This is a genomic window from Pseudoalteromonas lipolytica (assembly GCF_900116435.1).
In the GTDB taxonomy this organism is placed as follows: Bacteria; Pseudomonadota; Gammaproteobacteria; order Enterobacterales; family Alteromonadaceae; genus Pseudoalteromonas; species Pseudoalteromonas lipolytica.
On sequence record NZ_FPAZ01000004.1, the window covers coordinates 57,672 to 288,357 of the forward strand.

Here is a 230,686-nt window from a genome sequence, read left to right on the forward strand (position 1 = left end):
GTATCGCCCGATTCAACCAATATTTTGGTGGGTATGATCGATGAGCCTTTTTCGTACCAAGTTCCATACCAACGCTTTGCTGCTACATGGCAAATTTGGGGAATGCGCGGTTACACCTTGGCTGAGCTGGCAAAACAGCCGCTAGCCGACAATATTCCCCAAGGTTACGACAGCGTTCGTACTGGCCGTCGAGATTTTCAGTGGCGTTCAGACCAAGGTGCCGAAGTCATGTGGGCAGAAGCACAAGACGGTGGCGATATGAAAACAGATGTAGCGCACCATGACTACCTTTATAGTCTGCGCGCTCCGTTTAAACGTGAACCTAAGCTATTTGCTAAAGTAGAGCGTCGCTTCGACTCAATAGAGTGGGGCAGTAACAATGTTGCCTTATTATCTGAATGGCGTTTTAGCGACAGACAAATACGCACATTTGTTATACAACCTCGAAATGCCGATAAAAATCGCGTGCTCTTTTCTGAGCGCAGTTACAATGATGCTTATAAAGATCCGGGTTACCCAATCTACGAGAAAAACGACTTAGGTGAAAGTGTCATCAAAGTGGTTGGCGGTCGTTATATTTATTTCCGTGGTAATGGGGCGTCTGAGCAAGGAAATATCCCATTCTTAGACCGTTACGATGTAAAAACAAACTCAACAACCCGTGTTTGGCAATCAGCTGCACCTTATTACGAGCGTGTGCGTGCGATGTTAGACGATGAAGGCGAGCGTTTGATCACCATACGTGAATCAAAAACGGAGCAACCAAATTTCTTTATTCGTGATTTAGATAACGACAAACTCACTCAATTAACTACGTTTGAGCATCCTTACCCTGAATTTAAAGGCGTAACTAAAGAGCTTATTCGTTATAAAAGAGAGGATGGTGTTGAACTGAGTGGCACACTTTACTTGCCGCCGGGCTATGACAAAACCCAAGGAACGTTACCTGTACTGATGTGGGCTTACCCGCTTGAATACAAAGATAAAGCGGTGGCATCGCAAGTGCGCGAATCACCGTATGAGTTTACTTACATTGGGTATTGGGGGCCTATGCCGTACCTTGCAAAAGGGATTGCGGTATTTGATGACCCTAAAATGCCAATCGTAGGTGTCGATGGTAAAGAGCCGAATGACCTTTTCCGTACTCAGCTCGTATCGAGTGCGCAAGCCGCTGTTGATGTATTGGTTGAAAAAGGCATTGCCGATAAAGACAAAATAGCGATTGCTGGTCACTCGTATGGTGCTTTTATGGTGGCTAATTTACTAGCACACAGCGACTTATTTAAAACGGGTATTGCCCGCAGTGGTGCTTACAATCGCACATTAACGCCATTTGGTTTTCAAGGTGAAGAACGTGATTTTTGGCAAGCTCAAGATGTGTATGCCGCAATGTCGCCATTTTTCCATGCTGAGAAAATCAATGAACCTATGTTGATGATACACGGCCAAGAAGATCCAAATTCAGGCACGTTTCCAATGCAAAGCGAGCGCATGTACGCCGCATTAAAAGGCCTTGGCAAAGAGGCTCGTTTAGTTATGTTGCCTTATGAGGCGCACGGCTACCGTGCCCGTAAGAGCTTATTGCATGTGCTTTGGGAGCAAGAGCAATGGTTAGATAAATACTTATTAAGTGATGAAAAGCAAGTAGAGCCTGTTGCTGCTGAAGGTGTCACTCAGTAATTAGCAAAATACGTATATTAAGAATCCCCGCCTTTTAGCGGGGATTTTTTTGAGCGGCTAAAGCTGAAGTTAATGGTGGTCAGTATTACCAATTACGATTTAACGAGTTTGAGCTGCATAGAATTAATTGTTGAAAAAATTAATCACTAATTTTTTAATTTTTATCAACGAGATATTTTTAAAGTCGCTAACTTAATTAATACAATTTATATAACGGTCGTTTTATATTTTTGGCGAACTTATCTGAGCTAAAAAATAAATTGGTTAATAGCGTGTTGAAAAAATAATGCCGCTTAGAAAGCGGCATTGACTCTTTAATTGTTATTTACATAAAGTTGTAATCTAAACGTATGCCAATGCTACGCTCGGGTAAAAAATCTATGTATTTTTGAGCGGTTGTTCTATTACTACGACTTCGATCTCTTTTATACTTAATCGCATCATTATCGAAGACATTATTTAAGTGAACGCTTAATTTCACGTTTTCGTTGACCTCATAACGAGCTGATAAGTTAAATACTTCATAACCAGGCACTTCATCTCCAGGTTTGGTATCAAAGTGCGTGTTGTATTTACCATATGCTGAGACGTCACCACGAATAAAGAATGGCTTGTTATTAATGTCAAATTCCTTATCAATTGCGATATAAGCATTATATTTAGGCACCATCGTCATTTCTTGACCTTTAACGCCACCGATTGTTTCATTATCTTCAGTAAGTTCAGAGTTGGTATAAGAGGCATTTACAATTAATGCTATAGTATCTGTTAAGCTTGCTTTTGACTCAAACTCAAGCCCTCTTGAACGTGCTTTTCCTGCATTTGCGGTATAAGAGAACCCACAAGAATCCATGTAAATACTCGTCTTAATATCACTCCAGTTTATTTGATAAATAGCAGAGCTAAAGTTGAACTTACCATCGAATAATGAGCCCTTTAAGCCAACTTCATAGTTATCGATTGAATCAGATGTGAAGCGAGCTTTACGATTCTTAGCATTAACATCATTTACACACGCTGCGGCTAGTGGGCTATTGTTACCACCTGGGCGGTATCCTTCAGAGTAAAGAGCATAAATTGAATAGTCATCAGTAGGTTGCCAAGAAGCGCTAAATTTAAAGCGATTTCCTTGTTCTTCACCGCCTATCAGTGTTTTATCGTTTGACCACACACCAATTTCTTCAGTGCGTTCAAAATCTTCTAAATTGAAATGGCGAATACCCGCATTTAACTCAATATTGCCAAAATCGTCTGTTTCAATTTGGTACGCTACATCTGCAAACAGCGCAAACTCTTTTGCCCACTCGCTGAACACATGATAATTCCAAATTTTATTAGGATCGTCAAAGTTATCTAAACCGATTTGCTGGGCATCGTCCCCCCACCAGTAAAGTGCAGCAGCTGCTGTCCTGTCACCGCTTTCAATATATTGCCATTGATGACCTGGAGAGTCAGGTCGCCATGATTTATCCCAATAAGCACCGACAGTCCAACTTAAATTGCTATTTAAATCGAAGTTCTGAAGCCTAATTTCATGGGTAACGCGGGACAGCTCTTGATCGTTTATTATCCATGTTTTAAACATATCAGAAGCATCTAAACGAGACCAATCATCCAGCGAATCAGATTTTACTTTTCGGTATGAACCAGCATAAGTTAATGAAGCAACGTCGGCTATATTATCAACATCAACAGTTATGCTATATAAATTTGTAGACTCTTTATCCCAACCATCGAGTAAATTATAGAGAGCATATTTATCATCAGCACCATGAATAAATCCACCACCTTGAATACAATCTGGGCGATTAAATGTCGGATCACATGTTATTTTAGTGTCTGAGATATCATAACCGTACTTAGCTGAAGCATCTTCATCATAAGATAATTCATAGTAATATCCTGGCTTTGAGGTATCTCCCAATGTTGCGCCATTAGCAGAATACTCATCATGCACATAGGTGAAGTTAAGTGCTAAATTATCAATTGGTTGCCATAATAATTGACTTCGAATAAAACTACTTTGACTTTTACTCTGTTGGCCTGTTGCTTGATTGACATAAGGACGGACATCGTTGGTTATATTACCTGTCACTCTTAATGCAAGGGTATCGTCTAATAGAGGTACATTAACACCTAAAGATAAGCTGCTGTCAAAACCATCTACATTATTTTCACTTGAGCCTTCAATCGTACCAAATAACTCAAATTCATCTAATTGTGGTTTTTTAGTGATAACGCGAACCGTACCACCGATTGCATTCGAACCGTATAATGTACCTTGTGGGCCGCGTAATACTTCAACTCGCTCAACATCTGTGAGGTTTGTAAATTCATACGGGATATCATCAGTGAATATGGCTGTTGTATCTGGCGATGCGCTATTCCCTCCGCTTAACCCTCTTAAAATTAACTGACCACGAGGTGCTGCAGCACCAGCTAAAGTACGGTAAATATCAGATGCATCAAGGTAGTTTCGATTGGCAATCTCAACTGCAGATACCGCTGAAATACTCATAGGTATTTCTAGGATTGTTTCAAGTTTTTTACGCGAAGTAACCGTTATTACTTCTAGATTTTCCTCTTTTTCAATTTTATCTTCTGTATCCATGGCTATTGCTGGAACTGCATATAAATGACCTAAAATCACAGTGGTTAAAATAGTTTGTTTTGTTAATAGAGTGTTTTTCATTGATGTTCCCAGTGTTTTTTTTGTTGATATTCTATTAACGACGTTAATTTAAATATTGGTATTGTTCAATCTATTTAACCCTTTTTTGGGGAATTGTTTTTCTAATTGGTTTTTATTCTGGAATTAATTATGTCTTTTTGTTTATTTTTACATGCTAAATAATGAGATTGACCAACGTGTATATTGTTTTTGTGAGTCGTTAGTCGTGCTTACGGAATTGCTCATCAGGCAATGGTCTTTTTTAGGTGATGAGTTTTTTTAATTGTTCTCTCAAACTGCACATTCGAGTCTTTCTTCAATTAAATTATCCCGTCAGATAAAGCTACAGAGCACTCATAGGTATTTTACAGAGAAGGTAAAAGCTCAGCGCAACAAGTTTGCAGTGATCACAGGGGTCATTGCTGTTTAGGTAAAATACTAAATTCAGTTTCACGTGGAAAATTAGTTATAGTGTATGTACTTATCGAAGCTATAAAGTAGAGCTGAGTTTAGTTGACTGAAGATGAAGCGCTTGTGCAATAGCCATCGCTATCACAAGAAATGGAGTCCGATACAATGACTACTCGTGGTCGCGCTGTACGTAATAATGATCTGGCTTGATTATTTGCTGCAATAGAATGTGTTGCCCAAGCTAATGGTATAGGCTTTTTGGTAGCTTATATTTTAGTAACGAAGATCGTGGGCTAACTAGCTCCCTATATTAATATTGCATTACCAGTTTTCATGAGCTTTAGCGCATTGAAATGTGAGTAATCGCGTGTTTGTTTGCTTATTTAATTGAATGTGTTTAAATCGCTTTTCTATTTTTTCAGTATTCATGATGTGATTGGTTTATGCTCGATTTAGCAGTACTTGCGGTTTTTATTCCTACCTTCTTTTTTGTGTCTATTACACCAGGTATGTGCATGACTTTAGCGATGACTCTGGGTATGAGTGTGGGGGTAAGGCGCACATTGTGGATGATGGTGGGTGAAGTGCTTGGAGTGGCAACGGTGGCAATTGCCGCTGTTGTGGGGGTTGCCAGTATTATGCTTAATTATCCTGCGTTGTTTGCGGTACTAAAATATGTTGGCGGTGCGTACCTTATTTATCTTGGAGTCAATATGTGGCGCGCAAAAACCAGTTTTAAGCCCGAAAATGAAACCGAGCAGCAAATAGGGCGCGGACAACTGTTTTCACAAGGTTATATCACTGCCATCGCAAACCCAAAAGGGTGGGCGTTTATGATTTCACTCTTGCCCCCTTTTATAAATGTAGAATTAGCCGTTGCCCCGCAGCTTGCTGTATTAGTAAGCATTATTATGCTGAGCGAGTTTATCTGTATGTTAATTTATGCCACGGGTGGTAAAAGCTTGAGGTTATTTTTAGATAAAGGCGACAATTTAAAATGGCTAAATCGTATTGCCGGTGCGCTTATGATGTGTGTAGGTGTTTGGCTCGCACTTGGATAATACCCACGCGCTTATTTTAGCGAATTGGTATTATCCATACTGGCCTTAATCAACAAATTCAACCTGTTTCGATACATCATTAAAACAGTGTTTTATGGTTTCTATCGCTGTTTTGGTTTTTGCAGCTAAGCTGTCTCTTGCTGGGGTAACTGCATACACGGTGTAGTTTGGCATGGCCCATTCGGGGGCGATTTCGATGAGTTCTTTTTTTCTTAATAAGTGCCTCACTTCAGGCTCTGGCAACACGCCATAACCGACCCCATCACAGACCAGCGCAATTAAACTTTGCATGTTATTGACGTTTATTTTTGCCTTGGGCAGCGGTTTACTTTCAAGCGTTAGTGGATTAAATGCATTGCTGTCGGCGTATGTATGTGAAATACGGGCGAACTGATGTAAATCATCCCAACTGACTTTTTTAAACTTAGCGATAGGATGATCTCTGTGGGCGCAGAGCTTTAACGGCCAGGTTGCGAGCTTTCGTGCAATCAGATTTGAGTTTGTTAATGGGCCTATTGCAATGGCTAAATCTGCGCCACTTTTTATCATATCGATTGGCTCATCAGTTAAAATTAACTGAATACGTAAATCATCAAACTCGTTTATTAGGCGCTCGAGCGGTTCACTTAAAAGCCCTCCACCAAAACCGACGGGGGCCACTAACTTTAATTCGCCACTGGGTTTACTTTGTAAGTGTTGTAATTGCGTGCTGGCTTGATCTGCAAGTGCCAGCATCTTTAAACAGCTTTGATAATACAAATGACCGGCTTCGGTCAGCGTCAACTCTCGCGGGCTGCGATTAAATAAACTTAACCCGATTTCCTGTTCTAATTGTTTTATATGTTGGCTTACAGCCGATGTCGTCATTGATAACTCAGCAGCAGCACTGCTCATATTGCCTGTTTCAACAGTACGAGAAAATACGCGTAGTGTTTTGATTAGCTTGGAATTCATTGTTCAGGCCTTCTTAATTCAGTTTTAAGAAATCGTAAATTGTTAAAACGGGGACTTCTCATTAATATTGCAAACGCTAATTATTATCATTTATAAACAAAAAGTCACGGAGTATTATTATGACGAGGGTTGTTCCTTCTGTTTTACCTCTCACCGCTGCTGTCTTAGCAGGCCTATCTCATTTTGCATACGCTGATGATAAAAAACAAGACATGGAAGTGATTGTTGTTTCTGCATCTGGGTATGAGCAAATGCTAAAAGAGGCACCTGCAAGTATTAGCGTGATTGATCGTGAGCAGCTAGAAAAGCGTTTTTACCGTGACTTAACAGATGCCATGACCGACGTACCCGGTGTGGTTGTGACCGGTGGTGGTGATAGAAAAGATATCAGTTTGCGTGGTATGGCAAGCCAGTACACTTTGATTTTAATTGATGGCCAACGTCAAACCTCTCGCGAAACTCGTCCAAACAGTGATGGCCCAGGTGTTGAAGGGGCATGGACACCCCCTATTTCAGCCATTGACCGAATCGAAGTTATTCGTGGCCCTATGTCATCACTGTATGGCTCTGATGCCATTGGTGGGGTTATCAATATTATAACCCGTAAAACACCCGAAAAGTGGTATGGCGAACTGCGTTTAGACAGCACCATTCAAGAATCAAGCGAATCTGGCAACATTAATCAAGGTAGTTTTTTTACCGCGGGTGGCTTAATTCCAGAGTTGCTAGGAGTTCAGCTTTCTGGGCAGTTCTCTGAGCGTGATGAAGATGACTTTGTTGCTGGCTTTCGAGGTAAAGAGCAAAGCAATATCAAAGCGAAGTTTATTTTAACGCCATCAGATAACCACGAAATTATGTTTGAGGTGGGCTCGGCAAAACAAAAACTGGATGAAACTTTAGGTAAAACTGTCGCGCCTTTAGCGCAAGGCGAAAGCTGTGGCCGACGGGGGTGTCCTGAGTCGTCAACCACAGAGTACGACCAAGAAACTTATTCGCTTAGCCATAATGGCTTCTACGATTTTGGCTCATCGCGCAGCTATCTAAAATACGATAAGTTTGATAACACCTCGCGTGAAATGTATGTCGAAAATACCGACGCGCAAACAAGCTGGACACTGCCATTTACCAATCATAATGCAAGCGTTGGTGCGGCGTATTTAAAAGAAGAACTGGATGATTATACGAGTAATAGCATCAGTGATTTAACGCATGTGGAAAACGAGCAATGGTCGGTGTTTGCAGAAGATGAATGGTCTGCATCAAAGCAATTTAAACTGACCACTGGGCTTCGTTATGATCATGATGGTAACTTTGCGGGTCACTTTAGTCCGCGTTTATATGGTGTATACAATGCCACTAAGTCGCTGACTGTGAAAGGGGGGATTTCAACAGGCTTTAGAGCACCGAATATTCGCCAATCTACTCCAGCGTGGGGACAGGTAAGCCGTGGTGGTAATATTTATGGTAACCCAGACTTAATCCCTGAAAAGTCCGTAAACTACGAAATGGGGATTTATTATGATATCAGTCGCGATTTATCGCTCTCAAGTACGGTGTTCTACAACGAGTTTAAAGATAAAATTACGCGTATTTCTTGCCCATTAACGCAATGTACAGATGGTCCGAATCAGTTTGGTTCTCTGCCTACAACTTATATCAATGTTGATGAAGCAGTAACACAAGGGTTTGAGCTGTCGGTTTCTTACGAAATTACCAGCGAGCTTGATGTGAGTGCTAATTACACCTACACCGATTCTGAGCAAAAAACCGGTGAATACAAAGGCAGTCCACTTAATCAATTACCTAAACACATTTTACAAACCTCACTTAATTGGCGCCCGGTAGATAAACTAGGAACGTGGCTGCGTGTGCATTATCGCGGTGAAGAAAGCCAACCTACGACAGGTCCATCGCAAAGTAGCTTAATTGCGCCAGACTACACTTTGGCAGACATGGGGGGTAACTATGATTTAAGCCGACGAATTACACTTGGCTTTGGTGTGTATAACCTATTCGATAAAGAAATATCAGAGGCAGAGTATGGTTATGTAGAAGATGGTCGTCGCTACTGGTTGTCAGTGGGTGTTAACTTCTAAATGTGATGAGTAATATGAGTGTGGCGTAATTATGCCACACTCATATTTATCGAACGAGGTTGAGTGCATACCTGTGAGAGGTGAGTAACGATATAACTTACAGTGACATTGAAACCCAAAGCATGCACTCTAAAGTTAACGCAACTTATTTCAACTGAAATGCATCAGTTTTAAAATTTTGAGTAGCCAGCTGTTGTTTCAGCATCTGCAATTGTTGTTTGGGCTGCCATTCGCCTTTGAAAACCCAGTCAACAAGGTTGTTTTCTTCTATATTGAGCTGTTTCGGTTGGAAGTTATCATCTAACCAAGCATACGGGGCTTTGTTATTGGCGAAGAAATAACGGGATCCCCAACGATTTGGTTGGTCTCTTTGCTTATCCGCATAGGTTTTTTTAAAGATAGGTTTATCTGCCAAGTTATCAGAAAACTGATTTCCTAATAAATAAAACTGGGCATCATAATGATGTCTGCCAAGCCAAAAGCCTTCTACGCCATTAAATTCACTATTAGCAACAACAAACTTTTGTTCGCTACTCAATTCGCCATCATGCCAAAGAGTCGCGGTTTGTTTTAAGTTGTAAAATTGAGAATGCTCAATGAGGGCGGTACCTCTTGGGCAAACCATATCTGTAGCCCCAGTGAAAGAGCAGTAAGAGTGGTAATAAAGACCCTCTTTTTTGTTCCAAAGACTCACTGTATCAGCACCATAGGCCTGTACGTCACATTGATGAAAGATGATTCGTGATGCGTTTTCAAAGCCGCGGATCGCAAACTGATGTTCAAGTGTGTTATGAATTTTTCCGTAATCATTGATAACGGAGATATTGGCGAGTGTTATGTCACTGCCAGTGATATTAACCACGGCAGCTCCCCAGTCACTGTCATTGTGTTCTCGCCAACTATTCCTCAACTGTGCGTAACGAATGATAGTATTAGCGGCGGATTCACCGACAATACTGAGGTTACTGCGGGTGATATACAGTTTTTCGTTGTACTCACCAGCTGCAACAGTGATCACCACCTCTTTATAGGGGCTACTCGCATTAATTGCAGCTTGAATGCTGTTATAGGCATGCTTATTATTTTTTTCTACATGCATAAATGTGACAGGCTCGGTGCCAATTGCAGGCGTCGCAGCAAAAACACTCTGCGCAATAGATAACACCACGAGCAATGATAAAAATAAACGCATACTTGTCTCCTAAAGTGTGCTGTTTAGTATTGAGTTATCTATTGGGACGATGGCCCCTCGTTGTTGAATAACCTGTCCTGCAACGAGATTTCCAGCCTCTGCACAGCTTGCAATGTCATGGTCTAGCAACCAATAACTTAAAAACCCCGCATTAAATGAATCACCTGCTGCAGTGGTATCAACAACATTATCTACCAGTCTGGCATCATACTGATTGACAATACTGTGACTATTTTCACTGTATTGACATCCCTTTTCACCGGTTTTAATGACCAGCTGCTTTACACCTTGTTGATGCAAGTGCTCACGACATTCTGTGAGGTTGTTAAAGCCCCAAATTTGGGCTTCATCTTCAAATGTCACCAAGGCTAAATCAGCAAGCTGATACATACGGTTGTTGCTCTGTTGGCAATGAGATTGAGATGCCCAAAGCGTTGGCCGGTGGTTACTATCGTAGATAATTTTAACACCATGAACTTTTAGATCAGCCAATACATTAAGTAAAATATTACAATCATCGATGGGCAAAATTGCGAGTGAAATACCCGACAAATAAACTGCATCGACTGCTTTTAACTGGCTAACAATATCAGCAAATTTAGCGTGGCGAACGAGGTATTTTGCCGCAGAATCATTGCGCCAATATTGAAAAGTGCGTTCGCCATGGGCGTCAGTTTGGATCATGTATAAACCAGCATGCTTGTTACTGTCGGTTAATACGGTGTCACAGTTAACCTGGTAGTCTTGCCAGCGAGCAATCATTGCTTGGCTTAACGCATCCTCTCCCATCACAGTGACGTAATTGACATCAATGCGTTCGCTTGCCAATTTTTTCATGTAAATGGCTGTATTCATGGTATCGCCACCAAAGTTTTGTTGCATTTCGCCAAAAATAGCCCCTGACAACTCCACCATACATTCCCCAATAATGGCAATTTTCTTTTTTGACATTAGAGGGTTACTCCTTTTTTCCAGATGGCTACTTCGCGAATATCATTTACTTCATTACAGGTCGGTTTACCATTCACTACATCCACCAACAAATCGACAAATTCTTGATGAACTTCAGGCATGGATTTGCCATTCACCAGCACACCAGCATCGAAGTCGATCCAGCGGGTTTTCTTTTTCGCAAGCTCTGAATTAGTGGCTATTTTTAAAGTAGGCACAAAACCACCGTAAGGCGTACCTCGCCCGGTGGTAAAGAGCACAATATGACAGCCCGCAGCTGCAAGTGCGCTGGTGGCAATGGGGTCATTGCCGGGGGCGTTGAGTAAATTGAGTCCTGGAGTACTTAATCGTTCACCATAATCAAGCACGGCCTGTACTTTGCTGGTACCTGCTTTTTGAGTACAGCCCAACGATTTGTCTTCTAATGTAGTTATGCCGCCTTTTTTGTTACCCGGAGACGGGTTTTCATAAATGGGTTGGTTATGCGCTTTATAGTAACCTTTAAAATTATTTACCATGCTGACAAGCTGGTTAAAGGTGTCTTCATCTTTACAGCGAGACATTAGTAAGGTTTCTGCACCAAACATTTCGGGTACTTCGGTCAGTACGGTCGTTCCACCTTGAGCAATTAAGTAATCAGAAAAATAACCTAGCATTGGGTTTGCTGTGATACCGGATAAACCATCACTGCCACCACACTCAAGACCAAACTTTACTTCACTCAGCAGACCGGGTTCACGTTTATCATGTTTAATTACATCGTAAATTTGTTCTAGCAGCGCGACACCATCTTCTACTTCGTCATCGGAATGCTGAGATACTAAAAATTTTATTCGATTCTCATCAATATCACCTAACCCCGCTTTAAAGGCGGCAAGCTGATTATTCTCGCATCCTAAACCGACAACTAATGCACCACCGGCATTAGGGTGTAATGCCATATCTTGCAGTAAAATTCTCGTGGTTTCTAAATCGTCACCTAACTGTGAACACCCAAATTGATGAGGAAATATATGAACCCCGTCAATGCCAAGATCGGGGTGATTTCGTAGAAACTCATCTTTCATTTGTTTGATCATACCGTTGACGCAGCCAACCGTTGGAATCAACCAAATTTCGTTACGTATACCAATTTCGCCATTCGCTCTGCGATATATATTCACGGGTGGAGAGGGCTCAGCAGGAGCTTGACTGACAAATTCAGGCTGATATTGATACTCTAACTCATCATGCAGGGTCGTTTTAATGCTGTGGGTATGAACCCAAGCACCTTGCTTTATATCTTCAAGAGCAAAACCAATTGGAGCGCCATATTTTATAACACGGTCATCTTTTGAAATTGGCTTTAACGCAATTTTATGTCCTTTTTCGATGTCGTCTAATGCGGTGAACGAGAAGTCTTCAAACTCAATGTGTTCACCCGCACTAATTGGGCTCAGGGCAATAGCAACATCATCAGTATTATGAAGTCTTAATAACTGTGCCATGATTATAATTCCACTTGTTTTGATAGTGTCTCTTCAACAGAGGTCGTAAGCATGCTGTTAAGCTGTTCTGTTACTAGGTCAGTCAATCCTGTCAGTTCATTGAGATCCTTATCCCAATGCCACTTAGCGCCAAGCACACTGCTGACAAGCTCTTTCAATGTTATCGCACCACCTTGGTGCTGTTGCCACAGGGATTTGAATAAAGTGATCCACTCAGGACTATCTGAAAGCTCAATGGGTTGACCATTCCGCTCGCCGCGGTAAAACAAAATTTGCCCCGCAATTGCTGTCGCAATGAGTGCTGGAACGGTTTTATTATCTACAATATATTGCTCTAACTGCGGCAGTAATCGCGTTTTAAATTTGGTCATACTATTCAGTGATATCGACATAAGTAAATGACAAATATACGGATTTCTAAAGCGATTAAGCACATCATTGGCAAATACCTGCAATTCATCTTTAGGTAAAGATAGTGTGGGAATAATCTCGTCAAAAATCAGTTTACTTACATATTTCTCGATTAATGGTGAGGCGAGCGCTTCGCCCACAGAGTCGATATTTGCCATATAGGCCAAAGGCACCATCGCAGTATGTGCACCGTTTAAAATGGCGACTTTACGTTGTTTGTAAGGGGCTATATCGTCAACAATTTTAATATTGACATCACTGCCTTCTAAACATAATACGTCAGCTAAATGTTGCGGCCCTTGAATAACAAATAAATGAAAATATTCAGCTGTGACCATGAAGTTGTCGTAGTAGCCAAATTGTTCTTGCAAGTGTTGATGTTCATCACGTGGGAAGCCCGTCACGATGCGGTCAACCAACGACGAGCAAAAATAATTATGCTCGTTAAGCCAGCTAACAAACTCGCTGGGTAAATCCCATAGTTGGCAGTACTTGAGGACAATTTCTTTTAATTTTTCACCATTATAATCAATTAGTTCACAAGGAATGATGATCATGCCGCGATCACTTGCACCGTTAAAGTGATTAAAGCGGTGAAATAACCATTGAGTTAATTTCGCAGGGAAGGCTTTTGCTGGCTTATCAGTGAGTGAGTCTTCGCTAATGTACTCGATGCCTGCTTCGGTTGTATTAGAAAAAATTAACTTTAGATCTTCACTTTCTGCGAGCTGTAAATATTTATCGAATTCTTTATAAATAGGAATTTCTTCGTTTACACAGCTAATAATGCGTTCATTAGATACCGATTCACCTTGCTCATTAATGCCTCGAATAATACTGGTATAGAGACCATCTTGAGTATTAAGTAGCGGTAATGTGTCGTAATCAATTGGTCTAATAATGGCGACACCCGCGTTTAAACCTGTTTGTTCATTTAATTTGTCGATTTGCCAATCCACAAAAGCGCGTAAGAAATTCCCCTCACCGAATTGCATTATAGTCGTCGGGTATTTGTTTTTATTGACGTTTTTTCTATTTAGTGTGTACATACATTTGACCCATTTTTAACCTTAATTGGCGTGTTGATTTTTACATCTTAGACATATTTGCCACCGGTGGCAAATAAAATTTGACAAATTGCCACCGGTAGCGAAGAATGGCTATTAACAACTTTGTGAATGTTTTTACAACTTGTTTATTAAAGTGGTGTTAAAACAGGCATTCAAACTTTTGTATCATCTTATTTGAAGAGGCTGATACAGAGAGTTAGCAGATAAAAAGGTTAATTTTATGACAACACAGCTATTCGATTTAAAGGGGAAAACGGCTTTAGTAACAGGCGCGAGCCGTGGCTTAGGAAAGCAAATTGCAATGGGATTAGCCGCTGCTGGGGCTGATGTGATCTGTAGCAGTAGTCGTGAGCATGGTTGCGAAGAAACATGTAGCGAAATAGCTAAAAGCGCATCGAAAACATGGGATATTGCCGCTGATTTGAGCGATGCCAAAAGCGTGTCAGCATTAGCAGAAAAGGCGTTGTCGGTTAATGATGGCATCGATATTCTGGTCAATGTGGGTGGCACCATTTTTAGAAGTCCCGCTATCGATTACCCCTACGATGAATGGCAAAAGGTGATAAAGGTTAACCTTGATGCCAGCTTTTTACTTGCTCAGGCATTTGCACCGAAAATGATCGAAAAGGGTCAAGGTAAAATTATCAATATTGCATCCATGCTGTCATACAGTGGCGGAATGACTGTGCCCGCTTACACAGCAAGTAAACATGCTATTGCAGGCGTTACCAAAGCCTTAGCAAATGAATGGGCACAATATAACATTCAGGTTAACGCGATAGCACCTGGGTATTTTAGAACAGATAACACGCAAGCGCTTCAGGATGATCCTGGGCGCAATAGCGAAATAGAAAAACGTATCCCAGCAGGGCGCTGGGGAGAAGCTGAAGATTTAATTGGTACCGCAATCTTTTTATCATCACGAGCCAGTGATTATGTCAATGGACATATTTTGGCAGTTGATGGCGGATGGTTAGCACGTTAGTAGGAAAATAAAACAATGAACACAGAAATTGAATCACGTTACGCAGTAGGCCCAAATGAAGTAAAAGGGTTTGACACTGAGCAATTGAGAAACGAGTTTTTAGTCGACAAATTAATGCAAGCCGACAAAGTGTATTGGCTTTATACCCACTATGAACGTTTTATGGTTGGCAGTGCAGTACCTTTAAATAACGCATTAACGCTTGAAACATTAGATAACTTAAAAGCGGCCCATTTTCTTGATGGTCGCGAATTGGGCATTATCAATGTTGGGGGCAAAGGCAGTATTACAGCGGATGGTGAAACTTACTCATTAGACTATAAAGATGCACTTTACTTAGGTCGGGGTAACAAATCAGTGTCTTTTCGCAGTGATGATGCTAAAAACCCAGCTAAATTTTACTTAAATTCAGCACCTGCGCATCACAGTTACCCAAATAAACACGTTACTAAACAAGATGCTAATGTACTTCATTTAGGAAGTTTAGAGACATCGAATGAGCGTAATATCAACCAAATGCTTATCAATACAGTGGTACAAACGTGTCAATTGCAAATGGGCTTAACTGAACTTAAGCCCGGTAGTGTGTGGAATACCATGCCAGCTCATCAACATGATCGTCGTAACGAAGTGTATTTTTATTTCGAAATACCTCAAGAGCAAGCGGTCTGCCACTTTATGGGTGAGCCAACAGAAACGCGGCATTTATGGATTCATAATGAGCAAGCTGTGGTCTCGCCACCGTGGTCAATCCATTCTGGTGCAGGGACACAGAATTACAGCTTTATCTGGGGGATGGCTGGTGAAAACTTAGATTATGACGACATGGACAAGTATCAACCGCAACAATTGAGATAGTCCACATTTAACAGAACACACAATGAAGAAATAATAATGAATAGAAATCTTCTTTACAGCGTTTTCGTGGTTTTTACGCTTGGTTTTATAACCAGCTGCAGCAATGACAACAAAACCACACGCTTGACGCTTGCCCACACGCTGGATACCCGGCATGTGGTGCATCAAGCGATGGAGTATATGGCAAAACGTTTAGATTACTATTCCAACGGAAGTATGGAAATAGTGATCTATCCCGGTGGTCAATTAGGGTCAGAACGAGAGCTTATCGAGTTGCTACAAATAGGTAGTCTTGCTATTACCAAAGTGTCTGCGAGTCCACTTGAGGGCTTTGTGCCAGAAATGAAGGTGTTTGGTATTCCTTATCTGTTTAATGACAGTGCGCATTTTTGGCGCGTATTAAACAGTCAGTTAGGCCAAGACATGCTTGATAAAGTATCTTCTGCAAGACTCAAAGGGTTAGGTTATTACGATGCAGGCAGCCGAAGCTTTTATACGACCCAAAAACCCATTCACACGCCTGACGATTTAATTGGTCAGAAAATTCGTGTATTAAATAGCCCCACGGCCGTTGCGACGGTACAAGCTCTTGGCGGTGCTGCAGCACCTATTGCGTGGGCTGAGCTGTATTCGGCTCTGCAGCAAGGGGTTGTTGACGGCGCTGAAAATAACCCACCCAGTTATTACTTATCTCGCCACTATGAAATTGCGAAGTACTACTCGTTAGATGAACATACCTTTGTGCCTGATGTTATTTTGGCCAGCCAAGAAGTGTGGGAGTCCTTGAGTGAACAACAGCAAACATGGCTAACTAAAGCCATGGCTGATTCTGTTGAATACCAACGTTCACTCTGGCAATCAGCATCGGATGAAGCGCTTAAAGCGGTTATTGAGGCCGGCGTTGAAGTTACCTACCCCGACAAAAAAGCGTTTCAGGATAAAGTCGCCGATTTTCATGCATCATTTGCAGGTACGCCTGTTGAGCAACATATCAAGGCTATCAAAGCGATGGGGGAGGCAAAATGACAAAGCTAAATTCACATCTTAACTCATTGATAGAACGGATTTTGATAGTAGCGATGATCGCCATCGTGGCTGTCGTGACTTGGCAGGTGTTTTCGCGTTTTATTTTGCGTTCGCCAAGTTCATACACAGAAGAGTTAGCACGTTTTTTATTAATGTGGATTGGGGTTTTAGGCGCATCGTACGCATACAGAACTCGCGCCCATTTAGGACTTGATCTGTTCTATCAAAAAATGGTTCCGACACTACGCAGAAAATGCACCTTTATTATTGAATTATCGGTATTGATAACCGCATCTTGCATTTTAGTGTATGGCGGCAGTTTGTTAATGATGCTGAGTTTTGAGCTTGAACAAAGCTCGGCAGCTCTGGGTATTAATATGGGCTTTGTTTATGCTGTATTGCCGTTAAGTGGCCTATTAATTGTATTTAACTGCGTTGAAAATATTGTTAATTGCTTAATGAATGTGATGGAGGAATCATAATGGAAATGACAGCCATAATTCTAATTGTGTGTTTTTTCATCTTACTGTTTATTAATGTCCCTATTTCTATTTGTATCGCATTATCGACACTGATTGCGCTTACGTTACATATGGATTTTACGCCAGCAAGTATTACGATTTCCCAACAGATGATGGGTGGTCTGGATAGCTTTGCCTTGTTAGCCATCCCATTCTTTATTTTGTCTGGTTTAATTATGGGCCAAGGAGGCATAGCCAAGCGTTTAATTGAGTGTGCTATGGCAATGATTGGCTTCTTACCCGGTGGTTTAGCGCTTGTGAATGTAATGTCGTGCATGATGTTTGGTGCTATTTCGGGTTCTGCTGTTGCTGCTACGTCGGCTATCGGTAGTTTTATGGTGCCAGAAATGAAAAAGCACGGTTACAGCGAAAACTTTGCAGCAGCAGTCACAGCAAGTGCGGCAACAACAGGTATGCTAATACCCCCGAGTAATATTCTTATTATTTACGCTATTGCGAGTGGGGGAGTATCGATTGCAGCCTTATTTATTGCGGGTTATTTGCCGGGTATTTTACTCGGTTTAGCACTGATGATGGTGTGTGCAATTTATTCTATTAAGAACAATTACCCTGTGACAGCGCGACTGCCTTTTTCGGTCATGTTCGAAAAGATAATCGCAGCATTGCCCAGTTTATTACTTGTTTTTATTGTGATTGGGGGCATTATTGGTGGTGTTTTTACGGCGACAGAAGCCGGGGCCGTTGCCGTGATTTATGCTCTCGTCCTTGCTGTGTTTGTGTATAAAGAAATTCGTTTAAATGAAATGCCTCAGTTATTACTTAAGGCCTGCGAAACAACCGCCATTGTGATGCTTATTATTGCGGCATCTTCTGCAATGTCGTGGCTTTTGTCCTATACGCATATTCCACAAATGGTCAGTGAATTCTTTTTAACATTAAGTGATAACCCAATAATTATTTTGTTATTAATTAATTTAATTTTGATACTTGTGGGCGCATTCATTGATATGACGCCAGCTGTACTGATATTCACACCGATATTTTTACCGGTGGCAATGCAATTTGGTATGTCTCCTGTTCAGTTTGGTATCATGATTGTTCTCAATTTATCGATAGGATTAGTGTCTCCGCCAGTGGGGAGTGTATTATTTGTAAGTTGTGCAGTTGCAAAAACAGCGATACATAAAATAATAAAACCCATGATGCCACTTTATTTAGTGATGTTTCTGGTACTAATGTTGGTTACGTATGTACCTGCAATTAGTGAATTTTTACCACGCTTATTCGGTTTATTAGATTAAAATCACCAAAGAGGTGCATGTCGCCTCTTTTGTCATTTATAATGTAACGAATTTGTGTACTTTTAATAATTAAAAGCTGAACACTACTGTCGCTAAGTAGTTGACTCTGGAATTTTATATGTCTGTAACAATCAACGATATTGCTCGTTTATCAGGGGTCTCTAAACGCACTGTTTCGAGAGTGATAAACTGCTCACCGGCGGTCGGTAAAGCAACCCGTGAGCGGGTGTTAGAAATTATTAAAGAAACAGGGTTCTCGCCAGATAAGCAAGCGCGCGGTTTGGCGTCGAGTCGTTCTTACTTACTGGGCTTAATCTATGATAACCCCGATGCACTGTATATTGATGAAGTGCAACGTGGCGCATTGAGTGTTTGTGCTGAGCTTGGCTATGAGCTTGTTGTGCACCCTGGATCATCAAAACGCGATGACTTCATTAGTGATTGCCTTAGTTTTATTTCGCGCTCAAAACTAGATGGCGTGATTATTTTACCTCCTGTCTCTGAAAATAAAGCATTGGCAGCAGCGCTTCGAGAAATTAATTGTCCTTATGTTCGTCTTGCGTCAGTTGATTTAGATGATGCAGACAATATTGTTGTGTCTGATGAGCGTGCTGCCATGCGTGATATGGCGACACATTTAGTCGAGTTAGGTCATACAGATATTGGGTTTATTTCGGGCCCTCAACATTACCGCTCGTCGATTGAACGTTTAGCAGGCTTTTTGGCTGAGTTGCAGGTATATAACGTTAAGCTACCAACAGACCGCATAGTTGAAGGTAAAAACAATTATGACAGTGGTTTGGCGTGTGCTGAGCAATTACTTAATACTTTGCCAAGACCCACTGCAATCGTTGCAAATAACGATGAAATGGCTGCAGCGGTTCTTCGGGTTGCAAACAACTTAAATATTAGAGTGCCCGATGAGCTCTCTGTGGCTGGATTCGACGATAATATTTTGGCATCACGTATTATTCCCTCATTAACAACTATCCGACGCCCAGTGTTTAATATGGCGTGTTTGGCAGTCCAAAAGCTGATCAATAAATCCCGTAATAATCAGGAAAAGTTAGCCTTACAAAAAACAGTGACACCTAACCTCGTTACACGCGAGTCAACGGGAAGAGTCAACGGCTAACTGTTTATTAATAAACTCACTGATTAATTCAACCGTGTTATTTTGCCAAGGGTGAAATAGCCAAAAGCAATGGGGAGCCTCTTTAAACACATGCTCCTTGTTTGTAATGCCACGCTCAGTTAATTGTTCTTGAACTGTTTTTTTTCCTGCATAAAATCGCGCAAAGCCACCGTTGATGAATAAAGTCGCAGGGCTTGTGTTTGAGATGTAATTAATTGGGGATGCATGTTGCCAAATTGCAGGGACTTCTTCATAACGACCTCCTAACCACTTACTGGCAGATGTAACCGCCTTACTTTTATCATTCTCGTAGCGCAGCGCCAAAGGGGTAGTGAAATCAGACAGGCCATCAATGTTGATTAACACGCGCGCATTCACTGCCAATGAGGCACTTTGATTCGATAACTTGCCATGACTATAAGCCAGTAGGGCAGCTATTTGCCCGCCTGCTGAACTGCCTGCAAGGGTCAGTTTTTCAGCATTTAAGTGAAAGCGTGAAGCGTTACTTTTTAACCACTGTGTTGCTAGTGCAATATCATGAATCGATGCAGGGTATTGCGCCTCATCCGAAAGTGTATAAGCAGGGGTTGCCACAACAAAGCCCTTAGCGGCAAGTTTTGCTGCGAGGGTTTGTAAAATGGCCGGCGAACCCGAACCCCATCCTCCACCATGCACCAATACAATCAGTGGTAATACAGTGTTGTTATTAGGTCGAATAATAGTGATTGACTGGGAGCGCAATTTACCTGGGTACGTATGTTGTTCGACGTTTAAATTACTGATTGGGCTGTCATCTGGTAGATGCAACTCGCTGTAGCGTGGTTTTAACTTTTTATATGTGTTTTCAAGAGTATAAGACGCACTATGAACGTGGTTTGATATTCCACTTAATAGAAAAGCGATAAGGGGGAGTGTGTGTTTCATTTATCAGCTACCTTAGAAAAGCGAATATAATCGTAATGTACAGAGTGAGAATTGCGACTGACCAACTTATTGACATTGAATAAGCCCACTTTGGCACCAACCCAACGGCCTTTTTTGGCACTAAAATGCTCTCCGATGGCCCGATATTGTGAGGCTTCTGACGTTTTATAACTAAATACCGCATGAGCGCCAGGTTGCACCAGTAATCTTAAATACATTGTCTCAGTGGTGACCTCTGTAATGATTGTTTTATGTTCTGTACATCCTTTTCGTGCTCCTTTGCATTGGCTATAAACAAGGTGGAGTGCGCCTTCATCTGAACGCGATATACCGATCCACGCATAGTCTTCGCCAAACAATAAAAGACCGCTGTCGCCCTGGTAAGTTTCTGGATTAAAGACTAATTTTGTTTCAACGAAAAAGCGCTCTGCCGGTAGTTTTTGCAATAACAGCGAAGGAGTAAGCCACAAACTGTCTGCTACTTCTTGCTGTTGGGATAGTGTTAAATAGCCAGCACTGTCAGTTAAAGAAAACCAGTGTGGCTGTGGATTTGCGTTCCATTGCCATTGTAAACCAAGTTGCTCAGCATTAAATTCATCGCTGTTGGGTATTTGAGTGCTTAAGAACCGTTTAGCTTTGGGTTTTCGATACTTTAAAACCGGCTCGCCGATGCCATCTTTATCGGGATCTCGGCCAATCACGGGCCAATCATTAAGCCATTGAAGCGGTTGTAAATGCACGATACGGCCGTAGGCATTTTTAGATTGAAAATGAACAAACCAATCTTGGCCATATGGCGTGTTGATCCAACTTCCTTGGTGTGGGCCGTTGGTTAGCGAGTTTCCTTGTGCCATTACAATTTTGTCTTCATACGGGCCTAGTATGTGTTTACTTCTAAAAACTGACTGCCAACCTAAATCGACTCCGCCAGCAGGAGCAAAAATGTAATAAAAGCCATTACGCTTGTAAAACTTAGGACCTTCTAAGGTACGATATGAGGGCAGGGTATTGCCATCGACGATATGCTGGTATTCGTCACTTACCCAACTGGCGTCAGCACTCATTTCACGAATTGAGAGAACATTGTTAAATCCGGCCCTGCTTTTTGCCCACGCATGGAGCAAGTAAGCTTTGCCATCATCGTCCCATAAGGGTGTAGGGTCGATAATTCCTTTCCCTTTTAGAATTAATGTGGGTGTTGACCATGCTTTAGCGGGGTCTTTGGCTGTAATAACATAGATCCCAAAATCTGGGTCAGGATAAAAAATCCAAAATAAGCCATTATGATAACGAATATTGGGTGCCCAAACGCCATTACCATGTTGTGGCGTGTTGTAGTGCTCACGCGGTTGTTGAATAGGGAGTGCGTAATTTATGAGTTGCCAGTTAACTAAGTCGTTTGAATGTAAAATAGGCAACCCCGGCGCAGAGTTAAAACTTGATGCCGTCATGTAATAATCATCACCCAGGGCAACGATATCAGGATCTGAAAAGTCAGCATGAATGATAGGGTTTTGGTAATACCCATTTTCTAAATCTGCCTGCCAAATGAGCGGCATGTTATTTTTTTCAGTGGGGAACTCTATCAGTTCAATAGCCGGTAAAGTAACACTGACAAAAAAAAGGGTATTTATTAAGACATAAATCGCTTTCACTTGATTTCCTTATCTGCCTAATAAAAGACTCGCTAAAATAAAAGGCCCAACTGCTTTAGGGTCATTATCTCGGATATTTTCGCTTAAGTAATAATCATAGCTACCATCACGATATGGCTTGCCGCCAAGCCCTGCGACTTCACAGGCTGATGTGATTGAAATACGTTTTGTTTTTTTGTCGACAGCGATGAATTCATCGATTAATCCAGCATAACTTTGCTCTGCGTACACTAAGTAGTAGGCAGGTAAGGCGTTATCTAATACTCCTTTGATGATTGCGTAGGTAAACATGCTGCTTCCAGAGGATTCAGGATAATTACCGGCTTCATCGCCTTTATCTGTGACTTGATACCAAGTTCCAGTGTCATTTTGATAATGTAATAAGCGATCGATTAAGTGTTTAAAGCGGCGAGATAACCATGCTTTTTCAGGATAATCATCTGGCAATTGCGCTAACACATCAACCATCGCCATGGCATACCAACCTATTGAACGTGACCAGTGATTTGCTGATTGTCCTGTGATTGGGTCAGCCCATTTTTGACTCTTTGACTCATCCCAGCCGTGAACAGGGAGTTGGGTATCAGGTCGGTATAAATGCTTTTCAATAAGTTGGAATTGCTTGATAACATCGCTAAATTGCTCTTTTTGACCATAACGACGAATGTACTCAGCGTAGAATGGTGCGCCCATGTATAAACCGTCGAGCCACATTTGTGAGGTGTAGCGTTTTTTATGCCAAAATCCCCCCTCTGTAGTGCGGGGATGCTTTTCTAATTGCTTTACTAGTGTGTCGATGGCGAGTCGATATTTTTTGTTGCCTGTTTCGTCATACATGAAAAACAATAACTTACCAGCATTGAGCATATCAATGTTGTATTTACTCTGTTGATAAGTCTTAATCGTGCCATCGTCCATAACGAGGCTATCAACATACTCTTTTATGTAATTGAAATAGCGTGTATCGCCTGTTTTTTGATAAAGCTTAGCAAATGCCATAAGTTCTAAGCCATGGGTATAGTCCCAGCGAGCAGCAGTGCGCCAGTCAATCAAATAGGCATGCGGATGACGTTGCATTTCTGATTCAGCCATCCATATCGACCACCTAATAGGGGGTTTTTTAACATTGCTTGCAATGCTGTTTACTGACCAAAAAACGCTTAAAATACAGGTTAATAAAATCGATAAATAGCGAAATGTTTGCATGATTATTTACTTTTCTGACGAAGCAATTTTACCATTTCTGTGCCAGCTAAAATATACGCCGCGTTGCCTTTAGGGTCGTTTGCAACAACAGGTTCACTCATGTAGTAGTCATAGCTCCCATCACGGCCAAAGCCAAGCCCCGCTACATAACATTGGTTAGTCATAGACACAGTGCCATCTTGGTGCAATAAGGTAAATTCGTTTAATAATCCCTGGTAGGCCTTATATGCAGTAGCAAGGTAATCGGTGCTTAAGTAGCCCTTATTTATTGCTTTTGCATAGAAGTAGGTAAACATCGCCGTTGCTGATGACTCTCTATAATTACCTATCGCATTGGGTTTATCCATTACCTGCCACCAAGTGCCGGTTGCTGGGTCTTGCGTTTTTTCTAGACTGTCGGCAATTTCTTGCACCATGGTAAGTAAGTGTTTTCGTTGCTGACTATTTTGTTCAGGAATATAATCAAGTACATCGACAACGGCCATCGCAAGCCAGCCCATTCCGCGAGCCCATACCTCGTGTGAAAGCCCCGTTGATTTATTAGCCCATGCCTGTTGTTTAAGCTCATCCCAGCCGTGATAGTAAAGCCCTGTTTGTGTATCTTTTAAAAACTCGCGGGTTAAGTTAAATTCGTTCACCACTTCGGCAAAGGTTTCTTGTTGTTGGTGACCCGATTCAAATAAGGCTGCGTACTCAGCTAAAAAAGGCATACCCATATACACACCATCAAGCCATACTTGGCCTTGGTATTTTTTCTTATGCCAAAATGCCCCTGTCGACGTGCGAGGGTGTTTATGTAATTGCTCTCTTAGCGCATGAATTGCTTTTAGATACTTTTGTTCATTTGTTTGCTGGTATAGCGTAATTAAATTGCGACCAGGCGGAATATTATCAATATTAAAATTGCTTTGTTTATAGGCTGAAATAAGGCCATCTTCAGAAATAAAGCTTCCGGGCACTTTTTCAATGACTTGTTTATATTCCGCATTATCTGTGAGTTCACCAAGTGTGTAATAAGCATACGGTTGAATACCAATAATGTCATATTCAAACTTTGGAGAGCGCTTACGGTTAACATCCCATCCATTATAGTGGTAGCCTAGCGTTTTACGCGCCAGTTCAGAATCTGCGAATGCTTGTGTCCACTTAAGTGCAGACTCTGCGGAGATAGACGCTTGCATTGCATTCTGTGTCAACGATGTTTTGAGCTGAATTCGAGGCTTAATGGTCAGCTTTTGCGCTTGTTGTTTAATATAATGCTCAAATTGTTCTACGGTATTAATACCACTTTGTGCTTGCCATAAAGATGCAAAATAATAGTGAACTTGCTGACTGCCTTGCTGGCCTTTTGGCGTTAATTCTACTAAGTAGTTTTTATCATCTTGGCGTACTGTTTTTACATCCCCTTTTTTGAAAAAAACCACCATGCCTAGCGCCTTACCGTCGAGACTTTGTTTGCCCCAACTTGCAATATACCCATAGCCATAATTGCTCATGCTTTGTAAATCGGCTTTTAAAAAGGTCGTATCGGGATGTTTTACAAGGCCTGCGGTGATGTTATCAAGTGGTTTGTCGAGTTTTAAGGTGACTTCTGCCAGTGGAGAACCCGCTTGCATACTGATAAATGCACTGAGGTCTTGTTGCTGTACGCTGTTTTGCCAGCCATGGTAATCAAGTTGAATTTGGGCGAATAGATCGCCATTCGCAGTGATGCTTGCAGTACGAGTATCTACTTTGCTGACATGTTCAAGCTTACCTTTCTCATTGGTATAGGCAAAACCACCTGCACCTAGCGATCCTCCTACTTTTAATAAGTCCATTCCCCAATCTTGCAGCGAATGATACGACTTATAACCATCTAAACCAACGTTGTGCAATACGGGTTCTGGAGTCAGTTTTCCGAAGATATCAAAACCATTACGCCAATCGAGGTAAATGCGATAACCGACCTTATCTGATTCGATCCCCGGTCCTTCATAGCGGATCCAGTTTGAATGGTCTGTGTAATATTCAGGAGGGGTTATGGATTGAACATTTTTAAACAGGCCACCGACATATTCTTTCATTCCAGCATTTTGTTGGTGTTTTGGTGGGCGAGTATGAGGTACCCATTCACCACCCACTTTATGAGCTAAATCTGCTTGTACACGCTTTTTGGAAGGTGCGAGACGTGTTGTTGAGATTATCTCTGCGTGTATATTTTCACCTTTAGAAAGATCAGTAACGAACAAAATACCATCGTTCTTTCCATCCAAATCTTTATCAATCGCTTGATTGGCAACTTGATTATCGCCGATATTTACCGCAAGCGTTGTATTAGGTGCTACACCTAAGTCGTAGTAGCTTAAATAAATAGCTTCATCTTCGCGATTAAACGGGCTGGGATTAGCAATATCAACAGTGGCAACAGAACCTGTCTGTGCTTCTTTTATGCTGTGATGCTGGGGTTGTTCTGCTTGTTGGCAAGCGGTAACAGACAAAGCAGCGAAAGTAATCAGTGATGTGTGTATCAGGTGACGTGAGGGTAAATGTTTCATTGTTGTTCTCCCCTGAAAAGGCCAAAGCAAAGCTTTGGCCTAAGTGTTTTTATTATAAGTTGTATGCTTTTTTCACTAAACCATAGGTTAACTGATAAGCGAGTTCATGCGCTGACTCAATACTAATTTGGTGATTAGCAACAAGTTCAGCTAAATAGCGACAATCCACACGACGCGCGACATCGTGGCGGGCTGGAATAGATAAAAATGCACGCGTATCATCATTAAAACCAACAGTATTATAGAAGCCCGCTGTTTCAGTGGTTTGTTGACGAAAACGCAGCATACCAGCCGGACTATCATGGAACCACCATGCAGGCCCTAGTTTTAGGCTAGGGTAGTGGCCTGCAAGTGGCGCAAGCTCGCGGCTATAGGTGGTTTCATCGAGGGTGAATAAGATGATTTTTAACTTTGGATGATTACCGTATTTACTCAATAGTGGTTTAAGCGCGTTTACATATTCTGTTTGGCTTGGGATATCTGCCCCTTTATCACGACCGAATTGATTGAAAATCGGTTGGTTATGGTTGCGGTGTGCACCTGGGTGGATTTGCATTACTAAACCATCCTCGATACTCATGCCTGCAAGCTCGGTCAGCATTTGTCCACGAAACAGTTCTTGTTCTTGCTCATTTGCGTGACCAGTTCGGCATTTTTCGAACAATGCTTCACATTCACTCAGTGACAAGTCGGCAGTTATTGCACTGGGGTGCCCATGGTCAGTGGCTGTTGCGCGACCTTCTTTTTTAAAGTACTCACGGCGAATACGTATAGCGTCTAAATACCCTTGCCATGTTGTGGTATCTTGCTCGGTTAGCTCCCCTAGTTTTGCGACATTATCAATAAAGTCTTCGCGACTTGCATCAACCACATCATCTGGTCTAAACGTTGTAATAACTCGCTTTGCCATGTTTGTGCCAGCCATGCCACGATGATGTTCGAGCGAGTCTAGCGCACCTTCTGTGGTTGCAATTAGCTCAATATTGAAACGGTCCATTAGCGCATGCGGTTTATAGGCATCAGTCGCCAGCTCTGCGGTGATTTTGTCATAATAGTCTTGCGCATTGTCTGAATTTAATTTTTCAGTAAAACCAAAAACATCGCTAAATACAGCGTCTAGCCAATAGCCACTGGGTGTACCTGCGAACAAGTAATAATTGTCCGCAAAAATTTGCCATGCTTTTTTTGGATCAACGCTTTTAGAACGCGCCATATCACCTTCTAAGCCATGCTCAGGAATTCCTAACGTTGTTAAGTCGATGCCTTGGCTGTAGAGCATTCTAAACACATAGTGATCTGGTTTTATGAAAAGCTCAGTAGCGTTACCAAAATGAGGGTTTTCATTAAACCATTTAGGGTCTGTGTGGCCGTGTGGGCTTACAATAGGGAGATCTTTAATTTCATTGTAAAGTTCACGGGCAATGCTTACGACAGCGGGATCGCTTGAAAATAGGCGATCAGGATGTAGTTTAAGAGACTGTGATTGACGAGTCATAGTGTTTCCTTTATTCCTTTATTCATTTACTTATTAGCCACCGGTGGCAAAATAGGCCAATTTATTTTGTTAGTACGTTAGCGCAGGCTTGAGTGATACTTTGCCAGTCTTTTGTATTCACCCAATCAGGTTTTGCGACCCACGTTCCACCCACAGCAAATACATTATCTAATGCTAAAAAATCTTTGAAATTTTGAGCATTTACACCGCCTGTAGGACAAAAGCGTACCTCTTGAAAAACACTCGAGACAGCGTGTAAAAAATCGATTCCGCCACACAATGAAGCTGGGAATAACTTGTGTTCTGTAAAGCCATATTCACTGGCGAGAAGAATATCGGCATTATTCGATACGCCTGGTAAGCATGGTTTGCCACAACTTGCTAAAGCATCTAGCAGGCGAGGCGATACTGCTGGCGTTACAATGTAATCAGCGCCTGCATTAATGGCGTTATTTAATGTGTCACTACGGGTAATTGTCCCCGCACCCACGATGAGATTTGGTAATGCCGATTTTATCGCTGTTATTGCAGCTAATGATTGCTCAGTGCGAAGTACAACTTCGACTAAATTAATACCAGCATCTTGCATAGCCCGAGCAACGGCGACTCCTTGCTGTGGATCATGTGCTTGGATGATTGGCAAAATCGGTTGTCCTGCCATTAATTTAGAAAATGCGCTCTGTGCCATTAGATTGACTCCGCTAATAATTGTTTTGCGCTAATTGATTGATTGTTCAAGGTGACGTTTTCAACATTGAAATCGGTGATATTTTTAACGATTGACTGTTTTGCGACGTTATCAAAGTGGCTATTTATAATTGTAAAATCTTTGATAGGTGCCCGCTCAAATCCATTTAAATAGAACGCTTTATCAAGCACGTTATTACAGTGCAGATTGTCTATAACGATATCGCGTACGGTGGGGTCAAATTGGCCTGCATCACCTTCTTCGTAAAAGAAATTAATAACAATTGCATTTTTTACTGTGCCAACTTCAACATTACGAATGCGAATATGCGCAATTAATCCACCGCGGACAGAATTGGTTTTAATACGGATGGCACGTTCTAAATGTGGACTGTCCATCGTGCAATCTTGTACGTAAACATTGTTCACACCGCCTGATATTTCACTGCCAATGACGACACCACCGTGACCTTCTTTCATGTGACAGTTTTCGATCACTATATTGGCAGATGGCGTGTTGACGCGACGACCGTCAGCATTTCGCCCCGATTTAATTGCAATACAGTCATCACCTGTATCGAACGTACAGTCTTTTATATGCACATGATTGCAGCTTTCTGGATCGCAACCATCGGAATTTGGCCCATGGCTTGAAAACGTGACACCACTGACTGTCACACTGTTACATAACACGGGGTTTACTAACCAAAAAGGAGAGTTTTTGATAGTCACTCCCTCAATTAACACATTATTACAGCGGTAGGGTTGAATGAAAGGGGGGCGCAGATATGCACCATCAGCGTAGATTCGCTCAGTAACAGGTAAGGCGTTTTCAGCATCAACCATTAATTGTTTACGTGCTGGTTTTTGATCCATCAATTGACCATTTTCTTGGTATTGTAATTCCCAGTGTTTTTCTTTGTGCGGACCTTTCCATGGCCACCAAGTGGTATTATTCGCATTACCCTCTAGTACACCTTCGCCAGTGATAGCTATATTTTGTTGGCCATACGCATAAATTAAAGGGGAATACCCCATCATCTCGAGGCCTTCCCAACGAGTGAATACTGCAGGTAGGTAGTCATCTGGATTAGTACTAAAACTTAGCACTGCGTTTTTTTCAAGGTGTAAATTAACGTTCGATAATAAGTGAATCGGGCCGGTATAAAATACACCCTCAGGAATAATAACTTTTCCACCACCTTGTTGGTGGCAGGTTAAAATAGCCTTTTTTATAGCATGGCTATTATTAAACGTACCGCCACTTTGAGCGCCAAAGTCAACGATATTAAAAGCACTCTCGGGGAACTGTGGTACTTTAATGTTCTTTTTAATCGCTTCGGCTGCTGACCAATCATTATTATCTGTTGGCGTCAGTAAGGTATTTACACTCGCACTTTTGCAGCCCATTAATGCAGCAGTACCTACTAAACTACTCGAGGCGAAGGCTTTAAGAAAAAATCGGCGATTATTGTTCATACTCAAGGTTCCTGTAGTCACAACGTGTGTGCTAATTGTTTTTATAGTTGAAGTACTCTAGCAACAATTGCCACCGGTGGCAATTGTTGCTAGAGATTTTATAAAAAATAACCAACCACACAGTATTGGTTATTTGGAGGGGAGTCATTTGTTAAAATGATCCGCGCAAGCCGACTAAGAATTGGCGTCCTGATGATAAGCTTTCGTATGGGCGAGGTGTGTAAATATCATTCCACATCTCTTGCTTTTCATCAGTTAAGTTAACGGCTTCAAACGACAAGCTCATATTTTCTGTCAGTTCATAGCGAGCAGAGAAGTTGAGTTTTGCTTTGTCATCATAGCCACGTACAAACGTTGATTCATCTTTGTATTCATCGAGGTATTGTTTGTTATAACCACCACGATAGTTGTATGAGAAACGTGCTGACCAATTATCTACTTCATAATATACGGTTAAATTATATGTATTTTTTGATGTTTCTTCTTCAACTAGGCTTAGTGAATTACCATAAAAAGGGTCTTCGATATCGCGGGTATAGTCGATATATGTGTAGTTTGCTTGGATCCCTAAGTTATTAAAGGGCTCAGGCAAGAACGTAAATGGCTGCTGATAAATAAACTCAGCGCCCCACATATCTTCAGCGTCGGTATTAGTAAGTTGGGTTACGGTCCAGGTAATATCTTCTGCGTTCATATCACCAATGTCGATACCCAAGCGATCTAACTCAGCCTGACTTAACACTTCATCACTACTTTCAGATGAAATACCGGTGATATTTTTAAAGAAAACAGAACCCGCAACCAGAGATTCATCTGCAAAGTACCACTCTAGACCTATATCGTATTGTTTTGCTTTGTACGGCTCAAGTGACGGACCCGCACCACGTTTAATTGTTGCGGTAGGGTCTTGCTCATCAGGGGTATTAACACTTATTGATGAACGTAAGTCAGATAGTTTTGGTCGGGTAATAGCGTGTGAGTAACTAAAACGACCGACTAAATCTTCAGTGATATCATAAGCTAGGTTAAGCGAAGGTAACCATTCATCACCTGTGCTAATCGATTCTCGCCAACCATAACCATTTTCAAAGTTAGCGCCATCACCTTTGCCTGCTGTGTAGCCATCTTTGTAAATATGATCCAGATTTACAATTCGGCTCGTGTTTTTGTTATCAACATAGCGAAGACCTAAATTACCCCTTAGTTCTGAATTGAATATATCTTTTCTAAAGTTAAGTTGAAGGTAGGCTGTGTTTACCTCTTCTTTTATATAATAGGCACGTTTGTACTCTTCCTTCGCTTCAAAAAAGGCGGCATTAGAAAATGCATCCATCATGGCATTGTAGTCAGGTGTTAGCCATGTAGAGCCAAATAGTGTTGAAGTGCTCGGTACTGAGGCATTATTACCAAAGTGAATACCGGTCTCATTAAGTGTGGTAGAAAATAAGTCTCCCGCTATTTGATCGGCATCTAAGTCAATAACTTGTGTTTCAGCTGATTTACCGCTGGTTTTGTTCGTTTCTATATCTAGGTTTTTCCACGCGTTGCGGAAGTCGTGTTGTTCAGTTTCAAAGCTACGCTGCCCTACACCAAATTTCACTGTGTATTCATCATTAAGTTCGTAGGCAAAATCAAGTTTAATGGTTGAGTTTTCGCTCTCAATAGTTTGTGCGCGGTTACGAACGAGCCCAGCACTGTAATTGCTAGCGTCTAGCATGGTGTTTTGTAATTGCTCTTTGGTAAACGCGTTTCCAGGAGCTTGTCCTGCTGCAAAAGCAAATGATGGCATTGTTGTGTTTAACTGCGCACTGCCTATCGCTTCACCACCGGGATTATTAATTAGAGAAAGTGGGTCAATATTACTGTCGTAACTGTAAGCAACGGTTGAGCCCTCTGCATCAAGTGCAAAAGTGCGAAGATAAGGTACATCCAAATCAGATTTTCCTTTACCTACTAAAAAGCTCATTTTTAAACGATCATTAATGTACCAATCACCCGTAAAGCTTACTTGATCAAAGTTTGATTCAGAGGAATCTTGTCGTGCTTCTGAACGTATAATTGCATTTGAAAACGCACCAGCAACAATTGTATTGTTAGGATCTGTATAGATGTTTTCAGGTACGATATTTTTTTGATCACGTAACAATACTGAGTATTGATATTCATCCATTGTCGTGTCTAGCTCTGCATGGAGAATATCTAAGTTCATTGAAAGATTATCAGTAGGAGCGTACTGGAAGGCGACGGTTGCACCTAGGCGTTTTTGCTCTTTTGAAAAGATAGAATAACGAGGTATACGGGGTAAATATAAACCATCCAGATTATCGTTTGTGTAATTGCCATTTTCTAACAAAATGGTCTTAGGTGCAGCTGATAGGTAGTTTGTACCTCCTTGACCAACAGGTGAACCGCCATCAACATAGTTTGGATTATTGACGGTCCAGCGAACCGTTGATGAACCTTCACTTTGGACGGTCCCATCACTGTATGCAACAGAGGCAAGTACACCGAATTTATTATCCCAGTTATTACTGAGCATAAATGACACGCGCGGCGATACATCCTCAGAAATATCGTTATAGCGGGCATTGACATTGTATGAGCCTTTAAAGCCTTCATATTGGAAAGGGCGCGCAGTCTGTAAATTGACATTACCTGAAATCCCGCCATCTTCTCTTTCTGCAGACACGGTCTTATCGATGTCTATTTGTGTAAAGAGTTCTGAAGCAAACACGTTATAATCAAAGGCGCGTGAAGTATTAGAGCCACCAGCCGCATCGGTTGCTGCTCCTGCTGAAGCTGATTCCATGCCATTAATCGTTGTTTTTACAAACCGAGAACCAAGACCCCTAATTGTTATTTGACGTCCTTCGCCAGCATCTTCTTCAATAGAGATACCGGGTACTCGAGCCAGGGAGTCGGCAACGTTTAGATCTGGAAACTTACCAATATCTTCAGCAATGATTGTTTCGCGTGTGCCTACCGCCTCACGCTTAGACATTAGCGCTGCATTAATACTGCCACGGTAGCCTTTAACCTGAATAATTTCGATGCCATCATCTTCTACTGCATTATTTTGTTGTTCTTGTGCATTAGCAGCATAACTTCCCATTACGCCACTGAGTAATAGTGAGGTCATAAGAGAGCTTAGTTTGAATGTTTGCTTACTTGTTGTCATTGCTGTTCCAGTTGTAGTTTATTGTTATAAATTACATGACTTTCAAACGGCATAAGTCATATCCTGTTATTTTTTTATGCGATTGTGTGTTCAATTACGCAAAGAGTAAAATGTCACTTTAATCCTTGTTTTGCTACCGGTGGCATTTAGGTAGAAATTATACGTAAAAATTCGTGCTGTCAAACCAAATAAACCAAAAATATTAATATTTCCTTTACAAATTAACGTTTTTAAAACCGCCGCAAGTTACATGATGGTGCAATAGTGGGTTGATTTTATTTATTTATTTGCCACCGGTGGCAGTGTGTGCTAGGGTCATTTTTATTGAGTTAATTTTCTACAGTGAGAGTTCAATGTTTAAACATTTTTTAAGGTTTCTATACGTCGGTGTTGCGCTTTCGTCTACTGCTCAGGCTGATGAACAGATCAACGTTTTTATGGCGGGAGACTCTACAATGTCAATAAAAGAAGTGAAAGATTACCCAGAAACAGGGTGGGGAATGCCTTTTCAATACTTCTTTAATGATCAAGTACAGGTAATTAACCTGGCTAAAAATGGTCGCAGCACACGGACTTTTAAATCAGAAGGTCGTTGGCAAATGATTATGGACGAGATTAAGCCAGGGGACTATGTCATCATACAGTTTGGTCATAATGATCAATCAAAACAAAAAGTTGACCGCTACACATCCGTACCCGACTTTAAAGCAAATTTACTTGGCTTCATCAAAGATGTGCGCGAAAAGCAAGCTCACCCCCTGTTAATGACACCGATAACGCGCCGCTATTTTAATGAAGACGGAACGATTAAAGAGACGCACCCGCTGTATGCAGATGCGGTAAGAGATGTTGCTAAACAAACAAAGGTTGATTTTATTGACATGGAAGCAATTACTAAACGCTACTTTCAAGCGCTAGGTGATGACGGCTCTGCATTACGTTTCATGCATATTGCCCCTGATTTGCACCCTAATTACCCGTTAGGTGTAACAGATGACACCCATTTGAACCAACTAGGTGCAACGGAGGTTGCTCAACTTGTGTTAACAGAATTAAAGAAGATGAATCACCCCTTGGTTGCAAAAGTTAGGAAGCCAGACCCTAAACACCTAAAGCGTTAAATTTGAGCGTTAAGTTGTATTTTTTACTGAAAGCCTAACAATAAGATTGTGAGGCTTTTTTATTGGGTTTTGTTAATCGGTTTTGGTGTAATTTCACATATTGATATTATAAACGCGTTGCTTCTTTTGGCTTTATTGTCCTTAATTTTATAGCACTATAGTTATGGTTCGCTTTTTTAATTGCTCTACCACATTGGATTAGTCATCAACTGACAGCATTAGTTTTGTCATCGATGCTGGGGTTACTGGCGATTATATGTGTACAGAGACGACTTCAAGTAACTATGCACATGTACAGGCTAATCGTGCGACGACGAATGGATCATACGCTTATGCGTTGGGCTCAGGTGATAACTTAGGTCTTTACAACACTTTTTATACCAGCACCTTAGCGCAAACTAGTGCGGGGTATTACGAGTTAGGCAGTTGCCCTAATTAATAAAATTGTGTCGCCCCGATGGGCGACACATCCACCCAGTTAAAACTTATAAGTTAAGGTTAGGCTGCCGTTTGTAGGCGCACCATAATAACCCACGGTTTGTAAACTATTAATGTACTGCTCGTCAGTGATGTTGTTGACGTTTGCTTGTATGTCAATGTTGTCGTTGATATTCCATCGAGCAAAGGCATTAAGTAAGCCATAACTCCCTTGTTTTACATTGTAGTCAGTGCTTTCGATTTTAGATTGCCAACGGCCATTTAAGCCCACAACCACCGCATCGGTCACCGCATAATCTACTGTTACACCTACAACATCACGAGGCGCCCATTTATTGGTATCATCACCATTTTCATCAGTTACATCAATATGTGTATAAGAAGCGACGATATTGATGTTGTCGGTAATCTTTCCAGTGACTTCAAATTCATAGCCTTCTGACTCAATAGACACGCCTTTATAGTAATAAATACCATCTTCTGTCAGGCCCGCGTATTGAGCAAAGTTATCTTGCTCAGCAGTAAAATAGGCAAACGTTGTCATTAGTGCATCGTCAAACCAAGAAGCCTTAACACCTGTTTCAAAGTTAGTGCCTTTGGTGGGGGCTAAGTATTGGCCGTTGTAATCTGCTTGCTCTTGCGGCTGATAAATATCAGAGTAACTTGCATATAAGTTTAAATCGTCGTTTAACTTATAAGTAAAACCAACATAGGGGCTCGTCTCGCTCTCGTCATTATCAATTGATGCACCGGCATTCATGCCTGAGCGCTCAAATTCAATAGTGTTAAAACCAACTACGGTAAATAATTTATCAGTAATGTTTAACTGAGCAGAGCCAAAGTAACGCGTTAGCTTTTGTTCGATATCAGAATATAAAACAGGCGCTAACCAATCTGGCTCAGGTATAGCATCTAAGTCATATGGAAATGCTAGGATTGGACCATAGGCCGGTGTGTTTGCAAAATCAAATGGGTGTTGATACATCACGTCATCACTTTTTGCATGGCTTACACCAACGCTTGCCTGATGTTCTTTACCAAATAATTCAAAGGCACCAAATGCTTTGATTTCAAATAAGTCTGCATCTATATCACTGTCATAACGACCCGGCCAACCACTTAAGCCTAAGTGCGTGTCTTTATCAATCTTGCCGCTGGCATAAAATAGCTTGTCTTGCTCTTCAAAACCGCGGAAGTTATAGCTTGCTTGCAGTTGCCAAGCGTTAGCAAAAATATAGTTGTATTCAATAAATGCAGAAGTGTTGATGGTGTCCCACATTGTCCATTCTTGGGTGGTTGTGTCGCTCACATCCCATTTTGCTTGGCTGCCATCAGTGTAGTTATACACCAGCCCACCCCATGTATTACCATCGGTATCAGCATCTTGATAAGAATAACCAGCGGTAACAGTGGAGTTATCTGTTAATTGACCATCAACAATAACAGAGAAAAACTCACGGTTATTTCCAAGCCCGTCAAGGTAAGATTCTTTATCTTCAGCAGCCGCAACAAAGCGGGCTGCCCAGCTCCCCGAATCAGTTAAAAGCAAAGAGTAATCTGCTTGAAGACGTTTAAAGTCCCATGAGCCAAATGAAACACCTACTTCACCACCATTTTCATTTTTTGGGCGCTTACGAACATAGTTAATCGTGCCCGATGCATTACCAACACCCGTTAAAAGGCCATTTGCTCCACGGATAACTTCAATGTTTTCGTAGCCATAGGCTTCCATAGCCCCGGTTACAATGCCCCAATCATTTGGCAAACCAACCCCATCAATTTGGGTGTTTTTAATTTCAAAGCCACGCGACGTGTAGTTAGTACGATTTGTTTCCCATTCTTCAACATTGATGCCTGGGGCTAAACGTAGCGCATCGTTGATATTAAAGGCTGAATAGTTTTTTAGTTGCTCTGCGGAGATGATACTGATTGATTGTGGTGTTTCATCAATCTCTAGTGCAAGGCCAGTTGCGCCTTCACTTATACGATTTTGGCGAACACCCACAATCTCAAGTGTTTCAATATTCGCTTCAGCCTCAGCAGTTTGCTGTGCGAAACTGAGTTGTGGATTCAATGCATAAATAATAGCGGTTGCAAGTGGCAACTGAGTTAATTTCATTCTTATCTCCGCGTGTTGTGAGCAGTAAATGGCAATGGTTGATTATTGTTTTGATTAAAATAATTCGCGGTAAACTTATCACAACTGATAATAATTATCATCAAGATTTAAATCTAAAGTGTTATGTTAATACAAATAAATGTAACAAAATATGTCAGTTTATTTTGTAAGAGGGCAGCTTATAAGGCGTATTTCATTTTGTGCTTACCGTCTATTTTAATAGTGGCTTATCGCTGCTTAGCAACATGTAAAATTATGAGTAATTTTAAGGAGATATCACCATTTTATTCTTGGTCCAAATGGTTAGCGGAACAACGTGTGGAAGAGGGGGTATTGCGTGTGCTAAATGATGACATTATAAAATAAGCCACTGGCATAAAATCGAAGCCGTTGTGTAGGCTAGGTAAATAAAGTGCGGCGTCCAGAGTCGCTATTTTAAAGTTAATTCAGTATGCGTTATAAGGTTAATAAAGTGGGGTCATACAAAAATTGGGTATTTGAGGAGTAAAATCGTCTTTATGTACTAGTATGAAATAACAATCTTCATTATAAAAGGAATAGGCATGCTCAGCGCTTATCAAAAACAGTTAGTTCAAAATAGCTTTAAAAAGGTAGCCCCCATAGCCGACGACGCAGCAGCCATTTTTTATGCCAAATTATTTGAGTATGATCCTAAACTTAAAACACTCTTTAAAAGCGACTTAAGGTCACAAGGAAAAAAATTAATGATGACCTTAGGTATTGCAGTTAAAGGGCTCGATAATTTAGATGAGCTCGTGCCAGTACTTGAACAACTTGCACGAAAACATATTGACTACGGTGTAAGCGTGGATGATTACACACCGGTAGGAAATGCATTGTTATATACGCTAAAAACAGGCTTGGGGGATGATTTTACCCCTGAATGCAGAAAAGCATGGGTCATTACTTTTAAGGCCATTGCTGATGTAATGCGAACTGCGGCATACCCCAGTTTTGACCCCGCAACTTACAAAAATGTTAAGTATTATCACAAATAATTTTATTGAATCGGGTGTATTGATATAAAGCCCATTGCTCATGGGCTTTATAGTGAAAGTTTTAAGCGTTACTTTCAACTTTTGTTTGTTTTGAGGTCGACATTGAGCTTCCGACCGATGCGGTGATAACGAGCAAAATGGCTAACCATTGCCATACACTTAAAAACTCAGCCAAGATAATAAAGCCAGCGAGGGCTGCTACCGCAGGCTCCAAACTCATCATGATACTGAAACCCTGTGCGGGCATATTTCTAAGTGCAACCATTTCAAGTGTATAAGGCAGGGCACTTGACATAATGGCAACTAGAATACCTAAAGGTAAAACGTCCCAACTTAATAGCGCCATGCCTTGTGAAGCTGCACCATAGGGAACAAGTACAATAGCTGCAATGCTCATACCTAAAGCGACGGTCATGCCACCTGAGCCCTGATTGCCCGTTTTTTTACCGAATAAAATATAAAATGCCCAACAGGCTCCTGCCGCTAGCGCTAAAATGACCCCTACAGGGTCGAGACTTTCCTCACCTTTCATATCAGGTAATAACAGCACAATACCTGCTATGGCGCAGGCAACCCAAAATAAGTCGCGCTTTTTACGAGATGATAAAAGTGCGACCGCTAATGGACCAGTAAATTCCAGTGCGACACCAATACCCAGCGGAATACGCTCGATAGCGTAGTAAAAAAGTATATTCATACCCCCTAAGCTTAAGCCGTAAATAATAATCGGCATGCGCTGGCCAATAGGAGGAAAGGCTCTCCAAGGCTTAAAAACTAAACACAGAATCGCCGCCGAAAAACCGAGGCGCAATGCAGTGGTCCCTTCAGGGCCAATCAATGGGAATAATTGCTTAGCGACAGATGCACCTGACTGAATGGTGACCATGGCTAATAACACGCAAATAACAGCAATCAAAAACGGGGGGATGGTACGCTGCATCACTGTCCTTATGAATAAATAAGAGCTGAAGTTTGGGGGCGATTTTACTGATGTTTTGATGATTAAGAAATGTTTTTCGTTAAACGGTAGCCGATTTTCGATGAAACCTAAGTTGTGAGGCATTCATAACTGTAATGTATTGATTATCAGAGATAAAGTGCATTTTAAGGTGCTCAGTCGCAACGGACTGAAAAACGCACGTCAGGTGCGCAAAAATTTACCTCAAAACACTCGGCAGTATTTATTGTGATTATTTACTCGTGAACAAGCGATGTCTGAACAATGCGTCATTTCTAATTATAATATGCTAGTAAATTGGTATGAGGTTTTGCTTTGTTTGAGGGTGTTGATGCCAGTGCGGGTTCTTTAACAATTGATGGTATTACCATAAGCAGCGAAAATTTAGCGCAAAATGCAATAACGAGAATAGACACCGCATTGTCACGTATTGGCGGCTTTAGGGCTGAAATAGGCGCAAAAATAAATGCGATTGAATCGACCATCCGTAATGAATCAAACCAGTCGTTGATGCTAAGTTCAGCGAATCAGCGTATTGAAGACACCGATTTTGCAAAAGTCATGGCTGAGAAAATATCACTCGATATCGTTCAGCAAGCGGGAGTAAGTGTTGCCATGCAAGCTCGCAATATTACAAAAGAGGGTATTTTGAGTTTGCTAGGGCAACTAGAGTAGTTGCCCTCAGACTTATTAGTCATTATCAGCAGGATACACGACACCTAATTGAGCTCTCGCTGTATCCAGCACGTCCATAACCTGTTTTGATAAGGTGTGTGTGTTTACAGCAGACTCAATGTGTCCGGCTTTGGCTGCTGCTATAAAGTGACTTACTTCATAGCGCATAAAATGCTCGTCAAATGGCTGAGCAAGTTCTTCAACCGTGCCATCATTACCAATAAACTGCATACGTTTTAACAAAGAAACCGCTTCGATTCTAATGCGGCCTTTTTCACCTTGAATTTCGGTAAAGTTGTCGCCTTGAGAGATTTTAGAATAACTAATAACTGCTTGTTTATCTGCATAATTTAATAGTACATCACCCGCACCATCAACCCCAGTTTCCAGCAAAACTCCACTAGCTTGCACACTCTGTGGGGCGCCCCAAAGAGCTAACAAAACATACAAAGGATAGATCCCTAAATCAACCAAAGCGCCGTTAGCAAATTCAGGCAAAAAGGTATTGGGTCTGTCCCCATTTTTGTATTTGTCGTAACGCGAAGAGTACTGACTATATTGACCTATATATTTGCGCGGCGTGCCTATTTTGGTAAGTGCGTGTTTAAGAATGGCGAAATTAGGCAGGTGAGTGGTCATCATCGCTTCCATATACAGGTGCTGATGCTTTTTTGCCGCGAGAATAATTTCATTTAACTCAGTACTATTTGCCGCTGATGGTTTTTCACCCAGTACATGTTTGCCTGCGGCTAAACACATAACCGCGTAGTGTTTATGCAGACTATTTGGCGCAGCAATGTAAACAGCTTCAACCTGATTATCGTGGCACACTTCGTCGATACTCGTGAAAACTTTGGCATTATTGCTGGTATGTTTAGCTAAAAACGAACGAGCAGTGCTCTCTTCACGAGAACATACACCGTATAAATCGAATTCTTCAACATGGGTTGCTGCGTCTAAAAAAGTGTCGCTGATAAAATTAGTACCCACAATGACAAATTTCATGTTTACTCCTCGCTATTAAGTGCAAGCCAAGCCTGCCAGTCTTGTTCAAACTTTTCCATTTGCAGGTGTTTTTTGCTGCGCAAATGTTTGTCTTCGTCTTCTTTTGCCATGTAGGGACCCACACGACACAATGCACAGTGTTTTTCACCCAAGTATGGCGGAATCGTTAGCATTGAGCAGATGTCGTTGTCTTTTTTACTGCTAAACACATACGTGATGCCGCTGGTGTCTTTTACATGCTTATCACGGTCGACGTTGCGAATTTTGTAACCTGGGAAACGGCTAATATCAAACGGCATTTGGCCAATATAATGACACGGTAAACCTTGGTTTAAACTCCCTTCAATGTTCCATTCTCGGTAAGGTTTAACGTCTTTTGAAGTAATAAAACACAGCATAGGGCCGTTTTTATCAAGTGCAAAGCGATGCGCATATTTTAAGTATTGATAAAGCAATGCGCGATTCAGCACATTCATGCTTCCAGAGCCTGTTTGTGCTTTAAAGGCGGCTTCACCTTTGAATGCAGGAATGAGTGGAAATTGAAAAATAACCACATCAAAACGTTGTTGGTCAAGGCGTTGCCAAGCACTGGGTTTCGTTACATCAAACTCTGTGAGCACACGAATACCTAACTTACGCAGTTGTGAAAGGGCGTTGTCGGCGTATTTATCTTCTATTGTCTGTGCTGCATCATAGGTTGAAGCAGTAAGCTGTGCTGGTTTTACATGCTTGGCAATGGCATGCGAAAACGATAAATCGCCATCACCGACCGTTAAAATACGCCACGTTGGATCCAAAAACATTGACTCAGTGACCTTGCTCAGCGAGGTCGCTATTTTCTAGTTTAGGGCACAAGGCTAAACGTGTTTTTAAACCCTCAATAGCGATTTGCTTTAAGATGAGGTTAAAACTTAACAGCACCGCAATCACGATATGAATAGGCCCGTGCGTAAATCCTGCATCAGTATCGAAGAGCATTAAGCCAAACAATAAAAACATAACGGCTAAGAATATTTCGATAAGTTGATTCGAGTAAAAGGTGATGAGCCCCTGATTTTTATGATCTTTCTTTATATGGATTGCACAAAAAAAAGGGATCACCTTTATTTTAAAGTGTGCACCTTTTTCAACGTAGTTCTCACCAAGATGGTCTAGTTTAGCGCGTAGTTGATCTATCATACCAAGTCCTTAAACAACTGAGCCGCGGATGTTACCGCAAACACACTGAAAGGGCTACTCAGGATAGACGCTAATACCAATTACAAATATATGGCAGACAAACACCACGCCGGTAAGTACAAAGCGCATTTTTTGATAGTCAACGTGGTAGTTTTGCCATTGAGGTGTGCTCTTTTCAAATAATAACACCAGCCAAAAGCTGGCTGCGAGCCAAGCCAGAATCCATGCTGGCGGTAGAAAGCTCAAAAAGGCAATAGGTATAATAGGCAAAACGGCTTTGATGGCATCGGCATAAGTTTGCTGGCCCGCATGCCATAAATTACCGGCCATAAATGCCAAAATTGCTATGCTGTAGAAAGTGAAAAATTCTAAATTAATGGCACTACTGCCCGTGATCAGCGGCCAGCCTACGCAGCCTAAAAACGGAAGTAGACCTAAGTAACCAAGTTGAATGTGATTGATGAACTTTTCCATAATTGCCTTTTAAACCGACATAAAATAAGTAAAAGCATACCTGCGGGTATGCTTTTTCTTTTAATCAAACTCGTTGTATTTTATACCAGTTAAGCGCCTAAAACGATCGCTTTATTATTTACGTAATTCACGACGCAATATTTTGCCAACCGTTGACTTGGGCAATTCTTCCATAAAAATAATCGACTTGGGTACTTTATAAGCACTTAAGTTTTCACGGCAATAGTCTGTTACTTGTTGCTCATCAATTGGCTCTTTTAAAGTGATGTAGGCACACACTCGCTCACCTGTTTTTTCGTCTTGAGCGCCAATCACAGCCGCTTCACAAATGGCTGGATGCTGACAAAGTACGTTTTCAACCTCGTTAGGGTAGACATTAAATCCAGAGACAATAATCATGTCTTTCAAACGGTCGACTATTTTGTAATTACCACTTGGCAGTTGTAATCCCACGTCACCGGTTTTGAAAAAACCACCTTTCATACACTTATCTGTTTCATCTTGGCGTTGCCAATAGCCCATCATGACTTGTGGGCCTTTCACAACAATTTCACCTGATTGACCTTCAGCCACAGGCTGATCGTTTTCATCCCAAATCTCTACAACGGTATTAGACAATGTACGGCCGATACTGCCGATTTCTTCTTTCTTGAAATCATTTAAGGTCGCAACGGGTGATGTTTCTGACAGTCCATACCCTTCGGTAATTGTGCAGCCAGTGACCTTCATCCATGCATCTGCAGCAGCATGGGTCAGCGCAGCTCCTCCGGAAACGGTCATTTTTAATTGTGAAAAATCAAGCGCTTTAAAGCCTGGATGCATGCATAAACCAATAAATAGCGTATTAATTCCTGAAAAGTAATTAATGGTGTGAGGCTCTACTTGTTTAACTAAAGCATCTAAATCACGAGGATTCGGGATCAGTACGTTAAACTGACCCATCGCGAATAAGCCAATCATATTCACGGTGAATGCGTAGATGTGATAGAGCGGCAACGGACAAATTCCCGTTTCTTGGCCTGGCTGCATGATCTCAGCAAAACGCTCATTCATTTGTTCAGCGTTGGCTAAAATATTGCCGTGACTAAGCATGGCTGCTTTGGCAACCCCAGTGGTTCCACCTGTGTATTGAAGTACCGCTATATCATCGCGGTTTGCGTTGTGTACTTTAAGGGGGGCTAGTTGTTCACCTTGCTCAATAAGCTCAGGGAGAGAGAGTTGTGTGCCTTTGACTGCTGGTAAGCCAACCGCTGCGGTCACTATGACGGTATTAATGGATGTTTGGTCAATGATAGTCGTGAGTTTATCTGCTAAGCCGTCGAGGAGCACAATCGCTTTAACGCCCGCATCATTAAATTGGTGCAGCATTTCTCTTGCTGTGTAAAGTGGGTTGGTGTTTACAACAATTAAACCAGCGCGAAGAGCTGCATAGGTGACGATAGGGTAGTCGACAATATTGGGTAACTGAATCGCAATACGGTCACCTACTTGCAGGCCGCTGTGTTGTTGAAACCATTGTGCCAAATAGCGAGATTGCTGCTCTACATCACTAAAAGTTAATGTTTTACCTGCACTATTGTAGGCCGGTAAGTCAGCATAAGTTTGACAGGTATGGTCAATTAGCTGTGTGAGATTATCGTGTGTGTTCATTCGGACTCCTTAGCATATTGTTCTTATTAGAGTGTTTGATGATGCGCTTCATTACAGGGGTCATCATCCAAGAAGGTAAATAACGGCTTAAGCTATAAGATAGTCTAGATTGAAAGCCGAGTATCACCATAAATTTTTGCTTATCTAATCCACGCATCAGTCTGGTGACGCGACGGTCTTGTGTTAAGTAACGACTTACTTTATTGATGATTTTAGTGTTTGTGTGTGCGCAGTTGTGTTGGTCACACTCACTTAAATAAGGGGTCTCTGGTGCATAAATTACACTGACTTTAATGCCATCCGGTTTTAATTCTTGGCGTTGTGTTTTGGCAAAGTTCAAGATTACATCGTCAGCAATACGTTGATCTTGCACGTATTCAAAAGGGGTCATGGGGGCATGTGAAGTGATAAGTGCAAGGTGGCTATTCATGGTGAGGTACTGACGAATTACGGCGCTAAAGTTAAGAGTGCGAATGATATTAGCTTGTAGGCTACAATGATTGTTAGTGTCAGAGTGCTTTGCTAAAGACTCGATATTCTTAGTTCTGGGGCAGTATATCGCAACCTCAGGCTCACCAATGGCCACGACCGCATTGTTAACTTGAACAGCCAACGTTTGCGTATCGGCCATATCAACAGCAAAAAATTCAATGTATTGAGAATCATCGCTCAGTGTTCTAAGCGCATGTTTACTTTGCTGGCTAAAGCGTATATCAAATAATGCGACATCATCACCACGCTTTATGTATTGTTTAGCAAGTTCAAAGCCTAAACCACTATTTGCACCCGTAATAAACACCCTTCTTATCATTGCACGACCGCTTATCAGTGAAGTTAGCGAATCAATATATATAAATTGTTAACGCAATAATTAGCTTTTAGCGACCTATTTTTAACTTTTTACGCCATTATGCAGTAATGACTTACGGTAGTCTTTCGGAGGTACGCCATACCAACGCTTAAATGCGCGGGTAAATTCACTGTAGTTCGAAAAGCTTAAAATATCTGAAATATTCGACAAGCTTAAACTTGATTCTGTTAAGTACTGGTGCGCAAGATTACAGCGTATGTCATCAACAAGCTCACGAAAGGTTGTCCCTTGCTGAGTTAAGTGCCTTTGCAGGCTGCGGGAACTCATAGACAGTTTTTCAGCAATTAAGTTAACGCCAAATTGTTCGTGTAATAAATACTGTTTTATTAACACTTCAACGTGATCAGAAATATTTTCTCTTTTTGAGTCATTAAGGTGACCAAGTTGTTGGCTCAAAATTGAAAATAGTTGTTTATCAGAGTTCTTGATGGGTAGCTTTAGGTATTTTCTGTCAAAGATTAGCGCGGTGTGCGGACAATTGAACACTGGCACTTGCCCGAGTGCTTGACGATAAACACTGGTATTTGTATTGGCGCTGTGAGGGAGCTCGAGGCGGTGTAACTTTATCTGATCATCCGTAAGCTGTTTAAGTAAGTTAACGCCAACACTTAATGCTAAATCGGCTCCATGATACACACTGACCTTCAGTTTGCTGCGTACTAAAAACGACAGTTTCACGTAATCTTGGCCGATTTCGAGCAAAAGATCGGCGCTATTTTGATGGACATGATAATACTTAGTTAAGTTTTTTAGTGCCATTTCTAAGCTGTCACAGTTACCCATTAAATACCCAACCGAGCCGAGTATGTTTAAACTCTGCCAGCGACCAAGTTCTAACCCAAAATAAGGAAGGTCGAGCTCTTTTGCTGTGATTTCTAGCAGTTCGATTAATTGCTGATACTGAATGAAGTTGTTGGGCTCTTGTAATTGTTTTCTGTCTAACCCAACGCGCGATAATAGTGCATCAGGGTTAATGAGCTTGCTTTCAATTATTTCGATGTATCCATGTAGAGCCGATACTCTAATTAGGTCAGGTGTGTGGGGTGAACGGGGCATAATGTGCTCTTTTTTAGTGCGCTGGCGTAAAAAGTAAAAAAAATTGCGTGAAAAGTAAAGTAAATACAGCGATTAAAGTTTAACAATGTATTAACGATGATGGTCTACTATTTAAAATTAGGTCATTAACAGTACTTATAGGAATACGCAATGAATTACACAAAAGTCTTTATAAGTGGCGGTAATGGTTTTATTGGTCGCAAACTTGCGCAGTATTTTAAAGATAGAGGCGTACAAGTATGCGGTGTTGACTTGATGCCGTGTGATGAATTTAACATTGTGTCGGGTAATTTAAGTGAGCCAGCGAGCTTTAGTCACTTGATCAAAGACTGCGATTTAGTCATTCACACTGCGGCTATTGTGTCTAATGCATTGAGTTACAAGCAAACATGGCAAGCAAACGTCGGCTGGACAAAAAATTTACTTGATGCCGCAGTACATGCTGGCACGGTGATGCGCTTTATTCATATTTCTTCAACGGCCGTTTACGGCAGCGATTGGCAAACAGCGATCAGCGAAGATGCGCCATTACTCCCTGATGGGCGTGCTTATAACGATTCTAAAATGATGAGTGAACACTTATCTTTAAGTTATCACGCCAGTAAAAAGTTGAATGTAACAATTATTCGACCTGGCGATGTCTATGGTCCAGGGTCAAAACCATGGATAGCTTACCCCTTGCAAGAAATTGCAAAAGGAACCTTTATGGTGCCACAGGGTATGTTTGGGCCGGTTTATATTGATGACCTCGTTAAAGGAATTTATTTAAGTGCGATGAGTGAGCAGGCTAGCGGCGAAATTTTTAATTTGTCAGGGCCTGAACAAGTAACAAATCAAACATATTTTAACTATTTAGCGCAGGCACAGGGTCAAAAGCACGTGAAGGTTGTTAATTTAAAGCTGGCATTGAAACTGACCGGCTTCATTGAGTGGTGTTATCACTTAGTTGGTAAAACGACAGATATTAACCCGTCGACAATGCGCATGCTTAGCCGTAAAAGTGCCGCTTATAGTAATGAAAAAGCAGAACGTTTATTAGGGTATAAACCTGAATTTAGTTTGCAGCATGGTATGCAGAGCGCACTGCAATGGGCATTTGAGCAAGGACTTTGTAAAGCGGCTCCAGAACAGCCTGCTGTCAAAGTTAACTAAACAATTAACAACATTTAAAGCAAGTGAAAAGAGGACACACACATGGCATTACCAGATATTATTAATCATCAAGACTTTCTATTAACGATTCATACCAATGATGAAAAACTTATAAAAAATGCATTACCGGGTGTTCATATTTACCCATTGATGCTTGATTCTGAAAACGGGGTATGGGTATTACGCGTTTTATTTGAACCCGGTACAGTATTACCAAAGCATTTTCACACTGGTGTTGTACATTTATATACTTTGTCTGGTAGCTGGCATTACACAGAGTACCCAGATGATGTGCAAAAAGCGGGTAGCTATTTATTTGAACCAGGTGGTTCTATTCACCAATTCCAAGTGCCTGAAGAAAACACCGAAGTTACTGATACGTTCATGGTGGTTATGGGCTCAAACATTAATTTTGATCCCGATGGTAACTACATGAACATTATGGATGCAGGCTGGATTGAACAAGTCATGTTAGCGGCTGCAAAAGAACAAGGTTTTGAACCTAAATATATTAAACCAAAGAGTTTGTACGGTTTTAATAAGTAATTTCGTTCCCACGAAAAGAAGCCCTCATTCATGTAAGTGATTGAGGGCTTTATTCTTTTTAAAGAATTTAGGTTTGCAATCTAAAAAATCAATTAATTTAATCTAAACAATCAATTTTATTTTAATCGCTCAGACCTCTATTGTATTAATCAAGCAGACGCAAGGCTGCGTTAATTAAACTTTTAAATACATCAATGAGGAAAACTATGAGCACTTCATTAATCAACACAAAATTACAACCATTCAATGCAACAGCTTACCACAACGGTGAGTTTGTAGAGCTAACAGAAAAAGATGTGCTAGGTAAATGGTCTATCTTCTTCTTCTACCCAGCAGATTTTACGTTTGTATGCCCAACAGAGTTAGGTGACGTTGCAGACTACTACGCACAACTTCAAGAAATGGGCGTAGAGGTTTACTCAGTATCAACAGACACTCACTTTACTCACAAAGCATGGCACGATACATCTGACACGATTAGTAAAATCAAATTCCCAATGATCGGTGACCCAACAGGTCGCATTACACGCAATTTCGGTGTGATGATCGAAGATGAAGGTCTTGCTCTTCGCGGTACATTTGTAATGAACCCTGAAGGTGAAATCAAAGTGATCGAAACTCATGACCTAGGTATCGGCCGCAGTGCAAAAGAGTTAGTACGTAAAGTACAAGCTGCACAATACATCGCGAACCACGACGGTGAAGTATGCCCTGCATCATGGCAGCCAGGTGAAGAAACATTGGCTCCTTCACTAGACCTAGTTGGCAAAATCTAAATTGCGACTGCACGTAAGTGCTTAAGCGAAGCCACGCTTCGCTTAAGCGAGCAATACGAATTTAATTGCCCATCACAACTCACACACATTAAGCACATTAGCGGGTGGTGGGCAGTTAATCCTGTCATTTTTCGAGATTATTTATTCTGAACTCAAGGGCTAAGCCATGTTAGATACAAATATCAAAAACCAATTAGCAAGCCACTTTGCTTCTATTACCAGCCCTGTTGAGCTGCTTATCGCCTTGGATGACAGCAATAAATCAACAGAACTAAAAAGCTTAGCGACTGATTTAGCATCGTTAAGCGACAAATTTTCGGTGCGAGACAACCCAGACCAAGGTGTACGTCGTCCTTCAATGGTGGTGTCTTCACCTGTAAACAATACGCAAATCATTTTTGCCGGTGTGCCAATGGGCCACGAATTTACTAGCTTGGTTCTTGCATTACTGCACACAGGTGGCCACCCAAGCAAAGCGTCAGACGCTGAAATTGAACAAATTAAATCATTAACTGGCCCGCTTAATTTCGAAGTATATATTTCATTAAGCTGTCAGACGTGTCCGCAAGTAGTACAAGCACTTAACTTAATGGCGGCGCACAATCAGAACATAACAGCCACAATGATTGATGGTGCTTTGTTCCAAGATGAAGTGAACGAGCGCAATATTCTGGCGGTACCGGCTGTTTATTTAAATGGTGAATTGTTCAGCCAAGGTGCTGTGAACTTAACCGACATTTTAAATAAAGTAGACACCAAAGCTGCAGCACGACAGGCTGATGCGCTGAACGACAAAGCGTTATTCGATGTATTAGTTGTAGGGGGCGGCCCAGCGGGGGCTTCTGCGGCTATTTACTCAGCGCGTAAAGGTTTAAACACCGGAGTGGTCGCAGAGCGATTTGGTGGTCAGGTTGCAGACACATTAGCCATTGAGAACTTTATCTCTGTAAAAGCAACTGAAGGCCCTAAGTTAGTTGCGCAACTTGAAGAGCACGTTAAAGAATACGGTGTTGATGTGATGCAAAACCAACGTGCTGCGTCATTAACTAAACAGGATAACTATCAAATTACCTTAGAAAATGGTGCGGTATTAAATGCCAAATCGGTTGTATTGGCAACGGGTGCCCGCTGGCGTGAAATGAATGTGCCGGGCGAGAAAGAGTATCGCGGCCATGGCGTTGCATACTGCCCGCATTGCGACGGCCCGTTATTTAAAGGCAAAGCAGTCGCAGTGATCGGGGGGGGTAACTCAGGCATTGAAGCAGCTATTGACCTTGCTAACATCGTTGAGCATGTCACCGTGCTTGAATTTGCTGACACATTACGCGCCGATGAGGTACTTATTCGTAAAGCGAAAAGCTTAAGTAACATCACAATCATTAAAAACGCGCAAACAACCGAGGTTGTTGGCGATGGCAAGCGTGTAACAGGTTTAAGCTACATTGATCGTGTCTCTGGCGATGAAAAGTCGCTTGCACTGGCTGGCATTTTCGTTCAAATCGGTTTAGTACCAAACACTGAGTGGTTAAAAGACTCAGATGTGTCATTGACTCGCTTTGGTGAAATTGAAATCGACAGTAAAGGGGCGACTTCTTTACCCGGTGTGTATGCTGCGGGTGATGCCACGACAACACCGTTTAAACAAATCATTATTGCCATGGGCAGTGGTGCAACGGCAAGTTTAGGTGCATTTGATTATTTAATTCGCCACAGTGATGAGGCTCAACACACTGAAAATGCAGCCTAAATGGATAAATAAAGACTCTTGATTAGGCAGCTCAACACCCATAGCTGCCGCTTTAAAGCCGCCCTCTCCAAAGGCGGCTTTGTTTTGCATACTATTTATTGATAGCGCGCTGCGGTAATGAACTCATTAAAGCTTTCGCACCAAATAATGACGGTGTTGTATTCGCTAATATTTACGCCTTGCGGAACACGTATTTTAAAGCCATTAAATGAGCGTACTTCGGCTATTCGTTGCATTGTGCCTTTATAGGAAAGGAAGTCTTTTTCGTTATCAATAAATTGGTGAGATAAATACAGTTGATAATCAGGCCCAGGGGCAAGTTTACCTTGCATAGAGATTGCGTCATTACTTAAATACACCATCCCATCACCATAATGCAGGCTGTCAGAGCCTTTTAGATTAGTTTTAAACTCACCCTTAAACAAAGCACGGTTAGCATGCTGTTGTAATGTGGTGATAGCGGGGGCTGGTGTCGCCGTAAGAATAGGTAAGGTATAAATACCCACCATAAAGCCTGCAATAAACACCGCAATAAAGCTAAGCAAGAGAATGAGCTTTTTAATCATTGTAGTGCCGTTTTTTCAAGTGTAATGGTAAGGCGTTGTTTGAGTTTAAGCCTTTTTTCGACGTCGCCAAAATAGTGCAAATAAATACGCTCTAATTCACCTGAACGCTGAAGTTTTTGCATTCCTTGCTCGAGTAATTCCGCGATATGTTGGTTTTCTTTACTCAAATAAAAGTAGTAATTGCTGGGATATTGCAGCATGAGAGAGGGTTCAATGATCAAATGAAATTGCTTTAGTTTGACAAGCTCAGATTCTATAGCCAACACCGAACGCGGGAAGTAATCGCCTAAACCTGTTTCTAGCGCCTTGATCATGCCTAAATAGTCCAGATCCCCATTAACAGTTAAGCCGTTGTTTTTCATAACCGTGTAATCGTACCAACTCTGTTGTTGTAATCCGATTAACTGTTTTAGAGTGTCAAGGTTATTCACTTTGTGAAAAGTCGCTTCATCGCCTTCACGAATAATTAGCAGACGCTTTCCATGCAAGCCTTTGTACAAGGGAGTAGTTGTTCTAACCAAAGAGTCAGGTATTTCGCCAGGGAGCGATAGCCACGCTAATGTAACGGCTTTATTATGAGTCAACTGCTCTACTATTCGTTTATCATTCATAGGCTTAACGTTGTAAAGTAGGGTGGCATCTACTTTCATTACTGCAAAGCTCTTTTCTAGAACATCATGAATATACTCATTTTTTTGAACTAAAGGGTAATCGGGCCGAGCAAGTTTTATAACAAGCTGCTCATCTGCATAATTTGCAAAACTAACCATGACACATAGTATAAAAGACACACGTCTTAGGGTATTCATCTGTGTATTTCTCTATTAAGTGCACTGTGTTTACGTTTACACTTTAAAAACATGTACCTGCTGTTGTAATCGAGAAGCAAGCGATGCAAGCTCTTGGCTCGCTTGAGCATTTTGTTGTGAGCTTTCGCTGACCAGTGAAATACTGCTACTAAATTCATTAATATTACAACTGAGTTCATTAGCAACGGTCGTTTGTTCATCCGTTGCAGTAGATACTTGATTGTTCATATCGGCGATTTGTGCCATTTCTTGTGTTATTTCAATTAGCAACTGCGATGACCGTTCAGCAAATTCAACACTTTGCTTGGCGCTTTCATCGGCATTGCCCATTGCTGTAACTGCTTGCTGTGCCATTGATTGCAGTTTACTAATCATTTCATTGATACTGGCTGTCGCTTTTTGTGTATTGTGCGCAAGTTGCCTCACTTCATCGGCAACGACCGCAAAGCCGCGCCCTGATTCGCCAGCACGTGCCGCCTCAATTGCTGCATTTAATGCCAGTAAGTTTGTTTGTTCAGCAACACCTTGGATCATCATCACCACTTGGTTTATGTCGGTCGATTGGGTGTTAAGTTCATTGATTAGCTGCGTATTTGCATTAACGATATGTGACAAACGATTGATTGAATCAATGTTTTCTTGAACTGATTGCTGCCCCATTTTTGCTGTTTTGTCGGTGTGTGAGGCTTTTTCTGAAGTAGCAAGTGCGTTAGCTGCTACTTGCTCAATCGCACTACTCATTTGCGTAATTGCTGTTGCTATCATTGCAGATTGGTGCTCTTGTTCCGTGGCTGTACTGGCGACTTGATCACTAATTGAATTCATCTCTTCGGCCGCCGAAGACAGAGTGAGTGTTGCACTTGTTACGTCATTCACTAGCGTATGAATACGTTCCATCATGGCATTAAAATGGCTGGCTGCTTGGGCTATTTCATCGTTACCATGGGTTTTTGCTCTGAGCGTTAAATCTGCATTTTTAGAAATTGAGCCAATGGTTCCACTCAATGAAAGTAATGGATTATGAATCGAGCGATAAATCATAAAAGCGACAATTAGCAAAATAATGATGAGAATGATGACGGAGGCCGTCATGGCAATGCTGACTTTTTCAAAGCTTTTGTCTGCCGTGTTTTTAAACTTATAAGCCTCTGATAGTTGTAATTCAATTAACCCTTGATAACTCTCGCTAAGGGGATCGAATACAGCGTAGAGTCTTTTCACAAACTGATCGTCTGGAATTGACTTCAATTGATTATTTTTAACCGCAGTGAGAAGCGTATCGAGTTCTGATTTAACATTGTCTAAGTTCTTTTCAACATTGTTGACTAAGCGTTGCTCTTCGCTGGTGAGTTTAGTGCTTAAGTAGCTCTGCCATTTACTGTCTGCTAAGGATTCGGCTTCGTTTACAGACTGAAGAAATGCTGTTTTAGAAATTTGTTCTGCTCGGTATTTATGAAATAAATCGACAATACTTACGGCGTAATTGTCCGATACTGTTTTTATTTGTTCTAGCGGCACAACGCGATCGTCATACAAGCTGTCGATACCTTTTACCATGCTATGCATCATGGATATGGTAAAAATAGACGTGATCACAAAAATCGACACGGGTAACAGCGCTAACACAGCGAGTCGAGAACGAACAGAGTAGTTATTTAACATGATAAAATGAACTTTTATAGTGGCTTAATATTAAAGCTAATAAGAGAAACGTATTTAAGCAAGTTTTTGCAATAGTTTATAGTTATCTTTTGCTTGAATTTGTGCAAATAGTTGATTTACATCATTGTGTGTAACGTTACACATAAACGCTTGAGTCTATAACAGCTTATTTTTCTGTGAGTGTAATTATTAAGTTTTAAATAATAATGAAGCCCGAATATTAAATCGGGCTTCATTTTAAAGGGGGTATTATTAGTGACCTCGGTTGGGCATTTGTCGTGGCATTTGTTTAGGTAAATTACGACGCATTTGTTGCCTTTGCATGCCAAGTTGGCGAGCACGGTTAGCTTGATTTAGTTGTTGCATGCGATTTGTTTGCTGAGTATGTGATTGCTGGCGCTGCTGTAAAGTGTGTTTAGCTTTACTCTTATCAATGGTTTGCAATTTATTCTGCACATGTTGTCGGTCAGTATTTTGTATGCGGTCTTTAATCTGCTGTTGTTTATCGCTAGGTACATCTTGCCACTTATCTGAAACACGTTGTTGCCACTTTCCGTCGTCATGTTTCAGTACATTCCCATTACGATCGGCAAATATATTGTTCGCTTTATCGCGCTGACTGATGGCTGTTTTTAAATCGCGCTTTACCTGCGTTTTTGAGGCTAAGCGTGTTTTTATTTGACTGCGTTTATAAATATTATGAAGCGGACGTTTGTTGTTAAGGTTATTTAATTTATTGCCAATATTAACGCTATTGCCAATGTTTATATCACCAGTATTAATGACTACGGGGCCTCGGTAGCCGCCGCCATACCAACCATTACAGCAATGGTAAGGACGGTAATGTGTGGGCCAACCTAAATCCCAATTCATTCCTAAGCTTAAAAAACCATTGCTCCAACTTACGCCGAACGACCAGCCAGTCCAGTTGTTATAGCCAATATTAAAGCCCCATGTTGACGGCCTAGGGTAATAGTAACCACCTCCCCAATATGCTGGGTAATACCACCCAGTGCCATAAACAGGCGCGCCGTAATAAGGATAAGACCATACATAACCCGGGTAGTAACCTGTGTACACAACGTCTGGGGTTGATTCATAAATCTCGACATAGGTAAGGTTATAAACGGGTGAACTGGGTGGGATTTTGGCGATTTCATTTTTTGGAATGCTGTCAGCCACTAACCACGGCCCTTGCGCTGAATCAGCTTTAAACCATACTGCGTTATCGACAGCATAATATTTTCCTTTTATTTGTAGCACTTGTGCATCGGTATTGATGGCGTACGACACGTTAGTTCCTGGAATGCGCTCAAATTTAGGCTTACCATCATAGTACACGGTCAAACGCGCGTCTTTACGACTGATCGCTGCTGTTTGTGGCACTTTTGCATCAAGCACCGCTTCATTTGCCTCTTCGGTGCCCGCGACAGAGTCACGTAAGCCACCAAGGTCTGATTCTGGTGGGATACTTGCGAAGCTTTGAGGCAGCTCGTCTGCTCGTACAAATGTCCAAGGGCCAGTGTGTTGTTTCGCCCTAAACCAACGTCCAGAAAGCAATACATACATGTTATTGGTTTGCATTTCTCTTAGCCACGGAGTTTCTGTATTAAACACGTACATTAATTCTCCACCGCTTAGGCTCTTCCATTTGGCTTCGCCATCGGTTACTACAAGCTCAGTGGGCTTGGTAGCAACAACAATCTCAGGGGGGGATGAAAGTGGTGATGTACTTGTGTTTTTGGGGAGCATGTTTGCTAAATCGGCAGGCACAGATTGGGTATATTTATAAGGGCCTTTTGCTTGTTTTGCCTGATACCAAAAGTGTCCATCGGTTAGGTAAAGCGATTTGTTCTTTGTATCTTTAATAACGGTCATCGCTGTATTTAATGCACGTTCATAGTGTGTGTCTTTAATAGCACTAAATTTAGGTTCACCGTCAAAGCTTAATAACACCGCAATTTTGTCTTTAAAAATAATGATCGGAGGGTCTGTTTTTAATTGCGCTAAGCTTTGCTCTGCAACTTCTGCGTTTTCTAAACTGGCGGTCAGTTGCGACAGCGAGGTATTAAATTGACTGGTTTTAATCGCTTGATTTACGACGGTGGTAAAGGTTTGTTCTCCCGCATCTTTAGATTCTGGCCAACGCACATCAATGACGCTCATATCGCGTACGGTGACGCTATCGTTTTCTCTGTCGGTATCAATTTTTGCGGTAAACCAAAAAACACCAAATATGGGCTCTTTGTTTTGTGTAAATGACATGGCTGCTCTGGCAGTAAGCGCATTGCCAATTAACTTTTCTGGTTGCGGCTGATAAACAATCAAAGTGCCCTCAGTCGTATGCACTTTTTGAGGCCACTCAATTGCATTGCTAGGAAAGCAGTATATTACACTGCTAAATAAGATGAATAATTTGAAAAAACGATAAAAAGGCGCGTCATGTTTCATGTTCAATCCTTGTCGAATACACGTCAAATAAGTGTAGCTCAACAAGAAAAAACAGCGTTAAATTTGTTCCGTTTATCGTAAAATTTTATCAACAATGCTCAGCAACAAATTGCGCCCCCGCATCGACCCCCATGTCATAGCCCGCTGATAATTTTGCAAATGACTTTGTTGTTCGCCCAACAGCAAACTGTGGCGGTGGGGCAATGATATTTATGTTGCAGTCATTAGGTGGGTTCATAATAAAATCAATGCTTTGATTATAGTTATTTGCTCGGCGCAACGTTGCTTCAGCAAGGGCGGGCGTGTCTTTGTATAACCGCTTAACGAGCCAAGGGGCTTTTGCAGGTTTCTTTTTATAACCCAGCGGTTGCGATAAAACGACCGTGATATCTTTATTACCCATTTCATATGCTTTTTGCACGGGGATTGAGTCTGCAACACCGCCGTCGGTCAGTTGAATATCATTAATAACGGGGTAGTGCCGATAGGCAATGGGTAAAGCGCATGATGCTTTAAGTTGCTCTTCCATTAATTGAGCATTTGCTTTTAAATACTCTGCGTGACCGGTTTTGATATTGGTTGCGACAATGTAAAACTCACTCGCTTGATTATTGAATGTATCTAAATCGAGGCGTATATCCCGAATAGTTTCTTGCCATAACCAATCTAAATCAAACAGGTGGCCGCCTTTAGCAAATCGGATAAAATTTATAAATTCGGGGCGACATGAATAATCGGTGATTACGGCATGGTTTCGTTTATATTGTGAGCATAAATACGCGGCGATATTGGTAGCGCCAGCAGACACACCATAACACTGTTGAAACGGCTGATAACAGGCTTTTAAAAAAGCATCTAGTACGCCTGTGGCAAAAATACCACGCATTGCGCCGCCTTCTACAACCAGCGCTTTGTTCTGTGTCATTGTATTCCATTTCCCTTGTAATCGTGTTTACTAAACCATAGCAAACACGATTACAAAACAAAATAGAGTTTTGGCTCTAAGTGTTAAATTGCTTCAACCCAGAGCACGCCTACTTGCTTTTCTGTTACTTTAACAGTACTACCTGCTGCAATAGGGGTATGGCTTTTGAGTTGCCATTGGATACCAGAGTATGGATGTGTCGTTAAACCTCTGTCATCAACATCTGAATTAATAACAAAGGTGATGTCGGCAAAGTCATTGTGCAATGGTTTGGTGTCTGTTTTATCTTGCAAACGTTTGAGTGGTTGCCAAAGCACCACGGCAAAACCAAGGGTAAACACAATATTGCTCCACAGTGCAGTAGTGTAGTTGCTATCAAGCAAGCCAATATTCATCAGTAGACCACTGGCAAATAAAGACAAACCTAAAAAAAGTAACACATAGGTGCTCATTCCAAGCACTGCAACTTCAATAATTAGCGCAAGCACGCCTAAAATCATCAGTGTTTCGGCTAAATAAGTATCTAAAAATGCCATAGGGAAACCTAACTTTTTTGTTTTTGGTTCAAAGAGTTAATAATAGACATGCCTTGTGCTACTAATGAACTGGCATCGGTGCCGCTATCAGGGAGTAATACCACTGATGATTCACGTGCAATAGCTTCTTTTGCCGCAATGGCTTTGGTTGCAAGATCAAGCTGAATTGCTTTTTGACCTTGCTCGGTATCGGCTGCTTCACCAACCTTGCGCAATGCATCTGCTTGGGCTTCTGCTACTGCAATAATGGCTTTTGCTTCACCTTCGGCTCGTAATATTTGCTCTGCTTTATCGGCTTCTGCGGCGAGAACTTGCGCTTGTTTTTTACCTTCTGCAACGTTGATATTTGCTTGTCTATCACCTTCAGACTCTAATATTTGTGCACGTTTTACACGTTCAGCTTTCATTTGAGCTTCCATTGCTTCCATAACGGATTGAGGAGGAACAATATCTTTAATTTCGTAGCGTAAAACCTGAATACCCCAAGGTTCAGCAGCTTGGTTAATGGCTGATACGATATTGGTGTTTAATAGGTCGCGCTCTTCAAATGTTTTATCAAGCTCCATTTTACCAAGCTCAGAACGCATTGTTGTTTGTGAAAGCTGAGTTACTGCGAACACATAATCATCTACGCCATAGGTTGCTTTGTAGGGGTCTAACACTCGGAAATACAATACGCCATCAACAATCAATGAAATATTATCCTTCGTGATAGCTGACTGTGAAGGCACATCTTGTGCTTGTTCTTTTAAACTACGATCAGCGGCTATGCGGTCAATAAATGGCACAATAAAGTTAAGGCCGGCTTCTTTTGTTGATTGGTATTTACCAAACCGTTCTATTAACCAAGCACGGTTTTGAGGCACGAATTTAACGCTACTTTTCAATAGCACTAAAATGAAAATTAGAATAAAAACTTCGACATTCAATAGTAAATCGAAAATTTGCGATAGGGGATCCATGTACTTTCCTTAGAGACTGTTAATGTTATTTTTTTCCAATAACTACATTATCACTGGGAAGCATGTCGCGCCATAAATTTGTTAAATGAACAGCCAGCACCACACTCAGTTGTGAGTGGCTGGCTGTTGAGGGAGTATTAAACGTTTTTTATGAGCCGTGCTTGTCTATTGCTATGGGCGCTAAATAGGTAACAAAAAATATACCCTGTTAGAAACATAAATAAGCTGTATGTCGCACCGGGTATGGCCATCGTGGGATTATTTATGAGGGTGCTAGCAATTAAAATAGCAAGCGTACCATTTTGCAATCCAACTTCGATTGCAATACTCATTTGCTGTGGCTGCGATAATCCGGATATTTTGGCAAAGAACAGCCCTAGCATCAGTGTGGTTAGGTTTAAGGTAAGTGTAGCAAGGCCGCTGGTGGCAAAAAAACTAAACATTAGATCAGCATTTTTATGAATAATTGCCACGACAATAATGACTAAAAATACGCTCGAAAGTCGGCGAATTAATGGTTCAATTTTACTGCTAAGGTGGGGTTTAAGGTTGTTGAATAGCATACCAATAGTGACAGGCAATAAGGTAATAGCCAGCATTTGTATAATCGTTTTTACTATTGGTAACGTGAATTCATTCCCCGGCACACTAAATGATGACATAGCAAAGTGTACAATAAACGGCAAAGTAAAGGGGGATATAAAGGTTGCTAAAGTGGTTAAACTAATCGATAGGGCCAGGTCACCTTTAAATAGATAAGTATATAAATTAGATGTTACGCCGCCTGGACAACATGCGACTAAAATTAAGCCAATCGCAAGTTCAGAAGGAAGCTTTAAACCCATGGCAAGTAAAAAAGCCACCATAGGGAGTAATAACATTTGGCATGTTAGGCCTAAAATCAGTGCTTTGGGGCTTAAGAATAAAGCCCCAAAATCCTTCTTTTTGAGTCCTAAGCCCATACCAAACATAATGATAAACAGTGCTAATGGCAGCACTACTTTAGTCAAAATATCTATTTGCATGGTATGCCCTTATTGGTCGTAGCCTGGACTTTTAGAATCTAATAAGCGCAGCAGAGCAGGCCAAGCAATTGCACCGCCAAGTCCTTTAGTTGCGATTTCTGTTTGTCCTTTTATGCCATCAACAATGGCTTTAGGAACCCGTACTAAGTGTTCTGTATTTTGGGTCGTACGGGTTTGAACAGCGCAGGCCGCTTCAAATATATACATAAACAAAAAGGCGTCGGCAACGGTGCTGCCCACGGTTAACAAGCCGTGATTACGCAACATTAAAAAGTGATTGTTACCTAAATCATTGACCAAGCGACTTTGCTCCGCGGGATTAAGTGCTATTCCTTCATAATCGTGATAACTGAGACCTGAGTGAACAACCACAGCTTGCTGTGATATGGGCAGTAAGCCGTCTTTATTTGCAGACACTGCTGTGCCATTTAATGAGTGAGTGTGAATAACGCAATGAGCATCTTCACGTGCCATATGTATACAACTGTGAATATTAAAGCCCGCAGGGTTGACGGGGTATTCACTGTCGTGCAGCTTATTACATTGTTGATCAACTTTTATTAAGCTTGATGCTGTGATTTCGTGAAACATCATGCCATAGGGGTTTATTAAAAACTCGTTTTCAGTACCTGGTACGCGCATTGATATATGCGTAAAAATTAGGTCATCCCAACCATATAAAGCAACGAGGCGGTAGGCAGCTGCAAGTTCCACACGTGCATGCCATTCTTGTTCTGAGACTGAATGTTTCATGGTCATGATGATTTCCTAAAATGGCACTTTACGAACGATAATGTCTTTAAACATAACCCAGTCACCAATAAAGCTATAAAAAGGATGGGTAAAAGTGGCTGGGCGGTTTTTTTCAAAAAAGAAATGACCAATCCAAGCAAACCCATATCCAACAACAGGGCATAACAGCAACCAACTATAGTGCTGTTGGTATAAAGCAGCGAACAAAATAGCTAACACTAACCAGCTACCAACGAAGTGTAAGCGTCGGCAGACTTTATTTTTATGCTCTTGAAGATAATAGGGGTAAAACTCTTTGAAGCTTGTGAATTCACGTTTACTGGCTACAGTGCCCATAATACTTTCTCCGTTGTTAATTACAGGTTAACAATAGGCTTTTATTTTTTAAATTACTTGATAATATGGGTCATTGAATTGTTTTTTGAGGACAGTGTGTGCGTACTCTTTCAAGCTGGTGGTTACGGGCTATGGCTGAGTCTTTTAAATGGCAAGGCTTACCGATTAACGAGTTATTTGAAAACGCGAATATTCGACTCACTGATCTGAGCAGTCAAAGTGCTCGGTATCCGCAAGCTCATGTCAGTTTGCTTTGGAAGCAAGCGCAAGCCATGTTGCCAAACACACACTTAGGCGTATATGTTGGTAGCAATATGAACGTACGCGCTATCCCTGTTGTGGGAATGGCTATTATTCAATCAACACAGTTACTTAGTGTGTTTAGACTTATATTGCGTTATCAAAAGCTGATGGGAGATACTCATAATGTGTCGTTAATTGATCATGGTGATGAGTATGAGCTGCGCTTTAACTTTAGTGACGGCGAGCGTGATATGTCATTATTAAGTTACGAAGCCCCCATGGCTTTTTGTTTAAAAATAGCCCGTACAGTGAAGGGTAAAGACTGGTGTCCAACACGTATTTGTTTACAGCGTAAAGAGCCTAACGCTGAAATTGACGAACACTTTAATTGCCCGATTGAATACGCTGCGAAAACACATAGTTTGTTTTTTAGCGAGCAAGTACAAAGCCAGGTACTTTTATCGAGTAATATAAAGTTAGCATCACAAAGTACAGTAACTCAGATTTTGCGTATTCTGTTGGAAGAGCATTTAATTCAAGGTCAGTTTAGTTGTGCTGTGCTCGCTAAAGCATTGAATATGAGTGAAAAAACATTACAACGTCGGCTAGCTAAGGAAGGCACTAATTTTAGCAAAGAATTGGCGTTACTCAGAAAGCAAAAAAGTGTGTCTTTACTGACAGAAACGGATTTATCACTGACTGAAATAGCTTTTTTATGTGGTTATTCTGAGCTAAGTGCATTTCATCATGCTTTTAACCGCTGGTATGGTGTGTCGCCTAAAGTGTACCGAGAGCAAATGATAGCCCTTGCTTAATAAGAAAATAGGTTATTAGTTTACTGAAGATAATTTACGTAATAACAATTGTAAAAATATAAATAGTAATTGCTTAACAAAGGGTTATTGCCTAAAATCACCCCTAAGACGCAAGGATGATCTTAACTATTTAATTTACATATAAAGTCTGAGGTCTACTCACATGCGTAACTTGTCACTTCGCACCATTTTTATAAGCTTTGTTTTCTGTACTTTGCTTATTGTTACAACGATAAGTGCATTGATAAATACAAGCCAATTTTCAAAACTGTATTATCAGCAAACAGAAACCCAATTGTTACCTGATGCGGTGGGTAAAGTTGCAGCGCAAATTGATGCACAAATGCGCTACCCTATTTCAGTATCTCAGTCATTTGCCGAAAACTTGATGTTACATCAGTGGATGAGTGAGGGAGAAAAAAACTCAAATATCCATCATCGTGTTATGGATTATTTTGCTGATTTAAAAGTTAAAAGTGGCGCCTCTTCTGTCTTTTGGGTTAGTCGCAATACCTTAAGTTATTACACTCAGGCAGGTTTTTTTAAAGCTGTTTCGGCAAACGAACCACGCGATAACTGGTTTTTCGATTTCCTAAGCTCTAATGAACGTCAGGCACTTGCATTAGATGTTAGTGAAGAAGGAGGGCAACTTACACTTTATGTAAATACTTTAGTGCAAATTAATGGTGAAAAAGTGGGGGTTGCAGGCCTTGGGTATGACATTTCAGACATATCGAGCATTGTGACGTCACGCAAAATAGGTGAACATGGTTATTTATTTTTGATAGATGATAGTAACCGTGTTATTGCGCATGAGAATAATTCTTACATTGGTAAACAAGTATCAAATATTAATGAATTGAGTTCATTTAAAAATATTACGAATGCTAACAAAAATAGCTTTACACTTTCGCAAATTAAACTTGATGGCAATGATGTTTACGCCGGATTGATGCCCATTTCAGGCATGGGTCTAACGTTGGTTGCGATACAGCCAAAAGACGAAATTTCATCGGCTATAAATGCAGTGGTTATCATGTCAATCATTGTTAGTATTGTCCTTGCCGCAATTTTCCTCGTACTAACTCTGTACTTTGCTAATTGGTTGAGCGCAAAAATTCGTGGTGTGGGTGACGAACTGCTCGAAATGTCTGGTCAAGGTGGTGACTTACATAAGCGCCTAGACGACAGCGTTGATAATGAATTGGGACACCTTGCTAAAGGTTTTAATGCAATCATAGGAAAAGTGGCTGAGCTAGTTGATGAAATTAGCATAACGGAAGAAGCGATGCGTAAAGGGATTGATGAACTAGCCGTTTCAGCTGATAAAACGTTTGCAGCTACCGATGATCAAAAAGCGCAAACCGATCAAGTCGCAACGGCTATCACTGAAATGGGGCAAACTATCAATGAGGTCTCTGATATTGCTCATCGGACTGCAAGCGATACAGAAGAAGCGGTTAAAGAAACGGCTGAGACCACTCAAAGTATGGCAACCACAGCTAAGACCATGACAGAACTGAATAATATTTTAATGGATGTCGATAAAAGTATCGGTGAGTTCGCAGCTCAAGCAGCTGAAATTAACTCGGTAGTAGAAGTAATTAATGCAATTTCTGAGCAAACTAACTTGCTGGCATTGAATGCTGCTATTGAAGCTGCAAGAGCGGGAGAGCAGGGTAGAGGGTTTGCTGTCGTTGCAGATGAAGTTCGTTCACTTGCACAGCGCACACAAAACTCAACATCTGAAATTCGTGAGCAAGTGTCTCGATTGCAAAGCTCTTCGCTACAATCGCAAGAGGCGATAGCCCAAGGTACGTTGAGTAGTCAAAAAGTAACAGAGTTGACTCAGGTTGCGTTGTCATCTTTGCAAGCTATTCAACATAAATTTGAAATGATTAGTCAAGGCAACCATCAAGTTGCCGCAGCAACAGAAGAACAAGGCACAGTTGTTGAGCATATAAACCAATCTGCTCATGAAATTTCAGGGAGTGCAACTGAGATTCATAATAACGCTCAACAGCAACAACTAGGCACACAAAGTTTGTTATCGCGAGCTCAGCATCTAAAAGGTTTGGTTAGTCAGTTTAGAGTGTAATTTGTAAGGTAGTTGAGAATTTCAGCACAGTTTAAAGTGCGCTTATCTAATCAACTGAATTATACGATATAGAATATTAATCGAAGCGGGTTACTCTTAGCCCATTTCGATTCTATTTCGGCCATTTTGCTTGGCTTTGTACAATGCTTTATCGGTTATATCGAGCACGGAATCTGCTGTTGTCTGTTTATTGGGTGTGCATGTATAAATGCCAAAACTCATGGTTAACAAAGGATCTATGTTCGAGCTTGGGTGTGCAATAGCGGCCTTCTTTATTGCTTTTTGCAGTTTTTGGCAAAATGTCAGGGCATGCTGGCTATTGGTTGCAGATAAAACGATGGCAAATTCTTCACCCCCGTACCGTGCGGCTAAATCACCTTCACGTTGGCACTGTTTTGCTAAAATACTTGCAACGTCTTTTAATGCTAAATCACCTTGTTGATGACCAAGTGAGTCGTTATAAAGCTTAAACGCATCAATATCACAAAGGATCAAACTCAGTGGTAAATCGCTTCGAGCACAACGATTGAGCTCTTGCTGGAGTACAAGGTCGAGCTGTCGGCGGTTTGCGATGTTTGTTAAGCTATCAATGTGAGCTTGTTGATGCAGCTCTTTATTCGCGGCAATCAGCAATTGCTGAGTGTGCTCAAGTTTATGTTTGTATTGCCAGCTTTTTAACGCGTTGGCGATCATGTCGCCCACTAATTTGATCCGCAATAAGTCTGTTTGCGACCACTGGCGTGCTTGTTTTACGCAATCACAGCCTATAAAGCCAAACAGTGTTTGCTCACTTACTAAGCCAATACATAATACTGATTGAATGCCTTCATTGGTAAACTCGGCTTTTTCGGCCGCAGCTTCATCGGGCAGCTCAGCGGTATTAGATGCATTAAATACATGACGAGTTTGCATTTGCTGAAAAAAGTAAGGCAGGGAGTCGCGTGGAATATTTTGTAAGTGCTCCTTAAAAGGAACAATGTCCGTATTTACCCACTCGTAAGTGTTACTCATTGATAAGCCATCATCACTAAACTCAAATATATAGGTGCGATCAGCTTGGCAATTTAAGCCAATGGTTTTTAGCGCTTTTCCTATTTGCTTATCCATACTTTCGTTTTGAATATCGATAAGTTCTGTGGAAATTTGTGAAATTAGCTCATCAAAGTCTTGCCTTTGATCGTGGCTTTTAAATGTCCGAGGTTCACAAATAGTAATAAATAAAGACTGACTGAGTGAGGCAAATTTGAAATCAAGTAACTTAAGCGTATTGTTTTTACTGTTTGCCAGCGTAATACTCAGTGGTTTGCTTTTTTGTGCGCAAGGTAAAAAATCATCGTAGGATAACAGACGGCTCGAGTGTGTATCGCTTAGGCTTAAGTGATCGACATTTAAATCGTGTAAATTAGCGTATTCTTCAACTGAGAATAACGATTGTGCAAGTGAATTAAAATAAAAGCGATTCTGCTCTTCATTAAACATGATTATTGCAAGCGGCAGAGCCGATAACGTTTGCCATGTTTGCTCACTTGAACCCATCGTACACTTTACCCTATATAAACGAACAGCATAAGTTTACATATTTTAACAAATAATTGATATAAAATTTTCCTTTGAGGTCCTCTGAAAGCCATAAATTAGTTTAATAGGTAGGATGAATTAAGTTTTTAGTGCGTTTAAAGGCGTCACGTATTACAATTGAGACTGTATATCATTACTTTTTATCCAGCGAATAGGTTACTCTCTTCTTCATGACAGATATTACAACACACCAAGCATCAAGACGCCGTTTATTGATCGCGCTAGCCATAACCTGCTCGTTTATGGTTATTCAGATCATTGGCGCCTATTATTCAAATTCGCTTGCTGTTCTTGCTGATGCTGGGCATCTGTTTGTTCATAACAGTTCATTATTTATAGCTTTGATAGCTTCAAGCATGGCAATTTATTTTGCAAAAAACTTTAATGATGGCTATCAACGAGCTGAACTAACAGGTGGGTTGATCAATGGTATTTTATATTTAAGTATCAGTTTGGTGATTCTATACGAAGGTGGAGAGCGATACTTTCATCACAGTGATGGCCATGAGTTACACATCAATAGTTACCTAATGTCTGTAATATCGGCGATAGGCTTTCTGTTTCATGGTGCAGCAGCATGGGTACTGTATAAAGGCCGAAAAGCCAGTATTAATGTGTATGCAGTATTTTTGCATTCATTTTTTGATTTGATTTCAACCGTTTCTACGTTCTTTGCGGGTATTCTGATTTATTTAACAGGGTGGGCAGAGGTCGACATTATTTCGAGCATGTTGATTGCCATGTTTGTATTATTCACGGGTGTCAAAGTTATTAGTCGGTGTTTAAAAGGTCTATTTGAAAACAGCGGAAAGCTCCCAGACGTAAATGAAATAGAGCAAAGTATTGCGTCAGTTGAACATGTTGAAAATGTTCATAATGTGACCGTGGTTCGCCAAGACAAAGAGTTAGTTGTAGGGGCTCACGTGGTTTTAAAGCAACATTGCACTGTTGAAAAGCATGATGAAGCTTGCCGCTTAAAGGTCGAAAAGCTATTACTGTCTCGTTTTAAAGTCGCAAAAAGCGTGCTACAAATTGAAAGCCATGAATGCCACCATGATATACCATTCCGCAAAAATACTTAATCATTTTGAGTGATTAAACCAGTCGCTACCTGCGTTAAAAATTTCTGATTCAGAACAACTAAATAACTAAATTTTTGCCTTGTTATCAACGCGGTTTTTTCAGCTCTAAAGAGCTCATTTAATCAAGCAAATTGGGTATTACAGTTTGTTTAGGCGTTCGACAATACTTTGAATAGTCTGCTGTGCAATCAGTTCATCGGCTAACATGGGTTTAGCAAAATAATAACCTTGCAGATCATTACAGCCCATATTTCTTAAAAAGTTTATTTGGTCGAGAGTTTCCACCCCTTCAGCAATACAATATAAGCCAAGGTTTGATGAGAGTGCATGAATAGTACGAATGATTGATTCGTTGCTTTTATCTAAGCCAATGTTGCGTACGAAGCTCTGATCTATCTTAATCACATCAATAGGGAACTGGCTTAAGTAAGTCAGTGATGAGTAACCCGTACCAAAATCATCTAAAAGAAGTTTAAACCCGGCATTTTTTAGCATTTTTAATTGTTTTGATGCTTTTTCTTTATCTTCGAGTAGTGTGCTTTCTGTTATTTCAAGTCGTAACTGAACAGGTTTAATTAAATGATTGCTCAGAATCATGAGTAATCGCTCAGTTAAGTTAGACTTTAAAATGTGCATTGGCGATAAGTTCAACGACAAGTAAAAGTGCGGATTTGCGCGAAGTAGTGGCAATAGCTCAGTCAGAGCGCGATCGAGTGCTTGTTCAGTTAATAATTCTATTAAACCAATTTCTTCTGCAATGGGAATAAATTCAGCAGGCGAAACAAACCCTTGCTCGTTTCTCCATCGCATTAATAATTCAGCCCCATGTATTTCTTTCGTTTTCGCATTAACGATAGGCTGATAATTATTAAATAGCTCATCATCTTTAAAGGCATCTTTTAACGCGTTTTCGAGCAACAGTTTTTTTGTCAGCTGATTATTCATTTGCTCGGTAAAGTACTTAAAGTTATTTCTGCCAGATTGTTTCGCATGCATCATTGCTATATCAGAATTACGAATTAAGTCGTCTGCCGTTTTGGCATCAAATGGGTAGAGTGCAACCCCGATACTGGCTGAAATATTAATAGAAAAGTCATCGATAATTACTTTGCTCGCGAGCTCTTCGGTTAGCTTTTTAACCAGTTCACTCAGACTTTGAGGAGAATGCAGATCTTTGACCAACACTAAGAATTCGTCACCACTTTGGCGGCCAATAACAGCGTTTTCAGGCAAAATTAAGCTTACGCGTTGAGTAATATTACACAGTAATTGGTCACCCACAGCGTGACCAAATGAATCATTAACCGGTTTAAACTTATCAAGGTCAATAAACAACAGTGCTGCTAACTTGTTACGTTTTTTAGAGCTGTTTATACAACTATTAATTTTAGAGTGCATTAATGTGCGATTAGGAAGCCCTGTTAAAGGATCGTAATTTGCTAAGTAGCGAAGTTCATCTTCAGCTCGTTTTTGCTCTGTTAAATCTGAAATAACAATAACATAATAGTTAATGCTTTGGCTGTCTTTGGCCACCGCAGTGACACTGATGTGGACTGGATGAGCAGGGCTTTTTAGTGTGCGAATATAGGCTTCTGTTTTCCAGTTTTGTTTAGGTTTAAGTGTTTTTAGTACATTTAAGTATTCGAGATAATGAGATTTGCCAATCGCACCGATAAAGTCTTTAACTGTTAAGTCAGTAATATTTTTAGGTGTTGAAAAGGCTTCGCTAAAGCTCGTATTTGCTGAAAACGGTTTAAGTTGGCTATCTAAAATAAGTAACCAATCGTTAATTTGACTAAAGGCCTCACCTAGCACAGCTGCTTGTTGAGCATTGGCTCTTTGCTCTGTGATATTGGTGTAAATACCTGAAATTTTTAACGGTTTATTATCATCATCTGTTTCAACAACACGGCCAACATCTTGGTACCAAAGCCACTCTCCATTTTTGTGCTTTAATCGGTATGTTACATTCCATTGTTCATTATTTAATTGTTTAGAAAATGATTCCCATTGGCTGATAACTAATCGGCGGTCAAGAGGGTGAATAAGTTGCATGAAATCTGCAATGGGCAGACTGTCTTTAAATTCACTGTAGCCAAGCTCCACTGCACAGCGGCTATTAAAAAAGGTTTGCTCGGCCAAGTTAGCCTCCCATACGCCACTTTTATTACTGCTTAAAGCTAATTCAGTTTGTTGTTGAGACTTTAATACTTCATCGTGCGCTTTACGAATCGCTTTTTGACGGGCTTGATATTGCCAGAAAATAAAAAACAAAATGGCCAGTGTTATCATCGTATAACAGGTATAAGCAAGGGGGGATGACCACGTTGCATAGGCAACTTTAAAGCGTAATTGCCTACTTTCAGAAATAATATTATTAAGGTCAGACGCTGAAGAAACAGATAACGTATAATCGCCAGGAGGTAATTTTGTGAAAAACACTTTGTTTGTTGTTAGTCTGTCGTAATGAAGTGATGTAGGGCCTTCAAGCGTAACTTTGTACACCGTTTTGTCTTTATTTATAGTGTCAAAGTTAGAAAAATTGACCTCTAATCCCATATCATCAGCGGTCAGTTGTAGCGGATCATCGACGTATTTATAGGGATGATAATTTAATTCTCGAGAAAGCAAAGACACATTAGTAATTTCTGTTTTTACATTACCAGGCTCTACAGGTGACGATAAGAAATCTTCAGGAGACACAAGCAGTACACCGCGCGTAGATCCAAAAGCCAACTGGCCATTATGTAATGTTGCATCAGCATCGTAATTAAATTCATTAACGGCAAGGCCATCACGAATAAAGTAGCGGTCGAGTTCTAACGAACTTAAGTCTAAACGGTATAAGCCATTTTGAGAGCTCATCCATAAAAAGCCAAAGCGATCAATTTGCAAGCCAAAAATTGATTTAGCTTTTAAACCTGATTGCGTATTTATGCGGTATTTTACTTCATAGTTTTCGGCATCAAGACCTATCAGCCCTTCATCTGAAGAAGCTAGCCACAGTGTGTTGTTGTAATCAATAATCCAATCAGTGGTAACAAAGAAGGCCGATGGGTTATAGTTTTCGACTTGGTATAGTAATGTCAGCTTTTGTGTTTCTTCGTTATAGCGATAAAGCTTGCCCGACATACTCAATAAGTACTCATTAGGGTGGGTTGGCAATGGCTTTAGAAAACCATTTGCATTAATAATTTCAACTTGTTCTTTTAGGCCTTCTATAACGCGTAGTTCACCCGTTTTACCATCGTATCTATAAAAATCATTATCGTTAATAAATGCGAACTGATCGGGTCCAATCACGTGAAACCCCCAACTTGTATAAGTTGTTAAAATACGTACTGTTTCTTCATCACCTTTTAATGGAACCAGCTTGCCTGTGAGCTTATCGAAAAGGACTAACCCCATGTATCTCATAACCCACAAATAACGTTTTGTATCTTCGATTTCTGCTTCTGCAACGCCAAAAATACCATATTCACCGTGGAATGCTTTTTCGTCGGCACTTGTTAAATATGCTTGAGCTCGTTTGGTTAGTTGGTTGTATTTCATTAGACCATTATCGGTCCCGATCCAAATGGTGTGGTCTTTATCTTGTACAACAGACCATACATTATTGTTAAAGTTATTGGTGTCGTTTTTTAACTCTATATGCTTAAACCGTCTCGCTAGGGTGGACCATGTGAATACCCCTTGTGAGCGAGATGCTAGCCAGAGTAACCCTGTTTTATCAACCATCATGTCAGGGATGGTGTTGTCGGTCATGTTGAATTTACTTTGATCGAAGCGAAGAATATATTCAACTGACAAAGTTTGACGGTTGAATTCATATAACCCTTTTTCTGTAACTATATACTCACCAAAAGAGCTTGCCGAGTAGTCCCAAATATTTAACTCAGGAATTAATAACTTAACGCTACCAAATGCGAACAAACGTTTGTTATCAAAGGGGATTGCATACATGCCCTCAACGGTGCCAACAAGTAACCCTAGTTGCGGATCTACACGCAATAATTTTACGTTTTTGTTGTCATTCGTGACTTTTTGTTTTTCTGTTAATGGAATATTTGAAATATGATCATCGGCTAAGTTTTTAGAAAACAAGCCATTAGATGTACCCATATACAAAAAGTTATCATGTATGATGAGGGCTCGTACAATATGCTCTTCTTTGTTTATAGAAAACTCATGTAAGAACTTTTTTGATTGCTTGTGGTAAGAGTAAACATGCTGAGCAATAGCAAAATAAAAATAACTATCGTCTTCTGTTAAAGCGAGTATAGGTGAGAAAAACGCGTCTTCTGGGTCGAGCTTTCCAGCGTAAATTTTTTCTACCTTGAGTGTTTTAGGATCGATAAAAAAAGCGCCCGAAAACTCGGTACTTACAAATATTCTTCCGTCGCGAGTTTTGGCTAACGTATTTATCTGGCGCTGATCGAGAATGTGTTCTCCTGCAAATGCCGCCATTTGGTAGCCATCATAGCGGTTTAAGCCTTGGTAAGTACCAATCCAAATAAAGCCTAAATCATCTTGAATTACTTTCGTTACACTGCCTTGTGTGAGTCCTTCATCTGTTGAAATACGTTGCATTTGCAGTGCATAGTTTTGTGCATACGCGTTAGGAATAAGCGCTAAAAAAAGATAAATGAAAACAAAATGGAAATGTTTAGGCACTGACTGATTAACCCTAAATTATTATTTGCGCAAAACTTTTAACAAAATATAGCACAATTATGGATGTAATTGAGGCCCCTGAAAAGATAATTTAGTAAATAGTCACACGCGAAACATAAAATGAGTGTATGTGCTATAAATACCTTAGTTAAAGTACGTTAAGGAATGAAATGCGCCATTCGTTTATTTGCCAAAAAAAGCAGGCCATTCTATTAGTTATTGATGAACAAGCAGGGCTTGCTCCTGTCATTACTGACTTTGCCGTTGTTGTTGAAAATACATCAAAGTTATTAAAGACAGCGTCATTATTGGATATACCATTTATATTTACTGAACAAAATCCAATCAAACTAGGGAGAACGAGTCCTGAGTTAAAGTCCTTTATCCGTAGCACGAATATGTATGAAAAAATGCATTTTAGTGCCTGTGTAGAGCCTGGGTTTATTCATATGCTAGCTGAGTATCAAAGACCGCAAATTGTTGTGACTGGGACTGAATCACATGTCTGTGTGTTACAAACAAGTCTTGATTTAATCGCGGCCGGTTATCAGGTGTTTGTTGTTGAAGATGCAATAGCATCGCGTAATAAACAGCATAAAGCATTAGCCATTAAACAATTGAGTGCAGCGGGTGCAATTGTTACCTGTGCTGAAAGCGTGTTATTTCAGTGGTTAGAAAAAGCGGGAACAACGCAGTTTAGAACTGTTTTACAGTTAATTAAGTGAACTATGTTGCAGGTTTCTTCGTAAGACGAAGTCTGCGTTTTATTTAGTGAATTAGTTTAATTTTTAAGGCTTTAGTTATGACCAGTGTTAGTCGCCTTTTTACCTATTTGTTCATCCTATTATTTTTAGAGTCATTAATTTTAGGGGTTGTGTTTTCTACTTTGCTATCTGGTGTGCTCACTGGCCTTATCTTGCTTTCACTGCCTTTATGGATGTTACACAAACACCCCGACAGCGCATTAACAGCGCACATAGTGGCTGCGGGTTGTATGATGTTTTCATTTTTACATATTCAACAAAGCTTTGGTCTCATAGAAGTTCATTTTGAAATTTTTATATTGATGGCTGTTCTTATCATGTTTGTTGAGTGGCGCGTGTTTATAACCGCTTTAGCGTTTGTAGCTGTTCATCATTTGAGCTTTTATTATTTGCAAATAAATGATGCGGGCGTTTATGTATTCGACCCAGACAGGCTGTTTTTTAGCACCGTACTTATCCACGCAGCCTACGCTATTGTTGAAGCAATTGTAGCGGGTTACATAGCCAAAACGTTACAACGAGAACGCAGCGCTGGCTTATCGTTAAGTAACACAACCGAACAAATCATGGCGAACGAAAATAGCATTAACATCGGCTTAAGAGCGGATGAAAGGCACAGTGAAGCTGTGGCAGGTTTTAATAGACTCTTAGGGTTTTTTTCGCGTGTTGTTGGCGATGTTAAAAGCCAAAGTAGTGTATTAAAAGATCAATCTAATCAACTTGTAAAAGTACATGATGAGTTGCATGAGCTTGCAACAAAGCGTGAGCGACTCTCTTTAGATATTGCTGAGTCTGGCGAGCGAGTAGCAGAGGGGTTTTCACAGGTTGAACATGAAAGTACAGAACTGCAAACACAGTTTAAACACTTACATTTAAGTGCAAAAGAAGCGTTAAATGAAGTTGCTAATACCGACAGTAAAACTGCTGAGCTCGCAAATAATTTGCACCAAGCCGATAAAAATATTTCTCAATTAGTCAGTGCTTGTAGCCATATATCTGACTTATTAAATGAGATTTCATCAATAGCAGAGCAGACAAATTTACTGGCACTTAATGCCGCAATTGAAGCTGCGCGGGCAGGTGAACAGGGAAGAGGCTTTGCCGTTGTTGCAGATGAAGTCAGAAATCTTGCCACACGGAGTAAAAATACCACAGATAAAATAACTCAAACTCTAGAAAGCCTGTTGCAAAACAGTGCCTCTTCTACGGATTCAATGCAAGGCAGTGTTGCACTTATAGAACAATTGACCGCAATTAGTTCGCAAATGAAACAACAGATTAGTGTTATGACAGAGCAAGTAAGCTTAGCTGCTACGAGCTCAGAATCAGTTGCTCATGTAGTACAAAGCCAAGCGGCAAACACGCGTGCAATTGCACAAAACTCTCAAACATTGATTGAAAACCAAGCCAATGACAATGAAATGATTGAAAAATTAACTGAGCGCGTACAGTTAATTGACGTGAGTATCGATGTATTGGAGCAAGGTATTGCCAAATTTAAATAATGCCAAGTTAGGGGTTGTAATTGCAGCGATAGGGTGGGTATTCGCGGTGGTATTCGCTTTGTACCTTGCTTATCAGCAACAAACACAGGTTTTTGATCCTGATAACAAAATGGCTCAAACTGATTGGTTGCAATCTTTTCACGCAACGATGGGTATAAAATCAAAGGGTATCGAGTTAACCCATGCCGATACACTCTATATTGTTGATGAGGACAGCTGTGTATGTTCAACCCGTTCACAGCCTCATATTCAGAGCTTGTCAGAATATGCTCTAAATAATGACATTCATGTTGTTAAATTAACGCCTACCCCAGCCCTTGCCAGACTCTTACCAGCACAACCTGCAGCTATCCTAGTATCAAAAGAGCAACAGCTTGTTTACGCCGGCCCATTATCAAAAGGTTTAGCATGCTCAAGCCAAAACGGCTTTGTGGAGCTAGTAATTGCAAACTTACGCGCAGGATTTAATAGTCGTTTTATTAACTCTGATGCCAAAGGCTGTTATTGCCAGATTAGTTGAGATAATGTCCTAGAGTGAGTAATACTAAGACAGTATTGAGCTAATTTATATGCAGGCACGATACTATGCTCAGTTATGGGCGTTTTTATTCGAATGATCCTGTGGGTTGGACTCCATCTAACCCTGTGATGTCATTTAACCGCTATCTATATGTAAATAACAACCCATATAAGTACACTGATCCAAATGGTGAATTCTTAGATGCCATTGTTGATTTAGGCTTCATAGCATATGACCTTTACGACACGGCTACTAATGGTGTTAATGCAACGAACTCAGCATCATTGGGCGCTAATGTTGCCGGATTATTTATTCCGGGAGCTACTGGTCTTGGACTTGCAGCGAGAGCTGGTGATAAAGGTGTAGATGCGGCAAATGCATTACGCAGGACCTGCTGTTTTGTTGCTGGTACTCAGGTTTTAACTGAAGGCGGCTACAAAAATATTGAAGACGTAAAGTTAGGTGAAAAACTATGGGCGAAAAATACTGAAACAGGTGAACAGGACTGGAAGCCTGTAACCAAAATTTTTGTTGAACCAGACCGTGGAATTTTTGAAATCAAATTAGTTGCTGGCGATGGATTTGAACAGAAAATCCAAGCAACAGATGACCACCCTTTCTATGTACTTGGTAAGGGGTGGAAACAAACCATTGAATTAAAAGCCGGTGATAAGATTGAAACTGACGGTAATGGTTCTATGGAAGTTATTAGTGTTATTGATGAGCAGCGCGTTGACCTTACGTACAACTTTACCGTGGCAGATTTTCATACGTACTATGTTACGAAACAGAATGTACTAGTACATAACTGTAATAGTGGATGGACTTCTAAAACAGAAATGGTTGACCCTAAAAATTTAGTGCCAACTCAGTCTAAATCTGAAATGTCCGGTTCCCAAGTTAAAAAACTTACTAAAAACATGGAAAAGAATGGCTTTGTACAGAAAGCTGGAGACGACCCTGTGTCTGCTGTTAAAAATCCAGCCACTGGCAAGCTAGAACTGCAAGATGGTCATCACCGGACGGCAGCAGCAAAAAATGCTAAAGTTGACAAAATACCTGTCGAAGTGTGGGAGAAATCACAATGATAAAAGGAAAATACAAAGCCGCTTTTATCATCTTAAAAGGCGTTGGGCGAGAACTAACAGATGATGGGTGGGAGTTTACAGATAATTCAGGATTTCATCAGGATACATTGACTGATATTAAAGACTTCCTAGGGGATTATGTTAGCGAGCTACCAAATTCTGTTGATAAAAATCAGCTCAAAGTTGAGGTCTTTCAGCTTGATGATGGGTTAATAGAATCGATTTATATAAGAGACTATACCCCCAACATGTCTTACATTGAGAAAATTAAAGGATTGCTAGAAAATAACTCTCAATTAGAGCTTTTTGTACCCTAGTCTTTTTTGAATCCAAAGCCTCGCCCTCAGGTGAGCGGGGCTTTTTTATCCGGCTCTTGTGGCTTGGTGTTTGTTTTCAAAAACAGCAGCTCAATGAAAAAATCCGTTTGGTGCCAAATTGGGGTAGCTGGCTGGAAAAAAATTACTCAGTCTGGATCAATTTTATTCAAAAAATCGTCACCATCAACAAGGTCATTTTCATCTAGATCTTGAAATCGCATCTTGACCAGCGCGAGCTTTTCAATTTCATCAACATCACAGTCAAGGTGATCTTCGCATCGAAAGATAATTTTCTTTCTAATTGCATTGGGACGTTCTGGCGAAGGAGCAACTATCTCAGTTCTGATATCGACATGCTTTTTGTGACAAGCAGAGCATTCTGCATTGTGAAAATCAATTGTTCGGGTTGTCATGATGATATCCTGCTTGATTTTTAATGAAATACACCGCTTGCTGCCAAACTCAATTGGGTGATCTGCTCAGGTGAAAAGCCGTGGCGAAGGAGTTGGAAGTCAATTATTTGCATTTGAGCCTTTTGGCCTTCGCCAATAACTTGATAAAGACTGCCACTAGCGGTTTTTATTAGCTGGTTCTGAGGCGAGATTTCTACTATTTTGGATGTGCTAATATAATCGCCTGTTGCAAATCGGTTGGTCATGTCATCAACATAGGTCCTCCATTGAATTTTCCCGACCAATTCTTCATTAGAACTTTGATGATCCAACGGCAACCGTTGATATAGGGCCTTCAATTGGTGCAGATGAAACTGTTAGCAAATCATTTACACTAACAGACCAATATATTTAAAATGCCACAAGTATAGCGGTAGACAAAGTTAAGAGATTTTTGAGGATTAATAATGGCGCGACATGTTAAATTTAGAGCAATACTGTTAGCTTTAGTTGTTTGTATAATCGGTTTTAACTTCATTCTAATTGGTGGACTTTTTTATCAAAATCTATTTTATTCAATGAGCTTTTTATTTGCATTATTATTAATTGTTCGCACTTCCAACTATGTATGCCCTAATTGTAAGAGAAGTCAGGTAATGAGGTCATTCTTTAGCTATAGGCTGCCAAGCAAAAATTGTTACTCATGCGGACATGACTTAGAAAGCAAAAAACACTAGGTAAATCAAGTGAGATTACTGTTGTAATTTAATCCAAAGCCCCGCGAGTGAAGTGACCCTCAATAATTATACAAGCCAATTACTGGGGGTCTTTTTATGTTTAGATCTAGTACAGAATTAAAATTTTAGTCTTTAACAAAATTTGGGCTCGATTGAACCCACCTTAACCATCTTGCACCTCTGGCCTATGCTGAGTGGCAAAGCATTAAATCTGGAGGAGTTCCACAAGATTCTGCACTTAGCGGTAGTGACTCTTCTCTGATTAGAATCCTTTCTCTAAATTCCTTAGCACTTTCTAAAAGAAAGGCCAAGCTATGCTTGGCCTTAATAGTAAGCAATGTAAAGGTAAAGTCTTATTGAATTTGACCTCTTAACTCACCGCTTGGGTTTGCGGGAGTATGCACATTTACATAGTGACCACCCATGGCGAGTACTGAGAAAATATCAGCATTTATCATCGTGCCAGTGCTGGTCATCCAACGGTTCATATCGCTTTCATCTTGCTCTAGGGCAACAAGAACAGGGCCATTTTCACCTGCAACCCCTGTATGGATATGCGCGGCTGAGGCATCGCTCACACCGGAGGTTAAAACTTGCAGTTCAACGCTGTAATCAGTGGTGTTGACTAATGCATAGCCATCACCAAATGCGTCAGTCGTGACCGCTGGGACTTCTTGGGCTCCACTCAATGGGAAGGTAACAAATACATAGTTATCCGTTAAAATTTGACCACGCAGTTCACCGCTTGGGTGTGCTGGGGTATGAATATTAACGTAATGACCGCCCGACGCGAGAATTGAGAATATATCTGCATTAATCATGGTGTTTTCAGGTGTTTCCCACAGGTTAACGTTATCTGCAGATTGCGCCAGTGCTGCAAGCACCTCACCATTCATGCCAATACGGCCTGTATGAATATGGGCTGCTGTGGCATCGCTCACGCCTTGGGTGAATGCTCGTAGCTCAAGGTGATAGTTATCCATATTGACAAGAGCATAACCGCTGCCCGATGCTGTAGTATCAACAGCTGGCACTTCTTGCATACCGCTTAAAGGAAAGGTCACAAGTTGGTAATTATCGGTTAGGATTTGTCCTCTAATTTCGCCACTTGCATTTGCTGGTGTATGAACATTGACATAGTGACCACCAGACGCAAGCACTGCGAATATATCAGCGTTAATCTGGGTGTTTTCAGGTGTCATCCATTTACTTGAATCGGTTGGTGATTGTTCAAGTGCAACAAGTACTTCGCCGTTTGTACCAATTCGGCCTGTATGAATGTGAGCACCAGTCGCGTCATCAACACCGGTCGTGTTAACACGCAGCTCTAGATTATAATCATTCATGTTGACGAGTGCATACGCTTCGCCGCTGGCATCGCTGTCAACCGCTGGTACTTCTTGAGCACCATTTAATTTAAAGCTGGTAAATGCATAGTTACTAGTAAGAATTTGACCACGCAATTCGCCACCTGTGTTTGTTGGTGTGTGAACATTCACATAATGGCCGCCTGATGCTAGTACGGTAAAAATATCAGCGTTGATCATGGTGTTGCTGGGTGTCATCCATACATTTGGATCATCCATTGATTGTTCTAACGCGACTAACACATCGCCATTTTCACCAATTCGACCAGTGTGAATATGCGCTGCGCTTGCGTCATCTAAACCAGAAGTTACCACCGTGAGTTCCACACTGTAGTCAGTGGTGTCGACGAGGGCATAGCCATCACCTTCTGCTGTGGTGGTCACCATTGGGACTTCTTGAGAGCCGCTTAAATCAAAGGTAGCAACAGCGTAGTTATCTGTTAGTATTTGCCCACGAATTTCACCGCCTGCAAATTCAGGTGTGTGTACATTGACATAATGCCCACCATCAAGCAGGACTGCTAACGTGTCACTGTCGATAGTGGTACCTTCTGGTACAACCCAATCAGTCATCACTTCATCGTCTTGTTCTAATGTGACAAACACATCACCATTAGAGCCTAACTTACCAGTGTGAATATGAGCTGCTGTGGCGTCGTCTACACCCATGGTGACTGCTCGCAAGCGTAACTCTGTGCTTGCACTGTCGTACGAGGCGTATCCGTACCCCATGGCATCAGTGTCATTCATAGGTACTTGTTGGCTGCCGTTTAAGGCGAAAGTAATGATACTTGTTGTATCAGGAACGATTTGGGCGCGTAACTCGCCATTTGCAAATTCTTCGGTGTGAACATTGATATACCAATCACCATCCATTAAATCGGCTATTAAAGCTTCGTCGAGGTCAGTAATAGCAACCTCGTACATGCCCTCACTTGTGGATTCAAAAGTGAATGCAACGTCGCCATTAGCACCTAAATCACCGTCATGAATATGAGCAGCACTAAACCCTTCGACTGCACTCGCATCAAGAGTTGCGCGGAACTGCATTAAGCTTTCATCTAGCTCTACGGTTGCTGTTGCTGTCTGCATAGAGGCATTCATAGGAACTTCTTGTTTACCGCTCAGCGTCACGGAATACGTTTTACTGGGGCTAAATTCCTGAACAGGAGGGGGAGTGATAATTTCTACGTTGTTGTCGTCGTCATCATCGCTGCATGCGCTGATGAACAATATACTGCTTAATAAGAGTAAATATCTCATCGTTGTTCCTTATATATTTTTTTATGTTCGGACGTTACGACGTGTCCATTTCAATTAGGAATACGGCGAGTAAATATAGAAGGATCAAAATAGTACAATAAAGTAAAAATAATAATGCTTTTTACTTAATTTTCATCAATGTCACACACTCACTTTATGAACGACATGCTGGCTTATCTCGGCGGATATAAAATTGTTTGCGTTAATGAACATATTGCAGGCATTGGCTGATGAGCGGTACATAAATAATCATCGCCACAACGAACAAAAAAGATAAAAATTTTCACTGTTCAAAGTTGCAGCTAACCTAGTAAAACATAAAGGGAAAATGGCAGCTGCATTTATTTCAATGTGGCTATGGCTAAAATTACAGCAAATATTGCTCATAATACTATTGCGAACTATTACCGTTTAGATTAATATGCATTTATTAAATGTAATTGAGAGTGGTTTGCATTCATGTATATTTGTTTATGCCATGGTGTAACGGATAAAAAAATCGAACAAACGATTGATAACGGCGCAATGACAATGCGTGAGCTATCAAAAGAGTTGCAGGTAGGTAGCCAGTGCGGCAAGTGCTGTGGTTGCTGTAAAAAAATCCTTAATCGTAAACTTATCGAAATCGCTGACATTACAGAGCAAGTCGCTTAATGAACTTGCTCTTCATTTAATTACTTCTTTTCTTTGCTCCTTACCCCTTGATTCCAGTTTTTATTTGCTTTTAAGCCTTTCATTTATTACGTTATATCTAAGTGTTATGTGTGTATCGTACGTGTTATTTGTTCGGTTTGGCGGATAAACCCGATGCGTGCAGCGTTAAAAGTTGCTGCTTGTAGCTGTACGGGAATATGCAATTGCACAATCAGACTAAATAACGAAACGTGTGCTTTGTTACAAACAAGGCTTTTTTGTTTCAAAACACATCATGTAATGTAGCGAACTGGTATCACCTGGTCATCATTGGTAGGGAACCATGATAATAAACTCTTTTAAAGCAACTTTTTGTGCAGTACTTATCTTTACTATAACGGGCTGTGCGCAGCTGCCTTCAAGGGAATCTATTCAACCAAGTTACGCTATTTCTGCTGATACACCGAGTACAATAGGAGAGGCTGTGGGTAGTAATCATCCTGGTTTGTCAGGGTTTTATCCTTTGGTAGATGGTGTCGATGCCTTCGTCGCAAGGCTTGCACTGATTGATTCTGCAGAGCACACCATTGATGTGCAGTATTATTTATACCATAGACAACAAACCACCATTTTATTTACCGCGTTTTTGCTGAAAGCGGCAGAAAGAGGTGTGAGGGTTCGCTTACTGCTTGATGACTTATCTCAAGCCGACAGTGAGCTTGATTTAGCAGCACTGGCTGTTCACCCTAATGTTGAGGTTAGGCTGTTTAACCCGTTCCCAAATCGACGGTTTAGGGCTCTGGGGTTTATAACTAACTACAGCCAACTTTCTAGACGCATGCATAACAAGAGCTTTATCGTCGATAACCGTATTTTTATTACGGGGGGGCGTAATATTGGTAATGCTTACTTTTCAGCAGAAGATCATTCTGAATTTATCGATTTAGATGTCATGAGCGTGGGTGATATTGTGCCAGAAGCCTCAGATGCATTTGATTTATATTGGAATCACACACTTTCATACCCTGTTCAAAATTTACATGGTGAGCGTGATGAACAATCACTTATCGAGATAACCAAGACACTAGAAAATTATGTAGCAGACAATCAGCAAAGCAATTATGTTGAACAATTACGTGAAAGTGCCTTTGTAAATCGTTTGCTTAACGATGAAATAGAGTTTGACTGGCAGGAGTCGACCTTATTTTACGATCACCCAGATAAAGTAATGAATGATGTCGATGAAAAGTCGGCAAATATGTCGCCTTCATTGTTTAAAAAGATGGGAGAGCCAAAGCGCAAGGCTATTATTGTATCGCCGTATTTTATCCCTCGCGAGCAAGGTACGCAGTTATTAACCAGCTGGGTTAAAAAGGGCGTTGATGTTACTGTGCTGACTAATTCGCTGGCTGCGACGGATGTGTCTGCTGTGCATGCGGGCTATAAAAAATACCGTGCTGATTTAGTGCGTGGCGGTGTTAAATTGTGGGAACTAAAACCAAGTGACTTAGTGGCAATTAAACGAAAAGCAGGCCGAAAGGTTACCGGATCATCACAGGCAAGTCTGCACGCAAAAACGATGACATTTGATGATGAAAAAATATTCGTTGGTACCATGAATCTTGACCCGCGATCACTTGATTTAAATACCGAAATGGGCGTACTAATAGACAGTGAAAAGTTGAGCAGCTTTTTAGCCCACTGGGTTGATAAAAAGATGCCTGAGTATGCGTGGAAAGTTGAGTTAAAAAGCCCAGATGATGACGAACTAATTTGGCTTGATACCATAAGTAATCAGCAATTTGATGAAGAGCCACAAACCTCGTCTTGGCGGCGTTTTCAAGTATGGTTTATCTCTTTATTTCCTATCGAAGACGAGCTTTAACGTTATTTATTCTTAAGCCCAACTTTTTAGTTGGGCTTTTTATTTTAATCCTTTAGGTTTGATTATTTTGATATAAAAAATCAAAATTGAGCGTACACGTGTAAGTTCAATATATTCAAGTGCTTAGCGTGCAAGGAAAAAATAAATATAAAAAAATGTTAAAAAAACTGGTTGGACCAATTGATCTATTGTGCAATTTATGACGTAATGTAGGTATTACTGTCTGGTCGGATGAGTTTATTATGAGCTTACGTACAAAATTAAAAAAAGTATTACCTAGTATTTCAATTACAGAACAAGAAGCGTTAGATGCAGGTGATGTTTGGTTAGAAGGTTCAATCTACCAAGGTAAACCTGACTTCGATGCACTTCGTGATGTACCCGCTGCAAAGCTGAGCGCCGAAGAGCAAGCGTTTTTAGATGGCCCTGTTAAAGAATTATTATCGATGATTGATGATTCTGAAATCCAAAATGGCGTTCATCTTCCTGATTACATTCTTGATTTCTTGAAAAAAGAGCGTTTTTTCTCGCTTATTATTCCTAAGTCATTCGGTGGTTTAGAGTTCAGCCCTTATGCAAACTCAACAATTGTTGGCACGATTGCAACGAAGAGTTCTGCGGTCGCGGTAACGGTTATGGTGCCTAATTCATTAGGCCCAGGTGAGCTATTACTGCACTTTGGTACTAAAGAGCAACAAGATCATTACTTACCTCGCCTTGCGAATGGTCGTGACATTCCATGCTTTGCGTTAACGAGCCCTGAAGCGGGTTCTGATGCCGGTGGCATTCCAGATATTGGTGTTGTTAAACGTGGTCAATTTAATGGTGAAGAAGTTTTAGGCTTAGAGATCACATGGGACAAACGTTACATTACGCTTGCACCCATTGCGACTGTATTAGGCTTAGCGTTTAAAGTTGTTGACCCTGATGGTTTACTAGGTGGCAAAGAAAACCTAGGTATTACCTGTGCGCTTATTCCTAAAGATCACCCAGGTGTTGAACTTGGTAATCGTCATGACCCAATGGGCATCCGTTTTTATAACGGGACTACTCGTGGCGAAAAAGTATTCGTGCCAATGGATTTCATCATTGGTGGTCAAAAGAATATTGGTCGTGGTTGGCAGATGCTGGTGAGCTGTTTAGGTGCTGGCCGTGGTATTTCGCTTCCAGCGCTAGGTGTTAGCTCGTCACAAGTGGCATTTAAAGGGGCTTCTGAATACGCTGCTGTTCGTGAACAGTTTGGTTTAGCGATTGGTCAATTTGAAGGTATCCAAGAGAAACTGGCTGATATTGCAGGTAAAACATACCTACAAGAAGCTATGCGCGTACTAACAACCGAAGGTTTAGGCATGGGCTTAAAACCATCGGTTGTGACTGCAATTGCAAAGTACCACATGACTGAAATTGGCCGTGATGTGCTCGATTCAGCAATGGACATTCAAGCTGGTAAAGCGATTCAAAATGGTCCGCAAAATACTTTAGCCAGTGGCTATGTTGCTCAACCGATTGCTATTACGGTTGAAGGTGCGAACATTCTTACTCGTAACCTTATGATTTTTGGACAAGGTGTAATGCGTTGTCACCCATATCTGCAATCTATGGTTGAGTCTATTCATAGTGAAGACAAAAACGCAGATAAAGAATTTAACCGTATTTTACGTAAAACAGTGGGCTACAGTGTCGCGAACAGCTTACGTGCATTCCGCTTAGGTGTATTACCATTTACAGCAGGTGCTAAGTCGTCGTTACCAGAAGTTCGCGATTACGAAAAAGCGGCACAAAAGCTGTCGGCTAAGTTAGCTGTTTATGCTGATTTCTCGTTACTTGTGTTAGGTGGCAAGCTTAAACAAGCAGAAATGCTATCTGCACGCTTAGGTGATGTAATGAGCTTCTTATACGCTGCCATGGCATCAATTAAGTACTACGAGCAAAAAGTAGCAAGCAGTGAACGCGAGCAAGCTGCGCCGTATTTCCACTATGCAACACGCTTTGCACTGCAAAGTGCTGAAGAAGCACTGCACAAGTTCTTAGATAACTTCCCTGCAAGTGGTACGCGTAAGTTCATGCGTTTCATCACCATGAATTATTCGATGAAAATGCCGAAAATTAGCGATGATCTAATTCGTGAGCTAGCAACACAAGCACAAATGGATACTGCGTTTAAGGCACAAATCACGCACTTAGTAACGCCAATTGAAGGTGATGGTCATTACATCAACGAGCAGGCTTACAAAGCGAAAATGGCGTGTCTTGAACTACTTGCAAAAGTGAAGAAAGCATTGCGTGCTAAAACAATTAAACCGGGCGTTCGTTTTGCAGAAACACTTGATAACGCACTTGTTGCTAACGTGATTAATGAGCAAGAATATGCGCAATTAATCGATTACAACAAGAAACGCGAAAAAGCTATTCGCGTTGACGAGTTCGATTTTGATATGAACTTGCTAGACGATAATGCAAAGCCAGTTAACCCACTTAAAAGTGTGGTAAACGAGTAAGTCATTCAACAATGCAAGTCCTCAGCAGTTTTAGGACTTTATCTTTAAAAACCCGTGTTTAACACGGGTTTTTTATTGCCTAAAAATAGACCGTAATTAAGCGAATGGAATAACTCAACATAGCCATGGTACAAAATATACAACAGACCTGCATTATGAACCCCAAGCAGATATACTTTGAATTCGATGAATATTTTCAGTTGCATCACTCTTAAGTAAGTACGATTGTGGAAAAAAGACCTCAACCCGTGATGTGTTGTGTTTATCTTCATTACTAGCTTTACCTAGAAACATTAAAACCTATAAATGATATATCATTAAAACCTATAAATGATATATCATTAAAACCTATAAATGATATAACTCTAAAACCTAGCGATGAAGTTAATAACGGGTAAGTATCGTAAGTAATGGTTGGAGCGAACATGAATGACATATCACAAAAACTGGCAGCTTCGCTTGAGCAATTACAACAGCTTCAGGAGTCAGGAGTTGTAGCCATTCAGTCAAAGCAACTTAGTCGAGTGCATCGAGAGCGGCTCTTGAAGCATGGGTTTATTCGTGAAGTTATTCGAGGCTGGTACATACCGGCTATGCCAGATGAAAAGCCGGGCGACAGTACATCTTGGTATACTTCTTTCTGGGATTTTTGCGGTGCATATTTATCGGAACGTTTCGATAATGCCTGGTGTCTGTCACCTGAGCAGTCGATCAGCCTACATATCGGCGATAGAACCGTGCCTCAGCAATTGCTCGTTCGCTCCCCCAAAGGCAACAATAAACCCACCGCTTTTTTACACAATACCTCTATTTTCGATGTTAGGTTAAATTTACCTGATGTTGAGTATATTAAAAACGTAGCAGGACTAAATGTATACAGCTTGGCTTCAGCACTGGTTAATTGCTCGGCTAACCAATTTAAAAATGCGCCCATCTTAATGCGTACAGCCTTATCAATGGTGACAGATGCATCAGACGTATTGTCTGTTTTACTTGCCGGTAATCACAGCGTGATTGCAGGCAGATTAGTGGGGGCTTTTAGAAATATTGGCCGCGACCTAATTGCTGACAATATCTTAAAAGGCATGCAGGCAGCCGATTTGAAAGTGCAAGAAGAAGACCCATTCGCCGAGAATTTACAGGTGAGTTTTGGTCGTCGTGATGTATCGCCCTATGTTAATCGCATGCGGTTAATGTGGGCGCAAATGCGTGAAAGTGTTATTGCGCACTTCCCTGAACAACCACACCAAACCATCGACATCGAAACCTACATGGCAGAAGTAGAAGACAAGTACGTTACCGACGCCTACCACTCACTGTCTATTGAAGGCTATCGAGTGACTCGTGAACTAATTGAACTTGTTCGTTCAGGTAACTGGCAAATTGATGGTTCAGACGAGAGTAAAAAGCACCTAGATACCATGGCTGCTAAAGATTACTGGGATGCGTTCCAAGAAGTTAAAAAAGCCGTTTTAGCAGTATTAGAAGGTAAGAACTCTGGTGATGTATTGGAACAGACGCACAGTGATTGGTACCTTGCCTTATTTGGCCCAAGTGTTGCGGCCGGTATTATTAAACAATCGGACTTAGCTGGTTACCGATCAGGGCCTGTTTATATTCGCCAGTCTATGCATACTCCCCCTAATCGAGATGCGGTACGCGACATGATGCCGACATTTTTCGATTTACTCGCAGAGGAGGGTAATGCAGCAGTCAGAGTTGTAATGGGGCACTTCATTTTCGTTTACATCCACCCTTACTTTGATGGTAACGGCAGAATGGGCAGGTTCATTATGAATTTAATGATGGCCTCTGGCGGTTACCCATGGACTGTTGTACCTATGGAGCGACGAGACGAATATATGCAAGTATTAGAAGCTGCTAGCGTTGGTGAAGATATTGTACCATTTACAAAATTTTTAGCCTCGTTACTATAAATCTCTTAAGTACATTAAAGGTCAGATGTTTTCCACTCTTAAAGGTTCGTAAAGCTGCACTATCCATATGAACGGTCGGGTGTACGATTATAACCTTGGGCGTTGATTCTTTTGTAGATGAAGGCTCACAGAGAGTTAATCCGCGTTCCTATATTGCGTACAATCCGCTATCCGGAACTAACCCAACCGATCGTGTTCCACAAAAAGAAACAATAGAAGTCACTAAAGGTAAACAAGTTTTCTAAGATAATGACGATAACAATCATGTTAGTGCTGGAGATTCATAAGCCGGCCCTCGCTTTTTGCTTGATGACTTATGGTAGAAAAATATGGGTTAAAAACATATCAAATGCGTGGTTATAATTCTGAGTTTTTCAGGTCAAATACGCTTATTTTTTAATGAGTGTGATCAGTCTAAAAAGTTCAGCTTAGGGATGTAATATTGTGCACGAAAGGGATATCACCTACCATTGCCCATAGATTTTTCGTTAAAACATGACTGTATGAACGTAAGGCAATTTGTTAAAAAGCACTTTCCTGATATTAAAGACATAGAGCAAGCAGCCTCTGTATGGAGTGATTGCGGCGAAATTATTCGCTGTAAACTTAACGGTGAGGCATGTGTCATAAAAGCCATAGAAGTCCCTAAGCAAATTAATCATAGTCGGATCACGCAAAGTGAGTTTGCATTAGCAAGAAAGCGGCAATCATATTTAGTCGAATTTAATTGGTATCAGCAGTTTAGTGGGCAGTTACCGCTTGAGGCTGCAGCTATTCCCTGCTTAAACGCGGTGCAAGAAAATAATCAGCAAGCACTCTTATTTGCTGATTTTACCGCGTGTGGTTATCAACAAGCCCAAGCAAGCTCTGCTCATATTGATGCGATTCTTAGATGGTTAGCACATTTTCATGCTGTTAATTTAAGTAGCACTACTGAGGGGCTTTGGCCGCAAGGTAGCTATTGGCACTTAGCGACTCGTCCAGATGAGTATGCGCGAATGACGCATTCAAGCCTAAAAGTTGAAGCAGAAAATATCGATACAGCACTTAAGCAGTGTGTATATCAAACGCTCATACATGGCGATGCGAAACTTGCTAATTTTGCCATAAAGCCACACACTAATTGTGTATATGGCTATGACTTTCAATACGTTGGAAAGGGTGTCGGTATTATTGATGTTATGTACTTTTTAGGGAGTTGCTTAAGTGATAAGGCGCTCCATGCTGATGCCAGTGCATATTTAGACCAGTATTACGATGAACTTGCCTTAGCTCTAAAATGTTATAAACCGAATATCAGTGCGGCAGATGTGATTGCTAGCTGGGATGAACTCTGGGCATATGCTTGGGCTGATTTTTACCGCTTTTTAGCTGGGTGGAGTCCTGAGCATTTAAAAATTAATCGCTATATGCAAAGTCAGTTTAACTATTATCTCACTAAAAAAGGAATGTAATGAATAAGCCAATTCGTTTTGCCATAATTGGGTGTGGCGCAGTAACCGAAGTTAAAAGTGGTCCCGCGTATCAACAAACCGATGGCATTGAGCTGGTGGGCGTGACGCGTCGAGATTTAAACAAAGCTCGCGACTATGCACAGCGTCATCATGTGCCCAAGGTGTTTGCAAGCCCCAGTGAGTTAATAAACGATGCACAGGTTGATGCCGTATACATTGCTACGCCGCCCGACAGCCATAAAACGTTTGCACTTGAAGTGGCGGCGGCTGGCAAACCCTGTTGTATTGAAAAACCCTTAGCGCCTAGCTATGAAGACAGTTTAGCCATTGTTGAAGCATTCAAAGAGGCAAAACAGCCTTTATTTGTTGCTTATTATCGTCGTTCGTTGCCACGTTTTAATAAAGTGAAATCGCTTATTGAAAGTGGCGCAATTGGTAAAGTGCGTCATGTAAGTTGGCATTTGAGCAAACCAGCAAGTGCTTTGGACTTATCTAGAGAATATAACTGGCGAACTGATAAACAGATTGCACGTGGCGGTTACTTTGATGACTTAGCAAGCCATGGTCTTGATTTGTTAGCGTATTTATTAGGTGATTTTGAAAAAGTACACGGTTTTTGTGCTAATCAACAAGGGCTTTATTCCGCTTTCGATGCTATTACCGCGCACTGGCATCATAAATCGGGTATTACGGGCTCTGGCAGCTGGAACTTTGCGTGTGCGAACCGCTTTGACGACGTTATTATTTATGGCAGTGAGGGTGAAATATGTTTTAGTGTGTTTGACGAAAAACCTATCGAGCTCAACAACGCACAGGGTATACGCCAACTATCTATTGAAAACCCAACTCATATACAGCAATTTCATGTAGAAAATATGGCTCAATTTTTTGATTTGGGCGCGCCTCATCCCTCAACCGGTGTAACCGCTTTACACACCAGCTGGGTAATGGAACAAATTTTAATGTCTTAATTTTTATAGGCAGCATTAAAAGCATCAACAATCAACGTATTGTCGGGTGCAGGAAATAATTCCATGAGCCTTGTACTAATGAGAGTCTTTATTTTCTCTGTTTGCAATGCGTGTTCAAATAATGCAATGGCCTGTTTACCTTGCGGCGAGGGCGAACAGGCTATGTAACCAAATGCAGCAGGCTCAGAGGGTTCAATCGTTAAGTAACGGATTTTATCAATACCATGTGCGCGTTGATAACGGTGAATGAACATTGATTTATATTCAAAAATAGCGTCAATTTTATTTTCAAAAAGCATGTAGCCAAGCTGAATTGCATTGGCAGCCCCATCTACTTTAAAAAAATGTTCTTCGTGTCGTTTTATAAAATCATCGATTTTAGCAGAGTAAGACCGCCGACTCGTCACGCCAATGGTGAGGTCATAATAATTTACGGCATCGGTTAATGAAATCGAGTTGGGTAAGGTTGGTTTGTTGAATACAATCAGTTTGTTTTCGGGAAAGGCCATCAGAGGATACCGAGTAAAAATAGCACTCGCTTCTCGTTCAGGTGTTTTAAGCTTGTTGAGTAAACAGACATCGGGAAGTTGACTAAGTTGTTTCCAGTCTTGTAATTGGCTGCCAGGTACAAACTGTAAGCTGATTTTATTGCCCAACTCAGTGGCCGCCGCTAACACGAATTCAGTTGCCTCATTCTCGGGACTGCCGTCTGCTTGTGGAATAAAGTCAGTCATTATTTTTACATGCAATGGCTCAGAATTAACCGGCACAGCATAAATACATAATAAAAGAATCGTTGCGTAAAGTTTCATGCCATTCTGATGCCCAATTTTATTAAATGAATTGTTAAGCGGAAGTAGCCGATGTTGTTGCAAAGCGCTTAATAGACCCTGCCTACTGTTTAATATTAGACCAGTTAAAGAAATTAATGCAATGAAGGGGGATTTTTTGCAGTCGAGTTGTCTATTATGCGCTAAAATAGGCGTAATTTATTTCTTTTAGGTTCTACTTATGTCTATCCATGTAATTACTCACCCGTTAGTTCAACACAAACTTGGCCTTATGCGCGCAGAAGGTATTAGTACTAAAAGTTTTCGTGAATTAGCGTCTGAAGTGGGGACCCTGCTTACCTACGAAGCGACTAAAAATTTACCACTAGAAAATGTGCAAATCACAGGGTGGGATGGCTCTCCCTTAGAGGTTGAGCATATCAAAGGTAAAAAAATTACAGTTGTGCCTATTTTGCGTGCTGGGCTTGGTATGATGGATGGTGTTATGCAGTTATTACCTGCTGCAAAAGTGAGTGTTGTTGGCTTGCAACGCAACGAAGAAACCTTAGAACCCGTTCCGTACTTTGAAAAATTAGTTGGCAAGATTGATGAGCGTTTAAGTCTCGTAATTGATCCAATGCTTGCGACAGGTGGTTCAATGATTGCCACTATCGATATGCTTAAAAAAGCAGGTTGTAAAGATATTAAAGTCATTGTTCTCGTTGCAGCACCCGAAGGTGTTGAGAAAACATTGGCAGCTCACCCAGATGTTGAAATCTTTACGGCTTCATTAGACAGTCACTTAAATGAAAAAGGATATATCATTCCAGGCTTAGGAGATGCCGGCGACAAAATTTTTGGCACAGTTTAGGTAAATAGCGTGGAAAATCATCAAACATTTTCGTTAAAAACTATTTTAACGGGGGCGCAAATGCTATTTGTCGCATTTGGCGCGTTGGTACTTGTCCCTTTACTGACGGGGCTTGACCCTAATGTTGCGCTATTCACCGCAGGCTTAGGCACTTTGTTGTTCCATTTTGTGACTAAAGGCCAAGTTCCCATTTTTTTAGCTTCGTCATTTGCGTTTATTGCTCCTATTATCGCTTCAGTGCAAATGTGGGGTATTCCAGCCACAATGGGTGGCTTGATGGTAGCAGGGTTCTGCTATTTAATTTTAAGCTTAGTTGTTAAGTTTAAAGGTGTTAGCGCCTTAGAAAAAGTGTTGCCGCCAGTGGTGGTTGGTCCTGTCATCATGGTGATAGGGTTAGCACTTGCGCCTGTGGCTGTAAACATGGCCATGGGCAAGGCTGGTGATGGCAGTGCGCAGTTAGTGCCTTACGAGCAAGCTATTTGGGTGTCGGGTTTATCTTTGCTCGTCACACTTATTTTTGCTGTGTGGGGCAAAGGTGTTTTTAAGCTTATTCCTATTCTGGCTGGGGTTGTTGCCGGTTATGTTGCGTCTTTATACATTGGTATTGTGCAGTTTAATGCAGTAATAGAAGCCAATTGGTTTGCTGTGCCTGCGTTCACGTATCCAGAGTTTAAATGGCAAGCTATTTTGTTTATGGTGCCAGTTGCTATTGCGCCAGCAATAGAACACATTGGCGACATGATGGCTATTAGCCAAGTAACGGGTAAAGATTACTTAAAAAAACCGGGGTTACACCGTAATGCCAGTCAGTTAAGCAGTTTTTTGAATAAATATGTGAATATTATTCAGTTAAAGCTGCTTAAAGCAGGTGGGGATAAAATTAGCTAAAGACCATATAGCAAAAGGGCTACAGTAAGATTTTTATAAATCATCGCTGTAACCCTTTATTTTATTGGTTTTTCCTTAACTGATCTGCATTAGGGGTTACACCGCACCTTATTAGGTGATGGTTTGGCAACGTCTGCGGCATCCATTTTCGGTGGACCACCGAATACCACTTACTCTGAAGTGACAGGGGCAGTGATGCTGACACGAAACTTTAATCCGCGTGTGATGTTGTGGACAGCGATTATTGCTATTGTGCTGGCCTTTGTAGCAAAAATGGGCGCGGGTTTGCAGACCATTCCTGTGCCAGTGATGGGCGGTATTATGATCTTGCTGTTTGGCTCTATTGCGGTAGTTGGTTTGAATACCTTGGTTAAATCGGGAGAAGATCTGACAGCCCCACGCAACCTAACGATTATCGCACTTATATTAGTGTTTGGTATTGGTGGTATGCATATTGGTGGTAATGAGTTTAGCCTACAAGGTGTAAGCTTATGTGCCATTCTCGGTATTATTTTAAATGCCGTGCTCCCCAAAGCAGTGCAGACTGAGCAATAGCATGTAAAAAATGATGTGAATTTGCACCAAAAAAGCGCATTTAATATGCGCTTTTTTTGTAACCTCATAAAAAGTAAGGAATTATAAAACTGGTCTACTAACTGCATTTATCTCTATGTCATACTGGTAGGAGCGATTATGCAAGAGGCAAATGTTGTGGATATAACCCCGTTTTTAGCGAAACATCAGTTACCACTTAAATATCAATATTTAAGTGAACAATTCTTTATACCCCTCGCGCACGATGTGTTAAGCGCAAAAATGGCTGGGCAGCCGATGCTGGTGGCGATTAATGGCTGTCAGGGCTCTGGTAAAACAACCCTTGCTGATTTTCTTGTGACGTGGGTCAACAGCAATACAGAGTTTAATAGTGTTTCCTTGTCTATTGATGACTTTTATCTTAGTCATGCAGCACGAGCCGAGTTGGCCGAAGACGTACACCCACTCTTTGCAACGAGAGGGGTCCCCGGTACTCACGATATAAAGTTAATGGAACAAACCTTATCGGCGTTAATGGCTGGCAAAAAGAATGTGCCTTTACCACAATTCGACAAGCTCACTGATGACCCTGTCGCAAAAGAACACTGGCCAACTAACCAAAAGCCGGTCGATATCATATTTTTTGAAGGATGGTGCGTTGCCAGTACTGCGCAGCAGCCATATCAGCTGCAAACACCTATCAATGACTTAGAACAACACGAGGATGCTGATGGCGTTTGGCGGCGTTGTGTGAACAGCTGTTTAGCGAATGAATATCAGAATGTATTTGCTATGGCTGATTACACCATTATGTTAAAAGCACCATCGTTTGAAGATGTGTATGCATGGCGTTTAGAGCAAGAACACAAGTTAATTGCTAAAAATGGATTAGGTAAAGGCACATTTGATGAAATAACACTGAGGCGCTTTATATCTCATTTTGAACGAATCACCCGTGAAAACTTAGCGACGCTCGCACATGATGTTGATGCCTTATTATTACTTGATAGCCAACGCGATATTACAAAAATGCAGTTGTTGGCAGATAAAATTTCACAACCACTTATTTTTACCGATTTAGACGGCACTTTGCTTGATCACGATAGTTACGAATGTGACGTTATAAAACCTTTTTTAGCTGAGCTGAACGACACGGGTATTAACGTTATTTTTAATACGAGTAAAACATTTGCTGAGGTTATAGATATTCAAGCGGGCCTTGAACATCACCAGCCCTTTATTGTTGAGAATGGGGCGGCAGTGTATATTCCCAAAAACTACTTTGCAGTAAAACCAATTGGTTGTGACGAATATCACGGGTTTTGGCGGTATGCTCTCACACAAAGCTGCGATAAATTACACGATGACCTTAATCAGCATGCAAGCCAGTTTAGTCATTGTGTGCGTTTATTTAGTCAGTTTTCAGCCCAAGAAATTGCTGAACTTACTGGTTTACCCCTCGATAAAAGCGAACTGGCTTTACAGCGTCAATATTCAGATCCTATTTGTTTTTCAGGCAGTGATACACAGCGACAGCAATTTATAGACATTATGTCGTCACTCGATTACGAGGTGTTGGTTGGCGGTCGTTTTATTCATATTACGAAAGGGACAAATAAGGGATTAGCGCAAAAGTGGTTATTAAATCAATTTAAAAAAGCATATCGCAACCCCTTTACCGTTATTGCTTTGGGCGACAGTCAAAATGATGTTGCCATGCTAAAAGCGGCAGATACCGCCGTTCTTATCAAGAACCCGGGCAGTCAAGTGCAAGCACACATATTACAAAAAGCGTGGCAGCTCAGTGATAAACCCGCCCCTGAGGGCTGGGTTCAAGAAGTCTCGGCATTAAGCATTATTAAAGCGCATTTAGCAGCAAAAAAGGAGCAATCTCATGGCTGATTTTTATCAAAATGGCATCATAACTACGCTACACAATATTGCTGATCGACCAGTAGAAGAACTAGAAAAAGAGTTAATTAGCTTTTCAAAGCAACGGCCTATGGGGCTTATTTTACCCTCGTTATACAGTGAGCTTGAAGGACCCGCGCTGCAAAACATCATTGCTGAACTAAAGCATGTACCTTACCTTTCACAAATCACCATTGGTTTAGACCGTGCCGATGAAAGCCAATATCGCCATGCTTTACAATTTTTTGCTGAGCTTGACCAACACCACAAGGTGCTTTGGAACGATGGTCCGCGTTTACAAGCGCTCGATAAAGAGTTGCAAAAATTGGGCGTCGCGCCAAGAGAACTCGGTAAAGGTCGCAATGTTTGGTACTGCATGGGATATAAACTTGCAACGGCAAAAGTTGAATCTATCGCGTTACACGACTGTGATATTTTAACTTACGACAGAGCATTACTGGCTCGACTTATTTACCCCGTTGCACACCCGCGCTTTAACTATGAGTTCTGTAAAGGATTTTATCCGCGCACTGCTGAGGGGAAAATAAACGGCCGAGTGTCACGATTATTGGTCACGCCACTGCTGCGCTCGTTTAAAACTATTTTAGGTAGCAGTGACTATCTTGAATATATGGACTCGTTTCGTTACCCACTTGCTGGTGAATTCTCGTTTCGCCGTGATGTACTGAACGACATTCGTATTCCAAGTGATTGGGGTCTTGAAATTGGTGTGTTATCAGAAATGTATCGTAACTACTCACATAATCGGTTATGTCAGGTTGATATTGCAGATAATTACGACCATAAACACCAAGATTTATCGTTGGGTAATCAAGCTGCTGGCTTGTCAAAAATGTCGATTGATATCACTAAAGCTTTGTTTAGAAAGCTAGCAACGCAAGGGGTAACGTTTACCTCTGAGACAATCCGCTCGCTAAAAGCGACCTATTATCGCATTGCGCTTGATTTTATCGAAACGTATCACAACGATGCGCTAATGAATGGCCTAACGCTTGATATTCACCAAGAAGAAAAAGCTGTTGAGATGTTTGCGCAAAATATAATGAATGCGGGACAACACTTCTTAGAAAATCCAATGGAAGCCCCCTTTGTGCCAAGCTGGAACCGAGTTGCATCGGCGATGCCCGATGTATTTGCGCGCTTAGAAGAAGCCGTAGAGCTTGATAATAAAGACTATATTTAACGGAGAAGACACGTGACATTAGAGCTACTCCAACAACGAGTTATACAGCATTTAACGTGTATCTACGGCGAAGTTGATCTTAATACAACCCTAGAACAACTCGCTGATAGGTTGATTAACACCATGCAATGCGATGATCCTGTTCGAGACCCAACGCCACACAAAAACCGTTGGGACGAACAAGATATGATTTTAATTGCGTACGGTGATTCGATTATTCGCCATGCAAACACGGAGGAAGCAGTGGCAAAACCAGAAGAGCCGCCATTGCATACGTTACATCGCTTTGTTAAAAATCAATGCTTACCAGAACTTAACGCATTGCATATTCTGCCATTTTACCCTTACAGCTCCGATGAAGGGTTTGCGGTGATGAACTATGTGCAAGTGAATGAAGCGCTCGGTAACTGGCAGCATATCCGCGATATTTCAGCCGATGTCAGGCTGATGGCTGATTTAGTTATTAACCACTGTTCTAGTCGTAGCGTGTGGTTTGAAAACTTTATTCAAGGCAAAGAGCCGGGCAGGGGGTATTTTAAAACAGCAAACCCCACCGATGAGTTAATTCAAGTTGTTCGTCCGCGAACATCGCCACTTTTACAAGCAGTAGAAACGAAAGATGGTTTGCAGCATGTGTGGTGTACGTTTAGCCACGATCAAGTTGACTTTGATTTTGCTAATCCCGATGTTTTAAATGAATTTGTCGCTATAATTCGCCATTATTTAGACAATGGTGTGCGTATATTCCGCCTTGATGCGGTGGCTTTTTTATGGAAAAAGCTCAATACCCGCTGTATTAATTTACCTGAAACGCATGAAGTGATCAGGTTACTTCGTACCCTTATAGAGCATGTTGAACCTAATGTGATTATTATCACCGAAACCAACATTCCTAACCGCGAAAATCTGTCGTACTTTGGTAATGCCAACGAAGCACATTGTATTTATAACTTTTCATTGCCACCTTTGTTATTGCACACATTACTCAGTGGTAATAGCACCGCATTAAAACACTGGATGATGAGTATGCCACCGGCGCAGCAAGGCACGGCTTATTTTAATTTTATTGCGTCACACGATGGCATAGGGCTGCGGCCTGTCGAAGGCTTGCTCGATCAAACCCAAATAGCTGAAATGGTCAGTACAACAGCAAAATACGGTGGCAAGGTGTCTTTGCGAACGGCTCCAGATGGTACAAATACGCCGTACGAGTTAAATATTGCGTTGTTTGATGCTTTGCAAGGAACGCATCGAGGGCCAGATAAATGGGGCATTGCACGGTTTCTATGTGCTCACGCAATTATGTTCGCTCTTGAAGGCATACCAGGGCTTTATATTCATAGCTTACTCGGGACAACCAATGACTATGAACGCTTTGAAAACAGCCAACATAATAGAGCTATTAATCGTCATCGCTGGCAAGAGTCAGACCTATTAGCAAAATTGAGCAATGAAAATGCCCATCATCGTACTGTGTTTAAAGCGATGAAAAACTTAATGGCAATTCGTAAGGCGCAAAGCGCATTTCACCCTAATGCGACGCAATATACGTTACATTTAAGTGAGGGGTTATTTGGTTTTTGGCGACAAAGTATTAACCGTTCACAAAGCATGTTTTGTGTTTATAACATTAGTGATGAGACGCAAACTCTCACTCTTGCAGACTTAAATTTGATAGGTACCGAGCAGTGGCGAGATTTAATAAGCGGGGAGCAAATTACTGAGCAAACACAAACATTGTCGCTGACTCCATATCAAGCAGTTTGGCTCAGCAATAAATAATCCTATCATCAAGATAATACAAGTCTTATCGTTAACAAGTAAGCCCATCAGGTGGGGTTGCTTGTTAACAAGTAACTTACAGTTATCGTAAATTACTCCCTTATTGCACACCAGATTATCATTCCAGCTTAATTTTCAATGAAATAGTCTTAGAAATTAAATCTTATTTAATCTAATTTACCGTTTTTAGTAAAAAGTAAAGTTAACAATATTTACAATGTAAAAGATAACTATTATCATTCTGTTTTATTTTTAGGTGCACTTTACGATGAACAAAGCAGTACTTTCTCTCGCGGTGTCATTGGCTTTGACTCCACTTTATAGTGTTGCGAATGATGACATTCAAGCCCAACTCGAAAAACTTCAACAACAACTCCTTGAACAACAAAAAGCGATTGATTACTTAAAAAGTCAATTAGATGCGAAAAACACCCAGCAAGTTGCAGTGCAGCAAAAAGCCCCAGTTGTTACTGAGCAAGCAACCCCAATTGCTTCAGTCGCAAGCAAAAAAGACTCAAAACTTACTTTTAAAAGCTATGGTACTTTGCTTTACAAAAGTGACGAAGTGTTTGCTAACGTTCAAGATACTTCACCAGAGCGCCGCGCCACTACAGACTTAGAGCGAGTTGTCACTGAGTTTGAATATGAAATTGATGATAAGTGGAAAGTCGAATTTGAACTTGAGTATGAGCATGGCGGTACAGGTACCACGCTTGAATACGATGGCTTTGAAGAATTTGGCGAATTTGAATCAGAAGTTGAAGCGGGTGGTGAAGTCATTGTCGAAAAGCTGCAACTAGAATATGAATATAACCCTAACTTTACTGTCAAGTTTGGTCATATATATGTTCCGGTAGGCTTAGGCACAGACTTAAACAAGCCTGATCAATACTTTACCACGACTCGCCACTGGGGTGAGGCAACCATGATCCCGCAAGTTTGGCACGAAACTGGAGTTAACTTAATTTCTCGTTGGTCTGACTTTACACTGCAAACATTGGTGACGACAGGTCTTAACTCTGAATACTTCCGTTCGACTAATTGGGTCGCGGGTGGTGCACAGCAACGCTTTGAAGAAAATACCGCAGATGATTTAGCGCTCACATTACGCCTTGATTATGGCAATGTTAAAGCTGGTAAAGGTTTTGGTGTTAGTTACTATACGGCAAACACATCAGATAACCGTCGCAATCAGGGCAAACTCGATGAGGATGGAAACGTATCTATCCTCGGGTTACATGGTGCATGGACGTTAGATGATCTTGTGTTTCGTGGTCAGTACTTATATGGCGAGTTAGAAGACTCAGTTGCTATCACTGCTGCGAATAAAACAACACCGGGCCTGCGTCCGGGAAGCTTTGCACAGCTTGGTAGCAAAGCAGAATCTGCATTTGTAGAAGCCGCTTATAATATGCAGGGGCTGTTTGATTTATCTTCGCCGCTTTATGTATTTACCTCGTTTGATTATGCCAACCCAATGCTTGAAGTGGCCAGTGGTGCGGCTATCCATCGTTACGACATTCGTGAGCTTAACTTTGGTTTAAATTACCTTCCAAACAAAAACTTAATTCTAAAACTTCAGGGCGGTCAACGTTATTACGCACAAGACAATATCGATGACACGACTCACTTTAGCGCCTCTCTTGGCTATAAATTTTCTACAGAACTATAAAGGAATCTTGGGATGAAAACTGTATTAAACAGCATTACAGCTGTCATTTTAGCGTCAACACTTGTTGCATGTGGTTCGTCTTCTTCGGACGATTCTTCAGATACAAGCACACCTGTTACTGAAGTAACAGGCTTTAGCTATGACGCAACAGATTTAATTGAAAACATAACTGAGCAAGTGATTGTAGATGGTTATGAAATGCTAAACAGCAAGGCGGCTGTTTTACATAATGCGACACTGACATTATTAGAAAACAAAAACGAAGCCGCGCTGCTTGCTGCTCAACAAGCATGGAAAGATGCACGTGTATTCTGGGAGCAAGGTGAGTCGCATATCTTTGGTCCTGTTGATAGCTTATCAATTGATCCACACCTTGATACTTGGCCACTGAATACAGCTGATTTAGAAGCACTACTTGCAAGTAACACAACGTTCTCGGCTGATAATGTAAAGAACTTTGACGATGGTGTACAAGGTTTCCACACTATGGAGTTCTTATTATTCGGTAATGGCGTTGAAGATAACGATAAGTCAATTGATGAAATGACTGTGCGTGAAATGGAATACCTAATTGCATGTGCTGAAGTATTCAATATTCATACACAAAGCCTTGTTGATGCATGGGGTATATCAGCAAATGCGGATGATGAACCTGCTTATAAAGATTATTTATTAACGCCGGGTAATGATAAATACTCATCTGAGTTAGGTGTTATTGAAGAGTTAGTCAATGGTGTTATCGGTATTGTTGATGAGGTAGGTAACGGTAAAATTGCAGAACCATTTGGTACTAGCAAAGACACAGCTGACACATCATTGGTTGAATCACAATATAGCTGGAACTCATTAACCGACTTTAGCAACAACATTGTTGGTGTACAAAATGTGTTTTTAGGCACATTCAGCGATGAAAACGACAGCCCAGGCCTAAAAGCATTCATTACTGCCGGTGACGCTGAGCTAGCAGCGAAAGTTGAAACTCAAATTACAGCAGCGATTGCAGCGATTGATGCCATTGCAGGTGCAGATGATATGCCATTTAGACAAGCGATTAAGGATGATGCAGGTCGCGTTCGAATTCAAACAGCGATTGATGCGTTAGGTGAATTACAAGCGACCCTTGAAGAAGAAGTAGTGCCACTTATCAAAGAGTGGAATTTATAATCGCTGGGGAAGCATTTGCTTCCCCTCTTTGCAAGATACCGTCATGAATGTAAAAGCAATTAAACCAATTCTATTTGCTTTCACAGCCTTATCTTTAGTGGCATGTGGAAGTAAAACCAGCGATAAAAGCGCGACCGAAACGACCACACCACCACCGACAAGTAGCGAAACGGATCCAAATTATATTGATGTCGTTGCGTTGGCAGGTGATGCGACAGCCCTCGATACCAATAATTCAGGCCATGGTTTCTCTACACCTATGCCTAATTTAAGTGATTCAGAACGCGATATTCACTTAACTGGCGATGCTAATTTTGAAACATCCTTTACGACAGCCCCGAATGATGCACACCCGGAACTCGATGGTTTAGGGCCAGTTTTTAATAACAATAACTGTAATGCTTGTCACCAACGAGATGGTCGCCCAAGTACTATTGTTCCAACCGGTGAACAGCAAACTGTGAAGTTAGCGAATGATGCTGGGATCTTTTTACGCGTTAGCTTAGCCGATGGCGTGTGTGAAATGCCAAGTAATATCAATGATTTTTGTCAGGTTACAGGCGTTGAAGGGTTTGGGGATCAACTCTTTCACCGGGGGATTTTACAAGCCCGTGAAGACTGGCAAACGCATAATTTTGGTGGCCAAGCTGATGTATATCTAAGCTATGATTACACGGAGTTTAGCTACCCAGATGGCAGTACTGTCACGTTGAAAAAGCCGATATTTACTATCGATAATGCATGGGACTCACCTGAAAACTTCAGTTTAAGTGCCCTTGCCAATGAAGATGTACGTTTTAGTGCCCGTAATGGTATGCCTGTCTTTGGTCTTGGATTGCTTGAAGCGATTGAAGAGCAAGATATTCTAGCGCTTGAAGATGTCGATGATGCCGACAACGATGGAATTTCTGGTAAAGCAAACTGGGTATTTGATGCTGTTAAGGCTCAAGCGGGTGATGAAAACCCTGTATCACTTGGACGATTTGGTTGGAAAGCCAGTACACCATCAGTCAGACAGCAATCTCTGGGTGCACTGCGTGGTGACATGGGGGTAACGAACTCATTGTTCCCTGAAGAAAGCATTGCCAATACATTAATGCACGAAAGTTATTTATCTCGTACTAACTATCAAGATACTGGTTCTGATGAGCAAGGATTGCCAGAAGCCAGTGATGAGTTTGCTGATACGGTCGTGTTTTATGCCGAAACACTTGCTGTGCCAGCACGTCGTAATGTAGCAGACGAAGGTGTTAAAGCCGGTGCACGTTTATTCGATGATTTAAACTGTACTGGTTGCCATACGCCTCGTTTTGTAACCGCAAATGGTGCCGTTTTATTACTGGGCGGTGTTGCAGCGCCTGCGGCAGTAAAAGGGCAAGAAATTTGGCCATTTACCGACATGTTGTTGCATGACATGGGTGAAGAGCTCGCAGACAAACGTCGTGATTTTATGGCAACAGGCCGTGAGTGGAAAACGCGTCCGCTTTGGGGGATTGGTTTAACGAAAACAGTTAACCCTGCCGCTGGTTTCTTACATGATGGGCGTGCAGCAACGCTTGAAGAAGCTATTTTATGGCATGGTGGCGAAGCTGAAAAAAGTAAGCGTGAATTTACTGAGCTTTCAAGTGTTAAACGTCAGCAATTAATCAGTTTTTTACAATCACTATAGCTTTTAATCTCTTTTAAAAATGCACTGTAAATGCCCTTTACAGTGCATTTTCGCTTGCTTCATTCATTAATGATTCAATGCTGAATAAAAGGGGGGTCTTGTGCTCTTTACTAAATACTTTAAAGTTAATTGCTAGGGTGTTGCTATGAATTTGCTCAACTAACTTCAAGGTTTTTTGTGTGTGAGGTCTAAAAATAGCAATTTTTTGATGTAAAACCTTGTGCTCATAATTTGCCAAAATAGCATGAATATTGATCATTGCCAGTGCACCAAGTGTTACATGCCCACCGATGCACACATCTATTTTTTCAGCTGCGGCTCTGAGTGGCCAGTTTATTGCGCCAACGAGCACATCGGTGCGTCGTTTTTTTTCATTTAATGCGCGAATGGCTCCTAATGCCATCGCATCATTAGCGCTCCAAATAACCTGAATATCTGGATGATGAGTTAATAGACCTAAGCTTTGTCGGTATGCTTGTGGCGATGACCAATTAGCAACACCTTGTGCTGCAATGTTTACTTGTGCATGTTGAGCAGTAAACGCTTCAAGCCCTGTTTTACGATCTAGAGCGGCAGGGGTCGTGTGATCACCATTAATAGCATAAATGCTGGCAGGGAGTTGGGCTTTAGAAATGAGCTGTTTTGCCAGTAAGTGTCCCGCTTGAACGTTATCTGGCACAACACTGCCAGCAATGTTAATCCCTTTGTTTTTGAGAGCGCGTAGTTCGTTATCTGTTGGGCGATTTAATAAAAAGTAAATAGGGGTACTAAAAGCCGGTAAATTTAAAAGTTGCTTTGTCAATACGCCTTTTTCATCTACAAGAACAAGCATATCGGGTGATTGTTTTACTGCATCAGCCACTAATTCTTTCATCAGTATATGATTTCTATTTGCATAATGAATGGTCAAGTTCAGATCAAAATCTTCGGCTGCATCGCGCATTAACTGTGAAACTTCATACCAAAACGGACCGGTAACATTGGTGTTTGCATGCCCCGGATTGATAAATATAACGTTGTATTGTGCATAGGTGCTCGGTAAGAAAGCCAGCAAAGCAATGAATAGCACGGTTTTTAACATAATATTTTATAAATTAAAGAGTGAGAGTTAATCGATTATACAGTTAATACCAGAGGGTTACGACCCACTCTTTGGCTTAAATGGAGGCTAGGTTTCACTCTTTTTAAAGCGTATAATTGGCACATTATTCTTAAATAGGGCTCAACATGAAAACGCTTTTTGTGTGCTTTTTGACATTTTTTTCTCTTAGTAGCATGGCAGATGCACCACTGGATCTTGAAGCTAATATGAAAAATATGGGGCTGGCTTATAAAAACTCAGTGCGCGCTACTGATCTAGACTCTTTTAATACAGCCATCGATGAGTTTATTCATCTACTAGAGAAAGCAAAAAAGGCTGATTTTAAACAGCATGAAAGTGAATCTTTAGAGGGACTTGATAAAGTTATTCAGCAAGCAAAATCCGCGAAGCAGCTTGCAGAAGTACAGGGGTTAGAAGCTGCAAAAGCCCCCCTTAAGTCAATTGATCAATTACGAAAAAAATACCATGAACTTCATGAGCCACCAGGTTTTTGGGAGTTATTATTTGGTAAATAAAAAGGTGCTTAAGCACCTTTTTTAACGTTTCTTTTTACCCTGAACGGCTTTAAAACGCGGGTTTTCTTTATTGATCACATAAAGACGCCCTTTGCGTTTTACTATTTTACATCCAGAACGAGTTTTAGCGCTTTTTAAAGAACTCAGTACTTTCATTTTTGCTCCGTATTAGGCTGTTATTTGCTTGCTAGGTTTTTGAAGCGACGGTTAAATGCGGCGACACGACCATCACTTGCCACCGCTTTTTGTTTACCGGTGTAAAATGGGTGCGAGTCACTTGATACATCAATTGGTACATAAGGATATGTTTTACCTTCTAGCGCGATTGTCCGTGATGTTTTAATTGTTGAACCAATTATAAAGTAGCTGTCTGCGGCTGTATCGTGAAAAGCCACTTGTTGGTAATCCGGGTGAATGTTAGGTTTCATCTCTTTAACTTATGTTATGTGATAATGTATCAATTATAATAAAGTAAATATAGGGAATGTTCAAGATAAAAACAATTCTTATTTATGTATGCTAAATAGCATTAAAAATAAGCAGTGTGAGCAATCCTTAAGCAGTTGAATTCAAAAAACTGGCTATTGTCTTGAAGGCTGTTATAACTAGGTATACGCGCTTATACAAAGAGAAGGAGTAAGGCAGTGAACGATGAAATTCAAACTGAGCAGTTAGACCAAAATGTAATGAATACGCTTCGTGATAAGGATCATTCTACACTTGCACACCGCGTCGATACGTTATTATTTAGCCATAACGATATCATTGAACTGTTAGCGCAGTATCTTGCTTTGAGTGAACAAGAAGACGATGAACGTTTTGATACTTGGTTTGATAACTTAACGAAAGAACAGCATACGGTAGTGAAAACCTTTGAAGTGTATCGTGGTCAATATGAGCACCTAGATTAGACTTTTAATCACATTTTAATGTATGACTTAAAATATAAAATGCATTGCTAGCCCAGCTTAAAAACTGTTTGTTTTCCTCACTCTCATGGTGATAGGCATGTTTAGTAATGCTTAGTTACTACTCATTATCTCGCCCAAAAAGTTAACTAATTTTAAAACCCACCTTGAAACTTTATATTTTGGCCTCAGTGAAGTAAGTAAGCTCATCATACCAATTTGCAGTAATACTTAATCATTTTGAGCTGCTAAATCTGAGATTAGCTGCGTCAAAATAGCGCTCTTAATTAAGCAAATTGGTATAACCAATACTTCAAAAGGAGAGGTTATGTCACACCATGTTATTGAAATGCCTGATTTAGGTATCGGTACGTTTCGCCTAGAAGGAAAAACAGCTTACAATTCAGTGAAAATGGCACTCGATATCGGTTTTAGACACATCGACACGGCGCAAATTTATGGTAATGAGGAGCACGTCGGTAAAGCGATAAAAGACAGCTCTGTGCCTCGTAGTGAGATTTTTATTACAACCAAGGTTTGGAATGACAAACTTAACAGCGCTCAGTTTATTGAGAGCGTAAAGCAGAGTTTAGAAAAGCTTCAACTCGATTATGTTGATTTATTACTTATTCACTGGCCTTCTGCGTCTAACGGAGAAAAAATGAGTGAATACTTAACTGAGCTCAAAAAAGTAAAAGAGCTGGGTTTAGCAAAACACATTGGTGTTTCAAACTTCACAATTGCTAATCTAAAAGAGGCCATGCAAACCCTTGACGCGAGGGAAATATTTACTAATCAAATTGAAGTACACCCTTATCTGACGAACACTAAGTTACGCGCTTTTTGTCAGCAACAGGGTATTCATGTTACGGCTTATATGCCATTTGCCGTGGGTGAAGTGCTAAAAGACGACGTGATTGTTGATATAGCTAAAAAGCATGATGCGAGCCCTGCTCAAGTTGTCCTTGCGTGGATAAATGCACATAAGATGACGACGATTCCATCATCAACGAAGCGAGAAAATTTAGCGGACAATTTTGATGATTCCGTAAAACTTGATCACGAGGATTTGGACAGAATTGATGCGCTTGACAAACATAAGCGCCTAGCCAATCCTGATTTTGCACCTGATTGGGATTATTAAAGTAAAAAAGCCGCCTTAATGGCGGCTTTACTCTTCTAGCGTTTACTATTTCAACATGTAGGCACGCATGGTAATTTGCTCTGCTGAGCTTGAACCATAGTCTGAGATCACTGTTCGAATGTGAACAAACTCACCTGTATTCCCTGTATTTGGAATTGTGGCTGTCCATTCACCATCCACTTGTTCTACTTTCGCATCTTGCCAGTTCTCTGTTGAGAATTTTTCTGACACAGGGCAGTAGATGTAAGCAGGCACCGATTCAATGGTACATTCTTTACCGTATGCATATTGGAATTGCACATTCGCTAATGCAACGTCGCCGACGCCATCAAGTAGCCCTGTGAGCTTCACTTTTGCTTCTTCACCTACTGACATTGTGTTGTTGATGTCAACAGGTAAATCAATCATAGGTACAAGTACGGGTTGCACACCTTGTTGGTACTCGTTAGCAGTAAAGGTGTAATAACCTAGGTACAGTGAACCAAGGCTATCATTTACAGGTGAACGCTCGCCAACACCACGTGCATATGAACGCATCCCTAGAGTAATTTGATGATCGCCCGGCTCAAGTGTTAATGCCCCTTCTGTAGGAGATGCAGGCTCACCATTTAAAGTTAAGCCAAACGCTGAGCTGCCAATATAACCAAAAATACCATCGTGATTAGCTGCATCGCCAAACGAGGCAAGGTTAAAATGAAGCACGTTGGTATCACGCGTGATAATAGGCGCGCCACTGCTACCTAAAGCACCGCCACGTGGACCTTTGAACCATGAGGTCGTCTCTTGTGCACCTTCAGTCATTGCTCTTGGCCCATCAAAATAAGCCCCAGCGCTTTCAATTTTATGGTTAGGCATGACAATATTTGTCCAGCCATTTTTGGCTGTCGCGGTGTAATACTCGTCACGTACTTGTGGAAGCATGATCAATTGTGTGCTGCCCGTTGAGTAAAACTCTCCCGTACTGTTGGTCATTGCCATGACATCGGTCCATGCAGGACGCTCATCATTTTGTGAGTGATACGTCGCCGTAATCTTATGCATTTTGTGTTCGGCAATATTAATTTGACCAGACTGAATATGGCCATCAGTAATGTGGTTGATTGAATAAGCATAAGGTGAACGCTCAGCAGCAACACCTGACCAAGTAATAATATTATTACCCGCTTCAATCTCGGCCATTAGCGCTTCGCCTTCTTCAGAGCTAATACCAATAACAGGCACTTTTGGTGTGCCAGTCACGGTGCCTTTGTATCGGCCTTCACGCCCCGGACGATAAAAAATAACACCCGTAGCGCCATGCTTCATTGCATTCCCGACCATGTAATTGGTTAGGTAGTTAGGGTTTGCGACTAAAGCAATTTTGCCATCAAGATCAAATTGGCTCCAGTCGGTACTATAACCGGCATCACCAACAGGTAATACTTCTGCTGAACCTTCACCATGGAACGATAATGCAAGGCCTTGTTTGATGTAATCAAACTCGACACCATTTTGCATTTTTACAGTGGTTTCTGGTGCAACTGCACGGGTTGTAATAAATGAGCGAAAACGACTGTCATGACCTTGTGACCAAGCATACATATCATTTACATAGTCAGGCGCCATCTCGATAGCTGCTAACTTGGCTGATTTTTCATCATCAAGTGCGTATGTAAAACCGAATGAGTAACCTTGTGGATCAAGGGGTTGTTCTGCTTTAAAGGTCACTTGTTGTGCATTACGCGCATCAAAGTTAATTTCAGTCGCGCCATCTACTTTTTTGTTAAGCACTGCCATTTGTGCCGCTGACTCAACAAGTCCCGAGTTAGAGTCAGGGTTATCAAACGTCATGATATTTGCGATTAAAGTATAATAACCCGCAGGTACATTGATATCGGCTTTACCGTTATTTAATCTAACGATACTGCCCCAATCATCTTCTTCATTAATTAAATAAAGTTTTGATGGTGACGTTGCATTGTGCCCCCAGCGGTCTGTTAGGTTAACGGTTAAATTAACCTGAGGCTGGTCAATCCAGAATGATACAGGCACAGTAACTTGTTGGTCTAAATTACTGACCGTTGTACCAGTGATACGGCCTGTAATGGCACCGTAAGCACCGTTATTAAGTGCAACACTTGGGTCAATCCACATAGGTACGTGTGCTTCGCCATTCGCTGGAACAGTCACTGATTTTGCATCTAAGCCAGCAAGTGTTGCTGGAAGTTGCGTTTTACCGTCTTCGCCAAGAAGGTCTAATTTTAGTTTCAGCGTAATGTCGGTATCAGACGTGTTTGTTAAGGTTACGTGTGTATGCGTAAGCTCATCATTGATAGCGTTTTGGAAAAAGCCAAGCTCTCTATTTGCGGGTGCAACAATAGCTTGTGAAATTGCGCGGTCAACGTTCATTGCGCCGGCACCTTGCTCAAGCACGTGCGAATCACCGCTAAATACAGATGATGTAAGCACGTCTTTTAACTCTTTTGGTGTTAAGTCACCGCGCGCCTGCATAACCAGAGCTGCACCGCCAGCAACATGTGGTGCAGCCATAGAGGTACCCGAATAAACACGATAGGCTGTTTCGCCTAATCCACCTGATGCTGCAGCAACAACAGATACGCCTTGCGAAGCGATATCAGGCTTTGCTGAATGACCATCAGGTGACGGGCCGCGTGATGAAAACGACGCTGTATTGCCTTCACGGTCTATTGCACCAACAGTCAGTGCGCTTGGGGCACAACCGGGTGAACCGATCGTTTCGCGCGTAAAGCTGTTACCAGCAGAAATAACAAATAATGCTTTGTCGCTAAGTGCCTCAACCATGTCTACAAGTGGGCCACTACACGTTGTAGCTGTACCACCTAAAGACATATTAACGATGTCGGCATTTTCAGAAAGCACAGCCCACTGCATACCACTTAATATACCGTATGTTGAACCAGAACCAACATTACTAAGTACTTTGCCTATGATGAGATCCGAAGCGGGTGCAACACCAACCCATTTACCATCTGATTCATGACCATTCCCCGCAACCGTTGAAGCAGTGTGAGTTCCGTGACCATTAATATCATCAACGCCATTGCTTGAATAAGTAAAATCGCGAGATGCAATTACGCGACCCTGTAGGTCTGGGTGTTCAATGTCGTAACCCGTATCAAGCACTGCGACTTTAATGCCAGCACCATTATAATTAATAGCTGATTGACCGTAAGCGCCCGTTAATGGCACCGTTGGGGTCAGCGTATTGGCGCTGCTTACTTTGTGAGCATGGACAACGGCATCTAGCCAAATACCTTCAACATTTGCTTCAGCAATAAGAGACTGCCATGTTTTAGCTGCGTTTTCTTTTGTGATAGCAAAGGCTGCACTGTCGATTAGTTCAATTTCACCTGTTAATGACATGCCAGACAATGCTTTAGGCACGGCGCTGCCGGCTAACGTCCCGTCTCGGTATTCAACAATAACGGGTAAAGCATTAGTAGACGCATCGTCGTAACCCGATTCATACAATTTGTTGATGTTGAAAAGTTCTAAATCAATTGCCTGTGAATCAACAAATGCTTGCGCATGGGCAGGGACTACATACGTATTATTTCCCCGTTTAAAAATACTGGTGAAGGCATCAGAGCCATCAGCATTTAGCAGACGAATACCGCCTAATTGGCCATCTTTATTAACAATGGCAGACACTTTATCGCCTGTTATTAACGTAAATGTTAGGGCATCAGCGGATGTTTTATTTGTAAAAGCAGTGTTTTGTGCCGCTACTGGTTGCGCTAAGCTCAAACCGAGCATAGCCAAGTAGGTCGCTTTTAATCGACCCAGCCTTGGAAAAGGTTTCATCTATTTATCCTTTATTATGATGTGATTAGTTTGAATAGAGGAGTTATTACAAGGGTGTCAAAACTGCAAAAATGACAAAAGAAATAACTCAACTACATCAATCTAACGACTAAAAAGATGAAAACCTACAAAACAAATGTACCAAAGTGTATTAACCAAAATGTAACAATGTATACATTGTTGCAACCTTGTTCAGGTGTTCAGTTACCCTTCATTTTCAGAAGAGGAAAGGGAGTGTTTGTCTCTATTTTACCGATAAATCGTATTTAGCAACCACGCTATCAATGTAACGATAGCGAAGCGTATTTTTACCTTCGTTGCCTGTACCATGACTCAATGCGCGGTTCATTAGCTTTAATGCTTTATGAAGAGCTTGGCGTTCATCAGCAGATAAGCCCGTTTTAGTGCGTAGTTCGGTGATATCATCAATCAGTAATTTGGCGACATCAAGCTGAACAGCTTCCTCTACTAAGCCATTTTGGGTCAAGACACCATATTTACTGCACAAGAATTGTTGCCACACTTGTTGTAAATGCTCGTCAATTTCAGCGCCAAATAATTCTTCATCTATTGCAAAGCCTTGCTCAGTGAGCTTACTTAATTGTGCCGAATAATGTTGGGCAAAATAATTAAAAGCTTGGCATGATGAGTTAATATCATGTTTGATGATTAGCTGACCCCAACTTGCGGCACCGCGAGGGTAGTAGTCTTGGTATTCTTCGCATTGGTAAATGCCAGAATAAGAGCTGCACTCTAATTGGCTTTGCAAGCAATAACTCGGCTTTGGAAATAGACTACTTTGCTGCCATGCTCCCAGTGTATCTTCATCAATCGAGAGGGTTTGACACAGCTCTTCTGTGGTATAAAAGTAGGTTGCCAAGAATTTAGAAAGTTGCATTATCAGTCACTCACAATAAATACTGTTTATTTGTACAGTATTTAATTTTGTCTTAACTTTGTCCATTTCACAAGTTTTTTATTTATTACGTTACATTACTCGGAAATTGCCTGTGTTTATGATACAACTAGCGCAAATTTTCCAAACATTAAAATAGTTATGCGTAGCCTAGAAACAATTAAACAAGCAAGCTTGATCACTGCAATTAAAACGCCTTACCTAAGCAATGGTGAAATTGATCTTGCCTGCTATGATGACCTTGTTGAACAACAAATCGCAGCGGGTGTTGACGGTATTATCGTAGGTGGTACAACCGGCGAAGGCCAACTAATGAATTGGGAAGAGCACTTGATGCTTATTGCACACAGTGTCAGTAAATTCTCATCTCGTTTACTTATTGTGGGTAACACAGGTAGCAATAACACGCGCGAAGCTATCAAAGCGACAGAATATGGTTTTGCAACGGGAATGGACGCAGCATTGCAAATTAACCCGTATTATGGACGTACTTCATTGGCTGGTGTAAAAGAGCACTTTAAGCGTTTACTTGATATTGGCCCAGCATTTATTTACAACGTAGCAGGGCGCACAGGGCAAGATTTAACCCCTGATATTATTGAACCGTTAGCGCAGCACGAAAACTTTATTGGTGTTAAAGAGTGTGGTGGCAATGAGCGTATTGCACATTACGAAAAACAAGGTATTGCATGCTGGTCAGGTAATGATGATGAAAGCCATGATGCGCGTCATATTTATAACGCACACGGTGTTATTTCAGTGACATCTAACTTGATCCCAGGTTTGTTTCGTCAATTAATGGACGAAAAAAATGATGCATTAAACACCAAGCTACAGCCATTAATGAACTGGTTGTTTTGTGAGCCAAACCCAATCGCAATAAACACAGCATTAATGATGACGGGAGCCGTCAATCCGGTATTCCGCTTACCCTACGTACCGTTAGCACCTGCACAACAAGAAGTGGGTTTAGGCTATATTAATGAACTAAATGTTGCTGACATTGTGGGAGATAAAGCTCAACTTTTAGCCGAAAAGGATGTTATTTTACGCTAAAAATGAATTGGCGCTTAATTTTGGATACATTTAAGCGCCAACGTTTTACTTTTTTGTTGCTAATGGGTAAAATTAGCAATCGTTTGGCGTTATAAGAATAAAAGTTGTGAAATTTGTTGTTAATAATTTGTGTTTATGGGTTGCACCCGAGCAGCAAATAGCAGAACTAGGCCAACATACATACTGCGACCTCGACCTCAGTTGGGTTGCACCTATGCAACGGCGAAGACTCAGCCCTTTTATGAAAATGGCCTTGCATACTTTGCAACAAGCACAAGCTGAACATTCACACATTGCTATCAATTTTTCTTCTCGTCATGGTGATCTGCCAAAGACGGCCCATTTGTTACATGCGCTTGTTGAAGAAGAGCCGCTGTCACCTACAGCGTTTGGGCTCAGTGTGCATAATGCTGCGACCGGTATTTTTTCAATTATTAAAAATAACACCGCGCCTATGAATGCGATTGCCGGTGGTCAAGACAGTGTAATAAGCAATCTGATCGATGGGTACGCCCGTATTCAATCTGGTATCGAAAATTGTATTTTAGTAGCGCACACTGAAAGTGTGCTGCCTGAAGAGTATTTACCTTTTGCAGATGAGAAGCAAATCGATCACAGTGTGGCTTTTGTATTATCTCCTTACGTTGAAGGCGAATCTTATTTTGAGTTAACTAAATTATCGGGCAGCACTGATGCCGGTAATACGGACTCAGTTTTACCTTTGAGCATCCAATTAGCACAGGCTTTATCAAGCAAGGAATCCAGTGCACTACTTTCACATCAACAATCAGCTTGGATGCTTCAACATTATGGTGGCTAAACTTTTTCAGCGACTCAATCAAATTTGGCGCATTATCGCAACAGGGTTTTGTTTTGCTGTGTTTGGTGTCGGTGGTGTCGTTTTAACGTTGTTGGTGTTGCCACTTCAGCGAGTGCTTGAACCGTGTAAGCACAAGCAAAAACAAAAAGCGCGTATCACCGTACATTATAGTTTTAAATTTTTTGTTGCTCTGATGCACTACATGGGCGTTATCCATTTTTCTGTTGAAGATAAACAGCGCTTTAGTCAGTTAAAAGGCCAGCTAGTATTGGCAAATCACCCCTCTTTAATTGATGTTGTTGTGCTTATTTCGGTGATTAAACATGCCGATTGTCTGGTGAAGGCGCATTTATTTAAAAACCCATTTATGCGCGGTGTTATAAAAGGGACTGGGTACATTAGCAACGAAGATCCTCAGGAGTTATTAAATGAGTGCGAAGCATCATTGGCTGCGGGTAATAACCTGATAATATTTCCAGAAGGCACGCGAACAACGCCAGGTGATCCCCTTAAGTTTAAACGAGGAGCGGCAAACATAGCTGCGCGCTGCAAAGCACCGATTACATCTGTCATGATCAATATGAAACCAAGTACGTTAACGAAAGACACACCTTGGTATCGTGTTGCTCCTACAAAAGCTCATTTTACTATGCGCTTTGCAAAGCACGCCTTTACAGGCGATAAATTTTATAATAACGAACAACCTGCAATGCAAGCACGCCAACTAACCCGTGATTTACAGCATTACTTTTCAGAGGAACTCAGGCACCAATGACTGAACTAAAGAACCAAATAAAACAACTAATCATTAGCAGCTTAGATCTTGAAGATATTACCGTGGATGATATTGAAAATGATCAACCTCTTTTTGTTGATGGTTTAGGCTTAGACAGCATTGATGCTCTTGAACTTGGTCTTGCAATTAAGAAAGAGTTCAACGTAAAAATTGATGCCAACTCAGAACAAACAAAAGCACATTTTGCATCTGTTGATGCACTCGCTAATTTTATAAACCAACACACATCATAATACAGACTTAGAAGTAGGAAAAAGCATGAAAACCGCTGCTGATATTTACAACGTTTTACAGGGCATTTTAGTTGATGAATTTGAAATTGACGCTGATGACATCAGTTTAGATGCACACCTTTATCAAGATTTAGATCTTGATAGTATTGATGCCGTTGATTTAGTAGTGAAATTGCGTGAAATCACGGGCAAGAAAATTGAACCTGATGCGTTTAAGCAAGTGCGTACAGTTCAAGATGTTGTAAATGAAGTAGAAAAGCTCGTTTCTTAAGCTATTAAGTACAGCTTATGCTTAAAGCAATCGCCACAACATTGGTCTTAGTGTGCTTATCGTTATACCCATTTATTGTGTATTTTGGATTACAGCATGTTTCGATCAAGCAGGTAAGCTTAATTTTAATCGCATTACTTGCGATAAGGTTAATGTTGAGCCAAAAATTGACAAGCACAATGCCTTGGCTCAAACCTGCGTCATTTTTGGCAATTGTGGCGCTTGCGACTACGCCGTTTTTTAATAGCGAATTAGGCTTAAGATTATACCCTGTGATCATTAACACCGTGATGGCGATTACATTTATCTACTCATTGCGACAGGGGCCAACAGTGATTGAAAGTTTCGCCCGTTTAAAAGAGCCCGATCTAGATAGTAAGGGAGTAAGGTACACGCGCCAAGTGACTAAAATTTGGAGCGTTTTCTTTCTTTTAAACGGCACGGTTGCGCTCTACACCAGTCTATTCGCGTCATTATCAGTGTGGACACTTTACAATGGCTTGGTTGCCTATCTCTTGATAGCTATTTTGATGCTAGTGGAATGGCTAGTTAGACAAAAGGTAAAAAATAATGGTGGCGAGTAACCTACAGTTTCACCCAGATTCAGCGTTTGTTGTTGCAGAAAAACACATAACCCGTGAGCAGTTTTTTGCTGATATCAGTGCGTTTCAACATAAATTAGCGGGATTAAAGCCTACCAGCCATGTGGTGTTGTTTCACCCAGATACGTATCAATTTGCTGTGCGTCTATTTGCTCTCGCCTGCAGCGGGCACAATGTTATTTTGCCGCCAAATGGTCAGCCGGAAACGTTGCGCCTCCTGTTAGCGCAGTCGCCTATTTTTGCGGGTGATGCACGTGAATTAAACACCGGCATTGTGTTTAATAATCTTGAGTTAAGCCAACAGCATACTCACAGCCGTTTGCCACGCTTACAGTGGCCAACGAAAACCGCCGTTATTTTTTATACTTCGGGCTCTTCAGGGCAATCTAAGCCGGTAGTGAAGCCATGGTGGGTACTCAACCGTGAGTTATCGGTTCTGTCTATGGCGTTTGATTTGCCAAGCCAGTTTACATTTTTGGCGACAGTTTCTCATCAGCATATTTATGGTCTGTTATTTCGTTTACTCTGGCCACTTGTAAAAGGGCAGGTTATTGACAGTGAACAAATTCAATATCCAGAACACATAGCGCAAAAGTTGCAGCATATTCAGCATGCTGTGCTTGTATCAAGCCCCGCGCAGTTAGGCAGATTGTGCATGGATAATGTACTGATACCAGAGCGCGCAAGGTTGACATGGTTATTTTCATCGGGTGGTCCTTTAAATAACGAACAAGCCGAAATGTTGTGTGAGCAACTTGCACGACCGGTAACACAAGTGTTTGGCAGCACTGAAACGGGGGGAATTGCTTATCGGCAAGTCACTCAAGCCGCTGTTGATGTACCTTGGCAGCCTTTTAATGGTAACCATTTGTCAGTTAACCATGAAGGACGCTTAATGCTTGACTCATCTATATTAGAACATGCGAATTACCCATTAGATGACAGAGCCATTGTGCATAGTAATGGGCAATTTAAGCTCCTTGGGCGTATTGATAGAACCATTAAAATAGAAGAAAAACGCTTAAACCTTGATGAGCTAGAATGCTTTTTACTCAGTCACGAGTGGGTGAAAGAGGCTAAGCTGGTGGTTCTGCCAAGCAAACGAGTTCAAATTGGGGCTGTTGTTGTGCTCACGGATAAGGCCAGTCATGAACTTGAAGAACATGGTAAATTAGTCATAAATCGTACCCTGCAAGCGTATTTGTCAAACCGATTTGAGCGTGTTTGTTTACCTCGCAAGTGGCGCTATATCGATGCATTACCTTTTAACAGTCAAGCAAAGTTGAGTTTAAAAACACTGGAGCAGTATTTTGCCAAGCCTGAATAAAGTCACCCCACAGGTGGCGGTTTTATCGCAAACAGAGCACCGCGTTAGTCTAGCGTTAACGATTACGGCTGATTTAGATTATTTTCGAGGGCACTTCCCTGATGCTCCCATTTTAGCTGGGGTTGTGCAGTTAGATTGGGCTGTGAAATATGCGCAGCAGTACCTTGGGTTTGGTCCACAGGTGCAAGATTTAGAAGTGTTAAAGTTTCAGGTCGTCACCACGCCAAATATGACCGTAAATTTAACCCTTGAGCGCAACGCTAAAGGCAAATGTGTATTTAGTTATCAATCAGATAAAGGCCAGCATGCGTCTGGTAGAATTGTGTTTTGCGAATAAACAATGAATCAATTTTGTATTGTCATTCCTAATTATAACCACACCCATGCTATCGCAACCGTGATTTTAGAACTCAATGCATTAAAACTACCGATTATTATGGTGGATGATGGGAGTTGCGATGATGCAAAGCAAGTGTTTGCGTCTTTACAGCAACAATATGACGATTTAACGGTACTTACACACACAGAGAATCAGGGCAAAGGCGGCGCCGTACAAACTGGATTGTTATATGCGCATGAACACGGCTTTAGTCATGCAATTCAGGTGGATGCTGATGGTCAGCATTCACTAGACGATATTGCTAAACTCATTGATTTAAGTAATAACGAGCCAAACAATGTAATCAGTGGTTGTCCAATATATGACAGCTCAGTACCAAAACATCGTTACTTGAGTCGATACATCACTCACTTTTGGGTGTGGGTTGAAACATTGAGCTTTGATATTGTCGATTCAATGTGTGGTTTTAGGGTGTACCCACTCACCGCAGTAAAGCAATTAATGGCAAAGCAAGCGCTTGGCAAACGCATGGACTTTGATATTGAAATATTGGTCAGACTTTACTGGCAAGGTGTCAAGGTTACCTTCTTACCCACTCAGGTTATTTACCCCGAAAACGGCGTTTCTCACTTTCGCGCTTTACATGATAATTTGGGGATTTCATGGCTTCACACGCGTTTGTTCTTTGGCATGCTGTTACGTTCGCCCCTACTCATTTGGCGAAAGGTGGTGGGTTAATGGCTGCAAAGCACTGGTCAAAAATGCAAGAGCGCGGCAATCGACTGGGTATGCAAATATTGTTATTTAGCTACCGCATATTGGGTCGAAAAGGGCTCTGGATTATCCTTTTTCCTGTGGTGTTTTATTTATTTTTAACAGGTAAAACCGCGCGCCGCGCATCCTATGCTTTTTTAACGCAAGTACGCAAAGTTAATGGTAATGACAAAGTAGTGACGTGGCGAGACAGCTTTCGACACTTTCGTTGTTTTGCGGACAGCGCCTTTGACAAAATCGATGCGTGGCTTGCGCGTATACCCCAAAGTAACATTTCTTACACCAATGAGGCGTTGTTCATAGAGCTTGATGAACACGCGCAAGGTGCCATTTTTATTGGTTCGCACTTGGGTAATTTAGAGGTGTGCCGCGCTTTAAGTCAGCACCGCTCAAGTAAAGTGATTAATGTATTGGTATTTACGCATCATGCCGTGGAATTTAATAAACTTTTAAAAAGTATCAACCCAGATGTCGCAATTAACCTAATTCAAGTGACAGACTTAGGCCCTGATATGGCAATAATGCTTAAAGATAAAGTTGAGCAAGGCGAAATAGTTGTTATTGTGGGCGATAGAACCAGTACGACAACAGCGGGGCGTGTCATCGAGGCCGATTTTTTAGAAAAACCAGCTCCTTTTTCTCAAGGTCCATTTATTCTAGCTGCGTTATTAGATTGCCCTGTTTTTCATTTGTTTTGTTTAAAAGATAAGACGGCCGATGGCAAAGTATTTTATCGTGTTATTTTTGAAAAATACGCGGATAAACTTGTTCTACCGCGTAAAACAAGGCAACAGACATTACACAAGATTGTCAGCGATTATGCTCAAAGGCTAAGCTATTACGCTGCTGCATACCCATATCAATGGTTTAATTTTTATGACTTTTGGCAAAATGACGAGCACGTGTCTCGCGACCAAAACAAGGAGAACTAAGGTGCCAGAGCACTCTACTACAACATTTGGCAAGCAACGTTTATCTATCGAAGATATTGTTCATATTGCGTTAGAGCAAGGAGCTGTCGCGTTAACGTCGGACAATCAATTTGCCAAGAAAATCGACAGTGCTGTAGCATTTTTAGACAAGCTTTTGGAAGATGATGGCGTTATATATGGCGTAACTACGGGCTACGGCGATTCTGTGACCGTTAAAGTGCCGCTTGATTTGGTGAATGAATTACCTCTTCATCTTACTCGTTTTCATGGTTGCGGTATGGGAAGTATGTTTACCCCTGAGCAAGGACGTGCCATTTTAGCCACGCGATTAGCGTCACTTTCACAAGGGTATTCAGGTGTTAGCTGGGACATGCTTAACCTGCTAAAAGACTTTTTAAATCACAATATCGTACCGGTTATTCCACAAGAAGGCTCAGTGGGAGCAAGTGGCGATTTAACGCCATTGTCATACGTTGCTGGTGCGATGGTCGGTGAGCGCGACGTATACTATCAAGGCGAAATTAAAAACAGCTTAGAAGTGATGAAATCATTGGGTTTAACCCCATTGAAACTGCGCCCTAAAGAAGGGTTGGCAGTGATGAATGGCACTGCAGTTATGACTGCGCTGGCGTGTTTAGCCTTCGACAGAGCGGCGTATTTAGCGCAATTAACTAGCCGTATTACGGCGCTTGCCAGCCTTGCTTTGAAAGGGAATAGCCACCACTTTGATGACATACTATTTTCTGTAAAACCTCACCCCGGGCAACAGCAGGTTGCAGCGTGGATCAGAGGGGATTTAAATCATGTTGAACACCCTCGAAATGCTGATCGCTTACAAGACCGTTATTCAATTCGCTGTGCGCCTCATGTGATTGGTGTACTGCAAGATAGCCTGCCATGGTTCAGGCAAATGATTGAAAATGAACTTAATTCGGCAAATGATAATCCCATTATCGATGGTGAGGGAGAGCATGTGCTCCATGGCGGTCATTTCTACGGCGGCCATATAGCAATGGTAATGGATACAATGAAAACGGCGGTTGCTAATTTAGCTGATTTAGCCGATCGTCAAATTGCGTCGTTAGTTGATACGCGTTACAACAACGGTTTGCCATCGAACTTATCGGGCAGTAACGACGAACGTCGTTATATTAACCACGGCTTTAAAGCTGTGCAAATTGGTGCCAGTGCTTATACGGCTGAAGCATTAAAGCTGACTATGCCAGCGAGTGTGTTTTCACGTTCAACCGAGTGTCATAACCAAGATAAAGTGAGTATGGGTACGATTGCAGCGCGCGATTGTTTGCGTATTTTACAGCTTACAGAACAAGTGATTGCAAGCACGCTGTTAGCAAGTATTCAGGGTTTACGTTTGCGTATTGCACAAGGCGAGCTTGAATTTACTAGTTTAACGGCCGATGTGCAGGCCATGTATCAAGATATTAGTGAGTTTTTCCCACTGCTTGATGAAGATCGTCCTTTAGAAGCCGTATTACGTTTTACTGTTGATGCGATTCAAACCAAACGATGGAGTTTATATGCATAGTCGTGGCGCATTATTAAGCACCCATGTAGAGATTGAAATTCCTTTTCATGATTGCGATCCAATGAATGTGGTATGGCATGGTAATTACCCGCGTTACTTGGAAGTAGCGCGGTGTGAATTACTGCGTTTATTTGATTATGACTATTTGCAAATGCAGGCGTCGGGTTATGCATGGCCGATCATTGATATGCACATTAAGTATGTGGGCTCAGCATTGTTTACTCAAAAAATTAGGGTTGATGCGTATTTAAAAGAGTACGAAACTCGCTTACGTATTGATTATGTTATTAGCGATGTCGCAACGGGGAAAAAGCTCACCAAAGCAACGACGATTCAGGTGGCGGTTGATATTGAGTCTAAAGACATGCAATTTGTGTCTCCCCCCGTGTTGCATGACAAGCTGCAAAAGGTGATGTAATGCGAAATAGCCTATTAATGTTACTGTGTTTTATGATGGCTTGGCCACTTATGGCAAACCAAGTTGGTCTGAAGCAAGGCACTTTTAGCCAAGAAAAACATTTCAAAGGTTTCACTAAGCCGTTTATATCTGAAGGGTTATTCAAACTTACTGAGCAAGGACTTATTTGGCAAGTAGAGTCACCCATAAAAAGTAAACTAGTCATAAAACAAGGCCAAGTTTATACCTATAATGAGCGTGGTGAAGCGCAATTACAAAAAGGTGCCGAGCCATATGTAGCCCTTTTACAAGCGATTATAAAGCACGATAAAGCGGCGCTGGCTTTACAGTTTGATACCCGTGAACACGCTGACAATGATTGCCAATTATTACTTCCTAACGATGAAACGCTCCAGCAGATTTTTAGCCAGTTTACAGTGTGCGCTGATGAAAAAAACGTTAACAGCGTGCGTTTACAAGAGATAAATGGCAATGTTACGTTACTGCGCTTTTCATACCCACAAGATGGAAGCCCACAGTGAAAGTTTGGGGGGTAACACTGGGTTGGTTAACAGTAATGGCGAGCTTATTGGTTGCTGTTTTTGTCATAAAACAGCCCGCCTTAAATAATGATATATTGGCATTACTTCCCCAGTCAGAACCTAGACTCCAACAGCTCGAAACGCACTTTTTTGCCAGTAACAAACAGCAATTAAGCTTTTCATTTTCGGGTGAAAATAAAGAGCAAGCTTACGATGAAATGGTTGCATGGTTAGCTAAAAAAAATATCACACCGCGCTTTAGCGTCCCCAAGGTCGAACAGCTTGCCACGTTCTATAGTCAATATGCGGGCAACTTGTTGACTCCAAGCTATCAACACGCATTAACTGATGCGAGTCGTTTTCAGGACTACTATTTTAGTCAATTGAGTAAAGTGGCCGATCCTTTTGTATCGAGTACGATTAATCTGGATCCGAGTTTAAGTACCGCAGAATTTTTAACCTCGGTAATCACACAATTACAGCAATTTGAAATGTCAGATGGCCGCATTAGTATTCGCCATTTAGATAATGACTATTTGATGTTGTTTGTACACGCAGCCGATAATGCATTTTCGATAGACCAAGCAGTGGCATTAAATGATGATGTGCTCGCTCAACTTGCCCAACTACATACGAATTACCCACACACCAGTGTACATTATTCAGGTGCTTTATTTCATACCGCAGAAAATGCACAACAAGCAAAATTTGAAATGACCTTGTTCGGGACTTTGAGCTTAATCGCGCTGATTATTATGGTGGTTTGGGTTTTCAGGTCGTTTAACGCATTATGGCTTGCTTCTGTGACGGTTATCAGCGCAGCGCTTGGTGGCAGCATAGCCTTGGCTATCTTTTTTGCTGAGATTCATGTGTTAACGCTTGTTTTTGCGGTGACCTTAATTGGTATTGCAATTGATTACGCATTTCATAGCATGCTGGACTTAACAACGCATAAAAATGGCTTTAGTCGGGGCCTTAAACTTGCTCTTTTGTTGTCTTTAGTGACGACAACATTAGGCTATGCGAGTTTATTTTTCTCGCCTGTGCAGTTATTAACTCAGGTTGGGGTTTTTGTTGTAGCAGGACTGATAACCGCGTGGCTCACTACACTGCTTTTACTCCCTAGTTGGCAAGCAAGACTCACAATCAGTGTTGAGGCAGGAAAATTTGCGGAAAAATTAAGTGGCCTGCTTAAGTCTATTCATCGGCAAAAAGTCGCGATCATCTTGCTACTGCTCGTTAGCCTCAGTGTGTTTTCGCTGTTAAAACCTCCCGTATTAAATGATGATGTGAAGCTGCTCAATGCAAGTCCTCAAGTGCTTATGAACAACGAAGCCTTGCACATGTCTTTATTAGGTAAAGATAATGGGCAAATAATGATCATGTTTGCCGAAAATGCTGAGCAGCTTTTACTTAAACAAGAAGCACTAAAAGTTAAAATTAAGCAGCAAGGTGGTCAGGCATTGATGCTCAGTGACCTTGTGCCGAGTGCAGGTACGCAACAAAAAAATAACAATGAGATGCGTGTGCATCACGCATCACTCGATGTTGTCACACAATTGACAGGCAGTCCTTTAGTGTTGTCAGATTCAATCCTTACTCTGGACGCTGCACTAGACTCACCGTTAGGTCCTCTTATTGCTAATCAAGTGATTTTAAACAACGAATTTGCTGCAAGCTGGTTTATGGTTACGGGTATCGATAAAACGCAATTAGCTGAGTGGGCTCGCGTTGAAAGCGAGCTGCTAGTGTACGATAAAGTGGCCATGATAACTGCGGGGCTAGAGGATTACTCACACTCGTTATTGGTAACCATTGCAATCGCTATCACGTTTGCCATGTTATTGTTTACCTTTAAGTTTGGTTTTAAAGTCGCTTACCAGCAAGGGTTAATATTGGGGTTAACATTAGCAGCCGTTTTACTGCTTTGTAGTGCAATTCAAACACAATTATCAATATTTAACTTATTGGGATGCTTGCTTATTTTAGCGCTCGCAATCGACTATTTAGTGTTTTATCAAATCAATAAGTTAACCCCGAGCAATGTATTAGCGATTAGCTTATCTGCCGCCTCTTCTATGTGGGTATTTGGTATGCTAGCGGTATCAAAAACGCCCGCTATTTTTAGTTTTGGTTTAACCGTGTTAGTGGGGCTGATTTGCATTTATTTGTTAGCGCCGCTCTGTGTCGCATTACCTAATAATAAGGAAAAATAATAGGTGAATAATCAGATTCAACAGGCAGATGTCGTCATTATTGGCGCAGGGCCTTCGGGTGCCGTTGCAGCCAGTTTACTGGTGAATAAAGGCTGGCGTGTCGTGGTGCTAGAACAACAAGTATTCCCTCGATTTTCAATTGGTGAAAGCTTACTGCCACAGTGTATGCACTTTCTTGCAGAAGCAAACTTAGCTGAGAGTGTCAAAGAGCAAGCTGACACGTTGGGCTTCCAATTTAAAAATGGTGCTGCATTTCAACGTCGAGGCGAGCATACGGCGATTGACTTTACCGAAAAATTTACTCAAGGCCCTGGTACGACATTTCAAGTAAAACGGGCTGATTTTGATAAGTGTTTAGCAGATGGCGCAATGGAACAAGGGGCTGAAATTCGTTATCAGCACAGCGTCATAGAGTACACAGACCATGGCGATGGTGCTTTACTCACCGTTGATGATGAAAAAAATCAACGCTACCAAATAAAAGGGCGGTTTGTATTAGACGCCAGTGGTTTTGGCCGCGTATTACCACGTTTACTTGATTTAGAAACGCCATCAAATTTTCCTGTACGCTGGGCGTATTTCAGTCATTTTGAAGACAATATTACTGATGATAAATTTGATCGCGAAAAAATCCTGATCAATGTGCATCCAAAACATAACGATATTTGGTATTGGCTTATTCCATTCAGTGATGGGACTGCCAGTATCGGTGTGGTTGGAAAACCTAGCCAATTTGAAGACACAGCACCTTTAGCTTGTTTAAATGAGTTTATTGAGCAAGATACGTATTTAAGTGAATTACTTGCACGTAGAGTTGCAATTGGCGAAGCACGTACAATTAAAGGATACTCAGCCAATGTAGCTTCGCTTTATGGGGAACACTTTGCGTTATTGGGCAATGCGGGTGAGTTTTTAGATCCGGTATTTTCATCGGGAGTCACAATTGCGTTAAAATCGGCATCATTAGTTGCACCATTAGTCGATGACTACTTACAGGGCAAACAGGTTGATTTTCAAGCACAGTACAGTGAGCCATTGCAGCAGGGTGTAAACTGTTTTCGAACTTATGTGGCTGCTTGGTATGATACTTCGTTTCAAGATGTGATTTTTTACAGTGAACAAAACCAGCAAGTACGAGAAATGATCAGTGCTATTTTGGCAGGGTACGCGTGGGACCTTGATAATCCATTTGTAAAACAAAGCGAGCGACGCTTGAATACCTTGGTTGAGCTATGTCGAGATTAAAAACGTTAGTCATTGCAGCAATGGTGCTGTTATTAGCGAGCTGTGCAAGTGAGTTTGCAGTTAAAGCAGGGGTGGATCTTGCACCCAATGCGGGGATTTATTTAATGGATCCGCCTGCTTCATTTGTTGCAGATAATTGGCAGCAGGTGTTAGAAGTCAGTCACAACGATGAAAGCCACACGTTACTAGCACAGCTCGATATTAACAGTCTTAGTGGAATTAACCTCGTGGTGATGACCGCACAAGGAGTGCCTGTTTTTCAATTGGAAAAAGCGATTTCAGGACCCGTTAAAAGTAAAAAAATGCTGCCAATTGAGCGTCTTGACCCGCGCTATATTTTGGCCGATATAATGCTTGTGCATTGGCCTGTGGAAGTACTCAGTTCGCAGCTTTATGGTTTAAAAATAGTTGCAAAAGACTCAAAGCGTTTGCTTTATAAAGGTGATGAGTTGATTAGTGAGATCCGTTTTTTAGAAGAAAAAACAGAGCTCGTAAATTATCAGCGAAACTACAAAATAATATTTCAAAGGGTTAATTGATTATGCCATTTTGGCTCAATGATTTAGGAATTGTGAGTGCATTAGGTGTTGGGCAAAAGCACACCATGGCGCGCATCAGTCAAGCGCCAACTCAAACACTTACAAACGTGTCTTCACTTGTTTTTGAACAGCGCCCAACATTTGTGGGGTTAGTGGATGTGTTACCGTTAACAGAATCAATGCGATTCTATAAGCTTATTGACTTAGCCTTGGCACAACTGACCGACACGCTAGCAAAAGTAACATGTTCACGCGATCGGATTGCGGTGGTTATGGGCACAAGCACGGCTGCTATTCAAGAGGGGGAGAGGGCACGTAAAGTACACGCTAAAGAAGGAAAATGGCCGGCTCAGTTTAATTATTACGACCAAGCTCTCATCGCACCCGCGGCTTACATTGCAAAGACACTTGATGCAACGGGTCCCTGTTACAGCATTTCGACAGCATGCAGCTCAAGTGCCAAGGCAATGATCAGTGCACGTGCCTTGCTCAGTGCAGACTTAGCCGATGTGGTTATTTGTGGTGGAGTTGATAGCTTGTGCCAGCTGACAGTGAACGGTTTTGATTCACTCTCTTCAATTAGCGATGAAATTTGTAAGCCATTTAGTAAGGATAGAAAAGGCATTAATATCGGTGAAGCAGCAGCCGTGTTTGTGATGAGTAAAGAGCAACTCAATGATCACGCAGTGGCATTTTTAGGAGGGGGGGAAAGCTCCGATGCTCACCATATTTCAGCGCCAATTAGTGATGGTTCGGGTGCAATAAGTGCAATGCAAAAAGCACTTAATGATGCCAATCTACTCGCAACAGATATTGACTATATCAATGCTCATGGTACTGCAACAGTGCAAAATGATGCCATGGAGTCACTTGCAATCAGTAAGGTGTTTGGCAACAATACGCCCGTTAGCTCATCAAAACATTTAACCGGTCACACTTTAGGCGCTGCAGGTGCACTAGAAGCAGGCCTATGTTGGTTATATTTAGCTTACCCTGAGTTTACGCGCTTGGTGTTTAATAACACAGAAGTAGATGAATCCCTGAGTGACATTAACCTAATAACTCAGCCCAGAGACGCATCTGTTAGCTATTGTTTATCGAATTCTTTTGCCTTCGGGGGCAATAATGTCAGTGTAATATTAGGACATCTGCATGAATAACTATAAAATTGAGCACGTCGTCCCTCATAGTGACCCAATGATTTTGCTCAATCGTCTTAACGGTTACACCGATGAATCTGGCTGCTGTGAAGTAGATATCAGCCCTGACAGCCTTTTTTACGATGAGAGTTTGCGCGGCGTTGCCAGCTATATTGGCTGTGAATATATGGCACAAGCCATTGCTGCGTATGCGGGGGCGTTGGCAAAAGACAGAGGTGATGCTGTCCAAATTGGCTTTTTAATCGGGACGCGTAAGTATAAAACGTATGCGCCTGTATTTAATAACGGCAGTACGTTAAAAGTATCCGTTGCAAGGTTATATCAAGAAGAATCCGGGTTGAGTGTGTTTGAGTGTCAAATTCATGATGCTGAAACATTATTAGCAGAAGCAAAAATAAATGTGTTTCAGCCTCAGGACCCCATGCAGTTTATAAGAGAAAATCAATGACAAAACGAATTTTAGTCACAGGTTCGAGCCGTGGAATAGGTAAAGCAATCGCATTACGATTAGCAAAAGATGGCTTTGATATTGCGGTTCATTGTCGAAGTGGTGTGACTGAGGCTGAGCAAACTTGTAAAGAAATCAGGGAGCGTGGTTGTCATGCAAGCTTGTTACAGTTTGATGTGTGTGATCGGGCGCTGGCAAAACAACAAATTGAAGCAGATATTGCAGCACATGGGGCATATTACGGCGTGATCTGTAATGCGGGTATTACTAACGATATGGCCTTTCCTGCGATGCAAGGTGATGATTGGGATAAAGTTATTCGTACTGGTCTTGATGGATTCTACAATGTGGTTCATCCCACGGTAATGCCAATGGTTCAAACCCGTAAAGGGGGCCGCATTGTTACTATGGCATCAGTGTCTGGTATTGCGGGTAACCGTGGTCAAGTAAACTACAGTGCCGCAAAAGCGGGGATCATTGGTGCAACCAAAGCATTGTCGCTAGAACTTGCAAAACGCAAAATTACGGTGAACTGTGTTGCCCCTGGACTTATTGAAACAGCAATGACCGATGATTTACCCGTCGATGACATGCTAAAAATGATCCCATTAAAACGTATGGGCTCAGTAAACGAAGTTGCAGGAACCGTTTCATTCCTATGCTCTGAAGATGCGGCTTACATTACGCGTCAGGTTATCTCGGTTAATGGCGGAATGGTGTAATGAAACGTGTTGTTGTTACAGGTATGTCAGCTATTACTGCGCTGGGCGATACTTGGGAGGAATTTAAAGCCGCTTTGCAAAAAGGTGAAAACGCAGTTCAGTACATGACCGACTGGGATAGCGCACCAGAGCTTAACACTCGCTTAGCTGCGCCGGTTACTCATTTTACAAAACCCAGCCATTACAAGCGTAAACAAGTGCGTTCAATGGGGCGAGTTGCCTTAATGTCGACCTGTGCGACCGAGCATGCTTTACAAGATGCGGGACTGTTAGAGCACCCAAGTTTAACCGATGGCTCTACAGGGATTGCGTTTGGCTCATCAACTGGCTCAACGCCGCCGTTGCTTGCTTTTGCCAAAATGATGGAAACGGGCGAAATGACCGGTGTGACAGCAACCAGCTATATTCAAATGATGGCACATACGGCCCCCGTCAATGTGGGCGTGTTTTTCAAAATAAAGGGCAGAGTAATCACGACAAGCTCCGCATGTACCTCAGGCTCACAGGGAATCGGTTACGCGTATGAGGCCATTAAGTTTGGGCGTCAAAAAGTGATGGTTGCGGGTGGTGCTGAAGAGTTATGCATTACCGAAGCGGCGGTTTTCGATACGTTATATGCAACCAGCACAAAAAATGATGCAGCAAAACAGACGCCACGTCCGTTTGATCAACATCGAGATGGTCTTGTTATTGGTGAAGGGGCTGGTACGTTAATTTTAGAAGAGTATGAACATGCCGTCGCTCGTGGAGCGACAATTTTTGCAGAGCTGGTAGGTTTTGGCTGTAATTCAGATGGTCAACATGTGACCCAACCTACAGCCGAAACTATGCAAGTTGCTATTGAATTAGCACTGGCAGATGCCCAGTTAAGTGCCGATGATATTGGCTATGTTAACGCTCATGGCACCTCGACTGATAGAGGTGACATTGCTGAATCTCATGCGACCTTTAATGCTTTAGGTAAAAAGCCAATTAGTTCATTAAAAAGTTACTTAGGGCATACACTCGGTGCCTGCGGTGCAATTGAAGCATGGGCTAGTATTAATATGATGAATGATAGCTGGTTTGCACCGACTATTAATTTGACCCACGTTGATGCTGAATGTGCTGACCTTGATTACATAACTGGACAAGGCCGCGAAATGCGTACGGACTATATTATGTCTAACAATTTTGCATTTGGTGGTATTAATACATCGTTAATTTTTAAGAAGTGGCAAGCATGATCTGGCGCTGCGTTGTTGTTATTTTAGTTCTGGTTAGCGTTAAGGCGTACAGCGCAGCAAAAATGGAGTTGGGGGCTGGGGTATTTTATGCCGATATACCCCATTACTTAGGGTCAGATGAGAGCGAAAAATATTTACTTCCAGTGCCTTATTTCCGCTATCAAAGTGAAAAAATGGCCATTGACCGTAATAACTTCACCGGTTACCTGTGGCAACATGAAAACCTGCATTTAGATTTATCGGCGGGTGTTGGTTTAGCCGTTGATAGTAAAGATAACAAAGCACGCGAGGGCATGGACGACCTTGATTGGGTGTTTGAATTAGGGCCATCCTTAAATTATTACGTTATCGGTGAACCAAATAGCAAAGAGCACATGTATTTTAGTCTCTTTGTACGTAAAGCCATTGCGACTGATTTTGGTGATGTAGATGATATAGGTTGGCGTTATGGTCCCAGTATTTATTACACCATACCGCTTTTAGAGCAAGCACACTCACAGTTTTCAGTCGCATTTCGTGGTAATGTAAATTTTGCGACAGAGCGTTATTTGAACTATTACTACGCGGTTAACGAAATAGAAAGTAATGCAACACGGCAAATATACGCAAGCCGTTCAGGTTTTTCAGGTGCTGATGTGTCAATTGGGCTCCATTTCGATACACCTAACTACTGGCTAGGTGGCTTTGTTAAATATCATCATCTTGCTAATAGTCAGCAACATGCAAGCCCGCTCGTTAAGCAAGACTATAATGTGTCTATTGGCTTTGGTGTTGCGTGGAAATTCTACCGTAAGCATTTTTAATGAGTGCGGCACATATTAAACGACGATCACCCTTACTTGTTTTATTAAAAGGCACTTTAGTGAAGTAATAACTAACTAAAGTCATTTTTTTTCTGTATAATTTGCGACCCTTGATATGATGGCCGCAGGTTATACAGCATGAACTTTAAATCGTTTAGTTTTTCTTCTGAGCTCTTACAGGCATTAGAAGAACTTAATTTCCATACGCTTACTCCCGTTCAACGCAGTGCAATTCCTGCGGTACGAAAAGGGAAAGATGTACTTGCTAGCGCACAAACAGGCACCGGTAAAACCGCTGCGTTTGCGCTGCCACTTATTCAAAAATTATCTGAATCAACCTTAAGTGATAACAATGCGCCGAGCGCACTTGTGCTTGCTCCGACGCGTGAACTTGCTGAGCAAATCGCCAATAACGTTAAAGCGTTTGCTAAATACACGGCACTAAAAACAGTGTGTTTATTTGGTGGTGTTAATTTAGCCGGACAAGCAAACGATCTTAAAGCGGGTGTTGATATCGTTGTGGCGACACCTGGTCGTTTATTAGATCATCTTCGTTTGGGTAATATCAGCTTAGCAAATGTAAAGCACTTGGTTCTTGATGAAGCAGACCGTATGCTCGATATGGGTTTTATAACTGATATGCAAACGGTTATAAACGGCTGTGATGAAACACGTCAAATTTTACTTTTTTCAGCAACGTACCCCGCGGCGATAAAACAGTTTGCAAGCAAAGTTCTTAAGCAACCTGAAATTATTCGTGTCGATCAAACAAACAGTACAGCAGAAACCGTACAGCACGTTGTTTATCCTGTTGAAGAGCGCCGTAAACAAGAGCTTCTTTCAGAACTGATCGGTAAGAAAAATTGGCAGCAAGTGTTAGTGTTCGTCAACATGAAAGAAACGGCCGATGAGCTCGTTAAAGAATTGAACCTTGATGGTATTCCTGCGGCTGTGTGCCATGGTGATAAAACCCAAGGTAACCGACGTCGTGCACTACGTGAATTTAAAGAAGGTAAAGTACGTGTGCTTGTTGCAACTGAAGTCGCAGCTCGTGGTATTGATATTGAAGGCCTTCCACGAGTGATCAATATTGATTTACCTTGGCTTGCTGAAGACTATGTACACCGTATTGGTCGTACAGGACGTGCTGGTAAACCGGGACAGGCAATCTCATTTGTAAGTCGCGAAGAAGAGAATACGTTATTCGATATTGAAAAGTTAATTGGTCAACGCATTAACCGTATAGTGCTGCCGGGTTATGAAGTAAGTAATCGTGAAGTCCTGATCGACAAAATTGGTAAAAAGCCATCTCATTTACGTCGTAGCCGAAGCAATAAGCCATCAGGGCAGGCAACCGGCGAAGCCAGAGCCAAGAACCGCTCGCGTATTGCTAAAGTGAGAAAATCACTTAAAGGCAATAAACTTAGCTTAAAAAAATAGCGTTTATTGGTCGTAATTAGCCCCATCGCCTTTCGGCCATGGGGCTTTTTTGAACCTAAAACTAGTCTAAAAGGAGTGTTTTTGTTAATTTTTATGGTTAAAAGAGTGGTTTGTTATTAACAAGTGTACCTTGTTGAATTACAATTGCTTTTTTAATCAATGAAGTCGTGTAATTTGTGCGCACGTGTCTAAATGGATGTTTATGCTGTACTTAAAAAAAATAATAACCCGTGTTGTAAAATCCTGCCTAATTTTCAGTTGCGTCAGTATTTCTTCGCTAGCAACGGCTAGCGACAAAGTGGAGTTTGCTTTAGCGCATATTAAAGAATCAATCAGTGTTGATGGCGTTATGGATGAAGCTCATTGGCAACAAGCAACAAAAGTACCGCTAAAATATCAGAATGAGCCTAATGAAAAGGGCACGCCACCGGTACACACCGATGCCTACCTGTATGAAGATGGCCAATACTTGTACGTTGGCTTTATTGCTAAAGACCCTGACCCATCACAAATTCGTGCAGCACTTCGTGACAGAGATACACTGTGGCAAGACGATAATGTTGCCCTGATGATCGATACCTTTAACGACGAACGAACGGGTTATGAGTTTTACGTAAACCCACTAGGTGCGCAAGGCGATATGCGCATGACCGATATCGACGATTGGGTGGAAGACCCATCATGGGATGCAATCTGGGATAGTGCAGGTCAAATTACCGATGAGGGTTATGTGGTTGAGATGCGCATTCCCTTTACGGCACTGCGTTTTCCAAAAGGTAAAGAACAACTGACTTGGAGCTTGGCTGTTTGGCGTAATTATCCGCGTGATGTGTTTTATCAAATGTCTAACGTAGGCTTTGACCGTGATGTAAAGTGCAGTTTTTGTCAGTTTGATAAACTAACAGGGTTTGCTGACATGACACAAAGTATGAATATTCAGCTTACCCCGACTTTAACTGCGCTTCGTAATGATACAAAAAATACGCTGCCAGGTGATTGGCAAAATGGAGATGTTGATACAGAAGCGGGCCTTGATTTACGCTGGGGCGTCACACAAGATGCAGTGATTAATGCAACGATTAACCCTGACTTTTCGCAAGTTGAAGCGGACTCTCTTGAACTTGATGTTAACACCACTTACTCGATTTATTATGCTGAAAAACGCCCATTCTTTTTAGATGGAGCATCCTATTTTAAAACCAGTCAGTTCGAGTTGTTATATACACGCACAATAGCTGAGCCTGACGTAGGCGTTAAGTTAACAGGCAAGACCGGTAACCACAGCTATGGGTTTATATATGCAGATGATGACAACACCAGTGTGTTATTACCAACCAACCAAGGCTCATATTTTGCAAATCTAGGCGATAAAACTCATGCCGCTGTGGGGCGCTATCAATTTGATATTGGTCAAAAAGGCACTATTGGGGTTATGAGTACACACCGGGAAAATGATGATTATCATAACTCGGTATTATCACTCGATGGCAGTTATTGGTTTAACCAAACAGACAGCTTGCAATACCAAGTTGCAACAACCGATACAAAAAACTCTGATTTTTTAGTTGATGTTTATGGCTTAGAAGAAACGCAATCAGATCAGGCCTATAAAGTAGAGTTTAGTCGTACCAAACGTGATTATGAACTGTATGCAAGCTATGAAAACATTGGTGAGGAGTATCGCTCTGACTTAGGTTATCAAGCAAAAGTTGACTATAAACAAGCTCAACTCGGAGGCGGTCAAACCTGGTATCGTGATGCCGATGATATTATCACTGAGTACAGCTATAATGCTGAGTGGGATAAAACTTGGGCACAAAATGGTGACCTACTCGAAGAAGAATACGATGGCTTCTTTACCTTTAAAGGTAAAATGCAGTCACAGACTGAAATCGGCTTTATTCACCGCAATGAATTTTACGCAGGGCAGTTCTTTAATCAAAACATCGCTTATATTTATGGCGGTTTTAGGCCCATCCGCGATATCCGCTTTTTACTGTATGCTCTGTATGGCAGCAAAATAGACTACAGCAATGCGCAACTTGGCACGATGGTGCGTGTCGAGCCTGAAATGACTTGGGATATTAATGACCACTGGCAAGTTCAATTAGAGCATAGTTATAGCTACCTTGATAATGAGCAAAATGAACGCGTTTATACTGCAAACCTCACTGATTTACGTGTGTATTATAAATTTAATATGCGCTCAATGCTCAAGCTGGTATTGCAATTTAAAGACATAGATCGTGATAAAGATGCCTATTTTTCTAACGTGAGTGAAATTAACCGTGATTTCGCCAGCCAATTAGTGTATTCATACAAAATAAATTCACAAACCCTGTTCTATTTAGGTTATTCGGATAAAGGCTATCAGGATGACTCTTTAAAAGAGCTAGAACGTGATCAACGAACATTTTTCACAAAACTAAGCTATGCATGGCAGCTTTAGTTATAATTATAAGTAAGGAAAACAATGAAGTTATTAAAGTTATCAGTCGTTACTGCGGTAGCAACCGTGCTTGCTGGGTGTGCAGCAAAACAAGACGTCTCACATTTTGAAGCCGAAGTACCAAAAACAGTGTGTATTGCAGAGCATCAAGCTGTTAAAGAGGGGGTCGTAACGGCGCTAGAATCAGGGTTTGCCAAACATAACGTGAAAACTCGTGTTATCCCAGCAAATTATGTTTTAAAACATCAAGCGTACCAAACGGATATTACATCGGCTAACACGGATGGCTGTGATGCAGTTGCTTTTTATGTCGCTAATTGGCATTGGGATCTCGCCCTGTACATGGCGTATGCTAATATTTGGGTGATGGATCCTGAGCAAAAAGAAACGATTGCTCAAGCAAGCTACCGCACTGGTGGTGGGCTAGATAAGTTTATTGATGCTAATGATAAAATTATCGAACTGGTTGATGCGATGTTTCAGCAAGTTGAAAGCAAAAACAAAAATAAATCTGAAAAAACAGCGATCTAATTAAGTTGGTCAGCCTATGGCTGACCAATCTCTTCTTTAACTTTATTTCTTACCACACTTTCAAGGCTTTTCAGGCCCCATTGTTTACCGGTTTCAATTGCTTCATCTATCGGTTTTTTAAGTGTCACAGCATGATAAAGCGCAACCAAAGCACCGACACGATTACTACTAGCACAGTGCAATAAGGTGGTTTCTTGTTGATGTGTTTGCAGTAAGGCTTGAAGTTTTGTGGCATTCTCAAGCGTAATATCTGCTTTCGAACGAACTGGAATATGGTAGTAATTCATACCGAGTCCACTTACTAACTCTTTCTCCGACCAGCTAGTTTCATTATCGCCGCGTAAGTTAATAACTGTTTGCAGCCCTAAGTCTTTTAACTTAGCAAAGTCTGTTTGGCTGGGTTGACCCGCGGTATAAACAGACTCTGATTGTGCTTTTAAGTTTAAAATATCAAGTTGTGTTACGTCTGTTTGAGCGGCTATCGTTGAAAACGACAGTAAAGCGAATAACGCTAAGTGTATGAGCTTATTCATAATGTCTCTTTTAATTAGGTTAATGTTTGGTATAAACAGTTCGCACGCACGTATGCCCAGTCTATGATGACTTATTCAGTAAAGGCGTGGTTACTTAGGATGATAAAAATGTGTTTTCATCCCTTTTTACACTGCTTTTATGTATTTACTCTAATCTGTCGGATTAAAAATGTACATCTTAGTTTGAAATTTGATTGTTGTGCTTTAAAAGAGAAATAACTATCAAAATTGAGTAACTAAATTTCATTGAAGTAAAGCACGATGGCGGCTCCCTCTAGACTACTCCCACTATGAATATTGATACCAATACCAAAATTATCGAACCATGAGGTCCAGTGACGGCTGTCCCACAAAAAGCCAAGGCCATATTCATAAAAGTGATCAGTGCCAAACGCAGCTGGGCTATCTCCACCTAAGTCAATGCGTTGCCCTTTAATGTAGAAAGCTTGTTCAAAGGGGCCCACTTTGAACATATTAAATTTAGCTTTTATGCCATTAAGTATCCGTGTTGTTTCAGGCTTTGCACTTTCAATTTCGTTAGGTTGTGATAAAGCCCAGCCGTAATAATAATTAATATTTAACTTATATTCATAATAGCCCCAATGTCGAGGCAATCTATAAACCATAGACAGGCTGGGATTTAACACCAGCGCATTACTGTTTAAATTGGTATAGAGATTGTTGGTTAGCGGTTTTAATACGTCACGGCTTTGCTGAGAGTTATAATCGTAGTCATTGTCGTAATGTAGGTAGTGGCTATTTAAGCCAATAATATAGGACCATTTTGAGCCGAGTGCTTTTTCAGCATTAATACCAAACGTGGCGCTATAGACAGTTTCAGAAATAGAGTCGGATTGGGCTTCGTCAAAGAGTGAAATGAAATCAGCTTGATTCAAATAACTGACCCGGCCGTTTATATGCCACTTATGTTCATAGTAGGGCTGTTTTGCCTCCCATGAGAAAGGAACACTGTATAAGCGCAACTTTTTGCGAAGGGCAATGCTCTCGCCATCTTTATTGGTAAAGTGAGGGTTAAATATTTTTTGAGGATCAAAATCACCAAACCCCAAGGTAATACTGTCGCCATCAGTAAGTACTAAAGACGTTGATAAAGCAGTTTCAAGCTGTTTGGTTGGGTTTGCTTGCAAACTGAAAGTCATTACACAGCATAGTAAAGCACAGACTTTTATCGGTAACGTCATAAAAAATAAAGGATAGGAACAGGAGTAATAATCATAGAAGTATATACACAGCCTCACAACAATCGAAACAAAAAAGCCAAGTATTCTACTTGGCTTTTAAACGTTAATCGTGATTAAGGTTGGTAATAAATAGGTGATTCAGGTCCCACCGGAAGGCCTAATACAAATACCCAAAGATAAAATAGGGCAACCCAACCGACAAAGAAAATCATGCTATAAGGCAACATAGTGGCGACGAGTGTGCCAATACCCATGTCTTTTTTGTATTTAGTGGCAACCGCCAAAATTAAACCAAAGTAGCTCATCATTGGTGTAATTAAGTTTGTCACAGAGTCACCTATACGGTATGCCGCTTGAATGGTTTCGGGTGCGTAGCCAATTAGCATTAACATAGGCACAAAAATAGGTGCTGTTACTGCCCACTGTGCAGAGGATGAGCCTAAACTCAAGTTAACTAGCGCACACATTAAAATAAAGAGTACGAAAACCTCTGGGCCTGTTAGGTTTAAAGCTTGCAGAAGTGCAGCACCATTGATAGCTAAAATAGTACCTAGATTAGTCCATTTGAAAAAGGCAACAAATTGAGCTGCAAAGAACACCAAGACGATATACATGCCCATAGAGCTCATACTTTTACTCATCGCATCGATGACGTCTTTATCGTTTTTCATCGTGCCGACAACTCGGCCATAGACAAATCCAGGAATACCAAACGTGACAAAAATAAAAACCACGATGCCTTTTAAGAAAGGTGAGTGTGCAACTAAGCCTGTTTCAGGGTTACGCAAAATGCCATCGTCAGGAACAATGGTCCATGCAAGTAACAGCGATACAACCAATAATGAGACACCCGCCCACTTTAATCCTGATTTTTCTTTTGCCGTTAAGCCTGCGATATCGTTTTTAGGCAAGTCATTACTTGCTTCTTCTGGGTTGTATTTACCTAAGCGTGGTTCAACAATCTTTTCGGTAACGAAAGTGCCTAAAATAGCGATTAGGAATACCGAAATCATCATGAAATACCAGTTAGCTTCGGCGCCTACTTGATAATTGGGATCAATCATTTGTGCCGCGGGTGTCGTAATACCCGCTAACAGTGGATCAATCGTACCTAGCAATAGATTCGCACTGTAACCACCGGATACCCCTGCAAATGCTGCAGCAAGACCTGCTAATGGATGACGCCCCAAGCTGTGGAAAATCATTGCGGCTAAAGGAATTAATACAACATAACCAAGCTCAGATGCAGTATTTGATAATATTGCCGCAAAGACCACCATAAACGTGACTAAACGTTTTGATGCACCCATGACCATGCCGCGCATTGCTGCAGAGAGTAGTCCCGAATGTTCAGCAACACTGACACCTAAAAGAGCAACTAATACAGTGCCCAGCGGGGCGAAACTGGTGAAGTTGGTTACAAGACCTGTCACAATACGTTGCAAGCCTTCAGCGCTAAGTAAGCTGACTACTTCAATCACACCATCAGGATCGCGGCCAGCGGCACCTTCGGGGCGCGGGTCTATAGCACTTAATCCAAACCAATCTGCAACACCGCTAAAAACAATAATTGCCACACAAAACATTGCAAAGAGTGTGATTGGGTGGGGGAGCATATTCCCTAAAAATTCGACAGTCGCTAGGAACCTGTTAAACAATCCATTGTTATCACCATCGTTTGTGGTTGGTGAATCTACTGCTTTTGACATATCCAGTTCTCATAATTACAAAATGGCGTTAACCTAGCATTTTTTGACCTCTGGGTCATGTTTTTAGCGATAAGATATGTTTTAAGTGCGGTTGATTACCCCTTTGTACAGCAAAGGGTAACGGCGTAAACGTTTACCGATATAATCATCGGCAATAATTTGCGCACACACTTCGTCTACACCGTTACTGGCTTCAAAGACCCAATCGAAACGTTCTATTGCTAGCAAGAAACCTCGTTTGAGAAAGCTTTGTTCGCGATAAAAGTCCAAGTTTTTACGAATGATGTCTAACTTACGAGGATCATCCTTCAGTGCGCTAATTACCTCATTTATGTAAGCAACTTGCTGCTTTGATTCAGCTTTTACACGTCGCGACATTGTTAAGTTAGTGCTCCTCGTTAGCAATAAATTGAATTTTCTTTATAAAGTCGTCTTTATTCTTCTCATGTTGGTAATCAAGGTGATAAGTATTATGAAAACCAAAGCGAAGCAAAACACCACTGCCTTTTAAGTAAACGGTGTAGCCATCAATATCAGAGAAAGCGCAAATGCCTTCATAGAGCTTGCCGTCTTCATGGTCTTCACCGTGTTGGATAATTTTTTCGTAAACAGAAAGAATTAATTTACCGTCTAATTCATTTTTCATGATGACTCCTTTTATTCTCAGTACGTTAAATACCTATAAAAAGTTTAGTGCTATTTTGTGTAATGTGAATATTCATACGCCAGTGTTTTGCGTTAGGTCATTAAAAAACAAAAAAAGTGCCGTGCGTGTCGAAAATTTACAATACCTTAGCGACACCCCACCACTAAACTGTTTTCTATTTGCAGGTGACCGTATGAGCCGTTTAGCTATTACAATTTTATTCACGTTACTTATGAGTATAGGAAGTCCGTTGTCAGCGCAACCTCCACTCACTTTACAAACCCACACAGGCGAAGAGGTTAGTCTTAATAGCCTATTTGGACAAAAACCTGTTTACTTAAAATTCTGGGCCACCTGGTGTAAACCTTGTATGCAGCAAATGCCACATTTTCAACGAAGTTATGAACAGTACGGTGATAAAATTCAGTTTATCGCTATCAATATAGACCTTAATGATAACGCGGATGCCGTTGCGAAAGTTGAAAACCAGTTTTCACTCACAATGCCTATGTACACAGACCATACAGCGAAGGTTGCAAAGCATTATGAGTTTTTAGGTACGCCTTTTCATGTCTTAATTGATAATAATCAAAATGTGATTTTTCAAGGGCATGATGCCGATCAGCCGCTCGATAATACGTTACGGTTACTCTCACACAATGGCCGAGTTGATAAAGTAAGGCTGCTTAATGAAAAGCAAAAGAGTGGCACGCAATTAGTGATCCCCAAAGACGCTAAAAAAGCGGTGTTGTTTACAACAACGTGGTGCGATTGGTATTTAGCTGATACCCGTCCACAAATGGCCAAGCAATGTGTACTTGCTCAAAAGTACATTAATGAACTTGCAGCACAGGGAATTGATGTGGAAGTAAAAGTGAGCCAGCTTTGGACAGACCACAATGCGGTCGCTGAGTATGTTAAAAAATTTACCGCCAATATGCCGGTTTCAATTGACTATGGTAATGATTTATTTATTGAATATGGGATAAATTCGGTGCCAAGTTTATTAATCTTTGAGAATGGAAAGCGTGTTGCAAAACGCGAAAAATTTTAGTCAAAACGCTGCGAATTTGCTTTGTAATTCACTGAATTTAGCCTATGCTCAAAGCTCATTTACTTGTGAGCTTAAAGCATGATTGATAAGGCATTATTAACAAAAACTCGCGAATTATCTGACCGATTAATCGCCCTACAAACTCCGATCAGAATTCTTGATGCGATTAATTGGGATAAACAGATCAAAGAAGAGTTTTTTAAACATAAATGTCAAAAAAACCCGACAGTTGACCAAGCCTATTACCAACAGCGTGACCTTGGTTTTGTGCCAAGTGATTTACGCCGAGCATTTTCAGATCTTAACCGCGATATCATCAGTCAACTCGGTCAGTTAAATCCTATTGCACAGTACATGAGTAAAATGTGCACAGAGTATAAAACCGTACTTAGTATGATTGAATATCGTGGAACCCCCGAGTTTCATGACCTGTCGGTGGAGTTATTTGGTCACCCAAAAGATTTATTCCATGCGGGTGAGCCTTCGCTTGCTGAATTGGCTACGATGTTAGAACAACCCCTCAAAAGCATGCTTGATGCAGACATTTTACCCGATGACCCAAAAAATATTGAGGCAGTGGATGCGGTAAAGATTCTGGCTGAGCAAGTGAAGCAGAGTATGCCGGGTATAAATGTAGAAGTTATTTTAAGTGATGGTATTGTCAGTGATGCAGCAGCAGGGGCTGACAATATTAAGCTGAATCAAGATGTGAAATTCTCACAACGAGAACTTGATATTCTTGAAGTGCATGAAGGCTGGATCCACGTCGGCACCACGCAAAATGGTTTAGCTCAACCTTATTTAACCTGTTTAAGTAAGGGCACGCCAAGCTCAACAGTTACCCAAGAAGGCTTAGCTGTTTTGACAGAAATAATTACGCTTAAGTCAACACCAAGGCGGTTAGCTAAATTAGTTAATCGTATTCAAGGTATTACCAAAGTAATTGATGGTGCAGAGTTTGTTGATATTTATCGAGATTATATTGCGCAAGGGCTAAGTAAAGACGACAGCTATACGTTAACGCAACGTGTCTTTAGAGGAAGCACTGCAACGGGTCTGCCATTTACGAAAGACATTGCTTACATTAAAGGTTTTGTGTTGGTGTATAACTTGATCCGTGTTGCAATTCAGTTAGGTCGCATTGATCAATTACATTTATTGTTAGTCGGCAAAATCTCAATTGATGATTTTAGGCTTATCTCACAATTACATGACTTAGGAGTGATTGAAGATCCTAAATTTATTCCTCCACATTTCAAAGATTTAAGAGGTTTAGCTACGTGGCTCAGTTTCGGGCGTTTTATTGGCAACTTGTCATTTGAACAACTTGAGAATGACTATAAACCTTTGTTTATTTGAGAATAAAAAACTCAAAAGTAATGCAATAATTATATAAAGCAAATTCCATCTAAATTTAGCATATATCGTAAATTTTTGTTTACGATATATGCTTTTGTTTCTTTTATGTAAACAGCCTGGTTTTTCTTACAGCCCCCGTATAACCTCCTTTCCGCTAATTTACATGATGCTAACGTTATGTTTTTATTTTTGTTACTCATCTTACTGTTGTTGTAAACGATATAGTGATAGAAAAGATATGTTACATTTTGGTAACAATAACGAGAGGTGTCCAAATGGGATTTAATAATTATAAAAAAAGCATAATAGCGTTGACTATTATGGGTGCATTGAGCGCACACAATGTAATGGCTGCAGATAGTGCATCATCGGGCTTTTTAACAGGTGTTGTGGAATCTAGCCAGGGTCAGCAATTGTCAGGGGCTGTAATAGAAATAAAAAATGAAGAAACAGGCCTAACACGTACACTTGTTACATCAGAAAATGGCTCATACCGTTTTCCTCTATTACCAACGGGTTCTTATACCGTGTCTGTAAAAAAAGACGGTTATGTACTGGCTCAAGAGTCTGGTTTAAGAATCAATATGGGTGTTAAAACAAGTTTACCTGTGACGCTATACGCATCAGGAGAAAAACCTGAAGTGATTGAAGTGATGGGTAATCGAATTAGTTCAATTGATGTTTCATCAAGTGAGTCTGTTACTTTTGTTGACCAAGAATTATTGGCACGCGTACCAGTCGCACGTGATGTAACTTCAGTTGCATTATTAGCGCCAGGAACGACACAAGGTGATGCAGGTTTCGGTAATTTAGCATCATTTGGTGGCGCGTCAGTGGGTGAAAATAGTTACTATGTGAATGGCATGAACGTAACTAACTTCAGAAACGGTTTAGGTGGTGCAGATGTACCATTTGAATTTTACGATACATTTGAAGTTAAAACCGGTGGCTACTCTGCAGAATTTGGTCGCTCTACTGGTGGGGTAGTCAACGCGACAACCAAACGTGGTACAAATGAATTTGTATGGGGTGCGAGCACCTATTTCGAGCCAAGCTCAATGGCAGAAGACATTCCACAAACATACCGTACAGAGGAAGGGGTCGATCTTTACGGCACTGAATATTTTAATGGCGACCAAAGTCAGCGTAAAGTTGGTGAAAATGACTATAACTTATGGGCTGGCGGTTCAATTGTTGAAGATAAGTTATTCTTTTTTGGTTTAGTTAATTACAACGAACGTGTCTCTGACTATGCATCAACTTCTAATAAGTATGAACGTGAGTCAGGCGACTTATTTGTAGCACTTAAACTTGATTACTATATTACAGATGATCACATCTTAGAGTTCACGGGTTGGGATAGTTCAAGTGATCTTGATAGTATTAAATACAATTGGGATCCAGAGGCAAGTCAAATTACTAGCCGTCGAGGTGACTATACTTTAAAACGCGGTGGTAAGACTTATTCATTAAAATACACAGGTATTTTATCTGACACTTTAACGGTCAGTGCGATGGGTGGAATTAACGAAGCGAACTACAGTAATGTAAACGCTGGTTCGAGTCCGTTTGGTGAATACCCTATGGTTTACGAGCGCTTTAGCGGTACTGATTTAGGCGAGTGGGCCTTAAGCTCGCCTAGTTTACAAGAAGATAAACGTACTGCATATCGTCTTGATTTTGACTGGTATGCGACAGATTCTCATACACTACGTTTTGGTCTAGATTATGAAGAGCTTGATTCTACTGAGAATACTCAACGTTCAGGTGGTGTTGCTTATCGTTATCAAGGCTGTGATGATTTAGATGCTGTGAAAGCCGGTGATCCGTCTAGCTGTGGTGTGGTTCGCCAAGAGTTTTATATAAACAACGGTGATTTCACAACGAAAAGCTCTGCATACTATATTACTGATACGTGGACAGTGACCGATAACTTAACCCTATCACTTGGTTTACGTAATGAAACCTTCGAAAACTATAATAAAGAAAATCAAAAATTTGTTGATGTGTCAGATCAATGGGCGCCGCGCTTAGGTGCAAGTTGGGACCCATTCGGTGAAGGCGAGTTTAAAGTATTTGCAAACTACGGTCGTTACTTCTTACCAGTTGCAACAAATACCAACATTCGTCTAGCTGGTGATGAACTGTACACTCGTCAGTTTTTCGAAGTGTTAGGAATTGCAGATGATATTTCGAAGGCGCCTATTCTTGGAGAAGCATTGTCGGCAAAAGATATCCTTGCTGATGGTACGTTAAAAGGCACGGATGAAACAGTTAACGCTGACATTGAGCCAATGTATCAAGATGAGTTTATCTTAGGTTTCCAAACGGTATTAACTGAAGATTGGAGTATGGGTGTAAAAGCAACATACCGTGACTTGAAAAGCTCATTAGAAGATATCGCTATCGATAAAGGCTTTAACGATTATGTTGAGCGAGAGTTTGGTAGTTCATGTACCATGTGTGATGGTTTCCATTATTATGTACTAACAAATCCAGGTGAAGACGTAACAATTACCACTGACCCTGATGGCGATGGTCCACTTGCATACGGAGCCTACACGATTCCAAATTCAGATTTAGGCTATCCTAAAGCTGAGCGTCAGTATGGTGCTGTTGATGTGAACTTCAATAAAGCATGGGCTGATGGCTGGATGTTAGACTTTACCTACACATGGTCACATAGCTGGGGTAATAATGAAGGTTATGTTCGTTCAGATAATGAACAGACCGATGCTGGTTTAACAACTAACTTTGACCAACCAGGCTTAACGGATGGTGCGTCTGGTAACTTACCAAATGACAGACGCCATCAGGTTAAGATGCAGTTTGCTTATGAAATTACAGAAAACCTAACAATGGGTTCTAATTTCTTCTGGCGTACTGGTCGTCCTTATGGAGCATTTGGTCTACACCCAACTGATGCCTTTGCATCTTTATATGGTGCAGAAGCATTCTATAAAGACGGTGAGCTAGTGCCTCGTGGCAGTGCAGGACGCACACCAAACACTTGGAACCTAGATTTAAGTCTGCAATATAACATGAAAATTTCTGAGCATGACTTAACATTTAGAGCGGATGTATTCAATGTATTCAACAATGATGAAATAACGGAATACAATGAAACTGCAGAGTTTATTTCAGCATATGATCCGGATTTTGGTGGTTATCGAGGTGCAGCTAACCCAGATTACTTGTTAGCAACTAACTATCAAAAGCCGCGTTATGTTCGTTTAAGCGCAAGCTTTAAGTTTTAAGACAGCACTCTAAGTCGTTTAATAATTAAAGCCTTTTCATTTGAAAAGGCTTTTTTAATAAAAAAACGCAGCTGGAATGAGCAGCTGCGTTTTGTAGAGTTAAAGCATGTTTGCCTTGCATGCTTTGTCGAGGAACTTGTTAACCTGTTAGTGCATCAACGTGTACAACATCGTTTAACACAATGACTTCTGCACGTTTAAAAAAGTTAAAGTCGGTTGCGGTTGCTAATGTATATGCACCCATCATGCGACTGATGATTAAATCACCGTTGTTTAGTTTTGGTAGCATAATTGACTCACTTACTACGTCAATACTGTCACATGTTGGGCCTGCCAGTACCGATTCTACGCGCTCGCCTGATTGTTTTAATGAATCAATCGGGTAACTCGCTTCGTCAAAAAGTAAACCACTGAATGAGCCATAGATACCATCATCTAAGTAATACCATGGTTTGCCTTCGCGTACAGCTTGACCCATGACTGATGCAACACTGGTGACGGCACCGGCAACAATAAAGCGGCCGGGTTCAGCAATTACACGAACGGTGTCTGGTAATTGCGCTAACGCGTCGTTTATTGGCGCACAAAACTCATCAATAGGCAGTACATCTTTGTTATAAGGCACAGGGAAACCGCCACCAATATCAAGCGTGCTTAATGCAGGTAATCCCAGCGCTGTCACTTCATTAATTACGTGGTTACATGCTGAAATTGCTGTAACGTACTTGCTTGGGCTTGCTGTCTGCGAACCAACATGGAACGATAAACCTTTAATACGAATACCCAGTTGCTGTGCGTAGGTAATAATGTCAATCGCCATTGCAGGGCTGCAACCAAACTTTTTCGATAGATCAGCAAATGAGTCTGCATTACGAAAGCTTAAGCGAACAAGAAGTTCAACGTCGTCTTTGTATGCAATGAACTTTTCGAGTTCGTTGATGTTATCAACCACAAACACATTGCAACCGTATTCAAGTGCATCACGAATGTCTGCATCGCGTTTTATTGGGTGAGTGTGAATAGTACGCTCACTGGGCACGCCTTGGTTTGCAACTAAATCAATTTCCCCACTGGTTGCTAAGTCAAAGCTTGCACCTTCTTCAAGTAAAGTTCGTACAACAGCAGCATGCGGGAGTGGTTTCAGTGCAAAGTATAAAGTCACACCCGGCAAAGCACGGCTTAAAGCTCGGTACTGTTGGCGAACAGACTCGCAGTCTAAAACCATTAGCGGGGCACCGTGTTGTGCAACTAATTGCTCAATAAGTTGATTTGACGGTTGTGCAAAATGTAATGTTTGGTTTGCAGCAACCGTAGCTGCAGGTACTTTGATTGTTAAGTCTTGTGTAAGTGTTGAAATAGCCATTTTACTCTCCGGCAATTAAGCAACCGCTCGGTAAAAATGGAAGTCCGAGTCAGTTGAGTGTCATTAAAAGCGCACATATTTATAAAGGGTGTGCAATCAAATTCACTCTTGGATAGTTGCTCTATCGCCTTGCTACAAACAGGGTTTGTAATGTACTCGGATTGGCTATCATCAAGAAGCAGCGAGATAATAGATCTGGTTTTTTATTTGTGCAATAAAATTTTTTAGGAAAATAAAAATAATTTTTTATTGTTATTTTTCAAAGATATAAATCGATTAATAATATTTATTATATGGATTAATATTGTTTGTTAAACGAAAAAAAATCCCCTTTAAAAAGGGGATTCATCAATTCTATAATTGCAGAACCTTGCCGCTAATTAGCGTGCATTGGTACTTTCAAATATTTTATCAGCAGAGGCCGCCACAAAGCCTGTGTAAAGTTCGCCATCGGGTTTTGGATAACGTAGCGCAAACTCGTAAAAACAGCTTGGTACTGCCATTTTACCATCACTAAATTCTACTTCACTGTCATCAGCTAAAGTTGATGATTGCTCAAGAAGTACCTCTGGTGAGCCTTTAATTTCACCGCCAGAGGTATTGAGTGCAAAGCCTGCGTCTTTCAATGCTTGGTTTACGCTCTCAATGTTATCAAACTTGGCAAGTTCGTTAATGCTAACTGTGAAGTGATTGGCACGGTAGCCCCATGCTGACATCCACGCTGCATATTCACTCTCAGCTAATAGTTTTTTGTAAGTGTCTGAGCTTACTTGCCAATGAGTCCCTGAGTATAAAAAGTTATCAGCATTGACGGCATCGGCATCAATTTTTTCTACCATGTCGTTAACAATGGCTTGTAACTCTGCTGAACATTGCTCTACAAGTAATTCAGAAATAAACACTTTAGGTTGTTTCGGATCTGAATGTTCATAGTGCTTTGCATACAGTTTTTTTGCTTCGAAGTGGTATTCACCACACTCTTTATAGCCCACGGCTAAGAAGTGGGCTGCGAGCTTTTCTAGGCCAATCTTTTCATGGTTAAAAGTTCGTAATGCAATGTGGTCGTTTATTACATCATCTTTTTGTGTCGAACCCAGTAACTCATGAACTTTCACTGCCGAAGGCGTAACTGATAAATAGTTATCCCATAGTTTTTCAAATAGGGCATTTACATCTGTGTGCATTTTAAATTCCTTCATTTAAGGCGGTAAGACCGCCAATCAATTATTCAATAATTAAGCCCGGCGCAAGGGTTTGAGGTAAGTTAACTTTGTCGGCCTCTACAGAAGCAACAGGGTATGCACAGTAGTCTGCTGCATAGTATGCGCTTGCTCTGTGGTTTCCGCTTGCCCCAATACCACCAAACGGTGCGGCGCTAGAAGCCCCTGTTATTGGACGATTCCAGTTAACAATACCAGCACGAATACGTTTTAAGAAGTGATCATAGTCTGCACTTGCATCACTTAATAAACCGGCAGATAAACCAAATGCGGTGTTATTTGCTTCTTCAATCGCGCTATCAAAGTCTGTATAGCGATATACCTTGATGAGTGGTCCAAAGTGCTCTTCATCAGGCATCTCTTTTACATTCGTCACATCAATAATTCCTGGGCTTACAAAGCCTGTGCCCGGTTGTAGATGTGTTAGTTCAACAAGGGGAGTTGCCCCCATTTCAATAAGTTGTTGCTGCGCAGCAACCATGCCAAGCGCTGCTTTTTCGCTGATCATGGCGCCCATAAATGGCTGCTCTTCACTAAAGCTATCTGCGACGACAATGTGCTTAGTTGCTGCCACTAATTTGTCTAAGATAGCATCACCATTTTGTGTATTCTCAATGAATAATCGGCGTGCACAGGTACAGCGTTGACCTGAGGTAATAAAACCTGATTGAATGATATCGTGAACCGCAGCGTTGATATCAGCGACATCTTTTACAATAAGCGGGTTATTACCGCCCATCTCCAACGCTAAAATTTTACTTGGGTTGCCTGCAAATTGTTTATGTAATAGGTGACCTGTGTTTGAGCTGCCGGTAAAGAATAAACCATCAATATCTTTATGGCTGGCAAGGGCAATCCCAGTATCCACTTCACCTTGTACAAGGTTGATGACACCTGCTGGTAAACCGGCTTTTAGCCACAGTTTTAATGTAAACTCTGCAACATGGGGGGTCAGTTCAGAAGGTTTAAACACCACGGTATTCCCCGCTAAAATAGCAGGAACAATGTGGCCATTTGGTAAGTGACCAGGGAAATTGTAAGGGCCAAACACTGCGACAACACCGTGTGGTTTGTGTCGAATAAACGCTTTGGCGCCTGGCATTGGGTTTTCGGTTGTGCCAGTACGTTCGTGGTATGCTTTAATTGAAATAGCAATTTTACCTGTCATCGCGCCTACTTCAGTGCGCGTTTCCCATAATGGCTTACCTGTTTCACGGGCAATAATTGTTGCAAACTCTTCGCTATGTTCTTTTAATTGGTCTGCGAAGCGCTCTAATACTGCAATGCGTTCATCAACGGTTTTGTCTGCCCAGTCTAGTTGTGCTTCTCGTGCTGCTTTTATGGCAGCATCCACTTGCTCTGCTGTGGCTGTTTTACCTTGCCAAACAATATCACCATTGCTTGGGTTAACAGAGTTGAACTCGTGGCCTAGACCATGCTGCCACTGGTTATTTATTAATTGCGTATCTTGAGTTATTTGACTCACCGTAATCTCCTTAAGCGGCTACAGGCGGAAAAATCGCGCTGCATCCCCTTGTTTTAATTTAAGTGCATTGGCCACTTCTTGGCTGACAATAAGCGTGTGTTTCGCGTGGTTATAATGAGCATGCTTTGTGAATGTGGCTCTAAAGTCATTCACACCTTGATTGCAGATTGCCAATGTGTCTGAGCTTTTTTCGTTTATATGCGCCAGTTCAGCAATGGTAATAGGGCATACCTGTGATTCACGAACGCTGCGAATATTGCCAAGTTTTGCTTCTACCGTGGGGCCTGCATCGAATAGATCAACATAGCCGCGATGCTCAAACCCTTCTTTTTCGAGTAGTTTGAGTGCTGGTTTGGTTTTTTCGTGCACTTTACCAATCACAGCTTGCGCTTTTTTGCTTAAAAGGTTGGCATAAATTGGGTATTTTGGCATGAGTTCGCTAATGAATACTTTATCGCCCAAGCCCACTAAGTGATCTGCTTGTGGGAACTCAATACTAAAAAAGTGTTCTTGTAACCATTGCCAAAATGGTGAATGTCCTTTTTCATCACTGACACCACGCATTTCTGCGATAACGGTGTCTGCAAAACGCTCACTGTGCTGCGCCATAAATAAAAAGCGCGAGCGTGATAAAAATCGCCCGGTTAACCCTTTACGGTTTTGCTCACGTAAAAATAAGGTACAAATTTCGGAACAGCCTGTGTAATCATTACACATGCTCAAAATATCAACCGTGTTATACACGTTAAGCGTGCGAGAATGATGGACTGTTTTACCTAAGTGATAATGATAAAGTGGGACCGACATACCTACCGCAGCCTCAATGGCTGTGGTACCAATGACTTGACCGGTTTTACTGTCTTCTAAAACAAATAAATAGGTTTCATCATGTGGTTTATTGATGTCTTTGGCAAAACTGCGTTCAGCGCGGTCAATTTTTTCTAGCAATAAATTGTCATCAACCGGGAGTGAGGTAAAACCATGGCCCGATTCAATGGCAATTTGCTTTAAAGCTGCAAAATCATTTGCAGTAATTGGACGTAATACTTGCATTCATTGCTCTCCGATGGCGTGCTGAATTAACAGCACGCCAACTTGGATTAACCGTTTACAACGTCTGCAACCGCTTTTTCAAAGCGTGCTAAACCTTCTTTGATATCTTCAAGTGGGATCACTAAAGAAGGCGTAAAGCGCACAACATTTGTGCCAGCAACTAGGCTCATTAAACCGTGCTGAGTGCTTGCAACGAGGAAGTCACGAGAACGGCCTTCATATTTACTGTTAAGCACTGCACCTAATAATAGACCCTTACCACGTACTTCACTAAATACGTCGTATTTTTCGTTAATGGCTTTTAAGCCATCACGTAAAAGTTGTTCGCGCTCTTTAACTCCAGCAAGCACGTCTGGTGTGTTAACTGTATCGAATGCCGCTTCAGCTACAGCGCACGCTAATGGATTACCGCCATAAGTAGAGCCATGTGTCCCTACTTTTAGGTGCTCGGCAATATCAGCTTTGGTGATCATGGCACCGATAGGGAAGCCACCACCCAGTGCTTTTGCTGTTGTTAGGATATCAGGTGTTACGTCTAAATCTTGGTAAGCGTATAGAGCGCCTGTGCGGCCAACACCCGTTTGTACTTCATCAAAAATGAGAAGTGCGTTGTGTTTGTCACATAATGCGCGGACCCCTTTAACAAAGTCGCTAGTTGGTGAAATAATACCGCCTTCACCTTGCAAAGGTTCCATCATAACCGCACATGTGTTGTCGCTGATAAGCGCTTCAAATGCAGCAAGGTCATTGTAATCACAATGATCGATGGCAGCTGGTTTTGGACCAAAGCCATCCGAGTACGCCGCTTGACCACCTACCGTTACAGTAAAAAATGTACGGCCATGAAAGCCTTTATTAAAGGCAATAATTTGATTCTTTTGTTCACCATGTACATCTAATGCCCAACGACGCGCGAGTTTTAAAGCTGCTTCGTTTGCTTCTGCCCCTGAGTTTGCAAAATAAACCTTATCAGCAAAGGTCGCATCAGTGAGCTTCTTAGCCAAACGCAATGCCGGTTCGTTCGTCATTACATTTGATAAATGCCAAATTTTCTCGCCTTGCTCTTTTAATGCATTAACAAGGGCAGGGTGACAATGACCTAAGCAGTTCACTGCAATACCACCTGCAAAGTCGATAAACTCTTTACCGTTTTGATCCCACACGCGTGAACCCTCGCCACGAACTGGGATAACCTCTGAAGGGTTATAGTTTGGCACCATTACGTCATTGAATAATTCTCTTGTTACTTGCATGTGTTGCACCTAAATCTGGCTTAATATGAAAAAATTAAAATTGCAAAAACTAGGTTAGTTAAGCCGTTCCTGCCTAGTTACGCACGATGAGATTATTTTTCTTATCAATTATTTATATTATCTGGTTTGCGAACTTAAATTTGCAGTGCTATTTTGTGTAAATTGACTAAAATAAAAAGCAAATTGACGAAAGAATTAAACAAAATGATAACTCCTCAAGATGAAAAGTTGCTTGCGATATTAAAAACTAACGCTCGCGCAAGTGTGTCGGATTTAGCAAGGGCCTTAAATTTATCACGCTCTACGGTACAAAGTAGGATGTTAAGGCTGGAAGAGTCGGGTGTGATCAAAGGGTATAGCGTTGATTACGGTGATGCTTATTTAAGCCAAATGGTCTCAGCGCATGTATCAATTAAGGTGAAACAAAAGTTAACCACAAAAACGAATATAGAACTGAAGCAAATTGACGCAATTTCTCAGCTTTATGCGATTAGTGGTGAATTTGATTTGATTGCAGTCGTACAAGCTCAAAACCTCGAAAAATTGAGTCATTTGCTTGATGATATAGGTAATCTAGATGGAGTAGAAAGAACAACTTCGTCGGTAATATTAGAAACAAAGTTTAAGCGCTAATAGGGCCATTTAGCGCTTAATGTTGGGTTAGTTGCTTGCTTTACGAATAACTTTCTTTTCAACTTCATCCAGTTTTATGACGTAGGCATTGCCGCCAATGCCTTTAAATTCTTCATCGGTAAACACGATGGTGTTGTCATCATAAAAGGTGACAGCCTCTTTTTGAGTAACGATACCTAGGTCGATACGTGATACATCACCCGAAAAGAATTTGTCTTCTTTAAAGTTTTCAAATAGCCAGATACTTGTTGAATCGAGAAGAACCAACTTAGTTCTATCGGGGCTTAAAGCCGCGGAGGTGATCCAACATAACTTTTCTAATGTGGTACAGGTCTGAAATGAATCAATCAGCTCAGCGTCAAAATTAGCAGCGTGATCGCCTACTTTATAGACATTCGTTATACCATCAAATGGTTCTGTTCTATTTTTAGTAAATAAGTATAAATGACGACCGAAGGCGACAAAGGCCTCTAGGTCAAAGTTTCGTTTGTCAGGCTCAATAGGGGTGCCATCCATTTCTGGATAGGTGAATTTGATGATTTCGGCTTCAGTTGTGTCCCCTTTGATATCAATGGGGTTTTCGATTTTATAAATTGTTAGCCATTTTCTGTCGTTTTTATTATTGCCGAAATCGCCTAAGAAGAAATGCCCGAAGGTGTTTTGGGTCATGTCCTCCCAGTCAATGTTTTTGGCATTAGTGACAAGGATTTCTTTGGCAATTGAACCATCTTGGTTAAGGCGGTATAACTTGGGCTTATCGCCACTGTCGTTTATTGCCCAAAGCCGTTTGTATTTATCAAATTCAATACCAGAGATTTCTTTGACTTTAGGATCAACAGTTAATCGCTTTTTACTGTAAAGGGTGTAAATAGAAGACCCGACCAGCGCTGCAACAACAGTCACGGCAAGGATAAAAAAGGTGAATACGCTTTTCTTTAACATTAACAAGGAAATGGCTTTGGAAGATGTAAAGTAGTATACCCTACAATCTTTATCTTTGTATATTCCATACCCCAGTTCCTGTCGCGGCCATAAAGTTAATATTGTCTTGCAAGACTTTGTGTCCAACATTCACTGATGATTCTGGGTGGCTGACTAAATAACCTTGTACACTGCGTATCCCCATTGATTTTACGAGTTCAAACTGGGCAAATTCTTCGACACCCTCAGCCACAATTTTTAGTCCTAATTTATGGCCAAGCTCACTGATTGAATGCAGTATTTCATTGTATTTAGGATTGCTATTCGCTTGGGCAATAAACAGACGATCGAGTTTAATGACGTCGATTGGTAAATCAGCCAGCGTGCTTAACGAGCTAAAACCCGTTCCAAAGTCATCAATTGCAATAGTGACGCCACTGGCTCGTAATTTCTCAAGTTGCTGAATAATGTGTTTACTGGCTGTAATAAGTGTTGATTCGGTTATTTCTAACATTAAGGCACTTGCAGGCAAGCCTGTTTTAGCCAATATGTTCATTACCCAATCATACACAGCGCGGTGTTTAAGTTGAATGCCTGATATATTCACCGATATTTTAACTTTTTTCATCCCTGCGTTATACCACGCTGACATTTGTCTGCATGATTCGAGTAAAATCCAATCGCCTAGTTCGAGGATCAGGTTCGATTCTTCGGCAATAGGAATAAACTCAGCAGGTGCGATTGCGCCTTCTACCGGATGATCCCAGCGGGTGAGAGCTTCGAAGTAATCGATAGTGCAGTTTTCTACGTGCACAATTGGCTGGAACGATAAATGAAAGTTCTCGCAGGCAATCGCCAAACGCATTTCTTCAAGTAAATAGTGATAACGGCGCATTTTATTGCCCATTTCGGGGGAGTACACCTTAAAGATACCGCGACCATCTGTTTTAGCGCGATACATTGCAACATCGGCCATTTGTAATAATGCATGGGGCGTTGCTGCACTATCGGGATAAACGGCAATACCAATACTTGCACTAATTTTAATCAGTTTATTGCCGAGCACAAAATCGCGTTCGATTTCTTGCAATACATTTTGCGCAATTTCTAGGGCTTTATCTTTGTGGTCGAGCTGACTTATAAAGATTGAAAACTCATCACCGCCTAGACGCGCTAAGTTTTGTTCAAGCCCATTTGTAGCAGACACATTGTTAAGTTTATGGTGGCGTACCACACTGGTTAAACGGGCTGCAACTTGAATAAGCACTTCGTCACCAAAGCTGTGGCCGAATGAATCGTTAACTTGTTTAAACCCATCTAAATCGATGAATAATAACGCGCAATTTAACTTATCGATTTCAGCCAGACTTAATTGCCTTGTTAAATGTTCAATATAGGCATGGCGGTCAATTAACAGCGTTAATTTGTCTTGGCAGATACTGACCTGCGATTCGTGGGTGTAGGTCGTAATATGTGAGCTTAATGTATGAATGTGTGTTTTTAGCTGGCTTACAATTGGTTGGCTTGTATCGTTATTACGCGCTAAATGTAAGGATTTGAGAAGGTTTGATAGTTGATTATTGAGCTCAGTTAAGGTGTGTGTATCGTTTTCTGTTTGTCTTTTTATATTGATAAGCCAACTAATCGCTAAACCGAGCAATAAAAATATACTGATATTGATGGGCGAGAGGAGCGTTGACCAAAACAGGGATGATGCACTGATAGTAATAAATGAAGTGGGTGTTGATTTGACTACAACATACTGTAGCTCATCTTTGTTAATGAGTTGCTGACCTCTAAACACCATATTATACCATGGTGCAGATTCTAGCTGAGTGTTTACTTTTGGCTGAGATTGTAACTGCGTATTATTATTGAAATGCGCTAAATCATTAACTTGTTTCGTTAATAAAATATTTAAACCATACACAAATGCAATTAAGGTAATAATACAAATAGATAATGTACGAAACGCGTTGGTCATTAGTCGCTACCATCCCGGGTAAAATAGTTTTTAACCCACTTCTGAGTTTTTCCAGTATATTGTTTGTCACTAAAATAGACAAAGTCTTTTTAATGTAATTAATTTGTTAATAGTTTTGCAAGTGAAAAATTTTGCATCTACGTTAGTGTTTTTACTCTATTTTTGACTTAAATTTTATTCACTTTACCCCTGTCTACTTGTTAACTACTTTTATGAGTATGCGCTGATCAAAACAATAAAAGAGCCTGAAAATTAAGTGTATTTTATTTTCAACTTGGTTCGGTTATTGCTCCTATTGAATAAGCAATATGATTTTGAGTACTTTTATTTATTTTGCGCACTGAAATGGTGCGAAAAATAAAAAATTGCACTGTCATAATGCGTAAATATAGATTTGATTAACTAAAGCAAAATGCATGCTTTAGATTGGACGTTGTTTTAAATCATGTAACGCACAGCCTCCGTCTGTTGAGTAGTTGAACACGGCACTGTGGCAAGGATTAATTTACCGATTGGTTGAATTGGAGCCCACTATGTTAAGTAAACGTTTTTTTAAGACTAAAGACGAAACAGAAGTCACCTTTGAATTTCAGCACCCTGATGCTGAAGATGTGCAATTAGTTGCTGAATTTACAGATTGGCAACCTGTGCCAATGAAGTTCAGTAAAAAAGAACAAGTATTCAAGTGTAAGCAACGTCTGCCATTGGATAAAGAATTTCATTTCCGCTATCTGATCAATGGCCAAGTTTGGGATAACGATCATCAAGCTGATGGGTATATTCCAAACGGTTTTGGTACCGAAAACAGTATTGTTAACACTCAACGCGCTTAGGTGTATTAATGCAGTCACTTGCGCAGTTATTTTATCTGCATGGTATCGGTTACGAATATACAAAGTACACTGGCGAGCACGTCGTTTTTGATGAAAGTACGCGCCGCAGTGCACTCAGTTGTTGTGGTATCGATTGCACTGATACAGACACCATTAACCAGCTCAACTTTGCCCTGGATGCAGGAACGTGGTTAACGTTATTACCTAACGTTAGCCTTGTTGAGTCAGATGAGCCCTTTTTACGAGTGCGAGTTGATGAGCGTCTTTTATCACGCGGCTGTGAGTTACGCCTGCCATCGCTCGATATTGTTGTTAGTCGAGAGAACTTGCACGAATTGAGCGTGACAGGTGATTACCGTTTTAATGATATTCGTTACCTTGAAGTAGCGCTTCCCTTACCCGACATGCCCATAGGCTATCATGATGCTGTGATTACAGTGGCTGATCAAGAAGCACATTCTGAGCTGTGGATCATGCCAAAACAGTGCTTTACAGTGGATGATAAAAAGCGCTTGGGTGTGTCGATACAGCTATATAGCCTATTTAACGCGCACGGTTTAGGTATCGGCGATTTTGCAGATTTAGCGTCGCTAATGCGCGAAGCTGCGGCCAATGGTATGGATTATATTTTATTAAATCCATTGCATTTATTGTTTGAACACAGCCCTGAGCGAGCCAGTCCGTATAGCCCTAATAGTCGTGCGTTATTAAATCCGCTTTATATTGCATTGTCATTATGCGAAGACGCTAAAGATAATTTGGCACTCGAAAAGCTGCTTAATGAAAAACCGCAAGGCACCGATACATACATTGATTACACAAGTGTCAGTGATTTTAAATACCAATTATTTAGCTGTTTGTATCATCACTTTCGTGAGACAGCATCGGTTGAGCGTAAAGCACAATTCGAAGCATTTTGCCTAACTCACAAACACAGTTTAGCAACGCTGGTGGTGGGTGATAATGAATACGCTAGCTACTTGCAATGGCAAGCGCATTTACAGCTTAACCTATGCCAGCAAATAGCGAATGAATGTGGTATGGATATTGGTCTCATCAACGATTTAGCGGTGGGGTGTGCGGGTGACGGCAGTGAATACCGTAGCCAAGATGAGCTATTTTCTCATGGTGCAAATGTTGGCGCACCGCCAGACCCATGGGCTGAACAAGGACAAAACTGGGGCTTACCTGCACTCAACCCGCAAAAATTAAGTAAAGATAATTTTGCGTTTTATCGATCGCTTATTCGCGCCAATATGGAAGATGTGGGTGGGTTGCGAATAGACCATGTTATGGCTATTCGCAGGCTCTGGTGGTGTTTTGATAATCAAGGCCAACAGGATGGTTGCTATGTTTATTACCCTTTTGAGCATTTGTTAGCTATTTTAAAAATAGAGTCACACCTTAATCAATGCGTCGTTATAGGCGAAGATTTAGGGGTTGTGCCCACCGAAGTGCGTGATGCATTGAAAAGCAGTGCTATATATTCTAATGGCTTATTTTACTTTGAAAAAGATCACAATGGTGAGTTTTTAGCCAGTGAACATTTTGCTTCACATAGCTTACTGATGATTGCAAATCATGATGTCCCCCCCTTTAATGGCTGGTGGACAGGGCACGATATAACTGTTAAACAACAGTATAGCTTAGTTGATGAAGCGCAAAGCAACGCCTTGCTCGAAGCCAGAAAGATTGAAAAGCAACGTATGCTTAATTTCATCATGCGCGAAACTTCTCAGCAGCTGACCTTAGATACAGAGGCCTCTGTAGTATACCAAGCATTAGCATGTTGCCTTGCGGCAGCACCCGCTCGATTGTTTACCATTCAGATAGATGATTTAGATCAGCAAATTTTACCGGTGAATATTCCCGGAACGGATAAAGAATACCCCAACTGGCGGCGCTTATTGTCGCGCCCGACGCAGCAAATTATGCATTCGCAGCAGTCATTTTTAGCCAGTTTAATTTCTATAAGGAATCAATAAATGCGAAGTCGTGTTCGTCAAGAGCAAAGTGCACAACCACTGATTTATCAGTCGCAAATCGAGGCGTTGTCAGCAGGTTGTTTTAAAGATCCTTTTAGTTTCTTAGGACCGCATAAAATTAATGATAGCCGTTATGAAGTGCGCTGTTTTTTACCGGGTGCCACTATGGTATCTGTTGTTATGGGGTCGCAGCAGATTGCAGCTCAAAGGCAAGGGGAAAGTGATTTATTTGTAGCAACGATTGATTGCACATCAGTCCCTGAGTACCAGTTAGATGTGAGTTACGCCGACAAAGCGAGCCACAGACACTACGATGAATATAGTTTTGCGAGCACGCTCGATGAACAAGCAATGTATTTGTTTAATGAGGGCAGTTTAGAGCATGCTTATCGCCATTTGGGCGCGCATTTTACTACACAACAAGGTGTAGAGGGTGTGCGCTTTACCGTATGGGCGCCAAATGCTAGCAGCGTATCGGTTATTGGTGAATTTAACTTTTGGCAACGCCAGCGTCACTTTATGCGTTTTCACCCAGCAAGTGGCGTATGGGAGTTATTTATTGCAGGGCTCAAAGAAGATCAGTGTTATAAATTTGCAATAACTACTCTAATGGGTGAAGTGCTCGATAAAGCCGACCCGTTTGCATTTAAAATGCAGCAAGCACCGGGTACAGCATCGGTTTTACACGCTAGCAAAGCAACCGTAAAACTTGATGAGCACGCCCTTAAAAATCGTGCAAAGCGTAACAGTATTGAATCGCCTATTAGTATTTACGAAGTACATGCGGGCTCTTGGCAGCGCAGAGATGATAGTAGCCGGTATCTAACGTGGCGTGAATTAGCTGATAATTTGATTCCCTATACCAAAGCACTCGGGTTTACTCACTTACAGTTAATGCCAATTAGTGAATACCCGTTTGATGGTTCGTGGGGCTATCAGCCTGTTGGTTTATTTGCTGTGACAAGTCGTTACGGTAGTTTTGACGACTTTGTTTACTTTGTACAACAATGCCATGAGGCTAACTTAGGGATTATTCTTGATTGGGTCCCAGGGCACTTTCCAAGTGATCCCCATGGCTTACATCGCTTTGACGGCTCGCACTTATATGAACACGCCGATATACGGCAAGGATTCCACCCAGACTGGAATACATACATTTATAACTACGACCGTGCTGAAGTGCGCAGCTTTTTAATAGCCAATGCCATGTATTGGTTACACGAGTTTGGCATTGATGGCTTACGGGTTGATGCCGTGGCATCCATGCTTTACCTCGATTATAGCCGTGAAGAAGGGCAGTGGGTTGCGAACCAATATGGTGGGCGCGAAAACCTCGGAGCAATAGAATGTCTAAAGCAAGTTAATTTGCGCTGCTATGCTAATAACCCCGGCATAATGATGGTTGCTGAGGAATCGACAGCATGGCCAGGCGTAACCAGACACGTTGAGCATGATGGCTTAGGATTTGGCTATAAGTGGAACATGGGGTGGATGAACGACAGTTTGCACTACATGCAACGCGATCCTTTGTATCGTGCTCATCATCATCATGAAATGACATTTTCGATGGTGTATGCCTACAGCGAAAATTATGTCTTGCCATTAAGCCATGATGAAGTAGTGCACGGCAAAGGTTCCTTAATTGAAAAAATGCCGGGTGATGACTGGCAGAAATTTGCAAATTTACGCGCTTACTACGCCTTTATGTGGGCTCACCCAGGTAAAAAGTTGTTATTCATGGGAGCTGAGTTTGCCCAGCGTCGAGAATGGAATCATGATCAATCTCTTGACTGGCATTTACTGGAGCACACGAGTCATCGTGGTGTTCAAGAAACAATAAAAGCGCTCAATAAAGTGTATTGCAATACACCCGCACTTTACGAGCAAGATACAAGCCCCGCGGGGTTTGCGTGGCTCGATAGCAACAACTCAGCACAAAGCATTTTTAGCTTTATTCGTTATGCAAAACAAGCTGATGATTTTGTTGTGGTTGTGAGCAACTTAACCCCACAGGTTTACCATGATTACGTTATCGGGGTGCCAAAAGCAGGGCGTTATCAAGTGATCTTGAATACAGACAAACCCGAATTTTTTGGCTCAGGGGTTGAGGTAACAAGCGATCCTGAACAGATTATTTTAACTCAAAATATGCTCAATCATGGGTTTACACAGAGCGTGGTCGTGTCATTACCAGGCCTTGCAACTGTGTACCTTAAGAAGGTGAGCGATGAGTCATAGTGTTGCACTTGAAACAGGGGTAACGATGCCGTTAGGCGCCTCGGTGCAGGGGGATGGGGTTAACTTTGCCGTCTATGCACCCCAGGCACACAGCCTATCTTTATGCTTATTTGACAGCAGCGGTCATTCAGAAATTCTCACACTGCCCATGCGAATGAATGAAGGGGGAGTGTGGACATTACGTGTTAGTCCTTTAAAAGCTGGTGCGTTGTATGGCTTTCGAGCTGATGGTGACTATTCACCTCAAAAAGGGTTATTTTTTAATCCTCATAAGTTATTGCTCGACCCTTATGCACGCGACATTTATGGCGAGTTTACGTGGAGCGAGCGCCACTACGGGCAGATGCCGGTTGGCACATTAAGCACTGTGAACAACGCGATAGATATGCCTAAATCACGCGTTAGAGAGCTTGCGCTTTACAAGGGCACTAAGCCACAGCACAGTTGGGGAAAAACCGTCATTTATGAGTGTCATGTAAAAGGCGCGACCTGTCGCCACCCTGATATACCGAAAGCGTTGCAAGGCAAATTTTTAGGCTTAAGCCACCCTCGTTTTATTGAACACTTGCGGACTTTAGGTATCACGTGTTTAGAACTTTTACCTATTCATGCGTTTATTAGTGAGCAATTTTTAACGGCTAAAGGGCTGCAAAATTATTGGGGCTACAACACGCTTAATTTTTTTATCCCACATAAAGACTACTTGGTCGACGATGATATTAGCGAGTTTCAAGAGATGGTCGCTGAGCTGCACAAAGCTGATATCGAAGTCATTCTAGATGTCGTCTATAACCACACCGCAGAGGCTGGCACTGATGGGCCGCTATTATCTCTACGTGGGTTAGATAATCTGGGTTACTACCGAACGGTTGCCGATAAGCCACAGTACTATATAAATGATACGGGCTGCGGAAATACGCTTAATATCGATTCACCACGTGCTTTGCAATTGGTGCTTGATAGCCTGCGTTATTGGGTAGAAGTAATGGGGGTTGATGGTTTTCGTTTTGATCTGGCCACCATACTTGGGCGCAATCCAAATGGCTTTAATCATGCGCATGCTTTTATGCAAGCTGTTAATCAAGACCCTGTTTTAAATAAAGTTAAATTAATAGCAGAGCCTTGGGATATAGGCCCAGGTGGTTATCAGCTCGGGGCATTTCCAGCGCCTTGGCGCGAATGGAACGACAAATACCGCGACACCGTAAGACGTTTTTGGAAGCAAGAACAAGGTGTAATAGGGGAACTTGCTAAGCGTTTACATGGCTCGTTTGATTTGTTTGAACATAACCTGCGTGGACCCCTTAATAGTATTAACTTTATCACCAGCCATGATGGATTTACCTTGGCAGATTTAGTGAGTTATGAACAAAAACACAATGAAGCGAATGGCGAGCAAAATCGCGATGGACACAGTGCGAATCATTCCTTTAATTGTGGTGTAGAGGGGTATACCAGCGACCAAGCTATAAGCAAATTACGCTTGCAACAGCAAAAAAATATGCTGCTGACTTTGTTACTTTCCAAAGGGGTGCCTATGCTTTCTTTAGGAAGCGAAATGGCGCACTCGCAAGGCGGTAATAATAACGCTTATTGTCAGAATAATCGTACTAGTTGGCTTGCATGGAAAGAATCGCAATTTAACCATCCACTGACCCGATTTATTGATGATGTGCTTAGATTACGCAAGCAATTTAGCATTTTTCAGCACCCCTTCTTTGTGCATGACGGTGACCCTCGTTATGCCGTTGCGTGGTTTACAGAATCAGGCACCGATATGCAACAAGATGACTGGCATCAGAGCGACCGTCAATTTTTAATGTATAGCCTGACTGATAAGCACACGAAACAAGCTTTACTGATTATTTTAAATGCTGGCTCCTTGCCTATCACTTGCCAATTACCGCGCTTATCAAGCGGTCAATGGTCTTTGGCACTTACCAGTATTCATTCGGTTTCGACAGCGAATGTTGACACCGAACAACAGATTGCTGCGATGAGCAGCTGGGTTTTTACCGCCGATTCAGAGGACTTAAGTCATGACTAAAAAAGGTGAACAAGCATGTGTTGTAAAAGGATGGCAAGATGCGCCTATTATTGATAAAAGCACCTTAGAGGATGACCTATCACGCCATTTTTATTACACCTTAGGGCGTGACAAAGTGGGTAAGTCACAACTGTATTTATACCATGCACTGGCGTTAACTATTCGCGACAGGCTCGTGGCGCGATGCCGTGACACAAAACAGCAAATACATGAACAAAAACGCCGCAAAACTGCTTACTTATCGCTGGAGTTTTTGATGGGGCGTGCACTGGGTAATGCGATTTTAAATCTTGACCTTGATGAGCAGGTAGCAAAGGCATTGCAACAGTATTGTACTGAGCTTGAAAGTGTTGCCGAAGCTGAACATGATGCAGGGCTTGGGAATGGTGGTTTAGGTCGCTTAGCTGCGTGTTTTTTAGATAGTTGTGCCAGCCTTGCGCTACCTGTTATTGGTTATGGCATTCGTTATGAATATGGCATGTTTAATCAAGCGATAGAAAATGGTCACCAAATTGAACAGCCCGATAACTGGTTACGCGAAGGCCACCCATGGGAGTTAAGCGCACCAGAGCAGTCTAAGCGAATCAAATTTTTTGGTCATGTAGAAAGTTACACCGACAAGCAAGGGCGTGTGCTTCGTCAATGGCTCGATACCCAAGATGTCTTGGCGGTGCCATATGATGTGCCGATCCCAGGCTACAAAAACGATATTGTAAACACGTTACGGTTATGGAAGTCAGAGGCAACCGATGAGTTTGACTTGAGTGAGTTTAATGCGGGCAGCTACTCAGAAGCGGTGGCGCGTAAAAATCTCGCTGAACAAATCACCATGGTGCTTTACCCCAACGACAGTAGCGAAAATGGCAAAGAGTTGCGTTTACGTCAGCAGTATTTTTTATCGTCTGCCAGTATTCAAGATGTGGTTGATATTTGGGTAAACAAGTCAGGTGAAAACTTTGATGAGTTTGCTGACTACCATGTTTTTCAACTCAATGACACTCACCCCAGTATTGCGGTTGCAGAATTAATGCGCGTGTTAATCGATGACTATGAACTTGATTGGGATAAAGCGTGGCACATTACGACAAAAACCATGGCGTATACCAACCATACCTTGTTACCAGAAGCCTTAGAAAAATGGTCAGTGTCATTATTTTCGCGCTTATTGCCGCGCATTTTAGAAATAATTTACGAAATTAATGCCCGTTTCCTCGCCGACGTCGCACAAGCATGGCCGGGAGATGTGGCTAAACAGCGCGTCCTTTCTCTGATTGAAGAGGGCCCAGAGCCACAAATTCGCATGGCGTACCTTGCGATTGTCGGCAGTTATTCTGTCAATGGTGTTGCGGCGCTTCATACTGAACTATTAAAAGCCGGTTTATTTAATGACTTTTATCAATTATGGCCGGAAAAATTCAACAACAAAACCAATGGTGTTACGCCGCGTCGGTGGCTTGCCCACTGTAATCCAGAACTGACTAAGTTACTGAACAGCAAAATTGGCGATGAATGGGTGGCTGACTTTAGCAAAATTGGCCAATTGCGCCGATATTACGACGATACCGAATTTCATACACAGTGGCAGGATGTTAAATATGCCAACAAACAACGTCTTGTTGAGCTTGTAAAAAGCCGATGTGGTGTTGAGTTTGACGCCACGATGATGTTCGACGTGCAAGTTAAACGCATTCATGAGTACAAGCGCCAATTACTTAATGTTTTGCATATTATTCATTTATACGACCGGATTCGTCAGGGCGATACAGAAAACTGTGTGCCACGTTGTGTACTCCTCGGGGGGAAAGCTGCGCCAGGTTATTACATGGCGAAGAAAATTATTAAGTTAATTAATAATGTGGCTGAAGTCATTAATAAAGACCCCCTTGCAAAGCCATATTTACGGGTTGCATTTTTACCTAATTACAACGTCACCGCGATGGAAACGATTTGTCCTGCAACCGATTTATCTGAGCAAATATCAACAGCCGGTAAAGAAGCATCGGGCACTGGTAACATGAAGTTTATGATGAATGGCGCGTTGACGATAGGGACATTAGATGGTGCAAATATTGAAATCCGTGATGCTGTAGGTGCTGATAATTTCTTCTTGTTTGGCGCACGAGCAGAGCAAGTTGACGATATAAAAGCGCACTATAATCCGGAGCAAGTTATTTATCAGACCGAAAGCTTATACAAAGTAATGCAACTCTTAGAAAGCGGTCATTTTAATTTATTTGAACCAAACTTATTCGACGACATTATTGCTGCGATAAAGAGTCCGCACGATCCATGGCTTGTAGCCCATGATTTTGCCAGCTTTGTTCAAGCGCAAGAACAAGTTGAACAAGCCTATTTAGACAGCGCACACTGGACCAGAATGAGTATCTTGAATACTGCTGCCAGTGGCATGTTTTCAAGCGACAGAACCATTGGTCAATACAGCGATGATATTTGGCATTTGGAACCACTTTTAGACACGAGCGCACAGCAACACACACAGAAAAAAAGCAGCTAACTTAAGACGGAGAGAGTTATGCCAAGTTATGCAAATCGATATATAAGTAGTTTAACAAGAGAAACGTATGCCCTTATTTTAGCAGGGGGGCGAGGTTCACGTTTACACGAATTAACAGATTGGCGAGCTAAACCGGCGGTGTATTTTGGTGGTAAACACCGGATCATCGACTTTCCGCTGTCGAACTGCATTAACTCGGGCATTCGTCGTGTTGGCATTGCTACACAATATAAATCGCATTCACTGATCCGCCACGTTAATCGTGCATGGGGTCACTTTAAGAAAGAGCTGGGTGAGTCGGTTGAAATCCTGCCAGCGTCACAGCGTTATGGTGATGAATGGTATTGTGGTACAGCTGATGCTGTGTTTCAAAATATGGATATTATTCGTCATGAGCTGCCAAAATACGTCATGATATTATCGGGCGACCATGTATATCGGATGGATTACGGTGGTTTACTCGCAAAGCATGTTGAAAATGGTGCAGACATGACCGTATGTTGTATCGAGGTACCGTGTGAAGAGGCCGCGAATACCTTTGGTGTCATGACTGTGGATGAAAGTAAGCGCGTTCGCCGGTTTGATGAAAAACCTGCGTCGCCAACCTCAGTCCCCGGCAAACCTGGCACATGCCTCGCTTCAATGGGTAACTATATTTTTAATACTGAGTTTTTATTTGAGCAACTGAAAAAAGACGCCGAAACAGAGGGATCTGGCCGTGACTTTGGTCATGATATCATTCCAGCCATTATTGAAGAGCATAACGTTTTTGCGTATCCGTTTAGAGACCCAGGCTATGATGGACAACCTTATTGGCGTGATGTAGGAACACTTGATTCGTTCTGGGAAGCGAACATGGAGCTGGTTATGCCAGAACCGCAGCTAGATTTATACGACCCTAGCTGGCCTATTTGGACTTACCAAGAGCAACTTCCACCGGCTAAATTTATTTTTGATAATGATGACAGACGAGGTATGGCGGTCGATTCAACAGTGTCTGGCGGGTGTATTATCTCGGGGTCTTTGGTGAGAAAATCGCTATTGTTCTCTAATGTACATGTCCATTCTTATTGTCAAATAGAAGAGTCAGTTATATTACCAGGGGCTAAAATTCAACGTAATTGTCGTATAAAACGCGCGATTATTGATCGTAGCTGCGAGATACCCGCAGGCCTTGAAATAGGCTATGATCATAAAGTTGATAAAGAAAATGGTTTTAGAGTCTCGAAAAAAGGGATTGTCTTAGTGACGCGTGATATGTTGAATGAACTGGCAAAAAAGTTAAAACAACAAGAGCAAGATAACAAACGCCTTGCTTAAATATGGGTGGGGTGGAAAGTACTAATATCACCCCCCAGCATAAAAAATAGAAGTAAAAAGGAGTACGGCAAAGCATGCATGTATTGATGGTTGCTGCAGAGAATGATGCATTACCGAATGCAAAAGTAGGTGGTGTTGCCGATGTCGTAAGAGATTGTCCTAAAGCCCTTGTTGAAAAGGGGCTGACAGTTGATGTGGTGATCCCCGATTATGGTTTTCACGATTTAGACCGTCATAGCCTAGGTGTGGTCAATGTGGCGTTTGCCGGACACATGCAACAACTCGAAGTGTGGCAACTTGCTCACTCTCAGAAAGGGGTTAGACAGCTGGTTATTTCTCATTGGGAATTTAGCCGTCACCATGGCGCTGTTTATTGTAATGACGAGGCAGGTCGCCCATTTGCAACCGATGCCAGTAAATTTGCCTTATTTAATGCCGCTGTGTGCGAAGCCTTATTACAAGGACTCATTTGTAAGCCTGATGTTATTCATTTACATGATTGGCATAGTGCGTGTGTTGCGTTGTTACTTAAAACAGATAGTCGCTATAACGATTTCTCCACCTTATTTTTAGCTTACACCGTACATAACCTTGCTCTGCAAGGGATCCGTCCTTTTAAAGGGGATACTTCGAGTTTAGAAGCGTGGTTTCCAAGCCTGGGTTATGACGGCCAAAAGTTATGCGATCCACGTTACCCTGACTGTTTCAACCCAATGCGCACAGCGATTAACTTGGTTGATAAAATACATTTAGTATCACCCACATATTGTCAAGAGGTGCTAAAACCAAGCGATCCTGTTAATGGCTTTTTTGGCGGAGAAGGGCTCGAGCTTGATTTACAAGCTGCATATCAGCAAGGCCGTGTAGTAGGCATTCTAAACGGGTGTGAGTATCCAGGTGATGAACTATCCGATGTCAGTTTTGCTCATTTATATCAGCACGCTGAGTCGGCACTTTTTCAGTGGATGGCAAAAACGTCTGAGCTTGACTCAGCGCATTATATAGCACATCAGCGTGTGCTTAAGTTTAAAACACAGCCTTTCTCTGGCCCTTTAGTGACGAGTGTTGGGCGATTAACAGATCAAAAAGTGCTTCTGCTTTGTCAGCCGTATGATAAAGCATTAGTGCTAGATGAATTATGCCAGCGTTTAAAGCAACATGATGGGTATATGATTATTCTTGGCTCAGGTGATACTGAACTTGAAAAAGTGATGACCACAGTCATGGCCCGACAAGATAACTTATTATTTTTGAAAGGATACGCTCATTTTGTTGGCGAGTACTTGTATCATTTAGGCGATCTGTTTTTAATGCCCAGTTCATTTGAACCCTGTGGTATTAGTCAAATGCTCGCCATGCGCGCAGGTCAACCGTGTCTAGTGCATGGTGTCGGTGGACTTCGTGATACTGTGCAGCACCTTGAAACGGGATTTAGTTTTAATGGTGAGAGTTTAACCGCTCAAAGTTACGAACTTATTACTGGTTTTACTGAAGCGCTTGCGCTAAAAAATGCAGATCCTAAAAAGTGGCAAGGAATTTGTGAACAGGCTAAAAATGCGCGTTTCTCGTGGCAATCAGTCGCAGATGGTTATTTATCGTACTTATATCAATAAAAACACCCTGATTCATGGCAATTAAGTGACTTTTATGTCAATTTCCGCTATTAATTACTTAGTGTTATATAAATGATAAAAAGTAGGTAAAGTGGCTGTATTTGTTGCTAGACAAGCGGTCTTTAATCGTCGTCAACAAGTTGTCGCCTATGAGCTACTATTTCGCGATAGTGAAAAAAACAGTTTTCCAAACGTGTCAGAAAGCACCGCAACGGCACGTCTCATTATGGAAAATCAGCTCAATTTAGGTACCCGCCATATCACGTCGGGCAAAAAAGCATTAATTAATATAGGTCCAGAGTCTTTAAAACTGGATCTATGTGCTTTTTTGCCAACGAAAGATGTCGTTATCGAGCTGCTAGAAACGATGGAGCCTACCGATGAAAACTATGCGTTTTGTCGTGAGTTATTTCATAACAATTATAAACTTGCCTTAGATGACTTCGTGTACCAGCCCGAGTGGGACCGCTTTTTAAAGCTTGTTCGACTTATCAAGTTTGATGTAAAACAAACCCCATTTGAAGAAATTCTACCCGTAGTTAAAAAATTAAAAAAACACAAAAAAATAAAGTTATTAGCAGAAAAGCTCGAGACGGCAGATGATTTTGAAAAAGCCTACGAAATGGGGTTTGACTTTTTTCAAGGCTATTTCTTTGCCAAACCAACCATGATCCAACAGCGTGATATTGATTATAACTACGCATTGGTTTTATCAATTTATGCTGAAGTCATGCGTCCAGACCCCGATATTAGCGAAATAGCGGGGTTATTCTCGCTAGATACTGCTTTAGCTTATAAGCTCTTACGCTTAATAAACAGTGGTGTATTCCCTATAAAAAGTAAAATAGGTTCGTTAAAACAAGCGCTTGTTTATCTTGGTCATGAACGACTGAAAAAGTTTGTTAGCTTAATTATTACTGCACATAGCGCACAAACTAAACCTGCCGAGCTCACGCGGCTTTGTGTTGTAAGAGCTCGATTTTGTGAGCTAATAGCACAGCGTGTGGCTAAGCAGCAAACCGGAGAAGCGTTTTTAACAGGGTTGTTTTCATTACTCGATGCTATTCTAGACCAACCAATGGAAAAGTTGCTTGAACGTTTACCATTTCCAGATGAAATACACAGTGCATTAATGCAAGAAAAGAACATTCTTTATTATATTCTCGAAACAGTTAAAGCCTACGAAACTGGAAGCTGGTGGGCATTAGAACAAGCAGTGGCTTTTTTAACAATAGAAAGCGCAGACCTTCCCAAAATATATGAAAATGCTGTAAATTGGAGCGATAGCTGCAGACAAAATTTATAAGTGATATATGCGCAATATTAATATGGATGTGTTAAGAGGGATTGCGGTACTGGGTTTAATGTTCATGAATGCCTATTACTTTGGTGTTTTTGAGTATGGCTATGTAACAAGTGCAACACCTTCTGTGGCGGATAAGTTTATAAATATTATTAACTTAGTCTTTATTGATGGCCGGTTTCGAACCCTCTTTTGTTTATTGTTTGGCGCAGCACTTACAATTCAATTACAGCGCTGGCAAAGCATAGATGCATTGCATAAGCGTTTAAAAGTATTAGCGTTTATAGGGTTGGCCCATGGGTTTTTACTTTGGGCGGGTGATATTTTATTCATTTATGCATGTGCAGGGTGGTTGGCACTCAAGTTCAGCCATGAGCCGAATGATAAAATAGTAAGAATGGGCATGCTATTTCTGCTACTCGGTGCACTCCCCTCTTTTTTATTGGCATTTATTGAACCTGAACTGCTACCTGTTACGCGTGACTCTGCGGCTTTTTTAGAGGCATACAATGCGGCATTTTCATCCTATTTAGCGGGCTTTATGAGTAATATGTTGATGTTTATCATCATGATTATAGCTGTTCCGCTTATTACGCTGTGGATGGCTGGCGGGCTCATGCTGATTGGGATGTATTTGTATAAACAAAAGATCTTCGAAAATGGCCTTACTAGAGAACAGTTAAACTTTATTGTGCCTGCAGCGCTGGGCTTTACCGTTTTACGATTAGCGGTTGAACCAAATACACATGTACTTATGGTCGCATTGGCTGAGCCTTTCTCTTGGTTTGCAGCACTTGCGATGGCAACGTTGTATATTCATATACTCGTAAAATACGTTAAGAATAACCCCGAAAAGTGTTTAGTATTACAACAAGCAGGGCGTATGTCTTTAACCCTTTACTTAATGCAAACCGTGATATTTTTAGTGTGTTTTAAAGTCATGTTCCCTGAGTGGGTGTTGAGCTTTGATCGCATTAATTATTGGCTTCTTATTGCGGGTGTGGTTGTCTTTCAGCTGGTATTTTGCAAAGTATATACTCAACTGTTTCGATACGGTCCGTGTGAGACCGTGTGGCGAAAACTGTCACGATAATTACCCGTATACTATACTTTTAAAAAATAACGTGCTGGAATGAACATGCGGGTTATATTGAGTGTTTTAATACTGCTTTGCTCTTTACCACTTTTTGCTGTAGAGCAATTTTCGGTGCTATTTGTAAATCCCTCGGTAAAAGCGGAGCCTTTTTGGCAAAAAGTCACAGCAGTAATGCAAGCTGCGGCAACACACAGTAACGTCAGGCTTGATATTATTTACGGTGGTTGCAATCGGCATATTCAGCTAGAAGAGCTCAGACACTATCTTAAATACAACGCCACTCCCGACTATGTCGTACTGATTAATTACCCTGGGGGAGCAGAGCAATCAATGAACTTACTTGAAAGTCACAAGATAAAGTTCATCACATTAGAAGAAACCATCCTCGGCGCAGAGCGTCAGCAAATTGGTAAACCCTCAGAGCATTTTAAATATTGGCTCGCAGAGGTTTATCACGATAATTTTGAAGCGGGTATACAATTAGGAAAAGCATTGTTTGATAATGCTAAACAAGCAAAACAAGAACCCAAATTTGTGGCCATTAACGGTCACTATGGGACTGAATCAGATACTCGCAGTAATGGTTTAAGTCACTATTTACGAACCCAACATGTCGAGCTTGAGCAAGTTGTTTATGCAAATTGGAATAAAACCGAAGCCACTGAAAAAGTGCGCCGTCTATTGCATCGTTACCCACAAACGAATGTTATTTGGTGTGCATCGGATTTAATGGCACTGGGCGCACTTGATGCAGTTAAAGAAAAGTCAGGAAAACGCTATTTTATCGGCGGCATAGACTGGCTTGATGACAACTTAAGGTTAATTGAACAAGGGCGCTTAACAGCCAGTGTAGGTGGGCACTTTATGATGGGGGCGTGGGCGTTAATTAGTTTGGTCGATCATCACAATGGTCATCCATATTTGCAAACTCATCATGAAATTAAATTTAAATTAGGCGTGATCACGAACCAAAATGTGACAAGTTACCATTGGCTTAGTGATATCACGGACTGGTCAGTTATTCCATTCGATGCTTTTTTGCTGCGCAATACTCGCAATGCAGAGTATCGGTTTGATTTTGACACATTGCAGACGTTGCTCACCGAAAAACCTGCACTGCATTAAAGCGAGCCGTTAAACGAAGATTAATCTGCCTAGCGTGCTATAGGGTTCTGGTATAAACTAGCGGCTTTAAAATTAAGACAGAAGTGTGCCATGACAGAGTTAAAACGATTAAATAAATTTATCAGTGAAACAGGGTTTTGTTCGCGCAGAGAGGCTGATAAATATATTGAGGAAGGTCGTGTTACTGTTAATGGTAATTTGCCAGAAATGGGTGTTAAAGTCAGTGATGCTGATGAAGTACTTGTTGATGGTAAACCACTCAAAGCCAAACCGAAACGTGTTTATATTGCATATAATAAACCCGTTGGTATTACCTGTACCACTGAGCGAAAAATTCAAAGTAACATCGTAAAAGCGGTTAATTATCCTGAGCGTATTTTCCCAATTGGTCGATTAGACCGCCCATCTGAAGGCTTAATCTTTTTGACCAATGAAGGCGATATCGTTAATAAGATTTTACGAGCGGGCAATAACCACGAAAAAGAATATGTAGTCACTGTCGATAAGCCACTTAATCGTCAGTTTGTAAACAAAATGGCAAATGGTATTCCAATTTTAGATACCGTGACGAAAAAGTGCAAAGTGAAACAAACTGGCCCACAGCAGTTTACTATTGTGTTAACGCAAGGGCTAAATCGTCAAATTCGCCGTATGTGTGAATACCTCGGCTACGAAGTGGTCACGCTTAAACGTACACGTATTATGAATGTGACGTTAAAAGGCTTAAAAGTGGGGCAATGGCGCCATTTAACTGAGCAAGAGATGGCTGAAATTAATAACTCAATTGCAGACTCGGGTAAAACAGAGGAACGTTCAATTGACGATAATAAACAGCCAACTAAGCCAAGAACGCCTCAACCACGTTCAGAAGGCGAGAAAAAACGCGACTTTTCTAGCTATGTTAAAAAAGGCCGCACAGACTCAAAACCAGGCTTGAATAAAGCGAATCAAGGTAAACCTAGGTCAAACCAAATAAAGCGAAGTAGCACAAAACGCACTGGCACATTGAGCTTGAAAAAGTAAACGCTATAACGGCGTTTTGCTCAATTTTATCTTCAACTATTATGTGTTGTTGGTGCTCGCTTCACCAACAACACTGTACTTATCGCTTAACCCCCAATTTTGTACCTTATATTGCTTTTCATATAAATTAAAGTTATTATTATCAATAAGTTATATTATTTAGGGTCGATGTAACTTACGTTTTATGTTATGTGAACGTGAGTTTTGAAGGGAGAGTGTTGAATGCTTAAAACATTATTTAAACTGGGTGTTTTAATAAGTACTTTATTTGTGATGGGATGCGCTGCTATTTCATATCAACCTCGGGGTATTCGCGGAGGGTACAGTGAGGAACAATTGGGTGAAAACAGTTACAGAGTGACCTATTACGGCAATGGCAATGTAAGTGCAGAGCAAGCGATGGATTTTGCACTATTACGAGCCAGTATTTTATTGAGTGAGCAGCACCATCAAGTAATTATCAATGAGTTATCAGTAGTAATAGATAATGTCAGTATCGGAAGTGGTCTTTATGCACAGAAACCGACGGCACGGTTAAATGTATCAAGCACTTCAGCTGCTGAATCACAAAAACTGGTGGGGTGTGAGTTATTAAGAGCTTCTACAGTTACCTCTCTATCAGATACCTCGTTTTTAATTGATGTTAATGCGTGTATTAACACGATAAAAACTAAATACTCGCTAACGGAAGAGCAGTTAGCTCAGCCTTAAAAATGGCTAAAGTTATTACTCTAAATATGGATTCTTACAGTTATGAATAAAAATTTAGAAAAATTTTTACGGAAGCGTAAGAAAGCGATCAAAAATCCAGAAAAGTATAGAAAGGTTTATGTAAATAATATTGAGAAGCTTGACTTTTATATTAAGCATGGAAAAACCGAAAGCGGTGTTCCTAGCAATGAAAAATTACCATTTTTTAACTGGGAGGTATTAAATACAGAACTGTTAATTCCATGTGATTATTATGAGATGGATGCACAAGCTAGTTTTTTGGATGATAATTTACTTGATTTAGGTAAATTAAATATATGTTTAAGTTATGGATATTACATGCTTACAATACAAAGCTATAAGTTCAAGCGCTTTAGATATCGCTTTAGTCGTGAACCTTTAAGGTTGGTATCACCAACATCTGTATTTCAGCTAAGTATTGCAGTGATATTGCATAATAATGAATATGCTTGCCAAATTTATACGTTATTTCAAGCTGGTTACATGAAGCATTGGGTTAATAGATCAAAAAGTCACATTGGTGATTTTATTATCTTGCTGTTTGATAAGGTAAAAGGTGGCAATACCCTAAAACCGATCGTAGATGACTTTGCTTACCAAGCTCTTTTAGATAACTGGGATAGCACTGACTTGACTGAAGTTACCGCTTTTCTAAATCAGTTATGTGATGATCAAGTTACTCAGGTTGCATCGCCACCAAGTAAGATGTTTTTTGAGTTCGACAATATGAACTGGCAATTTACACCTTATGCTGCACTTATGCTGTTAACGCTAAGAGCACAACATGGCCTTGAGAATCCTGATTTTGAGCATCCTGGGTTTGGTAATCTTACTTCTTTGCTATTAACGCAGCCCGTAGCCCCTCAAAAAGATGACGTGCTTGAACAGCTCGTTGCTAAATTACATGAGCAAGGCTTTGGTGAATTACCTCAACACCGTGAATCTTTGGGAACTGTTGTCAGAAGCTAGTAAACTAGAAAAAGTATCGTGTAGATAAAAGCAATCTACCTGATTTACATGGGTAGATTGCGTATCGCTTTTATCATTTTTAATGATGAGCAGGCATTAGAATAGCGTGTGTGATATCTTCGAAACGAATGACATGCCCGCCAAATTCATTTTGAAAGTTTATCGCATCTTGTTCAGTTGCAAAACTGGCCAATGTATTCCCCATAGCGCCTTGTTGAGATGAGCCCGCAACATACCAAGCTTTTCGCGCATTTATAAAGTAATTATCGGCGGGTTTATGCCAGGGTGTTTTACTCATGTCATGTACAAAAATATCGCTTACATTACGTGTGTTTTCAGGTTCTAGGTAGTAACTGAACATATCTCGTGTTGAACAAAACTTATGTATTTTTTTGCCCGAGCCCGAGTTCGTATCAGTTTGCAGTAGTTCAGCCTTCGGGCCTGGAAATTCTGAAATCAACATACCACATAAATGACATTCATCGGTTGCTTCAATTGCAACTGCTTGGCTGGGTGTTTGTTTAATTTCACTCTCCCCACAGGCACAAAGTATGAATAGAAGTGGCAGTATCGGCAGTAAGGTTTTAACGTTCATTACATTCTCTTTTTAGTAAATAGTGTGATGGCTAAAATTAAAGGAAAGATAACCCAAGTGACGAGCACGCAAAGCAACTGAGTAAGCGACAGGCTTGAGCGTATTGCAATAGCAAGAGCCCCGTTTACATCGGTGCTGTCTAAGCCTGCTAGATTCACTAATCTAAAAATATCAGCGGGATTCAACATCATCATAAACGTGAGTGATTGTTGGCTTATACCGTCTTCAGTGCCTACGAGAAGAGTGAGTAAACCGAGATCAAATATGAGTGCGAAAATAAACCAGACGATTAAAGCAGCACCGGCAGCTTTCGACTTTTCACTCACCGAGATACTAATTATAAAGGCAATAGCAATGAAGCTAAGGCCTAACATAACGGCACTGGCTATGAATAATGAAAATACAGTAATAATTTCAGTTTGCTGAGTATGGGCATATAAAATGACACCAGATGCACCAAAGCCAATTAAAATTGCCAGTGCAATGATACTTCCTTGCCCTATAAATTTTCCCATTAGTAATTGGGTTTTGTTGATAGGGTAGGTAAGTAATAAGAGTAAGGTGCCACTTTCTAGCTCACCTACAAAGCTGTCGTAACTGAGTAACAAGGCGATTAAGGGAATAAGAAAAACAGCTAAACTTGCTAAGCTTGCTACAGTGGTCGAGGTTGAGGTTAACCCTGTTTCACCTGCGACCGCTGAGCCAAAATAGGTCAGCCCTACTGATAATAAGGCAAAAATAATTGTAATTGAGAGCAACCAACGGTTGCGAAGACCATCGCTAAACTCTTTTGCAGCAACAGTGAAGACTGATTTCATATGCTTCCCTTTTGTGGCGCTTGAGATAAAATTTGTTGATAAACCTGATTTAAATCGGGTTGTTCAATGTGTATATCATCTAAATGACGGTATTTAACGAGCTCGCGGAGAACATTCATTTTATTCTCGTCTTTTACCAATAAATCGGTATCGTGACAGAGTTCAACATGGGTCATTAATTGTGAGTCATTAACGAGCTCAGAAGGGGAAACACCGCGAGTTTTAATGCGTATATCTAAGTTTGCATGTGCGCGTAGACTGGCTAAATTACCGCAAGCAAGTTGTTGCCCTTTACTCAGAATAATCGCACGGTCAATATGGCGCTCAACCCCTGGTAACACATGAGAGCACAGGATAATACTGGTGCCGTGTGCTTTAAGGTTGTCAACTTGTTGGTAAAATTCAGTTGTTGCAACCGGGTCAAGCCCAACCGTTGGTTCATCTAGTAATAGTAATTTAGGTTTACCTAAAAATGCCTGGGCAAGTCCTAAACGTTGACGCATTCCTTTGGAATATGTTTTAACCGCGCGGTTCATTGCCTCTGTTAATCCCACTTGCGCTATTAAATCTTTTGCGTGTTGTTTGTTAAAACCTTTCAGTTTTGCAAAGTAATTGAGTACTTCTATTCCTGTTAAATGCTCATAAAAACTGACATTTTCAGGCAAGTAACCGACTTGGGATCGAATATGCCATGCGGCTTTGGAGTCTGGTTTAGCACCGAGTACATCGACACTGCCATTTGTTGGCGATGTGATACCCAGAATGAGTTTCATCATGGTTGTTTTGCCAGCACCATTATGACCAAAAAGGCCGAGCACTTCACCGGGCGCGAGCTCGCAGCTAAGGTTATTGACTGCTGTGAGACTGCCATAGCTTTTTGTTACTTGGTTCATTGAAACCACGGGCGTGTTAGTCATGTTGTTTGTCCTTGATATCACTCTGCGATTTAATAACATGAGGTGAGTGTGGAGAGCGCATTAATGGGTAGCTGTCTTTAACCCCTGCAGGCTTTAATACAGGAAATTGGCGTTGTACCCAGCGCAGTGTTAATACCGATGGGCTATCCATTAGCATTTTCATTTCTGGGTATTGCCAAACCAATTTATCAATTCCATCGTTGGGTTCAAAGGCAACATCACCCACGCCATCATTATTCATATCCCAGCCTAAATAATTGCTCCAATAGTTACCGCGGCTATCGTGACTCCATTCTTGTTTTTTATTGGAAACGTATTTGACTTGCGTGGGGTTATTTATAAAGCTGTTGCCATATACTTGCGTATGCTCAGAGCCTGCAGTGAGGTGAATACCAATTTCTGTGGTATCAACCACGTTATCGACAATGTTGTTATACGCTGAGTTGTATACAAAAAAACCTTTTCCGTCTCGCCCTAATACTTTATTTTCGGGCTTGGTCCACACATTAGAAATGTGATTGTTTAGGATGTCTGACGAGGTAATAAAATTCATTAGTAACCCATAATCTTCACTGTTAGTCGTTCGATTACCTTGGATCACTAAATTGCGCGAGCTCATTAAGGCATAACCAGCCCGCGTATTGTATGCGTTATTATTGAGTACTTTATTGTCGTGGGAATACATGTAATGAACGCCATAGCGTAGATCATGAAGCGTGTTATTTTCTAATACGTTATCTTGGCTTGATATTATGTACAGGCCATCGCGCGTGTAAGAGACATCATTTCCTTTAACCAGTACATGTTGCACATTGGAGAGCTGAATACCATTGCCGCGATCTGCTGAACGCAGGGCTTTATTGCCAACAATCACGTTATTTAAAACCTGTACATGCTGGCCTTTTTGTAACCAAATACCAAAACCATCGCCTTTAAGGTGGTTATTGGCAATCATTAGTTGCTCTGCTTTTTGATCTGAATAAATACCGGAATGTTGTTCGGTTAAGTTATTTCCCCAATTCACTATCTCGAGGTTTTTAATCGAAATATGTGAACTTTTTAACAGTAATGCGTGGCCTTCGCCTAAAGCATCAATGACAGCACCTGTTTCACCAATAAGGTGGATGGCTTTATTGACAACAAAATTTCCTTGGTAAATACCCTTCGTTAAAACAATTGTGTCGCCTGCTTTTGCGCTGTCTAACTGCGCTTGTAAATCATCAGCTGCAGAGAGTCGCGTACTCACTGCCAACGAATAACATGAAAAACAGAGCAGTATTGCTCCACATAAACGGTGTAACCAAATTAACTGCACTCAATAAACCTTCTATTTGTAACGATAAAGGGTATGGGAAAGTCCCATACCCAAATACAAAGCTTACGCTTCAACTAACATGCGGCCTCGCATTTCCATATGCAGTGCATGACAGAACCAGTTACAGTAGTACCACTGCACACCCGGTTTATCAGCGATAAACGTTATGGATGCCGTTGCTTGCGGTGCAACTTCCATCTGCACACCATGATTAGTCATACAGAAACCGTGTGTCACGTCTTCAACTTGGTCTAAGTTAGTAATAACCACAGTGACTTCGTCACCTAGTTTTACTCTAAACTCAGTCATGCCAAAGCTAGGGGCAATTGAGGTCATGTAGACACGTACTTTTTTGCCGTCTCTCACCACTTTGTTATCAGCGTAAACATTAACACCGTCTGCTTTTGCCATTGCGATAGTCTCGGCAAAGAAAGGATCGTTTCGCTCCCACAGTTTATTTGGCTTCACCTTAGAGCGGTGAACAATGATACAGTCGTGAGGTTCAGCGAAAGTTGGGCCATCGTGAACCAACTTCATTTCATCACCTGAAATATCTATGAGCTGATCATTTTCTGCACGTAATGGCCCGACAGGTAAGAACCTATCTTTTGAGAACTTACACAGTGCAATAAGCCATTTACCATCTGCATCACGGGTTTCACCTTGTGAAGTATGGTTGTGCCCCGGCTGATAGTGAACATCTAACTTCTGACGTATGTAGTTCACTTTCTCACCATTGTATGCCTTGATAGCATCTTCAACGCTCCACTTCGCAATTTGGCTGTCGATAAACAGCGTGGTGTAAGCGTTACCACGGTTATCAAATGCGGTATGAAGTGGCCCTAAGCCTAGTTCAGGTTCTGCAACGATGGTGTCGCGAGGCTTAATTTTGTTATCAAATAGGTCATCTAGTTTCTTAATTGAAATCACAGAAACAGTCGGTGATAACTTACCATTAGCAACAAAATAGTCGCCATTGGGTGAGGTATTTAAACCATGTGGTGATTTAGGAACCGGAATGTACGCTGTGAGTGCTGACCCTTTACGGCCATCTAACACTGGGACATTATTGCCATTGTAGGTTTTAAATTTGCCTGCTTTAATGGCGGCTTCGCATCGCGGTAAGTTAAATACAACAACATGGTCACGTTCAGATGAGATCATATCACCGAGTGTGACCCCCATTTCTGAGTTATAACAGGTTGACGCAAAATACTTTCCGTCAAAGTCGGCGTCGGTGTTATCTAAATTACCATCCACCATTACTTGGAATGCGACTTCCATGGTTTCGGCATTAATCACATTAAACAATGAACGATAGGTGCTAATGTCGTCCATTGATGCTTTGCCATCGTTGTTCATGGGAATTTCGAATTCGCCATTACAAATCACATATTTAGTGTATGGAACCTTTTGCACACGCAAGCCATGGATTGCTTGAACATTAGGAACGGTTAGCATTTTATCGGTCTTCATAACATCGCAGCGAATACGTGCTACACGACTGTTGGCCTTGTCGTTAATGAACACATATTTACCGTCGTAACGGCCATCAGTCATACTCATATGCGGATGGTGTGAGTCACCACATTGCAGATGTGCGCTGTCGCCTTTGATGCGTTTAGATTCATTCGTCAGACCCCAGCCTGTTGCGCTGTCGGTATTAAAAACAGGAATACGCATGAGTTCCCGCATTGACGGAATACCTAAAATACGCACTTCCCCCGAGTGGCCTCCACTCCAAAAACCATAATATTCATCTAGTTCACCTGGGTGAACAGTGGCACTGTTACTGCCTGCTTCTGCGGCTTGTGCCTTAGCCATTGATGCGAACATAGTAGCTGACATAGGCGCTGCAACTACACCTGCACCTAATAAAGCACTTTTAGCAAAAAACTTACGTCTGCTTTCGTCTTTCAGCTGTTTTTGTTCTGGGAGCTTTTTCCTATCACTCATGGACTTCCTCCGGTTATTTCATTGTGCTTGGTGATGGGCGTAGTTAGCTAACGTCCACCGTGGGTATTTCTTTTTCCTGAAATTTATTCTTCTTCCTGGCAAGTTTCTTTAGTGGTGGACATTTCTGTTCATTAAAATAGGTGACTTGACAGTCAAGACAGTAGTGACACTCGCGCATATTGATTGAACCATCAGGGTGAATAGCTTGTATTTCGCATTCTTTAGCGCAGGTTTTACATGGCTGACCACACTCAGGCCGACGTTTTAACCAACTAAACAAGCGTAAATTAGAGCCCACAGAGAGCGCTGCGCCTAATGGGCATAAGTAGCGACAAAAGAATTTTCGGTTAAATAAATTAATTACCAGCAAAGACACGGCATACAGCACAAATGGCCATTGTCTATCAAACTTGAGTAAGAAGGTGGTTTTAAATGGTTCAACTTCAGCCATTTGCTCTGCAACAGCCATAGAGTCAAGAGACATGCCGAATAAAGCCAGTAAAATAAGGTACTTAATGGCCCATAAACGTTCATGCACTGCAAAAGGGGGCTCTATTTGCGGCAGCTTCACATAGCGTGCAAATACATTTAGTAGCTCTTGCAAAGCGCCAAATGGACATAACCAACCACAGTATACGGCGCGCCCGAACATCATAATGGTCACCGCAGCAGCACACCAAAGAATGAAAATAACGGGGTCGAGTAAAAATAAATCCCACGAAAAATCAGACATCAGTGCTTGTAAAAAAGTGAATACGTTCACTACAGAGAGTTGTCCGCCCCAGCTCCAGCCGATAAACACCACCACCACGATAAGGAATATGTGTCGGAAATTGTGTAAAAAGGTTGGGTGACGCACCAGAATATCCTGAAATATTAAGGTAGCGACTAATAGAAGCATGAGGAACAGCAGAATAATCACTTCCACTTGCTTGTCTTGCCATACTTGTTGCGTCAGTGATAATTCAGCTTCGGGTTCAGGCATAGCGGGGCGACTGACATATTTATCTAAAGTATGATAATCGCCTTTAAAACTCGTGAATGTGCTGTCGATAGCGCCCATTTGACGGCGTACTAATAGCTCTAATTGCCAATCGGCTCCGGGGTTAAACTCATCGTGAGCGCGTGCGATAAAAATAGACATTTCTTTGAATTTGGGTGCGCCTGTGGCGTAAATATCAGTGACGCGAAAGTGGTCTAAATCGTGGAATGAAATGGTGTCGCCATTTTGCAAAAGTTGAATACGGTCAAAAATACCGCCACGAACGTAGCCTGAGCCTTTAAAAGAATAGCCATTTCCTAGCACAATAAAGGCATGCTCACCGGGGGCTAATTGCGCCATAAGCCATTGGTACTCACTCTCACCAAGTAAGTTTATGCCTATGTGAGGAATATTAGCTTGCGCGTAATAAAGCTCAGCGAACATAGCGCTTTTTTGTTCAGGAGCAGCTGCATCAATGTGTTCTGCTTCTGTGCCTACAAACGCCTCATCAACGGCCTCTCGACTTAGGTACAAGCGGCGAATAGACCCGTCACCCGTTAACGCTTGCCAACTTGCTGGTTGATAAACATCGTGCTTTATAGTGGCCATTGGTAAGCGATTTAAAGCTTCAAGATCAATTATGTTTAAACGTGCGGCGATTTTTTTTGCTGACTTAGTTACCGCATCATTCATGACCATGACAGTGACTGTGGCACCAGAAAGTCCATCAATGTTGACGATATTATCTGAGCTGCTGCCTCCTACTTTAAGGCGATCGCTAACATGTAAGCCCGTGTATTGATCAGTAAACTCCCATAGTTTTGATTCTGGGATACCCGTTAAAATGATCGGCTCGTGATGCTCTAATACCTTCACCCCTAAATAATTACCTTGGGGGTCAATAGCAACAAGCATATTCACTGGCTCGCCCGAATAAGCTGGAATTTTGGCAATATCATTGGTTTCAAAAGCGTAGCCCAGTACGTTTTTGTCTTGATAAACGACCCATGCGAAAGGCGCACTTTCGTCGTTAGATATCCGCTGTTTTTCACCAATATGTGTCGCTTGAGGAAAAATTTCCTCAATGAATGGCATGGGATCTTTTGGTGGGCTTACAAACACCGCCTCGCAGGGTAATGTAAGTATAAATAACATCATCGCGCAGAGGTACAAAAGCCAGGTTGATTTTATATTCATAACAGCACCAACAATTCCTTATAAATGGCTTTATTTAGGAAAGTTATATTGTTTTATTTTTCTCATTAATAACCTTACTCTTCTTTACAATGATTTTAGTGACCTTGATCAATTTTTGACTAGATAACATTTAACTACATGTGTTTTTTCGAGTGGGGTTAATGTGTTACAGAAAATTTAATAATTAATTTAAGTATAAATTTTAGAGAGATGATATACCTAGTAAGGAGTACCTAACTAAGGGTAGTGTAAGGAGTATTTTTTAGTACGTTAGGGTTAGTCTTGATTTTATAAATAAACTGGTAAAGAAGGATTAACCGGTTTTTAAATTTGTTTTTTTATTCATGTCTTTGTATTTTTAATTACATGTAAATAGCGGTTGAATGGTTTTTATTATTTATTTAAATGCAATACTTTGGTGTGTTTAACCCTATTTATGGCGTTTTTTATTGGTGGAAAAATCACTGTTTAAGTGTGTTTAAAATACATTCACACATACCATGTATATACATTTTTAGGTAATTAAAGACAGTCGTACCGCATGATTAAAAAGGGGGAGGATGAACACCAAAAAGCGGTTTATTTCACCGTCAGCCATGCTCTTTAACAGCCTGCGGCCAGATAATCTGCTTGAACAATAAGAAACGGCATGCCTTGGCGGCAGTGATTACAAAATAGCGCCTGTTTAATCAATAACACTGGCTATAGACTCAATTTTCTTCGTGAGAATATTTAACGTGATGGCTATGAGTAAGCGCTGATTGAAAATGCTGCTTTGTAACTGACGCGATTGACGTTAAATTAAAAGATAAGCAGTGCATGCCCAATATCGCTGATTTGGCTAAAACACTCATTTAGCACCGTGTACCTTCGTCGGGCTAGACTATTAAACAGTATGGGTATTTGGTGCTGGTAATGGGCAAGAGAACGCTCAGTGTTTAATCCATTGTGAAGTAAAAAAATAGCAATTTTTGATAAAAGTATGGGTAAATACCGATTTTAAAATAACAATCAACAACACTCTATAAAACAGGAACGACAAATGTACACAGGAATTAGTCAGGTTATTCGTGCTTTACATGTATTCGCATTAAGTGTTTTTTTAGCCGCTTTATGCTTTACAGTTAGCGTGTCTGCAAAAGAAAATACCCCACTCTCTGAACAAAGAAATCAACAACTAAAAAACCTTGTTCAACAAAGTACAATCCCGCAATTAATTCAGGCAATGAAAGAAAAACAGCTCACAGCAACTGAATTAACACAGTTTTTTATTCAGCAAATCGATGAGCTCAATCCTCAATTAAATGCTGTGGTTGCAATGAACCCCGATGCTATAAGCATAGCTATGCAACTTGATGAAGCGCTTAGTCATGGTAAGTTACGCGGCCCTTTGCATGGCATACCAATTTTAGTAAAAGATAATATCGAAACTGAGACTATGCCTACAACGGCAGGCTCGTTAGCATTAAAAGATAATTTTACGCACAGAGATGCGCCAATTATTGCCAAACTTAAACGTGCAGGGGCCATTATTTTAGGCAAAACAAATTTAAGTGAATGGGCCAATATGCGCTCTGAACGTTCATCGTCTGGGTGGAGTGCGATTGGGGGGCAAACGCGTAATCCCCATGATTTAAATCGTTCTACGTGCGGGTCTAGTTCAGGCTCTGGTGCTGCTGTTGCCGCCTTTTTAAGTGTTGCTGCGATTGGAACTGAAACAAATGGCTCTATTACGTGTCCGTCTTCTGCAAATGGTATTGTGGGTATAAAGCCCACGGTAGGTTTATTGAGCCGCCATGGCATTGTGCCTATTTCTCATACGCAAGATACAGCGGGGCCTATGACACGCTCGGTAATTGACGCGGCCATTTTACTGTCAGTTATGCAAGGTTTTGATGAAAAAGATCCCGCAACAAACATCGCAAAAGGGCACCTTAATTATGACTATACGCCAGAGCAAAGTGCCATCTCATTAAAAGGCAAGCGTTTAGGTGTACTGTATGCTGCGCCACTTGCTCATGAGCAAGTTGAGTCACTTTTTAACCAGACTAAACAGATGCTCGAACAAGAAGGTGCTTTATTAGTTGAGGGGTTATCGACAGAGCCATATGATCATTTTTATCAAGATAGTTATGATGTTTTACTCTATGAGTTTAAAGCGACTTTAAATGACTACCTTGCTCAACTGCCAAACGAATATAAATCGCTGACACTAGAAAAGTTGATCCAGTTTAATCAAGCTCACGCTACTAAGGAGATGCCTTACTTTCAACAAGAAATATTTGAAAAGTCGCAGCAAAAAGCAACGTTAACCGACCAGAAGTATTTAACAGCATTACAAAAAGTGCATCAAGCAACCAGAGCAGATGGCTTAGATAAAATGCTTAAAGAACACAATCTTGATGCAATTATTACTGTGACTTTAACACCCGCGTGGTCAATAGACCGTATCAATGGGGATCACTTCACGGGCAGCTTTTCTACTTACCCGGCTGTATCTGGCTACCCTCATTTAACGCTGCCTATGGGTAAAGTGCATCATATGCCCGTTGGACTTTCTATTACGGGTGGTGCGTTGAGTGAAAAAGAGTTGATTGCAATTGCGCATCGGTTAGAGCAATTGATTGGATACAAATACAATTAATTTTTAGTGCCTCCCCTGAAAATATCCTTTCAGGGGAGGCACAAATACAAGAGTACTTAATTGCTGTGGCGTTGTTTAGGTACTTTAATTTTAAACAACAGTGTATAAAGCACTGGCACAACAATAAGTGTCAGTACTGTCGCAAAACCAAGCCCAAACATGATTGTGACCGCCATTGATTGGAAGAATACGTCAAATAAAAGTGGGATCATTCCTAAAATAGTCGTGATCGCTGCCATAGCGACTGGGCGCACACGACTAACGCCTGAATCAAACACGGCTTGATAGGGCTCTTTTCCGCTATCGAGTTCGAGGTTAATTTGATCCACTAATACGATGCCGTTTTTAATCAACATGCCACTTAAGCTCAGTAAACCAAGCAGTGCCATAAAGCTAAACGCTGCATTCATTAATAACAAACCTGCCGATACACCAATGATTGCCAGAGGCACTGTAGCCCAGATAACCAGTGGTTTTTTAACTGAGTTAAACAGCAATACAGTAATTGCAAACATTGCCAAGTAACCAAGCGGTAATGAGCCAAAAATCGCTTTTTGTGCTTTGCTTGCTGATTCAAACTCGCCGCCCCATTGCAACTCGTAGCCGTGTGGCAGGTCAATCGCTTCAATATCTTTGCGGACACGGGCAAACAGCTTCGCAGGTGTTTCATCACCAATCACATCATGGTCTGCCATGACAGTGATAGTGCGTTTTCGGTCACGGCGCATAATTAAACTGTCTTCCCATTCAACAACAAAGTCATCAACTACTTGCGTAACTGGCACAAAGACTCCCAATACAGGGCTGTATATTTGTAAGTCGCGCAGGCTTTCGACATTTAACCGCTCTTCTGCAGGCGAGCGTGCAATAATGGGCAGCATTTGCGTGCCGTCTTTATACACGCCGACCTGTTTACCCGATAAGCTTGTTAATAAAAGCTGATCAAGATCAGACTTAGCAATCCCTAAACGGCGTGCTTTTTGTTCGTTGAACTGCGGACGAATAAGTTTAGAGCGAGCACGCCAATCATCACGAATATTAAAGGCACCAGCGTCTTGATGAAGAATGTCTTTTGCTTGCTTAGCGAGCTGACGAAGTACGACAGGATCAGCGCCTGAAAAGCGCGCTTCAATTTTTGCATCGGTCGATGGCCCAATTTCCATGCGTTTAACTTTAAGCTGCGCATCGAGAACATGTTCATGTTGGTAGTCGCGCACTTTTTTGATCATGGCTGTCACGGCCTCACGATCTTGTACACGAATAATCAACTGTCCATAAGCTGGGTATGACTTTTCTGGCGCGTATGTCAGCATAAAGCGAGGAGCACCTTGGCCAACCGTGGTGGTCACTTCTTCAACGAGAGGGTCGGCTTGTAGAAACGCTTCAAGTTTTGCTACCCCGTCCATCGTGGTATGAATATCGGCACCTTGAGTATGCCAGTAATCGACATAAAACATGGGGGTGTTCGAGGCCGGAAAGAATGATTGCTTAATAAACTTAAAGCCAAATACCGCACTAACGAGCATGATCACCATGAGCAATAAGGTGGTTTTACGGTAACGCATTGCGCAATGCAAAACACCTTTATACACATTGAAGATGATACCTTGATAAGGGTCTTCATCGTGGTGAGGCTGTTTTTCCGTGGCTTGTTTAAACATTAAGTCAGCAAAGAAAGGCGTGAGTGTAATTGCCGTAATCCAACTGAGTAATAACGAAATAAACAACACCCAAAATAAGCTACCTGCAAACTCACCACTGGCATCCGAGCTTAAACCAATTGGGGCAAATGCAGTAACCGCAATCACGGTTGCACCCAATAACGGCCATTTAGTTTGATCAACAATATTGGTTGCAGCTTGTAGTTTAGTTTGCCCGCGCTTTAAATTAATAAGAATACCTTCGGTAACAACAATCGCGTTATCAACCAGCATACCGAGCGCAATGATCAGAGCGCCGAGCGAAATCCGCTGCAAATCAATGGCAAATAGCTTCATAAAGATAAAGGTGCCGAGTACGGTTAGGAGTAAAATGACACCTATTAGTACACCGCTTTTAAAGCCCATAAATACCAGCAACACCACAATGACGATAGCAACGGCTTCAAGTAAGCTAATAATAAAACCACTGACTGACTTTTCGACTTCTGCTGGCTGATTATAAACACTATTAATCTCTATACCGTGTGGGCGTTGGTATTCTAACGAAGCTAAATGCGCGTCTATTTTAGCGCCCACATCAACCACGTTTACACCTGTGCTGAACGACACGCCTACAAGGAGTGCTTGCTGCTGATTAAAGCGAATAATGTTATTTGGTACTTCTGCGTACTCTCTAAATACCGTTGCAACATCACCTAAATATATAAGCTCGTTTTCACCCGGCTTTGAAATTAATAGGTTTTCAAGCTCTTTAACGTCTTTAAATTCACCGGTGGGGTGTAAACGAATTGATTCATCGCCAACCCGTACTTTCCCCGCGTTAGAAACACTATTTTGGGTTTGCAAAAGCTGGTAAATACGGTCTGGCGAAATACCTAATTGTGCTAATTTTCGGGTTGAAATTTCAACCATTACCTGTGCTTGTTGCTCACCGCCAACGGTTACTTTGCTTACGCCATCAACCAGCACTAACTCACGCTTTAAATAATCAACGTAGTCTTTTAACTCATCATACGAATAGCCATCACCTGTCACGGCATACATCACACCGTAAACATCACCAAAATCATCCATAATTTTACTTGGGTAAACACCCGAAGGCATTGCTGCGGCTTGGTCGTTAATTTTACGGCGCAATTCATCCCAAATTTGGCGAAGGTCTTGTTTGCGGTAATTACTTTTCATCTCAACGGTAATTTGTGATTTACCGGGCGACGAAATACTGGTGACATAATCAACATAGGGTAATTGTTGAATTGCATTTTCAATTGGAAAAGTAACTTCTTCTTCAACTTGTTGTGGTGAGGCACCTGGGTACAGAGTGATCACCATTGCTTTTTTCAAAGTGAACTCAGGGTCTTCAAGTTGCCCTAAACCAAAATAAGCCACGGTGCCGCCTATTAGCAAAAACAGTGCGAACATCCAGCTTATAACTTTTCGCTCAATAGCAAGTGCAGCAAAGCTCATTATAAGCCTCGCTCTTTTTGCCATGGACGTACTTTCATGCCTTCCTCTAAGGAATGCACACCTGCAGCAACCACCATTTGACCTTGCTCAATACCTGAAAGCACTTCAATACCGTTGCGGTGTAATTGGCCCACTTTAACCGCTTTTTTGTGAACTAAACCGGTGTTTTCGTCATACAGCCATACATAGCTATTATTTTTTTCAGACTCTGTAGGCTCTGAAAACACTGCCTCAACAGGCAGCAGAATATACGCTGATTGTGAGTGGGTGATTTTGCTTAAATCAATATCAACACGGCCTGTCATTCCCGCAAGAAGATTAAAGTCTTCAGGCACTGGCAGCGAAAACACCACTTTGTATGTAAGGGTGGTTGGGTCAGCTTGGGTGTCAAATTCTTTTACGGTGAGTTGGTACGACTTGTCTGGGTAGCCATCAAAAATAACATCAGGTTGGTAGTCAACGTCTTTATCAATGCGTGCAATGAGTTTTTCAGGCACTTGGATAACCACATCCATTAAGTCGCGGGTTTCAAGACGTAATATGTTTTGCTTTGCTTGGATATTTTCAAAGTTCTTCACAAAAACTTTTGCCACAGTCCCCGCAAAAGGAGCGCGAAGTTCACTGTTATCTAAATTGGTTTTTGCAATTTTTAAAGCAGACTCTGCCACTTGCTTATTTGCCAGTGCTTGGTCTAGCTCTGCTTGGCTTGCGATGGAGCGATCAAATAGTTTTTGAACGCGTTCAAGTTGCGAGTCAGCAAGCTCAAAACGTGCTTTTCGCTCTTCGTACTGAAGCTGAAAATCTTCTGGGTCAAGTTTGGCAAGAAGTTGGCCTTTTTCAACATGTTGGCCAGCAAGTGCAGGAAACTCAAGTAATTCACCATTAACCCTAAAGGCCAAGTAAGACCCTTGGTTGGCAACGACTTCAGCAGGAAAACTACGAATAGCCTGATCTGACTGACTGTTGGTATTGAAAAGTTTAACAGGGCGTATGACCGGCTCAGCGTTGCTTTGCGCAGTTTGCTCTGTACATGCCGCAAGTGACCATAATACAGTGGTGAATAACACGGCGGATGCCAATCTCATTGTCTTCTCCATAGATATGAAAGCATAAATTTGCTGCAGGATACGCTGCAAAGATATAAAATAAAAATTATTAAATTTTAGAAACATCATTAATTTTATTAATAGGGTTTGCGGTTAATGAATTTAAATCAATTAATTATTTTAGATGCTATCGTGCAAAGCTCTAGTTTGAGCCAAGCGGCGGTAAAGCTTCATAAAACACAACCCGCCCTTACAATTGCCATCAAGAAGCTAGAGTCTGAACTAGGCTTTGAGTTATTAGACCGTGCACACTACCGATTACATTTGACTGAAAAAGGGCGTATTTTTTATCGAGAGGCGCGTCAGTTGCTTAATGCTAACAGTGAGTTAAGTTCGTTAGCTAAAGAGCTTGCACTCGGTAATGAAGCTAATTACCGAATTTGTTACGAGCAGCTGTGCCATCAACATAGTTATAACCAAGTCATTAGCCACACTTTCAAGCGCTTTTCGAGCACCGAGTTTAGTATTTCGTCTGGTAAACGCTTTGTTTCGCTAGAGCAAGTAAATAGCCATCAAGCAGATTTAGGAATTGGCCCATGGTTTGATTTGTTTCATGCGACGGGTGATCTAGAAAGTTTACCCATTGGTAAATTTGACATTGGCATTGTGAGTGCGCCAGGTGTCGTGCCAGCGGAAATTAGCTTTGCCGACATTCAAAATTACCCGTGTCTGGCAATGTTTGAGAGTGACTTAAGTTTTGATAGCGACAGACTCTCTTATACGCTAGGGTCTGCCTTGATGAAAATTGATGATATAACCAGTGTTAAATCGTTTTTGCTTTCTGGGGCAGGGTGGGCAATGATCAGTTTACAGCACTGTCAAAGTGAAATAGAAGCAGGTCTTTTACAGCAAATAAAAATTACAGATAGAGAGCATCAATTTGGCGCAGAAATTCGCGTATTTAGACAGCACTCCGTGCACCATGGCCCGGTTGCGAGGGCTATTTGGCAGGCATTTAGTGAAGTAAGTAAACAGTATTTGGATTCAATTCGTGCAACAAGCAACTAAAGAAGAACTTATTTATACGGTTATAGCCTCTATTCCAGAGGGAAAAGTAGCCAGCTACGGGCAGGTAGCTGGTCTTGCTGGTTATCCTAATAATGCAAGACTGGTGGGACGATTATTGAAAATGATGCCAAGCGATTCTAAAATTCCATGGCATCGGGTGGTCAATAGTCAGGGCAAAATATCCTTCCCTGAAGGCACACCTAAACACCGTGAGCAACGTGAAAAACTGATAATAGAGGGTGTCACCTTTAACAAGTCAAAAATTAATATGCGTATACATCAATGGGACTAAGCCACTACGCCTGCTGTAAATATATAAACCCGTCTCAGTACACGTATAAACTAATAGATAGGTAGTGACATACGCAGCCGATAAGTACAAATACATGCCATATAGCGTGACTGTAATGTCGCGTTTTAGCGCTGTAAAAGAAAGTTCCCAAGCTATAAGCAATGCCGCCTGCGAGTAACCACCACAACGCACTTGGGTCAAGATTCAAATATAAAGGGTAAACAAGAGCAAGTGCAAACCAACCCATCAATAAGTATGTTGTGAGCGATATTTTTTTATTGGTATGCTTTACAAGCAACTTATAAATTACCCCGCCAATGGCTAAAGACCAAATAAACACTAATGCGGCCACTGCCCACGCGCCCGACAACGAAATAACTAAATAAGGCGTGTAGGTACCCGCAATCAGTAAGTAAATTGCACAGTGGTCACACTTTTTATAAATAGCACGCAGGCGCTCTTTTGTACTTGCGTGGTAGAGCGTTGAGGCTAAAAAAAGTACCAATAAGCTTGAGCCATACACAACAGCACTCACGGTGGCTGACATTGCGTTTGATTGTGACACTAAGTCCCACAGTACATACACAGAAAATAGGACACCTAAGCCATGTGTGAGCACATTAAGTTGTTCTTCTTGGCGTGAATAAGGAAGCACAGTTGTCATAGACCATCTAATAAAAATGAATTAAAAAACAATTTCAGTGTACAAGTGTACGCTGAATTTATCAACGCTTATTTTTTTCACTAAAAGTTGGTTAAAAAAGTAAATTTCATTGGTTTTATTAACCAATACAGAATAAGTGTAAGAATTAATTGTCTATAAAATTTATTTAAAAACAATTGTTTATAAAATATTTTCATGATGGCACAACCTTTGATTATGTAATTACGACTAATTACTTAAAGAGACAAGGAATATCATTATGAATAACTCACTAAAACTTACGACTGCTGCGTTACTTGTATTAGGGTCTGCTCAAGCAAGTGCTACTGACTTTGAATTAGACATAAGTAACACCATCACACAAACCATTAAGAGCTATGTTCAACAAGCAAGTATAGAGCTTAAGCAAAGTGTGAATAAAAGCATTGAGTTTGATGCTCAAAAATTACTTGAAAGTTACATGGGTGATGCGGACACCGCTTCAAAAGAAGCCGTAACGTTGGCTGCAAAAACATCTGAAGTAACTAACAAGCAGTAAGGAGGCAGGAAAATGAGTAGTGAAATCAGCTTATTTTTACTAATGGTTGCACCTGTGTTGAGTTTACTCAGTGCGTATGCATCAATCGAGTTATTTCGTAATGTTGCACAATGGTTCAACTTTTAGGATAGGAAATAGAATTAAGATTTCATGAAATATTGATCGGCGGACTAAAAGCGCACGTAACTAAAGGCATGTGGTTTTTTGATAGTAGACTTTATGAAGCGTGCGATTTTTCCTTTACCGGTTTTTATTTTACCTGAAGGGTACACAAAACTAAGAATCTTTGAACAGCGTTACTTAACCATGGTAAAAGAAGCTGTTAAAGACAACACCGGATTTGTGCTTTGCACATACCAACACGACACAGAGCTTAACCTGCCTGAGTTCGGTTGTATGATGAAAATAACCGATTTTAATCAAGATGATAGCGGGCAGTTACTCATTGATGTGTATGCAGAGCATGCCGTGTCTATCAATCAACCATTTTATGATAAACAAGCGCTTCGTCATGCTGATGTTGAGCGCGTGTCGAAACCGAGCTGGTATGTAAAATCAGTCGTCACCGATGAAAACTTATTGCTAAGCCATACGTTGCAAGCTGTATTTGCGAATCAACCTGATTTAGCTGCACTTTATAAAGCCCCTCAATTTGATAACCTTGCGTGGGTTGCTGCGCGTTGGCTCGAAATATTACCCATTTCACTAGTTAAAAAACAACAACTTGCCTTTAAATCTAACTTTGAAAATTTGCTAAGTTTCCTCCATACTTTGATTAATACCGAATTTACTGATTAATGTGATCTGTTTGTTGTTGCTCTGCGTAATGTACGTAACGACAATAATTGGATGACATTAAAATGGTAAGTCAACAACTTCAAACAGGTTGTAAACCTAACACAGGTCAATTCACTGCCATGCCAGATACACCAAGCAAAGAGCTTGCAGATGCATTATTTGCAGTTGCAACGCACCGCGATAAACGGGCGTTTGCGCTGTTGTTCCAATATTTTTCGCCAAAAATAAAGCGCTTTGGAATTAAACAATTTGGCTCTGAAGCGCAAGCGATGGAGCTTGTGCAAGAAACGCTTACTTCAGTTTGGCGCAAGGCACACCTCTATCACAAGGATAAAGGGGCTGCAACGACATGGGTTTATACCGTGATGCGTAATGCTTCTTTCGACATGCTAAGAAAAATGAAAAGCAGTAGAGAAGAGTGTATCAGCGAAGATATTTGGCCACTTATTGATGAAGCAACTCCGGGTCAACACGAATTTAGCGACCATTTAGAAGACAAACAAATTAAGCAGTACCTTAACAAGCTGCCTCAGGCGCAACGTGAAGTTGTACGTGGGGTGTATTTTCAAGACATGTCGCAAGAACAACTTGCAGAGCATTTAAACATTCCCGTAGGCACAGTGAAGTCTCGTCTTCGCTTGGCCTTGCAGAAGTTACGCAACGAAATGGGAGACCAACATGATTAAGCACCATCCTTCTAACGACATTCTCATGCAGTTCAGCGAAGGCAATTTGCCAGCATCGTTGAGTATCGCTGTCGCTATTCATGTTGAAATGTGCCCCGTGTGTAAAAAAGAGATTGCAGCACTCGAAGCCAAACAGGCTGATAATGTATTTGCAGGATTTGATGCTGATAGTGAAGATTCATTTGATGCAGGCTTATTCGATGCAATTACAGCAGACGATGCAATCGACGAAATTTACGAGCAAGCCCCCATTACGGTTGATGTTAAAGACAAAACTTACACATTGCCTCGCGCCTTAACACGTATTGGTCACAGTAACTTTATGCAACTTGGTAAGTTGGCGCGCTCACGCATTGACATAGACGACGGTGCTTTAAGAGCCAGTCTTTTACATATTGATGCAGGGGGTGAAATTCCGGAGCACACACATACTGGATTTGAGCTAACCTTACTACTAGAGGGTGAGTTTAGTGATGAAGAAGGCAGTTACGTACCTGGAGATTTTATGATGCTTGATGGGCGTCATAATCATACGCCTAAAACGGCGCAAGGGTGCTTATGTTTTACGGTGGTGAGCAGTGCTCTACACTTTAACAAGGGTATCAGCAAATTACTTAATCCAATTGGTAATTTGATTTATTAGTAGGAACTTTATGCTGCAATCGACAATAAAAATAGGTATTAGTGCTTGCTTAGCAGGCGATAAAGTGCGTTTTGATAGTGGTCACAAAAAATCAAACTTTTGCATGGATGAGTTAGCTAATCATGTCGAGTATAAAAAGTTTTGCCCTGAAGTCGCGGTTGGTTTGCCAATACCGCGACCGACCATTCGCCAAGTGCGTGTTGGTGACACGATAAAAGTATGTCGACCAGATGGCACGGGCGATGTTGGCCCTAAACTGACAGAGTATGGTAAGCGCGTGGCAACAGAACAAACTGCTGAGTTAAGCGGTTTTGTGTTTTGTGCTAAAAGCCCAAGCTGTGGCATGGAACGGATTAAAATTTACAATGAAGCGGGTACCGGAAATACTTCTGAGGGCGTTGGTTTTTTTGCTGAGCAAATTATGGCTCACAACCCGCTACTACCCTGTGAAGAAAACGGTCGCTTAAACGATATGCATCTGCGTGAAAACTTTGTCATGCGGGTCTACACCTACAAACATTGGCAAACGCTTAATGAGCAACCCATTACCGTGCACCGTTTAACGCAGTTTCATGCGCAATATAAATATTTGCTGATGGCTCATAATTACGAGGCGTATCGAAACTTGGGTAACTTACTGGGCACATTTGATGGCGAAGATATTAATGCGCTCGCGAATGAGTACATTTTGGGACTAATGACCGCATTAAAGAAACCTGCTTCGCGAAAAAATAATGCCAATACCTTAATGCACTTGCAGGGGTATTTTAAAAAGTCGCTCACTAAAATTGAAAAGCAAGAGCTTCGCGATGCGATTGATGAGTATCGAAAAGGACTTGTTCCTTTGTACGTACCGCTTACCTTAATTAAGCACCATCTAAAAATACATCCCAATGAATACCTTGCAAAGCAAGTCTATTTTGACCCTTACCCGAACGAACTGAAATTACGCTACGGAATTTAATGAAGACATTATTTTGGTTTAGGCGCGATTTGCGCCTTTTTAATAACGACGCTTTATATCGCGCTATCGACAATGGATGCCAAGATGCGGTGTTTTTTATAACCGAAAAACAATGGCAACAACATGATGTAGCACCTATTCAGATTGATTTATTAAAGCGCCGTTTAGCATTTTTAGGGCAACTTTTAGCTGATAAAGGCATTACATTACACCTTATTGATGCACACGATTATTCGGGGTGTGTTGATAAGCTCTCAGCGTTTTGCCAACAGCATTCTATTGAAAGTGTTTATGCAAATAATGAATACGAACTCAATGAAGTTGAACGAGATAATGCATTTTTAGCTAAAGCTGATTCGCTAGATGTACATTTTTACAGCTATGATGGTGATGTTATTGCCCCCCCAGGCAGTATTAAAAACCAAAGTGGCGAGATGTTTAAAGTGTTCACGCCTTTCAAAAATGCGTGGTTAAAGCAGTTTCAAGATACGCATTTTTATTTTGCCGAGCCTCCTAATATGCCACCTGCAGTTCAGTGGCAAGAAAATGAATTATTAACCTCTGACGGCAGCTCCGAAAAATGGCCGGTTGATGATGAAACGCTAAGCCATGTATGTGCACGCTTTATCGACGAAAAGCTTGGTACGTATCAGGAACAACGTGATATCCCAGGTATTAAAGGCACCTCAGGTTTAAGCCCTTATTTAGCGCTGGGCATTATTAGTGTTCATCAGTTGCTGGCGCTCATTCAGCAGCGTCATCCCGATGTATTGAAAAATGCTAAAAGTAGTCTGTTTTGCTGGGTAAACGAGTTGATTTGGCGCGAGTTCTATCGTCACCTGATTGCGATTTATCCAAATTTGAGTAAATACGCCAACTTTAACGATAAATACGATGCCCTAGCATGGCGCGACGACGAACATGACTTTAATGCGTGGTGTGAAGGTAAAACCGGCTATCCGCTTGTGGATGCAGCAATGCGACAATTATTGCAAACCGGCTGGATGCATAACCGGTTGCGAATGGTGGTTGCTAGTTTCTTAACTAAGCACCTCCTTATTGATTGGCGCAAAGGCGAGCGCTTTTTTATGAAACACTTGATTGATGGCGATCTGGCGTCAAACAATGGTGGATGGCAATGGGCTGCTAGCACAGGGTGTGATGCACAACCTTATTTTCGTATTTTTAATCCAATTACCCAAAGCGAGCGCTTTGATCCAGATGGTGAGTTTATCCGTAAATATCTACCAGAGTTGGAAAAAATACCTGCGAAACACATTCACTTCCCACATGACTACTTAGCTAAACAGGGAAGTAAAAGCAGTTATTGGTCTCCAATAGTTGATCATAAAGCGGCGCGAGAGCGTGCGTTGAACGCGTTTAAGGTGTGATATGGACAAGGCGACCCTTGACAGATTTATTAATGTTTATCAAACACTCAATAAAGACAATTTGCATCTGCTTGATGAAATCTACCATCAAGATATCCAGTTTTCAGACCCCCTTCATGCAGTGGATGGTTTAGCCGCTTTACACGGCTATTTTAAAAATTTGTACGCTAATGTTATTTCTTGTGAATTTAACATCACTGATGTCGAGCACACGACCAACAAAGCCTTTATTTATTGGACAATGTTTTACCGTCATCCAAAATTAAACAAAGGTAAAAAAATAGCGGTGGAAGGGCACAGTCGGCTCGTTTTTTCGAACGAAAAAATTATCCAACATCGCGATTATTTCGATGCGGGTGCCTTACTGTACAGACACATTCCGTTACTTGGTTCAGCAGTTCGTTTCATTGATAAAAGAGCGAGTGCATAATGACAACACTAATTACAGGCGCGACATCTGGCATAGGTGAAGCGCTTGCGTATAAATACGCAGATGCTGGCGAGCAGGTTATAGCATGTGGTCGTAACACCGACAAGCTTGCTAAATTAAGTGCCCACAGCAACATTGAACGTTGTGAGTTTGATGCCACAAATTTGCAAGACATCCGTTCAAGCACCGTGGCCTACACACAATTTGATCGCGTTATATTAAACGCAGGAAATTGTGAATATATTGATGATGCGCGTAATTTCGACAGTGCATTATTTACCCGCGTTGTAACAACAAACTTATTAAGCATGGGCTACTGCTTAGAGGCCTTGCTGCCAAAAATTAAGCCGGGTGGCCAGTTGGTCATTGTCAGTTCAAGCGTCACATATTTACCCTTGCCACGAAGCCAAGCCTATGGCGCCTCTAAGGCGGGAGTCAGTTATTTAGCAAACAGCCTTGCTGTTGATTTAAATGATGTAGACGTGACCTTGGTTCATCCCGGATTTGTGAAAACGCCTTTAACAGATAAAAACGACTTTCCTATGCCCATGGCGGTTAGCGCAGAAAAAGCAGCTAGTTACATATACAAAGGGGTTGAAAAACGACGTAAGGAAGTGCATTTCCCTTATCGATTTACCCTCATTTTAAAATTATTACGAATGCTTCCTACGCCATTATGGCTGAAGCTTGCAAAAGGATTATCACGTTGAAAAAAGTGGCCGTAATTGGGTCGGGTATAGCAGGTTTAAGCTGTGCGCACCTACTTCATAAACATTATGATGTAACAGTGTTTGAAAAAAATGACTATATAGGCGGTCACACTGCCACAATTGATGTCAACGTTGACGGTGTTGATTATGCCGTTGATACAGGCTTTATTGTGTTTAATGATAGAACCTATCCATACTTTGAAAAATTGCTCGACCGATTGGGTGTGCAACGACAAAAAACGCAAATGAGTTTTAGTGTGCATAACGAACAAACGGGCTTTGAATACAATGGCCACACTTTTTTTAGTTTATTTGCACAAAAGCGAAATATCTTTCGTCCTAAGTTTTGGAAACTACTCAAAGACATCGTGCGTTTTAATGATGTGTGTAAGGCGTTACATGCAGAGCAAAATTATCAACCTAACCAAACGCTAGGCGAGTTTTTAGATGAGCATGATTTTAACGAATTTTTTCGTTACCACTACATCCTGCCTATGGGAGCTGCAATTTGGTCGACCAGTATTAAAGAAATGACCAAAGTGGGAACAGAGTTCTTCGTTAAGTTCTTTTATAACCATGGCCTTTTAGATATTACCAACCGCCCTCAGTGGTATGTTATTCCGGGAGGGTCTCGTGAATACATCAAGCCAATGATTAAAGGTTTTGCAGACAAAATTCGTCTTAACAGTAATATTAGTTCTGTATCGCGTGGTGAAGAGTGTGCCCATGTTCATTTTGATGACGGTTACAGCGAAACGTTTGATAAAGTTGTTTTTGCGTGTCACTCAGACCAAGCTTTAAAGCTCTTGTTAGACCCAACTGAGGATGAAAAAGCGGTACTTTCTGCGATTCCATACACAGCGAATTCAGTGGTATTGCATACCGATACCTCTTTGCTTCCTAAACGTAAGGCTGCCTGGGCAAGTTGGAATTATTTGCTTAATAACAACACAGACAAAGCTGCTGTGGTTACTTACCAAATGAATATTTTGCAAGGAATTGAAAGTAAACCACAATTCTGTGTGACCTTGAACCACTTAGAGGGAATTAACAAAAACAAAATCTTACGCGAATTTATCTATCACCATCCTGTCTTTAACAAAGAATCTATTGCTGCCCAGCAGAAAAAAGCGCTGATAGATGGCCATAAAAACAGCTATTTCTGCGGTGCCTATTGGTACAATGGTTTTCATGAAGATGGTGTAAGAAGTGCCGTGAATGTTGCTAAACAACTCGGAGTTGAGTTTGAATAGTGCTATTTACATTGGTGATGTTCGACATCGGCGTTTTGCAGTAAAAGAGCATCACTTTAAATACCCGCTCTACATGATGTGGGTCGATTTAGCCAAGCCAGAGGAGCTGAATAATATTCATCCTTGGCTTGGTTGTAATGGCTTTAAACTATTAAAGTTTAAACAAAGCGATTATTTTAACTATCAAACCAACATGCAGTTATCATTGCAGCAACGCGCACTGGATAAGCTTGCGGAACTGGGGGTTAACACAACGTTTAGCCATGTTTATATGCTGGGGCAAATGCGCTGTTTTGGCATTTACTTCAGCCCCGTAAATTTTTTCTTTTATCAAACCTCCGATGGCAATTTCACACACATGCTTGCAGAAGTGAGTAACACGCCGTGGAATGAACGTCATTATTATGTCGTACCTTTAGAAAAAAAAGTGAACTTTAAAAAGGTTTTCTCCGTATCACCTTTCATGAACTTAGATATGAACTATCATTGGAATGTCAGACTTAATTCTGATAACGCTATGATTCATATTGAAAATAAAAAAGACGACACTCTTTTGTTTGATGCAACACTTCGTTTGCAAAGGCAAGCCCTGACTAAAGAGCAGGTTAGTGCCGTGCTGAAACAGTTTCCAGCGATGACGTTGAGTATTTTTAAAGGTATTTACATTCATGCGCTGAAACTATTTTGCAAACGTGTGCCCTTTATTGGTCACTCAGGCAAGCAAGAGAATTAAAATTAGGTGATGTGATGGAAAAAGTATCAAATTTAACGCAATCCTCTACAACAGGTTGGTTGTCAAAAATTTATAAGAAACTGGTGACAGGTGCGTTCAGCAGTATCGACATAGGCTGCATCACATTAATTGATGGCAACGAGCGCGAACAGTTTGGTAATCCACACAGTTCGCTCAGTGTTACGGTGACAGTAAATGACGCCGCAATGTACAAAATGTTTGCCATGTCGGGCAGTGTGGGGGCTGGTGAAGCGTATATTTTAGGGTATTGGGATTGTGATAACTTAACGCAACTCATCGAAATATTTGCCCTCAACCAAGACAAACTAGACGCTTTTGAAAAAAAATTCGCTTTTTTAAGTGGTATTGCTCACCGAGTCAACCACTTAAAAAATAAAAACTCTGCATCGGGTTCTAAAAAGAACATCGCAGCGCATTATGATTTAGGCAATGATTTATACAGCGCATTTTTAAGTGACGAAATGCTTTATTCATGCGCTGTGTATCCATCGAAAGCAGCGACGCTAGAACAAGCACAAACACACAAACTCGCTCTTATATGTGAGCAAGTCGACTTGCAACCTGGCGATAAGGTCATTGAGATTGGAACCGGGTGGGGGGCATTTGCTATCTATGCTGCAACGTATTTTGATTGCCATGTCACAACCACCACTATTTCTGATGAGCAGCATGATTATGTTGCAGAAAAAATAAAAGAATTAAATTTAGAGCACAAAATAACGTTGCTTAAACACGATTATCGACTCCTTGAGGGCCGCTACGATAAGCTTGTCTCTATTGAGATGATTGAAGCTGTGGGTCACGAGTATTTGCCTGGCTTTTTTGCTAAGTGTCAGTCACTGTTAAAAGCTAATGGGGCAATGCTTATACAAGCGATCACAATTGCGGATCAACGCTATAGCCATTACTTAAAGAACTCAGATTTTATACAGCAGTATATTTTCCCCGGCGGTTGTTTGCCATGCTTAGATGAAATGAACAAGCAAATTAAACAGCAAACTGACATGGTTGTTCACAGTGTTAAAGACATTGGGGTGCATTACGCCAGAACGTTGGCTGACTGGCGTGAACGCTTTGTGGCAAGCTGGCCTGAAATCGATAAAGTAAAATTCGATCAACGCTTCTATCGCTTGTGGCTATTTTATTTGGCTTATTGCGAAGGCGCGTTCAGAACGCGTTCGATTAGCACAGTTCATTTGGTTGCTCGTCGACCTCGTTTTGTTCACTCAGGCGATGACATTGCGCTCAATTATTAATTTCGTGTTGTTTCAGGGAGTGTGGTTTATGGCCTTACTCCTTGAGCAACAAGCCGTTATTCCAGCTTTAGGCGTTGTTGGATTGATGATCTATCTTTCCGAGCAACGCAAGCAAGACCTTTTGCTTCTAGTGTGTGGCCTGCCCCTTGCGTTAGGCTTTGAATGGCTTGCGACATCCTTAAATTTACTGAGTTTTAAAGTCTACCCCTTTCCATTTTGGCTGGTACTCCTTTGGGGAGCATTGCTTTTAACCATCAATACTTCAATGCAGTTTCTGCAAAAGCTTCCATGGTATTTAGGGTGGCTTGTATGCGCTCTTTTTGCACCGGGTAGCTATTATGCAGGGGCGCGTTTTGGTGTTTTAAACATCGATATATCGCTTTGGATGTTCTGGTTGTGTTATGGCATTAGTTGGGCCTCGATGTTCATGGCAATTATTGTCATAAACAAACGCTATTTAACCTCAAAATGATCACTTAGCCCCTGTGATGCGTAGTGTCTAAAAGATATGTTTTAAGGTATAGAACAATGAAATACAGACTCGCATTACTCCTATTTTCCTCACTGGTATTAATGACAAACGCTAACGCTACGGGTTTTAAAACCGTAGGCCAAGCAAAAATGGAATACTTGTTTTGGGATGTGTATGACGCAAAACTAGAAACGCCCACAGGACACTATGTTTTTGGCCAGCACCCAACCAAACTCACCTTAACGTATCTGCGCGATTTTTCGGCAAAAGATATTGTTAAAGCCACTAATGAGCAATGGCAGCATTTGGGCTTTGATGAAATGGTTGGTGCCTTTGATACTCAATTACTTGATTTATGGCCAGATATAAAAGAAAACGATTCCTTGTCATTTGAAACAAACCAACAGGGAATTGGAACTTTTTACTTCAACAACGAAAAACTTGGTGCTATTGAAGATGAAAGGTTTGCCGATAATTTTTTAGCAATTTGGCTTAGTGCCGACACAACAGAGCCTTCACTTAGAAAACAGCTTATAGGAGGGAAACATGATTAAGCTCAAAGCAATGTTCATTTCAGCTATGGTATTTTTAGTCGCGAGTTGTTCAGCCCCTGATGTTGATTATTATAAAGGGACAGAGCCAGAATTTAACTTTAAACGTTTCTTCAGTGGTGAACTTAAAGCGTACGGCGTTGTTCAAGACCACAAGGGCGAGTTAACGCGTAAGTTAGTTGTTGATATGCAAGCAAGCTGGCAAGGCAACCAAGGGGTGATTGATGAGCAGTTTGTTTATGACGATGGGGAAACGCAAACTCGCACTTGGTATATCACTCTAAATGATGACGGGAGTATTTCAGGTACCGCTTCAGATGTAGTGGGTGAAGCGAAAGGGGATAGTAACGGCAGTGTGTTTCATTGGACTTACTCGGTAGAACTTCCTTATAACGATAGTACTTTAGTTGTAAACTTCGATGATTGGATGTACTTGGTAACACAATCGCGCTTGATTAACCGTACCGCTATTGATAAGTTTGGTGTCGAGGTTGGGGAAGTAACCTTGGTTATCGAGAAAATCGAATGATCGTTTAGCTGTCATAAAACCTTTTGGAAGATGGTTAAATTCAGTCTTTATTAATCCTGATGTCACTAAGTTAGTGATAGACAGTTAAAATGTAGCCATTTTTGAATAATTTACGTAAAAATAGCAATTTGCTGTTGCTAACTTTTCAAAAATGCATAAAGATAGGTTTTGCGAAGGCAAAATAATAACGAATAGGAATCTAACAATGAATAAAGCTCAATTAGTTGAAAAAATCGCTACTGATGCAGAAATCTCAAAAGCGGCAGCAACGCGTGCACTAGATGCATTCACTGGCGCAGTTACTAACTCTCTTAAAGAAGGTAACTCAGTAGCATTAGTTGGTTTCGGCACATTCTCGGTAAAAGAGCGTGCAGCGCGTACTGGCCGTAACCCACAAACTGGTGCAGAAATCCAAATCGCAGCAGCAACTATCCCAAGCTTTAAAGCGGGTAAAGGTCTTAAAGACCAAGTTAATCCTTAATAAGAATAAGTACTTATTAATTAAAAAAAGGGCTAATAGCCCTTTTTTTGTGTCTGTAATAAAGCTGTAAAGGCTTATGCCTTTAACGCCTTATCACCTCGACCAATGCCGACCGCACCCGAACGCACGACTTCAATTAAGTCTGTTTCATGGCGAAGCGTGTCCAAGAACGATTCTATTTTCTCGGTACTTGCGACAAGCTGTAATGTATAGCTGTGGCGGCCCATATCGAGTATGGCACCTTGAAATACATCGACAACGCGCGTGACTGCGGCACGGGTGTTTTCATCTTGAGCAAAGACTTTAACTAACAATAACTCACGCTCGATGTGTGCCATTTCTGTTAAATCAATGATTTTAAGTACATCCACAAGTTTATTTACTTGCTTTGTGATTTGCTCAACAATGCGGTCATCACCCATTGTGGTGATAGTGATACGTGAAAGTGAGTGGTCATCAGTGGTGCCCACTGTCAGGCTATCAATGTTGTAAGCGCGCTGTGAAAATAAGCCAACAATGCGAGACAGTGAACCCGGTTCGTTTTCTAATAAAATCGATAAAATACGGCGCATTATGCTTTTACTCCTTTACGTAACCACATGTCATCCACAGCCCCTAGCTTTATTTGCATTGGGTAAACATGCTCTTTTTCATCAACACAAATATCTAAGAATACTAATCGGTCGTTAATCGACATCGCTTTGTCAATGGCTGGTTGTAGTTCATCAATATGATCTACGCGAATACCGACATGGCCATAGCTTTCAACCAGTTTTACAAAATCAGGTAATGATTCCATGTACGATGATGAGTGACGCCCTGAATACATCATGTCTTGCCATTGGCGAACCATGCCTAGTGAACGGTTATTAAGTGACACGACTTTCACAGCAAGGTTATATTGCAAGCAAGTCGAAAGCTCTTGAATATTCATTTGAATCGAGCCATCACCGGTAACACAAATTGATTCTTTGTCTGGGAAAGCCAGTTTTACACCCATAGCCGCAGGCAAGCCAAAGCCCATCGTGCCAAGGCCTCCAGAGTTAATCCATTGGCGCGGGTGTTTAAACGGGTAGTACTGAGCTGCAAACATTTGATGTTGGCCTACGTCAGAGCTGACATACGCATCGCCATTGGTTGCTTTGTAAATTGCTTCTATAACCGCTTGCGGTTTAATTTTATCGCCATCGGTGCTGTAGCTCAGACACTTTTGCTCTCGCCAGCTAATAATTTGTCGCCACCAATCTTCTTGTGCAGAACGGTCAATTGCAATGGAGCTTTTATCAATTGCGCTTTGTAATTGTTCAAGTACCGTTTGTAAGCAACCAACGACAGGAATATGTGCTTTTATGGTTTTTGAAATCGATGTAGGGTCAACATCAACATGAACAATAGTGGCGTTCGGGCAGAATTTTTTTACATTATTGGTTACCCGATCATCAAATCGTGCCCCTAACGCTAAAATAACGTCGGCATGGGCCATCGCTTTATTTGCCTCTAGACTGCCGTGCATACCCAACATACCGATAAAGTTAGGGTGTGTGCCGCTAATACCACCTAGTCCCATTAATGTATTTGTAATGGGGGCATTAAGTGACTCTACAAGATGGGTTAATTGCTCTGATGTATTGGAGAGAATAATGCCGCCACCAGAATAAATAACAAGCTTTTTCGCTTCTAGAATGGCAGTGACAGCTTTACGAATTTGCTTTGAATGACCCTTGGTATTTGGGTTGTATGTGCGAAGCTCTGTTGTTTTTGGAAAATCAAATGGAAATTTAATGGCTGGGTTTAGCATGTCTTTTGGCAATTCAACCACAACAGGACCAGGACGCCCTGTGCTGGCTATGTAGAATGCTTTGGCAAGAATGGCCGGGATTTCCTGTGCGCTTCGACAGTTAAAGCTATGCTTTACAATCGGACGAGAGCAGCCAACGATATCGGTCTCTTGAAAGGCGTCATCGCCAATCAGTCCTGTGGGTACTTGACCAGACAACACAACCATAGGAATGGAGTCCATATAAGCGGTAGCAATACCGGTAATGCAGTTTGTTGCTCCAGGACCCGAAGTTGCAAGCACCACACCGACATCGCCCGTTGCTCGGGCATAACCATCGGCCATATGCGTGGCTGCTTGTTCATGACGTACTAAGATATGTTCGATATCATCTTGTTGAAAAAGTGCGTCGTATAAATCCAGCACTGACCCGCCTGGGTAGCCAAAGATATATTTAACCTTTAATTCTTTAAGTGCCCGAACAACAAGTTCGGATCCATTATATTCTGCTGTACTCATCCTCATTCCTCTGTGTGCTAGCTACAAGAGCATAAAAAAACCCCCGCAAATGGCGGGGGTTTTTAAAAGCGTGCTTTCATCTTTTAATACGTCCCCGCTGGGCTTTTTACTAAGACCAGTACGAGTACATTGACGACTAAAAGATGGCTGCGAAAATTCATTGTTTTTTTCTTTATAAAAATAACAGCCGACTAGACGGCTACTGTTTAAAATTTGTTAGGGTTATTTTTAAGCCTTTTGGAAACTGATGTCAACCGCAAAAGCATCTTTTTGCATTAATTTTTCTTTTTTGATGCGGTAATTTGTATTTATTGCATCTAAATTCATTTTTTGCACGTATATTAAGGTGTAACTATGCATTACATTGTTCGTGTGGCAAGCGTTAAGTGTCTGTAATAAATAACCTAAGGTCATGTTATTTATGCATAACTTAGCTATGATTAGCCATATACGAAACTGGGGTAGGGTATTAATTGTGAGATTTATTAATTATTTAGCAGGCGTGTGTTTGTTGTCGAGCTTTTCGGTGTTTGCAAAGCCTGTAGCGACTCATGATATTGGCTTGATCAATAAAGAACAAATAGTGTATTGGCTGAAAAAACGCGGTGAACTTAATCAGCGCGACGAGCAAGCTGCTTTAGAAGACTACATTGGACAAGTGAATACAGCTCAACGCGTTGCGATTAAACCCAGAGTGTTAGACCCCGCAAAGGTGCACAATAAAGCAGTGCTTGATAATAAGTTCACAAATTTTGTATCGTTAAACCCAACCGATGACAAAACAAACGTTAAAGTATTGGCAATCTTAATCGACTTTCCTGACTTGCCTTACGACAATAATCAACTCACTGCTGAAGATACACCCATGTACTACAGCGATTACAGCCAAGCTCACTATCAACAAATGCTCTTTAATGACACATCGTACCCGGGACCATCGGGTCAATCGTTAAACACGGTTCATCATTATTATCAACAAGCATCAGGTGAAAGCTTTGCATTTACCGGAGATGTTTATGGGTGGGTGAGTGCAGATAAGCCCGCTAAGTTTTACGGTGAGAGAGAAGGTGACATTCGTGATCTAAACGCCCCAGATCTTATATTAGAAGCGGTAGAAAAAGCCGTTGCAACCTTTAATATTAATTTACAAGACTACGATTTAACCGATCTCGATGATATTGATGGTGACGGTATTACCAACGAACCTAATGGGATTATCGATCATGTAATGGTGTTTCACTCTAGTATTGGAGAAGAAGCGGGTGGTGGAGTACTGGGCACCGATGCTATTTGGTCACACCGTTTTTTCGTTACAAACAACGCAAACCAACCCGCTGCTGTTGCTGGCAGTAATGTGAAATTATTTGGCTACACGATTAATCCCATCGATGCGGGAATTGGGGTTGTTGCTCATGAGTTTGGTCACGATCTTGGATTGCCTGATGAATATGACTTAATGGGCAGCGCAATTGGTGAACCTGTTGCGTCTTGGTCTATTATGGCCGGCGGGAGTTGGGCTGGGTCGCCAAGAGGTTCAGCGCCAGTGATGTTTAGTGCGTACGCGCTTGACTACTTGCAAACACGTTACAAAGGAAATTGGCTACATCAAACCGAAATTGACTTAGCCGACGTAAATACAGACTCTGAACATAATTTAAAAGCGTCGAGTAGCTTTAGTTCTGGCGTAAATCAGTTAAAGGTCACCTTACCCGCTAAATTAGAAAGCTTTAAAGCACCGTTACAAGGGCGCTATCAGTATTACTCAGGTAAAGGGAATGAGCTTGTACACAGTTACAAGCAACGCATTACATTACCCTCTACTGCTGGCAGTACCGAGCTTGCGTTGTTATCACATTTTAGCATTGAACAAGACTACGACTATGCACAAATTAAAGTAAATGGTGTTGCACTTGCTAATAGCTATACCAAGGCGATAAACCCACACTATGGTGACATTGGTCCTTATTTAAGTGGCGACTCGCAATTTAAAGATGGCGCAAAGTTGCCGCACGGTCACCTTGATATGCGATTTGATTTGTCTGCTTATGAAGGGCAAACAATCGAGCTTGAAATTACGTATGTCACCGATGTGAACATACACTTTTATGGCATTGTGGTTGACGACTTAATTATCACTCAGGGGAATACCGTTGTATTTAAAGATGATGCAGAGCAATCATCAATCGCTCAACTAGCAGGTTTCTCACGTATTGGTGAGTACGTTTATCAGCAACCAACACATTACTTTTTACAGCTAAGAGATTATGCCGGCATTGACAGTGGCCTCCAGTTTGAGTCTTACTCTCCAGGGGTATTGTTGTGGTATGTTGACCCTGCTGAGCAAAATAACAACACAGCTTCTCACCCAGGTGAAGGCTTTGCACTTGTGGTTGATGCTGACCAAAATACGATTCGTAAGGGCACAACATCAGGCCCTGCCAATACTGATATTCAAGTGCGCGATGCGGCATTTAGTTTGTATGATCAACGCCAGGGCTTGGGAGACGAGCACCTATTAGCAATTAGCTCATTTTCAGATGCTCAAGATTACAGCTTCCCTATTCAGCCTGCGTCGGGGGTTAATGTACCTTCATTGGGCTTCGGTTGGCGCATTGTGTCGCAAGCAACGGATAGCAGTGAAGTGAATGTAGAGCTTAACTATGATGCAACTTCTGGTATTAGTGCCCAACGTAGCGACCGAGATGTGTCGTTTAGTATCAACGGTCTTATTTTAAATGAAACCGATACTTTTCTGTGGTTGTTTGGTGATGGCGAGCAGTCAACGGTGCTCGCGCCAACCCATCAATATGCAGAATATGGCCGCTATACTGTCGTGTTTGAGCGCACGACTGAGTCAGGAGAGGTTACGCGGTTAAACAAAGAAATTATTGTTAGTGAGCCGCTAACACTTAGCCTTTCGGTTACAGCGAATGAAAATGGTTTACTGGTTGCGACAGCGACTGCACAAGGGGGCATTGCACCGTATCAGTATAGCTGGGATTTTGCCGACGGAGGTGCTGCATCAACGGCAACGGTCAGTTATCAATATGCGTTGTCGGGTAGCTTTGATGTGAATGTCACGGTGGTTGATGCCAACATGGAGTCAACATCTTCGCAATTTGCAGTCACTGTGGATGTGCCTTTAAATGCCAGTGCTCGGTTTAATGCACAAGGTTTGAATGTGCAGTTTTCAAGTCAAATAAGTGGTGGTACAGGGCAATATCGCTATCAGTGGGACTTTGCTGATGGCAGTACAAGTACCTCAGCATCGCCGACACACCAATACACAAATGAGGGGACGTACGCAGTCACGTTAACAGTAACAGACACCCAAACGCAGGCTGTAGAACAAACAAGCTTATCAGTCAGGGTTGTTAAAACACAGAGTAATTCGGGATCAAGTGGTGGGGCTATCTGGTGGTTATTACTGATTTTTACCCCGCTGATTATACGCAGGTACGGCAAATTTTAAGCATTAAAAAGCCAGTTAAAAAACTGGCTTTTTTATTAGTTAGCATACAGCTAATTATAGACGTTCAATCACTGCTTGTGTGAAGTCTGTTGTACCGTGGCTGCCGCCAAGGTCACGCGTTGTTCGGTCACCTGTTTTGATAACGTCAGCGACTGCACTGCGAATACGTTCTGCTGTGTCAGCCATACCTAAGTGCTCAAGCATTTGGATTGATGCTAAGATAACTGACGTCGGGTTAGCAAGGTTTTTGCCTGCGATGTCTGGCGCACTACCGTGTACTGCTTCAAAGATAGCGGCATCTTCGCCGATGTTTGCACCTGGAGCCATACCAAGACCACCAACAAGACCAGCACATAAGTCAGATAAAATGTCGCCGAATAAGTTAGTTGTAACGATAACGTCAAACTCATCTGGGGTCATGACTAGTTTCATACATGTTGCGTCAACAATCATCTCTGTTGATTCGATTTGTGGGTAACGTTCTGCTACTTCACGTGCAACTTTCAAGAATAAACCCGATGTTGATTTAAGGATATTTGCTTTATGAACAGCGGTTACTTTTTTACGGCCTTCACGGACTGCAAGTTCGTATGCGAATGTAACAATTTTTTCAGCGCCTTCACGGGTGATTTTTGATAATGCTTCAGCTTCGTTACCGTCTTCAGATACTACTTGACCAAGACCTGAGTACATACCTTGCGTGTTTTCACGAACAGTGATGATATCGATATTATCGTAACGCGCTTTAGTACCCTCAAATGATTTAACTGGGCGTACGTTAGCATAAAGGCCAAATTGTTTACGAAGTGTCACGTTGATAGACGTAAAACCTTCACCTACTGGCGTCGTTAATGGGCCTTTTAAAGTGATCTTGTTACGTGCGATAGTGTCGATTGTTTCTTGCGGAAGCAACTCACCTGTTTTCTCTAGGGCAGCAAGGCCAGCATCAACGAATTCATAATCAAAATCGCAACCTGCGGCATTTAGGATCTCAAGTGCTGAATCAATAATGCTAGGACCAATGCCGTCGCCTTTGATCACTGTGATGGTTTGTTTAGCCATTTACTTTTCCTATTTATGAGTAGATATACACGTAAATACATCGCGAAAATGAGCGCGATTTACTTGTTAGAGGATTTACGTGGATGTGTTTGAAAATTTAAGCGGCTTTTATAGCAATTTATTCAGCTTTTTGCCAGTTTATACTGTGAATACTGACTATAAATAGACGAAAGTTCATATTTTCTTAACGACTTCGAACGTTTTAGCACCATTTTTTAAAAATTATCAGCAAACTCGCATGTACGAAGGTATGAATAAAAATCCGCTTTTGAATGCCAACCGACCGTCGTTAATGTTTCAGCGATAATGTTTTCTTGCCAACTACTAAACATAGCCTTAGGTTGAAATACATAATAACTGAACAATTTTACTGCAATCCAAAGCTTTTCATTCTGTTGTAATTGTTGTTTTTTTAATTGCTCACTGTTAAGTAAATGCTGTGTCCAAGGATTATCGCCGATTAATTGGGTAAGGTATTCGCTCAGGGGAGCCAAATCAAGCGTGTTAATCCCAAACAAGCACGCAAGTGGAGGGCTTACCGTATGCTCTTCTGCGTGTTCAAACACGGTTTTGCGTGACAAACTTGTTGCCTGATTCTCACACAGATACAAGACATAGGCATATAAGGGCAAGGTGACTTGCTCAAATTGCTGAATAGGTGAGTGTTTAAACAGTGCTTGAATAATCCGTACTATGTTTTCAAGGCGTTTGGCTATGTGCGGATATAAAGGGTGCGATGTGGTGGCAACTAAGCGCTGAAACAATACTTTCTGGATAATCGCTGGCGCATTGTCATAGCCCACCATAGATAAGCAATGGCGTAAATCTTTTGCGCGTTGGTGCTCTTTATTATAAGGCTTAACAGCGTACGTAAGCTGGTGAATAAGTTCAGGGTATGGACTCAGTAATTTGTCTAACGCCCGATAACTGTACTCTTTTGCTATTTTAAGTTCGCTGATCAGTGTTAGATACTGTTGCTGGCGACGCTGATTTGCTGGGGGAGGCAGCACAAAATTGATTTTTTCACTAAACCAAACGGTATAAAGCAAGCGTGAATCATTGCAAACACGTTGTTTATCAATAATTGACAAGGGGGCTTTAAATCGATGCCAACGAATTTTTTCAGGTTGAGACACATCAATTAAAATATGCCGATGTTGCTCGTCAGTCGTTAGGTATATTAAGGTTTGCTCGGCATACTTCACTTCGCTTGCGGGAATGTACGGACCGATATGTGCAATAAAGGCTTTAATTGCATTTTGCGCAAACTCATTAGGTGTACGAAGGTAAATATCGGCCAATGCTTTATGCACACTAATATGGCCACCGGACTCTCGGTAGGTAGTATTCATCGCGATGATATTAGCGAGTGCAACAAGGGTTGTCGCACCATCGTAAATCATCACTTTTGGTGCGCTGAGTAAGGCTTGCTTATATTTATTTAAACGCGCTAATAAGTGCTGAATTGAAACCGTATTTGGGCCCGCTGCATGGAGCAATTTTACAGCAAGTTGATGACGACAATGCCACAGTTTTTTGTCTTGCTCGGTCAGTGTTTGCCCTGATGCGAGCTTATTACTTTGTGATTGCACACATAAATAATTAGCAAGACAGCAACTTATAATTTGCTCACTTACTGCTTTATTATAATTGAGGCTATGGCACATTATGCACGCAATGACACACTGGTTAACAACCAGGTTCGTTGTGTAACCATGGGCTGCGACGTATAAGTTAAGTTGTGCCTGCAGACTTTTAGGGTATGTTTGGTATACCAGGTAATAACGCTCAGCAAGATTACTGAGTAATGGGTAAATTTGTGACCATTTGCGTTTTTGATAATACAGGTTAAGTAGCTGATGTGTGCTATCGAATAAGCGTGCCAATTCCCGCGGCGTCACAGTGTCCATCATTGTGTGCTAACTTTCTTGCTGATAACTTTCATAGGCACTGGGCCCCCATAATACAAGTTGGCCATTTTTAAACAGTAAGCCTGTACACTCATCAATCGTGGTTATGCCATCTGATTTAACATGTTGAGTGCGATAAAAAATAATTTGCCATACATTGTCTTCAACGCGTTTTGCATAGGTTAAATCGGGGCTACCTAAATAATCAAGCACGGCATTGAGGTTTTCGGGTTTTTCTATTGAAAGCTTGGCGATGTAGCGTTTGTTGAAGGCTTCACGGTCTTGCCAGATCATGGCTTGCGGATCATCTTTATAAAAAGTGATCACTAGGGCTGCTATAAGTGCGTAAACACCTAACCCTAATACCAGATATTGGAAAACCTTTTTAATCATGTGTAACTCTATAAAACAAACACGAATTTTCAGTATACGCGCAGTTGATAAACTGTGCTACGAGATTGCGACTAATTGAGCCTTAACTGCTTTAAACTAAAGCCTAAGTTTATATCTGTTCGTAACATTACTAAATTTCTAGAGATAATCAGCTTATCCATATCAGCGGTTAACTTTCGTTTTAAAGTGGCATTGAGTGCGTCGTCCATCATGGCCGCTTCAATCGACTCATAGTCATTAATTAATTGCTCAGCCGATTTATTACCAATTCCTTTAACGCCCGGTATGTCATTGGTTTTATCACCTGCAAGTGCCCAAAAGTCAACAAGGCGGTGCTGGGGGACATTAAACCGCTGTTTAATGTCTTGATGCTCAATATAGTGTTTTTTAAAGTAATCGAATATGGCGATATGCGCTGATAAAAACGGTAAAAAGCCTTTATCGGTAGACACAATAGTGGACGAGACATTATTAGATGCTGCTTTGTAGGCAAGCGTGGCAATGATATCGTCTGCTTCGTCGTTCTCAGGTGAGAACACCACGATACCGGTCTCTTCGATAGCGTGTTTAAAACGCGCTAAATTGTTTTTTAGAGTATCAGGCATGGGGGAACGCGTGCTTTTGTAAGCAGCGTAGTAATGATATCGCCAGCTTTTATCGCCATCAAACACCGCAATTGCATGGGTGGCGTTGCATTGACTTAGTAATTTTTTACAAGCATGTGCCACGCGGGCACAGCTTGCTTTAATCATATGCTCTTCACTGTGATGACTCTGATTACTATCAACGGCATAGATGCGCCGAATAAGGTTTAACGCATCTATTAAAAGTAATTGGGTGGTCACATGTTCTCCAGTTATGCTTTGATTTCATAGCAAGGGATATACTTGCTGCCAGGTAACTTCATACGACCTTGCTCAACAAAAGCGGCAAGCAGTTTATCCATATCGGCCATTAATGCAGGCTCGCCACTGAGTACAAAGCGGCCGTACTGTTTAATCGCCTGTAAGCCTTCATCTTTTACATTGCCAGCAACAATACCCGAAAATGCGCGTCGTAGATTAGCTGCAAGTTGTTGAGTAGGTTGATCTAAATGTAAATCTAAGCTTGCCATATTAGCATGTGTCGGCGCGAACGGCTGCTGAAAATCGTTATCAATTTTTAATGTCCAGTTAAAGTAGTAGGCATCACCTTGGCTTTTACGGTATTCGCGTACGTCTGCCATTTTAGCTTTAAGGGTTCTGCCAACACGTTCAGGGTCATCAATTATGACGTCAAATTTATCAAGGGCTTTTTTGCCGAGTGTGTTTTCAACAAATTTACAAAGCTCAATAAAGTAGTTTTCACTTTGTTTAGGCCCTGTAAGAATAACGGGTAAACATTGCTTCTCGTTTTCAGGGTGCAATAAGATGCCTAATAAATAGAGCAACTCTTCAGCAGTGCCCGCGCCGCCAGGGAAAATAATAATACCATGCGCAGAACGTACAAAAGCCTCTAAACGTTTTTCGATGTCAGGCAGTATAACCAGCTCATTCACGATAGGGTTAGGTGGCTCAGCTGCAATGATACTAGGCTCCGTTAAGCCTAAATATCGGTTGTCGGTAATACGCTGTTTTGCATGGCCAATGGTCGCCCCTTTCATGGGGCCTTTCATTGCACCTGGGCCGCAACCAGTGCAAATATTTAAACCACGTAAGCCTAACTCGTAACCCACCTGTTTGGTGTATTTATATTCGACTTCGTTAATAGAGTGGCCTCCCCAGCATACAATCATACTAGGATCGCTATTAACTCTGAGTGCTCCTGCGTTTCTGAGCATGTCGAATACCATATGGGTAATGGCCTTTTGCTCTGTTAGATCTTTTTCGTATTTTTGGCAAATAAACAGGATGTCACGGATCACTGAGAAAATATGTTCGTGAATACCCGTGATTATTTCGCCATCGACAAACGCGGATTCTGGTGGATTCTCTAATTCAATTTTAATACCGCGCTCACGGCTTAATAAGCGAATGTCGAAATTTTCATATTTGTCGTAAATTTCAGAACTTGAGTCTGTGTGGCTACCCACATTGAGAACAGCGAGCACGCAGTTCCTAAATAATTTATAACGCTCGCTGGTGGATGATTGTTCGAGTAGATCAACTTCTAGTTGTGATAGTAAATCCAGTACACCGGTAGGATTCAGTTGTTTTAACATAAGCACTCTCCTAGCTCGTCAATGAGCCTGTCTAATATGTATTAAAGACCCTAAGTAAGGTATACATGAGGTCTTTATTTGCTAATGCAAACTCTATTTCGTCCTTCATTTTTAGCTGTATAAAGCGCTTCATCAGCTCGGTCAAAGGCAATCAATTGCGTATCGCCTTTTTTAAGTTGAGTCGCGCCAATTGAAATCGTAATTTCAACTTGCGTATCTTTAAATTTGAATGGGATACTTTGAATTGTTTTTCGTAGTTTTTCTAAGGGGGCTACGGCTTTTTCAAGTGGCATACCAGTCATTAAAAGTACAAACTCTTCACCGCCGTAACGGGCTATAAAGTCAGACTTTCTAACTGATTTTTGCAGCGCTTTGGCGATCACCTGAAGTGTTTTATCGCCTGCACTGTGGCCATATCTGTCGTTGATTGATTTAAAATGATCGACATCAATAACGACTAAAGTAAGCTCAGAACCTTGCGATAAAAACAACTGGAATTCATGTTCAAAGCGCTCATCAAATGCGGCACGGTTCGGAAGTTTCGTTAAGCCATCAAGCAAACTTTTAAAACGTTGTTCGTTTAAACGTTGCTTATAAGTTGTCAGTTTACTCTCTAGACTACTTACCCGATTATTAATGTCTTTAAAGCTTGCAAGTAAGTTTTCACGCTCAGCGTGTTCAAGTTTTTCTTTGGTGATTAAATCATCGCTCAATGATTTGAGCTCTTCTTCCACTAATTCTTTAAGCGCCGAAATTGATGTTGCTTGTTGAGTTTGCTGATTAAGATTTTTAATTTTTCTTTCGATACTTTTATTAAGTGAATCGTATTCTGCACTCAGTGACTCAGAGTGTTTAGTGGTTGATACAATAGAATGATGCAGATCTTCAATTGTCTGATTTAACGAAATTAAAAAGCTCTGCGCCGACTGGCGTTCTTTACTTATATTTTGTGAAATAATGGTAATAATGCCAATCGCAGCATCAAGTAGCTCATCAACGCTGTCGTTGCGCGTAATTTGGTTTCTGATATTTTTTATTTGTTCAGCACTTTCGTCTTCAAATAACAGTCCATTAGCCAATGTCATTAGCTCAGAGGCAAGCTCGGGTTTAATTAAAGCTTCGCCGGTATCACTTTCAGCTAGCTTTGCTTGCAGGGCTTGGTGATAAATAACAACCAGCTTGGATAAAATGGGCACAAAATCATGGTTCGATTGAATATTGTCAAGCTCACGGTCAAGCAAGTTGCGCAGCGAGCGGCGCGCATCATCAGGTAACCCTTTTACTTTTTGTAACTGCTTGCCTGCATCTAATACGCTTTTATTAAGATCGCGCTGCAAGGCAATTTGTTTTGCTTCTTGGTGTTTGAGTAAACCGAGTACATCGTCAATAAAGGGGGCTAGTAGGTTAAAATCAACGCCTTTTTTTAGAGCACTTCGGTATTTAGCAAGGCGGTTATCAAGCTCCATGTCTAGTCCTTTACAGCTCAGCGATAACTTCGCCGCAAACTGTGAAAGTACTTCAACTTGATGTTTGCGCGCATCCTCGACAACCATCCTTGCGTCGATCGCTTGCTTTAACTTTTTATTAAGAACATCATGCTGTTGCTGCACTTACTTACACCGCCATCAAGTTTTATATTTATGTACCTTAAGTCTACAACAATTTATTGTGAAATGTAGGTGATAAGTCAAAAACTTAACTATTTTGTCTATCAGGCTTATTGCTACGGCAGTTTATCGGTTTTTAATTCACATTTTATATCTCAGTTGATAGGCTAATTCGCAATTATCGATAGTAATAAAAAAGAGTTGTTATGAAAAAGTTTTTGGCTATGTCAATTTTGGCCGCATGCTCTAGCAGTGTGTTTGCAGATGTAAACTATTCACTGGCGATCACTGAACCTGAACATCATCTAGGTAATGTTAGTGTGGAGTTTCCTGAGACAGCCCAAGCGCATTTAGACGTAAAACTTCCGGCATGGCGTACTGGACGCTACGAAATTTTAAACCTTGCGAATGGGGTACGTTTTTTCGATGCGAAAGATGATGATGGTAAGCCGTTAAAATGGGAAAAAATTGACCACAGCACATGGCGTGTTCATTTAAATGAGCCAACACACGTAAATATTGATTATCAAGTCTATGCCAATGAACTAGGTAAACGCGCGCGTCACATCGATGACAGCCATGCGTTTATTGATGCATCGGGCTTTTTCATGTTCAGTGAATCATTTCGCCAAGACCCTGTGACGGTAAAGCTTGATGTGCCTAAAGCATGGCGCTCTGTTTCGGGTATGGAAAATGCAGGTTCAAAACACAGTTTTAAAGCGGCTGATTACGATATTTTGGTCGACTCGCCAATTGAAACAGGCATTAACGAGTTACATAAATTCACGGTGGATGGCCGAGACTACGAGCTGGTTATTTGGGGCGACGGTAACTACGACGTTGAGCAAATGCTAACGGACCTTAAAAAACTAGTGGCTACAGGTAATGTAATTTGGGATAGCTATCCGTATGAGCGTTATGTATTTATGGTACATGCAACGTCTGGTGCAGGGGGAGCTACAGAGCATTTAAATTCAACAATTATTCAGCGCCCACGTGACCGTTTTGGCTCTCGTAAAGACTACTTAGCGTTCATTAGTACTGCTGCCCATGAGTTTATTCATACATGGAATGTAAAGGCGTATCGTCCGAAAGGAATCGCTCCTTACGATTACACAAATATTAACTACGCGAAAACACTGTGGATTGCAGAGGGTTCTACAAGTTACTTTGAAGATCATTTGTTAGTGCGTTCTGGTATTGCAAAAACGGATGAGTTTTTTGATACCCTAACTAAAACTATTAACCGCCACTTGCAAACCCCAGGTCGTGAAGTACAAAGCGCCGCTGAAACCAGCTTTGATAAGTGGATCAATCAAGGTGGTGACCATGCTCGCAACTACAGCACTAATATCTACCTTGAAGGCTCGTTAATTTCAATGGCACTTGATATCGACTTGCTAGAGAAAAGTGATGGCAAAATCAGTTATCGTGATGTGCACCGTGCGCTTTACAATAAGCATCGTTTGCCAGATGGTTTTACACCTGATGATGTCAAAGCCATTTTAAAAGAGCTAACGGGTCGTGATTACAGCGCATGGTGGCAAGCTAATGTGGATGAGCCAGCAGCCATTGATTTTGATGCCTTACTAGCAAAAGTTGGCTTAGGTTTGACTCGCCCAGAAGGCGCAAAATCAGTACCGAGTATTGATTCATTCGCTAAAAATAGCGGTGAGTTACTAACACTTACACATGTTCGTCGTGGTGGTGCAGCATGGCAAGCAGGTTTAACAACAGACGATAAAATCGTTGCCTTCAACAAAAAGCATGTTGGCAAAGATTTAAAAGCAAGCTTAGAAACGTTTAAAGCGGGCGACACAGTGACTGTTGACTTTATCCGCCGTGATGCGCTGCAAAGCACAACGCTCACACTTGGCGAAGACTTCGATAAAGAGAAAAAAGTAACAGCATTAAAAGATGCTACACCTGCTCAAATGGCGTTGTTTAAAGCATGGATGGGTGTTGACCACCCAAACCAAGCTAAGTAAACATTTAATGATTTTTGATTGGTAAGAGAGGAGCTGCGGCTCCTTTCTTTTTGTCGGGCGTTTGTTGGGCTTTTACAAACTGTTTGGTGTATTTTGCGTTTAAAATTGCACTGTGGAGCTGTTGCTTTTTACGTCGCCAAAATGACTTTTTAACCTGACAAGACCTATCACGAATATCGCTTTGCGCACTGTCAGGCTGTGTAACAGGGTAAGGCAGGAGTGAATAGCCATAAACGCCAGTTTCCCACACGTGTTGCAAATCGCAGTCTACAGGGCGCGCAAATGTGTCTGTGGCCTTAAGCAGTGCTTTAGCCCCCGCTAAGCTAATAGCCGTTGCGCAGCAGCCAGACATGAGTTTTTTATGAATTGCTAAGTGCTGACCATCTGCAAGCGGTTTTGCGTATGCAATGTCACGATTGCGATTTTTATACGCGGCCAATTTAATGAGTTGCCATGGCTGTTTTAAGTGATTGATGTTCTCGATAGCACTGTGAATTGAGCGGTCGAGCACAAAATCATCTTCTAAAATAATGGCGTAGTCGAGTTGCCTATCTACGATTGTTTGCCATGCTTTTCGATGACTCAGGTAACAGCCTATTTCACCTCGACTTAAAGGTTTGTGGTACTTTTTAAGGTTTAAACGGGCATTGTAATGCTTGGCGATATCTGCGTCTGTTAATGTTTTACCATCGACAGCATCAATGCGCTCAAATGCTAAGTTCTGTGCATTAAGCTCATCGCTTACGCGGTTTAGACGCTCTATTGAGCTTGCTAAGTTAATTACAAAAATAGGGGGCATTATGCTTACCTGATGAGTCGTTTTAATCAGGCTAACAAGCTTTAATGACGCTTGGGTGTCAGCATTATTTCGTTTTTATGTCAGGACGAGGGTATTTAAAATCGCACACTTTTCTTTTTCAGATAAAATGATCCAATCAAAAATTTCATCATTCGTTCGGCCACACCCAGTGCAGTAGCCATTAAGTCGATGGCATTGCCCAATGCAGTCAGTTTTATATGTGGATTTTGGCTTTTTAGAGTCTGTCATGCGAGTTAAATGTTAAGGCCACAACAATGTGACCTTAATGCATTCGATAGGTTATTTACCTGCAACAGGCTTACCAATTTCAAGAGTGGTTGACCAAGGCTGTTTTCGCGATAATGTTTTACCCGAATGAATAGAAATAACGGGGGTATTTTCATCAAGCACAAACGTTGTACGCAGTGATTCTGCAGACTCTTTTTGGGTTTGATGCCAGTTTTTATCTGCTAAACAGGCTTGGGTAAAATTGACTGCTCGAGTATGATCTGCAACCGCTTGCTGTTGTTGCGCATAGTTACCTACACAACGATACGTGACATTGTCATTATCAAGCGCTGTAATTTGGCAGTTGTCGGAAATTAGGTTGTATTTTGCAGTCCATGTTTCCATGTATTTTGTGTTCACACGGCTGCGTTTTAAGCCTTCAAAGCGATTGTCGTATGCGCCTAAAAGTGCATTAATCTTCTCGCAAGGTGTCAAATTATCTATGGCGGCTTGTTGCTCGGTCGTAAGGCCAGTACAACCTGTTAAAACAAGGCCAAAAAGTAAGGCGGCGAGTGGCTTTTTCATATCAGGCTATCCTTTTAAATAGCAGTTCCTTTAACGTTTCCTAAAGGATACCTAAGCCCTTGTAAAAATGCTAATAAAGATTTATTGGTGGGGGTTTTGTGATGACAAATTGCCCCATAAAATAAGGGCAATTGAATAACATTATTATACATACGCTTATTTATAACGTTGTTTTACCAGAAACATTCGTTACGTTAACTGAACCTGAGCCATCGCTAAGTAGTTCAAAGTTAGCAGCTTTATCAACACGAATGCTGCCAGAACCGTCTGAAATAACCACATCACCTGCGATATCGTTTAAGTCGATGCCACCAGAGCCGTCGTGAACATTTATATTACCTTGGGTGTGTGCGACATCAATGTTGCCAGAACCATCGTGAATTTTAATATCACGACTGACGTTTCTTACGTTAATGCTGCCAGAGCCATCATTGATTTCAAGTGTGCCTTGAATGTCGATTGCCTCAATGGAACCTGAACCATCGTTGATCACGGTGTTAGCAGCTTTGCGAATAATAATTTCGCCAGAGCCGTCGTGCACGTTGACATTAAATGAACGTGGAATACTGACGGTTAAATCAATGCGTGTTTGTTTATTCGTGTGGTAGTCACATTGGCCAGCAGAAAGCTCTGCATTACTGCCTTTAGCCTCAAGTCCTAAGCAGTATTCATCGTGAGGTTGATCTTGGTAAATTTCAGCTTTTACGGTTACTTCATCAGTGTCACTGCCTGTTATGTGTAAAAAACCTGAACCGGCTTCTACTTTTAGAGCGTTTAGTGATTTTGCGTTTAGTGTCAGGTTTTTAGTGTTTTGTAGAGGCATATCGCCCCACGCGAATGTTTGCGCTGATAACAAACCTGCGGCAATGAGTGATAACGTTTTAACTGTGCTCAACATGACTTTCCCTTTTATATGTATGGTGTTGTTAGCTTAGTCGTAAACGTGGAGGAGAAAGGTTTAAATGGGTTTAAAATTTTTTATGTAATAGCTTAAGATGCGCCATTTTTAGCGGCATCTTAAGCTTTTAATGTTACTTATGGCGGCCTTGTAAACAGCTCACGACATCAGCCAGTGAAAGGCCTTGACGCTGTAACAACACGGTTAAGTGATACAGTAAGTCAGCCGATTCATTGGTTAATTCATCGTTGTCATGCTTCATGGCTGCCAGTGCTACTTCAACACCTTCCTCACCGACTTTTTGGCAACTACGGCTTAAGTCTTTTGAAAATAAAGACGCTGTGTAGCTTTTACTTGGGTCATCGTCTTTGCGTGAAACAATCACTTGTTCAAGTTCAGCTAAAAAAGCTAGGCTGGGTTTAGCGTCATCACCAAAGCAGCTTTGCGTGCCTAAATGACAGGTTGGTCCTAATGGGTTTGCGAGTACTAAAATGGAATCGTAATCACAATCAGTGTGAACAGAGACGACTTCAAGGTAGTTTTCTGATGTTTCGCCTTTGGTCCACAAGCGCTGCTTTGAACGTGAGTAAAAGGTCACTTTTTGCTTGTCGAAGGTGGCGGCTAAGGCGTCCGCATTCATAAAACCTTGCATCAAAATAATCCCAGAGCGTGCGTCTTGCACAATGGCTGGGATCAATTCGCTTTTGGCAAAATCGACTTGAGTAAGGTTATCTTTGGTTAATTGCATAGTCGTGCCGCTATATTATTATCGATTAAAAATTGTTTTAGTTCGCCAATGTTAATGACGTTCTTATGAAATACGCTGGCAGCAAGTGCACCGTCAACGTGGCTTTGCTGAAATACATCAACAAAGTCTTGCATTGTGCCGGCACCACCTGATGCAATTAGCGGAATGTCGCATAATGCGCGCATTTTAGAAAGCTGAACATTGTCGTAACCTTTACGCACACCATCTTGGTTCATGCAGTTTAACACGATTTCACCTGCGCCTAGGTCTTGCACACGCTTGACCCATTCTTCGGTTTTGTATCGTGTACGGCTTGATGCATTAGGGTCACCCGTTAATTGGTACACTAAATATTCGCCAGTGGTTTCATCGTAAAAGCTATCAATGCCGACAACCACACATTGTTTACCAAACTCATCGTGTAATTCTTTGATAAGTTCAGGGCGTGCAATGGCAGGGCTGTTGATACTGATTTTATCTGCGCCGCGCTCTAGCACACGCGCTGCATCGGCAACTGATTTAATGCCACCAGCCACACAAAATGGAATATCAATATGGCGGGCAATACTCTCAACCCAATTTACATCAAGTAGGCGTTTTTCGACACTGGCGCTAATCTCATAAAACACCAGTTCATCAGCACCTGCATCGCTGTATGCTTTTGCAAGTGTTAAAATATCACCAACCACTTCGTGGCCTTTAAACTTAACGCCTTTTACGACTTGGCCGTCTTTGACATCTAAGCAAGGAATTATGCGTTTTGATAACATAGTGTCACCATTATTTTAATCTCTTGATATTTAAGGGGTATTTCTTTTTCGGTTTTTGATTTTGATTTAAAATGGATACACATAGGCTACACTTAACATATTATTTATCTAATAATGTTTGAATAACAATTCAACGTCGCATTGCTGAAATCGTCACATTTATTGAGTTTGACTAGGAATATAACGCATAAGAAGCAGTTAGTTAATACATAAGTGTAATAACTGTTATCATTATTCTTAATAACAAAACTCAGCTAATTATAAGGGGAGTGGGCTTATGTTTTCTCGACGGTTTGAATCCTTAAGTCAGTAAATCTTTAGGCTAGTTATTTCTGGCTGACAGATGTACCTTCGCAATTAAAAGTTGATAGTTCTTAAATTCACGAAAGTGTAGATTCGAATCAAGTAATAATTGTTCAAAAAATTCAAGTTAAGACTAATTTCTAGTCATGGCTTTCGGGCTAGCAGATACTATTAATTCAGAGTTGGTTTGGACAGTGTAGGCTTGCACTAAGCTAGCGGCTCTTCGCAGCATTTCTCGTCGCAAGAATTCAGGCTCCAAAACAACGATGGAATCTGAAAATCCACTTAAATAATTTGCAATAAAGAAAGGATCTGGCTCTTTTCTATTGAAGTGAATTGGAAAACTTAACTCCATTTCAATTAGCCAACAGTCATCAGTCTTTAATTTAGTAAAAGTCGCTTTATCAGCTATAGAGGTGGCTTCAAAATTACTTTTAACCCATGTATGGCAAATAGCTGAGATCTTTTCTCTTGTTTCATATTCTGTTTTTTTGACTTCAATAAACTGCTCTTTTGACGCAGTTAAATCATGCAATTTGCCTATTTCAAAATATCTCGTCGTATTAGTATTATGCTCATGAGCCAGTACTTTTAAGTGTTGGTTTAACAGTACAATTCTTTGAGGCGATAAGATTAATTCTTTTGCATCAAAACTCTTGTGAATTGATTGGTAATTAGCAGAAAAGCACTGTTCTTCAAATGTACAATCAAATACAAACTGCCAAGCTTTTCTTTCTTCAATTGTGGCTGACTCGTGATCTAATACGCTATGCATGTCATAACCCATCGGATTGAAATCTATTTTAGACAAATATTTTGTAAGCTCTGAATGGTCTAATACTTCTTCAGCTCTTTTGAATTCAGTTTGTAACGCTGAAAAAATATGAGGAGGAATTAGCTCCGGCAGATATTCTTTAATAAACGCAAATGCAAACGCTCTTTCTTCTGACATTTCAAACTGTTCAACAGCATCATCTTTGTCTTTTTGTGAGGTCCAGTAATATAAATAAGCATTTCCCTTTTTTACTCTACAGAGTCCTTCTCCTTCATCATCTAGTATAGAAGTAATAATTCGAGATGCGTTTTTCTTGAAAGAATCAAAAGAGTCTTGGCTTTCTTTTCTAAAGCTAGACAGTCGGTTTTCAATTAAATCTTTTATTTTAATTGCCTTATCTTCACCGACACCAATGCTTCGCACGATCGCGTTTCTAAATTCTGAATTCGATGACTTCATACAAGTGAGCAAACTCTATAGGACAAGTGTTGTCTCGATATTCTTTTAAAATGCCACTAATGTCAATCGAGGAGTAACTTTTATGCTGTCTGAACAACTATTAAATGTCATGAAAATGTTTTGTGAACCCTCGCTTTATCAAGACTTTTCAACGAGTACAGAAATTACAAATGTGATTAATCAACTTTCATTAGGGCAACTAAATACTAATAGAGAAAAGTACGTTATTTCATGCCTGATTCTCTCAGTTCAAGAAGCTTTAGAATCAAGTATACAAAAAGCAGCTGACTCAGCAGTCATGTCTGACCTGACGAAACTGGTCGATGAACTTAAACAATTTCAATCAACATTACTCTCTGAAGAAAGGGTGATGCACTAATGAAAACTTCCAATCAAGACCTTATTAGATTATTTCACATTAAACGATGTGGACACACCCAGATTGACAATGATTAACATTTAAATATTTAGGAGTGCTTTTATGCAGTATCAACCAAAAGAAGTCTATATTGGGGGCTTTAACCCTGTTTATGAGTGTGTTCAAAACGGCTTTTTCCTAATTGGTGCGGGTAAACTTGGCGTTATGTTTTCTATTGTAGTGATGAGAGGAGATATTCTATTTTGGGTTAGTGCTTTTATCGGAACCATTACACTGCTGAGAGCAAAGCGCTGGTATGATAAATGGCAGGATCGAGAGCTTCGAATCAAGTGTATCGATATTAACTATATCGAAAGATTAAGTGACGAAACTGCGCCTAAATACAAAAAACAACAAGCCATCACAGCTATAACGAATAGAGCTTCGAAAGTATGGTGGAGTTATTTGCTTTTCTTTACTCCTCATATTACTTTATTAGGCTTTTGTTGGTGGCTGCTTGATGCTTGGGGAGCTAAAGGGTAGTAGCATTTTCTCTTTTGCTGAGAAAATACTCAAATAACGATAGGGTGAATTATGGCGAATCTATTAATTATAGAGTTTAGTGAAGAGGCGACTGAAAATTACTTAAGACTAGTAAGTCGAAAATCTGAAGCCGAAGTTGAAATGGATATGGAGCCATCTGGTGTTAAGCTAGAAATTGATATTGGACCTGCACATTACGGTTATGAGGCTGAAGTTGCAGGTAAGTCTATAGGTGAAGTCTTTGTGAAGCTTGAACATACAGGTTCACCTAAATTAAAATCATAAGATTTCCCACTTTTGGGTAGCAAAATTCCGGCAGGCTTGGCCTGCTCCCGAACCTAGTTTTTGGCCAGTTGGGTTAGTCACTGAATAAGTAAATTTTCTGCATGTTTGGTATAAAATACCTCGTTTAGAATCTTCAAAGTAATCTTCTACATTCACGTTAAATACGTAGCATGTATCTATGTTCGTCCAAATATATTCTTGATCTGGTTCGCCTGATTGGAAAACTCTTGAGAGCTGTTCGAAATCCTAATGCCCAAAAGCTTCATATTGGTCTATTTTGCCGTCGAGATTGTCATCAATGGCGCCATTTACTGGGCCTCTGTTGTATTGTTTAACCTTGCTATATACATCGGCAGGTAAGCCACAGTTAGAGTTGGTAATTGCACAGCCAGAAATGTTTAGAGCAAGTAATATATAGAGGCATTTATGCATCCTTTTCCTCCTGAAATACTACTATGTTTAACCCTTTCTGAATCAAAAACAGTTCAAACTGAGTAACTAAATAGTGATAAATTTGAGACAAGCTACCAACAGCGGCTATTGATTCAACGAAGTTTGAGTCGTTTCCTGAAATGTCATGTATTTCTGCTTGTGCTCTAAAGAATAGATAAGATTTTTGACTTTTAGCCTTATCAATTTGAATATCTGAAATAGCTAACCTGTAACTTAAATCTTCAGAGAATAAGACTCCTGTTTGGGCTATTAACAGATAAGCTGAAGCAACCGTGCTTGGCTCAATGCTAATTAAAAAGTGTTCTTCATTAAATGTTTCGCGATTCATTGATTCACTCATTTATAATTTAACTGTTTAAATAAGCCTACGGAAAAGTTAGGACGCTTTTTGTCCCAATAGCCAGCTAATCTTTTGTTTTGGGAGGTCGCTATGACTAATTTAGAGTTATGTTTAATTTGGGCTGGAGATCACGTAATTCACAGTAAAGTTGAATACGATTTTCATATAGAACAAATCAAACTTTCACTATTAGATAAACAAACAGATAACGAATACAGTTTTCTCTTTTTGACTTCTGCCTGTGAAGCATTCGAGATCAAAAATGACTTACCACGACGGATTCATGAAGTGTATTCAAATGCATGGGGCTGAATGCCACATATAACTTTATGAAGAAGTTGTAGTTTCACTGTAAATATTCAAATTTTTATGGTTAATTGGGACGTTGCGTGTCCTAAGCTAAAAGTACACTTATGGAAAGACTTGATTTAAGGAAGTATAAAAATGAGCCAACCAAGGTATTTGACCAAATCACGATTTAAGTTAGCTACTGAGTGTCCAACTAAACTGTTTTATACGGGCAAAAAAGAATACTTGGATAACAAGCTTGATGACCCTTTTCTTGCCTCATTAGCTGATGGCGGTTTTCAGGTGGGTGAATTAGCTAAGTGCTATTACCCTGAAGGTCATGACATTACTTCTTTAGATTATGAAGAATCGGTTCAACAAACTAATGGGCTGTTAAAGCAGGACAACGTCATCATTTTTGAGCCTGCTATTCGCTTTGGCAACTTATTTGTTCGTGTTGATATTTTAGTTAAACAAGGCAATGAATATCAGCTCATTGAAGTTAAAGCCAAGTCATATTCGGCTAAAAAAGATAAAGACTTTTTAAACAAATCTGGAAAGTTAGATTCAAAGTGGAAGCCATACATTTTAGACGTGGCGTTTCAAAAATACGTTTTAAAACAGACAATACCCAGTGCGATTGTCAGCAGCTATTTGATGGTAGTTGATAAAGATACACCTTGCCCGGTAGATGGTTTAAATCAGAAGTTTAAATTAACTCGTGATGACAGGAATAGACGCGGTGTGTCTGTTTCTAATTCGTTATCTGCCTCGGACTTATTGGTTAAAATTCTCAAAAAGGTAAATACCGACAAAGCGGTTCAAATTGCTTATGAAACCGAATTACAAACGGGTATGCCAGCAGAAGGTTTCATCCCTAATATCGAAGTGCTAGCTGAACAGTACGCTAATGATGAAAAGGTGATGCCAGTTATCGGCTCAAAGTGTAAAAGTTGTGAGTTCAAATGCTCGGAAGAAGATGAGGCGAATGGCTTTAAAAATGGATTTAAGGAATGTTGGAAAGAACAACTTCATTGGAGTGACGAAGATTTTAATGAACCAACAGTATTAAGCATCTCTAACTATAGAGGTTCAAATCGCTGTATAGAAAATGGCAAAGTAAAGCTAAAAGACCTTTCGCCAGAGGATATCAATTATGAAGAATCATCAAACCCAGCGCTTACATTAAAAGAAAGGCAGTGGCTTCAAATAGAAAAAGTGCAAGGCAAGGATTCTAGTGTTTATTTCGACGTTGATAGCATGCGAAATGAAATGGCATCTTGGACTTACCCTCTTCATTTTATCGACTTTGAAACCTGTGCCGTGGCGATACCATTTTATAAAGGGATGTCGCCATACGAAGGCATAGCCTTCCAGTTTTCTCATCATATCTTGCACGAAGATGGACGAGTGGATCATGCGGGCCAATTTCTTAGCTCACAGGTTGGAGAGTTCCCGAACTTCAATTTCGTAAGAGAGTTAAAAGCTCAATTAGAAAAAGACAACGGCACTATTTTCAGATATTCCAACCATGAGAATGCCTACCTCAATATGGTTTATCAGCAATTAAAACTATCGGCTGAAGTGGATAAAGACGAGCTTTGCGATTTCATTAAGTCAATCACTAAGTCTTCTAATAACAGCAAAGACAATTGGCTTGGTGATAGAAATATGGTTGACCAATGGGAGCTGGTGAAAAAGTATTATTATGATCCTGCCACAGGTGGCTCAAACTCTATTAAGGCTGTACTGCCAGCCATTTTAAATAGTTCTCAATTTTTACAAGAAAAATACGAACAGCCTATTTATGGGACCAAGGAATTACCAAGCCTAAATTTTAAGAACAAAGCTTGGATTGAATTCGATGACAATGGAAAAGTAAAAGATCCGTATAAGTCATTGCCAAAAATGTTCACAGAAGCATCTGAGCATGACATAGAGCTGCTATCAGAATCCGATGAACTAAATAATGGTGGCCTAGCATTAACTGCATACGCTCGGCTCCAGTTCACTGAGATGTCTGATTATGAAAGAAAAGAACTTGAACGCGGACTATTGATGTATTGTGAGCTAGACACATTGGCAATGGTGATGATCCAAGAGGCTTGGAGGGAGATGATTAATGAAAACAAATAGAGTCAGAAAGAAGATACTGGCTTAACTATAAAACCGTGGCCAATATTAGTTGACCACTACAGTAACGTTTACCAACTAGTTAGATGTGTATAGTATGGGATATTGTATGTCCTATTAGCTTTGTACTATGCAGACAAATAGATTAGTTAGCCAACACAAGTTGGCAGGAAGTAATAATGAATAAAAAAGAGTACTTAAATCAACCTGTGGTAAAAGAGTTTACATCTTACCTTTCTAATTTAATTGATGGGAACGAGTATTTTAAGCATGAGTATTATTGGTATGATGAAAAAAAAGACATATATTTCGATTCTTTTCTAGATGCATTATATAAATATGAATGGCCATTTAGGTATACAGATCGATTTATTAACGAAGTTAAAACTGGCAAATCGTTACATGATAATAAAACTTGCTTAGAAAGCTTTAGCAAAGGTTTGGTTTCAGCTATAGGCAATGGAGATCTTAAAGCATGCCAAAATTATTGTTTAATGATTTTAGATTGGGGAGGCGTCCTCTATCAGAATGAAGATAAAATATTATCTTTAGGCTCTATACTTCCAGAGTATCTAGCATGTTGCATAAGACTGTTTAATGGTCCAGATATTACTTGTAATGATAAATATAAAGTATCTGTTAATGGTGAATCCATTGATGTAATCATGAATGCAGGGTTTACAAAAATATATTCGCTAATCTGTTCGAGTTTTATTATTTATGATGGTCGAGTAGGCGGGGCGCTGGGATACCTAGAAACGAATTTTTATAAAAAAACAGGTAATGCACAAAGTAAATTATTAAGCTTTCATTATGGCTCTGCGAGAGGCAAACAAATTCGTAACCCGTCAGTAAATAATTTTAAATTCTCAATTCTTTCAGCTGGCAATGTTCATACTAGAGATAACTTAAAGGCCAACTGGCTTTTGGCTGAGGCACTTGAAAATCAAACTAGCTTGAAAGGTGATAAGGCTACGTTAATACGAGATATTGAGTGTGCACTATTTATGATCGGATATGATTTTCCTGAATTAAAACCCAAAGATGAAAGTAAAGACAAGGTAGAGAACTATAGTACTCGCTCAAGCTCTAAAGATTCAAAAGTAACAGCAGATTTAGTTAGAACATTTGCGTTACAACTCATTAAGGAAGGATTAAAAACACGAGCATCTATTGAGTTTACTTCCAGTGACATTAAAAAGGAGCTAGGTGGCGACTTAACTGCAATATGTAGCGCTCTAAAAAAGCCAACGTTCTTCTACCAATCTGGAGTTACTCTTGAAATAATTGACACTCCCCCTTCCGGCTTAGGAAAAGTAACCTATAGGGCCAAAAAGGCAGCTTAAATATTAGGATTCCCCCATGCAATAACGCAATTTATAAAATGAGTAAATTCAAGTTGGGACAATGTTTGTCCCATTTTTTATTGTTCTGTATTGGTTTTACAAATCGAGGTTAACGACATGTCTAAAAAAATTAATACTTTTATTGCACTTTTAGCAGGTTATTTGATGAAGAAGATACGTACTGGATTTCTGTATTCACAATCTATCTAATTTTTATTCAATTAGCAGTTACTAAATCAAATCTCAACAACGTAACCACAATCGAAATTATAGTTTTCTAGACTGGAGTAACCGCGTTGATTTGAAATTATTCTCGTATCAGCAATTTGATAGTTTACATTGTGATGAGTGTGACCATGTGCCCATATATCAATTCTATCTGTATATTTTTTAATAAACTCTTCTAAATTAGAAGAGAATGCGGCCGAAAGTAGGTCGCTTTGGTATTGCGTTGGTGTTGATTGAGGAGAAGGTGCGTGATGTGTAATCACAATATTTCTACCTGTATTGCTATTTTTTAATTCGTTTTCAATGAAATTTAATGAATTATCAAAAAACGCGATGGTATCGGATACCTTAAGTTTTCTGTATTTACCGTTATCGTTTATTGTAATGTGCTGAAAGTCGTTCATTTTAGCACTCGCATCAAATATGCATTCTTGTTTATTCGACTCACCAAAGAGTTTGAAATCGGTCCATAGGGTAGAGCCTATAAATGTAACGCCACCTATTTCGACACTATCGTTGATTAATACATGAACATTTGAGTTTTTAGATTGTTCTTTTAGTTTTCTATTAATCGATTGGATATTTGAACCATAATATTCATGATTCCCCGGAATGTAGACTACCGGCAACTCAAAGAAATCTTTAGCCCACTGTATGCCATGGTGTTTTGAGTGTATATCACCCGCTAAAATGACCACGTCTGCGTCAATTTTAGGTGGGGTCCAAACCTCAAATTCATTATGAATGTCTGAAAATAATGCCAACTTCATAGTATAATTCCTTTAATTAGTTCTGCTGTGCTATTAATAAGAAGAGGATCTAGTGTAAATATTGCTGTAAACCAATAGGTTGCAAGTAATGAAAGTAGGTAATTAAATACATTTGCAAGCTTTCTATCAGATAATGTTGCCTCAGAGGTTATTTGGGCAAACACAGCTGTCACAAACCAAAGAGCAAAATGGTAGCCATGCACCTCAAGGTTGAAGACATTAAACTCCCAATAATATGCCGTTCCCAAGGCCAATAGAGAAATGCTACTCAAGAATTGAGTAGTGGCTACAATATCCGGTGATTTTTGCAAATCACCATTGTCGTCTATTTCTCCCAACAAATGCATAGATGAGGCAGTCAATATAAGTAAAAAGTATAGCGCAAGTGCCAACCAGCTTGGCCAATCCCAGTGCGAAGCAGCCCAATAAACACCAGAGATAATAATCGCTAAACCTAATAAATTAGGTACTAGGGCTAGAGCAAAGAAAAGTGTAAGGCCTGATCCAACTAAAAGAACTGGATCAGCACCTAAACCTGTTAATAGCATGACAGCAGCAACAAATAACTTTCCAGCGATTGATAGACCCATGAAGCCATTAATTGCCACAGCACCGATTATGTTTCCAGCGGCAGCCCCTGCGTTTTCTAGCTGATTAATTTCTCTGTTGTATTTCATCCTGACTCCTAGTCAAACCTTATTACATCAATACAACATAGAGGTTGTGGTGTTTCATAGTTAATGCGGACAAATCGTGAACGGCACAAAGAATTGAAGACTCATTTTCTTTAAACACGTCGTCATAACCATCCAAGTCACTGATGTAGGGAAAATAAGAATCAAGAAATTCCTTTAACGACTTCACATGTTCTGCTGCATTGAGGTGTGGGGCATGAATATCAAAATCTTCATCGTCTAAAATCAAAACGGAAGCAGGTAACGCTTCTTCTCGTGAAATTGTGTCAAAACCTTCAAGTCTTGATACTGGTTCATATTTATCAAACATGGCTTTAAGATCATTTTCACGAATGAACTTTCCAGTTTCTTGATTACGCTCGTGACACGTTTTTAAAATGAAGTATTCCTTGTTTTTAAATATAAACTCAATCGCATGAAATTCTGCGTTAGGGTAATGTTTAAAAATCTTTTGCCGATTTGCTTTAGTAAGATTGGTAAGATCCCACACAATGTTTTTGTATTTTTTTGACTCTTGATCCGACTTAAAAAACAAAGATCTTTGCTCGCGGCGGATAGGGTGGTTGAACTCGAGTTCAAAGAACTCTTTGTAAGTTAAATTATTGTCGTGAATTATTTTTTCTACGATGTCATCCGAAGATACGACATAATCAAACTTACTCCGTTGAACAAAGGTCGATTTACCTGTGCATGCCGGGCCAATTAGAACTGTTACTTGTTGTTTAGTCATTTATAAATTTCCTCTTTAAGTTTCTAATTAGTAGCTTACCTTAGGTAGCTGATACACCCGTCGTTGGAAAATTAAATTTATATTTACTCATTGTTTATAAAGACAAAAATGGAAAAATATGATAAGTTGATAACTTAAATTATGGAGTCGCTTTTATGAATGAATTAGCTAGAATCGCGTATGAATATGAGAACTGGCAGAAGGGATATTTACATGAAAGCGGCGAATCAATTTCCATTGTTCAAGCGCAAATTTTAAAAGACGTTTGGATATCCATTACTCAGGCTGAATTAAGTCACAAAACAGATAGCAGAGACTACAAAAGGGATCGATCAAAAGGTGTTGAGTTATTTACTGCGCTGTTACTTCAATCTCTTGAAGCAAATCAAACATCATATTCAAAAGAGTTAGCTGAGCAGGTTATTAAGTTTATCGATCACCTTATGCGTGAAAAGCTTGATAAGCGATTTCAATTCAATAAATTTATCAACGAACTTAATAAAAACCTAAAGCAAGACAAAACCACTGCTGAGCTAATTATTTCTATCATTGTTAATAATGCCAAAGGAGATCATAAACTTACGGCTGTCAATGTAACCAACACAACAGATTTAACCTTTGTTCATGAGTGTATGAAGCTATCAAGTATTGCATCTTACTCAAGTGCTAAAACCAGTAACAAAGTACGAGACTTAACAACAGATGAACTGGTATTTGAGACTCAAATACGGCAGTTAATATTTAGCTTTCTTGATACTTTAAACTTTTCCAAAGTAGTATTATTACCTAAAGCACTATTGTTTTATCATCACAGAGATTTAACGTCACAGCAAAGAAATAAAATTGAAGGTTGGCTAAGTAGTAGCGAGTGCCAAATTTTGAAACAGGTGTCTTACGCAGACTTACTGAATTTAACTAGCGTTATTAACCTCAAAGATAAAATTAACCAATTACTTAACGATGGCAATTCGCAAAATAAGCCATATACTGAAACCCTTAATGCGTGCCTCACTTGTTTGCCAGCTCAAATAGTGAATAGCCAGAGCTTCACTGCTAATAAAACACAATTCGAAGCTGAATTTACTCAGCTAATCAACGTTCAGCTATACAGTGTACTCACACTCAACCCAAATACTATTGTAAATGTTGACCTGATTGCACGTCGTGCATTGTATTTATCATCACTGATAAATCTATTGGAGTATACTCAAGTAAAATCCGGTTTTGACTACATTTTTAACAAAATTGAGCATAACTTTAACTCATTTAAAGCGGGTACATTTAAAGTGGCTAAAGTCTGGATTTTATATTTGTTGGAGCGTAATGAATATACTTACAAAGGCTTTGCACTAGAGGATTGGTTAGAAGCACGGTTTAGATATTTTGTGCAAAAGAACCAGCTGATATTTAAGCTCAGTGAACTAAAAAGTAATAAGGCGCAATTCAAGAACTTATCAGAAGACAATATTCGCTCGAAAAGAATTCAAGACAGCTTGTCTGGCAAAATAAATGAAGATTTTGTTAACTGGGTTGAAAGCCATGGTGGTGATGATATTTTCGACAATCAAAACCTAGAGGCTATTACTCAGCAACTAGCTAGCCAGTTAAATTTAAGTAACGTTGACAAATTATCTTTAGAACAAGCCTTTACGCATGATGATAGTTATTTCGAATATTGGTGGAATTCAGTTTTTCAAGGACAAGATAAAAATATCTTTGTGACAGAGACAATTATTGATGCACTTCAAACTTTTGCTAAAACGGATAAAAGTGAGGACGGCTTTAAAATGCAACGCGCTCGCTGGAATCGAATAGTGTCACAAGTTGGTGGCACTAGTCCCAAAGTGTATAAACGATTTAATACTGTCTTTTGCAATAGCATTGACCCTTTAGAAAAACATAAAGTCGTAACCAGTCGAAATAATTCACTTGCGTTAATTAATATGGATGAACGTTTAAATGGCCGTTACAAAGTTATCAATAAACTAGGCTCAGGTGGTAATGGTTATGTAGTGAAAGCCGCGGATAATAATCTATACCGTGAAGTTGCGATTAAGCTTAATGCCACTTCAGAGTTCACTCACCCAGAAGTGTTTAAACGAGAAGCCAGAATACTTGCTACTCTTAAACATGAAAACATTATTCAGGTCTATGATTTTATTAGTGTAGAAAAGTCCATTTTTTCAAGGCATATAAATGCTGATGTTTATGGTTTAGTCACTGAATACCATTTTGATGCAATGACTCTGGACAAGTATTTGGCCAACAACACTCTGAGCAATGATCAAAAAATTACGTTATTTCAACAAATTTGTAATGGTGTAGCAGCGGCTCATGCAAACAATCTTATCCACGGGGATTTAAAGCCAGAAAACATTATCGTCACCAATGAAGGCGTCGCTAAGTTGATCGATTTTGGTTCAGCGAGTTATGAACATTTGTCTAAAGCAAGCTCAGGCTCACTGGAATGGTTAAACCCGGATGTATTGATTGGAAAACCGCTTCAAAAGTCCTCTGATATATATGCTTTAACTTTACTGTTACTATTTATCTTAGAGATTGATTTTACTGGAGTTGCGGAGGCTGATGAAATCATAGACCCATTTCTCTTTGGGAGTAATGAACAGCAGCAAAACGAAAGCATAGAAGATGAAATAGAAAGCATTATTACTCAGAAAGCTGAGCTGCATAACGCTAACCACTGTACTTTGTTTAAATTGATACTAGCTAGCCATTATTTACTTGAACAAGGCTGGCACTTTTCTGATGCTGAGTGGCAAAAGTACAATTTAGATAACGGTAAGAATGAAGAAGCTGAAAAAGAATACTTTATGATTAGTGGAATTGGTAGTAAGGCAAATCAATTCCTAAATGCGCTTCACGCAAATGTTTACAAAGGATTTGCTTCGGAACAAAGAGTTGGAAGTTTGATAGAAACTCTGCTCAAAGGGCTGCTGACTTCAGCTTTAAACCAAGAGCTTAGTTATCAAGTTCAACAACAAAGTTGTAAAAAGAGCAAAGGTGTAAAGTCTAACAGTAACTATTTAGATCATGCTTTAATAAAATTAGCAGAGCAAAGTAATAATAAACCACTTGAAACCATCGAAACGGTTGAACAATTAAGTGTAGCTAGTTACGTCTTACTAGACGCCTCGGCAAGTCATGTTAATAATGAAGTTGTGTTAAAACCACAGCTTTTTATCAATGGCCGCCTGTTAACTAAACCTTATTTACAAAGCATACCAGAAGTTTACTCTGTTGATGATCCGCGAATTCAAAAAGTAATTTGCAAATTCAATTCTGTTGGAATGGATTACCTTTTTACTGATGTTATTGTTCAGTTGCATGATGGTTCACCCGCCAGATTATGTATCTATAATGACGGCGTATATATTGATAAGCATTCCCATCGATTGTTAGATGCTATTGAGCATGCCAAAACTATCGATCTAGTTGCTTAGTGTCAAAATATGATAATCGGATGTATTATACAGTTTCCAACGGTGGGTGCGTAATGGTGAAGTGGTTAAATAATCCTATTAATACAGAGGATTATTTATGCAAAATACTTCATCAAACAAGATCACGATTAAATTAGATAAAGAAATAACGTCATTAGACTTTATTAGAAACTATCACCCTGTTGTAATTAGGCATGCACTCTCAAATTTCCCAAATTTAGATCTCGACACCTGTCTGGCTTACGTTAGCAATAAGACTGTTATCCGATATCTACTGTTATGCGATGTTAACGATGTCTATTCGTTAAAAGATAAATACAAACGAAATTTAACAACTGCGACACCTTCAAGTTGTAAGTTAGAAGTCAGTAAATTAAAGAAAGCACTTCGAAAGTCCAAAAACATTTTATTATCGCGAGGACAAAAGCTAGCGGTAGGTTTAAATTGTAGATCATTCTCTGACATACGAGATCTAGCGGAATATGGGTACGAAAATTTAAAAAATGTCTTACCCTCAATTCCTGATTCGGCATTAGCAGACCTTATCGGCTTTCAAGACAACACTGATTTGTTGTTAGAATGTTTACCAGCTAGCCGAATTAAGACGATTAAGCAGTTATCGCAAAAGCAAATGGGGATAAATAAAGACACGCATTCAACCTTAACATTGATAGCATTTGAGTTGAAACAATATTTGTTAAAGCCAGATTTATATGGTTCAGATCCTTACACTTTTACTTTGAAAACCTACCAAGAAAAAGTCCTTGAATTTTTATACATGATGCCTGAAGAAGTTAGGAGACTTGGAATTTCATCAGTAAGGGATGAATGGGTTGTTGCTGCATTAAAGGTGTTAGAGCCATTCGAGCAATTTAGGTTTTTGTCCATTTTTGAAAACGAAACCGCCAATCGAGTCTTTGATTTATATAAAACTAAGCCAAGTTTTCATGAAGTGGGTTTCAAGTATTTAAATAAAATAGTTAAGGCGATTTGTGTCGGTGCTAAAGCATACAAGCTTAAACAAGAATCGGTACCGATAGACTTAGAGGAATCCAAAATACCATTTAACTTCCATAGGTTGAATGACTATAGCTGGCAAGTTTGGGAAGAATTAATTGACGACGTAACCGAGAAACTAATTTATTGTGCGACTTGTTTT

Annotated in this window: 195 protein-coding genes and 2 pseudogenes (2 of these 197 only partly in view); 112 read left to right on the plus strand and 85 right to left on the minus strand. The window is 41.0% G+C overall.

The annotated features are described in order from the left end of the window. A protein-coding gene (locus BM378_RS04740; protein ID WP_405127526.1) for a S9 family peptidase crosses the window boundary here: on the plus strand, nucleotides 1-1,680 show its 3' portion. Its footprint begins 744 nt before the window's first position; only the last 1,680 of its 2,424 coding nucleotides appear in the window; its start codon lies off the left edge, out of view; its stop codon occupies nucleotides 1,678-1,680. A 325-nt stretch (nucleotides 1,681-2,005) separates the two neighbouring features. Here the strand turns inward: BM378_RS04740 and BM378_RS04745 are convergent, their stop codons facing one another. Further along, nucleotides 2,006-4,372 (minus strand): TonB-dependent receptor, encoded by a 2,367-nt coding sequence (locus BM378_RS04745; protein WP_074988721.1) that lies wholly within the window; start codon nucleotides 4,370-4,372, stop codon nucleotides 2,006-2,008. An 833-nt stretch (nucleotides 4,373-5,205) separates the two neighbouring features. Between BM378_RS04745 and BM378_RS04750 the strand changes: the two genes are divergently transcribed. Continuing rightward, nucleotides 5,206-5,823 carry a LysE family translocator gene (locus tag BM378_RS04750; protein ID WP_074988722.1) on the plus strand — a complete coding sequence of 206 codons (618 nt, stop codon included), beginning with the start codon at nucleotides 5,206-5,208 and terminating at the stop codon, nucleotides 5,821-5,823. Nucleotides 5,824-5,868: 45 nt separating this feature from the next. On the opposite strand, the gene BM378_RS04755 is transcribed toward BM378_RS04750, so the two are convergent. Beyond that, nucleotides 5,869-6,777: a LysR family transcriptional regulator gene (locus BM378_RS04755; protein ID WP_074988723.1), complete on the minus strand. Its 909-nt coding sequence runs from the start codon at nucleotides 6,775-6,777 to the stop codon at nucleotides 5,869-5,871. A 119-nt stretch (nucleotides 6,778-6,896) separates the two neighbouring features. Between BM378_RS04755 and BM378_RS04760 the strand changes: the two genes are divergently transcribed. Continuing rightward, entirely contained in the window at nucleotides 6,897-8,873 is a 1,977-nt protein-coding gene (locus tag BM378_RS04760; RefSeq protein ID WP_074988724.1) for a ligand-gated channel protein, read from the plus strand. Nucleotides 8,874-9,018: 145 nt separating this feature from the next. On the opposite strand, the gene BM378_RS04765 is transcribed toward BM378_RS04760, so the two are convergent. From BM378_RS04765 to BM378_RS04780, 4 genes are read right to left on the minus strand one after another with little or no spacing between them, the layout of a single operon-like run. Further along, nucleotides 9,019-10,065 carry a pectinesterase family protein gene (locus BM378_RS04765; RefSeq protein ID WP_074988725.1) on the minus strand — a complete coding sequence of 349 codons (1,047 nt, stop codon included), beginning with the start codon at nucleotides 10,063-10,065 and terminating at the stop codon, nucleotides 9,019-9,021. Between the two features lie 9 nt (nucleotides 10,066-10,074). Next, nucleotides 10,075-11,016, minus strand: coding sequence for a sugar kinase (locus BM378_RS04770; protein ID WP_074988726.1), 942 nt, complete (start codon nucleotides 11,014-11,016; stop codon nucleotides 10,075-10,077). Further along, nucleotides 11,016-12,503, minus strand: coding sequence for a UxaA family hydrolase (locus BM378_RS04775; RefSeq protein WP_036972290.1), 1,488 nt, complete (start codon nucleotides 12,501-12,503; stop codon nucleotides 11,016-11,018). The genes BM378_RS04770 and BM378_RS04775 overlap by 1 nt, the downstream gene beginning before the upstream one ends. A gap of 2 nt (nucleotides 12,504-12,505) precedes the next feature. Continuing rightward, nucleotides 12,506-13,963: a tagaturonate reductase gene (locus BM378_RS04780; protein ID WP_036972288.1), complete on the minus strand. Its 1,458-nt coding sequence runs from the start codon at nucleotides 13,961-13,963 to the stop codon at nucleotides 12,506-12,508. 241 nt (nucleotides 13,964-14,204) lie between these two features. On the opposite strand from BM378_RS04780, the gene kduD reads away from it, so the two are divergent. The 6 genes from kduD (at nucleotide 14,205) to BM378_RS04810 (ending at nucleotide 19,771) form a co-directional block, all read left to right on the plus strand. Continuing rightward, the gene (gene kduD / locus BM378_RS04785; RefSeq protein ID WP_036972287.1) at nucleotides 14,205-14,969 is read left to right on the plus strand and encodes a 2-dehydro-3-deoxy-D-gluconate 5-dehydrogenase KduD; all 765 of its coding nucleotides are present in this window, start codon (nucleotides 14,205-14,207) and stop codon (nucleotides 14,967-14,969) included. Between the two features lie 15 nt (nucleotides 14,970-14,984). Continuing rightward, entirely contained in the window at nucleotides 14,985-15,827 is an 843-nt protein-coding gene (kduI, locus tag BM378_RS04790) for a 5-dehydro-4-deoxy-D-glucuronate isomerase (protein ID WP_036972286.1), read from the plus strand. Between the two features lie 36 nt (nucleotides 15,828-15,863). Next, on the plus strand, nucleotides 15,864-16,853 hold the full coding sequence (locus BM378_RS04795; RefSeq protein WP_074988727.1) for a TRAP transporter substrate-binding protein: 990 nt from the start codon (nucleotides 15,864-15,866) through the stop codon (nucleotides 16,851-16,853). Then, complete coding sequence (locus BM378_RS04800) at nucleotides 16,850-17,335, plus strand: TRAP transporter small permease (protein ID WP_036972283.1); 486 nt, start codon at nucleotides 16,850-16,852, stop codon at nucleotides 17,333-17,335. The genes BM378_RS04795 and BM378_RS04800 overlap by 4 nt, the downstream gene beginning before the upstream one ends. Next, on the plus strand, nucleotides 17,335-18,636 hold the full coding sequence (locus BM378_RS04805) for a TRAP transporter large permease (RefSeq protein ID WP_036972281.1): 1,302 nt from the start codon (nucleotides 17,335-17,337) through the stop codon (nucleotides 18,634-18,636). The genes BM378_RS04800 and BM378_RS04805 overlap by 1 nt, the downstream gene beginning before the upstream one ends. 118 nt (nucleotides 18,637-18,754) lie before the next feature. Then, on the plus strand, nucleotides 18,755-19,771 hold the full coding sequence (locus tag BM378_RS04810; protein ID WP_036972278.1) for a LacI family DNA-binding transcriptional regulator: 1,017 nt from the start codon (nucleotides 18,755-18,757) through the stop codon (nucleotides 19,769-19,771). Here BM378_RS04810 and BM378_RS04815 read toward each other — a convergent pair. The 8 genes from BM378_RS04815 to BM378_RS04850 form a co-directional block, all read right to left on the minus strand. Then, the gene (locus BM378_RS04815) at nucleotides 19,748-20,695 is read right to left on the minus strand and encodes an alpha/beta hydrolase (protein WP_083202755.1); all 948 of its coding nucleotides are present in this window, start codon (nucleotides 20,693-20,695) and stop codon (nucleotides 19,748-19,750) included. The two genes, BM378_RS04810 and BM378_RS04815, sit on opposite strands and share 24 nt — an antisense overlap. Further along, the gene (locus BM378_RS04820; RefSeq protein ID WP_074988728.1) at nucleotides 20,692-22,350 is read right to left on the minus strand and encodes a glycoside hydrolase family 43 protein; all 1,659 of its coding nucleotides are present in this window, start codon (nucleotides 22,348-22,350) and stop codon (nucleotides 20,692-20,694) included. Before BM378_RS04820 ends, BM378_RS04815 begins: the two co-directional genes overlap by 4 nt. 9 nt (nucleotides 22,351-22,359) lie before the next feature. Beyond that, the gene (locus BM378_RS04825; protein WP_227006884.1) at nucleotides 22,360-23,442 is read right to left on the minus strand and encodes a glycoside hydrolase family 88/105 protein; all 1,083 of its coding nucleotides are present in this window, start codon (nucleotides 23,440-23,442) and stop codon (nucleotides 22,360-22,362) included. Nucleotides 23,443-23,558: 116 nt separating this feature from the next. After that, a complete protein-coding gene (locus BM378_RS04830) occupies nucleotides 23,559-26,093 on the minus strand; it encodes a glycoside hydrolase family 88 protein (RefSeq protein WP_074988730.1) in 2,535 nt (844 codons plus the stop codon). 52 nt (nucleotides 26,094-26,145) lie between these two features. Then, a complete protein-coding gene (gene uxaC, locus BM378_RS04835; protein ID WP_074988731.1) occupies nucleotides 26,146-27,588 on the minus strand; it encodes a glucuronate isomerase in 1,443 nt (480 codons plus the stop codon). A gap of 61 nt (nucleotides 27,589-27,649) precedes the next feature. Then, entirely contained in the window at nucleotides 27,650-28,276 is a 627-nt protein-coding gene (eda, locus tag BM378_RS04840) for a bifunctional 4-hydroxy-2-oxoglutarate aldolase/2-dehydro-3-deoxy-phosphogluconate aldolase (RefSeq protein WP_074988732.1), read from the minus strand. Beyond that, nucleotides 28,276-29,754, minus strand: coding sequence for a glycoside hydrolase family 28 protein (locus BM378_RS04845; protein ID WP_074988733.1), 1,479 nt, complete (start codon nucleotides 29,752-29,754; stop codon nucleotides 28,276-28,278). Before BM378_RS04845 ends, eda begins: the two co-directional genes overlap by 1 nt. 151 nt (nucleotides 29,755-29,905) lie before the next feature. Next, nucleotides 29,906-32,932, minus strand: coding sequence for a TonB-dependent receptor (locus BM378_RS04850; RefSeq protein WP_074988734.1), 3,027 nt, complete (start codon nucleotides 32,930-32,932; stop codon nucleotides 29,906-29,908). Between the two features lie 353 nt (nucleotides 32,933-33,285). Here BM378_RS04850 and BM378_RS04855 point away from each other — a divergent pair, with 353 nt between their 5' ends. Both BM378_RS04855 and BM378_RS04860 read left to right on the plus strand, forming a co-directional pair. Continuing rightward, nucleotides 33,286-34,053, plus strand: a complete 768-nt coding sequence (locus BM378_RS04855) for a rhamnogalacturonan acetylesterase (RefSeq protein WP_065978974.1) — start codon at nucleotides 33,286-33,288, stop codon at nucleotides 34,051-34,053. 256 nt (nucleotides 34,054-34,309) lie between these two features. Further along, nucleotides 34,310-34,492: a hypothetical protein gene (locus tag BM378_RS04860; RefSeq protein ID WP_218158190.1), complete on the plus strand. Its 183-nt coding sequence runs from the start codon at nucleotides 34,310-34,312 to the stop codon at nucleotides 34,490-34,492. A 39-nt stretch (nucleotides 34,493-34,531) separates the two neighbouring features. On the opposite strand, the gene BM378_RS04865 is transcribed toward BM378_RS04860, so the two are convergent. Continuing rightward, nucleotides 34,532-36,610: a TonB-dependent siderophore receptor gene (locus BM378_RS04865; RefSeq protein ID WP_074988735.1), complete on the minus strand. Its 2,079-nt coding sequence runs from the start codon at nucleotides 36,608-36,610 to the stop codon at nucleotides 34,532-34,534. A gap of 563 nt (nucleotides 36,611-37,173) precedes the next feature. On the opposite strand from BM378_RS04865, the gene BM378_RS04870 reads away from it, so the two are divergent. Then, the gene (locus BM378_RS04870; RefSeq protein WP_036972258.1) at nucleotides 37,174-37,629 is read left to right on the plus strand and encodes a globin family protein; all 456 of its coding nucleotides are present in this window, start codon (nucleotides 37,174-37,176) and stop codon (nucleotides 37,627-37,629) included. A 61-nt stretch (nucleotides 37,630-37,690) separates the two neighbouring features. Here the strand turns inward: BM378_RS04870 and BM378_RS04875 are convergent, their stop codons facing one another. Beyond that, entirely contained in the window at nucleotides 37,691-38,569 is an 879-nt protein-coding gene (locus tag BM378_RS04875; RefSeq protein ID WP_036972256.1) for an EamA family transporter, read from the minus strand. Nucleotides 38,570-38,902: 333 nt separating this feature from the next. Between BM378_RS04875 and BM378_RS04880 the strand changes: the two genes are divergently transcribed. Further along, nucleotides 38,903-39,262, plus strand: coding sequence for a flagellin (locus BM378_RS04880; RefSeq protein WP_051501874.1), 360 nt, complete (start codon nucleotides 38,903-38,905; stop codon nucleotides 39,260-39,262). A gap of 15 nt (nucleotides 39,263-39,277) precedes the next feature. Here BM378_RS04880 and BM378_RS04885 read toward each other — a convergent pair whose 3' ends face one another. The 7 genes from BM378_RS04885 to BM378_RS04915 all read right to left on the minus strand — a co-directional run bounded on the left by BM378_RS04885 (nucleotide 39,278) and on the right by BM378_RS04915 (nucleotide 45,497). Then, nucleotides 39,278-40,267, minus strand: coding sequence for a Gfo/Idh/MocA family protein (locus tag BM378_RS04885; RefSeq protein ID WP_036972254.1), 990 nt, complete (start codon nucleotides 40,265-40,267; stop codon nucleotides 39,278-39,280). Between the two features lie 2 nt (nucleotides 40,268-40,269). Continuing rightward, nucleotides 40,270-41,070, minus strand: coding sequence for a class I SAM-dependent methyltransferase (locus BM378_RS04890; protein ID WP_036972252.1), 801 nt, complete (start codon nucleotides 41,068-41,070; stop codon nucleotides 40,270-40,272). Between the two features lie 4 nt (nucleotides 41,071-41,074). Next, nucleotides 41,075-41,446, minus strand: coding sequence for a hypothetical protein (locus BM378_RS04895; RefSeq protein ID WP_036972250.1), 372 nt, complete (start codon nucleotides 41,444-41,446; stop codon nucleotides 41,075-41,077). A 54-nt stretch (nucleotides 41,447-41,500) separates the two neighbouring features. Continuing rightward, entirely contained in the window at nucleotides 41,501-41,920 is a 420-nt protein-coding gene (locus BM378_RS04900) for a DUF3429 domain-containing protein (protein WP_036972248.1), read from the minus strand. A 114-nt stretch (nucleotides 41,921-42,034) separates the two neighbouring features. Beyond that, complete coding sequence (locus BM378_RS04905) at nucleotides 42,035-43,570, minus strand: AMP-binding protein (protein WP_036972246.1); 1,536 nt, start codon at nucleotides 43,568-43,570, stop codon at nucleotides 42,035-42,037. After that, the gene (locus tag BM378_RS04910) at nucleotides 43,554-44,381 is read right to left on the minus strand and encodes an SDR family NAD(P)-dependent oxidoreductase (protein ID WP_081759756.1); all 828 of its coding nucleotides are present in this window, start codon (nucleotides 44,379-44,381) and stop codon (nucleotides 43,554-43,556) included. Before BM378_RS04910 ends, BM378_RS04905 begins: the two co-directional genes overlap by 17 nt. 81 nt (nucleotides 44,382-44,462) lie before the next feature. Then, nucleotides 44,463-45,497, minus strand: coding sequence for an AraC family transcriptional regulator (locus BM378_RS04915; RefSeq protein WP_036972243.1), 1,035 nt, complete (start codon nucleotides 45,495-45,497; stop codon nucleotides 44,463-44,465). Between the two features lie 150 nt (nucleotides 45,498-45,647). Between BM378_RS04915 and BM378_RS04920 the strand changes: the two genes are divergently transcribed. The 4 genes from BM378_RS04920 to ahpF all read left to right on the plus strand — a co-directional run bounded on the left by BM378_RS04920 (nucleotide 45,648) and on the right by ahpF (nucleotide 49,718). Then, the gene (locus tag BM378_RS04920; RefSeq protein WP_051501873.1) at nucleotides 45,648-46,649 is read left to right on the plus strand and encodes an NAD-dependent epimerase/dehydratase family protein; all 1,002 of its coding nucleotides are present in this window, start codon (nucleotides 45,648-45,650) and stop codon (nucleotides 46,647-46,649) included. Between the two features lie 42 nt (nucleotides 46,650-46,691). After that, a complete protein-coding gene (locus tag BM378_RS04925) occupies nucleotides 46,692-47,195 on the plus strand; it encodes a 2,4'-dihydroxyacetophenone dioxygenase family protein (RefSeq protein ID WP_036972241.1) in 504 nt (167 codons plus the stop codon). A 206-nt stretch (nucleotides 47,196-47,401) separates the two neighbouring features. Continuing rightward, nucleotides 47,402-47,971 carry an alkyl hydroperoxide reductase subunit C gene (gene ahpC, locus BM378_RS04930; protein WP_036972239.1) on the plus strand — a complete coding sequence of 190 codons (570 nt, stop codon included), beginning with the start codon at nucleotides 47,402-47,404 and terminating at the stop codon, nucleotides 47,969-47,971. A gap of 166 nt (nucleotides 47,972-48,137) precedes the next feature. Further along, nucleotides 48,138-49,718, plus strand: coding sequence for an alkyl hydroperoxide reductase subunit F (gene ahpF, locus BM378_RS04935; RefSeq protein WP_036972237.1), 1,581 nt, complete (start codon nucleotides 48,138-48,140; stop codon nucleotides 49,716-49,718). A 95-nt stretch (nucleotides 49,719-49,813) separates the two neighbouring features. On the opposite strand, the gene BM378_RS04940 is transcribed toward ahpF, so the two are convergent. From BM378_RS04940 to BM378_RS04985, 10 genes are all read right to left on the minus strand, one after another. Beyond that, nucleotides 49,814-50,284 carry a DM13 domain-containing protein gene (locus tag BM378_RS04940; protein ID WP_074988736.1) on the minus strand — a complete coding sequence of 157 codons (471 nt, stop codon included), beginning with the start codon at nucleotides 50,282-50,284 and terminating at the stop codon, nucleotides 49,814-49,816. Next, complete coding sequence (locus BM378_RS04945) at nucleotides 50,281-51,093, minus strand: transporter substrate-binding domain-containing protein (RefSeq protein WP_074988737.1); 813 nt, start codon at nucleotides 51,091-51,093, stop codon at nucleotides 50,281-50,283. Before BM378_RS04945 ends, BM378_RS04940 begins: the two co-directional genes overlap by 4 nt. A gap of 36 nt (nucleotides 51,094-51,129) precedes the next feature. Next, nucleotides 51,130-52,755, minus strand: coding sequence for a methyl-accepting chemotaxis protein (locus tag BM378_RS04950; protein ID WP_065978983.1), 1,626 nt, complete (start codon nucleotides 52,753-52,755; stop codon nucleotides 51,130-51,132). A gap of 252 nt (nucleotides 52,756-53,007) precedes the next feature. Further along, entirely contained in the window at nucleotides 53,008-55,206 is a 2,199-nt protein-coding gene (locus BM378_RS04955) for a carbohydrate-binding family V/XII (protein WP_074988738.1), read from the minus strand. Between the two features lie 88 nt (nucleotides 55,207-55,294). Next, nucleotides 55,295-56,131 (minus strand): patatin-like phospholipase family protein, encoded by an 837-nt coding sequence (locus BM378_RS04960; RefSeq protein ID WP_065978985.1) that lies wholly within the window; start codon nucleotides 56,129-56,131, stop codon nucleotides 55,295-55,297. A gap of 83 nt (nucleotides 56,132-56,214) precedes the next feature. Then, complete coding sequence (locus BM378_RS04965; protein ID WP_036972229.1) at nucleotides 56,215-56,667, minus strand: NfeD family protein; 453 nt, start codon at nucleotides 56,665-56,667, stop codon at nucleotides 56,215-56,217. Between the two features lie 8 nt (nucleotides 56,668-56,675). Then, on the minus strand, nucleotides 56,676-57,629 hold the full coding sequence (locus tag BM378_RS04970) for an SPFH domain-containing protein (RefSeq protein ID WP_065978986.1): 954 nt from the start codon (nucleotides 57,627-57,629) through the stop codon (nucleotides 56,676-56,678). Between the two features lie 137 nt (nucleotides 57,630-57,766). Continuing rightward, nucleotides 57,767-58,654 (minus strand): bile acid:sodium symporter family protein, encoded by an 888-nt coding sequence (locus BM378_RS04975; RefSeq protein WP_074988739.1) that lies wholly within the window; start codon nucleotides 58,652-58,654, stop codon nucleotides 57,767-57,769. A 9-nt stretch (nucleotides 58,655-58,663) separates the two neighbouring features. Then, nucleotides 58,664-59,419: a class II aldolase/adducin family protein gene (locus BM378_RS04980; RefSeq protein WP_256213570.1), complete on the minus strand. Its 756-nt coding sequence runs from the start codon at nucleotides 59,417-59,419 to the stop codon at nucleotides 58,664-58,666. Between the two features lie 3 nt (nucleotides 59,420-59,422). Then, nucleotides 59,423-59,743, minus strand: coding sequence for an Mpo1-like protein (locus BM378_RS04985; protein WP_036972220.1), 321 nt, complete (start codon nucleotides 59,741-59,743; stop codon nucleotides 59,423-59,425). Between the two features lie 98 nt (nucleotides 59,744-59,841). On the opposite strand from BM378_RS04985, the gene BM378_RS04990 reads away from it, so the two are divergent. Then, entirely contained in the window at nucleotides 59,842-60,801 is a 960-nt protein-coding gene (locus tag BM378_RS04990) for an AraC family transcriptional regulator (protein WP_143104567.1), read from the plus strand. Between the two features lie 163 nt (nucleotides 60,802-60,964). Continuing rightward, nucleotides 60,965-62,899 carry a methyl-accepting chemotaxis protein gene (locus BM378_RS04995; RefSeq protein WP_074988742.1) on the plus strand — a complete coding sequence of 645 codons (1,935 nt, stop codon included), beginning with the start codon at nucleotides 60,965-60,967 and terminating at the stop codon, nucleotides 62,897-62,899. 96 nt (nucleotides 62,900-62,995) lie between these two features. Here the strand turns inward: BM378_RS04995 and BM378_RS05000 are convergent, their stop codons facing one another. Next, on the minus strand, nucleotides 62,996-64,435 hold the full coding sequence (locus tag BM378_RS05000) for a sensor domain-containing diguanylate cyclase (RefSeq protein WP_036972214.1): 1,440 nt from the start codon (nucleotides 64,433-64,435) through the stop codon (nucleotides 62,996-62,998). Between the two features lie 212 nt (nucleotides 64,436-64,647). Between BM378_RS05000 and BM378_RS05005 the strand changes: the two genes are divergently transcribed. Next, nucleotides 64,648-65,559: a cation diffusion facilitator family transporter gene (locus BM378_RS05005; RefSeq protein WP_036972213.1), complete on the plus strand. Its 912-nt coding sequence runs from the start codon at nucleotides 64,648-64,650 to the stop codon at nucleotides 65,557-65,559. 138 nt (nucleotides 65,560-65,697) lie between these two features. Here BM378_RS05005 and BM378_RS05010 read toward each other — a convergent pair whose 3' ends face one another. After that, entirely contained in the window at nucleotides 65,698-70,233 is a 4,536-nt protein-coding gene (locus tag BM378_RS05010; RefSeq protein WP_319633318.1) for an EAL domain-containing protein, read from the minus strand. A gap of 170 nt (nucleotides 70,234-70,403) precedes the next feature. Between BM378_RS05010 and BM378_RS05015 the strand changes: the two genes are divergently transcribed. The 5 genes from BM378_RS05015 (at nucleotide 70,404) to BM378_RS05035 (ending at nucleotide 74,427) form a co-directional block, all read left to right on the plus strand. Then, the gene (locus BM378_RS05015) at nucleotides 70,404-70,958 is read left to right on the plus strand and encodes a hydrolase (RefSeq protein WP_065978991.1); all 555 of its coding nucleotides are present in this window, start codon (nucleotides 70,404-70,406) and stop codon (nucleotides 70,956-70,958) included. Between the two features lie 77 nt (nucleotides 70,959-71,035). Further along, nucleotides 71,036-72,502, plus strand: a complete 1,467-nt coding sequence (locus tag BM378_RS05020; protein ID WP_074988743.1) for a methyl-accepting chemotaxis protein — start codon at nucleotides 71,036-71,038, stop codon at nucleotides 72,500-72,502. Continuing rightward, nucleotides 72,486-73,022, plus strand: a complete 537-nt coding sequence (locus BM378_RS05025; RefSeq protein WP_074988744.1) for a DUF6436 domain-containing protein — start codon at nucleotides 72,486-72,488, stop codon at nucleotides 73,020-73,022. Before BM378_RS05020 ends, BM378_RS05025 begins: the two co-directional genes overlap by 17 nt. Before the next feature lie 65 nt (nucleotides 73,023-73,087). Continuing rightward, on the plus strand, nucleotides 73,088-74,110 hold the full coding sequence (locus tag BM378_RS20530; protein ID WP_074988745.1) for a polymorphic toxin-type HINT domain-containing protein: 1,023 nt from the start codon (nucleotides 73,088-73,090) through the stop codon (nucleotides 74,108-74,110). Then, nucleotides 74,107-74,427: a hypothetical protein gene (locus BM378_RS05035; RefSeq protein WP_074988746.1), complete on the plus strand. Its 321-nt coding sequence runs from the start codon at nucleotides 74,107-74,109 to the stop codon at nucleotides 74,425-74,427. The genes BM378_RS20530 and BM378_RS05035 overlap by 4 nt, the downstream gene beginning before the upstream one ends. Nucleotides 74,428-74,573: 146 nt before the next feature. On the opposite strand, the gene BM378_RS05040 is transcribed toward BM378_RS05035, so the two are convergent. The 3 genes from BM378_RS05040 to BM378_RS05060 form a co-directional block, all read right to left on the minus strand. Then, nucleotides 74,574-74,840, minus strand: coding sequence for a hypothetical protein (locus tag BM378_RS05040; RefSeq protein WP_074988747.1), 267 nt, complete (start codon nucleotides 74,838-74,840; stop codon nucleotides 74,574-74,576). 20 nt (nucleotides 74,841-74,860) lie between these two features. Further along, on the minus strand, nucleotides 74,861-75,151 hold the full coding sequence (locus BM378_RS05045) for a hypothetical protein (RefSeq protein WP_227006859.1): 291 nt from the start codon (nucleotides 75,149-75,151) through the stop codon (nucleotides 74,861-74,863). 758 nt (nucleotides 75,152-75,909) lie between these two features. Continuing rightward, a complete protein-coding gene (locus tag BM378_RS05060; protein WP_083422872.1) occupies nucleotides 75,910-78,186 on the minus strand; it encodes a CHRD domain-containing protein in 2,277 nt (758 codons plus the stop codon). A 459-nt stretch (nucleotides 78,187-78,645) separates the two neighbouring features. Between BM378_RS05060 and BM378_RS05065 the strand changes: the two genes are divergently transcribed. The 6 genes from BM378_RS05065 (at nucleotide 78,646) to BM378_RS05090 (ending at nucleotide 87,564) form a co-directional block, all read left to right on the plus strand. After that, complete coding sequence (locus tag BM378_RS05065; protein ID WP_036972167.1) at nucleotides 78,646-78,840, plus strand: (2Fe-2S)-binding protein; 195 nt, start codon at nucleotides 78,646-78,648, stop codon at nucleotides 78,838-78,840. 322 nt (nucleotides 78,841-79,162) lie between these two features. Beyond that, nucleotides 79,163-80,704, plus strand: a complete 1,542-nt coding sequence (locus tag BM378_RS05070; RefSeq protein WP_083422873.1) for a phospholipase D family protein — start codon at nucleotides 79,163-79,165, stop codon at nucleotides 80,702-80,704. 242 nt (nucleotides 80,705-80,946) lie between these two features. Further along, nucleotides 80,947-83,202 carry an acyl-CoA dehydrogenase gene (locus tag BM378_RS05075; protein ID WP_036972165.1) on the plus strand — a complete coding sequence of 752 codons (2,256 nt, stop codon included), beginning with the start codon at nucleotides 80,947-80,949 and terminating at the stop codon, nucleotides 83,200-83,202. A gap of 425 nt (nucleotides 83,203-83,627) precedes the next feature. Continuing rightward, the gene (locus BM378_RS05080) at nucleotides 83,628-85,139 is read left to right on the plus strand and encodes a Fic family protein (RefSeq protein WP_074988750.1); all 1,512 of its coding nucleotides are present in this window, start codon (nucleotides 83,628-83,630) and stop codon (nucleotides 85,137-85,139) included. 503 nt (nucleotides 85,140-85,642) lie between these two features. After that, nucleotides 85,643-86,593: a phosphotransferase gene (locus BM378_RS05085; protein WP_074988751.1), complete on the plus strand. Its 951-nt coding sequence runs from the start codon at nucleotides 85,643-85,645 to the stop codon at nucleotides 86,591-86,593. Continuing rightward, nucleotides 86,593-87,564: a Gfo/Idh/MocA family protein gene (locus BM378_RS05090; RefSeq protein WP_074988752.1), complete on the plus strand. Its 972-nt coding sequence runs from the start codon at nucleotides 86,593-86,595 to the stop codon at nucleotides 87,562-87,564. Before BM378_RS05085 ends, BM378_RS05090 begins: the two co-directional genes overlap by 1 nt. On the opposite strand, the gene BM378_RS05095 is transcribed toward BM378_RS05090, so the two are convergent. Beyond that, nucleotides 87,561-88,376, minus strand: coding sequence for a hypothetical protein (locus BM378_RS05095; RefSeq protein ID WP_065979003.1), 816 nt, complete (start codon nucleotides 88,374-88,376; stop codon nucleotides 87,561-87,563). The genes BM378_RS05090 and BM378_RS05095 overlap by 4 nt on opposite strands. A 199-nt stretch (nucleotides 88,377-88,575) precedes the next feature. On the opposite strand from BM378_RS05095, the gene upp reads away from it, so the two are divergent. The 9 genes and pseudogenes from upp to BM378_RS05140 all read left to right on the plus strand — a co-directional run bounded on the left by upp (nucleotide 88,576) and on the right by BM378_RS05140 (nucleotide 100,029). After that, the gene (gene upp / locus BM378_RS05100) at nucleotides 88,576-89,205 is read left to right on the plus strand and encodes a uracil phosphoribosyltransferase (RefSeq protein ID WP_036972148.1); all 630 of its coding nucleotides are present in this window, start codon (nucleotides 88,576-88,578) and stop codon (nucleotides 89,203-89,205) included. 9 nt (nucleotides 89,206-89,214) lie between these two features. After that, nucleotides 89,215-89,991 (plus strand): annotated as a pseudogene (locus tag BM378_RS05105) (uracil-xanthine permease family protein); the annotation flags it as partial. Between the two features lie 195 nt (nucleotides 89,992-90,186). Next, nucleotides 90,187-90,648: pseudogene (locus tag BM378_RS05110) on the plus strand (solute carrier family 23 protein); the annotation flags it as partial. 138 nt (nucleotides 90,649-90,786) lie between these two features. After that, nucleotides 90,787-92,529 (plus strand): HAD-IIB family hydrolase, encoded by a 1,743-nt coding sequence (locus BM378_RS05115; protein WP_065979005.1) that lies wholly within the window; start codon nucleotides 90,787-90,789, stop codon nucleotides 92,527-92,529. Next, nucleotides 92,522-93,742, plus strand: coding sequence for a glycosyltransferase family protein (locus BM378_RS05120; protein ID WP_036972141.1), 1,221 nt, complete (start codon nucleotides 92,522-92,524; stop codon nucleotides 93,740-93,742). The genes BM378_RS05115 and BM378_RS05120 overlap by 8 nt, the downstream gene beginning before the upstream one ends. Before the next feature lie 12 nt (nucleotides 93,743-93,754). Next, complete coding sequence (locus tag BM378_RS05125) at nucleotides 93,755-95,524, plus strand: sugar phosphorylase (protein WP_074988753.1); 1,770 nt, start codon at nucleotides 93,755-93,757, stop codon at nucleotides 95,522-95,524. 268 nt (nucleotides 95,525-95,792) lie between these two features. After that, nucleotides 95,793-97,196: a hypothetical protein gene (locus BM378_RS05130; protein ID WP_074988754.1), complete on the plus strand. Its 1,404-nt coding sequence runs from the start codon at nucleotides 95,793-95,795 to the stop codon at nucleotides 97,194-97,196. A 12-nt stretch (nucleotides 97,197-97,208) separates the two neighbouring features. Continuing rightward, nucleotides 97,209-98,360 (plus strand): imelysin family protein, encoded by a 1,152-nt coding sequence (locus tag BM378_RS05135; RefSeq protein WP_074988755.1) that lies wholly within the window; start codon nucleotides 97,209-97,211, stop codon nucleotides 98,358-98,360. Between the two features lie 43 nt (nucleotides 98,361-98,403). Next, nucleotides 98,404-100,029 carry a di-heme oxidoredictase family protein gene (locus BM378_RS05140; RefSeq protein ID WP_074988756.1) on the plus strand — a complete coding sequence of 542 codons (1,626 nt, stop codon included), beginning with the start codon at nucleotides 98,404-98,406 and terminating at the stop codon, nucleotides 100,027-100,029. A gap of 37 nt (nucleotides 100,030-100,066) precedes the next feature. On the opposite strand, the gene BM378_RS05145 is transcribed toward BM378_RS05140, so the two are convergent. Continuing rightward, nucleotides 100,067-101,110, minus strand: coding sequence for an ABC transporter substrate-binding protein (locus BM378_RS05145; RefSeq protein WP_051501865.1), 1,044 nt, complete (start codon nucleotides 101,108-101,110; stop codon nucleotides 100,067-100,069). A gap of 146 nt (nucleotides 101,111-101,256) precedes the next feature. Here BM378_RS05145 and BM378_RS05150 point away from each other — a divergent pair, with 146 nt between their 5' ends. Next, complete coding sequence (locus BM378_RS05150; protein ID WP_036972137.1) at nucleotides 101,257-101,646, plus strand: cytochrome b562; 390 nt, start codon at nucleotides 101,257-101,259, stop codon at nucleotides 101,644-101,646. 21 nt (nucleotides 101,647-101,667) lie between these two features. On the opposite strand, the gene ykgO is transcribed toward BM378_RS05150, so the two are convergent. Both ykgO and BM378_RS05160 read right to left on the minus strand, forming a co-directional pair. Next, the gene (ykgO, locus tag BM378_RS05155) at nucleotides 101,668-101,802 is read right to left on the minus strand and encodes a type B 50S ribosomal protein L36 (RefSeq protein ID WP_036972135.1); all 135 of its coding nucleotides are present in this window, start codon (nucleotides 101,800-101,802) and stop codon (nucleotides 101,668-101,670) included. A gap of 20 nt (nucleotides 101,803-101,822) precedes the next feature. Then, complete coding sequence (locus BM378_RS05160) at nucleotides 101,823-102,074, minus strand: type B 50S ribosomal protein L31 (RefSeq protein ID WP_036972134.1); 252 nt, start codon at nucleotides 102,072-102,074, stop codon at nucleotides 101,823-101,825. A gap of 258 nt (nucleotides 102,075-102,332) precedes the next feature. Between BM378_RS05160 and BM378_RS05165 the strand changes: the two genes are divergently transcribed. Then, a complete protein-coding gene (locus tag BM378_RS05165) occupies nucleotides 102,333-102,557 on the plus strand; it encodes a hypothetical protein (RefSeq protein WP_206770714.1) in 225 nt (74 codons plus the stop codon). A gap of 325 nt (nucleotides 102,558-102,882) precedes the next feature. Beyond that, nucleotides 102,883-103,698: a 2,5-didehydrogluconate reductase DkgB gene (gene dkgB, locus BM378_RS05170; RefSeq protein WP_036972132.1), complete on the plus strand. Its 816-nt coding sequence runs from the start codon at nucleotides 102,883-102,885 to the stop codon at nucleotides 103,696-103,698. Between the two features lie 45 nt (nucleotides 103,699-103,743). Here dkgB and BM378_RS05175 read toward each other — a convergent pair whose 3' ends face one another. Further along, nucleotides 103,744-107,523 (minus strand): S8 family serine peptidase, encoded by a 3,780-nt coding sequence (locus BM378_RS05175; protein WP_074988757.1) that lies wholly within the window; start codon nucleotides 107,521-107,523, stop codon nucleotides 103,744-103,746. Nucleotides 107,524-107,767: 244 nt separating this feature from the next. Beyond that, nucleotides 107,768-108,421, minus strand: a complete 654-nt coding sequence (locus BM378_RS05180; protein WP_036972129.1) for a DUF6058 family natural product biosynthesis protein — start codon at nucleotides 108,419-108,421, stop codon at nucleotides 107,768-107,770. Between the two features lie 159 nt (nucleotides 108,422-108,580). On the opposite strand from BM378_RS05180, the gene dapA reads away from it, so the two are divergent. From dapA to BM378_RS05300, 24 genes are all read left to right on the plus strand, one after another. Next, the gene (dapA, locus tag BM378_RS05185) at nucleotides 108,581-109,495 is read left to right on the plus strand and encodes a 4-hydroxy-tetrahydrodipicolinate synthase (RefSeq protein ID WP_074988758.1); all 915 of its coding nucleotides are present in this window, start codon (nucleotides 108,581-108,583) and stop codon (nucleotides 109,493-109,495) included. A 106-nt stretch (nucleotides 109,496-109,601) separates the two neighbouring features. Then, the gene (locus BM378_RS05190) at nucleotides 109,602-110,315 is read left to right on the plus strand and encodes a beta-ketoacyl synthase chain length factor (RefSeq protein WP_074988759.1); all 714 of its coding nucleotides are present in this window, start codon (nucleotides 109,602-109,604) and stop codon (nucleotides 110,313-110,315) included. Then, the gene (locus BM378_RS05195; protein WP_074988760.1) at nucleotides 110,305-111,090 is read left to right on the plus strand and encodes a lysophospholipid acyltransferase family protein; all 786 of its coding nucleotides are present in this window, start codon (nucleotides 110,305-110,307) and stop codon (nucleotides 111,088-111,090) included. Before BM378_RS05190 ends, BM378_RS05195 begins: the two co-directional genes overlap by 11 nt. After that, entirely contained in the window at nucleotides 111,087-111,344 is a 258-nt protein-coding gene (locus tag BM378_RS05200; protein ID WP_036972123.1) for a phosphopantetheine-binding protein, read from the plus strand. The genes BM378_RS05195 and BM378_RS05200 overlap by 4 nt, the downstream gene beginning before the upstream one ends. 25 nt (nucleotides 111,345-111,369) lie before the next feature. Beyond that, on the plus strand, nucleotides 111,370-111,615 hold the full coding sequence (locus BM378_RS05205) for an acyl carrier protein (RefSeq protein WP_054554554.1): 246 nt from the start codon (nucleotides 111,370-111,372) through the stop codon (nucleotides 111,613-111,615). Nucleotides 111,616-111,632: 17 nt separating this feature from the next. Beyond that, on the plus strand, nucleotides 111,633-112,199 hold the full coding sequence (locus BM378_RS05210) for a COG4648 family protein (protein ID WP_036972119.1): 567 nt from the start codon (nucleotides 111,633-111,635) through the stop codon (nucleotides 112,197-112,199). Beyond that, a complete protein-coding gene (locus tag BM378_RS05215; protein ID WP_074988761.1) occupies nucleotides 112,186-113,544 on the plus strand; it encodes an AMP-binding protein in 1,359 nt (452 codons plus the stop codon). Before BM378_RS05210 ends, BM378_RS05215 begins: the two co-directional genes overlap by 14 nt. After that, on the plus strand, nucleotides 113,528-113,881 hold the full coding sequence (locus BM378_RS05220) for an ApeI family dehydratase (RefSeq protein ID WP_051501863.1): 354 nt from the start codon (nucleotides 113,528-113,530) through the stop codon (nucleotides 113,879-113,881). The genes BM378_RS05215 and BM378_RS05220 overlap by 17 nt, the downstream gene beginning before the upstream one ends. A gap of 3 nt (nucleotides 113,882-113,884) precedes the next feature. After that, nucleotides 113,885-114,622: a glycosyltransferase family 2 protein gene (locus tag BM378_RS05225; protein ID WP_074988762.1), complete on the plus strand. Its 738-nt coding sequence runs from the start codon at nucleotides 113,885-113,887 to the stop codon at nucleotides 114,620-114,622. Next, nucleotides 114,622-115,590, plus strand: coding sequence for a lysophospholipid acyltransferase family protein (locus tag BM378_RS05230; protein WP_065979013.1), 969 nt, complete (start codon nucleotides 114,622-114,624; stop codon nucleotides 115,588-115,590). Before BM378_RS05225 ends, BM378_RS05230 begins: the two co-directional genes overlap by 1 nt. Before the next feature lies 1 nt (nucleotide 115,591). Beyond that, a complete protein-coding gene (locus BM378_RS05235) occupies nucleotides 115,592-117,136 on the plus strand; it encodes an HAL/PAL/TAL family ammonia-lyase (RefSeq protein WP_036972108.1) in 1,545 nt (514 codons plus the stop codon). Then, entirely contained in the window at nucleotides 117,129-117,554 is a 426-nt protein-coding gene (locus tag BM378_RS05240) for an acyl-CoA thioesterase (protein WP_036972107.1), read from the plus strand. The genes BM378_RS05235 and BM378_RS05240 overlap by 8 nt, the downstream gene beginning before the upstream one ends. Continuing rightward, entirely contained in the window at nucleotides 117,554-118,075 is a 522-nt protein-coding gene (locus BM378_RS05245) for an outer membrane lipoprotein carrier protein LolA (protein WP_074988763.1), read from the plus strand. Before BM378_RS05240 ends, BM378_RS05245 begins: the two co-directional genes overlap by 1 nt. Continuing rightward, entirely contained in the window at nucleotides 118,072-120,291 is a 2,220-nt protein-coding gene (locus BM378_RS05250; protein WP_083422874.1) for an MMPL family transporter, read from the plus strand. Before BM378_RS05245 ends, BM378_RS05250 begins: the two co-directional genes overlap by 4 nt. A gap of 3 nt (nucleotides 120,292-120,294) precedes the next feature. After that, entirely contained in the window at nucleotides 120,295-121,536 is a 1,242-nt protein-coding gene (locus BM378_RS05255; RefSeq protein WP_036972105.1) for an NAD(P)/FAD-dependent oxidoreductase, read from the plus strand. Continuing rightward, entirely contained in the window at nucleotides 121,524-122,075 is a 552-nt protein-coding gene (locus BM378_RS05260; protein ID WP_036972104.1) for a DUF3261 domain-containing protein, read from the plus strand. The genes BM378_RS05255 and BM378_RS05260 overlap by 13 nt, the downstream gene beginning before the upstream one ends. A gap of 2 nt (nucleotides 122,076-122,077) precedes the next feature. Next, complete coding sequence (locus tag BM378_RS05265) at nucleotides 122,078-123,235, plus strand: beta-ketoacyl-ACP synthase (protein WP_036972103.1); 1,158 nt, start codon at nucleotides 122,078-122,080, stop codon at nucleotides 123,233-123,235. Continuing rightward, nucleotides 123,228-123,683 carry a hotdog family protein gene (locus tag BM378_RS05270; protein WP_036972102.1) on the plus strand — a complete coding sequence of 152 codons (456 nt, stop codon included), beginning with the start codon at nucleotides 123,228-123,230 and terminating at the stop codon, nucleotides 123,681-123,683. The genes BM378_RS05265 and BM378_RS05270 overlap by 8 nt, the downstream gene beginning before the upstream one ends. Continuing rightward, complete coding sequence (fabG, locus tag BM378_RS05275) at nucleotides 123,680-124,405, plus strand: 3-oxoacyl-ACP reductase FabG (protein WP_074988764.1); 726 nt, start codon at nucleotides 123,680-123,682, stop codon at nucleotides 124,403-124,405. The genes BM378_RS05270 and fabG overlap by 4 nt, the downstream gene beginning before the upstream one ends. Next, complete coding sequence (locus BM378_RS05280) at nucleotides 124,405-125,631, plus strand: beta-ketoacyl-ACP synthase (RefSeq protein WP_065979019.1); 1,227 nt, start codon at nucleotides 124,405-124,407, stop codon at nucleotides 125,629-125,631. Before fabG ends, BM378_RS05280 begins: the two co-directional genes overlap by 1 nt. Further along, nucleotides 125,628-126,434, plus strand: coding sequence for a MipA/OmpV family protein (locus tag BM378_RS05285; RefSeq protein ID WP_227006860.1), 807 nt, complete (start codon nucleotides 125,628-125,630; stop codon nucleotides 126,432-126,434). Before BM378_RS05280 ends, BM378_RS05285 begins: the two co-directional genes overlap by 4 nt. A 138-nt stretch (nucleotides 126,435-126,572) precedes the next feature. Then, nucleotides 126,573-127,874, plus strand: coding sequence for a DEAD/DEAH box helicase (locus BM378_RS05290; protein WP_036972099.1), 1,302 nt, complete (start codon nucleotides 126,573-126,575; stop codon nucleotides 127,872-127,874). Between the two features lie 196 nt (nucleotides 127,875-128,070). Beyond that, nucleotides 128,071-130,323 carry a carbohydrate binding family 9 domain-containing protein gene (locus tag BM378_RS05295; RefSeq protein ID WP_143104570.1) on the plus strand — a complete coding sequence of 751 codons (2,253 nt, stop codon included), beginning with the start codon at nucleotides 128,071-128,073 and terminating at the stop codon, nucleotides 130,321-130,323. 24 nt (nucleotides 130,324-130,347) lie between these two features. Further along, nucleotides 130,348-130,854: an Sbal_3080 family lipoprotein gene (locus tag BM378_RS05300; RefSeq protein ID WP_036972093.1), complete on the plus strand. Its 507-nt coding sequence runs from the start codon at nucleotides 130,348-130,350 to the stop codon at nucleotides 130,852-130,854. A gap of 14 nt (nucleotides 130,855-130,868) precedes the next feature. Here BM378_RS05300 and BM378_RS05305 read toward each other — a convergent pair whose 3' ends face one another. From BM378_RS05305 to BM378_RS05325, 5 genes are all read right to left on the minus strand, one after another. After that, entirely contained in the window at nucleotides 130,869-131,387 is a 519-nt protein-coding gene (locus tag BM378_RS05305) for a protein tyrosine phosphatase family protein (protein WP_074988765.1), read from the minus strand. Nucleotides 131,388-131,623: 236 nt separating this feature from the next. Next, a complete protein-coding gene (locus BM378_RS05310) occupies nucleotides 131,624-132,547 on the minus strand; it encodes a Solitary outer membrane autotransporter beta-barrel domain (protein ID WP_074988766.1) in 924 nt (307 codons plus the stop codon). 155 nt (nucleotides 132,548-132,702) lie between these two features. Next, nucleotides 132,703-134,298, minus strand: coding sequence for an AbgT family transporter (locus tag BM378_RS05315; protein ID WP_036972087.1), 1,596 nt, complete (start codon nucleotides 134,296-134,298; stop codon nucleotides 132,703-132,705). An 81-nt stretch (nucleotides 134,299-134,379) separates the two neighbouring features. Next, nucleotides 134,380-134,676, minus strand: coding sequence for a hypothetical protein (locus BM378_RS05320; RefSeq protein WP_074988767.1), 297 nt, complete (start codon nucleotides 134,674-134,676; stop codon nucleotides 134,380-134,382). A gap of 7 nt (nucleotides 134,677-134,683) precedes the next feature. Then, nucleotides 134,684-134,944, minus strand: a complete 261-nt coding sequence (locus BM378_RS05325; RefSeq protein ID WP_036972083.1) for a DUF3081 domain-containing protein — start codon at nucleotides 134,942-134,944, stop codon at nucleotides 134,684-134,686. Between the two features lie 193 nt (nucleotides 134,945-135,137). Between BM378_RS05325 and BM378_RS05330 the strand changes: the two genes are divergently transcribed. From BM378_RS05330 to BM378_RS05340, 3 genes are all read left to right on the plus strand, one after another. Beyond that, nucleotides 135,138-135,998 carry a redoxin domain-containing protein gene (locus BM378_RS05330; protein WP_074988811.1) on the plus strand — a complete coding sequence of 287 codons (861 nt, stop codon included), beginning with the start codon at nucleotides 135,138-135,140 and terminating at the stop codon, nucleotides 135,996-135,998. 78 nt (nucleotides 135,999-136,076) lie between these two features. Continuing rightward, nucleotides 136,077-137,357 carry a flavohemoglobin expression-modulating QEGLA motif protein gene (locus BM378_RS05335; RefSeq protein WP_036972081.1) on the plus strand — a complete coding sequence of 427 codons (1,281 nt, stop codon included), beginning with the start codon at nucleotides 136,077-136,079 and terminating at the stop codon, nucleotides 137,355-137,357. A gap of 275 nt (nucleotides 137,358-137,632) precedes the next feature. Then, nucleotides 137,633-140,614, plus strand: coding sequence for a TonB-dependent receptor (locus BM378_RS05340; protein WP_036972078.1), 2,982 nt, complete (start codon nucleotides 137,633-137,635; stop codon nucleotides 140,612-140,614). Between the two features lie 139 nt (nucleotides 140,615-140,753). Here the strand turns inward: BM378_RS05340 and BM378_RS05345 are convergent, their stop codons facing one another. The 5 genes from BM378_RS05345 to BM378_RS05365 all read right to left on the minus strand — a co-directional run bounded on the left by BM378_RS05345 (nucleotide 140,754) and on the right by BM378_RS05365 (nucleotide 146,989). After that, nucleotides 140,754-141,977, minus strand: a complete 1,224-nt coding sequence (locus BM378_RS05345) for a type III PLP-dependent enzyme (RefSeq protein ID WP_036972076.1) — start codon at nucleotides 141,975-141,977, stop codon at nucleotides 140,754-140,756. Between the two features lie 380 nt (nucleotides 141,978-142,357). Further along, nucleotides 142,358-143,161, minus strand: coding sequence for a DUF1338 domain-containing protein (locus tag BM378_RS05350; protein WP_036972074.1), 804 nt, complete (start codon nucleotides 143,159-143,161; stop codon nucleotides 142,358-142,360). A gap of 40 nt (nucleotides 143,162-143,201) precedes the next feature. After that, on the minus strand, nucleotides 143,202-144,674 hold the full coding sequence (gene astD, locus BM378_RS05355; RefSeq protein WP_074988812.1) for a succinylglutamate-semialdehyde dehydrogenase: 1,473 nt from the start codon (nucleotides 144,672-144,674) through the stop codon (nucleotides 143,202-143,204). Nucleotides 144,675-144,701: 27 nt separating this feature from the next. After that, nucleotides 144,702-145,736: an arginine N-succinyltransferase gene (astA, locus tag BM378_RS05360; RefSeq protein WP_036972072.1), complete on the minus strand. Its 1,035-nt coding sequence runs from the start codon at nucleotides 145,734-145,736 to the stop codon at nucleotides 144,702-144,704. Between the two features lie 47 nt (nucleotides 145,737-145,783). After that, on the minus strand, nucleotides 145,784-146,989 hold the full coding sequence (locus BM378_RS05365) for an aspartate aminotransferase family protein (protein WP_065979022.1): 1,206 nt from the start codon (nucleotides 146,987-146,989) through the stop codon (nucleotides 145,784-145,786). 204 nt (nucleotides 146,990-147,193) lie between these two features. Between BM378_RS05365 and BM378_RS05370 the strand changes: the two genes are divergently transcribed. Then, entirely contained in the window at nucleotides 147,194-147,622 is a 429-nt protein-coding gene (locus tag BM378_RS05370) for an Lrp/AsnC family transcriptional regulator (RefSeq protein ID WP_036972068.1), read from the plus strand. Between the two features lie 27 nt (nucleotides 147,623-147,649). On the opposite strand, the gene BM378_RS05375 is transcribed toward BM378_RS05370, so the two are convergent. Both BM378_RS05375 and BM378_RS05380 read right to left on the minus strand, forming a co-directional pair. Further along, nucleotides 147,650-148,564, minus strand: coding sequence for a hypothetical protein (locus BM378_RS05375; protein ID WP_036972067.1), 915 nt, complete (start codon nucleotides 148,562-148,564; stop codon nucleotides 147,650-147,652). A 49-nt stretch (nucleotides 148,565-148,613) separates the two neighbouring features. After that, a complete protein-coding gene (locus BM378_RS05380; protein WP_065979024.1) occupies nucleotides 148,614-150,527 on the minus strand; it encodes a putative bifunctional diguanylate cyclase/phosphodiesterase in 1,914 nt (637 codons plus the stop codon). A gap of 533 nt (nucleotides 150,528-151,060) precedes the next feature. On the opposite strand from BM378_RS05380, the gene BM378_RS05385 reads away from it, so the two are divergent. The 13 genes from BM378_RS05385 (at nucleotide 151,061) to BM378_RS05445 (ending at nucleotide 169,326) form a co-directional block, all read left to right on the plus strand. After that, nucleotides 151,061-151,360: an isoamylase early set domain-containing protein gene (locus tag BM378_RS05385; protein ID WP_036972063.1), complete on the plus strand. Its 300-nt coding sequence runs from the start codon at nucleotides 151,061-151,063 to the stop codon at nucleotides 151,358-151,360. 8 nt (nucleotides 151,361-151,368) lie between these two features. Continuing rightward, complete coding sequence (gene malQ / locus BM378_RS05390; RefSeq protein WP_036972060.1) at nucleotides 151,369-153,345, plus strand: 4-alpha-glucanotransferase; 1,977 nt, start codon at nucleotides 151,369-151,371, stop codon at nucleotides 153,343-153,345. Beyond that, nucleotides 153,346-155,583, plus strand: coding sequence for a 1,4-alpha-glucan branching protein GlgB (gene glgB / locus BM378_RS05395; RefSeq protein ID WP_074988768.1), 2,238 nt, complete (start codon nucleotides 153,346-153,348; stop codon nucleotides 155,581-155,583). After that, nucleotides 155,573-157,630, plus strand: coding sequence for a glycogen debranching protein GlgX (gene glgX / locus BM378_RS05400; RefSeq protein WP_074988769.1), 2,058 nt, complete (start codon nucleotides 155,573-155,575; stop codon nucleotides 157,628-157,630). The genes glgB and glgX overlap by 11 nt, the downstream gene beginning before the upstream one ends. Then, entirely contained in the window at nucleotides 157,623-160,145 is a 2,523-nt protein-coding gene (locus BM378_RS05405; RefSeq protein ID WP_074988770.1) for a glycogen/starch/alpha-glucan phosphorylase, read from the plus strand. The genes glgX and BM378_RS05405 overlap by 8 nt, the downstream gene beginning before the upstream one ends. A gap of 18 nt (nucleotides 160,146-160,163) precedes the next feature. Continuing rightward, complete coding sequence (glgC, locus tag BM378_RS05410) at nucleotides 160,164-161,465, plus strand: glucose-1-phosphate adenylyltransferase (RefSeq protein ID WP_036972054.1); 1,302 nt, start codon at nucleotides 160,164-160,166, stop codon at nucleotides 161,463-161,465. A 74-nt stretch (nucleotides 161,466-161,539) separates the two neighbouring features. Beyond that, nucleotides 161,540-163,078 carry a glycogen synthase gene (locus tag BM378_RS05415; protein WP_074988771.1) on the plus strand — a complete coding sequence of 513 codons (1,539 nt, stop codon included), beginning with the start codon at nucleotides 161,540-161,542 and terminating at the stop codon, nucleotides 163,076-163,078. Between the two features lie 91 nt (nucleotides 163,079-163,169). After that, a complete protein-coding gene (locus BM378_RS05420; RefSeq protein ID WP_036972050.1) occupies nucleotides 163,170-164,384 on the plus strand; it encodes an EAL and HDOD domain-containing protein in 1,215 nt (404 codons plus the stop codon). 7 nt (nucleotides 164,385-164,391) lie between these two features. Then, nucleotides 164,392-165,474 (plus strand): DUF418 domain-containing protein, encoded by a 1,083-nt coding sequence (locus BM378_RS05425; RefSeq protein ID WP_083422878.1) that lies wholly within the window; start codon nucleotides 164,392-164,394, stop codon nucleotides 165,472-165,474. Nucleotides 165,475-165,513: 39 nt separating this feature from the next. Continuing rightward, a complete protein-coding gene (locus BM378_RS05430) occupies nucleotides 165,514-166,602 on the plus strand; it encodes an ABC transporter substrate-binding protein (protein WP_074988772.1) in 1,089 nt (362 codons plus the stop codon). A 90-nt stretch (nucleotides 166,603-166,692) separates the two neighbouring features. Then, nucleotides 166,693-167,625 carry a 23S rRNA pseudouridine(2604) synthase RluF gene (gene rluF / locus BM378_RS05435; RefSeq protein WP_074988773.1) on the plus strand — a complete coding sequence of 311 codons (933 nt, stop codon included), beginning with the start codon at nucleotides 166,693-166,695 and terminating at the stop codon, nucleotides 167,623-167,625. A 222-nt stretch (nucleotides 167,626-167,847) separates the two neighbouring features. Beyond that, complete coding sequence (locus BM378_RS05440; RefSeq protein WP_065979031.1) at nucleotides 167,848-168,336, plus strand: CC0125/CC1285 family lipoprotein; 489 nt, start codon at nucleotides 167,848-167,850, stop codon at nucleotides 168,334-168,336. A gap of 42 nt (nucleotides 168,337-168,378) precedes the next feature. Further along, nucleotides 168,379-169,326 carry a hypothetical protein gene (locus tag BM378_RS05445; protein WP_065979032.1) on the plus strand — a complete coding sequence of 316 codons (948 nt, stop codon included), beginning with the start codon at nucleotides 168,379-168,381 and terminating at the stop codon, nucleotides 169,324-169,326. A 79-nt stretch (nucleotides 169,327-169,405) separates the two neighbouring features. On the opposite strand, the gene BM378_RS05450 is transcribed toward BM378_RS05445, so the two are convergent. The 6 genes from BM378_RS05450 to nosR all read right to left on the minus strand — a co-directional run bounded on the left by BM378_RS05450 (nucleotide 169,406) and on the right by nosR (nucleotide 177,106). Then, complete coding sequence (locus tag BM378_RS05450) at nucleotides 169,406-169,921, minus strand: nitrous oxide reductase accessory protein NosL (RefSeq protein WP_065979033.1); 516 nt, start codon at nucleotides 169,919-169,921, stop codon at nucleotides 169,406-169,408. Then, a complete protein-coding gene (locus BM378_RS05455; RefSeq protein ID WP_065979034.1) occupies nucleotides 169,921-170,739 on the minus strand; it encodes an ABC transporter permease in 819 nt (272 codons plus the stop codon). Before BM378_RS05455 ends, BM378_RS05450 begins: the two co-directional genes overlap by 1 nt. After that, on the minus strand, nucleotides 170,736-171,656 hold the full coding sequence (locus BM378_RS05460) for an ABC transporter ATP-binding protein (protein WP_036972038.1): 921 nt from the start codon (nucleotides 171,654-171,656) through the stop codon (nucleotides 170,736-170,738). The genes BM378_RS05455 and BM378_RS05460 overlap by 4 nt, the downstream gene beginning before the upstream one ends. Further along, the gene (locus BM378_RS05465) at nucleotides 171,649-172,962 is read right to left on the minus strand and encodes a nitrous oxide reductase family maturation protein NosD (RefSeq protein ID WP_051501903.1); all 1,314 of its coding nucleotides are present in this window, start codon (nucleotides 172,960-172,962) and stop codon (nucleotides 171,649-171,651) included. Before BM378_RS05465 ends, BM378_RS05460 begins: the two co-directional genes overlap by 8 nt. Nucleotides 172,963-173,034: 72 nt before the next feature. Beyond that, nucleotides 173,035-174,927, minus strand: a complete 1,893-nt coding sequence (gene nosZ, locus BM378_RS05470; protein WP_065979035.1) for a TAT-dependent nitrous-oxide reductase — start codon at nucleotides 174,925-174,927, stop codon at nucleotides 173,035-173,037. Between the two features lie 43 nt (nucleotides 174,928-174,970). Further along, a complete protein-coding gene (gene nosR, locus BM378_RS05475) occupies nucleotides 174,971-177,106 on the minus strand; it encodes a transcriptional regulator NosR (RefSeq protein WP_065979036.1) in 2,136 nt (711 codons plus the stop codon). Nucleotides 177,107-178,148: 1,042 nt separating this feature from the next. On the opposite strand from nosR, the gene BM378_RS05480 reads away from it, so the two are divergent. Beyond that, entirely contained in the window at nucleotides 178,149-179,750 is a 1,602-nt protein-coding gene (locus tag BM378_RS05480; protein ID WP_083202762.1) for an amidase, read from the plus strand. A gap of 56 nt (nucleotides 179,751-179,806) precedes the next feature. Here BM378_RS05480 and BM378_RS05485 read toward each other — a convergent pair whose 3' ends face one another. After that, the gene (locus tag BM378_RS05485; protein WP_036972035.1) at nucleotides 179,807-182,878 is read right to left on the minus strand and encodes an efflux RND transporter permease subunit; all 3,072 of its coding nucleotides are present in this window, start codon (nucleotides 182,876-182,878) and stop codon (nucleotides 179,807-179,809) included. Then, complete coding sequence (locus BM378_RS05490) at nucleotides 182,878-183,963, minus strand: efflux RND transporter periplasmic adaptor subunit (RefSeq protein ID WP_036972034.1); 1,086 nt, start codon at nucleotides 183,961-183,963, stop codon at nucleotides 182,878-182,880. Before BM378_RS05490 ends, BM378_RS05485 begins: the two co-directional genes overlap by 1 nt. A 117-nt stretch (nucleotides 183,964-184,080) precedes the next feature. Here BM378_RS05490 and BM378_RS05495 point away from each other — a divergent pair, with 117 nt between their 5' ends. Further along, a complete protein-coding gene (locus BM378_RS05495; protein ID WP_065979037.1) occupies nucleotides 184,081-184,992 on the plus strand; it encodes a LysR family transcriptional regulator in 912 nt (303 codons plus the stop codon). Beyond that, on the plus strand, nucleotides 184,976-185,284 hold the full coding sequence (locus BM378_RS05500; protein WP_065979038.1) for an MGMT family protein: 309 nt from the start codon (nucleotides 184,976-184,978) through the stop codon (nucleotides 185,282-185,284). The genes BM378_RS05495 and BM378_RS05500 overlap by 17 nt, the downstream gene beginning before the upstream one ends. 34 nt (nucleotides 185,285-185,318) lie before the next feature. Here BM378_RS05500 and trhA read toward each other — a convergent pair whose 3' ends face one another. Next, nucleotides 185,319-185,948 (minus strand): PAQR family membrane homeostasis protein TrhA, encoded by a 630-nt coding sequence (gene trhA / locus BM378_RS05505; RefSeq protein ID WP_074988774.1) that lies wholly within the window; start codon nucleotides 185,946-185,948, stop codon nucleotides 185,319-185,321. 259 nt (nucleotides 185,949-186,207) lie between these two features. Between trhA and BM378_RS05510 the strand changes: the two genes are divergently transcribed. From BM378_RS05510 to BM378_RS05580, 15 genes are all read left to right on the plus strand, one after another. Continuing rightward, a complete protein-coding gene (locus BM378_RS05510) occupies nucleotides 186,208-186,486 on the plus strand; it encodes a hypothetical protein (RefSeq protein ID WP_051501856.1) in 279 nt (92 codons plus the stop codon). A 219-nt stretch (nucleotides 186,487-186,705) separates the two neighbouring features. Beyond that, nucleotides 186,706-187,284: an LON peptidase substrate-binding domain-containing protein gene (locus BM378_RS05515; RefSeq protein WP_074988775.1), complete on the plus strand. Its 579-nt coding sequence runs from the start codon at nucleotides 186,706-186,708 to the stop codon at nucleotides 187,282-187,284. A gap of 62 nt (nucleotides 187,285-187,346) precedes the next feature. Then, nucleotides 187,347-187,970: a sigma-70 family RNA polymerase sigma factor gene (locus tag BM378_RS05520; protein ID WP_036972027.1), complete on the plus strand. Its 624-nt coding sequence runs from the start codon at nucleotides 187,347-187,349 to the stop codon at nucleotides 187,968-187,970. Next, nucleotides 187,963-188,613 (plus strand): ChrR family anti-sigma-E factor, encoded by a 651-nt coding sequence (locus BM378_RS05525; RefSeq protein ID WP_036972025.1) that lies wholly within the window; start codon nucleotides 187,963-187,965, stop codon nucleotides 188,611-188,613. Before BM378_RS05520 ends, BM378_RS05525 begins: the two co-directional genes overlap by 8 nt. Before the next feature lie 10 nt (nucleotides 188,614-188,623). Continuing rightward, a complete protein-coding gene (locus BM378_RS05530; RefSeq protein WP_036972023.1) occupies nucleotides 188,624-189,577 on the plus strand; it encodes a YbgA family protein in 954 nt (317 codons plus the stop codon). Continuing rightward, nucleotides 189,577-190,968 (plus strand): deoxyribodipyrimidine photo-lyase, encoded by a 1,392-nt coding sequence (gene phrB, locus BM378_RS05535; RefSeq protein ID WP_036972022.1) that lies wholly within the window; start codon nucleotides 189,577-189,579, stop codon nucleotides 190,966-190,968. The genes BM378_RS05530 and phrB overlap by 1 nt, the downstream gene beginning before the upstream one ends. Before the next feature lies 1 nt (nucleotide 190,969). Continuing rightward, nucleotides 190,970-191,398, plus strand: coding sequence for a nuclear transport factor 2 family protein (locus tag BM378_RS05540; protein ID WP_036972020.1), 429 nt, complete (start codon nucleotides 190,970-190,972; stop codon nucleotides 191,396-191,398). Next, nucleotides 191,398-192,108: an SDR family NAD(P)-dependent oxidoreductase gene (locus BM378_RS05545; RefSeq protein WP_036972018.1), complete on the plus strand. Its 711-nt coding sequence runs from the start codon at nucleotides 191,398-191,400 to the stop codon at nucleotides 192,106-192,108. The genes BM378_RS05540 and BM378_RS05545 overlap by 1 nt, the downstream gene beginning before the upstream one ends. Next, entirely contained in the window at nucleotides 192,105-193,361 is a 1,257-nt protein-coding gene (locus BM378_RS05550; RefSeq protein ID WP_036972017.1) for an NAD(P)/FAD-dependent oxidoreductase, read from the plus strand. The genes BM378_RS05545 and BM378_RS05550 overlap by 4 nt, the downstream gene beginning before the upstream one ends. Further along, nucleotides 193,354-194,094, plus strand: coding sequence for a DUF1365 domain-containing protein (locus BM378_RS05555; RefSeq protein WP_036972014.1), 741 nt, complete (start codon nucleotides 193,354-193,356; stop codon nucleotides 194,092-194,094). Before BM378_RS05550 ends, BM378_RS05555 begins: the two co-directional genes overlap by 8 nt. Nucleotides 194,095-194,108: 14 nt before the next feature. Further along, nucleotides 194,109-195,371 (plus strand): SAM-dependent methyltransferase, encoded by a 1,263-nt coding sequence (locus BM378_RS05560; protein ID WP_036972012.1) that lies wholly within the window; start codon nucleotides 194,109-194,111, stop codon nucleotides 195,369-195,371. Further along, a complete protein-coding gene (locus BM378_RS05565) occupies nucleotides 195,349-195,843 on the plus strand; it encodes a DUF2878 domain-containing protein (RefSeq protein WP_036972010.1) in 495 nt (164 codons plus the stop codon). The genes BM378_RS05560 and BM378_RS05565 overlap by 23 nt, the downstream gene beginning before the upstream one ends. A 56-nt stretch (nucleotides 195,844-195,899) precedes the next feature. Further along, nucleotides 195,900-196,397 carry a chalcone isomerase family protein gene (locus BM378_RS05570; RefSeq protein WP_036972008.1) on the plus strand — a complete coding sequence of 166 codons (498 nt, stop codon included), beginning with the start codon at nucleotides 195,900-195,902 and terminating at the stop codon, nucleotides 196,395-196,397. Next, entirely contained in the window at nucleotides 196,390-196,923 is a 534-nt protein-coding gene (locus tag BM378_RS05575; RefSeq protein WP_036972006.1) for a DUF3833 domain-containing protein, read from the plus strand. The genes BM378_RS05570 and BM378_RS05575 overlap by 8 nt, the downstream gene beginning before the upstream one ends. Before the next feature lie 205 nt (nucleotides 196,924-197,128). Next, nucleotides 197,129-197,404, plus strand: a complete 276-nt coding sequence (locus BM378_RS05580) for an HU family DNA-binding protein (RefSeq protein WP_036972004.1) — start codon at nucleotides 197,129-197,131, stop codon at nucleotides 197,402-197,404. 74 nt (nucleotides 197,405-197,478) lie between these two features. Here the strand turns inward: BM378_RS05580 and ilvN are convergent, their stop codons facing one another. After that, a complete protein-coding gene (gene ilvN, locus BM378_RS05585) occupies nucleotides 197,479-197,976 on the minus strand; it encodes an acetolactate synthase small subunit (RefSeq protein ID WP_036972002.1) in 498 nt (165 codons plus the stop codon). Then, entirely contained in the window at nucleotides 197,976-199,700 is a 1,725-nt protein-coding gene (locus tag BM378_RS05590) for an acetolactate synthase 3 large subunit (RefSeq protein ID WP_036971999.1), read from the minus strand. The genes ilvN and BM378_RS05590 overlap by 1 nt, the downstream gene beginning before the upstream one ends. 475 nt (nucleotides 199,701-200,175) lie before the next feature. On the opposite strand from BM378_RS05590, the gene BM378_RS05600 reads away from it, so the two are divergent. After that, the gene (locus tag BM378_RS05600) at nucleotides 200,176-203,172 is read left to right on the plus strand and encodes an immune inhibitor A domain-containing protein (protein ID WP_074988815.1); all 2,997 of its coding nucleotides are present in this window, start codon (nucleotides 200,176-200,178) and stop codon (nucleotides 203,170-203,172) included. A 54-nt stretch (nucleotides 203,173-203,226) separates the two neighbouring features. Here the strand turns inward: BM378_RS05600 and BM378_RS05605 are convergent, their stop codons facing one another. The 6 genes from BM378_RS05605 to BM378_RS05630 form a co-directional block, all read right to left on the minus strand. Then, entirely contained in the window at nucleotides 203,227-204,234 is a 1,008-nt protein-coding gene (locus BM378_RS05605) for an isocitrate dehydrogenase (RefSeq protein WP_036971995.1), read from the minus strand. A 215-nt stretch (nucleotides 204,235-204,449) separates the two neighbouring features. Beyond that, a complete protein-coding gene (locus BM378_RS05610) occupies nucleotides 204,450-206,147 on the minus strand; it encodes a hypothetical protein (RefSeq protein WP_083202763.1) in 1,698 nt (565 codons plus the stop codon). 6 nt (nucleotides 206,148-206,153) lie between these two features. Then, nucleotides 206,154-206,537, minus strand: a complete 384-nt coding sequence (locus BM378_RS05615) for a DUF3192 domain-containing protein (protein ID WP_036971993.1) — start codon at nucleotides 206,535-206,537, stop codon at nucleotides 206,154-206,156. A 71-nt stretch (nucleotides 206,538-206,608) separates the two neighbouring features. Next, a complete protein-coding gene (xni, locus tag BM378_RS05620) occupies nucleotides 206,609-207,382 on the minus strand; it encodes a flap endonuclease Xni (RefSeq protein WP_065979039.1) in 774 nt (257 codons plus the stop codon). Nucleotides 207,383-207,393: 11 nt separating this feature from the next. Beyond that, nucleotides 207,394-208,737: a nucleotide 5'-monophosphate nucleosidase PpnN gene (ppnN, locus tag BM378_RS05625; RefSeq protein ID WP_036971989.1), complete on the minus strand. Its 1,344-nt coding sequence runs from the start codon at nucleotides 208,735-208,737 to the stop codon at nucleotides 207,394-207,396. Between the two features lie 74 nt (nucleotides 208,738-208,811). After that, nucleotides 208,812-210,347 carry a GGDEF domain-containing protein gene (locus BM378_RS05630; RefSeq protein WP_369678707.1) on the minus strand — a complete coding sequence of 512 codons (1,536 nt, stop codon included), beginning with the start codon at nucleotides 210,345-210,347 and terminating at the stop codon, nucleotides 208,812-208,814. A 203-nt stretch (nucleotides 210,348-210,550) separates the two neighbouring features. Here BM378_RS05630 and BM378_RS05635 point away from each other — a divergent pair, with 203 nt between their 5' ends. Next, on the plus strand, nucleotides 210,551-212,332 hold the full coding sequence (locus BM378_RS05635; RefSeq protein WP_065979040.1) for a M61 family metallopeptidase: 1,782 nt from the start codon (nucleotides 210,551-210,553) through the stop codon (nucleotides 212,330-212,332). Nucleotides 212,333-212,336: 4 nt separating this feature from the next. On the opposite strand, the gene BM378_RS05640 is transcribed toward BM378_RS05635, so the two are convergent. From BM378_RS05640 to BM378_RS05670, 7 genes are all read right to left on the minus strand, one after another. Further along, the gene (locus BM378_RS05640) at nucleotides 212,337-213,131 is read right to left on the minus strand and encodes a glycosyltransferase family 25 protein (protein WP_065979041.1); all 795 of its coding nucleotides are present in this window, start codon (nucleotides 213,129-213,131) and stop codon (nucleotides 212,337-212,339) included. 75 nt (nucleotides 213,132-213,206) lie between these two features. Continuing rightward, entirely contained in the window at nucleotides 213,207-213,380 is a 174-nt protein-coding gene (locus BM378_RS05645) for a DUF1289 domain-containing protein (RefSeq protein ID WP_083422879.1), read from the minus strand. Between the two features lie 51 nt (nucleotides 213,381-213,431). After that, nucleotides 213,432-213,944, minus strand: a complete 513-nt coding sequence (locus BM378_RS05650; RefSeq protein WP_036971979.1) for a hypothetical protein — start codon at nucleotides 213,942-213,944, stop codon at nucleotides 213,432-213,434. A gap of 160 nt (nucleotides 213,945-214,104) precedes the next feature. Beyond that, nucleotides 214,105-214,842, minus strand: a complete 738-nt coding sequence (locus BM378_RS05655) for a DUF4097 family beta strand repeat-containing protein (protein ID WP_074988776.1) — start codon at nucleotides 214,840-214,842, stop codon at nucleotides 214,105-214,107. A 133-nt stretch (nucleotides 214,843-214,975) separates the two neighbouring features. After that, the gene (hisIE, locus tag BM378_RS05660) at nucleotides 214,976-215,590 is read right to left on the minus strand and encodes a bifunctional phosphoribosyl-AMP cyclohydrolase/phosphoribosyl-ATP diphosphatase HisIE (protein ID WP_036971977.1); all 615 of its coding nucleotides are present in this window, start codon (nucleotides 215,588-215,590) and stop codon (nucleotides 214,976-214,978) included. Further along, a complete protein-coding gene (gene hisF, locus BM378_RS05665; RefSeq protein WP_036971975.1) occupies nucleotides 215,581-216,360 on the minus strand; it encodes an imidazole glycerol phosphate synthase subunit HisF in 780 nt (259 codons plus the stop codon). The genes hisIE and hisF overlap by 10 nt, the downstream gene beginning before the upstream one ends. A 436-nt stretch (nucleotides 216,361-216,796) precedes the next feature. Then, nucleotides 216,797-217,897 (minus strand): WYL domain-containing protein, encoded by a 1,101-nt coding sequence (locus BM378_RS05670; protein WP_074988777.1) that lies wholly within the window; start codon nucleotides 217,895-217,897, stop codon nucleotides 216,797-216,799. An 82-nt stretch (nucleotides 217,898-217,979) separates the two neighbouring features. Between BM378_RS05670 and BM378_RS05675 the strand changes: the two genes are divergently transcribed. The 3 genes from BM378_RS05675 to BM378_RS05685 all read left to right on the plus strand — a co-directional run bounded on the left by BM378_RS05675 (nucleotide 217,980) and on the right by BM378_RS05685 (nucleotide 219,083). Further along, nucleotides 217,980-218,276: a hypothetical protein gene (locus BM378_RS05675; protein ID WP_005492648.1), complete on the plus strand. Its 297-nt coding sequence runs from the start codon at nucleotides 217,980-217,982 to the stop codon at nucleotides 218,274-218,276. Between the two features lie 102 nt (nucleotides 218,277-218,378). Further along, nucleotides 218,379-218,798, plus strand: a complete 420-nt coding sequence (locus tag BM378_RS05680; RefSeq protein ID WP_074988778.1) for a hypothetical protein — start codon at nucleotides 218,379-218,381, stop codon at nucleotides 218,796-218,798. 51 nt (nucleotides 218,799-218,849) lie between these two features. Then, the gene (locus BM378_RS05685; RefSeq protein ID WP_005492646.1) at nucleotides 218,850-219,083 is read left to right on the plus strand and encodes a hypothetical protein; all 234 of its coding nucleotides are present in this window, start codon (nucleotides 218,850-218,852) and stop codon (nucleotides 219,081-219,083) included. A gap of 246 nt (nucleotides 219,084-219,329) precedes the next feature. Here BM378_RS05685 and BM378_RS05690 read toward each other — a convergent pair whose 3' ends face one another. Both BM378_RS05690 and BM378_RS05695 read right to left on the minus strand, forming a co-directional pair. Beyond that, the gene (locus BM378_RS05690) at nucleotides 219,330-219,515 is read right to left on the minus strand and encodes a hypothetical protein (RefSeq protein WP_074988779.1); all 186 of its coding nucleotides are present in this window, start codon (nucleotides 219,513-219,515) and stop codon (nucleotides 219,330-219,332) included. Next, entirely contained in the window at nucleotides 219,508-219,864 is a 357-nt protein-coding gene (locus BM378_RS05695; RefSeq protein ID WP_074988780.1) for a hypothetical protein, read from the minus strand. Before BM378_RS05695 ends, BM378_RS05690 begins: the two co-directional genes overlap by 8 nt. Nucleotides 219,865-219,966: 102 nt before the next feature. On the opposite strand from BM378_RS05695, the gene BM378_RS05700 reads away from it, so the two are divergent. From BM378_RS05700 to BM378_RS05710, 3 genes are all read left to right on the plus strand, one after another. Beyond that, nucleotides 219,967-220,188, plus strand: a complete 222-nt coding sequence (locus tag BM378_RS05700) for a hypothetical protein (protein ID WP_074988781.1) — start codon at nucleotides 219,967-219,969, stop codon at nucleotides 220,186-220,188. Nucleotides 220,189-220,320: 132 nt separating this feature from the next. Beyond that, entirely contained in the window at nucleotides 220,321-222,300 is a 1,980-nt protein-coding gene (locus BM378_RS05705; protein WP_074988782.1) for a DUF2779 domain-containing protein, read from the plus strand. A gap of 176 nt (nucleotides 222,301-222,476) precedes the next feature. Continuing rightward, the gene (locus BM378_RS05710) at nucleotides 222,477-223,643 is read left to right on the plus strand and encodes a hypothetical protein (protein ID WP_074988783.1); all 1,167 of its coding nucleotides are present in this window, start codon (nucleotides 222,477-222,479) and stop codon (nucleotides 223,641-223,643) included. A gap of 236 nt (nucleotides 223,644-223,879) precedes the next feature. Here BM378_RS05710 and BM378_RS05715 read toward each other — a convergent pair whose 3' ends face one another. From BM378_RS05715 to BM378_RS05725, 3 genes are read right to left on the minus strand one after another with little or no spacing between them, the layout of a single operon-like run. Further along, complete coding sequence (locus BM378_RS05715) at nucleotides 223,880-224,641, minus strand: metallophosphoesterase (protein WP_074988784.1); 762 nt, start codon at nucleotides 224,639-224,641, stop codon at nucleotides 223,880-223,882. Continuing rightward, nucleotides 224,638-225,318, minus strand: coding sequence for a hypothetical protein (locus BM378_RS05720; RefSeq protein WP_074988785.1), 681 nt, complete (start codon nucleotides 225,316-225,318; stop codon nucleotides 224,638-224,640). Before BM378_RS05720 ends, BM378_RS05715 begins: the two co-directional genes overlap by 4 nt. A gap of 22 nt (nucleotides 225,319-225,340) precedes the next feature. After that, nucleotides 225,341-226,066, minus strand: coding sequence for an AAA family ATPase (locus BM378_RS05725; RefSeq protein WP_074988786.1), 726 nt, complete (start codon nucleotides 226,064-226,066; stop codon nucleotides 225,341-225,343). A 155-nt stretch (nucleotides 226,067-226,221) separates the two neighbouring features. On the opposite strand from BM378_RS05725, the gene BM378_RS05730 reads away from it, so the two are divergent. Continuing rightward, nucleotides 226,222-229,527, plus strand: a complete 3,306-nt coding sequence (locus tag BM378_RS05730) for a serine/threonine-protein kinase (protein WP_074988787.1) — start codon at nucleotides 226,222-226,224, stop codon at nucleotides 229,525-229,527. Between the two features lie 97 nt (nucleotides 229,528-229,624). Then, nucleotides 229,625-230,686, plus strand: the beginning of a protein-coding gene (locus BM378_RS05735; protein WP_074988788.1) for an AAA family ATPase. It continues 1,257 nt past the right edge of the window; 1,062 of the gene's 2,319 nt are visible here — the first part of the coding sequence; the start codon lies at nucleotides 229,625-229,627; its stop codon lies beyond the right edge, outside the window.

What these genes read in the sequence shown, in the direction of transcription:
- BM378_RS04745 (WP_074988721.1), bottom strand. Translation starts at nt 4,372, where the DNA reads ATGAAAAACACTCTATTAACAAAACAAACTATTTTAACCACTGTGATT.
- BM378_RS04750 (WP_074988722.1), top strand. Translation starts at nt 5,206, where the DNA reads ATGCTCGATTTAGCAGTACTTGCGGTTTTTATTCCTACCTTCTTTTTT.
- BM378_RS04755 (WP_074988723.1), bottom strand. Translation starts at nt 6,777, where the DNA reads ATGAATTCCAAGCTAATCAAAACACTACGCGTATTTTCTCGTACTGTT.
- BM378_RS04760 (WP_074988724.1), top strand. Translation starts at nt 6,897, where the DNA reads ATGACGAGGGTTGTTCCTTCTGTTTTACCTCTCACCGCTGCTGTCTTA.
- BM378_RS04765 (WP_074988725.1), bottom strand. Translation starts at nt 10,065, where the DNA reads ATGCGTTTATTTTTATCATTGCTCGTGGTGTTATCTATTGCGCAGAGT.
- BM378_RS04770 (WP_074988726.1), bottom strand. Translation starts at nt 11,016, where the DNA reads ATGTCAAAAAAGAAAATTGCCATTATTGGGGAATGTATGGTGGAGTTG.
- BM378_RS04775 (WP_036972290.1), bottom strand. Translation starts at nt 12,503, where the DNA reads ATGGCACAGTTATTAAGACTTCATAATACTGATGATGTTGCTATTGCC.
- BM378_RS04780 (WP_036972288.1), bottom strand. Translation starts at nt 13,963, where the DNA reads ATGTACACACTAAATAGAAAAAACGTCAATAAAAACAAATACCCGACG.
- kduD (WP_036972287.1), top strand. Translation starts at nt 14,205, where the DNA reads ATGACAACACAGCTATTCGATTTAAAGGGGAAAACGGCTTTAGTAACA.
- kduI (WP_036972286.1), top strand. Translation starts at nt 14,985, where the DNA reads ATGAACACAGAAATTGAATCACGTTACGCAGTAGGCCCAAATGAAGTA.
- BM378_RS04795 (WP_074988727.1), top strand. Translation starts at nt 15,864, where the DNA reads ATGAATAGAAATCTTCTTTACAGCGTTTTCGTGGTTTTTACGCTTGGT.
- BM378_RS04800 (WP_036972283.1), top strand. Translation starts at nt 16,850, where the DNA reads ATGACAAAGCTAAATTCACATCTTAACTCATTGATAGAACGGATTTTG.
- BM378_RS04805 (WP_036972281.1), top strand. Translation starts at nt 17,335, where the DNA reads ATGGAAATGACAGCCATAATTCTAATTGTGTGTTTTTTCATCTTACTG.
- BM378_RS04810 (WP_036972278.1), top strand. Translation starts at nt 18,755, where the DNA reads ATGTCTGTAACAATCAACGATATTGCTCGTTTATCAGGGGTCTCTAAA.
- BM378_RS04815 (WP_083202755.1), bottom strand. Translation starts at nt 20,695, where the DNA reads ATGAAACACACACTCCCCCTTATCGCTTTTCTATTAAGTGGAATATCA.
- BM378_RS04825 (WP_227006884.1), bottom strand. Translation starts at nt 23,442, where the DNA reads ATGGCTGAATCAGAAATGCAACGTCATCCGCATGCCTATTTGATTGAC.
- BM378_RS04830 (WP_074988730.1), bottom strand. Translation starts at nt 26,093, where the DNA reads ATGAAACATTTACCCTCACGTCACCTGATACACACATCACTGATTACT.
- uxaC (WP_074988731.1), bottom strand. Translation starts at nt 27,588, where the DNA reads ATGACTCGTCAATCACAGTCTCTTAAACTACATCCTGATCGCCTATTT.
- eda (WP_074988732.1), bottom strand. Translation starts at nt 28,276, where the DNA reads ATGGCACAGAGCGCATTTTCTAAATTAATGGCAGGACAACCGATTTTG.
- BM378_RS04845 (WP_074988733.1), bottom strand. Translation starts at nt 29,754, where the DNA reads ATGAACAATAATCGCCGATTTTTTCTTAAAGCCTTCGCCTCGAGTAGT.
- BM378_RS04850 (WP_074988734.1), bottom strand. Translation starts at nt 32,932, where the DNA reads ATGACAACAAGTAAGCAAACATTCAAACTAAGCTCTCTTATGACCTCA.
- BM378_RS04855 (WP_065978974.1), top strand. Translation starts at nt 33,286, where the DNA reads ATGTTTAAACATTTTTTAAGGTTTCTATACGTCGGTGTTGCGCTTTCG.
- BM378_RS04860 (WP_218158190.1), top strand. Translation starts at nt 34,310, where the DNA reads ATGTGTACAGAGACGACTTCAAGTAACTATGCACATGTACAGGCTAAT.
- BM378_RS04865 (WP_074988735.1), bottom strand. Translation starts at nt 36,610, where the DNA reads ATGAAATTAACTCAGTTGCCACTTGCAACCGCTATTATTTATGCATTG.
- BM378_RS04870 (WP_036972258.1), top strand. Translation starts at nt 37,174, where the DNA reads ATGCTCAGCGCTTATCAAAAACAGTTAGTTCAAAATAGCTTTAAAAAG.
- BM378_RS04875 (WP_036972256.1), bottom strand. Translation starts at nt 38,569, where the DNA reads ATGCAGCGTACCATCCCCCCGTTTTTGATTGCTGTTATTTGCGTGTTA.
- BM378_RS04885 (WP_036972254.1), bottom strand. Translation starts at nt 40,267, where the DNA reads ATGAAATTTGTCATTGTGGGTACTAATTTTATCAGCGACACTTTTTTA.
- BM378_RS04890 (WP_036972252.1), bottom strand. Translation starts at nt 41,070, where the DNA reads ATGTTTTTGGATCCAACGTGGCGTATTTTAACGGTCGGTGATGGCGAT.
- BM378_RS04895 (WP_036972250.1), bottom strand. Translation starts at nt 41,446, where the DNA reads ATGATAGATCAACTACGCGCTAAACTAGACCATCTTGGTGAGAACTAC.
- BM378_RS04900 (WP_036972248.1), bottom strand. Translation starts at nt 41,920, where the DNA reads ATGGAAAAGTTCATCAATCACATTCAACTTGGTTACTTAGGTCTACTT.
- BM378_RS04905 (WP_036972246.1), bottom strand. Translation starts at nt 43,570, where the DNA reads ATGAACACACACGATAATCTCACACAGCTAATTGACCATACCTGTCAA.
- BM378_RS04910 (WP_081759756.1), bottom strand. Translation starts at nt 44,381, where the DNA reads ATGATAAGAAGGGTGTTTATTACGGGTGCAAATAGTGGTTTAGGCTTT.
- BM378_RS04915 (WP_036972243.1), bottom strand. Translation starts at nt 45,497, where the DNA reads ATGCCCCGTTCACCCCACACACCTGACCTAATTAGAGTATCGGCTCTA.
- BM378_RS04920 (WP_051501873.1), top strand. Translation starts at nt 45,648, where the DNA reads ATGAATTACACAAAAGTCTTTATAAGTGGCGGTAATGGTTTTATTGGT.
- BM378_RS04925 (WP_036972241.1), top strand. Translation starts at nt 46,692, where the DNA reads ATGGCATTACCAGATATTATTAATCATCAAGACTTTCTATTAACGATT.
- ahpC (WP_036972239.1), top strand. Translation starts at nt 47,402, where the DNA reads ATGAGCACTTCATTAATCAACACAAAATTACAACCATTCAATGCAACA.
- ahpF (WP_036972237.1), top strand. Translation starts at nt 48,138, where the DNA reads ATGTTAGATACAAATATCAAAAACCAATTAGCAAGCCACTTTGCTTCT.
- BM378_RS04940 (WP_074988736.1), bottom strand. Translation starts at nt 50,284, where the DNA reads ATGATTAAAAAGCTCATTCTCTTGCTTAGCTTTATTGCGGTGTTTATT.
- BM378_RS04945 (WP_074988737.1), bottom strand. Translation starts at nt 51,093, where the DNA reads ATGAATACCCTAAGACGTGTGTCTTTTATACTATGTGTCATGGTTAGT.
- BM378_RS04950 (WP_065978983.1), bottom strand. Translation starts at nt 52,755, where the DNA reads ATGTTAAATAACTACTCTGTTCGTTCTCGACTCGCTGTGTTAGCGCTG.
- BM378_RS04955 (WP_074988738.1), bottom strand. Translation starts at nt 55,206, where the DNA reads ATGAAACATGACGCGCCTTTTTATCGTTTTTTCAAATTATTCATCTTA.
- BM378_RS04960 (WP_065978985.1), bottom strand. Translation starts at nt 56,131, where the DNA reads ATGACACAGAACAAAGCGCTGGTTGTAGAAGGCGGCGCAATGCGTGGT.
- BM378_RS04965 (WP_036972229.1), bottom strand. Translation starts at nt 56,667, where the DNA reads ATGGCATTTTTAGATACTTATTTAGCCGAAACACTGATGATTTTAGGC.
- BM378_RS04970 (WP_065978986.1), bottom strand. Translation starts at nt 57,629, where the DNA reads ATGGATCCCCTATCGCAAATTTTCGATTTACTATTGAATGTCGAAGTT.
- BM378_RS04975 (WP_074988739.1), bottom strand. Translation starts at nt 58,654, where the DNA reads ATGCAAATAGATATTTTGACTAAAGTAGTGCTGCCATTAGCACTGTTT.
- BM378_RS04985 (WP_036972220.1), bottom strand. Translation starts at nt 59,743, where the DNA reads ATGGGCACTGTAGCCAGTAAACGTGAATTCACAAGCTTCAAAGAGTTT.
- BM378_RS04995 (WP_074988742.1), top strand. Translation starts at nt 60,965, where the DNA reads ATGCGTAACTTGTCACTTCGCACCATTTTTATAAGCTTTGTTTTCTGT.
- BM378_RS05000 (WP_036972214.1), bottom strand. Translation starts at nt 64,435, where the DNA reads ATGGGTTCAAGTGAGCAAACATGGCAAACGTTATCGGCTCTGCCGCTT.
- BM378_RS05005 (WP_036972213.1), top strand. Translation starts at nt 64,648, where the DNA reads ATGACAGATATTACAACACACCAAGCATCAAGACGCCGTTTATTGATC.
- BM378_RS05015 (WP_065978991.1), top strand. Translation starts at nt 70,404, where the DNA reads ATGCGCCATTCGTTTATTTGCCAAAAAAAGCAGGCCATTCTATTAGTT.
- BM378_RS05020 (WP_074988743.1), top strand. Translation starts at nt 71,036, where the DNA reads ATGACCAGTGTTAGTCGCCTTTTTACCTATTTGTTCATCCTATTATTT.
- BM378_RS20530 (WP_074988745.1), top strand. Translation starts at nt 73,088, where the DNA reads ATGCTCAGTTATGGGCGTTTTTATTCGAATGATCCTGTGGGTTGGACT.
- BM378_RS05035 (WP_074988746.1), top strand. Translation starts at nt 74,107, where the DNA reads ATGATAAAAGGAAAATACAAAGCCGCTTTTATCATCTTAAAAGGCGTT.
- BM378_RS05040 (WP_074988747.1), bottom strand. Translation starts at nt 74,840, where the DNA reads ATGACAACCCGAACAATTGATTTTCACAATGCAGAATGCTCTGCTTGT.
- BM378_RS05060 (WP_083422872.1), bottom strand. Translation starts at nt 78,186, where the DNA reads ATGAGATATTTACTCTTATTAAGCAGTATATTGTTCATCAGCGCATGC.
- BM378_RS05065 (WP_036972167.1), top strand. Translation starts at nt 78,646, where the DNA reads ATGTATATTTGTTTATGCCATGGTGTAACGGATAAAAAAATCGAACAA.
- BM378_RS05070 (WP_083422873.1), top strand. Translation starts at nt 79,163, where the DNA reads ATGATAATAAACTCTTTTAAAGCAACTTTTTGTGCAGTACTTATCTTT.
- BM378_RS05075 (WP_036972165.1), top strand. Translation starts at nt 80,947, where the DNA reads ATGAGCTTACGTACAAAATTAAAAAAAGTATTACCTAGTATTTCAATT.
- BM378_RS05080 (WP_074988750.1), top strand. Translation starts at nt 83,628, where the DNA reads ATGAATGACATATCACAAAAACTGGCAGCTTCGCTTGAGCAATTACAA.
- BM378_RS05085 (WP_074988751.1), top strand. Translation starts at nt 85,643, where the DNA reads ATGAACGTAAGGCAATTTGTTAAAAAGCACTTTCCTGATATTAAAGAC.
- BM378_RS05090 (WP_074988752.1), top strand. Translation starts at nt 86,593, where the DNA reads ATGAATAAGCCAATTCGTTTTGCCATAATTGGGTGTGGCGCAGTAACC.
- BM378_RS05095 (WP_065979003.1), bottom strand. Translation starts at nt 88,376, where the DNA reads ATGAAACTTTACGCAACGATTCTTTTATTATGTATTTATGCTGTGCCG.
- upp (WP_036972148.1), top strand. Translation starts at nt 88,576, where the DNA reads ATGTCTATCCATGTAATTACTCACCCGTTAGTTCAACACAAACTTGGC.
- BM378_RS05115 (WP_065979005.1), top strand. Translation starts at nt 90,787, where the DNA reads ATGCAAGAGGCAAATGTTGTGGATATAACCCCGTTTTTAGCGAAACAT.
- BM378_RS05120 (WP_036972141.1), top strand. Translation starts at nt 92,522, where the DNA reads ATGGCTGATTTTTATCAAAATGGCATCATAACTACGCTACACAATATT.
- BM378_RS05130 (WP_074988754.1), top strand. Translation starts at nt 95,793, where the DNA reads ATGAACAAAGCAGTACTTTCTCTCGCGGTGTCATTGGCTTTGACTCCA.
- BM378_RS05135 (WP_074988755.1), top strand. Translation starts at nt 97,209, where the DNA reads ATGAAAACTGTATTAAACAGCATTACAGCTGTCATTTTAGCGTCAACA.
- BM378_RS05140 (WP_074988756.1), top strand. Translation starts at nt 98,404, where the DNA reads ATGAATGTAAAAGCAATTAAACCAATTCTATTTGCTTTCACAGCCTTA.
- BM378_RS05145 (WP_051501865.1), bottom strand. Translation starts at nt 101,110, where the DNA reads ATGTTAAAAACCGTGCTATTCATTGCTTTGCTGGCTTTCTTACCGAGC.
- BM378_RS05150 (WP_036972137.1), top strand. Translation starts at nt 101,257, where the DNA reads ATGAAAACGCTTTTTGTGTGCTTTTTGACATTTTTTTCTCTTAGTAGC.
- ykgO (WP_036972135.1), bottom strand. Translation starts at nt 101,802, where the DNA reads ATGAAAGTACTGAGTTCTTTAAAAAGCGCTAAAACTCGTTCTGGATGT.
- BM378_RS05160 (WP_036972134.1), bottom strand. Translation starts at nt 102,074, where the DNA reads ATGAAACCTAACATTCACCCGGATTACCAACAAGTGGCTTTTCACGAT.
- BM378_RS05165 (WP_206770714.1), top strand. Translation starts at nt 102,333, where the DNA reads ATGAATACGCTTCGTGATAAGGATCATTCTACACTTGCACACCGCGTC.
- dkgB (WP_036972132.1), top strand. Translation starts at nt 102,883, where the DNA reads ATGTCACACCATGTTATTGAAATGCCTGATTTAGGTATCGGTACGTTT.
- BM378_RS05175 (WP_074988757.1), bottom strand. Translation starts at nt 107,523, where the DNA reads ATGAAACCTTTTCCAAGGCTGGGTCGATTAAAAGCGACCTACTTGGCT.
- BM378_RS05180 (WP_036972129.1), bottom strand. Translation starts at nt 108,421, where the DNA reads ATGCAACTTTCTAAATTCTTGGCAACCTACTTTTATACCACAGAAGAG.
- dapA (WP_074988758.1), top strand. Translation starts at nt 108,581, where the DNA reads ATGCGTAGCCTAGAAACAATTAAACAAGCAAGCTTGATCACTGCAATT.
- BM378_RS05195 (WP_074988760.1), top strand. Translation starts at nt 110,305, where the DNA reads ATGGTGGCTAAACTTTTTCAGCGACTCAATCAAATTTGGCGCATTATC.
- BM378_RS05200 (WP_036972123.1), top strand. Translation starts at nt 111,087, where the DNA reads ATGACTGAACTAAAGAACCAAATAAAACAACTAATCATTAGCAGCTTA.
- BM378_RS05205 (WP_054554554.1), top strand. Translation starts at nt 111,370, where the DNA reads ATGAAAACCGCTGCTGATATTTACAACGTTTTACAGGGCATTTTAGTT.
- BM378_RS05210 (WP_036972119.1), top strand. Translation starts at nt 111,633, where the DNA reads ATGCTTAAAGCAATCGCCACAACATTGGTCTTAGTGTGCTTATCGTTA.
- BM378_RS05215 (WP_074988761.1), top strand. Translation starts at nt 112,186, where the DNA reads ATGGTGGCGAGTAACCTACAGTTTCACCCAGATTCAGCGTTTGTTGTT.
- BM378_RS05225 (WP_074988762.1), top strand. Translation starts at nt 113,885, where the DNA reads ATGAATCAATTTTGTATTGTCATTCCTAATTATAACCACACCCATGCT.
- BM378_RS05230 (WP_065979013.1), top strand. Translation starts at nt 114,622, where the DNA reads ATGGCTGCAAAGCACTGGTCAAAAATGCAAGAGCGCGGCAATCGACTG.
- BM378_RS05240 (WP_036972107.1), top strand. Translation starts at nt 117,129, where the DNA reads ATGCATAGTCGTGGCGCATTATTAAGCACCCATGTAGAGATTGAAATT.
- BM378_RS05245 (WP_074988763.1), top strand. Translation starts at nt 117,554, where the DNA reads ATGCGAAATAGCCTATTAATGTTACTGTGTTTTATGATGGCTTGGCCA.
- BM378_RS05260 (WP_036972104.1), top strand. Translation starts at nt 121,524, where the DNA reads ATGTCGAGATTAAAAACGTTAGTCATTGCAGCAATGGTGCTGTTATTA.
- BM378_RS05265 (WP_036972103.1), top strand. Translation starts at nt 122,078, where the DNA reads ATGCCATTTTGGCTCAATGATTTAGGAATTGTGAGTGCATTAGGTGTT.
- BM378_RS05270 (WP_036972102.1), top strand. Translation starts at nt 123,228, where the DNA reads ATGAATAACTATAAAATTGAGCACGTCGTCCCTCATAGTGACCCAATG.
- fabG (WP_074988764.1), top strand. Translation starts at nt 123,680, where the DNA reads ATGACAAAACGAATTTTAGTCACAGGTTCGAGCCGTGGAATAGGTAAA.
- BM378_RS05280 (WP_065979019.1), top strand. Translation starts at nt 124,405, where the DNA reads ATGAAACGTGTTGTTGTTACAGGTATGTCAGCTATTACTGCGCTGGGC.
- BM378_RS05285 (WP_227006860.1), top strand. Translation starts at nt 125,628, where the DNA reads ATGATCTGGCGCTGCGTTGTTGTTATTTTAGTTCTGGTTAGCGTTAAG.
- BM378_RS05290 (WP_036972099.1), top strand. Translation starts at nt 126,573, where the DNA reads ATGAACTTTAAATCGTTTAGTTTTTCTTCTGAGCTCTTACAGGCATTA.
- BM378_RS05295 (WP_143104570.1), top strand. Translation starts at nt 128,071, where the DNA reads ATGTTTATGCTGTACTTAAAAAAAATAATAACCCGTGTTGTAAAATCC.
- BM378_RS05300 (WP_036972093.1), top strand. Translation starts at nt 130,348, where the DNA reads ATGAAGTTATTAAAGTTATCAGTCGTTACTGCGGTAGCAACCGTGCTT.
- BM378_RS05305 (WP_074988765.1), bottom strand. Translation starts at nt 131,387, where the DNA reads ATGAATAAGCTCATACACTTAGCGTTATTCGCTTTACTGTCGTTTTCA.
- BM378_RS05310 (WP_074988766.1), bottom strand. Translation starts at nt 132,547, where the DNA reads ATGACTTTCAGTTTGCAAGCAAACCCAACCAAACAGCTTGAAACTGCT.
- BM378_RS05315 (WP_036972087.1), bottom strand. Translation starts at nt 134,298, where the DNA reads ATGTCAAAAGCAGTAGATTCACCAACCACAAACGATGGTGATAACAAT.
- BM378_RS05320 (WP_074988767.1), bottom strand. Translation starts at nt 134,676, where the DNA reads ATGTCGCGACGTGTAAAAGCTGAATCAAAGCAGCAAGTTGCTTACATA.
- BM378_RS05325 (WP_036972083.1), bottom strand. Translation starts at nt 134,944, where the DNA reads ATGAAAAATGAATTAGACGGTAAATTAATTCTTTCTGTTTACGAAAAA.
- BM378_RS05330 (WP_074988811.1), top strand. Translation starts at nt 135,138, where the DNA reads ATGAGCCGTTTAGCTATTACAATTTTATTCACGTTACTTATGAGTATA.
- BM378_RS05335 (WP_036972081.1), top strand. Translation starts at nt 136,077, where the DNA reads ATGATTGATAAGGCATTATTAACAAAAACTCGCGAATTATCTGACCGA.
- BM378_RS05340 (WP_036972078.1), top strand. Translation starts at nt 137,633, where the DNA reads ATGGGATTTAATAATTATAAAAAAAGCATAATAGCGTTGACTATTATG.
- BM378_RS05345 (WP_036972076.1), bottom strand. Translation starts at nt 141,977, where the DNA reads ATGGCTATTTCAACACTTACACAAGACTTAACAATCAAAGTACCTGCA.
- BM378_RS05350 (WP_036972074.1), bottom strand. Translation starts at nt 143,161, where the DNA reads ATGCACACAGATGTAAATGCCCTATTTGAAAAACTATGGGATAACTAT.
- astA (WP_036972072.1), bottom strand. Translation starts at nt 145,736, where the DNA reads ATGCAAGTATTACGTCCAATTACTGCAAATGATTTTGCAGCTTTAAAG.
- BM378_RS05365 (WP_065979022.1), bottom strand. Translation starts at nt 146,989, where the DNA reads ATGCAAGTAACAAGAGAATTATTCAATGACGTAATGGTGCCAAACTAT.
- BM378_RS05370 (WP_036972068.1), top strand. Translation starts at nt 147,194, where the DNA reads ATGATAACTCCTCAAGATGAAAAGTTGCTTGCGATATTAAAAACTAAC.
- BM378_RS05375 (WP_036972067.1), bottom strand. Translation starts at nt 148,564, where the DNA reads ATGTTAAAGAAAAGCGTATTCACCTTTTTTATCCTTGCCGTGACTGTT.
- BM378_RS05380 (WP_065979024.1), bottom strand. Translation starts at nt 150,527, where the DNA reads ATGACCAACGCGTTTCGTACATTATCTATTTGTATTATTACCTTAATT.
- BM378_RS05385 (WP_036972063.1), top strand. Translation starts at nt 151,061, where the DNA reads ATGTTAAGTAAACGTTTTTTTAAGACTAAAGACGAAACAGAAGTCACC.
- malQ (WP_036972060.1), top strand. Translation starts at nt 151,369, where the DNA reads ATGCAGTCACTTGCGCAGTTATTTTATCTGCATGGTATCGGTTACGAA.
- glgB (WP_074988768.1), top strand. Translation starts at nt 153,346, where the DNA reads ATGCGAAGTCGTGTTCGTCAAGAGCAAAGTGCACAACCACTGATTTAT.
- glgX (WP_074988769.1), top strand. Translation starts at nt 155,573, where the DNA reads ATGAGTCATAGTGTTGCACTTGAAACAGGGGTAACGATGCCGTTAGGC.
- BM378_RS05405 (WP_074988770.1), top strand. Translation starts at nt 157,623, where the DNA reads ATGACTAAAAAAGGTGAACAAGCATGTGTTGTAAAAGGATGGCAAGAT.
- glgC (WP_036972054.1), top strand. Translation starts at nt 160,164, where the DNA reads ATGCCAAGTTATGCAAATCGATATATAAGTAGTTTAACAAGAGAAACG.
- BM378_RS05415 (WP_074988771.1), top strand. Translation starts at nt 161,540, where the DNA reads ATGCATGTATTGATGGTTGCTGCAGAGAATGATGCATTACCGAATGCA.
- BM378_RS05425 (WP_083422878.1), top strand. Translation starts at nt 164,392, where the DNA reads ATGCGCAATATTAATATGGATGTGTTAAGAGGGATTGCGGTACTGGGT.
- BM378_RS05430 (WP_074988772.1), top strand. Translation starts at nt 165,514, where the DNA reads ATGAACATGCGGGTTATATTGAGTGTTTTAATACTGCTTTGCTCTTTA.
- rluF (WP_074988773.1), top strand. Translation starts at nt 166,693, where the DNA reads ATGACAGAGTTAAAACGATTAAATAAATTTATCAGTGAAACAGGGTTT.
- BM378_RS05440 (WP_065979031.1), top strand. Translation starts at nt 167,848, where the DNA reads ATGCTTAAAACATTATTTAAACTGGGTGTTTTAATAAGTACTTTATTT.
- BM378_RS05445 (WP_065979032.1), top strand. Translation starts at nt 168,379, where the DNA reads ATGAATAAAAATTTAGAAAAATTTTTACGGAAGCGTAAGAAAGCGATC.
- BM378_RS05450 (WP_065979033.1), bottom strand. Translation starts at nt 169,921, where the DNA reads ATGAACGTTAAAACCTTACTGCCGATACTGCCACTTCTATTCATACTT.
- BM378_RS05455 (WP_065979034.1), bottom strand. Translation starts at nt 170,739, where the DNA reads ATGAAATCAGTCTTCACTGTTGCTGCAAAAGAGTTTAGCGATGGTCTT.
- BM378_RS05460 (WP_036972038.1), bottom strand. Translation starts at nt 171,656, where the DNA reads ATGACTAACACGCCCGTGGTTTCAATGAACCAAGTAACAAAAAGCTAT.
- nosZ (WP_065979035.1), bottom strand. Translation starts at nt 174,927, where the DNA reads ATGAGTGATAGGAAAAAGCTCCCAGAACAAAAACAGCTGAAAGACGAA.
- nosR (WP_065979036.1), bottom strand. Translation starts at nt 177,106, where the DNA reads ATGAATATAAAATCAACCTGGCTTTTGTACCTCTGCGCGATGATGTTA.
- BM378_RS05480 (WP_083202762.1), top strand. Translation starts at nt 178,149, where the DNA reads ATGTACACAGGAATTAGTCAGGTTATTCGTGCTTTACATGTATTCGCA.
- BM378_RS05485 (WP_036972035.1), bottom strand. Translation starts at nt 182,878, where the DNA reads ATGAGCTTTGCTGCACTTGCTATTGAGCGAAAAGTTATAAGCTGGATG.
- BM378_RS05490 (WP_036972034.1), bottom strand. Translation starts at nt 183,963, where the DNA reads ATGAGATTGGCATCCGCCGTGTTATTCACCACTGTATTATGGTCACTT.
- BM378_RS05495 (WP_065979037.1), top strand. Translation starts at nt 184,081, where the DNA reads ATGAATTTAAATCAATTAATTATTTTAGATGCTATCGTGCAAAGCTCT.
- trhA (WP_074988774.1), bottom strand. Translation starts at nt 185,948, where the DNA reads ATGACAACTGTGCTTCCTTATTCACGCCAAGAAGAACAACTTAATGTG.
- BM378_RS05510 (WP_051501856.1), top strand. Translation starts at nt 186,208, where the DNA reads ATGAATAACTCACTAAAACTTACGACTGCTGCGTTACTTGTATTAGGG.
- BM378_RS05515 (WP_074988775.1), top strand. Translation starts at nt 186,706, where the DNA reads ATGAAGCGTGCGATTTTTCCTTTACCGGTTTTTATTTTACCTGAAGGG.
- BM378_RS05520 (WP_036972027.1), top strand. Translation starts at nt 187,347, where the DNA reads ATGGTAAGTCAACAACTTCAAACAGGTTGTAAACCTAACACAGGTCAA.
- BM378_RS05525 (WP_036972025.1), top strand. Translation starts at nt 187,963, where the DNA reads ATGATTAAGCACCATCCTTCTAACGACATTCTCATGCAGTTCAGCGAA.
- BM378_RS05530 (WP_036972023.1), top strand. Translation starts at nt 188,624, where the DNA reads ATGCTGCAATCGACAATAAAAATAGGTATTAGTGCTTGCTTAGCAGGC.
- phrB (WP_036972022.1), top strand. Translation starts at nt 189,577, where the DNA reads ATGAAGACATTATTTTGGTTTAGGCGCGATTTGCGCCTTTTTAATAAC.
- BM378_RS05540 (WP_036972020.1), top strand. Translation starts at nt 190,970, where the DNA reads ATGGACAAGGCGACCCTTGACAGATTTATTAATGTTTATCAAACACTC.
- BM378_RS05545 (WP_036972018.1), top strand. Translation starts at nt 191,398, where the DNA reads ATGACAACACTAATTACAGGCGCGACATCTGGCATAGGTGAAGCGCTT.
- BM378_RS05560 (WP_036972012.1), top strand. Translation starts at nt 194,109, where the DNA reads ATGGAAAAAGTATCAAATTTAACGCAATCCTCTACAACAGGTTGGTTG.
- BM378_RS05565 (WP_036972010.1), top strand. Translation starts at nt 195,349, where the DNA reads ATGACATTGCGCTCAATTATTAATTTCGTGTTGTTTCAGGGAGTGTGG.
- BM378_RS05570 (WP_036972008.1), top strand. Translation starts at nt 195,900, where the DNA reads ATGAAATACAGACTCGCATTACTCCTATTTTCCTCACTGGTATTAATG.
- BM378_RS05575 (WP_036972006.1), top strand. Translation starts at nt 196,390, where the DNA reads ATGATTAAGCTCAAAGCAATGTTCATTTCAGCTATGGTATTTTTAGTC.
- BM378_RS05580 (WP_036972004.1), top strand. Translation starts at nt 197,129, where the DNA reads ATGAATAAAGCTCAATTAGTTGAAAAAATCGCTACTGATGCAGAAATC.
- ilvN (WP_036972002.1), bottom strand. Translation starts at nt 197,976, where the DNA reads ATGCGCCGTATTTTATCGATTTTATTAGAAAACGAACCGGGTTCACTG.
- BM378_RS05590 (WP_036971999.1), bottom strand. Translation starts at nt 199,700, where the DNA reads ATGAGTACAGCAGAATATAATGGATCCGAACTTGTTGTTCGGGCACTT.
- BM378_RS05605 (WP_036971995.1), bottom strand. Translation starts at nt 204,234, where the DNA reads ATGGCTAAACAAACCATCACAGTGATCAAAGGCGACGGCATTGGTCCT.
- BM378_RS05610 (WP_083202763.1), bottom strand. Translation starts at nt 206,147, where the DNA reads ATGATGGACACTGTGACGCCGCGGGAATTGGCACGCTTATTCGATAGC.
- BM378_RS05615 (WP_036971993.1), bottom strand. Translation starts at nt 206,537, where the DNA reads ATGATTAAAAAGGTTTTCCAATATCTGGTATTAGGGTTAGGTGTTTAC.
- ppnN (WP_036971989.1), bottom strand. Translation starts at nt 208,737, where the DNA reads ATGTTAAAACAACTGAATCCTACCGGTGTACTGGATTTACTATCACAA.
- BM378_RS05635 (WP_065979040.1), top strand. Translation starts at nt 210,551, where the DNA reads ATGAAAAAGTTTTTGGCTATGTCAATTTTGGCCGCATGCTCTAGCAGT.
- BM378_RS05640 (WP_065979041.1), bottom strand. Translation starts at nt 213,131, where the DNA reads ATGCCCCCTATTTTTGTAATTAACTTAGCAAGCTCAATAGAGCGTCTA.
- BM378_RS05645 (WP_083422879.1), bottom strand. Translation starts at nt 213,380, where the DNA reads ATGACAGACTCTAAAAAGCCAAAATCCACATATAAAACTGACTGCATT.
- BM378_RS05650 (WP_036971979.1), bottom strand. Translation starts at nt 213,944, where the DNA reads ATGAAAAAGCCACTCGCCGCCTTACTTTTTGGCCTTGTTTTAACAGGT.
- BM378_RS05655 (WP_074988776.1), bottom strand. Translation starts at nt 214,842, where the DNA reads ATGTTGAGCACAGTTAAAACGTTATCACTCATTGCCGCAGGTTTGTTA.
- hisIE (WP_036971977.1), bottom strand. Translation starts at nt 215,590, where the DNA reads ATGCAATTAACCAAAGATAACCTTACTCAAGTCGATTTTGCCAAAAGC.
- hisF (WP_036971975.1), bottom strand. Translation starts at nt 216,360, where the DNA reads ATGTTATCAAAACGCATAATTCCTTGCTTAGATGTCAAAGACGGCCAA.
- BM378_RS05670 (WP_074988777.1), bottom strand. Translation starts at nt 217,897, where the DNA reads ATGAAGTCATCGAATTCAGAATTTAGAAACGCGATCGTGCGAAGCATT.
- BM378_RS05675 (WP_005492648.1), top strand. Translation starts at nt 217,980, where the DNA reads ATGCTGTCTGAACAACTATTAAATGTCATGAAAATGTTTTGTGAACCC.
- BM378_RS05680 (WP_074988778.1), top strand. Translation starts at nt 218,379, where the DNA reads ATGCAGTATCAACCAAAAGAAGTCTATATTGGGGGCTTTAACCCTGTT.
- BM378_RS05685 (WP_005492646.1), top strand. Translation starts at nt 218,850, where the DNA reads ATGGCGAATCTATTAATTATAGAGTTTAGTGAAGAGGCGACTGAAAAT.
- BM378_RS05690 (WP_074988779.1), bottom strand. Translation starts at nt 219,515, where the DNA reads ATGCATAAATGCCTCTATATATTACTTGCTCTAAACATTTCTGGCTGT.
- BM378_RS05695 (WP_074988780.1), bottom strand. Translation starts at nt 219,864, where the DNA reads ATGAATCGCGAAACATTTAATGAAGAACACTTTTTAATTAGCATTGAG.
- BM378_RS05700 (WP_074988781.1), top strand. Translation starts at nt 219,967, where the DNA reads ATGACTAATTTAGAGTTATGTTTAATTTGGGCTGGAGATCACGTAATT.
- BM378_RS05705 (WP_074988782.1), top strand. Translation starts at nt 220,321, where the DNA reads ATGAGCCAACCAAGGTATTTGACCAAATCACGATTTAAGTTAGCTACT.
- BM378_RS05710 (WP_074988783.1), top strand. Translation starts at nt 222,477, where the DNA reads ATGAATAAAAAAGAGTACTTAAATCAACCTGTGGTAAAAGAGTTTACA.
- BM378_RS05715 (WP_074988784.1), bottom strand. Translation starts at nt 224,641, where the DNA reads ATGAAGTTGGCATTATTTTCAGACATTCATAATGAATTTGAGGTTTGG.
- BM378_RS05720 (WP_074988785.1), bottom strand. Translation starts at nt 225,318, where the DNA reads ATGAAATACAACAGAGAAATTAATCAGCTAGAAAACGCAGGGGCTGCC.
- BM378_RS05725 (WP_074988786.1), bottom strand. Translation starts at nt 226,066, where the DNA reads ATGACTAAACAACAAGTAACAGTTCTAATTGGCCCGGCATGCACAGGT.
- BM378_RS05730 (WP_074988787.1), top strand. Translation starts at nt 226,222, where the DNA reads ATGAATGAATTAGCTAGAATCGCGTATGAATATGAGAACTGGCAGAAG.